Annotated in this window: 209 protein-coding genes and 7 pseudogenes (2 of these 216 running past the window's edge); 118 read left to right on the top strand and 98 right to left on the bottom strand. The window is 54.0% G+C overall.

Annotated features, from left to right (window positions below; all coding sequences use genetic code 11):
* The 10 genes from fabD to ptsG form a co-directional block, all read left to right on the top strand.
* A protein-coding gene (gene fabD, locus C7433_RS04265; RefSeq protein ID WP_110267681.1) for an ACP S-malonyltransferase crosses the window boundary here: on the top strand, window positions 1–882 show its 3' portion. Its footprint begins 51 nt before the window's first position; the window shows 882 of its 933 coding nt (coding positions 52–933); its start codon lies off the left edge, out of view; it ends in the stop codon at window positions 880–882.
* Between the two features lie 10 nt (window positions 883–892).
* Window positions 893–1,627 carry a 3-oxoacyl-ACP reductase FabG gene (gene fabG, locus C7433_RS04260; RefSeq protein ID WP_006118833.1) on the top strand — a complete coding sequence of 245 codons (735 nt, stop codon included), beginning with the start codon at window positions 893–895 and terminating at the stop codon, window positions 1,625–1,627.
* 152 nt (window positions 1,628–1,779) lie between these two features.
* Window positions 1,780–2,016: an acyl carrier protein gene (gene acpP / locus C7433_RS04255; protein ID WP_003849865.1), complete on the top strand. Its 237-nt coding sequence runs from the start codon at window positions 1,780–1,782 to the stop codon at window positions 2,014–2,016.
* Between the two features lie 85 nt (window positions 2,017–2,101).
* The gene (gene fabF / locus C7433_RS04250) at window positions 2,102–3,343 is read left to right on the top strand and encodes a beta-ketoacyl-ACP synthase II (RefSeq protein WP_033737555.1); all 1,242 of its coding nucleotides are present in this window, start codon (window positions 2,102–2,104) and stop codon (window positions 3,341–3,343) included.
* Between the two features lie 121 nt (window positions 3,344–3,464).
* Window positions 3,465–4,280, top strand: coding sequence for an aminodeoxychorismate lyase (gene pabC / locus C7433_RS04245; RefSeq protein WP_110267680.1), 816 nt, complete (start codon window positions 3,465–3,467; stop codon window positions 4,278–4,280).
* Window positions 4,277–5,296 carry a cell division protein YceG gene (gene yceG, locus C7433_RS04240; protein ID WP_110267679.1) on the top strand — a complete coding sequence of 340 codons (1,020 nt, stop codon included), beginning with the start codon at window positions 4,277–4,279 and terminating at the stop codon, window positions 5,294–5,296. Before pabC ends, yceG begins: the two co-directional genes overlap by 4 nt.
* Entirely contained in the window at window positions 5,286–5,921 is a 636-nt protein-coding gene (gene tmk / locus C7433_RS04235; protein ID WP_033737553.1) for a dTMP kinase, read from the top strand. The genes yceG and tmk overlap by 11 nt, the downstream gene beginning before the upstream one ends.
* Complete coding sequence (gene holB / locus C7433_RS04230) at window positions 5,918–6,907, top strand: DNA polymerase III subunit delta' (protein ID WP_058701386.1); 990 nt, start codon at window positions 5,918–5,920, stop codon at window positions 6,905–6,907. The genes tmk and holB overlap by 4 nt, the downstream gene beginning before the upstream one ends.
* Before the next feature lie 11 nt (window positions 6,908–6,918).
* The gene (locus tag C7433_RS04225; protein ID WP_058708496.1) at window positions 6,919–7,710 is read left to right on the top strand and encodes a metal-dependent hydrolase; all 792 of its coding nucleotides are present in this window, start codon (window positions 6,919–6,921) and stop codon (window positions 7,708–7,710) included.
* Window positions 7,711–8,000: 290 nt separating this feature from the next.
* The gene (ptsG, locus tag C7433_RS04220; RefSeq protein ID WP_006118840.1) at window positions 8,001–9,437 is read left to right on the top strand and encodes a PTS glucose transporter subunit IIBC; all 1,437 of its coding nucleotides are present in this window, start codon (window positions 8,001–8,003) and stop codon (window positions 9,435–9,437) included.
* A 114-nt stretch (window positions 9,438–9,551) separates the two neighbouring features.
* On the opposite strand, the gene C7433_RS04215 is transcribed toward ptsG, so the two are convergent.
* The gene (locus C7433_RS04215) at window positions 9,552–11,126 is read right to left on the bottom strand and encodes a methyl-accepting chemotaxis protein (protein ID WP_110267678.1); all 1,575 of its coding nucleotides are present in this window, start codon (window positions 11,124–11,126) and stop codon (window positions 9,552–9,554) included.
* Between the two features lie 616 nt (window positions 11,127–11,742).
* Here C7433_RS04215 and hinT point away from each other — a divergent pair.
* The 9 genes from hinT (at window position 11,743) to C7433_RS04170 (ending at window position 19,609) form a co-directional block, all read left to right on the top strand.
* Window positions 11,743–12,093 (top strand): purine nucleoside phosphoramidase, encoded by a 351-nt coding sequence (gene hinT, locus C7433_RS04210; protein ID WP_006118842.1) that lies wholly within the window; start codon window positions 11,743–11,745, stop codon window positions 12,091–12,093.
* A 20-nt stretch (window positions 12,094–12,113) separates the two neighbouring features.
* A complete protein-coding gene (locus C7433_RS04205) occupies window positions 12,114–12,482 on the top strand; it encodes a YcfL family protein (protein WP_033737550.1) in 369 nt (122 codons plus the stop codon).
* A gap of 10 nt (window positions 12,483–12,492) precedes the next feature.
* Window positions 12,493–13,095: a penicillin-binding protein activator LpoB gene (lpoB, locus tag C7433_RS04200; protein ID WP_039341074.1), complete on the top strand. Its 603-nt coding sequence runs from the start codon at window positions 12,493–12,495 to the stop codon at window positions 13,093–13,095.
* On the top strand, window positions 13,079–13,891 hold the full coding sequence (gene thiK, locus C7433_RS04195; protein WP_110267677.1) for a thiamine kinase: 813 nt from the start codon (window positions 13,079–13,081) through the stop codon (window positions 13,889–13,891). The genes lpoB and thiK overlap by 17 nt, the downstream gene beginning before the upstream one ends.
* Before the next feature lie 39 nt (window positions 13,892–13,930).
* A complete protein-coding gene (gene nagZ, locus C7433_RS04190; protein WP_039341068.1) occupies window positions 13,931–14,971 on the top strand; it encodes a beta-N-acetylhexosaminidase in 1,041 nt (346 codons plus the stop codon).
* A 39-nt stretch (window positions 14,972–15,010) separates the two neighbouring features.
* The gene (ycfP, locus tag C7433_RS04185) at window positions 15,011–15,553 is read left to right on the top strand and encodes an alpha/beta hydrolase YcfP (protein ID WP_006118847.1); all 543 of its coding nucleotides are present in this window, start codon (window positions 15,011–15,013) and stop codon (window positions 15,551–15,553) included.
* A 202-nt stretch (window positions 15,554–15,755) separates the two neighbouring features.
* The gene (locus C7433_RS04180) at window positions 15,756–17,060 is read left to right on the top strand and encodes an NAD(P)/FAD-dependent oxidoreductase (RefSeq protein WP_039341063.1); all 1,305 of its coding nucleotides are present in this window, start codon (window positions 15,756–15,758) and stop codon (window positions 17,058–17,060) included.
* A 276-nt stretch (window positions 17,061–17,336) separates the two neighbouring features.
* Window positions 17,337–17,879, top strand: a complete 543-nt coding sequence (locus tag C7433_RS04175; RefSeq protein WP_033737545.1) for a glycine zipper 2TM domain-containing protein — start codon at window positions 17,337–17,339, stop codon at window positions 17,877–17,879.
* Window positions 17,880–18,304: 425 nt separating this feature from the next.
* Window positions 18,305–19,609: an MFS transporter gene (locus C7433_RS04170; protein ID WP_054634168.1), complete on the top strand. Its 1,305-nt coding sequence runs from the start codon at window positions 18,305–18,307 to the stop codon at window positions 19,607–19,609.
* A 138-nt stretch (window positions 19,610–19,747) separates the two neighbouring features.
* Here the strand turns inward: C7433_RS04170 and mfd are convergent, their stop codons facing one another.
* Window positions 19,748–23,197, bottom strand: coding sequence for a transcription-repair coupling factor (mfd, locus tag C7433_RS04165; protein ID WP_110267676.1), 3,450 nt, complete (start codon window positions 23,195–23,197; stop codon window positions 19,748–19,750).
* A 408-nt stretch (window positions 23,198–23,605) separates the two neighbouring features.
* On the opposite strand from mfd, the gene lolC reads away from it, so the two are divergent.
* The 5 genes from lolC to pepT all read left to right on the top strand — a co-directional run bounded on the left by lolC (window position 23,606) and on the right by pepT (window position 29,502).
* The gene (gene lolC, locus C7433_RS04160) at window positions 23,606–24,805 is read left to right on the top strand and encodes a lipoprotein-releasing ABC transporter permease subunit LolC (RefSeq protein ID WP_033737765.1); all 1,200 of its coding nucleotides are present in this window, start codon (window positions 23,606–23,608) and stop codon (window positions 24,803–24,805) included.
* A complete protein-coding gene (lolD, locus tag C7433_RS04155) occupies window positions 24,798–25,502 on the top strand; it encodes a lipoprotein-releasing ABC transporter ATP-binding protein LolD (RefSeq protein WP_110267675.1) in 705 nt (234 codons plus the stop codon). Before lolC ends, lolD begins: the two co-directional genes overlap by 8 nt.
* Window positions 25,502–26,746: a lipoprotein-releasing ABC transporter permease subunit LolE gene (lolE, locus tag C7433_RS04150; protein WP_033737541.1), complete on the top strand. Its 1,245-nt coding sequence runs from the start codon at window positions 25,502–25,504 to the stop codon at window positions 26,744–26,746. The genes lolD and lolE overlap by 1 nt, the downstream gene beginning before the upstream one ends.
* Window positions 26,747–26,867: 121 nt before the next feature.
* On the top strand, window positions 26,868–27,701 hold the full coding sequence (gene cobB / locus C7433_RS04145) for a Sir2 family NAD+-dependent deacetylase (RefSeq protein ID WP_033737540.1): 834 nt from the start codon (window positions 26,868–26,870) through the stop codon (window positions 27,699–27,701).
* 571 nt (window positions 27,702–28,272) lie between these two features.
* On the top strand, window positions 28,273–29,502 hold the full coding sequence (gene pepT / locus C7433_RS04140; RefSeq protein WP_039341051.1) for a peptidase T: 1,230 nt from the start codon (window positions 28,273–28,275) through the stop codon (window positions 29,500–29,502).
* A 71-nt stretch (window positions 29,503–29,573) separates the two neighbouring features.
* Here the strand turns inward: pepT and C7433_RS04135 are convergent, their stop codons facing one another.
* From C7433_RS04135 to rluE, 8 genes are all read right to left on the bottom strand, one after another.
* Window positions 29,574–30,698, bottom strand: coding sequence for a cupin domain-containing protein (locus C7433_RS04135; RefSeq protein WP_006118859.1), 1,125 nt, complete (start codon window positions 30,696–30,698; stop codon window positions 29,574–29,576).
* A 57-nt stretch (window positions 30,699–30,755) separates the two neighbouring features.
* Window positions 30,756–32,225 carry a two-component system sensor histidine kinase PhoQ gene (gene phoQ, locus C7433_RS04130; RefSeq protein ID WP_033737764.1) on the bottom strand — a complete coding sequence of 490 codons (1,470 nt, stop codon included), beginning with the start codon at window positions 32,223–32,225 and terminating at the stop codon, window positions 30,756–30,758.
* Window positions 32,226–32,227: 2 nt separating this feature from the next.
* The gene (gene phoP / locus C7433_RS04125) at window positions 32,228–32,896 is read right to left on the bottom strand and encodes a two-component system response regulator PhoP (protein ID WP_033737538.1); all 669 of its coding nucleotides are present in this window, start codon (window positions 32,894–32,896) and stop codon (window positions 32,228–32,230) included.
* Window positions 32,897–33,002: 106 nt separating this feature from the next.
* Entirely contained in the window at window positions 33,003–34,373 is a 1,371-nt protein-coding gene (purB, locus tag C7433_RS04120) for an adenylosuccinate lyase (RefSeq protein ID WP_039341046.1), read from the bottom strand.
* Between the two features lie 43 nt (window positions 34,374–34,416).
* On the bottom strand, window positions 34,417–35,058 hold the full coding sequence (hflD, locus tag C7433_RS04115; RefSeq protein ID WP_110267674.1) for a high frequency lysogenization protein HflD: 642 nt from the start codon (window positions 35,056–35,058) through the stop codon (window positions 34,417–34,419).
* A 34-nt stretch (window positions 35,059–35,092) separates the two neighbouring features.
* Window positions 35,093–36,205, bottom strand: a complete 1,113-nt coding sequence (gene mnmA, locus C7433_RS04110; protein WP_033737535.1) for a tRNA 2-thiouridine(34) synthase MnmA — start codon at window positions 36,203–36,205, stop codon at window positions 35,093–35,095.
* 39 nt (window positions 36,206–36,244) lie between these two features.
* Window positions 36,245–36,718 carry an NUDIX domain-containing protein gene (locus C7433_RS04105; protein WP_033737534.1) on the bottom strand — a complete coding sequence of 158 codons (474 nt, stop codon included), beginning with the start codon at window positions 36,716–36,718 and terminating at the stop codon, window positions 36,245–36,247.
* Window positions 36,719–36,766: 48 nt separating this feature from the next.
* Window positions 36,767–37,426, bottom strand: coding sequence for a 23S rRNA pseudouridine(2457) synthase RluE (gene rluE, locus C7433_RS04100; protein WP_054687913.1), 660 nt, complete (start codon window positions 37,424–37,426; stop codon window positions 36,767–36,769).
* Between the two features lie 110 nt (window positions 37,427–37,536).
* Here rluE and icd point away from each other — a divergent pair, with 110 nt between their 5' ends.
* The 3 genes from icd (at window position 37,537) to C7433_RS04085 (ending at window position 41,624) form a co-directional block, all read left to right on the top strand.
* Window positions 37,537–38,787, top strand: coding sequence for an NADP-dependent isocitrate dehydrogenase (icd, locus tag C7433_RS04095; protein WP_033737532.1), 1,251 nt, complete (start codon window positions 37,537–37,539; stop codon window positions 38,785–38,787).
* A gap of 268 nt (window positions 38,788–39,055) precedes the next feature.
* The gene (locus C7433_RS04090) at window positions 39,056–40,138 is read left to right on the top strand and encodes a glycosyltransferase family 9 protein (RefSeq protein WP_033737531.1); all 1,083 of its coding nucleotides are present in this window, start codon (window positions 39,056–39,058) and stop codon (window positions 40,136–40,138) included.
* Between the two features lie 982 nt (window positions 40,139–41,120).
* The gene (locus tag C7433_RS04085) at window positions 41,121–41,624 is read left to right on the top strand and encodes a hypothetical protein (RefSeq protein ID WP_033737529.1); all 504 of its coding nucleotides are present in this window, start codon (window positions 41,121–41,123) and stop codon (window positions 41,622–41,624) included.
* 112 nt (window positions 41,625–41,736) lie between these two features.
* Here the strand turns inward: C7433_RS04085 and C7433_RS04080 are convergent, their stop codons facing one another.
* Genes C7433_RS04080 through C7433_RS04055 form a run of 6 tightly spaced genes read right to left on the bottom strand, consistent with a single transcriptional unit; the run spans window position 41,737 to window position 48,153 of the window.
* Window positions 41,737–42,465: a fimbrial assembly chaperone gene (locus C7433_RS04080; protein ID WP_033737528.1), complete on the bottom strand. Its 729-nt coding sequence runs from the start codon at window positions 42,463–42,465 to the stop codon at window positions 41,737–41,739.
* Window positions 42,431–43,762: a fimbrial usher protein StbD gene (gene stbD, locus C7433_RS04075; RefSeq protein ID WP_050504706.1), complete on the bottom strand. Its 1,332-nt coding sequence runs from the start codon at window positions 43,760–43,762 to the stop codon at window positions 42,431–42,433. Before stbD ends, C7433_RS04080 begins: the two co-directional genes overlap by 35 nt.
* Window positions 43,763–43,765: 3 nt before the next feature.
* Entirely contained in the window at window positions 43,766–46,345 is a 2,580-nt protein-coding gene (locus C7433_RS04070; RefSeq protein ID WP_110267673.1) for a fimbrial outer membrane usher protein, read from the bottom strand.
* Window positions 46,296–47,054, bottom strand: a complete 759-nt coding sequence (locus C7433_RS04065; protein WP_110267821.1) for a fimbria/pilus periplasmic chaperone — start codon at window positions 47,052–47,054, stop codon at window positions 46,296–46,298. Before C7433_RS04065 ends, C7433_RS04070 begins: the two co-directional genes overlap by 50 nt.
* Window positions 47,055–47,113: 59 nt before the next feature.
* Entirely contained in the window at window positions 47,114–47,653 is a 540-nt protein-coding gene (locus C7433_RS04060; protein ID WP_039341028.1) for a fimbrial protein, read from the bottom strand.
* 23 nt (window positions 47,654–47,676) lie between these two features.
* Complete coding sequence (locus tag C7433_RS04055; protein WP_226374480.1) at window positions 47,677–48,153, bottom strand: hypothetical protein; 477 nt, start codon at window positions 48,151–48,153, stop codon at window positions 47,677–47,679.
* A 908-nt stretch (window positions 48,154–49,061) separates the two neighbouring features.
* Here C7433_RS04055 and C7433_RS04050 point away from each other — a divergent pair.
* The 3 genes and pseudogenes from C7433_RS04050 (at window position 49,062) to C7433_RS04040 (ending at window position 52,485) form a co-directional block, all read left to right on the top strand.
* Window positions 49,062–49,328, top strand: coding sequence for a hypothetical protein (locus C7433_RS04050; RefSeq protein WP_033737525.1), 267 nt, complete (start codon window positions 49,062–49,064; stop codon window positions 49,326–49,328).
* A 114-nt stretch (window positions 49,329–49,442) separates the two neighbouring features.
* A complete protein-coding gene (locus tag C7433_RS04045; RefSeq protein ID WP_033737524.1) occupies window positions 49,443–50,642 on the top strand; it encodes an FAD-dependent oxidoreductase in 1,200 nt (399 codons plus the stop codon).
* Window positions 50,643–51,188: 546 nt separating this feature from the next.
* Window positions 51,189–52,485: pseudogene (locus tag C7433_RS04040) on the top strand (MFS transporter).
* 34 nt (window positions 52,486–52,519) lie between these two features.
* On the opposite strand, the gene C7433_RS04035 reads toward C7433_RS04040, so the two are convergent.
* The 3 genes from C7433_RS04035 to C7433_RS04025 all read right to left on the bottom strand — a co-directional run bounded on the left by C7433_RS04035 (window position 52,520) and on the right by C7433_RS04025 (window position 53,958).
* Window positions 52,520–52,768, bottom strand: coding sequence for a DUF883 family protein (locus tag C7433_RS04035; RefSeq protein ID WP_006119721.1), 249 nt, complete (start codon window positions 52,766–52,768; stop codon window positions 52,520–52,522).
* Window positions 52,769–52,996: 228 nt separating this feature from the next.
* The gene (locus C7433_RS04030; RefSeq protein WP_110267672.1) at window positions 52,997–53,563 is read right to left on the bottom strand and encodes a hypothetical protein; all 567 of its coding nucleotides are present in this window, start codon (window positions 53,561–53,563) and stop codon (window positions 52,997–52,999) included.
* 65 nt (window positions 53,564–53,628) lie between these two features.
* Window positions 53,629–53,958, bottom strand: a complete 330-nt coding sequence (locus C7433_RS04025; RefSeq protein WP_033737760.1) for a hypothetical protein — start codon at window positions 53,956–53,958, stop codon at window positions 53,629–53,631.
* Between the two features lie 208 nt (window positions 53,959–54,166).
* Here C7433_RS04025 and C7433_RS04020 point away from each other — a divergent pair, with 208 nt between their 5' ends.
* The 3 genes from C7433_RS04020 (at window position 54,167) to C7433_RS04010 (ending at window position 55,363) form a co-directional block, all read left to right on the top strand.
* Entirely contained in the window at window positions 54,167–54,346 is a 180-nt protein-coding gene (locus C7433_RS04020) for a hypothetical protein (RefSeq protein WP_006119718.1), read from the top strand.
* Window positions 54,347–54,540: 194 nt separating this feature from the next.
* On the top strand, window positions 54,541–54,924 hold the full coding sequence (locus tag C7433_RS04015) for a hypothetical protein (RefSeq protein WP_033737521.1): 384 nt from the start codon (window positions 54,541–54,543) through the stop codon (window positions 54,922–54,924).
* Between the two features lie 22 nt (window positions 54,925–54,946).
* Complete coding sequence (locus C7433_RS04010; protein WP_110267671.1) at window positions 54,947–55,363, top strand: GNAT family N-acetyltransferase; 417 nt, start codon at window positions 54,947–54,949, stop codon at window positions 55,361–55,363.
* Here the strand turns inward: C7433_RS04010 and C7433_RS04005 are convergent.
* Entirely contained in the window at window positions 55,355–56,020 is a 666-nt protein-coding gene (locus C7433_RS04005) for an MBL fold metallo-hydrolase (protein WP_110267670.1), read from the bottom strand. The two genes, C7433_RS04010 and C7433_RS04005, sit on opposite strands and share 9 nt — an antisense overlap.
* A gap of 22 nt (window positions 56,021–56,042) precedes the next feature.
* Window positions 56,043–56,966, bottom strand: coding sequence for a muramoyltetrapeptide carboxypeptidase (gene ldcA, locus C7433_RS04000; protein ID WP_110267669.1), 924 nt, complete (start codon window positions 56,964–56,966; stop codon window positions 56,043–56,045).
* Window positions 56,967–57,121: 155 nt separating this feature from the next.
* Here ldcA and emtA point away from each other — a divergent pair, with 155 nt between their 5' ends.
* Entirely contained in the window at window positions 57,122–57,754 is a 633-nt protein-coding gene (emtA, locus tag C7433_RS03995; protein WP_006119712.1) for a membrane-bound lytic murein transglycosylase EmtA, read from the top strand.
* Between the two features lie 45 nt (window positions 57,755–57,799).
* Here emtA and C7433_RS03990 read toward each other — a convergent pair whose 3' ends face one another.
* Entirely contained in the window at window positions 57,800–58,747 is a 948-nt protein-coding gene (locus C7433_RS03990) for a sugar-binding transcriptional regulator (RefSeq protein WP_033737518.1), read from the bottom strand.
* A 310-nt stretch (window positions 58,748–59,057) separates the two neighbouring features.
* Between C7433_RS03990 and C7433_RS03985 the strand changes: the two genes are divergently transcribed.
* Genes C7433_RS03985 through C7433_RS03975 form a run of 3 tightly spaced genes read left to right on the top strand, consistent with a single transcriptional unit; the run spans window position 59,058 to window position 62,315 of the window.
* A complete protein-coding gene (locus C7433_RS03985) occupies window positions 59,058–59,888 on the top strand; it encodes a transketolase (RefSeq protein WP_006119710.1) in 831 nt (276 codons plus the stop codon).
* A complete protein-coding gene (locus tag C7433_RS03980) occupies window positions 59,881–60,825 on the top strand; it encodes a transketolase family protein (protein ID WP_033737517.1) in 945 nt (314 codons plus the stop codon). Before C7433_RS03985 ends, C7433_RS03980 begins: the two co-directional genes overlap by 8 nt.
* Before the next feature lie 2 nt (window positions 60,826–60,827).
* Window positions 60,828–62,315 (top strand): FGGY family carbohydrate kinase, encoded by a 1,488-nt coding sequence (locus C7433_RS03975; RefSeq protein WP_110267668.1) that lies wholly within the window; start codon window positions 60,828–60,830, stop codon window positions 62,313–62,315.
* Window positions 62,316–62,364: 49 nt separating this feature from the next.
* Here C7433_RS03975 and C7433_RS03970 read toward each other — a convergent pair whose 3' ends face one another.
* Window positions 62,365–63,498 (bottom strand): mechanosensitive ion channel family protein, encoded by a 1,134-nt coding sequence (locus tag C7433_RS03970; protein WP_110267667.1) that lies wholly within the window; start codon window positions 63,496–63,498, stop codon window positions 62,365–62,367.
* 97 nt (window positions 63,499–63,595) lie between these two features.
* On the bottom strand, window positions 63,596–64,330 hold the full coding sequence (locus tag C7433_RS03965) for a flagellar brake protein (protein WP_006119706.1): 735 nt from the start codon (window positions 64,328–64,330) through the stop codon (window positions 63,596–63,598).
* Between the two features lie 211 nt (window positions 64,331–64,541).
* On the opposite strand from C7433_RS03965, the gene C7433_RS03960 reads away from it, so the two are divergent.
* Complete coding sequence (locus C7433_RS03960; protein WP_033737514.1) at window positions 64,542–64,790, top strand: GlsB/YeaQ/YmgE family stress response membrane protein; 249 nt, start codon at window positions 64,542–64,544, stop codon at window positions 64,788–64,790.
* A 76-nt stretch (window positions 64,791–64,866) separates the two neighbouring features.
* Here C7433_RS03960 and treA read toward each other — a convergent pair whose 3' ends face one another.
* A complete protein-coding gene (gene treA, locus C7433_RS03955) occupies window positions 64,867–66,552 on the bottom strand; it encodes an alpha,alpha-trehalase TreA (protein WP_110267666.1) in 1,686 nt (561 codons plus the stop codon).
* 216 nt (window positions 66,553–66,768) lie between these two features.
* Between treA and ghrA the strand changes: the two genes are divergently transcribed.
* From ghrA to C7433_RS03940, 3 genes are read left to right on the top strand one after another with little or no spacing between them, the layout of a single operon-like run.
* Window positions 66,769–67,710: a glyoxylate/hydroxypyruvate reductase GhrA gene (gene ghrA, locus C7433_RS03950; RefSeq protein ID WP_058701366.1), complete on the top strand. Its 942-nt coding sequence runs from the start codon at window positions 66,769–66,771 to the stop codon at window positions 67,708–67,710.
* A 37-nt stretch (window positions 67,711–67,747) separates the two neighbouring features.
* Window positions 67,748–68,485 (top strand): phosphatase, encoded by a 738-nt coding sequence (locus C7433_RS03945; RefSeq protein WP_006119703.1) that lies wholly within the window; start codon window positions 67,748–67,750, stop codon window positions 68,483–68,485.
* A gap of 27 nt (window positions 68,486–68,512) precedes the next feature.
* Window positions 68,513–69,082, top strand: coding sequence for a molecular chaperone (locus tag C7433_RS03940; RefSeq protein ID WP_006119701.1), 570 nt, complete (start codon window positions 68,513–68,515; stop codon window positions 69,080–69,082).
* A 1-nt stretch (window position 69,083) separates the two neighbouring features.
* Here C7433_RS03940 and C7433_RS03935 read toward each other — a convergent pair whose 3' ends face one another.
* Together C7433_RS03935 and C7433_RS03930 are read right to left on the bottom strand one after the other, a co-directional pair.
* Window positions 69,084–70,445 carry a CoA transferase gene (locus tag C7433_RS03935; protein ID WP_110267665.1) on the bottom strand — a complete coding sequence of 454 codons (1,362 nt, stop codon included), beginning with the start codon at window positions 70,443–70,445 and terminating at the stop codon, window positions 69,084–69,086.
* 47 nt (window positions 70,446–70,492) lie between these two features.
* Window positions 70,493–71,377, bottom strand: coding sequence for a DMT family transporter (locus C7433_RS03930; protein ID WP_006119699.1), 885 nt, complete (start codon window positions 71,375–71,377; stop codon window positions 70,493–70,495).
* Window positions 71,378–71,553: 176 nt separating this feature from the next.
* Here C7433_RS03930 and C7433_RS03925 point away from each other — a divergent pair, with 176 nt between their 5' ends.
* Window positions 71,554–72,276 (top strand): glutamine amidotransferase, encoded by a 723-nt coding sequence (locus tag C7433_RS03925; protein WP_033737507.1) that lies wholly within the window; start codon window positions 71,554–71,556, stop codon window positions 72,274–72,276.
* Here the strand turns inward: C7433_RS03925 and C7433_RS03920 are convergent.
* Window positions 72,264–72,827 carry a class I SAM-dependent methyltransferase gene (locus C7433_RS03920; RefSeq protein ID WP_110267664.1) on the bottom strand — a complete coding sequence of 188 codons (564 nt, stop codon included), beginning with the start codon at window positions 72,825–72,827 and terminating at the stop codon, window positions 72,264–72,266. The genes C7433_RS03925 and C7433_RS03920 overlap by 13 nt on opposite strands.
* 234 nt (window positions 72,828–73,061) lie before the next feature.
* Between C7433_RS03920 and C7433_RS03915 the strand changes: the two genes are divergently transcribed.
* The 3 genes from C7433_RS03915 (at window position 73,062) to C7433_RS03905 (ending at window position 76,619) form a co-directional block, all read left to right on the top strand.
* Window positions 73,062–74,582, top strand: coding sequence for an aldehyde dehydrogenase family protein (locus tag C7433_RS03915; protein WP_006119696.1), 1,521 nt, complete (start codon window positions 73,062–73,064; stop codon window positions 74,580–74,582).
* A 174-nt stretch (window positions 74,583–74,756) separates the two neighbouring features.
* Window positions 74,757–74,945 (top strand): hypothetical protein, encoded by a 189-nt coding sequence (locus C7433_RS03910; protein ID WP_110267663.1) that lies wholly within the window; start codon window positions 74,757–74,759, stop codon window positions 74,943–74,945.
* A 465-nt stretch (window positions 74,946–75,410) separates the two neighbouring features.
* A complete protein-coding gene (locus tag C7433_RS03905) occupies window positions 75,411–76,619 on the top strand; it encodes a cupin domain-containing protein (protein WP_033737503.1) in 1,209 nt (402 codons plus the stop codon).
* A gap of 42 nt (window positions 76,620–76,661) precedes the next feature.
* Here the strand turns inward: C7433_RS03905 and C7433_RS03900 are convergent, their stop codons facing one another.
* From C7433_RS03900 to C7433_RS03870, 7 genes are all read right to left on the bottom strand, one after another.
* Window positions 76,662–77,351 carry an ASCH domain-containing protein gene (locus C7433_RS03900; RefSeq protein WP_110267662.1) on the bottom strand — a complete coding sequence of 230 codons (690 nt, stop codon included), beginning with the start codon at window positions 77,349–77,351 and terminating at the stop codon, window positions 76,662–76,664.
* Window positions 77,352–77,402: 51 nt separating this feature from the next.
* Window positions 77,403–78,353, bottom strand: a complete 951-nt coding sequence (locus C7433_RS03895) for an alpha/beta hydrolase (RefSeq protein ID WP_110267820.1) — start codon at window positions 78,351–78,353, stop codon at window positions 77,403–77,405.
* Between the two features lie 127 nt (window positions 78,354–78,480).
* Window positions 78,481–79,953 carry a glycoside hydrolase family 1 protein gene (locus tag C7433_RS03890; protein ID WP_110267661.1) on the bottom strand — a complete coding sequence of 491 codons (1,473 nt, stop codon included), beginning with the start codon at window positions 79,951–79,953 and terminating at the stop codon, window positions 78,481–78,483.
* A gap of 10 nt (window positions 79,954–79,963) precedes the next feature.
* Window positions 79,964–81,811: a beta-glucoside-specific PTS transporter subunit IIABC gene (locus tag C7433_RS03885; RefSeq protein ID WP_110267660.1), complete on the bottom strand. Its 1,848-nt coding sequence runs from the start codon at window positions 81,809–81,811 to the stop codon at window positions 79,964–79,966.
* A gap of 123 nt (window positions 81,812–81,934) precedes the next feature.
* Window positions 81,935–82,789: a BglG family transcription antiterminator LicT gene (gene licT, locus C7433_RS03880; RefSeq protein WP_110267659.1), complete on the bottom strand. Its 855-nt coding sequence runs from the start codon at window positions 82,787–82,789 to the stop codon at window positions 81,935–81,937.
* 459 nt (window positions 82,790–83,248) lie between these two features.
* Entirely contained in the window at window positions 83,249–83,809 is a 561-nt protein-coding gene (locus C7433_RS03875; protein WP_110267658.1) for a hypothetical protein, read from the bottom strand.
* A 252-nt stretch (window positions 83,810–84,061) separates the two neighbouring features.
* Window positions 84,062–84,982 (bottom strand): LysR family transcriptional regulator, encoded by a 921-nt coding sequence (locus C7433_RS03870; RefSeq protein WP_058701353.1) that lies wholly within the window; start codon window positions 84,980–84,982, stop codon window positions 84,062–84,064.
* Between the two features lie 119 nt (window positions 84,983–85,101).
* Between C7433_RS03870 and C7433_RS03865 the strand changes: the two genes are divergently transcribed.
* The 11 genes from C7433_RS03865 to C7433_RS03815 all read left to right on the top strand — a co-directional run bounded on the left by C7433_RS03865 (window position 85,102) and on the right by C7433_RS03815 (window position 97,326).
* The gene (locus C7433_RS03865; protein WP_058701352.1) at window positions 85,102–85,491 is read left to right on the top strand and encodes a tautomerase family protein; all 390 of its coding nucleotides are present in this window, start codon (window positions 85,102–85,104) and stop codon (window positions 85,489–85,491) included.
* A gap of 390 nt (window positions 85,492–85,881) precedes the next feature.
* A complete protein-coding gene (gene dgcN, locus C7433_RS03860; RefSeq protein WP_033737483.1) occupies window positions 85,882–86,889 on the top strand; it encodes an N-acetyltransferase DgcN in 1,008 nt (335 codons plus the stop codon).
* A gap of 1 nt (window position 86,890) precedes the next feature.
* Window positions 86,891–87,856 carry an N-acetyl-D-Glu racemase DgcA gene (dgcA, locus tag C7433_RS03855; protein ID WP_023328925.1) on the top strand — a complete coding sequence of 322 codons (966 nt, stop codon included), beginning with the start codon at window positions 86,891–86,893 and terminating at the stop codon, window positions 87,854–87,856.
* Window positions 87,857–87,871: 15 nt separating this feature from the next.
* Window positions 87,872–89,737, top strand: a complete 1,866-nt coding sequence (locus C7433_RS03850; protein WP_058701351.1) for an ABC transporter ATP-binding protein — start codon at window positions 87,872–87,874, stop codon at window positions 89,735–89,737.
* Window positions 89,738–89,759: 22 nt separating this feature from the next.
* A complete protein-coding gene (locus C7433_RS03845; RefSeq protein WP_110267657.1) occupies window positions 89,760–91,301 on the top strand; it encodes a glutathione ABC transporter substrate-binding protein in 1,542 nt (513 codons plus the stop codon).
* 81 nt (window positions 91,302–91,382) lie between these two features.
* A complete protein-coding gene (locus C7433_RS03840) occupies window positions 91,383–92,315 on the top strand; it encodes an ABC transporter permease subunit (protein WP_039340937.1) in 933 nt (310 codons plus the stop codon).
* Window positions 92,312–93,196 (top strand): ABC transporter permease subunit, encoded by an 885-nt coding sequence (locus tag C7433_RS03835; RefSeq protein WP_033737479.1) that lies wholly within the window; start codon window positions 92,312–92,314, stop codon window positions 93,194–93,196. The genes C7433_RS03840 and C7433_RS03835 overlap by 4 nt, the downstream gene beginning before the upstream one ends.
* A 2-nt stretch (window positions 93,197–93,198) precedes the next feature.
* Entirely contained in the window at window positions 93,199–94,242 is a 1,044-nt protein-coding gene (locus C7433_RS03830) for a P1 family peptidase (RefSeq protein ID WP_110267656.1), read from the top strand.
* A complete protein-coding gene (locus C7433_RS03825; protein WP_110267655.1) occupies window positions 94,239–95,060 on the top strand; it encodes a M55 family metallopeptidase in 822 nt (273 codons plus the stop codon). Before C7433_RS03830 ends, C7433_RS03825 begins: the two co-directional genes overlap by 4 nt.
* Window positions 95,061–95,630: 570 nt before the next feature.
* Window positions 95,631–96,539: a LysR family transcriptional regulator gene (locus tag C7433_RS03820; RefSeq protein WP_033737140.1), complete on the top strand. Its 909-nt coding sequence runs from the start codon at window positions 95,631–95,633 to the stop codon at window positions 96,537–96,539.
* 328 nt (window positions 96,540–96,867) lie between these two features.
* Entirely contained in the window at window positions 96,868–97,326 is a 459-nt protein-coding gene (locus C7433_RS03815) for a hypothetical protein (RefSeq protein WP_110267654.1), read from the top strand.
* Window positions 97,327–97,385: 59 nt separating this feature from the next.
* Here the strand turns inward: C7433_RS03815 and C7433_RS03810 are convergent, their stop codons facing one another.
* The gene (locus tag C7433_RS03810; protein ID WP_146212549.1) at window positions 97,386–97,568 is read right to left on the bottom strand and encodes a hypothetical protein; all 183 of its coding nucleotides are present in this window, start codon (window positions 97,566–97,568) and stop codon (window positions 97,386–97,388) included.
* A gap of 83 nt (window positions 97,569–97,651) precedes the next feature.
* On the bottom strand, window positions 97,652–99,568 hold the full coding sequence (locus C7433_RS03805) for a methyl-accepting chemotaxis protein (protein WP_110267653.1): 1,917 nt from the start codon (window positions 99,566–99,568) through the stop codon (window positions 97,652–97,654).
* A gap of 1,781 nt (window positions 99,569–101,349) precedes the next feature.
* Here C7433_RS03805 and C7433_RS03795 point away from each other — a divergent pair.
* The 5 genes and pseudogenes from C7433_RS03795 (at window position 101,350) to ycgZ (C7433_RS03775) (ending at window position 104,126) form a co-directional block, all read left to right on the top strand.
* The gene (locus C7433_RS03795; RefSeq protein ID WP_033738455.1) at window positions 101,350–101,517 is read left to right on the top strand and encodes a general stress protein; all 168 of its coding nucleotides are present in this window, start codon (window positions 101,350–101,352) and stop codon (window positions 101,515–101,517) included.
* 126 nt (window positions 101,518–101,643) lie between these two features.
* Window positions 101,644–101,902: pseudogene (locus C7433_RS03790) on the top strand (hypothetical protein).
* 33 nt (window positions 101,903–101,935) lie between these two features.
* A complete protein-coding gene (locus C7433_RS03785) occupies window positions 101,936–102,451 on the top strand; it encodes a ferritin-like domain-containing protein (RefSeq protein ID WP_110267652.1) in 516 nt (171 codons plus the stop codon).
* Between the two features lie 248 nt (window positions 102,452–102,699).
* On the top strand, window positions 102,700–103,539 hold the full coding sequence (locus C7433_RS03780) for an MBL fold metallo-hydrolase (protein WP_052133157.1): 840 nt from the start codon (window positions 102,700–102,702) through the stop codon (window positions 103,537–103,539).
* A 335-nt stretch (window positions 103,540–103,874) separates the two neighbouring features.
* On the top strand, window positions 103,875–104,126 hold the full coding sequence (ycgZ, locus tag C7433_RS03775; protein ID WP_039340900.1) for a regulatory protein YcgZ: 252 nt from the start codon (window positions 103,875–103,877) through the stop codon (window positions 104,124–104,126).
* Between the two features lie 328 nt (window positions 104,127–104,454).
* On the opposite strand, the gene C7433_RS03770 is transcribed toward ycgZ (C7433_RS03775), so the two are convergent.
* Together C7433_RS03770 and C7433_RS03765 are read right to left on the bottom strand one after the other, a co-directional pair.
* On the bottom strand, window positions 104,455–105,264 hold the full coding sequence (locus C7433_RS03770; RefSeq protein ID WP_110267651.1) for a Brp/Blh family beta-carotene 15,15'-dioxygenase: 810 nt from the start codon (window positions 105,262–105,264) through the stop codon (window positions 104,455–104,457).
* Window positions 105,261–105,974 (bottom strand): bacteriorhodopsin, encoded by a 714-nt coding sequence (locus tag C7433_RS03765; RefSeq protein ID WP_110267650.1) that lies wholly within the window; start codon window positions 105,972–105,974, stop codon window positions 105,261–105,263. Before C7433_RS03765 ends, C7433_RS03770 begins: the two co-directional genes overlap by 4 nt.
* 912 nt (window positions 105,975–106,886) lie before the next feature.
* Between C7433_RS03765 and C7433_RS03760 the strand changes: the two genes are divergently transcribed.
* On the top strand, window positions 106,887–107,294 hold the full coding sequence (locus C7433_RS03760; RefSeq protein ID WP_110267649.1) for a nuclear transport factor 2 family protein: 408 nt from the start codon (window positions 106,887–106,889) through the stop codon (window positions 107,292–107,294).
* Between the two features lie 221 nt (window positions 107,295–107,515).
* Here C7433_RS03760 and C7433_RS03755 read toward each other — a convergent pair whose 3' ends face one another.
* Window positions 107,516–108,259: an SDR family oxidoreductase gene (locus C7433_RS03755; RefSeq protein WP_110267648.1), complete on the bottom strand. Its 744-nt coding sequence runs from the start codon at window positions 108,257–108,259 to the stop codon at window positions 107,516–107,518.
* A gap of 160 nt (window positions 108,260–108,419) precedes the next feature.
* On the bottom strand, window positions 108,420–109,271 hold the full coding sequence (locus C7433_RS03750) for a LysR family transcriptional regulator (protein WP_110267647.1): 852 nt from the start codon (window positions 109,269–109,271) through the stop codon (window positions 108,420–108,422).
* A gap of 174 nt (window positions 109,272–109,445) precedes the next feature.
* Between C7433_RS03750 and C7433_RS03745 the strand changes: the two genes are divergently transcribed.
* Window positions 109,446–109,931 (top strand): hypothetical protein, encoded by a 486-nt coding sequence (locus tag C7433_RS03745; protein WP_233255749.1) that lies wholly within the window; start codon window positions 109,446–109,448, stop codon window positions 109,929–109,931.
* Window positions 109,932–110,009: 78 nt separating this feature from the next.
* Here C7433_RS03745 and C7433_RS03740 read toward each other — a convergent pair whose 3' ends face one another.
* The 3 genes from C7433_RS03740 to C7433_RS03730 form a co-directional block, all read right to left on the bottom strand.
* Window positions 110,010–110,504, bottom strand: a complete 495-nt coding sequence (locus C7433_RS03740; RefSeq protein ID WP_110267646.1) for an N-acetyltransferase — start codon at window positions 110,502–110,504, stop codon at window positions 110,010–110,012.
* A gap of 278 nt (window positions 110,505–110,782) precedes the next feature.
* Window positions 110,783–112,057, bottom strand: a complete 1,275-nt coding sequence (locus C7433_RS03735) for an MFS transporter (protein WP_110267645.1) — start codon at window positions 112,055–112,057, stop codon at window positions 110,783–110,785.
* Complete coding sequence (locus tag C7433_RS03730) at window positions 112,032–113,102, bottom strand: amidohydrolase (RefSeq protein ID WP_110267644.1); 1,071 nt, start codon at window positions 113,100–113,102, stop codon at window positions 112,032–112,034. The genes C7433_RS03735 and C7433_RS03730 overlap by 26 nt, the downstream gene beginning before the upstream one ends.
* A 468-nt stretch (window positions 113,103–113,570) precedes the next feature.
* Between C7433_RS03730 and C7433_RS23825 the strand changes: the two are divergent.
* Window positions 113,571–113,700 (top strand): annotated as a pseudogene (locus tag C7433_RS23825) (chorismate mutase); the annotation flags it as partial.
* 7 nt (window positions 113,701–113,707) lie between these two features.
* Here the strand turns inward: C7433_RS23825 and C7433_RS03720 are convergent.
* The 5 genes from C7433_RS03720 to C7433_RS03700 all read right to left on the bottom strand — a co-directional run bounded on the left by C7433_RS03720 (window position 113,708) and on the right by C7433_RS03700 (window position 118,934).
* On the bottom strand, window positions 113,708–114,652 hold the full coding sequence (locus C7433_RS03720) for a cytochrome d ubiquinol oxidase subunit II (RefSeq protein WP_110267643.1): 945 nt from the start codon (window positions 114,650–114,652) through the stop codon (window positions 113,708–113,710).
* Window positions 114,649–116,010: a cytochrome ubiquinol oxidase subunit I gene (locus C7433_RS03715; RefSeq protein ID WP_110267642.1), complete on the bottom strand. Its 1,362-nt coding sequence runs from the start codon at window positions 116,008–116,010 to the stop codon at window positions 114,649–114,651. The genes C7433_RS03720 and C7433_RS03715 overlap by 4 nt, the downstream gene beginning before the upstream one ends.
* Complete coding sequence (locus C7433_RS03710) at window positions 116,010–116,363, bottom strand: DUF1641 domain-containing protein (RefSeq protein ID WP_110267641.1); 354 nt, start codon at window positions 116,361–116,363, stop codon at window positions 116,010–116,012. Before C7433_RS03710 ends, C7433_RS03715 begins: the two co-directional genes overlap by 1 nt.
* A gap of 858 nt (window positions 116,364–117,221) precedes the next feature.
* A complete protein-coding gene (locus tag C7433_RS03705; protein WP_110267640.1) occupies window positions 117,222–117,548 on the bottom strand; it encodes a four-helix bundle copper-binding protein in 327 nt (108 codons plus the stop codon).
* 327 nt (window positions 117,549–117,875) lie between these two features.
* Window positions 117,876–118,934 carry an SDR family oxidoreductase gene (locus tag C7433_RS03700; protein ID WP_110267639.1) on the bottom strand — a complete coding sequence of 353 codons (1,059 nt, stop codon included), beginning with the start codon at window positions 118,932–118,934 and terminating at the stop codon, window positions 117,876–117,878.
* A 98-nt stretch (window positions 118,935–119,032) separates the two neighbouring features.
* Here C7433_RS03700 and C7433_RS03695 point away from each other — a divergent pair, with 98 nt between their 5' ends.
* Both C7433_RS03695 and C7433_RS03690 read left to right on the top strand, forming a co-directional pair.
* Complete coding sequence (locus tag C7433_RS03695) at window positions 119,033–119,923, top strand: LysR family transcriptional regulator (RefSeq protein WP_110267638.1); 891 nt, start codon at window positions 119,033–119,035, stop codon at window positions 119,921–119,923.
* A gap of 18 nt (window positions 119,924–119,941) precedes the next feature.
* A pseudogene (locus C7433_RS03690) lies at window positions 119,942–120,562 on the top strand (GNAT family N-acetyltransferase); the annotation flags it as partial.
* Window positions 120,563–120,668: 106 nt separating this feature from the next.
* On the opposite strand, the gene C7433_RS03685 reads toward C7433_RS03690, so the two are convergent.
* Window positions 120,669–121,091, bottom strand: a complete 423-nt coding sequence (locus C7433_RS03685) for a MarR family winged helix-turn-helix transcriptional regulator (protein WP_110267637.1) — start codon at window positions 121,089–121,091, stop codon at window positions 120,669–120,671.
* A gap of 198 nt (window positions 121,092–121,289) precedes the next feature.
* On the opposite strand from C7433_RS03685, the gene C7433_RS03680 reads away from it, so the two are divergent.
* Genes C7433_RS03680 through C7433_RS03670 form a run of 3 tightly spaced genes read left to right on the top strand, consistent with a single transcriptional unit; the run spans window position 121,290 to window position 123,551 of the window.
* Window positions 121,290–121,853, top strand: coding sequence for a non-oxidative hydroxyarylic acid decarboxylases subunit B (locus C7433_RS03680; RefSeq protein ID WP_033738417.1), 564 nt, complete (start codon window positions 121,290–121,292; stop codon window positions 121,851–121,853).
* 33 nt (window positions 121,854–121,886) lie between these two features.
* On the top strand, window positions 121,887–123,314 hold the full coding sequence (locus C7433_RS03675; protein ID WP_058709221.1) for a non-oxidative hydroxyarylic acid decarboxylases subunit C: 1,428 nt from the start codon (window positions 121,887–121,889) through the stop codon (window positions 123,312–123,314).
* A gap of 9 nt (window positions 123,315–123,323) precedes the next feature.
* A complete protein-coding gene (locus tag C7433_RS03670; protein ID WP_072021682.1) occupies window positions 123,324–123,551 on the top strand; it encodes a non-oxidative hydroxyarylic acid decarboxylases subunit D in 228 nt (75 codons plus the stop codon).
* 243 nt (window positions 123,552–123,794) lie between these two features.
* Here C7433_RS03670 and C7433_RS23530 read toward each other — a convergent pair whose 3' ends face one another.
* Window positions 123,795–124,130 carry a hypothetical protein gene (locus tag C7433_RS23530; protein WP_146212548.1) on the bottom strand — a complete coding sequence of 112 codons (336 nt, stop codon included), beginning with the start codon at window positions 124,128–124,130 and terminating at the stop codon, window positions 123,795–123,797.
* 258 nt (window positions 124,131–124,388) lie between these two features.
* On the opposite strand from C7433_RS23530, the gene C7433_RS03665 reads away from it, so the two are divergent.
* Window positions 124,389–125,912 carry a GGDEF domain-containing protein gene (locus C7433_RS03665; protein WP_110267819.1) on the top strand — a complete coding sequence of 508 codons (1,524 nt, stop codon included), beginning with the start codon at window positions 124,389–124,391 and terminating at the stop codon, window positions 125,910–125,912.
* A 465-nt stretch (window positions 125,913–126,377) separates the two neighbouring features.
* Window positions 126,378–127,535, top strand: a complete 1,158-nt coding sequence (locus C7433_RS03660) for an epoxide hydrolase family protein (protein ID WP_110267636.1) — start codon at window positions 126,378–126,380, stop codon at window positions 127,533–127,535.
* A gap of 353 nt (window positions 127,536–127,888) precedes the next feature.
* On the opposite strand, the gene C7433_RS03655 is transcribed toward C7433_RS03660, so the two are convergent.
* Together C7433_RS03655 and C7433_RS24085 are read right to left on the bottom strand one after the other, a co-directional pair.
* Entirely contained in the window at window positions 127,889–128,338 is a 450-nt protein-coding gene (locus tag C7433_RS03655; RefSeq protein WP_199227834.1) for an NUDIX hydrolase, read from the bottom strand.
* Window positions 128,339–128,383: 45 nt separating this feature from the next.
* Window positions 128,384–128,965, bottom strand: coding sequence for a DUF6886 family protein (locus tag C7433_RS24085; protein WP_110267634.1), 582 nt, complete (start codon window positions 128,963–128,965; stop codon window positions 128,384–128,386).
* A gap of 999 nt (window positions 128,966–129,964) precedes the next feature.
* Between C7433_RS24085 and C7433_RS03645 the strand changes: the two genes are divergently transcribed.
* Together C7433_RS03645 and C7433_RS03640 are read left to right on the top strand one after the other, a co-directional pair.
* Window positions 129,965–130,435, top strand: coding sequence for a DUF1203 domain-containing protein (locus C7433_RS03645; protein WP_110267633.1), 471 nt, complete (start codon window positions 129,965–129,967; stop codon window positions 130,433–130,435).
* Window positions 130,436–130,472: 37 nt separating this feature from the next.
* Entirely contained in the window at window positions 130,473–131,369 is an 897-nt protein-coding gene (locus C7433_RS03640) for a DMT family transporter (RefSeq protein ID WP_110267632.1), read from the top strand.
* 151 nt (window positions 131,370–131,520) lie between these two features.
* On the opposite strand, the gene C7433_RS03635 is transcribed toward C7433_RS03640, so the two are convergent.
* On the bottom strand, window positions 131,521–132,117 hold the full coding sequence (locus tag C7433_RS03635) for a TetR/AcrR family transcriptional regulator (RefSeq protein WP_110267631.1): 597 nt from the start codon (window positions 132,115–132,117) through the stop codon (window positions 131,521–131,523).
* Window positions 132,118–132,170: 53 nt separating this feature from the next.
* Between C7433_RS03635 and C7433_RS03630 the strand changes: the two genes are divergently transcribed.
* Window positions 132,171–133,067 carry a DMT family transporter gene (locus C7433_RS03630; RefSeq protein WP_110267630.1) on the top strand — a complete coding sequence of 299 codons (897 nt, stop codon included), beginning with the start codon at window positions 132,171–132,173 and terminating at the stop codon, window positions 133,065–133,067.
* A gap of 193 nt (window positions 133,068–133,260) precedes the next feature.
* Here the strand turns inward: C7433_RS03630 and C7433_RS03625 are convergent, their stop codons facing one another.
* Window positions 133,261–134,094 carry an oxidoreductase gene (locus tag C7433_RS03625; protein ID WP_110267629.1) on the bottom strand — a complete coding sequence of 278 codons (834 nt, stop codon included), beginning with the start codon at window positions 134,092–134,094 and terminating at the stop codon, window positions 133,261–133,263.
* A gap of 102 nt (window positions 134,095–134,196) precedes the next feature.
* On the opposite strand from C7433_RS03625, the gene C7433_RS03620 reads away from it, so the two are divergent.
* Complete coding sequence (locus C7433_RS03620; RefSeq protein ID WP_110267628.1) at window positions 134,197–135,117, top strand: AraC family transcriptional regulator; 921 nt, start codon at window positions 134,197–134,199, stop codon at window positions 135,115–135,117.
* An 85-nt stretch (window positions 135,118–135,202) separates the two neighbouring features.
* Here C7433_RS03620 and C7433_RS03615 read toward each other — a convergent pair whose 3' ends face one another.
* Window positions 135,203–135,754 carry a GNAT family N-acetyltransferase gene (locus C7433_RS03615; RefSeq protein WP_110267627.1) on the bottom strand — a complete coding sequence of 184 codons (552 nt, stop codon included), beginning with the start codon at window positions 135,752–135,754 and terminating at the stop codon, window positions 135,203–135,205.
* Between the two features lie 308 nt (window positions 135,755–136,062).
* Between C7433_RS03615 and C7433_RS03610 the strand changes: the two genes are divergently transcribed.
* Window positions 136,063–136,638 carry a YceI family protein gene (locus C7433_RS03610; RefSeq protein WP_054633978.1) on the top strand — a complete coding sequence of 192 codons (576 nt, stop codon included), beginning with the start codon at window positions 136,063–136,065 and terminating at the stop codon, window positions 136,636–136,638.
* A 28-nt stretch (window positions 136,639–136,666) separates the two neighbouring features.
* Here the strand turns inward: C7433_RS03610 and C7433_RS03605 are convergent, their stop codons facing one another.
* From C7433_RS03605 to C7433_RS03590, 4 genes are read right to left on the bottom strand one after another with little or no spacing between them, the layout of a single operon-like run.
* Window positions 136,667–137,473 carry an anti-sigma factor gene (locus C7433_RS03605; protein ID WP_110267626.1) on the bottom strand — a complete coding sequence of 269 codons (807 nt, stop codon included), beginning with the start codon at window positions 137,471–137,473 and terminating at the stop codon, window positions 136,667–136,669.
* A complete protein-coding gene (locus tag C7433_RS03600; RefSeq protein ID WP_058702780.1) occupies window positions 137,470–138,027 on the bottom strand; it encodes a sigma-70 family RNA polymerase sigma factor in 558 nt (185 codons plus the stop codon). The genes C7433_RS03605 and C7433_RS03600 overlap by 4 nt, the downstream gene beginning before the upstream one ends.
* The gene (locus tag C7433_RS03595; RefSeq protein ID WP_054633976.1) at window positions 138,008–138,559 is read right to left on the bottom strand and encodes a tetratricopeptide repeat protein; all 552 of its coding nucleotides are present in this window, start codon (window positions 138,557–138,559) and stop codon (window positions 138,008–138,010) included. Before C7433_RS03595 ends, C7433_RS03600 begins: the two co-directional genes overlap by 20 nt.
* Window positions 138,560–138,572: 13 nt before the next feature.
* Complete coding sequence (locus C7433_RS03590) at window positions 138,573–139,151, bottom strand: cytochrome b (protein ID WP_110267625.1); 579 nt, start codon at window positions 139,149–139,151, stop codon at window positions 138,573–138,575.
* Between the two features lie 220 nt (window positions 139,152–139,371).
* Between C7433_RS03590 and C7433_RS03585 the strand changes: the two genes are divergently transcribed.
* From C7433_RS03585 to C7433_RS03570, 4 genes are all read left to right on the top strand, one after another.
* Window positions 139,372–140,340 (top strand): D-2-hydroxyacid dehydrogenase family protein, encoded by a 969-nt coding sequence (locus C7433_RS03585; RefSeq protein ID WP_110267624.1) that lies wholly within the window; start codon window positions 139,372–139,374, stop codon window positions 140,338–140,340.
* A gap of 318 nt (window positions 140,341–140,658) precedes the next feature.
* On the top strand, window positions 140,659–140,988 hold the full coding sequence (locus C7433_RS03580; protein ID WP_033738397.1) for a DHCW motif cupin fold protein: 330 nt from the start codon (window positions 140,659–140,661) through the stop codon (window positions 140,986–140,988).
* 214 nt (window positions 140,989–141,202) lie between these two features.
* The gene (locus tag C7433_RS03575; RefSeq protein ID WP_110267623.1) at window positions 141,203–141,658 is read left to right on the top strand and encodes a GNAT family N-acetyltransferase; all 456 of its coding nucleotides are present in this window, start codon (window positions 141,203–141,205) and stop codon (window positions 141,656–141,658) included.
* 392 nt (window positions 141,659–142,050) lie between these two features.
* Entirely contained in the window at window positions 142,051–142,617 is a 567-nt protein-coding gene (locus C7433_RS03570; protein ID WP_058702773.1) for a hypothetical protein, read from the top strand.
* Between the two features lie 56 nt (window positions 142,618–142,673).
* Here C7433_RS03570 and C7433_RS23525 read toward each other — a convergent pair whose 3' ends face one another.
* The 7 genes from C7433_RS23525 to C7433_RS03535 form a co-directional block, all read right to left on the bottom strand.
* Window positions 142,674–142,895 carry a hypothetical protein gene (locus C7433_RS23525; RefSeq protein WP_146212547.1) on the bottom strand — a complete coding sequence of 74 codons (222 nt, stop codon included), beginning with the start codon at window positions 142,893–142,895 and terminating at the stop codon, window positions 142,674–142,676.
* Between the two features lie 492 nt (window positions 142,896–143,387).
* Window positions 143,388–143,693 carry a hypothetical protein gene (locus C7433_RS03565; protein WP_133745163.1) on the bottom strand — a complete coding sequence of 102 codons (306 nt, stop codon included), beginning with the start codon at window positions 143,691–143,693 and terminating at the stop codon, window positions 143,388–143,390.
* Window positions 143,694–143,712: 19 nt separating this feature from the next.
* Window positions 143,713–145,257 carry a methyl-accepting chemotaxis protein gene (locus C7433_RS03560; RefSeq protein ID WP_110267622.1) on the bottom strand — a complete coding sequence of 515 codons (1,545 nt, stop codon included), beginning with the start codon at window positions 145,255–145,257 and terminating at the stop codon, window positions 143,713–143,715.
* A gap of 374 nt (window positions 145,258–145,631) precedes the next feature.
* Window positions 145,632–145,988: a hypothetical protein gene (locus tag C7433_RS03555; protein ID WP_233255748.1), complete on the bottom strand. Its 357-nt coding sequence runs from the start codon at window positions 145,986–145,988 to the stop codon at window positions 145,632–145,634.
* Window positions 145,981–147,525, bottom strand: a complete 1,545-nt coding sequence (locus C7433_RS03550; RefSeq protein WP_110267620.1) for a methyl-accepting chemotaxis protein — start codon at window positions 147,523–147,525, stop codon at window positions 145,981–145,983. Before C7433_RS03550 ends, C7433_RS03555 begins: the two co-directional genes overlap by 8 nt.
* An 860-nt stretch (window positions 147,526–148,385) precedes the next feature.
* Window positions 148,386–149,672: an aromatic amino acid transport family protein gene (locus tag C7433_RS03540; RefSeq protein ID WP_033737918.1), complete on the bottom strand. Its 1,287-nt coding sequence runs from the start codon at window positions 149,670–149,672 to the stop codon at window positions 148,386–148,388.
* A 36-nt stretch (window positions 149,673–149,708) separates the two neighbouring features.
* Window positions 149,709–150,839 (bottom strand): PLP-dependent aspartate aminotransferase family protein, encoded by a 1,131-nt coding sequence (locus C7433_RS03535; RefSeq protein ID WP_158281338.1) that lies wholly within the window; start codon window positions 150,837–150,839, stop codon window positions 149,709–149,711.
* A 101-nt stretch (window positions 150,840–150,940) separates the two neighbouring features.
* Here C7433_RS03535 and C7433_RS03530 point away from each other — a divergent pair, with 101 nt between their 5' ends.
* The 3 genes from C7433_RS03530 to C7433_RS03520 all read left to right on the top strand — a co-directional run bounded on the left by C7433_RS03530 (window position 150,941) and on the right by C7433_RS03520 (window position 153,400).
* On the top strand, window positions 150,941–151,876 hold the full coding sequence (locus C7433_RS03530) for a LysR substrate-binding domain-containing protein (protein ID WP_110267617.1): 936 nt from the start codon (window positions 150,941–150,943) through the stop codon (window positions 151,874–151,876).
* A gap of 554 nt (window positions 151,877–152,430) precedes the next feature.
* Entirely contained in the window at window positions 152,431–152,709 is a 279-nt protein-coding gene (locus tag C7433_RS03525; RefSeq protein ID WP_058709206.1) for a hypothetical protein, read from the top strand.
* Window positions 152,710–153,064: 355 nt separating this feature from the next.
* Window positions 153,065–153,400 (top strand): hypothetical protein, encoded by a 336-nt coding sequence (locus tag C7433_RS03520; RefSeq protein WP_110267616.1) that lies wholly within the window; start codon window positions 153,065–153,067, stop codon window positions 153,398–153,400.
* A 407-nt stretch (window positions 153,401–153,807) separates the two neighbouring features.
* Here C7433_RS03520 and C7433_RS03515 read toward each other — a convergent pair whose 3' ends face one another.
* The 3 genes and pseudogenes from C7433_RS03515 to C7433_RS03505 all read right to left on the bottom strand — a co-directional run bounded on the left by C7433_RS03515 (window position 153,808) and on the right by C7433_RS03505 (window position 156,419).
* The gene (locus tag C7433_RS03515; protein WP_033737925.1) at window positions 153,808–154,215 is read right to left on the bottom strand and encodes a hypothetical protein; all 408 of its coding nucleotides are present in this window, start codon (window positions 154,213–154,215) and stop codon (window positions 153,808–153,810) included.
* A 750-nt stretch (window positions 154,216–154,965) separates the two neighbouring features.
* Window positions 154,966–155,457, bottom strand: a pseudogene (locus tag C7433_RS03510) (methyl-accepting chemotaxis protein); the annotation flags it as partial.
* A gap of 98 nt (window positions 155,458–155,555) precedes the next feature.
* Window positions 155,556–156,419: pseudogene (locus tag C7433_RS03505) on the bottom strand (dihydrodipicolinate synthase family protein).
* Window positions 156,420–156,432: 13 nt separating this feature from the next.
* Between C7433_RS03505 and C7433_RS03500 the strand changes: the two are divergent.
* Window positions 156,433–156,814, top strand: a pseudogene (locus C7433_RS03500) (methyl-accepting chemotaxis protein); the annotation flags it as partial.
* 483 nt (window positions 156,815–157,297) lie between these two features.
* Here C7433_RS03500 and C7433_RS03495 read toward each other — a convergent pair.
* Together C7433_RS03495 and C7433_RS23820 are read right to left on the bottom strand one after the other, a co-directional pair.
* On the bottom strand, window positions 157,298–157,735 hold the full coding sequence (locus C7433_RS03495; RefSeq protein ID WP_033737932.1) for a VOC family protein: 438 nt from the start codon (window positions 157,733–157,735) through the stop codon (window positions 157,298–157,300).
* Between the two features lie 821 nt (window positions 157,736–158,556).
* Entirely contained in the window at window positions 158,557–158,634 is a 78-nt protein-coding gene (locus C7433_RS23820) for a hypothetical protein (RefSeq protein ID WP_226374504.1), read from the bottom strand.
* Window positions 158,635–159,031: 397 nt separating this feature from the next.
* Here C7433_RS23820 and C7433_RS03490 point away from each other — a divergent pair, with 397 nt between their 5' ends.
* From C7433_RS03490 to C7433_RS03465, 4 genes are all read left to right on the top strand, one after another.
* Window positions 159,032–159,268 carry a hypothetical protein gene (locus C7433_RS03490; protein WP_110267613.1) on the top strand — a complete coding sequence of 79 codons (237 nt, stop codon included), beginning with the start codon at window positions 159,032–159,034 and terminating at the stop codon, window positions 159,266–159,268.
* Window positions 159,269–159,504: 236 nt separating this feature from the next.
* A complete protein-coding gene (locus C7433_RS03480; RefSeq protein ID WP_110267612.1) occupies window positions 159,505–159,924 on the top strand; it encodes a DUF3857 domain-containing protein in 420 nt (139 codons plus the stop codon).
* Window positions 159,925–160,523: 599 nt separating this feature from the next.
* Window positions 160,524–161,474 (top strand): LysR family transcriptional regulator, encoded by a 951-nt coding sequence (locus C7433_RS03470; RefSeq protein WP_110267611.1) that lies wholly within the window; start codon window positions 160,524–160,526, stop codon window positions 161,472–161,474.
* 174 nt (window positions 161,475–161,648) lie between these two features.
* Window positions 161,649–162,578: a flagellin gene (locus C7433_RS03465; RefSeq protein ID WP_039340776.1), complete on the top strand. Its 930-nt coding sequence runs from the start codon at window positions 161,649–161,651 to the stop codon at window positions 162,576–162,578.
* Window positions 162,579–162,897: 319 nt separating this feature from the next.
* Here the strand turns inward: C7433_RS03465 and C7433_RS03460 are convergent, their stop codons facing one another.
* Window positions 162,898–164,064 carry a PAS domain-containing methyl-accepting chemotaxis protein gene (locus C7433_RS03460; protein WP_054633941.1) on the bottom strand — a complete coding sequence of 389 codons (1,167 nt, stop codon included), beginning with the start codon at window positions 164,062–164,064 and terminating at the stop codon, window positions 162,898–162,900.
* 392 nt (window positions 164,065–164,456) lie between these two features.
* Between C7433_RS03460 and C7433_RS03455 the strand changes: the two genes are divergently transcribed.
* Complete coding sequence (locus C7433_RS03455; RefSeq protein WP_006119690.1) at window positions 164,457–165,032, top strand: histidine phosphatase family protein; 576 nt, start codon at window positions 164,457–164,459, stop codon at window positions 165,030–165,032.
* A 151-nt stretch (window positions 165,033–165,183) separates the two neighbouring features.
* Here C7433_RS03455 and C7433_RS03450 read toward each other — a convergent pair whose 3' ends face one another.
* Window positions 165,184–166,758: a methyl-accepting chemotaxis protein gene (locus tag C7433_RS03450; protein ID WP_110267610.1), complete on the bottom strand. Its 1,575-nt coding sequence runs from the start codon at window positions 166,756–166,758 to the stop codon at window positions 165,184–165,186.
* Window positions 166,759–167,417: 659 nt separating this feature from the next.
* On the opposite strand from C7433_RS03450, the gene C7433_RS03445 reads away from it, so the two are divergent.
* The 5 genes from C7433_RS03445 to C7433_RS03420 all read left to right on the top strand — a co-directional run bounded on the left by C7433_RS03445 (window position 167,418) and on the right by C7433_RS03420 (window position 177,293).
* The gene (locus C7433_RS03445; protein ID WP_110267609.1) at window positions 167,418–168,662 is read left to right on the top strand and encodes an EAL domain-containing protein; all 1,245 of its coding nucleotides are present in this window, start codon (window positions 167,418–167,420) and stop codon (window positions 168,660–168,662) included.
* A 936-nt stretch (window positions 168,663–169,598) separates the two neighbouring features.
* Window positions 169,599–170,732 (top strand): glutathione-independent formaldehyde dehydrogenase, encoded by a 1,134-nt coding sequence (locus C7433_RS03435; protein ID WP_033741031.1) that lies wholly within the window; start codon window positions 169,599–169,601, stop codon window positions 170,730–170,732.
* 714 nt (window positions 170,733–171,446) lie between these two features.
* Window positions 171,447–174,413 carry a formate dehydrogenase subunit alpha gene (fdhF, locus tag C7433_RS03430; protein WP_058701735.1) on the top strand — a complete coding sequence of 989 codons (2,967 nt, stop codon included), beginning with the start codon at window positions 171,447–171,449 and terminating at the stop codon, window positions 174,411–174,413.
* Window positions 174,413–174,895 carry a DUF1641 domain-containing protein gene (locus C7433_RS03425; protein ID WP_039340755.1) on the top strand — a complete coding sequence of 161 codons (483 nt, stop codon included), beginning with the start codon at window positions 174,413–174,415 and terminating at the stop codon, window positions 174,893–174,895. The genes fdhF and C7433_RS03425 overlap by 1 nt, the downstream gene beginning before the upstream one ends.
* Before the next feature lie 814 nt (window positions 174,896–175,709).
* Complete coding sequence (locus C7433_RS03420) at window positions 175,710–177,293, top strand: APC family permease (RefSeq protein ID WP_110267607.1); 1,584 nt, start codon at window positions 175,710–175,712, stop codon at window positions 177,291–177,293.
* A gap of 220 nt (window positions 177,294–177,513) precedes the next feature.
* Here C7433_RS03420 and C7433_RS03415 read toward each other — a convergent pair whose 3' ends face one another.
* From C7433_RS03415 to C7433_RS03400, 4 genes are all read right to left on the bottom strand, one after another.
* Complete coding sequence (locus C7433_RS03415; RefSeq protein WP_006119678.1) at window positions 177,514–177,762, bottom strand: DUF2543 family protein; 249 nt, start codon at window positions 177,760–177,762, stop codon at window positions 177,514–177,516.
* A 107-nt stretch (window positions 177,763–177,869) separates the two neighbouring features.
* Window positions 177,870–178,562 carry a haloacid dehalogenase type II gene (locus C7433_RS03410; protein ID WP_110267606.1) on the bottom strand — a complete coding sequence of 231 codons (693 nt, stop codon included), beginning with the start codon at window positions 178,560–178,562 and terminating at the stop codon, window positions 177,870–177,872.
* A gap of 160 nt (window positions 178,563–178,722) precedes the next feature.
* Window positions 178,723–180,201, bottom strand: a complete 1,479-nt coding sequence (locus tag C7433_RS03405) for a SulP family inorganic anion transporter (RefSeq protein ID WP_058708732.1) — start codon at window positions 180,199–180,201, stop codon at window positions 178,723–178,725.
* 640 nt (window positions 180,202–180,841) lie between these two features.
* Window positions 180,842–181,102, bottom strand: a complete 261-nt coding sequence (locus C7433_RS03400; protein ID WP_006119675.1) for a hypothetical protein — start codon at window positions 181,100–181,102, stop codon at window positions 180,842–180,844.
* Between the two features lie 355 nt (window positions 181,103–181,457).
* Between C7433_RS03400 and C7433_RS03395 the strand changes: the two genes are divergently transcribed.
* The gene (locus C7433_RS03395; RefSeq protein ID WP_110267818.1) at window positions 181,458–181,661 is read left to right on the top strand and encodes a hypothetical protein; all 204 of its coding nucleotides are present in this window, start codon (window positions 181,458–181,460) and stop codon (window positions 181,659–181,661) included.
* 257 nt (window positions 181,662–181,918) lie between these two features.
* On the opposite strand, the gene C7433_RS03390 is transcribed toward C7433_RS03395, so the two are convergent.
* Window positions 181,919–182,194, bottom strand: coding sequence for a hypothetical protein (locus C7433_RS03390; protein WP_033741039.1), 276 nt, complete (start codon window positions 182,192–182,194; stop codon window positions 181,919–181,921).
* A gap of 90 nt (window positions 182,195–182,284) precedes the next feature.
* The gene (gene ycgZ / locus C7433_RS03385) at window positions 182,285–182,518 is read right to left on the bottom strand and encodes a regulatory protein YcgZ (protein WP_006119672.1); all 234 of its coding nucleotides are present in this window, start codon (window positions 182,516–182,518) and stop codon (window positions 182,285–182,287) included.
* Between the two features lie 497 nt (window positions 182,519–183,015).
* On the opposite strand from ycgZ (C7433_RS03385), the gene C7433_RS03380 reads away from it, so the two are divergent.
* On the top strand, window positions 183,016–183,513 hold the full coding sequence (locus C7433_RS03380; protein ID WP_110267605.1) for a glutathione peroxidase: 498 nt from the start codon (window positions 183,016–183,018) through the stop codon (window positions 183,511–183,513).
* Between the two features lie 105 nt (window positions 183,514–183,618).
* Here C7433_RS03380 and C7433_RS03375 read toward each other — a convergent pair whose 3' ends face one another.
* A complete protein-coding gene (locus C7433_RS03375) occupies window positions 183,619–185,043 on the bottom strand; it encodes a trehalose-6-phosphate synthase (RefSeq protein WP_110267817.1) in 1,425 nt (474 codons plus the stop codon).
* Window positions 185,044–185,161: 118 nt separating this feature from the next.
* On the bottom strand, window positions 185,162–185,713 hold the full coding sequence (locus tag C7433_RS03370; RefSeq protein ID WP_110267604.1) for a GNAT family N-acetyltransferase: 552 nt from the start codon (window positions 185,711–185,713) through the stop codon (window positions 185,162–185,164).
* Window positions 185,714–186,396: 683 nt separating this feature from the next.
* Here C7433_RS03370 and C7433_RS03365 point away from each other — a divergent pair.
* The gene (locus tag C7433_RS03365; RefSeq protein WP_054633929.1) at window positions 186,397–187,515 is read left to right on the top strand and encodes an alkene reductase; all 1,119 of its coding nucleotides are present in this window, start codon (window positions 186,397–186,399) and stop codon (window positions 187,513–187,515) included.
* Window positions 187,516–187,529: 14 nt separating this feature from the next.
* Window positions 187,530–187,844: a helix-turn-helix transcriptional regulator gene (locus C7433_RS03360; protein ID WP_006119667.1), complete on the top strand. Its 315-nt coding sequence runs from the start codon at window positions 187,530–187,532 to the stop codon at window positions 187,842–187,844.
* Between the two features lie 309 nt (window positions 187,845–188,153).
* Here the strand turns inward: C7433_RS03360 and C7433_RS03355 are convergent, their stop codons facing one another.
* Complete coding sequence (locus C7433_RS03355) at window positions 188,154–189,698, bottom strand: methyl-accepting chemotaxis protein (RefSeq protein WP_033741048.1); 1,545 nt, start codon at window positions 189,696–189,698, stop codon at window positions 188,154–188,156.
* Between the two features lie 586 nt (window positions 189,699–190,284).
* Between C7433_RS03355 and C7433_RS03350 the strand changes: the two genes are divergently transcribed.
* Window positions 190,285–192,249, top strand: a complete 1,965-nt coding sequence (locus C7433_RS03350; protein ID WP_110267603.1) for a methyl-accepting chemotaxis protein — start codon at window positions 190,285–190,287, stop codon at window positions 192,247–192,249.
* Between the two features lie 300 nt (window positions 192,250–192,549).
* On the opposite strand, the gene ychF is transcribed toward C7433_RS03350, so the two are convergent.
* Window positions 192,550–193,641: a redox-regulated ATPase YchF gene (gene ychF, locus C7433_RS03345; RefSeq protein ID WP_033741049.1), complete on the bottom strand. Its 1,092-nt coding sequence runs from the start codon at window positions 193,639–193,641 to the stop codon at window positions 192,550–192,552.
* A gap of 107 nt (window positions 193,642–193,748) precedes the next feature.
* On the bottom strand, window positions 193,749–194,336 hold the full coding sequence (gene pth, locus C7433_RS03340) for an aminoacyl-tRNA hydrolase (RefSeq protein ID WP_033741051.1): 588 nt from the start codon (window positions 194,334–194,336) through the stop codon (window positions 193,749–193,751).
* 258 nt (window positions 194,337–194,594) lie between these two features.
* Here pth and ychH point away from each other — a divergent pair, with 258 nt between their 5' ends.
* Window positions 194,595–194,870 (top strand): stress-induced protein YchH, encoded by a 276-nt coding sequence (gene ychH, locus C7433_RS03335; protein WP_033741052.1) that lies wholly within the window; start codon window positions 194,595–194,597, stop codon window positions 194,868–194,870.
* Here ychH and C7433_RS03330 read toward each other — a convergent pair whose 3' ends face one another.
* The 4 genes from C7433_RS03330 to lolB all read right to left on the bottom strand — a co-directional run bounded on the left by C7433_RS03330 (window position 194,871) and on the right by lolB (window position 198,804).
* A complete protein-coding gene (locus tag C7433_RS03330; protein ID WP_058701701.1) occupies window positions 194,871–196,019 on the bottom strand; it encodes a GGDEF domain-containing protein in 1,149 nt (382 codons plus the stop codon).
* A 220-nt stretch (window positions 196,020–196,239) separates the two neighbouring features.
* Entirely contained in the window at window positions 196,240–197,187 is a 948-nt protein-coding gene (gene prs / locus C7433_RS03325) for a ribose-phosphate diphosphokinase (RefSeq protein WP_006118899.1), read from the bottom strand.
* Window positions 197,188–197,323: 136 nt separating this feature from the next.
* Window positions 197,324–198,181, bottom strand: a complete 858-nt coding sequence (ispE, locus tag C7433_RS03320; RefSeq protein WP_058708725.1) for a 4-(cytidine 5'-diphospho)-2-C-methyl-D-erythritol kinase — start codon at window positions 198,179–198,181, stop codon at window positions 197,324–197,326.
* A complete protein-coding gene (gene lolB / locus C7433_RS03315; RefSeq protein WP_110267602.1) occupies window positions 198,178–198,804 on the bottom strand; it encodes a lipoprotein insertase outer membrane protein LolB in 627 nt (208 codons plus the stop codon). Before lolB ends, ispE begins: the two co-directional genes overlap by 4 nt.
* Before the next feature lie 216 nt (window positions 198,805–199,020).
* Between lolB and hemA the strand changes: the two genes are divergently transcribed.
* The 6 genes from hemA to kdsA are packed head-to-tail and all read left to right on the top strand — an operon-like array spanning window position 199,021 to window position 204,359.
* Complete coding sequence (gene hemA / locus C7433_RS03310; protein ID WP_033741057.1) at window positions 199,021–200,277, top strand: glutamyl-tRNA reductase; 1,257 nt, start codon at window positions 199,021–199,023, stop codon at window positions 200,275–200,277.
* A 42-nt stretch (window positions 200,278–200,319) separates the two neighbouring features.
* Window positions 200,320–201,402, top strand: coding sequence for a peptide chain release factor 1 (gene prfA, locus C7433_RS03305; protein WP_006118903.1), 1,083 nt, complete (start codon window positions 200,320–200,322; stop codon window positions 201,400–201,402).
* A complete protein-coding gene (prmC, locus tag C7433_RS03300; RefSeq protein ID WP_006118904.1) occupies window positions 201,402–202,244 on the top strand; it encodes a peptide chain release factor N(5)-glutamine methyltransferase in 843 nt (280 codons plus the stop codon). Before prfA ends, prmC begins: the two co-directional genes overlap by 1 nt.
* Before the next feature lie 30 nt (window positions 202,245–202,274).
* Window positions 202,275–202,673: a SirB2 family protein gene (locus tag C7433_RS03295; protein ID WP_039340706.1), complete on the top strand. Its 399-nt coding sequence runs from the start codon at window positions 202,275–202,277 to the stop codon at window positions 202,671–202,673.
* Window positions 202,670–203,479: an invasion regulator SirB1 gene (sirB1, locus tag C7433_RS03290; RefSeq protein WP_033741062.1), complete on the top strand. Its 810-nt coding sequence runs from the start codon at window positions 202,670–202,672 to the stop codon at window positions 203,477–203,479. Before C7433_RS03295 ends, sirB1 begins: the two co-directional genes overlap by 4 nt.
* Before the next feature lie 25 nt (window positions 203,480–203,504).
* Complete coding sequence (kdsA, locus tag C7433_RS03285) at window positions 203,505–204,359, top strand: 3-deoxy-8-phosphooctulonate synthase (protein ID WP_006118907.1); 855 nt, start codon at window positions 203,505–203,507, stop codon at window positions 204,357–204,359.
* Window positions 204,360–204,422: 63 nt separating this feature from the next.
* Here the strand turns inward: kdsA and chaA are convergent, their stop codons facing one another.
* Window positions 204,423–205,514, bottom strand: coding sequence for a sodium-potassium/proton antiporter ChaA (gene chaA / locus C7433_RS03280; protein ID WP_110267601.1), 1,092 nt, complete (start codon window positions 205,512–205,514; stop codon window positions 204,423–204,425).
* Window positions 205,515–205,879: 365 nt separating this feature from the next.
* Here chaA and chaB point away from each other — a divergent pair, with 365 nt between their 5' ends.
* Together chaB and C7433_RS03270 are read left to right on the top strand one after the other, a co-directional pair.
* Entirely contained in the window at window positions 205,880–206,110 is a 231-nt protein-coding gene (chaB, locus tag C7433_RS03275; RefSeq protein WP_006118909.1) for a putative cation transport regulator ChaB, read from the top strand.
* 427 nt (window positions 206,111–206,537) lie between these two features.
* Entirely contained in the window at window positions 206,538–207,212 is a 675-nt protein-coding gene (locus tag C7433_RS03270; protein WP_162835475.1) for a gamma-glutamylcyclotransferase, read from the top strand.
* A 29-nt stretch (window positions 207,213–207,241) separates the two neighbouring features.
* On the opposite strand, the gene C7433_RS03265 is transcribed toward C7433_RS03270, so the two are convergent.
* The 7 genes from C7433_RS03265 to icmH are packed head-to-tail and all read right to left on the bottom strand — an operon-like array spanning window position 207,242 to window position 215,620.
* Window positions 207,242–208,648, bottom strand: a complete 1,407-nt coding sequence (locus tag C7433_RS03265) for a serine/threonine-protein kinase (RefSeq protein WP_006118911.1) — start codon at window positions 208,646–208,648, stop codon at window positions 207,242–207,244.
* Window positions 208,649–208,692: 44 nt separating this feature from the next.
* Window positions 208,693–209,634, bottom strand: coding sequence for a hypothetical protein (locus C7433_RS03260; RefSeq protein ID WP_033741071.1), 942 nt, complete (start codon window positions 209,632–209,634; stop codon window positions 208,693–208,695).
* Window positions 209,635–209,644: 10 nt separating this feature from the next.
* Complete coding sequence (locus C7433_RS03255) at window positions 209,645–210,424, bottom strand: PP2C family serine/threonine-protein phosphatase (RefSeq protein ID WP_110267600.1); 780 nt, start codon at window positions 210,422–210,424, stop codon at window positions 209,645–209,647.
* A complete protein-coding gene (tagH, locus tag C7433_RS03250; RefSeq protein WP_039340694.1) occupies window positions 210,421–211,548 on the bottom strand; it encodes a type VI secretion system-associated FHA domain protein TagH in 1,128 nt (375 codons plus the stop codon). The genes C7433_RS03255 and tagH overlap by 4 nt, the downstream gene beginning before the upstream one ends.
* Window positions 211,549–211,582: 34 nt before the next feature.
* Window positions 211,583–212,281 carry a type VI secretion system-associated protein TagF gene (tagF, locus tag C7433_RS03245; RefSeq protein ID WP_110267599.1) on the bottom strand — a complete coding sequence of 233 codons (699 nt, stop codon included), beginning with the start codon at window positions 212,279–212,281 and terminating at the stop codon, window positions 211,583–211,585.
* Window positions 212,282–212,294: 13 nt separating this feature from the next.
* The gene (tssM, locus tag C7433_RS03240) at window positions 212,295–214,403 is read right to left on the bottom strand and encodes a type VI secretion system membrane subunit TssM (RefSeq protein ID WP_110267598.1); all 2,109 of its coding nucleotides are present in this window, start codon (window positions 214,401–214,403) and stop codon (window positions 212,295–212,297) included.
* Window positions 214,403–215,620: a type IVB secretion system protein IcmH/DotU gene (gene icmH / locus C7433_RS03235; protein WP_033741082.1), complete on the bottom strand. Its 1,218-nt coding sequence runs from the start codon at window positions 215,618–215,620 to the stop codon at window positions 214,403–214,405. The genes tssM and icmH overlap by 1 nt, the downstream gene beginning before the upstream one ends.
* Window positions 215,621–215,729: 109 nt before the next feature.
* Between icmH and C7433_RS23520 the strand changes: the two genes are divergently transcribed.
* The 8 genes from C7433_RS23520 (at window position 215,730) to cobA (ending at window position 228,518) form a co-directional block, all read left to right on the top strand.
* On the top strand, window positions 215,730–215,927 hold the full coding sequence (locus C7433_RS23520; protein WP_146212546.1) for a hypothetical protein: 198 nt from the start codon (window positions 215,730–215,732) through the stop codon (window positions 215,925–215,927).
* A gap of 644 nt (window positions 215,928–216,571) precedes the next feature.
* Window positions 216,572–217,795, top strand: a complete 1,224-nt coding sequence (locus C7433_RS03230) for a nitrate regulatory protein (protein WP_110267597.1) — start codon at window positions 216,572–216,574, stop codon at window positions 217,793–217,795.
* A 260-nt stretch (window positions 217,796–218,055) separates the two neighbouring features.
* Window positions 218,056–219,318: a CmpA/NrtA family ABC transporter substrate-binding protein gene (locus C7433_RS03225; protein WP_033741083.1), complete on the top strand. Its 1,263-nt coding sequence runs from the start codon at window positions 218,056–218,058 to the stop codon at window positions 219,316–219,318.
* Window positions 219,318–220,190, top strand: a complete 873-nt coding sequence (gene ntrB / locus C7433_RS03220) for a nitrate ABC transporter permease (protein ID WP_006118920.1) — start codon at window positions 219,318–219,320, stop codon at window positions 220,188–220,190. Before C7433_RS03225 ends, ntrB begins: the two co-directional genes overlap by 1 nt.
* A gap of 10 nt (window positions 220,191–220,200) precedes the next feature.
* Complete coding sequence (locus C7433_RS03215) at window positions 220,201–220,989, top strand: ABC transporter ATP-binding protein (RefSeq protein WP_033741085.1); 789 nt, start codon at window positions 220,201–220,203, stop codon at window positions 220,987–220,989.
* Between the two features lie 10 nt (window positions 220,990–220,999).
* Window positions 221,000–225,073 (top strand): nitrite reductase large subunit NirB, encoded by a 4,074-nt coding sequence (nirB, locus tag C7433_RS03210; RefSeq protein ID WP_110267596.1) that lies wholly within the window; start codon window positions 221,000–221,002, stop codon window positions 225,071–225,073.
* On the top strand, window positions 225,070–227,691 hold the full coding sequence (locus tag C7433_RS03205; RefSeq protein WP_110267595.1) for a nitrate reductase: 2,622 nt from the start codon (window positions 225,070–225,072) through the stop codon (window positions 227,689–227,691). The genes nirB and C7433_RS03205 overlap by 4 nt, the downstream gene beginning before the upstream one ends.
* Window positions 227,688–228,518, top strand: a complete 831-nt coding sequence (gene cobA / locus C7433_RS03200; RefSeq protein WP_039340685.1) for a uroporphyrinogen-III C-methyltransferase — start codon at window positions 227,688–227,690, stop codon at window positions 228,516–228,518. Before C7433_RS03205 ends, cobA begins: the two co-directional genes overlap by 4 nt.
* A gap of 34 nt (window positions 228,519–228,552) precedes the next feature.
* Here cobA and C7433_RS03195 read toward each other — a convergent pair whose 3' ends face one another.
* A complete protein-coding gene (locus C7433_RS03195; protein ID WP_110267594.1) occupies window positions 228,553–229,365 on the bottom strand; it encodes a DeoR/GlpR family DNA-binding transcription regulator in 813 nt (270 codons plus the stop codon).
* A 343-nt stretch (window positions 229,366–229,708) separates the two neighbouring features.
* Between C7433_RS03195 and C7433_RS03190 the strand changes: the two genes are divergently transcribed.
* Together C7433_RS03190 and C7433_RS03185 are read left to right on the top strand one after the other, a co-directional pair.
* Entirely contained in the window at window positions 229,709–230,506 is a 798-nt protein-coding gene (locus C7433_RS03190) for a GolD/DthD family dehydrogenase (protein WP_006118926.1), read from the top strand.
* A 54-nt stretch (window positions 230,507–230,560) separates the two neighbouring features.
* Window positions 230,561–230,686: the start of a D-ribose ABC transporter substrate-binding protein gene (locus C7433_RS03185; RefSeq protein ID WP_033741095.1), read on the top strand. It continues 810 nt past the right edge of the window; the window shows 126 of its 936 coding nt (coding positions 1–126); it begins with the start codon at window positions 230,561–230,563; its stop codon lies beyond the right edge, outside the window.

Raw genomic sequence — 230,686 nt, 5'->3', positions numbered from 1 at the left:
ATGTTGACAGAACTCGCTGCCGCTTATCCGGTGGTTGAAGAGACGTTCCGTGAAGCCTCTGAGGCCCTCGGTTATGATCTGTGGCAGTTAGTGAGCCAGGGGCCCGCGGAAGAGTTGAACAAAACCTGGCAGACGCAGCCTGCGCTGCTGGCCGCTTCTGTGGCGATTTACCGTGTCTGGCAGCAGCAGGGGGGCAAACAGCCTGTGCTGATGGCGGGCCACAGCCTGGGCGAATATTCTGCGCTGGTCTGTGCGGGCGTACTGGATTTCGCGGACGCAATCAAACTGGTTGAACTGCGCGGTAAACTGATGCAGGAAGCCGTGCCAGAAGGCACCGGTGCCATGCAGGCGATCATCGGTCTTGATGATGCGGCCATTGCGAAAGCCTGTGAAGACAGTGCGCAGGGTGAAGTCGTTTCGCCGGTGAACTTCAATTCGCCAGGCCAGGTCGTTATCGCGGGTAACAAAGATGCGGTAGAACGTGCAGGCGCGGCCTGCAAAGCGGCGGGCGCCAAGCGCGCGTTGCCGCTGCCGGTCAGCGTACCTTCGCATTGTGCACTGATGAAGCCTGCGGCGGAAAAACTGGCACTGACGCTGGAAACGCTCACCTTTAAAGCACCCCAGGTGCCGGTGATTAACAACGTCGACGTGAAAGCCGAAACGGATGCCGACGCGATTCGTCAGGCGCTGATTCGCCAGCTTTACAGCCCGGTACGCTGGACAGAAAGCGTAGAGGCGATGGCTGCGCAGGGCGTGACGCAACTGATTGAAATGGGTCCGGGTAAAGTGCTCACTGGCCTGACCAAACGTATCGTAGATGGCCTGTCTGCGGCAGCGGTGAACGATACTGCGTCATTGACTGCGGCACTTGCACAGGAATAAGAGGAAAATCATGAGCTTTGAAGGTAAAGTAGCGCTGGTAACGGGCGCGAGCCGCGGCATTGGCCGTGCGATTGCAGAAACCCTGGCTGCACGTGGTGCAAAAGTGGTGGGAACTGCAACCAGCCAAAGTGGTGCCGATGCGATCAGTGCTTACCTTGGCGATAAGGGACTGGGCCTGCTGTTAAATGTGACAGATGCCGCTTCCATCGACAGCGTTTTAGAGAAAATTCGCGCTGAATTTGGCGAAGTGGACATTTTGGTCAATAATGCAGGCATTACGCGTGATAATTTACTGATGCGTATGAAAGACGATGAGTGGCAGGATATCCTTGATACCAACCTCACATCAGTTTTCCGTCTTTCTAAGGCGGTGATGCGTGCCATGATGAAAAAGCGCATGGGACGTATTATCACCATTGGTTCCGTTGTCGGAACCATGGGTAATGCGGGTCAGGCAAACTATGCTGCAGCAAAAGCGGGTTTGATTGGCTTTAGCAAATCACTGGCGCGGGAAATCGCGTCACGTGGCATTACCGTCAACGTCGTGGCTCCGGGCTTCATAGAGACCGACATGACGCGGGCACTGAACGAAGATCAACGTTCCGGTATTCTGGCAGAAGTGCCTGCGGGTCGCTTAGGCGAAGCGCAGGAAATTGCTAATGCTGTTGCATTCTTAGCCTCTGACGAAGCAGCCTACATCACGGGTGAGACGCTGCACGTCAATGGCGGCATGTATATGGTCTGATAATCACGAAATCATTTGCATTATTTGCGTATAAAACCGCACAATAGCGTAAATCGTGGTTAGACCAGCCGGGATTTTGTTGCATCTTTTTCAACATTTTATACACTACGAAAACCATCGCGAAAGCGAGTTTTGATAGGAAATTAAATAGTATGAGCGATATCGAACAACGCGTTAAGAAAATCATCAGTGAGCAGCTGGGTGTGAAAGAGGAAGAAGTGACCAACTCTGCATCTTTCGTAGAAGACCTGGGTGCCGATTCTCTTGATACCGTTGAGCTGGTAATGGCTCTGGAAGAAGAGTTTGATACTGAAATTCCAGACGAAGAAGCTGAGAAAATCACTACCGTTCAGGCAGCGATCGACTATATCAATAGCCACAAAGGCTAATGAATATCTTCAGGCGGTCAATTGACCGCCTGAGTTTTATGTTTGCCCCACAATAGTCATTTTTTTCCCTCCCTGGAGGACGAACGTGTCTAAGCGTCGTGTAGTTGTGACTGGTCTTGGCATGTTGTCTCCTGTCGGCAATACCGTAGAGTCTACCTGGAGTGCTCTCCTTGCCGGTCAGAGCGGCATTAACCTGATCGACCATTTTGATACCAGCGCCTATGCAACACGCTTTGCAGGTCTGGTAAGAGATTTCAATTGCGATGACTTTATTTCCCGTAAAGATCAACGCAAGATGGATGACTTCATTCAGTACGGCATCGTGGCAGGCATTCAGGCCATGCAGGACAGCGGTCTTGAAGTGACCGAGGAAAATGCAGGCCGGATTGGCGCGGCAATTGGTTCGGGCATTGGTGGTTTGGGTCTGATTGAAGAAAACCATACCTCGCTGGTGAACGGCGGTCCGCGTAAAATCAGCCCTTTCTTCGTGCCTTCCACAATCGTCAATATGGTGGCGGGACATCTCACCATCATGTATGGCCTGAAAGGCCCCAGCATTTCCATTGCGACCGCCTGTACTTCTGGCGTTCACAACATTGGTCATGCGGCACGTATCATCGCTTATAACGATGCTGACGTGATGCTGGCAGGTGGCGCGGAAAAAGCCAGTACACCATTGGGTGTAGGTGGGTTTGGCGCGGCGCGTGCACTGTCTACACGTAACGACAACCCACAGGCGGCAAGCCGCCCATGGGATAAAGACCGTGATGGTTTTGTACTGGGCGACGGCGCGGGCATTATCGTACTGGAAGAGTACGAGCATGCTAAGAAGCGTGGCGCTAAAATCTACGCGGAAATCGTGGGCTTTGGGATGAGCAGCGATGCCTATCACATGACCTCGCCACCGGAAGACGGCTCTGGCGCAGCCGCAGCGATGATCAATGCGCTGCGTGATGCACAGATGACGCCTGACAGGATCGGTTACGTCAACGCGCATGGCACGTCAACGCCAGCAGGCGATAAAGCCGAAGCGCAGGCGGTGAAATCAGTGTTTGGTGAGGCTGCCAGCAAGGTTATGGTCAGCTCAACTAAGTCGATGACCGGCCATTTACTGGGTGCGGCAGGCGCGGTTGAATCGATCTATTCGATTCTGGCGCTGCGCGATCAGGCGGTTCCACCGACCCTGAACCTGGATAACCCGGACGAAGGTTGCGATCTTGATTTCGTTCCTCACACTGCACGTCAGGTGTCTGGACTGGAATATACGCTGTGTAACTCTTTCGGTTTCGGTGGCACTAACGGTTCACTGATTTTCCGTAAAATCTAAACCTGGCGTTTATGATTGCTTAAAAGGCCCGCTATGCGGGCCTTTTTTCTGTCCAGCGACGAAGAGAAACCGATAAAATCACCGTCATGACAACCACGATATCGATACGGGAGACGCGGTAATGTGGATTAACGGCATCGAACAATCTCATCTCACGGCCCGCGATCGCGCCGTACAATTTGGCGATGGCTGCTTTACCACTGCCGCTATCATCAAGGGCAATATCGCGCTGTTTGACTGGCATATTCAGCGGCTACAGCAAAGCTGCGAACGCCTGTGGTTACAGAATGTTGACTGGCAGGCTCTGGCGGGGGAAATGCTGCAGGCGGCCTCGGGCCATGACAGCGCGGTGCTTAAAGTCATTATCAGCGCAGGCAGTGGGGGACGCGGTTACAGTCGTGCGGGCTGTAGCGGGCCGACGCGCATTGTCTCGGTCTCTGACTGGCCCGGACACTATGCTGCGTTAGAAAATACCGGTGTCAGGCTGGTGGTCAGTCCGGTCCGGCTGGCACGCAACCCCCAGTTTGCCGGGCTAAAACATCTCAACCGGCTTGAACAGGTGATGATTCGTGCCCATCTTGAGCAGACAGACGCGGATGAAGCCCTGGTGCTTGACACCGAAGGTTGGGTGGTGGAATGCTGTGCGGCCAATTTATTCTGGCGGAGCGGCAACACGATCTTTACGCCCCGGCTGGATCAGGCTGGCGTTGACGGCATTATGCGGCAGAATCTGATAGCGCAAATACATGCAGCGGGACAGAGTTGTCAGGTGGTGCAGGCGACGCTGGCGGCGCTGTTAGCCGCAGACGAAATTGTCATCTGTAATACGCTCATGCCTGTCTTGCCCGTTCGACAACTTGATGCGGTGACCTTTCATCAACGCACATTGTTTAACCAGCTACAGGCAAGCTGTAAAACGATAATGGAAGCAGAATGAGTCGAAGCAAAAAAATTATTGCGGGTGTGCTGGCAGTGCTGCTGGCGGCCGCAGGCGTCAGCTACTGGCAGGTGAAGCAACTTGCTGCCAGCCGTCTGACCCTTTCCCAGGAAACGATTTACACGCTGCCCGCCGGGACGGGCCGTGTGGCGTTAGAAGCCCAGCTGGAAAGTCAGCATATTATTCCCCACAGCATCTGGTTTGGCGCGTTGCTTAAGTTTGAGCCTGAACTGGCAAAATTCAAAGCCGGAACCTATCGTCTGGAACCGTCAATGACGGTGCGCGAGCTACTGGCGTTGCTGGCCAGCGGCAAAGAGGCCCAGTTCCCGCTGCGCTTTGTAGAAGGACAACGCCTGCAGGAGTGGCTGAGTGAATTACGCCAGGCACCCTATGTAAAACATACGTTGCCTGATGATAAGTATGCCACCGTGGCAAAGGCGCTCAGGCTGGATGAAAATCAGCTGGAAGGGAGCTTCTGCCCGGATACCTATCTGTATACCGCCAATACAACGGATATTGCGTTGCTGACGCGTGCGCATCAGCGAATGCAAAAGATGGTTGATGAAGTCTGGCAAGGCCGCATGGACAACCTGCCCTACAAGAATGAGCAGGAGATGGTGACGATGGCGTCGATCATTGAAAAAGAGACGGGCGTCAGCGAAGAGCGGGCGAAAGTGGCCTCTGTGTTTATTAACCGACTGCGGACGGGCATGCGCCTGCAGACCGATCCGACCGTGATTTACGGTATGGGCGCAGCCTACAATGGCACGCTGACGCGCAAAGATCTGGAAACAGCGACGCCGTACAATACCTATATCATCAGTGGTTTGCCGCCAGGCCCGATTGCGATGCCGGGTAAGGCCTCATTGATTGCGGCCGCCCATCCGGAAAAGACCAACTACCTCTATTTTGTGGCGGATGGCAAAGGTGGACATACGTTCACGACCAATCTTGCCAGCCATAACAAGGCCGTCCAGGCTTACCGGCTTGCGTTAAAGGAAAAAAATGGACAGTAAGTTTATTGTGATTGAAGGCCTGGAAGGCGCGGGAAAAACCACGGCCCGTGAGGCCATTGTGGCAACGTTACAGGCACACGGGATTGAAGACATCGTCTTTACCCGTGAACCCGGTGGTACGCCGCTGGCTGAACAGCTCCGTATTCTGGTGAAGCAGGGCATTGAGGGCGAGCAGGTGACCGATAAAGCGGAACTGTTAATGCTGTACGCCGCCCGTGTCCAGCTGGTCGAAACCGTGATTAAACCGGCCCTTGCGCGCGGCGCCTGGGTGGTGGGCGATCGGCATGATCTTTCCTCTCAGGCTTACCAGGGCGGCGGCCGTGGGGTTGATGCCGAACTGATGCGTACATTGCGTGATACGGTGCTGGGGGATTTTCGTCCTGACCTGACGTTGTATCTGGATGTCACACCGGAAACAGGATTACAACGTGCCCGCGCTCGTGGTGCGCTGGATCGCATCGAGCAGGAGTCACTGCGCTTTTTCGAACGCACACGTAATCGCTATCTGGCCCTGGCGGCAGAAGATGCGACGATTCGGACAATCGATGCGACGCAGCCTCTGGAACAGGTGACCACCGCGCTGCAATCCACATTGTCTGCCTGGCTGGCGGAACAGCGGGCATGAACTGGTATCCCTGGCTAAACCAGCCTTACCGGCAGGTGATTGCACAGCACCAGGCGGATCGCGCGCATCACGCGCTGCTGGTGAATGCCATGGAAGGCATGGGCGATGATGCCCTGGTGTGGGGAATGAGCCGCTGGCTGATGTGTCAGCGCCGCGACGGCCTGAAAAGCTGCGGTCACTGTCATGGCTGTCAACTGATGCAGGCAAACACGCATCCTGACTGGTACCGGCTGGAAGCCGAAAAAGGCAAAGCCACGCTCGGCATTGATGCCGTGCGCCAGGTGACGGAAAAAATGTACCACCATGCACAGCAGGGCGGGGCTAAAGTCGTCTGGCTACCCGATGCGTCGCAGCTCAGTGATGCGGCAGCGAACGCCTTGCTGAAAACCCTTGAAGAACCGCCGGCAAACAGCTGGTTCTTTCTGAGCAGTCGTGAACCTTCGCGTTTGCTGGCGACGCTGCGCAGTCGCTGTATGGTGTTAACGCTGGCACCGCCAGACGAAGCCCACAGTCTGGCATGGCTCAGAAAGCAGGGAGCGTATGACGAGTCACACTTACTGGCTGCGCTGCGCCTGAGTGCGGGCGCGCCCGGTGCCGCCCTGGCGCTGCTGGATGAGCGAGCATGGCAGGCAAGGCAGGCACTCTGTGATGCCCTTGCCAGCGCCCTGCAACAGGACATCCTGCAACTGCTTCCAGTACTGAATACTGATAACCCAGGCACGCGCATAGGCTGGCTGCTGGCGTTGATACTGGATGCCATCAAGTGGCAGCAGGGTGCGACACAGTGGCTGACCAATGTGGATCGTCAGGATGTAGTGGCGATGCTGGCGCAGCATTTCTCGCAAACGGCGCTGAACAACAGCGCTCAGGACTGGATGCGCTGCCGCGAAACGCTGTCAGAGGTTGCGGCAGTGAATCGTGAACTTTTGTTAACTGACAGGCTACTGAGCTGGGCGGACAACCTGAAGCCCGCAGTACCCGGCTGACTGAGAAAACTATGTTTATTGTTGATTCTCACTGCCATCTTGATGGCCTTGACTATGAAAAAAACCATCAGGATCTTGATGACGTGATCGCCAAAGCGGCAGCGCGTGACGTCAGGTTTATGCTGGCGATTGCCACAACGTTACCTGGCTTTAGCACGTTAAAGGCGCTGGTAGGCGGTCGCGAAAATATCGCACTCTCCTGCGGTGTACATCCGCTGAATCAGGAGGAACCTTACGATGTCGACGAATTCCGTCGGCTGGCCGCCGATCCACAGGTGGTGGCCTTGGGTGAAACCGGACTGGATTATTATTACCAGCAGGAAACCAAAGCGCAGCAGCAGCACTCGTTTCGCGAGCATATCCGTACCGGGATCGCGCTGAACAAGCCGATCATCGTGCACACGCGTGATGCGCGTGAAGATACCCTGGCGATTCTGCGTGAAGAACAGGTTGAACGCTGCGGCGGTGTACTACACTGTTTTACGGAAGATCAGGCGACAGCGGCGAAGCTGCTGGATATGGGGTTCTACATTTCTTTCTCAGGGATCGTGACGTTCCGCAATGCTGAGCAGATCCGCGAGGCGGCACGCTATGTTCCCCTTGATCGTATTCTGGTTGAAACCGATTCGCCCTATCTGGCACCTGTACCTTATCGCGGCAAGGAGAATCAACCGGCCTATACACGCGATGTGGCCGACTATCTGGCGGTACTGAAAGGCGTGGATATCGAGACGCTGGCGGCAACCACCACGCAGAATTTCTCCACGCTTTTCCATATCCCCCTGAGCCGCCTTGGCGCCTGACAGTTAGTTTATTTCAGGCTTTGTAATAAATACGACATATCCGCTGCTGACTCTGTTTTTGTCCAACAGAGTCAGGGGATTTCGCTGAAAAAATAGGCGGTTATGCACGTATGTTTACCTGTCTGAGCGCTCTGGTTTGCGAAACGTGATAGCCGTCAAAGTAACGAGGCGTAATTTATTTTACCCTTCGTAATAAATCAAAATGGCGGATAACGCCAACCGGTAAAGAACCTCCCTCTTTACCACGCGCACTGCGCGAAAAACGCACTCATACTCAGGAGTTTCACGTTATGTTCAAAAACGCTTTTGCCAACTTACAAAAGGTTGGTAAATCGCTCATGCTGCCGGTGTCGGTTCTGCCTATCGCCGGTATTTTATTAGGAGTAGGTTCCGCCAATTTCAGCTGGTTACCTGTGGTCGTCTCACATGTTATGGCGGAAGCGGGCGGCTCGGTCTTTGCGAATATGCCGTTGATTTTTGCCATCGGTGTTGCGCTGGGCTTTACCAATAACGATGGCGTTTCGGCCCTGGCGGCGGTAGTGGCTTATGGCATCATGGTGAAAACCATGGCCGTGGTGGCACCGTTAGTGCTGCATCTGCCTGCGGCAGAAATTGAGGCCAAACACCTGGCGGACACCGGTGTGCTGGGCGGTATCATTGCCGGCTCCATCGCGGCTTACATGTTCAACCGCTTCTATCGCATCAAGCTGCCTGAGTATCTGGGCTTTTTTGCGGGCAAGCGCTTTGTGCCGATTATTTCCGGTCTGGCGGCTATCGCAATGGGCCTAGTACTTTCATTTATCTGGCCGCCGGTCGGTTCAGCGATTCAGGATTTCTCACAGTGGGCAGCTTATCAGAACCCTGTGGTCGCCTTTGGTATTTACGGCGTGGTTGAACGTGCGCTGGTGCCATTTGGTCTGCACCACATCTGGAACGTCCCTTTCCAGATGCAGATTGGTGAATATACCAATGCGGCAGGTCAGGTCTTCCACGGCGATATTCCGCGCTATATGGCGGGTGACCCAACCGCAGGTAAACTGTCGGGTGGCTTCCTGTTTAAGATGTATGGCTTACCTGCGGCCGCCATTGCGATTTGGCATTCGGCAAAACCAGAAAACCGGGCGAAAGTGGGCGGCATCATGATTTCGGCTGCACTGACCTCGTTCCTGACCGGGATTACCGAACCGATCGAATTCTCGTTCATGTTCGTTGCGCCTGTCCTGTATGTCATCCATGCGATCCTGGCCGGTCTGGCGTTCCCGATTTGTATTCTGCTCGGCATGCGTGATGGCACCAGCTTCTCTCACGGACTGATCGACTTTATCGTTCTGAGTGGTAACAGCAGCAAAATCTGGCTGTTCCCGATCATCGGGATGATTTATGCGGCGGTTTACTACACCGTGTTCCGTGTGCTGATCGTTAAGCTGGATCTGAAAACGCCAGGCCGTGAAGACAGCGCCAGCGAGCAGTCGTCATCAGCAACCGGCACCGAAATGGCGGGCAAACTGGTTACGGCGTTTGGCGGTAAAGATAACATTACCAACCTGGATGCCTGTATTACTCGTCTGCGCGTCAGCGTGGCGGATGTCAGCAAGGTCGATCAAACAGAACTGAAAAACCTGGGTGCACGTGGTGTGGTCGTGGCAGGTTCAGGGGTTCAGGCCATTTTCGGCACCAAATCTGATAACCTGAAAACCGATATGGATGACTATATCCGTAAAATGTAACAGGCCGTAGCGTACGTTTTTGCCTTTCATAAACAGCGTTGAGTTCCGACTCAACGCTGTTTTTTTATGGCATGACATAACGGCATGACGGCGATAACCTGTTTTGGGCTGGCTTTAGCTGGCCTGACGCGTCACAAATTTAGAGGTCGTCTGCAACAGCAGATCGGACAACCGTTGCAGCTGAGCTGTGGCCGCCGCCGTTTCTTCAACCAGTGCCGCATTCTGCTGCGTATCGCTGTCCATCTGCGCTACGGCAATGCCGACCTGTTTCACGCCGGTGCTCTGCTCATGGCTTCCGGTGCTGATTTCGGCAACCAGATCGTTAACGCGATGAATCTCTTTCACCACCGCCTTCATGGTCTCGCCCGCCACGCTGACATTATTCACCCCGGTTGCTACCCGCGAGTGGCTCTCCGTAATCAACGCTTTGATTTCCTGAGCCGCCACGGCACTGCGTTGTGCCAGACTGCGAACCTCACCGGCTACCACAGCAAAACCCCGTCCCTGATCGCCCGCCCGGGCCGCTTCGACCGCCGCGTTAAGCGCCAGGATATTGGTCTGAAAAGCAATGCCGTCAATCACGCTAATGATTTCCCCTATCCGGCTGCTGCTGTCCTGGATAGCGTGCATGGTCTCTTCTACATCCGAGACGGACTGGCCGCCGCTGGCCACAATCTGAAACGCGTGTTTGACGACATCATTGGCCACCCGCGCATTATCTGCATTGCTCTGTACTGCCGAAGAGAGCTGTTCCATTGAGGCGCTGGTTTCTTCCAGTGCAGATGCCTGAGACTCGGTACGGCGTGACAAATCTTGCGTGCCGTTGGCTATTTCTGCGGAGGATTTTGCCACCTGCTCAGCGGCGTCCTGAACTTCACTGATCAGATCGCGGATGTGCTGACGCATCACAGACAACTGAAAAATCAGGCTGGAGGTATCACCGGGTTTTGTTTCGTTGTGCCCGTGAAGGTCACCGCGCGCAATCAGTCCCGCCATGTGGACCGCCACTTCCGGTTCCGCCCCCAGTTGCTTCATGACAGAGATAAAAATCAGCGTACCGAGTACGCCGCCGGCGAGGAAGGTCAGACCGATTAACAGAATGAGCGTGAACGAGGTACTGTCTATGTGGGAAACATTGTCATCAATGACCTGATGCACAGAGGCGTTGTAAATCTTCACGGCCTCCAGCAGCGGATCTCTGACAGCGACGTGCAGGCGGTCGGTCTGAGTGGCAATTTCCTTCAGGGCGCCCGGGATGTCGTTATTGTTCGCCAGCGCATAAACCCGCTGCATAGAGGCCAGATAGTCCGGCCAGGCCTGCAACACTTTTTGCGTAATCGCGACCAACGCGGGATCCTGGGACTGTTTCAGAAAATCCACTGCGGTCTGGACCGACTGCTGTGATTTTTGGTTAAATTTTATCGTATTTTGACGGGATTCGGCCGCGGTGACGTTGCCACCCGGAAAAACATACGCATAGCCCCGTCGAAAGTGGGTCGCCATTTCGCGGGCCGCCACGTTCATCATCTGAACCGGTTCAAGTCGCGATGTGTATAACTGCTGTTCTGACGCCGCCAGTGTTCTGAGAGAATGAAGACAGATAACGGCAATAATGACCATGGCGATGAGAAAAAAAGCGGTGAGAAAAATCAGTCGTTGTGACAGTTTAACGCGTTGTAAGAATCGCATAATTAACATCCTGTTTAACGGTTAATTGTAATCGTTTTCATTCAGGCACGTTATTGCGCATCAAGATTTAACGGCCTGAAGCGGTGTAAAACGCGACGGGCTCGGGATCAAACTAATCCGACACGTTATTTATAGTTTCGGCAAGAAATGATAGGGCTTTAATGATCAAATGTTGCAACCTTTTGCTGTCGCCCCCGCTCAGTAATGCAGGGACTTAAGCAACGCCCGTCACGCTGTGGATGAGCCGACTGTTGGGGCCAACAGTGCGTAGAGCAGAAAGGGCTGTCGTTGCACGGAAAGACAGCGGGTGATATCCGTCAACCCGGCCAGGACAGCAGAGGAGCGGAGACTGTGGCAACGACCCAACGTTTGCAGGGCTGCTGCGCGTGAAAACCAGAGATACGTGATCGTTTCATTACCCGGCAGGCTGCAGGAAAGGAGACGACACTGACTGTGGGGTGATAAAAATGGAAAGGCCCGTTTCGTGTCCTTACAAGGGCGGAAATGCGTTAAACACCGCCACTTAATGTAAGAAAGAGCGGCGCGAGGTTGAAAGAAAACGAATTTCTCCCGCATACTGAGAGATTATCTACCCAGGCTAAAGGAACTGCTCTCTATGGCTGAAGAAACGATTTTCAGTAAAATCATCCGTCGCGAAATTCCCGCCGACGTGGTTTATCAGGATGAACTCGTCACGGCGTTTCGCGATATCTCGCCTAAAGCCCCCACGCACATCCTGATTGTCCCTAACATTCTTATCCCGACCGCCAACGATGTTGAGGCGGCACATGAGCAGGCGCTTGGCCGAATGTTCACGGCGGCGGCGAAGATTGCGCGTGAAGAAGGGATTGATAAAGAGGGTTATCGCCTGATCGTCAACTGCAATCAGCACGGTGGTCAGGAAGTTTATCATATTCATATGCATCTGGTGGGCGGTAAACCGCTTGGTCCGATGCTGTCACATTGATCCCTGAAGGGGACCTTGCTATGCGTTCATGGCTGACAGGACTGGCCGTTTTGCTGAGTCTGACCGGTTGCAGTAGTGATAAACCGATGATCAATACGTCTCAGTCGCTGGTGATGGAATCATCCGTGCTTTCAGCGGGCATTATTACCGATGAGCCCACGCTGGATGACCACGACGGTCAGAAACGTGCCAGCAGCATACTCTACAATCAGCGTGAAACGCCGGTTGTGGTGCACTATCGTTATTACTGGTACGACGATAAAGGGCTGGAAATAACGCCGCGTGAACCCGCGCAGATTGTCACGGTGCCGCCTGACGGCAGCGTCGCTGCGGTGTCGCAACTGGGTAACCTGACGGCCAGCAAGGTTCGTCTCTATATCTATCTCTGAGGACTGTTACGTGATTCGCAGTGTTAATCGTACTGGCGCACTGATGATGGCGCTTATTCTTTCGGGCTGTGTGTTGAAACAGCAGCAGCCTGCCCCCGTGGAACAGCAAACTCAGCCCGAGGAACAGACTCAGCCCGTTCCTCAGCCTGAGCCGCAGCCGGTTCCTCAGCCTCAACCCGTTCCGCAGCCGCCAAAGCTGGTGACAATTAACTGGGATGCCACCGTACAGCCGCTGGTCGCCCAAATGGTGCGTGCCGCAACTGTGCAGCCGGGCAGCGTGCTGTTGGTTGATCGTATCAAAAACAACACTAACGGTTCACTCCAGTCGGAGAAGGCAACCAGTGCCATTCAGACGGCGCTGAACAACAATGGTAAGTTCAGCCTGGTGTCGCCGGAGCAGCTGGCGCAGGCCAAACAGGCGCTGGGGCTTTCGCCGGACGACAGTCTTAACTCACGCAGTAAAGCGATTGGCCTGGCGCGTAACGTTAACGCCCAGTATGTGCTTTACAGCACGGCGAAGGGTGACGTCAAAACGCCGACCATCCAGATGCAGCTCATGCTGGTGCAGACGGGCGAAATTATCTGGTCGGGCAACGGTGTCGCCCAGAATTAATGCCGCTTTTTTACAGCTGATTCAGGCTACAACGGGTGAGCCGCCGGGCAACCTGACCTCACTCGCGGGCTTAACCGGGCAGAGTTGTCGCATCCTGACCGCACAGGGACGCTATCTTCTCCGCCCGGCACCGCATCCCGCGATACCGTTCGTTAATCGCCAGCGCGAGCACCGTGTGTTGCGCAAGTTGCAGCCCAGCGGGCTGGTGAACGCGCCGCTGGCGGGTAACCGCCATGGCCTTATCCTGCCCTGGCAGGAAGGTGAGGTGCTGGATGAGGCGGGTTTTCGTGCACAGCGGTACGAGGTGATTACGCTCCTCCAGCGGCTTCATCACCAGCCGCTGACCGGTTATCGTGTCGTGCTGTTACCCCTGCTGTGGCAATACTGGCAGCAGTGCCAGCAGCGTCAGTATTGCTGGCTGCGCCAGCTAAAACGGCTGACAGGGCAGGGTGAGCCGCGTCCGTTGCGCCTTGCCCCGCTGCATATGGATGTTCATCCTGCCAACCTGATCCAGTCATCGCAGGGACTGCATCTTATCGACTGGGAATATGCCGCGGACGGGGATGTGGCGCTGGAGCTGGCCGCCGTCTGTTTAGCCGTGCCGGATCAGCAAACCGGTTGGCTAACCGACTATGCTGAGCGGATGCAGTTACCGCTGGCTTCACTTCAGCGTCAGGTTCGTCGCTGGCAACCATGGCTGCACCTGCTAGTGGCCAGCTGGTATCAACTGCGCGCAGAACAGAGTGGCGATGCCCAATTACAACAGCTGGCTCAACAGAGCTGGTCACAGATTTAACGGCTTTGCGCAGAGGCGCAGAGAGACAGGATACAGGTTATGACAACACGTTTTCCCGGCCCACTCATGCTGGACGTTGAACGTTTCGAGCTGGATGCCGAAGAGCGCGACATACTGCGCCATCCGCTGGTGGGTGGCGTGATTCTTTTTGCCCGCAATTACCACGATCCGGCGCAACTGGCCGAGCTGGTCCGTCAGATCCGCGCCGCGTCGCACACTCGTCTGGTTGTGGCCGTCGATCAGGAAGGTGGTCGGGTACAGCGTTTTCGTGACGGCTTCACCACACTACCGGCGATGCAGTCATTTGCTGCGCTCCACGATATGAGCACGGCAGGGGAGTTGGCCCAGCAGGCAGGCTGGCAGATGGCCGCCGAAATGATAGCGATGGATATCGACATCAGCTTTGCGCCGGTGCTGGATATCGGCCACATCAGTGCGGCCATTGGCGACCGGTCATTTCACGCGGATCCGCAGATCGCCCTCGCGATAGCGCGCCGCTTTATTGCCGGTATGCATGAGGCGGGAATGAAGACGACCGGTAAGCATTTTCCCGGTCATGGTGCGGTCAGCGCAGATTCCCATAAAGAAACCCCGCGCGACAATCGCCGTGAAGCCGAGGTGCGCGAGCACGATATGGCCATTTTCCGTACGCTGATTCATGAACAGGCGCTGGATGCCATTATGCCTGCCCATGTGATCTACAGCGAAGCGGACCCGCTTCCTGCCAGCGGATCACCCTACTGGCTGAAAACGGTGTTACGCCAGGAACTGGGCTTTAAGGGCGTTATTTTCTCTGACGATCTCTCCATGGAAGGTGCCGCCGTGATGGGCAGCTATGCGGAGCGTGCGCAGCAGTCACTGTCTGCCGGTTGTGACATGGTTCTGGTTTGTAACGATCGCAAGGGCGCCGTCAGTGTCATAGATAATTTGACCCTGATCGAAGCGGAGCCTGTCATGCAGTTGTATCATCGTGGAACCCTGAGCCGGGAGAGCCTGAAAGCGAGTCGCCGCTGGAAAGACAATGCGCAGCAGCTCAGTGCGCTACAGGCGCGCTGGCTGGCACATAAAGCCGCGTTATAGCCATCAGGTTGCCCGGCGCGACAGCCATAGAGGATAAACATGATTATTTATCTGCACGGTTTTGACGCGACGAGCCCGGGCAACCACGAAAAGGTGTTGCAACTGCAGTTTATCGATCCTGATGTCAGACTCATTAGTTACAGCACCCGTCATCCTAAACATGACATGCAATTTCTGCTGAAAGAAACGGATAAAATGCTGGGCCTCAGTGATGATCCCCGTCCGCTGATCTGCGGGGTCGGCTTAGGAGGCTACTGGTCCGAGCGTATTGGTTTTTTATGCGGTATCCGTCAGGTCCTGTTTAATCCCAACCTCTTTCCCTTCGAGACCATGGAAGGCAGGATTGATCGTCCTGAAGAGTACCTGGATATAGCCACCAAGTGCGTCAGCGATTTTCGCGAGCGTAATCGTGACCGCTGCCTGACCATTTTAGCGCGTCATGATGAGGCGCTTGACAGCCAGCGCACCGCGACGCTGCTCCAGCCCTATTACCCCCTTATCTGGGACGAAAGCGAAAGCCATAAGTTCAGGAATCTCTCGCCCCATCTCCAGCGAATCAACGCCTTCAAAACCACCGTGTAACACAACGCGGCAACCGCACGATGCCGGGCTTTATGCCAGGAACAGTCTGCTAAATTTGATGTACATCAATTTTCTGAGGCCCATCCGGGGCCGTCATGGTATTCTGCCTTCAGATAGCGATGTTATGTCGCCAACCCTATGTTTATTAAGGTTTAATTTAACCATTGATTAACTTTTGGTTCACAATTTGAGGGGGTCCTTGTTGACTGCATCTGTTAAGAAAATTGTTATTGTTGGCGGCGGTGCCGGCGGGCTGGAAATGGCCACGCAACTGGGCCACAAGCTGGGGCGTAAAAAGAAAGCCGAGATTATTCTGGTCGATCGCAACCACAGTCACTTGTGGAAGCCGCTGCTGCATGAAGTCGCTACCGGATCGATGGATGAAGGGATTGATGCGCTGAGTTATCTGGCGCATGCCCGTAATCACGGTTTCCAGTTCCAGCTGGGTTCGCTCACTAACATCAACCGCGAAAAGAAAGTGATTCAGCTGGCCGAAGTGGTCAATGCGCAGGGGGACGTGTTAGTGCCCGAGCGCGAACTGGCCTACGACACGCTGGTGATGGCGCTGGGCAGTACCTCAAACGACTTTGGGACGCCGGGCGTCAAAGATCACTGCATTTTTCTCGATAACCCGCAACAGGCTCGCCGTTTCCATAACGAAATGCTCAACCTGTTCCTGAAATTCTCGGCCAGTGAAGGGGCGCTGGAGAAGGTCAATATCGCCATCGTCGGGGGCGGAGCAACAGGCGTTGAGCTGTCGGCGGAGCTGCATAATGCCGTGAAGCAACTGCACAGCTATGGCTATAAGGCGCTCGACAGTGAAGCGCTGAACGTAACGCTGGTGGAAGCGGGCGAACGTATCCTGCCAGCCTTACCACCGCGTATTTCGGCTGCGGCCCATCAGGAACTGTCAAAGCTGGGTGTTCGCGTGCTGACACAAACGATGGTCACCAGCGCAGATAAGCAGGGCCTGCACACGAAGAGCGGCGAATTTATCGAAGCCGATTTAATGGTCTGGGCAGCGGGCATCAAAGCGCCTGATTTTATGAAAGGCATCGGTGGACTGGAAACGAATCGCATTAATCAGCTGGTGGTCAAAGACACGCTGCAAACCACGTTGGATGAGGATATCTACGCTATCGGCGACTGTGCCTCCTGTGCCTTGCCGGGTGGCGGATTCGTGCCACCGCGTGCGCAGTCAGCTCATCAGATGGCGTCCTGTGCGCTGGATAACATCCTGCTGCAGTACCGGGGCAAGCCGTTGAAAGCCTACGTCTATAAAGACCACGGCTCGCTGGTGTCGCTGTCGCGCTTTAGTACGGTGGGAAGCCTGATGGGCAACCTGATGCGCGGCTCTATGATGATTGAAGGGCGCATCGCCCGTGTTGTCTATATCTCCCTGTACCGCATGCATCAGGTCGCCCTGCATGGCTATATCAAAACTGGCCTGATGATGGTGGTGGGGAGCCTGAACCGGGTGATTCGCCCCCGGCTGAAACTGCACTAAGAGTACGGGGCGGATTCGCCTGACTTCGCCACCGGTGCTGTTCCGGTGGCGAAACCCGCGCACGATTTTACGCTGTCATTTCTGTTCAGAACTCTCCGAAAACGTGGTAGTACCACTGTTGGCGCGATTTTCTTCCCAAATTCCGATATTGCAAAAGCTTTACATCTGTAAAACTTATCTCAACCAAACGGCGAGTCGCGCACGCCGGTTCTGCCAGTGCTGTGAGGGATATCCAGCGGCAGGAATGCGCGGTAACACTTTCAGGAGGAACTTCCTGTGAATAAATCAATGTTAGCGGGTATCGGTATTGGCGTGGCAGCGGCACTGGGTGTTGCCGCCGTAGCAAGCATTAACGTGTTTGACCGCGGTCCTCAATACGCACAGGTGCTGTCAGCAACACCAATAAAAGAATCTATCAAACAACCGCGTCAGGAATGTCGTAACGTGACGCTGACGCATCGTCGTCCGGTTCAGGATGAAAACCGTATCGCCGGTTCAGTACTGGGTGCGGTAGCGGGCGGTGTGCTGGGTCATCAGTTTGGCGGCGGTCGCGGACGCGATGTCGCAACGGTAGCCGGTGCGCTGGCAGGCGGTTATGCCGGTAATCAGGTTCAGGGCGGCCTGCAGGATCGTGATACCTATACGACGTCTGAACAGCGTTGCAGAACCGTATACGACAAACAAGAAAAGATGCTGGGTTATGACGTAACCTACAAGATCGGCGACCAGCAGGGTAAAATCCGTATGGAAAACGATCCGGGTACGCGTATTCCGGTTGACCGTAACGGACAATTGATCCTGAACGGCGACAAGGCTTAAGGGCAAAGCTTGCCGCACTGCGGTCACACAGCACACATAACAAAAATGATAAGCGCATCTCCGGATGCGCTTTTTTTTGCTTATCCGAACGCTAAAGCGCGCAACCGAACGATAGCCTCTTCCAGGCTGCTCGCCGTGCATGGCTGACCTTATGCATCAGATCCCGGCTGCCCGGTAAATATGACTGCGTTAAAGCGGCGGCGTCAGGCTGACATTTTCATTCACGCGATTCACAGACAGTCACGTCAGGACAGTTTTTGTAACACATTACTTGCTGGATTTTTACATATTTAGAACAAAGTGCACAGTCAGGGAAAGAGCATTACGCTTAATTACTCTTTCTTATCAAATGCATTGAGAAAGCAGGCTAACCGTTGATAACAAAACCGGTTTGCTTCGGTGCAAAAGTAAAAGGGAACAGTTCAATGCGTGATAACACCTCAGTCGAGCACAGCACGGTGCGCAAGATGGCATGGCGGCTGATGCCGCTGTTTACGGTAGGCTATTTTCTGGCGTCCCTTGACCGCGTCAACGTCGGCTTTGCGGCATTACAAATGAATGGCGACATCGGCTTATCCGCTGCCGCATACGGCCTGGGTGCAGGGCTGTTTTTCTTTGCCTACTGCCTTTTCGCCGTGCCCTGCAATATGGTGATGACAAAAGTGGGCGCAACCCGCTGGCTGTCTGCCGTCATGATTGCATGGGGATTGCTGGCGGCGGGCATGTCAATGGCGCAGGGCCCGGTATCTTTTTATCTTCTCCGGTTTTTACTGGGGATCGCGGAAGCCGGCTTTTTCCCGGGCGTCATTTATTACTTTACGCTTTGTTTTCCCAAACGTTATCGCGGACAAATGGTGGCCATCCTGATGATGGCGCTGCCGGTGTCCAGCGTGCTGGGTTCACCACTGTCCGCCGCACTGCTTAATTTCGATGGCCTGATGAACCTGCGTGGCTGGCATTGGTTATTTATCCTTGAAGGTGCGCCGGCTGTCGCGCTGGGCTTCCTGACTTTTCTGATGTTGCCGAAGCAGCCTCTGGAGGCTAAATGGCTGAGCCCGCAGGAAAGCAGCTGGTTACGCCATACGATGGCGGAAGAGCAGAAAAGTACCGCCCCGACAACTCCGCGCGTCAGCCTGTTCGCCACGTTGTTCAGTCCGCGCGTGCTGCTGCTGACGCTTATTTATCTGGGCGGAACCGCCGTTACCAATGGTCTGGCATTATGGCAACCTCAAATCATTAAAACCTTTAACCTGAGCGTTATTCAGATTGGCTTAGTCAATGCCATTCCGTTCGCGGTGGCGAGCCTGGCGATGTATCTGTGGGGACGTCACTCTGACCAGACAGGCGAGCGTCGTCTGCACACCGCTTTTCCGTTATTGCTGGGAGCGACTGGTCTTGCGGCCAGCATGTATGTTACCCATCTCTGGCCGATGCTGATGGTGCTATGCCTGACCATTACCGCAGCGTCGATGATTAAGGGCCCGTTCTGGGCGATGGCAACCGAGATGATCCCCGCCAGCGCGGCGGCTGTGGTCATCGGGCAAATCAACGCCCTTAATAATCTGGGCGTGTTTGTGGGCACCTGGCTAATCGGCTTAATTCGCACCAGCACGGGGAGTTTTACCTATGCGCTGACGCCCCTGATGCTGGTCACGTCCTGTGCCTGCCTTGGCGCGCTGTTGATTGGCCGACGTCAGTCACCGCGTGATCCGCATAAAAAGCCTGTCTGACACCACGGCATGAATGCACGCTCCTGATGAAAAGCGTGGCGGCGGAAACAGGCGCATGAAACGCACTTCTCAGCCAACCATAAAAAAAGCCGCCGTAAGGCGGCTTGTCAGCACAATGAAGCAAAACGATAAGCGAGGTTAAGACGCGACCTGATTTTCCAGTAACTGGTTCATAAATGACTGCACCCAGTCCATGCGCACCTTTCGTTCCGTCAGCTCACGGGTAAAGCGTAACCGTGTCGGACCTTCCAGTTTCCACTGCTTTGCATCTTTCTGCAGCAGACCAATGAGCCAGGCCGGATCGACACTGTTCTGCGGAGCAAAATCAAAATAACCGCCTTTGTCGCTGGCTTCAATTTTGCGCACGCCCACCGCTCGCGCTTTCATGCGCAGCACGGCGATGTCCAGCAGATTACGCGCCGGATCGGGTAACAGACCGAAGCGATCGATCATTTCCACCTTCAGCTCCTGCAACTCCTCTTCCGTTTCGGCACTGGCTACGCGTTTATACAGCGATAAACGGGTATTCACGTCCGGAATAAAGTCTTCCGGCAGCAGGGCAGGCATGCGCAGTTCCACTTCGGTCTGGCTACTGGTGAGATCTTCCAGCGAAGGCTCGCGACCGGCTTTCAATGCATCGACCGCATTTTCCAGCAGTTCCATGTACAGCGAGAAGCCCAGGGTTTCCATCTGACCACTTTGCTCTTCACCCAGCAGTTCACCGGCACCCCGAATTTCGAGATCGTGCGTAGCCAGCGCAAAGCCTGCCCCCAGATCTTCCAGGGAGGCGATGGCTTCCAGACGTTTTTGCGCGTCGGTCGTCATGGCTTTGGGATGTGGGGTCAGCAGCCAGGCATAAGCCTGATGGTGCGACCGGCCCACGCGACCACGCAACTGATGTAGCTGTGCCAGCCCGAAGTGATCGGCCCGTTCAATAATGATGGTATTCGCCGTCGGAATATCAATGCCGGTTTCGATGATGGTGGTACATACCAGAACATTGAAACGCTGATGATGGAAGTCATTCATCACCCGTTCCAGATCGCGTTCGCGCATCTGTCCGTGACCAATGGCAATGCGCGCTTCCGGCACCAGTTCCGCCAGCCGCTGCGAGGCTTTCTCGATATTTTCGACATCGTTATACAGGTAATAGACCTGACCACCGCGCAAAATTTCACGCAAAATGGCTTCGCGAATCACTAAGTCGTCGTATTCCCGTACAAAGGTTTTTACGGCCAGACGACGCGCGGGTGGCGTGGCGATGATGGACAGGTCGCGCATCCCGCTCATGGCCATATTCAGCGTACGGGGAATCGGCGTGGCGGTCAGCGTAAGGATATCCACATCGGCGCGCATCGCCTTGATGCGCTCTTTATGACGCACGCCAAAGCGGTGTTCTTCATCGACGATCAGTAAGCCCAGATCGTGCCACTTAATGTCGCTCATCAATAGTTTGTGAGTGCCAATCAGCACATCAATTTTGCCTTCGCTGGCCTCCTGCAAAATCTGATTCTGCTCTTTGGCGCTACGGAAGCGTGACAGCATTTCGATGCGCACCGGCCAGTTAGCGAAGCGGTCACGGAAATTATCGTAATGCTGCTGAGCCAGCAGGGTGGTGGGAACCAGCACCGCCACCTGCTTGTTGTTCTCCACCGCCAGGAAGGCCGCGCGCATGGCAACTTCGGTTTTACCAAAGCCCACATCACCGCACACCAGACGATCCATGGCCAGCGGCTGGCACATGTCACTTAACACGGCATTGATGGCCTGGGTTTGATCGGGTGTGGTTTCAAACGGAAAACTTTCGCAGAACAGTTGATACTGCTCACGGTCATGTTTGAAGGCAAACCCGGCCTTGGCGGCACGCTGAGCATAGATATCCAGCAGTTCAGCGGCCACGTCGCGCACTTTCTCCGCCGCTTTCTGCCGCGCGCGCGACCAGGCATCGCTGCCCAGTTTATGCAGCGGTGCATTTTCGTCGGCACCGCCGGCATAACGACTGATAAGATGCAGGGAGGAAACCGGGACGTACAACTTGGCGTCATTGGCATAGGAGAGCATCAAATACTCTGCCTGAATGCCACCGGCTTCCAGCGTGGTCAGGCCGATGTAGCGCCCGACGCCGTGTTCAAGGTGCACCACAGGCTGGCCCGGATGCAGTTCCGCCAGGTTGCGAATCAGGATGTCCGGATTAATGGTGCGGCGCGTATCCTGGCGGCGGCGGCTGATGCGTTCGCCCAGCAAATCGCTTTCACAGATGAAAGCCAGCTTCCCCTGCGTATCCACAAAGCCCCGCTCGCTGGCACCGATCATCAGACCATACTGTGCGTCACGCGCCTCGCGCAGATGACGAATGGGTTTCGGCCGTACTTTAATGCGCGCCAGCAACTCCTGCAGGCTTTCACGGCGGCCTTCGCTTTCAACGGAAAACACCACGTCACCGGTAAACTGTTCCAGGAACTGACGTAAATGATCCAGCGGCGCTTTCGCCTGCGCCTGAACGGACAGATCGGGCAGGGATTCATAGCCCAGGTTGGTATTGGCGGCCCGGGCCGGTAGCACCTCATGGGTCATACGGATACGCGGCCAGGCTTTGAGTTCCCCCATTAAGGCATCCGGGCGCAGCCACAGCGTGGTCGGCTCCAGCAGCGGGCGCATGGGATCGACACGGCGGTTTTCGTAACGCGCATTCGCATCCTGCCAGAAGCGCTCGGCACAGCCTTCCAGATCGCCACAGTTCACGATCAACGTGTTGTCAGGCAGATAGCTAAACAGCGACGGTAACGGCTGGTCGAAGAACAGCGGTTGCCAGTATTCAATACCGGCCGGCAGGGTGCCTTTGCTTACCTGCTGATAAATATGCTCTGCCTCACGGCGCACATCAAAGTTTTCACGCCAGCGGCTACGGAACAGTTCAATGGCTGTTTTATCGCTGGGAAATTCATGGGCCGGCAGCAAATTAATGGCGGGAACGGCTTCCAGCGTTCGCTGGCTGTCGACATCAAACAGGCGCAGGCTGTCGATCTCGTCATCAAAAAAATCGATACGGTAGGGCTGATCACTGCCCATCGGGAACAGATCGAGCAGGGCGCCGCGTGTGGCGTACTCGCCGTGCTCCATCACCTGATCGACATGGCGATAGCCGGCCTGTTCAAGCTGGTCGCGCAGGCGGTCGCGTGACAGTTTCTGGCCCTGCTGCATCACCAGCGCATGACCGTGCAGGTAGCTGTGAGGACAAACACGCTGCATCAGCGTGTTGACCGGCATAATCAGCATGCCGCGTTGCAGCGTGGGCAACTGATACAGGGTGGACAGACGTGCCGAGATAATATCCTGGTGGGGTGAGAAGCTGTCATAAGGCAGCGTTTCCCAGTCCGCAAGGTGGGTAACAGGTAAATCGGTAAACTGACGAATCTCGTCCAGCAGACGCAGGGCGGTTTGCGTATCGGGTGTAATCATTAACACCGGACCTGCATGGCGCTCAGTGATGCTGGCACACTCAACCGCGTGCGCAGCGCCAGTCAGCTGACCGAGCAGGCGTTGGTCGCCTGATTTCACGGGCAGGGTATAGCGAGTCGGTTCGGACATGTGATCTCGAGGTTGCTCCATTTTTACCAGGGCGTCATCATTCCATAATACGCCATGGGGATCACCTCTGCGGCAGATTTTTTCTGCCGCTTCGCCTGATGCAGGCGATGCAGAAGGGTTGCTGTGTGTAAATCTTTTTTGCGAACAGGGCTCGCAGGAAAGTGAATCGGGTACATCAGAGTCACGGTCATAGCCGTCACCGCTTTACCCGAATAAGTATACCGATGTGGGGCGTGGATGATCGTACGATAAACATCATCTTTGTGGCTTAATCCTGTGCATCAAACCGTCTGCTAACCTATTCTGATACAACTTTGCAGCAGACTCAGAGGGTTAGAGGTTTCATAAAGTGCACAGCTCCTTTATCATCCTCTCTACTTATTTTCCAGCAACTGCACATTGGATACCATGTATCAACCTGTCGCGCTATTTATCGGTCTGCGCTACATGCGCGGAAGAGCAGCGGATCGTTTCGGTCGCTTTGTCTCCTGGCTCTCCACCATTGGTATCACGCTTGGCGTGCTGGCCATGATTACTGTGCTGTCTGTGATGAACGGTTTCGAGCGCGAGCTTGAGGGCAACATCCTGGGCCTGATGCCACAGGCGCTGATCACCAGCAACACGGGCAGCATCAATCCGCAGCAATTCCCTGCCTCTGCGCTCAAGCTCAACGGCGTTGACCGCATCGCGCCGCTGACCACCGGTAATGTGGTGCTGCAAAGTGCACACAACGTCTCAGTCGGGGTGATGCTGGGGATCCAGCCGGACGAAAAGGATCCCCTGACGCCTTTTCTCGTTAACACGCCGCAAAGCGTGTTACAGCCCGGTCAGTATAACGTCATCCTGGGCGAACAACTGGCCTCGCAGCTGGGCGTGAAACGGGGTGATCAGATCCGCCTGATGGTGCCGTCCGTCAGCCAGTTCACGCCCATGGGGCGCGTGCCGAGCCAGCGCCTGTTTACCGTGGCGGGCACGTATGCGGCTAACAGCGAAGTTGATGGCTATCAGATTCTGGTTAACCAGCAGGATGCGTCGCGCATTATGCGCTATCCCGCGGGCAATATTACCGGCTGGCGTCTGTGGCTGGATAAGCCGCTTGAGGTTGACAGCGTGAGCCAACAGGCTCTGCCCGCGGGCATGGTCTGGAAAGACTGGCGCGAACGCAAAGGGGATTTATTCCAGGCCGTGCGTATGGAGAAAAACATGATGGGGCTGCTGCTGAGCCTGATCATTGCCGTTGCGGCCTTCAATATCATCACCTCGCTGGGCCTGCTGATCATGGAGAAGCAGGGTGAAGTGGCCATTCTGCAAACCCAGGGATTAACCCGCCGTCAGATTGTCGCCGTTTTTATGGTGCAGGGTGCCAGTGCCGGGATTATTGGCACGTTGCTCGGGGCGCTGCTTGGCGTCCTGTTAGCCAGCCAGCTTAATAACCTGATGCCGGTCATTGGCCTGTTTTTGGACGGTGCCGCGCTGCCTGTGGATATTAATCTGTGGCAGGTGGTGACTATCGCCTTCAGCGCAATGGTGATTGCGCTGCTTTCTACGCTTTACCCTTCATGGCGCGCTGCCGCCGTACAACCCGCTGAGGCTTTACGCTATGAGTAACTCTCCTTTGTTGCAGTGCCGCGACCTGTGCAAACGCTATCAGGAAGGCAGCGTACAGACCGACGTACTGCGCAACGTGAATTTTGATGTGCAACCTGGTGAACTGATGGCGATTGTCGGCAGTTCAGGGTCAGGAAAAAGTACCCTGCTGCACCTGCTGGGCGGGCTGGATACGCCCACTGCGGGCGATGTGGTGTTTGACGGACGTTCGCTGAACAGCATGTCTTCTTCTGATAAGGCCGAACTGCGTAACCGCGAACTGGGCTTTATCTACCAGTTTCACCACCTGCTGCCCGACTTTAGCGCGCTGGAAAACGTCGCGATGCCACTGCTGATTGGCAAAACCGCTAAAGGCGAAGCCGAGGCACGCGCGCGGGAAATGCTGGCCGCCGTCGGGCTGGAACACCGCGCCGCCCATCGTCCGTCTGAACTGTCTGGTGGTGAACGTCAGCGCGTGGCGATTGCCCGTGCGCTGGTGAATCGTCCCCGCCTGGTCATGGCTGATGAGCCCACCGGTAACCTGGATGCCCGCAATGCGGATGCCATTTTTGAACTGCTGGGGGAGCTGAATGTGCGTCAGGGCACGGCGTTTCTGGTGGTCACCCACGATCTGCATCTGGCAAAACGCATGACGCGTCAGATGGAAATGCGCGACGGCCAGCTCAGCGATCAGATTATCCTGGCGGGAGCGGTCTGATGGGATCGTCGCTATCACTGTTACTGGGGCTGCGTTTTAGCCGTGGCCGTCGTCGCGGCGGCATGGTGTCGCTGATCTCGGTGATTTCCACCGTGGGCATTGCACTCGGCGTTGCGGTGCTGATCATTGGCCTGAGCGCCATGAACGGCTTCGAGCGTGAGCTGAATAAACGCATTCTTGCCGTGGTCCCGCACGGTGAAATCGAAGCCGTTAATCAGCCTTTTCAGCGCTGGCAGTCATTGATCGCGCCGATTGAGCAGGTGCCTGGCATCGCGGCTGCCGCGCCCTATGTCAACTTTACCGGCCTGATTGAAAGTGGCGCGAAGATGGAAGCGTTGCAGGTGAAAGGCGTGGATCCGGCACAGGAGCCACGGCTGAGTGCCTTACCTTCTTTTGTCACCGACAATGCCTGGTCATCCTTTGCGGCAGGGAAACAACAAATCATCCTCGGTGGTGGTATCGCAAAGGCGCTCAACGTGAAGCAGGGCGACTGGATCACCATCATGATCCCGAACAACGACGGTGAGAATAAGCTCCTGCAACCCAAACGTATTCGCCTGCAGGTGAGCGGTATTTTGCAGCTGAGCGGAATGCTGGATCATAGCCTGGCTCTGGTGCCGCTGGCGGACGCGCAGCAGTATCTGGATATGGGTGACAGCGTGACCGGCATCGCGCTGAAGATGAACGATCCCTTCCAGGCGGCCAAACTGGTGCGCGCGGCGGGTGAAGTGACGCACGCTTACGTGTATATCAAAAGCTGGATTGGCACCTACGGTTATATGTACCGCGATATCCAGATGATTCGCGCCATCATGTACCTGGCCATGGTGCTGGTGATCGGCGTCGCCTGTTTCAACATTGTGTCGACACTGGTGATGGCCGTTAAAGACAAGAGCAGTGATATCGCCGTTCTGCGGACGCTGGGCGCAAAAGATGGCCTGATTCGGGCAATTTTTATCTGGTACGGCCTGCTGGCAGGCCTGCTGGGCAGCGTGAGCGGCGTGGTGGTCGGTGTACTGGTGGCGCTGAATCTGACATCGCTGATGAAAGGTCTGGAAACGCTGACCGGTCACCATTTGTTAGCTGGCGATATCTACTTCATCGACTTCCTGCCGTCTGAATTGCACTGGCTGGACGTGTTTTCAGTACTGATTACCGCTATTGTGCTAAGCCTGCTGGCAAGTTGGTATCCCGCACGGCGCGCCAGCCGCATCGATCCGGCGCGTGTCCTGAGTGGACAGTAGTCGTACCAGACAGCGCCGTTCATGCTGCGCTGTCGGCCCTGTTCTTTAGATTGTCGGGCCAACTGGCCCAAACTTTGTTGATTGACCTGCGGACGTTTTACTCACCGCACCAGGAGACTTTATGCGTACACCTCGTCGCCGTATACGACTTGCCCGCCTGAAGAAAACACGCAGGAAAGTGCATCAGCGCTTTCGCCAGCGTATTTTCGAACGCGATCGTCAGGCCGAACTGGCGGCGCACCCGTTGCCGCGCATCGTCGTGTTAACGGGGGCAGGGATATCCGCCGAATCCGGTATCAGGACCTTTCGTGCCGCGGACGGATTATGGGAAGAGCATCGGGTTGAAGATGTCGCCACGCCAGAAGGTTTCCGACGCGATCCGGCGCTGGTGCAGCGCTTTTATAACGCGCGGCGTCAGCAGCTTCAGCAGCCCGAGATCCAGCCGAATGCCGCGCATCTGGCGCTGGCAGAACTGGAACAGGTGCTGGGCGACAACTTTTTCCTTGTCACGCAAAATATCGATAACTTGCACGAGCGCGCGGGCAACAGCCGTGTGCTGCATATGCACGGCGAATTGTTAAAAGTGCGCTGTGCCAGTAGCGGACAGGTGATCGACTGGCAGGAAGACGTCACGGAGAACGACCGGTGTACCTGCTGTCAGTTTCCCTCTGTCCTGCGCCCCCATGTCGTCTGGTTTGGCGAAATGCCGCTGGGTATGGAAGACATCTACCAGGCGCTGGAACAGGCCGATCTGTTTATTGCCATTGGCACCTCAGGCCACGTGTATCCCGCGGCGGGCTTTGTCCATGAGGCGAAGCTGCAAGGCGCGCACACGGTGGAACTGAATCTGGAGCCCAGTCAGGTGGGCAATGAGTTTGCCGAAAGTCACTACGGGCTCGCAAGTGAAGTGGTTCCCGCCTTCGTACATAAGCTGTTGCACGGGCTGCACAAATAATCTTGTGTGTGATGCCACCGCACACCTGAAAGAAAACACTTTCAGCAGTAAGACGGTCGCGCCACACGCCGGCCTCAGGGTTTACGGCAGCCCAGCGGCGGCAGGGAGTCAGGCCGCCTGTTGATGCACGTGTTAACGGCCTGCGTGTGGTTTCCGAACGGCATGCGGCTGTTGCCTGCCTCCTCTCATCCTCAGCCGCGTTAAACCCCGCCGCCGTATGTTTGAGCGCAGCCGGATGCTTCCCGGGGCGCATCACAAAGGTTACAGGAGCCTGAAACGGCTGTGCGTGTTTGCCTTATTAATATTTCTGTCTGCTGACCCAGCAGCCTGTCAGCAAAGAAAAGGGCCGCGATAGTGGGAAAAAGCGCGCCCCGGTTTTGACTCTGAATCTGGCTGATGCAGCGCAGGATTGCGTTAACCGCCGCAAAAACCAGCGATTGCCCGTTTTTTTATGCTGTCTGGCGTGCGGAATATGTCCCGGCAGCCTTAACCTGAACGATAATGATTTGACGCAACACGATGTCTTGCCGGTTTATCAATAATGACCGGCGGTAAATTTTAAGGATGGCATATGAAGCAACTATTAGAACGCTTTTTGCGTTATGTGGCAGTAGAGACGCAGGCAAAACCGCAGGCACGTCAGGTGCCCAGCAGCGAAGGTCAGTGGGTACTGGCCCGCCAGTTGCAGGAAGAACTGCTGGCCCTGGGTTTTGTGGATGTCAGCCTGAGCGATCACTGTTGTGTGATGGGCACGCTACCGGCCAATGTGGACTGGCCAACGCCGGTGGTGGGCTTTATTTCGCACATGGATACCTCACCGGATTTCACCGCGAAACATGTTAATCCGCAAATCATCGAAAACTACCGGGGCGGCGATATCGCGTTGGGCAATGGTGATGAAGTGCTGTCACCGGTCATGTTCCCCGTGTTGCATAAGCTTATCGGTCACACCCTGATCACCACCGATGGCAAAACCCTGCTGGGCGCGGATGATAAAGCGGGCATTGCCGAGATCATGACGGCCATGGCCAGACTGGCGGAAGGCGATATTCCGCACGGTGCCATTCGCGTTGCCTTTACCCCAGACGAAGAGATTGGGCGGGGCACGTCGCATTTCGATGTTGAAGGCTTTGCGGCTGACTGGGCCTATACCGTCGACGGCAGCGATCTGGGCGAATTTGAATACGAAAACTTCAATGCGGCCTCGGCGCTGGTGAAAGTCGTGGGCAACAATGTTCATCCCGGGTCTGCGAAAAATGTCATGGTCAATGCGCTGGAGCTGGCGACGCGTTTCAGTGCAGCGTTGCCTGCGAAAGAGAAGCCGGAATGGACAGACGGTTATGAGGGCTTCTTTCATCTGCACCAGATGAAAGGCACGGTTGAGCACGCTGAGCTGCACTACATCATTCGTGATTTTGATACCGAGGCGTTTGAACAACGCAAACGCACACTGCAGCAAATTGCGGATGAGATCAATAAAGACCTGCATCCCGGCTGTGGTATTACGGTAGAGATCAGCAACAGCTACCGCAATATGCGCGAAAAAGTCGAACCTTTCCCGCACATTATCGATCTGGCCTTGCAGGCGATGCGCGACTGCGGCATCGAGCCGGTGGTGAAACCGATTCGCGGCGGTACGGACGGTTCGTCCCTGTCATGGAAAGGATTGCCCTGTCCAAACCTGTTTACCGGGGGCTATAACTACCACGGCAAGCACGAGTTTGCCTCGCTGAACATCATGGCGCAGTCTGTCGACGTCATCGTTCGCCTGGCAGAACTGGCCGGTCAGAAGAAAGGTTAAAACAACGTCTCCTCGTCCGGGCCGGGCGAGGAGACGGCGTAAACGGATGGGAACAATACTTCTCCAGCGGTTTATTCAGCGCCGAAATACCAGTAACCCGCGTTAATCAGCCCGGCAATCTGCGCCAGCACGGCCGGATCGTCAAGAGCCTCTCCCAGATCATCCAGGGTGATTTCATCACGATGTGCCAGCACGGACATCACGCGCGGATCGGCGCATTCGACGCGCTCGCCGTTGATATAAATCGCATCGCCCAGCGTCAGGACGCGTAATCCACCCAGACGGGACAATACATCGCCCTGTTGCAGCGCATCATAGATTTCATCGGGCTGATAAGGCGGTTCCGGTGGCGCAACGTCAAGTTCGTGGCGTGATTGTGAAATAAATTCGCCCAGCCACTGCTCAAAATGTGCAGGCTGATTCACCACATCCAGCATCACCTTGCGTAAGCCTTCCACTTCTTCAGGCAAAATTAGCGACGGGCAGTCGCGCGAAGGCACATCGGGATCGGTATAACGCAGACTGCCCAGCTCGTTGGCCAGCGCATAATCGGCGAAGCCGCTGATGAGTTCACGTCCGCTGGGCGCGCGGAACCCTACAGAGTAGTTCAGCGCATTTTCGAGGGAGTAGCCTTCATGCGGGAAACCCGGCGGAATATAGAGAATATCGCCCGGTTCCATTTCTTCATCGATAATGGCGTCAAACGGCTCGACCTGCAGTAGGTCAGGATGCGGGCAGTGCTGTTTCATCGGCACTTTTTCCCCGACGCGCCAGCGGCGGCGGCCGGTGCCCTGAATAATAAACACATCGTACTGATCGAAATGCGGACCCACGCCGCCGCCGGGCACGGAGAACGAGATCATCAGATCGTCAATGCGCCAGTCCGGCAGAAAGCGGAAAGGGCGCATCAGTGCGGCAGAGGGCTCATGCCAGTGATTGACCGCCTGAACCAGCAGTGACCAGTTGTTTTCGCCCAGGTGATCGTAGCTTTCAAACGGACCATGGCTGACCTGCCACTTTCCGTTTGGCTGGCTGACCAGCCGACTGTCGACCTCATTTTCCATGGCTAAGCCCGCCAGTTCATCCGGCGAAATGGGATCGATAAAATTCTTAAAGCCACGCTTCAGCACTACCGGGCGCTTTTGCCAGTAACGCTGAATAAAATCGGGCCAGTTGAGATCGAGCTGATAATCCATAAAGAAAGTCCGCTAAGGGCTGAAAATACCTGCAAGTATAACAGCCCGCAGCCTGAACTACTCGCGGCGATGTTCCATTTCCTGACGCTGAAATACGACTTCCATGCGCGCACCGCCTAACGGGCTGCTGGAGGCGATGACATTACCGGCGTACTGCTCAAGGATATCTCGCACCACGGCCAGCCCGAGCCCCTGGCCTGGTCGCATGGTGTCGACGCGCTGTCCCCGCACGAAAATCAGGTCGCGCTTACTTTCCGGAATGCCCGGACCGTCATCATCAATATAGATGTGCAGCGCATCTTCGGTCTGATGAGCACTGACCTCAATAAATTCCAGACAGTATTTGCAGGCGTTATCCAGCACATTGCCCATCACTTCCATAAAGTCGTTCTGATCGCCAAAGAAGGTGATTTCCGGGGAAATATCCAGGGTAATTTCCACCCCTTTACGCTGATACACTTTATTCAGTGCCGAGCACAGGCTGTCCAGTAAACCCGATACCGAATGCAGATCACGCTGCAGGGGATTATGATCGGCCTGCATGCTGGCTCGGTGCAGGTAATAACCGACCTGCTGAGAGATGCGGCTAATCTGCTCCAGCATCACCGGCTCGGCCTGTTCGATGGTTAACTCTTTTCCGCCGCGCAGCGAACGCAGGGTACTTTGCAGGACCGCCAGCGGTGTTTTCAGGCTGTGGGTCAGGTCGGCCAGCGTCGTGCGGTAACGCGTGTAACGTTGACGCTCGTTGGTCAGCAACAGATTGAGGTTACGCACCAGCGAACGCAGCTCCTGCGGCGGCTTATCGTCCAGATTTTCACGCTGCCCGGTTTCCAGTTCGCGTACCTGAAGCGTCAGATGCCCAATCGGCCGTAAACTCCAGTGCGCCGCCAGCCAGAGCAGCGGGACAATTAAAATCAGGTTAGCGGCCAGAACATAGCTGAACCATGACCAGACCACATCGGAGTGCTGTAGCTCTTGCGGAATGGTATCGACCACCACAATGGTCAGGGCGGGCAGGTTGGTGGTGGCATCGTAGCGGTTGACGGCAACTGAATGGGTAAACGTATCCTGATCGTCATCGTCGTTATCATCCCACGCATGAAGCTGCTGCTGTGCCGTCAGATTGTCGCCCATGGCGGCCCGGCTGGTGCTGTTGTTGGTATCAATCTCGTAGAAATCAGGTTTTAACAGCCATTCGGGTTGGATCTTCTCACGAATTTCCGGCACATCACGCTGCTGCCAGAGCAGCTTGCCGTGTTCATCATAAATAAATACCAGGGTGGGGAAATTAAGCATGGTGCGCTCGGGCTGCGCAATTGTCAGCTTATTATCTTTCCACTGTGCCAGGGTAAAAAATAAATTACTCTCGCCTCGCATCACGCGATAGGTGTTTTTATCAAAACTCACCACATAGCCAATCACGGCGACCATGCCATAAGAAAGCGAGAGAATGAGAACGATGGCTGCGGAGGCCAGTAAAAAGCGTGTCCGCAGCGAAATAGGGCGATAACGTTTAAGCCAGGACATCATCAGAGATCAAAGCGGTAACCCTGGCCGCGAACGGTAGCGATAACTTCGTCAGAATGCAGCGCGAGGATTTTTTTGCGCAGGCGGCCCATTAATACATCGATCGTGTGGCTTTCACGCAATTCGGCATCGGGATACAGCTGCAACATTAATGAATCTTTACTCACCACTTTGCCCGCATTACGAATTAAGGTTTCCACGATGGTATATTCAAAGGCGGTCAGCTTAACCGGGCTTTCATTCACCGTCAGTTCGCGACGCGATAAATCGACCTGAAACGGCGGCATGGCAATAATTTGCGACGCATGACCACTGTTGCGGCGCATTAATGCCTGCAGGCGTGCGGCAACTTCTTCAATATGAAACGGTTTTGTGACGTAATCATCCGCACCGGCTTCCAGCGCTTCGACTTTCGCCTGCCAGCCTTCACGGGCGGTCAGCACCAGAATAGGCTGACGCACGGCATCATTGCGCCAGCGACGAATTAACGACATGCCGTCTTCACCGGGTAAGCCCAGATCAACCAACGCGATATCAGGTAAATGTTCCTGGAGAAAATAATCGGCTTCTTTGGCATCTTCAGCAGCATCAACCTGATGACCCATTTCTCGCAGTTGTACTGAAAGATGGTGGCGCAGCAGGGCATTATCTTCCACAACCAGAACACGCATAGGATTTCCTTAGCATCAGATCGAAACGAATTTAAATAAGTATAAGCGAAATGAATTAAACAGCAGGTTAACGCAGACCGGCGGGAACCGGTCTGCAGAAGGGATATTATTTCAGATCATCAACCATTTGAATCGCACGGCCAAGATAATTTGCCGGGGTCATCTGTTTTAAACGGGTTTTTTCTTCTTCAGGCAGCGCCAGGCTGTCGATAAAGGCCTGCATGCCTGCGGCGTCAACACGTTTACCGCGGGTCAGCTCTTTCAGCTTCTCGTACGGTTTTTCGATGCCGTAACGGCGCATCACGGTCTGAATCGGCTCGGCCAGCACTTCCCAGTTGTGATCCAGTTCATCCAGCAGGCGCTCGCGGTTCACTTCCAGTTTTGAAATGCCTTTTAAGGTGGCCTGATAGGCGATCAGCGCATAGCCTACGCCGACACCCAGGTTACGCAGCACGGTAGAATCGGTCAGATCACGCTGCCAGCGGGAAACCGGCAGTTTGCTGGCCAGATGCTGCATGACCGCGTTGGCCAGGCCCAGATTGCCTTCCGAGTTTTCAAAATCGATAGGGTTTACTTTATGCGGCATGGTCGACGAGCCGATTTCACCCGCAACGGTTTTCTGTTTGAAGTGGTTGAGTGCCACATAGCCCCAGATATCGCGATCAAAGTCGATCAGGATGGTGTTAAAGCGGGCGATACAGTCAAACAGCTCGGCAATGTAGTCGTGCGGCTCGATTTGCGTCGTATAGGGATTCCAGGTGATGCCCAGCGAGGTAACAAACTCTTCACTCAACTGGTGCCAGTCGGCTTCCGGGTACGCCGCAATGTGCGCGTTGTAGTTGCCCACGGCGCCGTTGATTTTGCCCAGCACTTCAATCTGCGACAGCTGACGTAGCTGACGTTCCATGCGGTAGGCTACGTTGGCCATCTCTTTACCCATGGTCGATGGCGTAGCGGGCTGGCCGTGCGTGCGAGACAGCAGGGGAATATCACGGTATTCCTGCGCCAGGCCTTTTACGGCGGCGATCAGCTGCTGCCAGTAAGGCAGAATGACATCGCGGCGTGCTGTTTCCAGCATCAACGCATGGGACAGGTTATTAATGTCTTCAGAGGTGCAGGCAAAATGAATAAATTCCGACACTGCATGCAGGGCGGGCACATCCGCCACTTTTTCTTTCAGGAAATACTCAACCGCTTTCACGTCATGGTTGGTGGTGCGCTCAATGGTTTTGATGCGTGCGGCGTCTGCTTCGCTGAAACGGGCGACGATCTCGTCAAGGAAAGCGTTTGCGTCAGCATCAAATGCAGGAACTTCCTTGATCTCTGCGGTCGCAGCCAGTTTTTGTAACCAGCGAACTTCAACCTCAACGCGGAACTTCAGCAAACCAAATTCGCTGAAAATTGCGCGCAGCGGGCTGACTTTATCGCCGTAACGACCATCGACAGGTGAGACGGCGGTCAGAGAGGATAATTCCATCAGTGCAACTCCTGATTCATTTAACGGTGTTTGCCTCACTGACTCAGTAAGTCAGTGGCAGGCGGGATAAAATCGATTTGGCTTCGCGCAGTAAACGCTGGCGCGAAAACATCAGCTGCAGTCGGCCTCCGCCGACCTGTTGCCACAACACGGCGGCACGAATGCCGGCCAGCAGCGTGGCGCGAACTTTACTCTGTAGCAGGGAATTCTGTAGTACTGCCGGCGATCCGGTTACCTGAATACGTGGGCCGAGCGGGCTAATCACATCGACATAAATACCCGCCATGGCGCTCAGAATAGTGTCGGATTCCAACGCGTAATGCGCCAGCTGACGATCGAGCTGGCTGATACGCTGGGCCAGGGTGTTCATAGCCTGCTTGTTCGCATTGAGCTTGCGCTCCAGTACCATCAGGCTCAACGTGTAACGGGTCAGTTCGGCACCAGCGCCCTGACGTTGCGTACTGTTCAGCACGGCCATCAGGGTTTCCAGCCCCAAGCGCAGGTTGGCTTCGTTGTTACCAAATACCGCCAGGGTCGAGGGAGGATTCAGGTCCAGTACGCTGCGCAGTGACACCGCCAGCGCCTCCGGCTGACAATGTCCCTGATTGGCTAACTGCTGCACCAGATGGGCCGCCTGGCAAATTCCCGCCAGTGCAAAGGTAATGTCCTGATAGTTTTTTGCCACGGTTACTCCTGTTTACGCGTTATTCCCACCGGTCTTATGCGGCAACCCAAGGCAAACGTTCTTCGATGATACCGCCACCCAGGCAGACTTCATCAAGGTAGAACACCGCAGACTGACCCGGCGTGACCGCAGCAACGGGCTCATCAAACCGGACTTCAATTTTATCCTCGCCGTGCGGGATAATTTCGCAGGGGATATCGGTCTGACGGTAGCGGGTTTTCACCGTACAACGCAGCGGTGCGGTTAGCGGCTGACGATCAACCCAGTGTAACTGCTGGGCAATCAGACCCACTGACATCAGTCGGGGATGGTCGCCGCCCTGCGCCACGATCAGGCGGTTGCGCGCCACATCTTTATCAACGACGTACCAGGGATCGTCTTTGCTTTCTTTAAGACCGCCAATGCCCAGCCCTTTACGCTGGCCGAGCGTGTGATACATCAGGCCCTGGTGCTCACCCACAATCTGTCCGTCGACGGTTTCAATTTCACCCGGCTGGGCAGGGAGGTAGCGCGCGAGGAATTCGGTAAACTTGCGTTCACCAATGAAGCAAATGCCGGTGGAGTCTTTTTTCTTCGCCGTCACCAGCTCAAGTTGTTCAGCGATGCGACGCACTTCAGGCTTTTCCAGCTCGCCGACCGGGAACAGGCTCTGCGCGATTTGCTGGTGGCTGAGTGTGTAAAGGAAATAGCTCTGGTCTTTGTTACCATCCAGACCGCGCAGCAGGTGGCTGCGGCCATCGATATCCTGACGGCGGACATAGTGCCCGGTGGCGATGAAGTCTGCACCCAGATCCTCTGCGGCAAACTCCAGAAACGCCTTAAATTTGATTTCTTTATTACACAGGATATCGGGGTTGGGAGTGCGGCCCGCTTTGTACTCTTCCAGGAAGTGTTCAAAGACATTGTCCCAGTACTCTGCCGCAAAGTTCACTTTGTGCAGTTTAATACCTAACTTGTCGCACACGGCTTGCGCATCCGCCAGATCGTCAGCGGCGGTACAGTATTCCTCGCCATCGTCTTCCTCCCAGTTCTTCATGAACAGGCCTTCAACCTGATAGCCCTGCTGTTGCAGTAACCAGGCGGAAACGGAAGAATCGACGCCGCCGGACATTCCGACGATCACTTTTTTCTGGCAGTTATCAGACATCACAAGCTCGCAAAACAGTAAAACAGGCGGCGCATTCTATCACGCTGAACGCGGGTGCGCACCTTCATGAAACGGCCAGTTGAACGGGCTGATCAGGTCGAGCGGATAGCGTACGCCCTGTTGCCAGCGGCGTACGCTTTCGGCAACCAGGGGCGAACGCAGGTTAGAGGCCGACAGAATCTGCTCTGGCGCGACCCACCAGCAGCAATCAATGTCGCTGTCCTGCGGAGCCGTTGGCTGGATATCGTCCAGATCCACGCCAAACAGAAACCGCACAAAAGGCGTATTATCCGGGGCGATCCACTGGTTTATGCCGATAAAATACTGCATTTCGGCCCGAATGCCGGTCTCTTCAAACAATTCCCGTGATGCGGCTTCATGCAGCGTTTCATCGGCTTCAAGATGACCGGCAGGCTGGTTCCAGGTGGCGATGCCGTTGACGCGTTCTTCAACGACCAGTAATGCACCCCGAGCCTGCACCAGGCACGCGACGGTGACATGCGGTTTAAACATCGATCCTCCTGAATTGTTAACTTAAAGTTATGGAAATGATAATGGCAGTCAATCTTGTGCGCTGATATCGCGCCAGGCACCCGGGGCCAAATCGCCCAGCGTAAACTCGCCCATGGCATAGCGCACCAGACGCAGGGTTGGAAAGCCAATATGGGCCGTCATACGTCTGACCTGACGGTTGCGTCCTTCAAAAAGCGTTATTTTCAGCCACTGTGTTGGAATGGCTTTGCGCTCGCGAATCGGCGGCTGGCGCGGCCACAACCAGTCGGGCTCAGCCACTTTTTCGACGCCAGCCGGTAACGTCGGGCCATCTTTCAGATTAACGCCATCGCGCAAAGGTTGTAGATCGGTTTCCTCAGGCGCGCCTTCCACCTGCACATAGTAAATCTTGCCGGTGCGCTTGCCGGGCTGCGTCAGCGCCGCCTGTAGCGGGCCATCGTTAGTCAGGACCATCAGTCCTTCGCTGTCGCGATCGAGTCGGCCCGCCGCGTAAACGTCACTCACGTCGATAAAATCTTTGAGGGTGCGGCGGCCGGCTTCATCGGTAAATTGCGGCAGAACATCGAAGGGTTTGTTGAACAGAAGCACGCGGCGGACGGCAGGCGGCGAGGACGCCTTGCGATGCACGGGACGTGTTTGTCGGCTGAATCGTTTATTTGGATGAGAAGTCTGATTAGTTTTTCGCATACGCTTTGCAGTCTGGAACATTCAGCGCATTATAACGCGAAATTGCGGTGATTGGCGTGGCGTGAATATTCAAGTAGTATTGACGCGCATCTTACAAATCATTAACAAAAAATCGCTCGAAGGAGAGGTTAATGGAAAGCAAAGTAGTTGTTCCGGCGGAAGGTCAGAAAATCACCCTGAATCAAGGTAAACTGGTTGTCCCAAATAACCCGGTTATCCCTTACATCGAAGGGGATGGTATCGGCGTTGATGTGTCACCAGTGATGCTGAAAGTGGTTGATGCCGCTGTGAAAAAAGCCTACAACGGCGAGCGTAAAATCTCCTGGATGGAGATTTATACCGGTGAAAAATCGGTTGAACTCTACGGTCAGGATGTCTGGCTGCCGCAAGAAACCCTCGATTTAATCAAAGAATACCGCGTAGCGATCAAAGGCCCACTGACCACGCCAGTTGGCGGCGGCATCCGTTCTCTGAACGTTGCGCTGCGTCAGGAACTGGATCTGTACGTTTGCCTGCGTCCGGTGCGCTACTACACCGGTACACCAAGCCCGGTAAAACGTCCTGAAGACACGGATATGGTGATCTTCCGCGAAAACTCCGAAGATATCTATGCCGGTATCGAATGGAAAGCGGGCACGCCAGAAGCGGATAAAGTCATCAAATTCCTGCGTGAAGAAATGGGCGTGAAGAAAATTCGCTTCCCAGAAAACTGCGGTATCGGTGTTAAACCGTGTTCGGAAGAGGGCACCAAGCGCCTGGTCCGTGCAGCAGTGGAATATACCATCACTAACGATCGTGATTCACTGACGCTGGTACACAAAGGCAACATCATGAAGTTCACCGAAGGCTCCTTCAAAGACTGGGGTTACCAGTTAGTGAAAGACGAGTTCGGCGGCGAGCTGATCGATGGCGGCCCATGGATGAAATTTAAAAATCCAAACACCGGTAAAGAGATCATCGTAAAAGACGTGATCGCCGATGCCTTCCTGCAGCAAATCCTGCTGCGTCCGGCAGAATATGACGTTATCGCCTGTATGAACCTGAACGGTGACTACATCTCTGACGCCCTGGCGGCGCAGGTGGGCGGTATCGGTATTGCACCAGGCGCAAACATCGGTGACGAATGTGCGCTGTTCGAAGCCACCCACGGTACGGCACCGAAGTACGCAGGTCAGGATAAAGTGAACCCAGGTTCCGTGATTCTGTCCGCTGAAATGATGCTGCGTCATATGGAATGGTTCGAAGCCGCAGACCTGATTGTTAAAGGCATGGAAGGCGCAATCGCTGCCAAGACCGTGACCTATGACTTCGAACGTCTGATGGATGGCGCTAAACTGCTGAAATGTTCAGAGTTTGGTGACGCGATTATCGCGAATATGTAAACCAGAATTTGGGTTAAACGAGAACGGGAGCCGGTTGGTTCCCGTTTTTTATTGAAAGCGAGGTTGGATGAACGGCTGCATGTGGCGTTGCCGATAAAACGCCGTCCGAGGGGAACGCTGGCTTCGCCCTTCACGTTTTATGCTATATACTGCGCCCGCAGTTTTCCGCCAGTCTGCGTGACTAAGAAACATGCGCTTCTTGCCTTGACCACACGGAAAAGGGGCCGGGGGCACAGTAAGGATAATGAGGCGTCAGTCAGGACCACTTATGAGTAAAATCGCAAAGCAAAAAGCCGCCAGATTGTTCCTGTCGCTATGGAGGTTGACGGGTTATCGCGTCAAAAAAATTGACCGCTTTTCTGAGCACCATGATCTCAAAAGCATCGCAATTATTTCGAACACGGCACTTGGCGATTTCATGTTTAACACGCCCGCTATTGGCGCGATAAAAGATCGCTGGCCCGATGCCAAAATCATCATGGTGATTCAGCCACGTAATCTTGCGCTGGTGGAAGGAAGCCCCCTGATTGACAAGATATTATACTGGGACGGAAAAATCGGCGGTATGATGCAACTGGTCAAATCGCTGCGTAAAGAGCAGGTTGAAGCGACCTTTATCCTGCATTCGCGCGCACCCTATGACATTGTTGCCGCCTCGCTGGCCGGGTCTGACTACATACTGAAAGACGTTTATTACGCGGACTACCAGGGCAAAGAAAAATTTATTCTGGAAAATTGTTTGTCCGCGTTTCATGACAACCGAAAGCACGGCAATATTCATCTTATCCGTCAGAAAAAAGACCTGTTGAGTGCTGTCGGTATTCCGATGCCCTCAGAAGCCATGTTTATTCCGGCGCCTTTCAAGCGTCAGGTTAATCACGCGCCGGTCATTGGTATTCATGCTGGCGCATCCAGTATGGAGCGATGCTGGCCTGACAGCTATTATTCACAGCTCATCGATACCTTAATTTCCCGACATGATGATCTGACCATTGAACTTGTAGGTGCTCCGGGCGAAAAGGCCCTGAACCAACGCATCATTGACGGCATGAAAGTGCCCAGTGAGCGGGTCAAAAATGTGGCGGGCACCACAAACCTCATTCAACTGGCGGAAAAGATCAGCGGCTTTAAAACGCTGGTGGTGGGCGATACCGGCCCCTTACATCTGGCTGTGGCCGTGCAAACGCCGACCGTGGCGTTGTTCAGTGATCAGAATGCGATTGATGGCGCTGCGCCTGTTCAGGACAGCACAATGCATCAGGTATTGCGCCCTGCAGAATCACATGCGGGGCTACGTGCGATTCGTTGTGATGACGTTTTAGCCGCTGTTGAACGTAATCTTTCAGCATAGTCATCCTGTCTCGGGGGCCCGGCACGGTCTGTACGTTTATCGCCGTAGCCGGACCACACAGTGTTACAACGCTGTGTGAGTCTCTATTGCGTCCGCATTACCGTAGATATGAATCGCGTTCTACGCAGCGTATCGCCGGAAGAAATAACGGGAATGAAACAGACATGAACACTCGCGATATAACCTTAAGATCTTCATAACCCCTTTCGACGCTTAGTCTCATCTACCCGTTCAGCGATCGTAATTGATGACGCGTAACGGTTAAATTTTCACTCCTTCTTTCATGAAATAGCCCCATCCAGGGCAATAATGTGATGCGACGGTCATACTGTAATCGGGCAGGCATAAAATCCTCATCTCTTCTCTGTCATCTTTACCTCTTTCATATTGACCTTGTATTGCATTTCAAGGCCGCCTTAATGTCAGTTCCTCCTCAGTTTAAATAGGTCGCTGTTATTTTTTTCGGAAATTTAAACGGATATATATTTAAATAAAACTGCACTTCATGCATGGGCTGTAAGCTATCCGATATGGCTGTTTTGCTATTTTTAGTAAAGCCATTTTCTAAATAAATGCTTAGATGGGTAACTGACTTATAATGGTTTTGCTTCATGGATTTTTCATTGAAATATTAAGGTTTAATTTCGACTGGCCGACAGTTTTACTGATTTTGAACAATAAACTCATAAGATGATGATGTAGATTGATTGGGTGAAGTTTTTACCCCTTTCCCAAACTTATTCAACGACAGAGAAACTTAATCAGCGATGATATACATGGATTAATGGCATTCAAAGTGAATGGCTGATATGTCACAGCAGGTGCCACTTTTAAATCAAGAATTGATAACTCAACGGTTTGACCGTGGAGTATTGCTTGTGCGCTGTCTGATTTTAATCATGATTAGCAAATCAAAAGACATTCACAGTTATGGCCGTTAAATTTTTCAGAGTGAATTTAAAATAACATAAAGGAGCGATATATGTGGTTTTTCAGAAATGCAAAAATGATCCCATGGAGTCTGAACGGTCATCAGCCCGGAGATGTTCTTTCTATGGGGGCAGTAGAAATCAATCCGGACGTTACGGAGGCGCAAAAAAAATACAAGGTGGCGATGCGCCTTTATCGGGTCGGATGCGATACCGGCATAATACGCTGGTCCGGTGGTCCATTTGTCAGCCCTGGATATGTATTCATTAACTACAACGGTACGCGAAATATTTTTCCTTATGGAACTACGGCTGACAGGTTCGACACTGTCGGCGACTTCCTGGAGTATCAAAAGGAGAATGTTAAAATTTACCATAATCTTGTCGAGGACGGTATAATTAATGAAAACATGTTTATTTTGCCCATTAATGGCTATCTGTTTACCGAGGCAATTATGGAAATTATGGTGTATGAAAACGAAGAAGATGAGAGAGATAATATCGAATATGGAAGTTTCCAGTTGAATGCTGTGTTTTGCCCGCTTACGAAAAATTAAACAGATAAAAACTGCGCTTCATTGAAGAACGAACCTTGTCAGAGGCACTGCATTTCAGTGCCTCATCAGCGTTCCATATCAACTCTCTTTGTGCCAGAAATAGGTAATTCGGCTACTTCCCAACAGTCGCGCGAAGCGTGCTGCGATGTTTCTCAACGTTACCGTTCTGGTCAATCACTTCATATTCGACGTTTGCACCGGGATTAACGGAAGTGGTGACGGGAACCACAATATCAGACAGCGGTGCGACCATAATATTTCTCAATACCGCTTTTTCCACTTTCGCGTTCAGGCTCATATACCAGGGCGTAGGGTTAGAAATCATGATTTGCTGGCTTTGTCGGGTAAAGCGTAGTTTTTGTGCATCTTCCGGCCGGGGGGCACCCAGCCCTGTCGGACGTACAAAAACCTTCAGGCGAATACGCAGCGGCAGAACGACTTTTTTATCGCGCTGGTTGTCAGATTTTTTGAGCGCCGGTATCTGGTAGATATTCAGCCAGTACAGGGTTTCTTTCCCGGGGGGCAAGCCAGCGCGTGAGGTCAGCATCAGCTTTATAGAGCGTAATTCGCCGGGCTGCATTTTCAAGACCGGCGGCATAGCCATGACCGGTGTTTTGCTCTTCTCTGGCGGGGCATAGATATCGCCGTCATCTGTCCAGATTTGTAAAACGGCAGGGCTGTTTTCACTGTTGACCAGATTGACGGATTGCGCAATCTCGTTGGCATTGAAAATAATGCGGGTTTTATCAATGTTTACAACGGCAACTGCCTGCGTTGACAATAACGCCGTGAGTAAATACAGGCTGCTACTGAAAACTGACCACCACTTGTAACTGTGCATTAACGGTTCCTGAAGTGATAACTTGTCCGGGAATAGCCTCAAGGGAGGCAGTAAAATCGCCGCTGTAGATCTCACCGTTGTCTGATGACGTAAGTGTGGTTAAATCTTTATAAGCATACCATCCACGCGTATTGCCTGTGCCGGTACTGCTTATATCGGGCAACAGGTTGAGTGCGGCACCCGCACTGTTGTAAATTTTTATCCCTACACCAGAGGCCGAACCGCCGTTATTGTCGCCATAGTTTGTGTCGAGCAGCCAGGTTAATCCACCGCTGCTGGTGGTCAGGCCCAGCGTCTGAGCCATTGCCACGGCCCGAGGCTGATTTACCAGAAAACCCATTGCGACGTTGGCTGATGTCACAGTGGAATTCTTGATCCCGGACGTTGCCCCGGTCTCGCAGCGGAGGGTAATGGAAAAAGGTGCCTGGCTGCTGCCTCCAGCGGCTAAAACACCCACGCTGGTTAATGGCAGAGAGACGACCGCGGGGTAATCGTACACCTCGCAGGCTGCGCCGCGAACATAGGTGACTGTCTTCCACGAACTCCAGCCAACAGGCCAGTCATAGTGCCAGCCATTCCACACCGTGGAATGATCCGCACCGGGATAAAGATTATTACTTTCCAGTCCAGGACCTTTAAATGCAATATATCCGCGGGGTTGATTGTTTGTCTCAAAATAATAGTTGTCACTATTGACGTAATGTTTACCTTCATCGATTTTAAATATTTCGTAGAGCACACTGCTAAATATACTGGCCGGGATGTATATTTTTTGCCCATCGGTATACCAGTCGCTGGCACTAAGCTGCCGTGCTTTCCAGTAGCGGCTGTAATATTCACCCGTGGTAAGGTTGGTCAGTCTGACCGCCACATTTTTGAACTTATCAAAATAAGCGCCTTCAACCTCGCTGGTGGCATATTTACCGGCTTCTTCTCTGTCGCCATTCGTGGAATACATTTCAAAGAGTTTATCCGCATCACCCATGTCGCAGCGGTACAGAATCTGATTCGGCGTAAACGCATCCCTCATCGGGTTGTTGAGCGGATGGCCGACCGCACTGGCCAGCAACGTCCCCGAGGGCTGAAACAGCTTGCCCGAATTGATATTGATGATTGCAGGCAATGCCAGCCGCCCTGTGCACTCATCACAGGCACCTTCCCATCCCTTTGCGGTATAGCCGGCATCTTTAGCGGCCTGGGAAAGCTGGCCCTGACTCGTGACCTTTGTGCAATTCGCCAGAAGTGGAAGCGGTACCAGTAGGGTAGTGATTAACAAAAGCAGGATTCTTGTGAACACGCGCTACTCCTTATTACATAAGCCGGTAAGCTGGATCAGGTGACCGTCTTGCTTTCCGGTAATTTGATAATTCACCAGGCAGGTTTGTTGACCATCGTTATCCCAACTGACTTTAAGTGTGCCGGAGTCGTGGGGGACACGTGCATAAAGCTGACCACCCTGACCGACGACACCAATAACCGTGTTGTCGGCATCACGAACTTCAGCGCCCATAGGGGGCGTTTCCCCCGCATTACTGGTGAGCGAGATCAAGACAGCTTTGCCTTTGATGGTGGCGAAATTTATCCGTACAACAGCCCCCGCATAGGGGACCACACGTTGACTACCGCCGCTCAGTTCGGCATCGGCATTCATGTCCAGCGTGTCCAGACTGATGTTATTTTCGCGATAGGCACTGAGTGAGGGCAAAATGGCATAGCCAAAGCGATCGATGACAGCTCCCTGACCATTTCGTACCAGCGCGCCCTGTGCGCCATCGGCCTGAACCAGGGCGAATGTCTCACTGCTGTATGGGCCAAGTGTAATGCCGCCCCGGTGAAGCACCACGGTGCCGGATGCCCCCAGCCCAGCCTGACGATAGTTTTCGCCCTGACCATAGTTGGCGCGAACAGCGCCCAGACGCGTATTTTGCTGAACGTTTCCGCCGAAGTTCAGTGCCTGTCCACTATTGCCATTGCGATAATGTTCACTGCCGCCATAGACAGAATAAGAAATATCATTGTTGTCACCCGCCGATCCTGACAGGGACAGCGATGAGCTACGTGTTTGTTTTGACTGGTTATAGTAATAGGAAACAGAAGAGGTGTTGTTCCAGGCAAGAGGCATTGAGATATTAAAGGAAAAGGTGTTTTCGGTATAACGTTGCGCGCGAGTGTCGTCCTGGCGATTGAAGAGATCCAGATCGGATCGCGTTGTATTCCAGGTCGTGCGCTGACGTGCGACGTTGAAGCCGTAACTGATCTTTTTCCAGTTGTTGTTATAGCCAAGCTGCAACTGAGTGATGCGGGATTTATTGTTGTAGTAATCGGCTGTGCTGGCGCTCAGGGTAAACATACCGACGTCATCAAATGACTGCCCCAGGGTTGCGGATAACCGGTTACGCTGGTTCATCGAATCGGAGTAGTAGCTGATACCTGTGTCATTCTGCCTTCTGACGCCCAAAACGTCCTGCAGATCGCGAAAACCGCTGGTGGAATAACGGTAAGCGGCTAAAACCAGATTTGTCCCGGTTTCAAAGGTTTTGCTGTAGCTCAGTTCGGCACGCCAGCCGGTCGTTTTTTTGTTTTGCTCAACGCGTGCTTGTGAAAAAATGGTGTTCATACCTACAGCACCGACCGGTGAACCCCATACACCGCCTGCCAGCCATGCCTGATAATCTTTTGCGAGGCGTGAACCGGCCGTCGCTGTGAAGCGGTTACTGATGCCGCGCTGTAAGACGCCTTCAAAAAACGTGTTTTCTACGCTGTAATACTGACGTACACGTCCCAGCGCCAGACCGTATGTCCAGTTTCCTGGACGAACAGAATCCGGTACAGAAGAGTAGGGCACCGTAAAGGTAGAACGCTTACCGTTAGCTTCGATGACCTCAACCTCAAGGTCTCCCTGACCGCTGGTGTTATACAGGTCATCAATGACAAAAGGGCCGGGGGGAACGCTTGTCTCATAGATCACGTTATTAAGCTGACGCACGATAACGCGGGCATCGGAAGTGGCAACACCCTGAACTTCTGGTGCATAACCCCGTTTGCCCTGTGGCCACATGCGTTCATCAGAGGCGAGTTTGATACCGTTGAATGCAAGGCTACCGAAGAGGGAGTTACTGGTGTAGTTATCACCTAAAGCAAGCTGACTGTTTATCCCCTCTAAAGGCCGCTGGACCCAGCTTCTGACCTGGTTGTACTGGTAACGGCTTCCGGTTCTGCTGTTACGCAAATAGCGCATATTGCCCTGATGACGGAACTGCCATTTTTCCAGATTGGTGCCTGCCGTTATTCCGCTCCACAAATATTCATATCGGTAATTTGACGAGCGATTTTCTGACCAGGTGAAATTGGTGTTGTGGCGCAAAAATAATGCCGTAACGCCCTCATCCCATTCCGATACGGGGATGTAGCCACGCGGAGTCCGGTTCAGGCTTGCCATAGGTAATGTAAAGTGCAAACGAAGCGATGCCTGATCGAAACGCCAGCTGCCCGCTTCTGTCCAGCCGGATAAAGGCCGACAAGATGCTGTCGGTTGTCCGGTGCGCAGGGTTTTTATTTGCAATAGCGTTACGATTTCTTCAGACAGACAAGGTTCTACTCCGCCCTGGTCGTTAAATTTCCTGAAGTTTATTTTTACCCCAGATTTAATCATTTTACTATTGAGGTAAATATCAACCAGGTAATTTCCCTGCGCAATTTCATTTTGATTGAATTGTTCGAGGTTTTTCCCAAATGTCGCCCCTTGAAAAAGCGAGGAGTCAAAATAATATTCTTCGCTGCATACACCGTAAGAGAAACAGGCCGACACGGTAAAAGCTATGAGTTTCGGACTAATTAACTTCAACCGTAAAGTTTTCACTGATTTTAGCTCCCTGATCATTAACTGCCGAGACTGTAATCACCCCTGAGCCCTTAAGGCGTTTACTGTTATTGAACCAGTAAGTTTGCCGCGAAAAGGGTGAAACCATATCCGCATCTCGCTTTAAAGACTGATTACCCACTTTTAATACAACGTCTACTAATGAAGCGTGCCAGGGTTGGGGGTTATCAATTTCAATACCCATACCCTTATTCGCCTGATAGAAGGATGTGACCTTTATACCTTTAAGGATATTTTTAGGCGCGCCAATGCTTTTAGGGCGATAAAACACCTTCATGCGGTTACGTAATACCACCAGCATTGCATTTTGCGCGTTATCTTTGGCGATATTAGAAGGCGGAATCTGAAGTGTATTGAACCAGTAAACGGATTCACGATCCTGGGCTTGTGAGACGGCATTGTTTAATATTATCTTGGCAATTTGTCCGGCTTTAGGCTGAATGCGAAATACCGGCGGCGTTATGATAAAAGGCGTGTTTACCTGGCCATCCGGCTGGGAATCTTTATTGCCGTTATCAAACCAGCTCTGAATAACATAAGGAATAGCATCATTATTTTTAAACTGCACATCTACTGAGCGCGCCTGTTCAGGATAAATAATCCTACTGCCCATAATCGTCACGCTGGCATTAGCACAAATGGGAAGTAATAATGCCGGAACTAATGCCAGCGAAACTTTTAAAGCAAATAAGTGTTGGCGAATAAACATAGACAGGTTCTCAATCATTTATTGTGCACTCCGCTTTATGGGAGTGCACCGGGTAAGGATTACTGATAAGTCACGGCATACTGAAGTGAAGCGCTGATGGTACCCGCAGTGGCTACATCAGTAGCCAGATACTGGGCAGAATAGGTCGCTGATTTTTCGGTTTCGCCTGAGCTCAGGGTCAAATCACCGTCACCGGTATAGGTGCTGGTTAAATTAATTTCTTTACCTGCCGGATCCAGCAACTGGATTTCGACGTTTTCGGCATTGCCACTGTTTTTCAGGTTACCGGCAGCACTCACATTGTTACCCACAAACACGGTGGATACACGGGTGGAATTTGTGGACCCGGTACAGCCGCTGATGGACACGGAGAAGTCCGTCTTACCGGCAACTTTTCCGCTCGTATCTAATTCATTCACGGCCACGGTTGGCATGAGTACAAGCGGGGCGCTTTCATTACCATTCACACTTACTGAACAGGTTTCATCGCTCACTTCGCCCTGAAAGTTAATAGTGTTAGCAGAATTTGCCAGTGCCTGTCCTGATACCAGAGCCGTGCTGATTAACAGAGGTAAGATCATAGCCTTAGTATTTAACATGATTGTATTTTCCTTTTACATTATTAACTGGAGAACAACTGATTCAGGCTGGTTCCCGTCTTGCGGCGCACTGAATCTTTTATGCAATAAATCTTTTTTACGCCAAGGCGCATTTTTTCTGAAATTTCACCCAGAGATAATCCATGACTCACCAGTTCCAGAAAATTAACCTCATCGCTGGTTAACGGATTAACACCTTTTTTTTCACCTCCTTTTAAACCGTAATAACATGCGTTTATTGATTTTTTCATCTCGGTAATCCCCGTTCCCGGATAGATCACCGTATTGATGCTTTTGTCCTGTTTTTTCCAGAAGGCTGCGAGGGACGCCAGTCGGCGATCGCAAACCAGGATGATGATTAACCCCGGTGATTTTAAATAGTCCAGCCAGTTATGGTTGGTGAAAAAACGGATGTTATGTGATGAAAAATCAACAAACATGCAGCCTTTAATAAATAAACTTTCATATCGTCCCGCCACCAGGGATAAAACGCCATTCATTAAGAAATAATTCTTTGCGGGCCAAATGGACACTTTCTGGATCGGGCAACGTTTAATTTCTTCTGTTAGCTCGCTGGCCAATTCACATCGGTATCGACAACTAAAGCAATAAATGCTTTCTCGCGTAATCCTTCGCATAAGCCGGTCCTGCTGCTCGTTTAGGAAGGTGTGATAACCATATCATCATTAAATCTTCTGATTCAATGTGTTGGCCAGATGACTCGCGTTTTATGCAGGGAATATTCCGAAGATGGGCTCTTTCATTTCTGTGTCTACAAAAACGCGATTCCTCCCACAGTTGTGCAATTTATTTTGAACTAAAGAAGCACGTGACTTGTAGCAAGTTAAGACGATTTTGTTTTCTCCAGGAATTTTCGGTTAATTCCACCGGCGCGATCAAAAAAACTATCGCACTTTAAGATAAAAATGTGGTGCGTATGACTTTTATCTCACTCTACACGTAGTTTGCTGTGATTTTAATTTTATAAAAAAGCAATATGGATATGATAAGGCTCTGTGTTTGTTGTTTTTAAAATGCTAGCTTTTTGTTGTTGTATTTAATATTTGCGCAATAATGCACGAATTAGTCAGGATTTTTTTGTCCTGTTGTGTCTACTTACAGACAGATGGCATTTATTTATTAAGCTTGACAATGTAATGATGTCTTGACTTTTTTATTATGAAGTTAAGGGTGGGATGTGAATGGAAAGTTGCATTTAGTGTATAGCTGCCTGTCAATCCAGTCCGTTAATCGGGAGAGCAACTGTTCTCCCTGTTTTGTGAAACGCAAGCGGTGTAAACACCGCAGTACCGTATCGTTTGCAGGCGCTGTTTCGATAACCTCCATCTATCACAATCAACAACGATAACAATTTGCGGGAAGGTGCGCTGGCGATGATGATGTCTGCATGACGACATATCGTATTAAAGTGGGTTACCACAATCCTAACGCGCTGACATTCAGACAACTGGATGCGCAGCTTGCCGACCACGCGTTCTACAGTGCGCGTGCCAATGATGACAGAGGCGGATTCCGTTACTTTCAGGAGTACGAATACTCTTCCGACTCGGCCGATTACTGTGCGGTCTGTTCGCTGGCTTACCATCATGCCTGTCAGGTCAAAAAATGCCCGCTGGTGCTGGTTGAGATAAAACAGTCAGAACCTGAAACCTGATCGGCCAGCGTATGCAGCTTTTTCCGACGGCGATCTGAATAGCCCCACATTCCTTCGGTACGAATATCGTCGATACTGGCTTAGACTCACCAGATACAGTATGAGGGAGTCACTATGTCATCTTCAAAACACGACAGCGCCGACTGTTGTATCATTGGCGGCGGTCCGGCAGGGTTAATGCTGGCTTATCTCCTGGCCCGCGCAGGGTTGCAGGTGGTAGTGCTGGAGAAGCACGCTGATTTTCTGCGCGACTTTCGTGGCGATACCATTCATCCCTCCACCCTTCAAATCATGCACCATCTGGGCTTACTTGATGCGCTGCTCACGCTGCCGCATCAGCGTGTCGAAAAACTGCAGGCAGAAATGGGCGGTGAAGAGGTCACGATGGCCGACTTCTCCCGCCTGCCGGTGCGTTGCCGCTTTATTGCCTTTATGCCGCAGTGGGACTTTCTGAATTTTCTGGCGGAGAAAAGCGCGCAGTTTTCAGGTTTTACACTGCTTAAATCGACCGTTTGTCGTCAGTTGATCACCGAGAATGGTCAGGTGTGCGGCGTACTGGCGGAGCAGGCAGGCCAGCCAATGGAAATTCGCGCCCGTCTGGTGGTGGGAGCGGACGGACGGGATTCCGTTATTCGTGCCCAGGCCGGGCTCAGCAGCCAGCATTTCGGGGCGCCGCGCGACGTTCTCTGGTTCCACCTCAATAAACAGCCCGACGATCCGCTGACCGGCATGGGCCATACCGGCCCGCGCAACAATTTTATCGTCATTGATCGAGGGGATTACTGGCAGTGTGGTCTTACCATTCCCAAAGGCCAGTTTGAGGCCTTACAGGCGCAGGGGCTGGATGCGCTTAAAGACACTATTGCGGCGGTTTCGCCCTTTGCCGCTTCACGTCTGGCGGAGGTCGACAGTTGGGAAAAACTCAAACTGTTGTCTATCCGGATAGATCGTCTGGATCAGTGGGCAAAACCGGGCGTGCTGTGCATTGGCGATGCGGCGCATGCTATGTCACCGATCGGCGGGGTTGGGGTTAATCTGGCGATTCAGGATGCGGTGGCGGCGGCGAACCTGTTAACGCGACCACTGCGCAGGGGAACGCTGAAGTTAAGCGATCTCCATAAGGTCCAGAAACGCCGTCAGTTTCCTACCGTGGCGACCCAGTTCCTGCAAATTAAAATGAGCAGCAACAAGCCACGTGCCAGCGGGCAAAGTAAGATGCCCGCCATGATGCGTAAATTCCCGTTTCTGCGCTTCGTGTTTGGCCGGCTTATTGGTTTAGGATTCAGAACGGAAAGGCCGAGGGAATGCCGTTGACAGCTCGTTGTCTGCCTGACGTGAACAGTCGGCGCTAAAGGCTGAGCCGTCGGGCCGCATGGCGGAAGATGCGCAACGTTATACCCGCGAGCCATAGCCCCAGGCTATAACAGACAGCCAGGCTGTGTCTGCTGTCTGGTGGGTTTTTGCATCCGGCGTTTTGCTGCCACGCGGTATTCGGTTTTTCCCCCTGACACGACCTGCTGCGTAAAGCCCTGCGGCGCGTTTAGCGACTATTCCAGTGTGCGTGCCTTAGCCGCGCGAATGCTCCCGTCCTGCCAGGCATTCATCGCTTTACGTACTGTGATGCGTAAAATATTCAACGGGTAAGAAACTTCACGCCCGGCTGGCCGAATGTCCTGATGACGCAGCAACTCTTTACGTACAGTGTCCAGCGGTATATTGCTGTCGGCACTGCGCGCAGGGCAGGGCGCCAGGGTGTGATGTGATTATTTTCGTCCGGGAGACAAAATCGTATCGGCTGAAATTCTATACTCTCACTGTCAACGCCGTACTGATTTTGCATAAATCCCGGAGGAACCCTGAATGGAAACGCCTCTTTCACCCGTAAAACACCCAAAACGCGCTCTGATCGCGGGTGCGGTAGGCAACTTTATCGAATGGTATGAATTTGCCATCTACGGTTTCCTCGCCACAATTATTGCGCACAATTTTTTTCAGCTTCAGGGCGAGTCAGCGCTGAGTGGCCTGATCCTGACCTGGGCGTCCTTTGCCATTGCGTTCTTTTTTCGCCCCCTTGGCGCCCTGGTGTTTGGCCGACTGGGCGACCGCCTGGGCCGCAAGCCTGTCCTGATTACCGTCCTGATATTGATGACGCTGGCGACCACCGCTATCGGGTTAATTCCCACCTATGCGACGGCGGGCATTCTCGCGCCCGTGCTGCTTACGGCACTGCGTATCCTGCAAGGGTTATTTGCCGGCGGCGAATATGGCGGGGCGGTGGCGCTGATGACCGAATTTGCGCCGCGCGGTCAACGTGGACGCTATGGTGCCTGGCAGTCGCTGACCGTGGCGTTTGGCCTGTTGGCCGGCGTGGGGCTGGTGGCGCTGCTGTCCTGGCTGCTCAGCCCGCAGGCGATGCTGGCATGGGGCTGGCGCATTCCGTTTGGGCTGGCGTTACCGCTGGGCCTGGTTGCGCTATGGTTGCGTCTGGCAATCACAGAAACGCCGGACTTTGTACGCCAGCAACAGCAGCGCGTCAGGGCTGCACCGCGCCAGGGCTGCACCGCGCCAGACGATAAAAATTATTTTCCTGGCGATCGCGCGCGTCATGCTGTGGTCCTCCGCAGGCTATACCTGTCTGGTGATCATGCCCGGCTATTTGCAGTCGGCGCTACATACCGGTATGAATCAGGCGCTGCTGATTGCCGTGATCGCCAATGTGGGCTTCGCATCGACAATTATCCCGGCGGGCATCGTCAGTGATCGCGTTGGTCGGCGTCGTGTCATGGTTAGCGCCAGCGTACTCCTGCTGCTTATGGCGATGCCGCTATTGAAAATAGTGCAGGCGGATGGCGTGAGTTTGCTGCTAAAAGCGCTGGTGGTGCTGATAGCGGGGGAACTGGTTGGTTTGCTCGCCGGGCCGGGGCCTGCAATGCTGGCGGAAATGTTTCCAACAACGGTACGTTATACCGGGCTGGGTGTCGCCTATGCGTTATCCAATGCGGTGTTTTCCGGCTGTGCGGGTTTAATTATTACAGGGTTGATTAAGCAGACGGGCAATCTGGATATTCCGGCCTGGTATATGATGGCAACGGCACTGGTTTCCATCCCGGCCCTGATGACACTCAATAAAGACGACCACACGCGGGAGCTGACATAAAGGAAAAACGGGAGCAAACGCCCCCGTTTTGAACTTACTTACGACCGAGCAGGAAGCCCAGTACGACGCCCACACCGGCCGCGACCGCCAGACCCGCAAACGGGTTGGACTGCATCTGATCTTTGATGCAATCGGCGGCATCGCGTGCGGCATAGGATGCCTGATTGGTGTAGCGGCGGGCTGCACCACGGGCGCGGTGACGCGGCGAATCGGTGACTTCACCCCATTGTTGCTCTGCGGCACCGGCGACTTCTTTTACGGCATCTTCAATTTTTCCTGACATGCTTCATCTCCTTGGTTATCACAGTCATTTAAAGCGTAGCAAACCTTCGCCACTGTGCTGCGTTTAGACGCATTAATCGTCTGTCAGGGAGGAATTGACCAGATGAAAACTCCGCCTGGTGATGGCCATCGGACTGGCGGAAGGCGCGGAGAGACGGGCATGAAGCGGGCAGCGTGCGTTAACGCCACCACGCGAAGGGCCGGGCGAGGAAAATTATTACCAGCTGTTTCACCTGACGGAATGAAGTGGATGGGATCGCGTGTTGGGATACCAGCTCACCAGAAAATGCCGCAGATGGTCAAAGCACCACTCGGCATCCTCGGCCTGCTGGCAGTAATACTGAATCGTAATTTTTTCATAATGGCGCTGGCGTTGCTGTAGTGGTGACCAGCCCCAGTCAAGTACACAACGGGCAAAGTTCACCAGCGTGTCGGCTGCCAGCGCGTGCTGCTGCTCTTGTTCCTTCAGATAGTCATAAAAGGCGGCTTCTAGCTGGAGTGCCTCCTTGTGAGAACAGTGAAGGAGTTCGGGCCGAAAGGCGATATCAATGAATCCGCATACCGCGTTTTCCTGCTGCTGCCAGTCGCAGGCCAGGGTCATAAACAGGCCTTCCTGCAAATTCACCTCTTCCAGTAAACGTTGCAGGTTAGGGGAGTGACGAATCACGGCGATCTCGTCCAGCCGTTCTGTCTCCAGGGTCAGGTCGATACCGCAGGGATTAACAGAGCCATCTGCATTGCGGGTAGCAGGGAACGGGAAATCAATATAACCGTTGTTATCCAGCCGTTTTTCCATGATGAGCCTGACCTGTCGCTTGACGTTTCCTGACACTATATCACGCAGTGTCAGGATTGCCCGCTTTACGGACAGGTCCAGGTAATCATGGTGTCCTGATAAGGGTTGATCAGACGAAACTGTTTATCGGACAGGCGTTGCGCGTAGTAACCTTCAGACGTCACCGCAGAGGGGACATACTGAAAGCGATCCAGCGACTGAAGCGGCCCGCTCTGCACGTTTACGCCATCCCGACTGACGCTGAACGCGGTGACCAGATCGAATACCGTTCCCTGCGTTTGCCCCAGTGACTGACCGTAAATTGTGCTGACGTCGCCCGGACACTCCACACCTTTCGGCGAAGAGGAACAGCCTGAGAGCAGTGCCATAAAAATGAAAAATCCTGGTCGCAACATAGCCTGCTCCTGCCCCGGTCCATAGAATGAATGATCGATTTTAGCCTGAAACGCGACAAATAACATGATCATAGCGTTTACGCGAGCCGGGTTGATTTGCCGTTTGTTCAATCGTTAAGCAGTGGGAATGTAAAAGATGACTTTCGGTGCAAATAAACGTTATTCTTGCCATCTTTGCGCGTCGCTTAAGCAAATTCAGGGATAAAAGATGAAAGAAGAAGAAGCCAGTCTAATGATTATTCGCCATGCCATCGATGCGCTGGACGCAGAGAAAAGGCAGCAGGTGATTGCCTGTGCGGCAGAAATCCGCGATGTCATGAGCAGTTTCGACAACGAACCTGCCGGTCTGGCCTTGATGCTGGTCGCGGCGGAGGTTGCGGCAGAGTAAGTTTCATCCGTCGCGCCTGGTATCCGCATGCGCGAGTGTCATCCCGCTGGCGGCAGCCAGTCACGCGTCTCTTACGGCCTGATGTGCCGTTTTTTATTGCGCGGTCGCGCTCACCGCGCGATGCTTTACCCCTGCTTACAACGTCTTAGCGCCACCTGACATGTGGCCGCCCTTATTTTCAGTGGAGGAATCAGATGAAAGCAGCCCGTCTTGCCCTGTGCCTGATCGCCGGTTTCAGCGCATCCGCATGGAGCGAAAGTGAGTTTCAGATCCAGTGTCCCGGACGTCCCGTTATGACCGTCTCGCGGGCGCAATATGGGCTCAGCACGCTCTACTGGCCGAAACAGCATTTCCAGATTGCCGCAGGCCAGCTGCAAACCCGCACGGATAACGGCGACAAGGTCGCGATTACACGCTTTCGCAACGGCGATCAGTTGATTGTGAACAAAAGCAACCTCGACACCTTCTTTGTCTACCATGACAGCGACGATCTGATCCCGTGCCGCCGTACCACGACGCGTGAGGTCGATGCGCTGAGCCTTGAGCGCTACGATGATCGCCAGCGCAACGACTCCTGACCCGCAGCGATAAGGAAGATAAATGCAGATTACCCTGACTGACACGGTGAGCAGTAAGGATCTGGATGAAATCCGGCTGGGCCTGAATGCCTGGAACAGTCAGTTTTACGATGCTGACCTGATTAAACCCCTTGGGCTGTTCATCTGCGATGCGCAGGGCAGGAAACTGGCCGGATTGACCGGCACGACCACTGGCAACTGGCTACGCATTGATTTACTCTGGGTCGCACAGGCGCTGCGTGGGCAAGGCACTGGTCGCCAGTTGGTCCTGGCGGCTGAGCAGGAAGCCCGCCAGCGCGGCTGCCGTTTTGCACAGGTGGATACCGGCAGCTTTCAGGCAAAGCCGTTTTACGAAAAGCTGGGTTACCGTGTCCGGCTGACGCTGGACGAGTACATTATGCATCATCAGCGTCACTATCTGACGAAAACGCTATGCTGAGGGCAGCGCCTGCTGCCGCAAATCCAGCGGGTGCTGCTCAGCCTCATCAATCGCGGCCAGCCAGCAGGGCAGTGTAACCTTTTGCCAGGACAGATGACCACGCGTGGTGCTCATCAGCACCACATCGGGACGCAGGCTACGGTAAAGCTCCAGCGACGCCGCCAGTTCGGCAGGATTGCTGTCGGGTACCAACACCGTTACCCAGCGGTCATGATCACGCGTCAGCGTATCCCCGACAAATAAATAGGTCGGTCCCTGCGGCGAATGGTAGAGGTAGCTGCAGCTGCCGGGCGTATGGCCGGGCGTGGGCAACAGATGAAAATCACCGAAATGAGTTTCCTGCTGGGTAAAAGTATCGTCCGGCTCCACAAAGCGGCTGATTTGACCGAGCGAGCGGCTGTGACAGTACAGCGCGCTGCTAAAACGCTTCTGGATTACCGCTGCGCCCGGTGCAGACTCATGCCAGTGAGTCAGATAATGGCGAATCACGCCGTTATCATCGGCCAGCACTTCATGATCGAGCGGATTTTCCACCCGGCCAATCAGTAAATTACCGCGCGGATGGCGCAGTAAAAACCCATGCATCATGATATCGACGGCATCGTCTTCCGGAAACTCCGGCGTAGAGATCCACAAATCGTCATACAGCGGCTTCAATGTCGATCTCCTGCAACTCCAGTTATGTGCGCAATACGGGATGCCCGCTTGCCTGTAAACTGACCTGTCCCTGATGTACCTCTAAGGTCGCCCTGGCACCCAACGGCAGGGTCACGGTGTCAGGGCCGTGACCGAAATCCAGATCGCTGATAACGGGCAGACCGCTCAGATCGCGGAGGTACTGCCAGACCGTGGCGAAGTCAAACCCGTTATCGTAGTCGGACAAGGCGGTGCTGGTGAAACTGCCGGTGATAATCGCCCGTTGCTGCGCCAGAATCCCACACTGGTGGAGCTGCAGCAGCATACGTTCAATCCGGAACGGATGCTCATTCACATCCTCAATCACCAGAATGCCGTCTGTGATGGCCGGCATCCACGGCGTACCGATAAGCGAGCTGATCATCGCCAGGTTTCCTCCCCATAACGTACCGTGCCAGGTGCCGTTATCGGGCGTGTCACTTTTCCAGTTCACACTGACTGTAGGTGATGTCAGCGCCTGCCAAAAGTGCTGCAGGGTAAATTCGGATAAAACCGCAGCGCCAAAGTTGCCCGCCAGCATCGGCCCACTGAAGCTGATTATTCCGGCGTGTTGCAGTAAGGCCAGTTGAATCACGGTGAAGTCGCTGTGGCCACATAGTGCCAGCGGCTGGTCCGCTAAGCGGCGCTGTAACGCGGCATAGTTGATTGAGGGCAGCAGGCGCGTGGCACCGTAGCCGCCGCGCACTGCCAGCACAATATCAGGTAAGGTCGCCAGATCGGCCAGCGCATTGATATCGTCTAAGCGTTCCGAATCCGTACCGGCAAAACGTTGAAAGCGCCGTGCGATTGCCCCCGTATTTTCAACCTGGTGCCCCGCTGCGCGCAGGCGTTCAACCCCCAGATGGGCTGCAGGCTGATTGTGGCAATAACCTGAAGGGGCGATAAGACGGATTGAACGTGACGTCATAGTAAATTCCTGAAATTAGTCAGTGACAGACGTCACGATAATGACGAAAAAGTGCCAATAAGTCATCCGACTACTGTAATTAGGATAAACGGTAATTTTGCAATTTACCCTGCCAGGTATGATAGCTTCCGCCACTTCTGCGACGAGATAAAAAATTGCTTAAAATTCGCTACTTTGTCATTTCAGCATTATTGCTGACAGGCTGTGCCAGTGAACCGCCGCATACGTATGTTAAAGAGAAGAATACACCGCTGACGCAGGCACCGCCGTCGCGTATTTCGGGCACATGGTCACTCTTTACCGAAAGCGCGGCCAGCCAGTACGGGGTGGATGAGAAACTGATTAGCGCGATTATTAATGTGGAATCCGGAGGAAATCCGGGCGTGGTCAGCCGTTCAAATGCTGTCGGGCTGATGCAAATCAAAGCGGCAACGGCCGGACGTGAAGTGTACCGTACCCAGGGGCGCCGGGGGCAACCGACCACCGCTGAGTTACGCGATCCCGCCAGGAATATTGAGATCGGCACCGCCTATATCAAAATCCTCCAGCAGTCTGCGCTGTCCGGCATCCGCGATCCACTCACGCTGCGTTATGCCACGATTGTTTCTTACGCTAACGGTGCCGGGGCATTGCTTCGCACGTTCTCGCGCGATCGTGACCGCGCGATTGCCATGATTAACGCCATGACGCCGGACGAATTCTACCAGCACGTGCAGAACAAGCATCCGGCTGCTCAGGCACCGCGTTACTTATGGAAAGTCACCACGGCCTACCGGGCTATCAGCTGAGTCGCGTTTTTTCTCCTCACCTGACAGAAGGTGAGGAGAAAACACTTAACCCACCAGCAGCCGGGCCGTCGGATAATCGACGATCAGCACATTAACATAACCGCCGCGCAGGGCTCCGCGAATCGCCTGGGCCTTCTCTTTGCCACCCGCCAGCGCCACCACCTGCGGACACTGTCTGACCTGTTCCAGTTCCATACCAATCACCGGATCTTCGTCGGCCTGCAGCACGGGCTGGCCCTGTTCGTCAAAATAATGCAGACAGATATCGCCGACCGCACCGCGCGCTGCCAGCGTGCGCAACATGGTTGCATCGTAATAGTTACCGGAGTTGCGCAACAGGGCGGACGGCTCCAGGTCGCCGATGCCGACAATCGCCAGGTCTACTTCGCCGAACTTATTCAGCACCTCGGCCACCTCCGGATTGGCCGCCAGCCGCTGACGGTCGCTCACCGAATGTTCAATCGACTGCGAAGGCAGCAGCCAGGCTGGACAGTTCAGCAGCGCGGCCAGGTTTTGCGTCAGGATAGTCGCCTGCACGTTGCCGTTCGCCCCCACGCCGCCCAGGAGCTGAATCACCCCTTTGCATGAGGCATTCAGCGGATGCAACGCATCGACCATACAGCGAATGGTGCCGCTCCAGGAAGAGATGCCGATCAGCTCATCGGGGCGCAGTCGCGTCTCCAGATAGTGAGCCGCCGCCGATCCAATTGCCTGTTTAATTTCGCTGACAGAAGCCTGTTCTGCCACATCCACTACGATGGCCTGAGGTAACTGATAGGTTTGCTCGATCGCTTTTTCCAGTTCAGGAAAAACGTTGGCGGGGGGAACCACGCTAATTTTCACCACGCCTTCTTTCACACTGCGGGTCAGGATGCGTGAAACAAACGACTGGGACAGCTTAAGTAACTGCGCAATATCGGATTGCTTCCTGCCTTCGACATAGTAGAGCGTGGCAATTTTCACCATGAGCCGCTGTTCGTCCTGCTTCGCCATCTGTTTTTCCTCTCGTATTCTGCCCGCCATTGTTAACCACTGACGTGAAAAGCACAATCCAGGGCAATTTGTGATCGTTTTCGCTTTTTATCACTTCGTGCATAGACGTCGTCGTTCGTCGGGCGCATAGTAGTTTTGAATATAAAATCATTATTGAATATATATTCATAACTGTTAAGGCTGTTGTGTTTCTGCGCGTAATAGCAGGCGATGAAAGGGTAGGTTATTGCTGTCATCACGGCGAAAAAAGGGAGAGTTGTACTCTCTCTGAATATATATTCAAGTTCGACTTAAAATTCAAAGGTGAGATATGAATCCATTTACGCTTTCTGTGGATGCGCTCGAAAAAAAGGCCCGGGCCGTACGCCGCCGCATCATCCAGCTTAACGCGGGCAGTCCGGCAGGCGGGCATACCGGTGCCGATCTGTCACAGGTTGAGATTCTGACCGCGCTCTATTTTCGCATTCTGAATTGTGCACCGGATCGAACGGAAGACGATCAACGTGATATCTATATCCAGTCAAAAGGTCATGCTGTGGGAGGATACTATTGCGTGCTGGCGGAAGCCGGCTATTTCCCGCTGGACTGGCTGCCTACTTATCAACATGCCGATTCTGCGTTGCCGGGCCATCCGGTACGGCAGAAAACTCCGGGCGTTGAACTCAACACCGGTGCGCTGGGTCACGGATTGCCCGTGGCGGTGGGCATTGCGCTGGCGGCGAAAAAGAGCCACAGCCCGCGCCGTGTGTTTGTGGTGACCGGCGACGGTGAGCTGGCAGAAGGCAGCAACTGGGAAGCCGCGCTGGTAGCCGCGCACTATGGCCTGGATAACCTCATCATCATAAACGACAAGAACAAGCTGCAACTGGCGGGTGCAACGCGTGACATTCTCAATACCGATCCACTGGCAGAAAAATGGCGCGCCTTTGGTCTGGAGGTCAGGGAATGCAACGGCAATGACATGGCCGCAGTGGTGAATACGCTGGAAAACCTGCCTGTGAACGGTAAGCCACAGGTCATTATCGCGCACACCGAAAAGGGCTTTGGCATCTCGTTTATTCAGGGACAAGCCGAATGGCACCATCGGGTGCCGAAAGGGGACGAGATTGCGCGGGCACTGGAGGAATTAAACGATGAGTAATGCACAACACCTGGCCAACGTCATGGTCGACGCGTTAACAGATGCCGTACATCGCGGCATCGATGTGGTGCCGGTCGTGGCGGATTCCACCTCCACCGCGAAGATTGCGCCCTTTATTGACGCCTTTCCCGGTCGTCTGGTTAACGTCGGTATTGCTGAACAGGCGCTGGTCAGCACAGCCGCTGGCCTGGCGCTGGGCGGCAAAATCGCCGTGACCTGTAACGCCGCGCCCTTTCTGATTTCGCGCGCCAATGAGCAGATCAAAATCGATGTCTGCTACAACAACACTAACGTGAAGCTGTTTGGACTGAATGCCGGTGCCAGCTATGGTCCGCTTGCCAGCACCCATCACAGCATCGATGACATCGCCGTCATGCGTGGATTCGGCAATATCGAAATTTATGCGCCCGCCTGTCCAGTCGAGTGCCGCCAAATTATCGACTATGCGCTTGACCACAGGGGGCCGGTTTATATCCGGCTGGACGGCAAAGCGCTGCCGTCGTTGCACGACGAAAATTACCGCTTCCGGCCCGGTCAGATTGACCGGCTGCGAGAAGGCCACGATATTGCGCTTGTTGCCATGGGCTCGACGGTACATGAAGCCGTGACCGCCGCAGAGCAACTGGAAAAGCAGGGCGTTTCTGCCGCCGTGATTTCGGTTCCGTCCATTCGCCCCTGTAATACGCAGCAGCTGCACAATCTGCTCAGCCACTTCCGCGCCGTGATCACGGTGGAAGAGCATAACATTAATGGTGGCGTAGGCAGCCTGGTGGCGGAGGTGCTGGCGGAACACGGCTTGCCGGTTAAGCTTCTGCGGCTGGGGATTGCCAACGGCGAATATGCTATAGCTGGCGATCGGCCCGCCACGCGCGCGCACCATGGCATTGATGCCAGCAGCATCGCCGCGCAGGCGTTACGCCTCTGTGCAGGAGGCTGACGATGCGGGAGTCGGTGATTCTGGCCATTGATGAAGGCACCACCAATGCCAAAGCGGTAGCCGTCGATCGAAAGGGACGCGTGGTGGCGCGCGGCAGTCACGGTTTAACGTTACAACATCCGCAACCCGGCCTGGCAGAACAGGATCCCCAGGCGATATGGTCAGCTGTCAGGCAGGCCATCACCGACTGCCTGGCGCAGTGCGACGGAGCAAGCGTGGCAGGGGTGGCTATCAGTAACCAGCGCGAATCCGTACTGATCTGGCAGCGCCGTGATGGCGTGCCGTTAACGCCGCTGGTGAGCTGGCAGGATCGTCGGTCAGAATCGTTTTGCCGGGATTTACAGCAGTCGGGCAGCGCCGCGCGCATCAGCGCTCTGACGGGCCTGGCGGTCGATCCGATGTTCCCGGCCGCCAAACTGGCCGGCATGCTGGCAGCCATACCGGACGGTTTCGCCCGGGCAGCGGCGGGGGAACTGTGCATCGGCACCGTGGACAGCTGGCTGACCTGGCAACTGACGGCGGGCACGACATTTGTGACCGATCATGCCAATGCCGCGCGCACGCAGCTTTACAGCCTGCACCGCAATGACTGGGACGATGAACTGCTGTCACTGTTCAGCCTGCCGCGTGCGGCGCTGCCACAGATTACCGCGTCGGCGAGCGTGGCAGGCATGATACGCGTGAGCGATATACCGGGACTCGCACCCGGCACACCGATTCTGGCGCGCATCGGCGATTCTCATGCCGCGCTTTATGCTCAGCGACGCGGCACGGCGGAAGTGGTCAAAGCCACTTACGGCACCGGATCATCGCTGATGATGTCGATGGCCACGCCGCTGCTGACCGATAACGGGCTCAGCACCACCGTTGCCTGGCACGACGGCCAGGCGCGCTTTGCCTTTGAAGGTAATATCACGCACACCGGGTCCGGGGCCGCCTGGCTGGGGACGATGCTGGGCATTCACGATCCCCGGCAACTTACGGCACTGGCTGAAGGCTGTGATGATAATCAGGGCTGCTATTTTGTTCCGGCGCTGTCGGGGCTGGGGGCGCCGTGGTGGGATCTCAAGGCCAGAGGCCTGATCTGCGGCCTGACCGATGCGGCCACGCCCGCCGTACTGGCGCGGGTGGCGCTGGAATCCATCTGCTGGCAGATTGCTGACGTGTTTTTTGCCATGGAAGAGGCCTGCGGCACAGCGCTTCCGGCCTTGTGCGTTGACGGCAGCGCCACGCAAAACCCCTGGCTGATGCAGTTTCAGGCCGACGTATTGCAACGTCCGCTGCACTGCGCGCCGACCGCCGAAGCCTCTGCGCTGGGGGCGGCACTGCTGGCAGGAAAAGGGCTGGGATGGTGGCAGCAGGGCGACGATATGCTGGCCTTGCAGGGCGGGCCGATCATCATGCCCCGAACCCATCTGGCGCAGCACATGCAGGATAACTATCAGGGCTGGAAAAACGCGGTGACCCGCTGTCGCTATCAGCCACAATGAACGGAAAATGAGGGCAAGACTGTAACAGCCAGCCCTCAGTACAGCGAGGTTAACGACTGACGCGTTGCGGGACAGTCTCTTCATCGTCCGGCACCGGTTTAAGATCGACCGGCGGTAAACTTCCGCCGCTGAATTCGACCTGACGGATCGGAAAGGCAAAGCGAATATTGCGTTCTTCCAGCGCCGCCATCAGTTGCAGGTTAATCTCCTGCTGAATATCCATATAGACGTTGTAGTCGGCGCTCAGCACAAAGTAGACCACTTCAAAGGTCAGCTTCGAGTCATCGAAGGCCAGAAAATGGGCGCGGTCAAAGCGCGTCATTTCAATACCCTGAATGATGGTTTTCACCAGTTCGCTGATTTCTCGCACCTGCTCAGACGGCGTGGCGTAGCTGATACCGAATGTAAACACCAGACGACGTTGCTGCATCCGCTTGTAGTTATGAATTGTCTGCTGCAACAAAATGGTATTGGAACAGACGATCTGCTCACCGCTCAGGCTACGCAGCCGCGTGGTTTTCAGGCCTATATGCTCAATAGTGCCGGCAATATCGCCAAACACGATAAAATCGCCGTGCTCAAAAGGCTTATCAAAGCCAATCGCCAGGGAAGCAAACACATCACTCAGGACGGTCTGAATCGCCAGGGCGATGGCAATACCGCCCACGCCCAGACTGGCTACCAGCGCCGTGATATCGATGCCCATATTCGACAGAATCGCCAGCAGCATCATGACCCACACCACGACCCGCAACAGAATGCCCAGAATGACGGTGGTCACCGGATTGCGCACGTGAAGCGGATCGCGCAGCAGGCTTTTTAACCACAGGCGAATGCCGCAGTCGATCCACAACGCCAGTTGCACAATCAGCGCCAGGAACCAGCTGTGAGAAACCGTCGAGCGCCACGAGTCGGGCAAATCGATGAAACGCAGGGCAATCAGCAGCGAAAAAATCAGCAGCAGCAGATGGCTGGTGCTGCGCAGTATTTCCACCAGGATGCCGGTAAATCGGACGTGGCGGTCTTCGCTGAAGTGCGCAATGCGGTTGGACACGAAACTGATCAGGCTGCGCAGCAACCAGTAAATAACGAGGGTGGCAATGATGACGATGGCGCTGTTGATCCACAGCGTTTGATTAAAAAGAATGGACTGAAAATGACGCAAACTGAGCCAGTTTTCCATTGGGGAGTGTCTCCTTGCTGGTTCCGGTTAAACGAGAAAGCAAGGAAAGCATAGCCTGGATGCGCCGCGGATGTGCGGCGCGGAAAAAGAGCGGAGGTTACTGGAAGCGTTGCGCTTTGTCGCGCGCCAGCCGCTCCAGGCTAAAAATCACCTGCTGCAACTGCCGTTCCTGATGGGGTTCGAGTGCCGTAAAACGGAAGCTCAGCCGCGGCGTAACTTTGGTTTCATTTTTACTGGTAATCATGCTGCGTTCACCAATATGCATCAACGTCGCATTGACGTTAAACTGGCCGTATTCACCCAGTTCCACCTGAAGATTTTTAAAATCGTCGCCGCTTTTCAGGCCGTCCGGCATCGCGTCGTCCACTAGCACGCCGATACCGCCTAACGATAAATCCTGTAATCGCAGTCGGGCAGCCGAGCCGTCAGGCCATGTGCAGTGACACCAGAACTGCGGGTCCATCGGTGCGCTGATGCGGAAGAATTCACGCCGCTGAATTTGCCACAACACCTCCGGTAACGTTGCCTGAAATGCAGGCAGGCCGTCGAATTCCGTTTTCTCCAGCCCGGGTAAGGCAAATTCAACCTTCGCGCCCTGGGTTTCGGCAAACACGGTAATATCGTTGCACTGCAGTGCGTAGTCGTTATCCAGATTATTACTGCCCAGATCAAAAACAATGCGGTTTTCATCCGCCGCCAGCATACGGCTGATAAACTGCCCGCGTGAGAAATTCACCAGCAAAGGTGTTTGCGCCTGAAGCAGGTCTTTCATGACGCCCAGAACCGCCAGCGTGCCACGTTTGAGATAATGTTCTTTATCGGCTTCTTTCACTTGCTGGCCCCCGATGAGCAACGCTTTATCATTTATATTTATCCTGTTACTACCCGTTCGTTATCGGCTGACAATAATAAAGCTTTAACACAATAACCACTATCATAACCTTCACGCGCAGCATTTTTAAAAATTGCGACTATACTAAGCGCGTGAACCGCTTGATTAATCAGGCGATCGCCATTGACTAACCAAAAGGAAGGAGTAACAGATGGGTATTATTTCATGGATCATCTTTGGTTTAATCGCTGGTATCCTGGCGAAGTGGATCATGCCAGGCAAAGATGGTGGTGGATTCATCATTACTATTATTCTGGGTATCGTGGGTGCCGTTGTCGGTGGGTGGATCAGTACCTTCTTCGGCTTTGGCCGTGTGGACGGGTTCAACTTCGGTAGCTTTGTCGTCGCGGTCATCGGCGCGCTGGTTGTGCTGTTTATCTACCGCAAAGTACGCAGTTAACGTACGCAGATAACCAAAAAAGGCCCGCCTCGCAGCGGGCCTTTTTTATGTTAACGCGATCTCTCGCCTGCTCGCTTTATTCCGCGCTGCTTTGCGCCTCGGGAATATCGTGGGCGCTATTACAGGTTTTATCTTTCGGACAATATTTATCCAGCAATTTTAACGTGACCCCGTTCGTCCAGCCAAAACCGTCCTGAAGCGGATATTCACCACCGCCGCCGCCGCCAAGATTGTTGCCTTCGACCACGTATTTTTCGACCAGCTTATGCTCTTTATCGTACGTCAGCTGAACGTTACGCAGGAAACGCAGGCCCACCTGCTGCGCCAGTTGCGGCTTTTTATAGTGCTCCAGCCCTTCAACGGCCACCCACTGCAGCGGTGCCCAGCCGTTGGGAGCGTCCCATTGCTGGCCGTTGTTCACTGTGGTGGTCACCAGACCGCCCGGTTTCAGCAGCTGTTTTTCCACCGCGCTGGCGGTGCTGTCAGCCTGTTTGTCACTGGCAATCTGCATATAGAGCGGAAACAGCGTAGCAGCCGTTAGCTGCGGATGAATCTTACGCGTTTTCCAGTCGTAGTCGGCGTACCAGCCCTGTTTGCTGTCCCACAGATAGCGGTTAATCGCCGCCTGACGTTTTTCAGCCCGATCGGCAAAGGCTTTAGCCTGCGCATCCTGTTTATTCAGGCGATACGCCGTCGAGAGCGTTTTTTCCAGATGGAACATCAGGCTGTTGAGATCGACCGGGGCCAGTTGCGTGGTGCGGATGGTCGAAAGGTTATGCGCATCGGTAAACCAGCGTGAGCTGAAATCCCAGCCCGATGCCGCACCGGCGCGCAGATCACGATACATCTCTGCTTTGTTGCGCTGTGGCGCTTTGTTTGCCGTTGCAATGTCGTCCATCCATGATTCGGTACGCGGCACGTCGCGTGCGTCCCAGTAGCGGTTCAGCACTGTCCCGTCGGCCAGTTTGACCACCCGCTTGCTGGCATTACCTGCGGCGACGCTGTCGCTGTCCGCCATCCAGTAATCGTACTCTTTTTGTAACTGCGGCAAATAACGCACATAGACGTTATCGCCTTCATGCGTCGCCAGCAGATCCACCATCAGGCTAAAGAATGGCGGCTGTGAGCGACTCAGATAGTAAGTGCGGTTGCCGTTGGGAATGTGGCCATAGCGATCCAGCAGCGAGGCGAAGTTGTCCACCATATCCTGCACTTTATCCCAGTGGCCGCTTTCCGCCAGGCCGAGCATGGTAAAGTAGCTGTCCCAGTAGTAAACCTCACGGAAACGCCCGCCTGGCACCACATAGGGTTTGGGCAACGGCAGCAACGAGTCATATTTTCCTGTGTTACTTGTCGTCCGCGTTAACACCGGCCACAGGCCGTTAATATGGTCACGAAGGTTCTGGCCCGCAGGCGGCACATATTTGTCACTGTCGGTGGGCAGGGTGAAATTCGCGGCGACGAAGCGCTTTAAATCAAAACCGCGCTGATTCTTCTGCATCTGCCAGTCGGCCAGAATGGAGGACGGATCATATTTAGGCACGGCATCTGCAAACGTTTTTTGGTCAGGGTAAAATTTTGCCTGTTGTACGGCATTGAACAACGGTCCTAAACGGACATCGGGCGGCTGGGGTTGACTGGTCAGTAATCGGGAATCCTCGGCTGCCCAGGTGCTGAAAACGGTCGCACTTAACAACACGCCAAGCAAAACGGGCGCATGACGTTGAGACCGTTTAGTCGTTGTTACCTCAGTGTTTCTCATCGGTGTTTCTCCTTGTCCGAAATGTGATCATGTGTCACGCATTGACCACTCTCCAACTTTAGACCTTAACCGCAATTTTCACCCTTTCGTCCGGCGGAAATGTGAAGCGGCGTAACTTATTGATGATCATAGCCTGCGAAATTTTGTGCTTTTTTTTCAGGCTGCGCTTGCCCTCAGACCACTTTTCCCCGAGGCTGAGAAAAAAAGAGGATCACTATGGACATCATCTGGTTTCATCCATCGCAACCTGCTGACGACTGGATCAGCGGATTACAGCAGCGCTTACCTCATGCACGTGTCCGTCACTGGACGACCGACGATACGTCCCCGGCAGATTATGCGCTGGTCCGTTCGCCGCCACCGGCCATGCTGCGGGGCCGCAATGACCTGAAAGGGGTATTTGCGCTGGGGGCGGGCGTAGACGAAATTTTGCGTCAGCTGCAGCAAAACCCGGACATGCTGGCAGACAGTGTTCCCCTTTATCGTCTGGAAGACACAGGCATGGCGCAACAGATGCAGGAGTACGCGGTCTGTCGGGTGCTGGGCTGGTTTCGGCGCTTTGATGATTACCAACAGCAGCAGCAGTCGGCCCAGTGGCAACCGCTGCCGTCGTATTCGCGTGACCAGTTTCATATCGGGATTTTAGGCGCGGGCGTGCTGGGGCAACAGGTGGCGAAAAGCCTGGCGGCCTGGGGATTCCCGGTGCGCGTCTGGAGCCGTTCAGCCAAGCAGATTGCCGGTGTGACCAGCTTCGCCGGGCGCGACGCGCTGGACGATTTCCTGCGTGACACTCAGGTACTGATCAATCTGCTGCCCAGCACCGCAGAAACGCGCAATCTGATTGATCAGAAACTGTTAGCCCGGTTGCCGCAGGGCGCGTTTTTCCTTAACCTCGCTCGTGGGGATCAGGTCGTGGAAGCCGATTTGCTCACCGCCCTGGATAGCGGGCAAATAAAGGGCGCCGCACTGGATGTTTTCCAGGTCGAGCCACTGCCTGCCGATCATCCGTTGTGGTTCCATCCGCGCGTCACAATTACTCCGCATAATGCGGCGGTCACCCTGAAAGAGGAAGCGATGGACTACATTGCCCGCGCGATTACTCAACTTGAAGCAGGTGAAAACCCACAGGGCTACGTCGACCGCCAACGTGGCTATTAACGATTCGGGCCCTAACCGGCCCCTACAGGAGCAGACAATGTATCCCGTCGATCTTCACATGCACACGGTTGCCAGCACCCATGCCTACAGCACGCTACATGATTATGTCGCGCAGGCTAAACTGAACGGCCTGAAACTGTTTGCCATCACCGATCACGGCCCGGATATGGCCGATGCACCGCACTACTGGCACTTTGTGAATATGCGCATCTGGCCCCGTATCATTGACGGCGTGGCGATCCTGCGCGGCATCGAGGCCAACATCAAAAACCAGCAGGGCGAAATCGACTGTTCCGGCCCGATGCTGGAATCGCTGGATCTGATTGTGGCGGGCTTCCACGAACCCGTCTATGCACCGCGCGACCTTACTCAGAATACCGAGGCGATGATTGCCGCCATGGCGGGAGGGTTAGTGCATATCATCAGCCATCCCGGTAACCCGAAATATCCCGTTGATATCCCGGCGATTACCGAAGCGGCCGCACACTACGATGTGGCGCTGGAGCTGAACAATTCCTCCTTTACCCATTCGCGTCCGGGCAGCGAACCGAACTGCCGGGCAATTGCCGAAGCCGTCGGCAAGGCGGGCGGACGCCTGGCCTTCGGCTCTGATTCCCATACGGCATTTACTCTGGGTAATTTTGAGCACTGCCTGCGTATCGCCAGAGAAGTGGATTTTCCGGAGGATCGCGTGTTAAATGTCACGCCGCGTCGCCTGCTCGATTTTCTGGCGCTGCGCACGGGCAAGACGATCCCCGAGCTGGCGGACTTTTAATTTTTCTCCTTCAAGGAATTCTGACTCATGAATGAGTTTTCCATTCTGTGCCGCATTATCGGCTCGCTGTTTAACCGCCATCCGCAGGATCCCCTGCTGGCACCGCTGTTTACGCTGATTCGCGAAGGCAAACTGGCGGCGCAGTGGCCGCTGGAGCAGGATGCGCTGTTGAAACGGTTACAGCAGAGCAGCGATCCGCAGGCACTGACTGCCGACTATGAGGCGCTGTTTGTTGGCGAATCATGTAACGTTTCGCCCTTTGCCTCACACTGGCCGGAAGGAAAGCCGGAGTCCGAGATCCGCGCCTTTTTAACCTCGCGCGGTATGCCGCTGGGTGAAGCACCGACGGACCATTTTGGCGCGCTGTTGCTGGCGGCGTCATGGCTGGAAGATCAGTCTGCGGCAGACGAAAGCGCCGCTCAACTGGCGCTGTTTGATACCTTTCTGATGCCGTGGTGCGGCGCGTTCCTGGGCAAAGTCGAGGCGCATGCCACTACCGCCTTTTACCGCACCCTGGCCGAGTTGAGCCGTGAAGCGATTCAGGCCATGTACGATGAGCTGGTGGAAAGCGCCAGCGAGCAGGGCGACGACGCCTGATTTACCACGTCGCCGGATGGCTGCCGGGTGGGCAGCCGGGCGTGGCACACTTCAGGGCGGTGCCGGGCAGCCATGCGGCGGAGTGCAGACGCACGCCGATTCCCCACGGTGTAAGTTCCAGGCTGGGCTGATTGTCGCTGTGCTGCGGGATGATCCCCGAATGGGCCATGTCGCTGGCGTAACGGTGCTGCTCCAGCAGCCAGGCGGTGCGCGCCAGCGAGAGGCGCGTCTGACTTCCGCTGCCTTCATGAAGGCGCTGACGCAGACCGGCCAGCACGGCCGCCGCTATCAGGTAACCCGTGGCATGATCCAGCGCCTGAACCGGCAGAGGCACCGGTGCAGTATGTTGCTTCCAGCGCATGCCCTGTTCGGCAATACCGCAACCCATCTGCACCAGACTGTCGAAACCGCGCCGGTTGCGCCAGGGGCCCTGCCAGCCCCAGGCATTCAGGCCCACGTCCACCAGGCCGGGACACAGGCTTTGCAGCGATTCCGCATCAAATCCCAGCTTTTCCAGCGCATCGGCACGGTAACCGTGCACAAGCACATCGGCCTGTTTCAGCAACCAGATAAACTGCGCACGGTCAGCGGGCTGTTTCAGGTCCAGCACGGCGCGGCGCTTGCCGCAGGCAAGCTCCTCATCCGCGCCCGGCTCCTGCCAGCCGGGTGGATCGATACGCAACACATTTGCCCCCAGGCTGGCGAGAAAGCGCGTGGCCACCGGGCCCGCGATGATGCGCGTCAGATCCAGCACCCTGATGCCCAGTAACGGACGCGCGTCGGGCAACGCCCAGTCGACCGCAGGGCCTTCGGTCATGGTCTGCCGGGCAAACAACGGTTCATGTATGACGGCCAGTCCCTGCGGGTGCTGTCGCCAGGCTTCAGCACTGCGCATTTCGGCAGCGCAACCGCCAGCGTCAATCACGGCCTGCTCCAGCTCGGTAGCCTGCCACTGCGCCACTTCCCGCGCCAGCGCATCCCGATCCGGATGCTGACCCAGCACGCTCTCCATCGCCAGGCGATGGTGGGGCGCATTGGTATGCAGACGGATCCAGCCGTTGCGGCAGGCGTAATCGCCCGCGAAGGCATCCCACAGTGCGGGTGCAGGGCGGTTAAGCGGCATAAAACTGTGCTGGAACCAGCGTGAGGCAAGGCGGACATTGATCTGTGCACGGACAGGACGATTGAGTAATTCAGCGATGCCCTGCGTCGCTAATCCCAGACTGGTGGCCGCCAGTTCACTGACGGCATAGGCGGAGGAAAAGGCCGCGTGATCGGTGAAAACGGGCAGCGCGTGTGGCGCAGGGTTGCCATGCAATCCTTGCCACATCTGCTGCCAGAGTGCGTTGGCCAGATGATTCATGCTACAGGCTCCTGAAGCGGACGATTCCTGAAGCATAGCATGTGCCTTTAACGACGTCGTAAGCGCGGAAACCGGGCGTGCATGCGCAGATTACGCAGGTTGATTACCGCAATGGTAGTGCCGAGGATCACCAGCGAGGCACCAATAATTTTGAAACTGTTCAGGCTGTCGCCCAGCACCACAATGCCCATGATCACTGCCAGCACCGGTGTCAGCAGGGAGTAGGGCATAATCAGGTTAACGTTGTATTTCTTCAGTAGTGAATACCACAAGGTATAGGCGACTACCGAAGAGGCAATCGCACTGTAGAGAATGGCAAACCAGCCGCGCCAGCCCGCATGTTGCAGGGCATAAAGCTGATGTGATTCGGACATATAGCTGGCCGCGCCGACAATGGGCAACGCCAGAAACGCGATCCAGCCCGTCATGGTCAGCGGCTTAATCGGGGGCGATTTTTTCACAATCAGATTGCTCACCGCCCAGCCCGTGGCGCTGCACAGCAGGATACAGAGCACCCACCAGGCGGGGATCGTCGGGCTGCCGGACAGCACCACTACACCGCTCAGCGAAATCATAATGCCGATAAGCTGGATAAGCCGCAGCTTCTCTTTCAGGAATACCATCGCCAGCAGCATCGCAATCGGCGTGCCCAGTTGCACCACAATCGCTCCTGTTCCGGCATCGGTGTAACGCATGCCGAGAAACAGCAGCGAGAAGTGCATAAAGCCAAACGTAAAGGCCAACAGTAACAGCCAGGGAAACTGTTGACGGTTAATCCGGCAAAACGGTACCAGGACAATCGCCACGACGAAAAACCGCATCCAGGTCAGGAACAGGGGCGGTAAATCCACTAAGCCCCATTTCACCGCCACGTTATTAAAGGCCCAGATGGACACGACCATCAGAACCGTAAAGAAATGCCGCACTGCCACAATGTCATCCTTTGAAAAAACACGTTACCCGATAATCATGGCATGAACCCGCGCGGTTAAGACAATGATTAACGTTTTTTTTATTTAGTTAACTCTAAAAATTCATAAGACTTTTACAACAGTTGCTGTCAGACTGATTTTCCGAAACGTTAACGCCTGTGAGGATCCGATTCGGTATGACTTATGCACCTGCCTTGCCGCTTGCCCTGATTCAGTTAGATGTTCCTCCTGCCAGTGTGGTCGAAAAAATCGGTGAACAGCCGGTCTGGTTTATTGATGCTCTGAATTTACAGCCTGAAGATTACCTTATCGTCCGTCCGCATCTGGGTGAGCCGTTGCCACAGTTTACTGAAATCTCCGGCGCGGTATTAAGCGGTTCGTGGGCAATGGTGACTGACCATGAGGAGTGGAGCGAACGCACCGCTGCCTGGGTTCGCGCGGGGATGGACGCGCAGTTGCCACTACTGGGCGTGTGCTACGGCCATCAGCTCATGGCGTATGCGCTGGGAGGTAAAGTCGCGGACAACCCTCATGGCTGGGAACGGGGATTACTGGCGCTGAACACGACGACCGCGGCGAAGCACGATCCCCTGCTTGCGACCCTGCCGGAACACTTCGAGGCCTGGCTTTCTCATCGTCAGTCGGTGGTGATACCGCCGCCGCAGTCGACGATTCTGGCACAGTCAGAAAAAGATCCCTGCCAGGTATTGCGCTATTCGCCGAATGCGCTGTCCATGCAGTTCCATCCCGAATTTGATCGCCAGATTATGGATGCCTGTCTGCCCGACGATGTAGACAGCGATGGCGCCGAACTGCAGGGGGCGGACTGGGCACGCAGCATTTTAACCCATTTCTGGCTGCAAACGCGCCCGGCGGTCGACAGCGCTCAGGGCGCATAGTGACGGGTGCAGCGGTAAACCCAGGCGGGCGGCACGTTTTTTAAAACCCGCTGACGTTCCCAGGTAAAGTAACGGGACAAATCGGGCTGGGTCAGGGATGTGTACTGAAACTGTACAAAGACGGCGTTGGGGCCCAGCGCGTGGAAAACCGCCTGTAAAATCGCCTCGCGCAGTTCCGGCGACAGCGACAGAAGCGGAAGGCCAGAAAAAATAGCGTCATAGCTGCCGTTCAGGTACTCCGCCGAACAGGTGCGTACCGTCATGCGTTCATCATCCAGCGCGTTAAGCTTTTGTGCCAGCGCGCTGCTGATTTCAAATACGTCCAGTGTGGCCTCAGGTGCCATCTTTGCCAGCAGGCGACGCGTCAGCACACCATCGCCTGCGCCTAACTCAGCGATCCGGAATTGATGACGCCAGTCGACCGCTTCCACCATGGTGCGACACAGCGCTTCGGAAGACGGGGTGATGCTGCCCATCTTGCGCGGATTGCGGATGAACTGGTGGACGAAATCTGCTTTTGCGCGCATTAACGTGAAAGCCGAAGCCAACATGCTGACCTACCTCCAGAGTGAACATATCCTCATATTGACCTCATTCGCGCCGAAAGTTTCCAGTTAACAGACGAAGCGGTAAAAAGTCGGAATTATCTGTAGTAGCTCTGGCGGGTATTTCCTTCGCCGCGGTCACAGTTTAGGGACAACAAACCTGTCAGGCTGGCGCTGATCGAATATGTTAACAACAAGTTTCATAGTTGTTTCACATCACACAGCGTAAGGAGATCCAGCATGCGTTATGCCGCTCCAGGAGAACAGGGTTCTCTCATCACTTTGCAGAAGCACTACGGCAATTTCATCAACGGCGAGTTCGTCGCCCCGGTAAACGGTAACTATTTTACCAATACGTCCCCCGTTAACGGCTCAGCCGCGGGCGAGTTTCCCCGATCGGACAAGGCCGATGTCGATAAGGCCGTGGCGGCGGCCGCCGCAGCCGCTGACGCATGGGGCAAAACCTCACCTCAGCAACGTGCGCTGGTACTGTTAAAAATTGCTGACCGCCTGGAAGAAAATCTGGAATACATGGCGGTCAATGAAACATGGGATAACGGTAAGCCGGTGCGGGAAACGCTGGCTGCAGATATGCCGCTGGCGGTGGATCATTTCCGTTATTTCGCCGGTTGCGTCAGGGCGCAGGAGGGCAGCGCAGCTGAAATCGACGAGTTTACCGCCGCCTATCACTTCCACGAGCCACTGGGCGTGGTGGCGCAGATTATTCCGTGGAACTTCCCGCTGTTGATGGCGGCCTGGAAGCTGGCACCGGCACTGGGTGCGGGCAACTGCGTGGTGCTTAAACCGGCAGAACAAACGCCGCTGTCGATCACGCTGTTTGTTGAACTGATTCAAGATCTGCTGCCGCCCGGTGTGGTGAACGTGGTTCACGGCTACGGAAAAGAAGCCGGTGAGGCGCTGGCCTCGCATCCCGGTATTGCCAAGGTGGCCTTTACCGGATCGACGGCGACGGGCGGACACATTCTGGAGCTGGCGGCGAAAAGCCTGATCCCGTCCACCGTTGAGCTGGGCGGTAAATCACCCAACATCTTCTTCGAAGACATTATGCAGGCCGAAGAGAGCTTCATTGAAAAAGCGGCAGAGGGCGTAGTGCTGGGCTTCCTGAATCAGGGCGAAGTCTGTACCTGCCCGTCGCGCGCGCTGGTGCAGGAATCCATCTATGAGCCCTTTATGGCGGCGGTGCTTAAACGTATCAAAACCATCAGACGCGGCGATCCGCTGGATACGGAGACCATGGTCGGTGCTCAGGCGTCACAGCAGCAGTTCGACAAAATACTCTCGTATCTGGAGATTGCCCGTCAGGAAGGGGCCGAAATCCTCACCGGCGGCGGCGTTGAAAAGCTCGACGATGCACTTGCCAGCGGCTACTACATCCAGCCGACGCTGCTGAAAGGCAACAACAGCATGCGCGTCTTCCAGGAGGAGATCTTTGGACCGGTCGTCGGCATCACTACCTTTAAAGACGAGGCAGAAGCTATCGCCATCGCCAATGATTCTATCTATGGGCTGGGCGCGGGCGTCTGGACGCGGGATATCAACCGCGCCTATCGGGTGGGCCGTGCGATCAAAGCCGGTCGCGTCTGGACTAACTGTTACCATCTCTATCCTGCCCATGCCGCCTTTGGCGGGTACAAGAAATCGGGCATTGGTCGTGAAACCCACAAGATGATGCTCGATCACTATCAGCAGACTAAAAACCTGCTGGTGAGTTACAGCATTCAGCCACTTGGCTTCTTCTGACCTGGTGCGGCGTGCCCTGTGCACGCCGCATTTTCCTCTGATTGTTGTCATATAAGCGTAATCTGCTTGTGACAGGGTGATTAGCGGCTATTATCGATCCTTCGCAGTGATCATTTCGTGCCTGTGTTGACTGGATTACCTGCTTCACTATGGATAACTGAACAGAGACGATTTATGCAAAATGCTTACGACTATCTGAACCTGATGGATGAGGTGCTCGACGGACCGGAAGAGAGCATCATCATCGTTAACCTGCCTGAACGGCACAGCGCTTACCTGTCTTGTGCGCAACAACCTGATGCGCCTTTCTCCTCACTCGCACCCCAACAGGCCGCCAGACCGCGTCGGGACGGCGTGTTCTGACAGGAGGTTCACGTCGGGTCACGCAGGTTATGTCGGCCAGACGCCGCACTCGTCCGACTTATCTGCGCCTTGGTCAGGCGGTCAGGACACCACCGTCATGCTGGCCGCATAACCTGATCGCCCGTTATACAGTCAATTCAACTTATGCCTGCTCAGTCACCCGCCTGCGCCGGTGCACTCACTGGCCTGCACCTGTAACAAAGTGTGACCAAAAACGATACGAAGGCCGGACGCGAAAATTATCTTTTCGTGCCAGTTCTGGGGCAGTATCAATAAGAAAACTTAACCATTCCTAAACCAGCGGCAAAGAGTTCGCACGCGTTGATAACTTCTGCGCCATACCTGTCTTGTGGTTGTCATCAAAATTTACATATCACATAAATAAAATTTAACTTTCCCCGCTATACATTCCTTAGGACAGTGCATGTCGGCGACTTTATCAGCAAGGAACGAGGTAGTGTATTTATGAGTAAATTAACCCGAAGAAGTTTTATGGCTTTTGCGGCGGGCGGCACCGTCGCGCTGGCGGCCGGACAGGTGCACGCGCATGACAGCATCCAGTCTTTTTCCGGCGGGGGCCGCGATCCCGGCCCGCACGATCCGATCCGCGAAGCCGAAAACCCGGATATCGTGAATCCACCGGCGACGGACAGCGGCACGTTACCGAATCTGCGCTTTTCCTTCAGTGACGCGCACGTTCGTAAAAGCAGCGGTGGATGGACCCGCCAGGTCACTCAACGTGAGCTCGGCGTCTCCACCACGATTGCGGGCGTGGATATGCGCCTCAATGCCGGGGGCATTCGTGAGCTGCACTGGCATAAAGAGGGCGAATGGGCCTACATGACCTATGGCAACGCCCGCGTCACGGCGTTTGATACCGACGGCACCTGGTTCGTGGACGATATTGGCGTGGGTGATTTGTGGTATTTCCCGCCGGGCATTCCGCACTCTATTCAGGGCCTGGGGCCGGACGGCTGTGAGTTCCTGCTGGCCTTTGACAACGGTGGATTCGATGAAGACAGCACCTTCCTGCTGTCTGACTGGTTTAAACATATTCCGCCCGAGATCCTGGCGAAAAACTTTAAGGTTCCTGTCTCAACCTTTGCGAAACTACCGTCACCGCAGGACGAATATATCTTTGCCGCACCGGTGCCCGGCAGCCTGTCATCGGTGCAAGTACAAGGGGCAACCAAAGCCAAGCGCACCTTTACTCACCGTATGCTGGCGCAGGACCCGATCAAAGCGCCAGGCGGCACGGTCCGCATCACCGACTCTTCCACCTTTAAGGTCTCCAAAACCATTGCGGCGGCACTGGTCGAGATCGAACCCGGTGGCTTGCGTGAGCTGCACTGGCATCCAAACAACGATGAGTGGCAATACTATCTGGAAGGCGAAGGACGCATGGGCGTGTTTGGTTCATCCGGCCAGGCCAGAACCTTTGATTACCGGGCCGGAGATGTCGGCTATGTGCCGTTCGCCATGGGGCACTATGTGGAAAACACCGGCAAGGGGCCGCTGCGGTTCCTGGAGCTGTTCAAAAGCGATTATTACGCTGACATTTCACTGAATCAATGGCTGGCCGGTACGCCACGCGACCTGGTGAAACAACACCTGCAACTGGACGATGCGTTTATGGATGCGCTGTCGTTGCAGAAAAACCCGGTAGTGAAATAGCCAGGCGGGCGCATCCGTCTTCAGGATGCGCCGGTATCCGCACTAAAAATCCGGTTCTGCTGCGGGGCTGGCCTGATGAAAAATCATCTGCCAGCCTTGCGTTGCGTGGTACACCCAATGGAACGACCGCCATGCGGCATGGCGGCCATCGGGTCTTGCGGTACGGTAAAGCAACAGGGCGTGATGTGTTCCTGTCTGTATCAGCTGAAAATCGCGGCTGACGATTGCCGGCGCATGCGCTTCAGCTTGTACCGCAATCGTCTGCGCGCGATTCACCCGCACGCCCGAGCGGGTAATTTCCTGAAATTCAGGATGCAGTCGCTGCGCCAGCCAGGCTGCATCGTAACGTTTTTCCTGATGCAGACTGCATTCCAGCGCCGTCAACGCGGCCAGCAGTGTCTGATAGCGTCCTGTCTCCGTCTCACAGGGGGCGGAGTGATGTATCACTGCCACCTGAGAATCGAGCTGAATAGCGGGATAGTGCTCCTGCATGCCTGCCAGCAGTTCCGCATCGGGCCATTCCTCATCTTTGCCCAGATGCTGCGCGACGGATGACAGCGGCATCATGACAACCCGTTCAACAGTCACAATGACGCTGTCAGCAGGATCTTCGTGGTTGATATAACGCAGCGGACCGGGCGTAATGGCCTGTTCCTGCCAGCGTATCGTATGGCGTTTGTTGCCCGCCCGCACCGCTGTCATCAGGCGAGGCACAATGTGCAGCATTTGCATCACTTCACTCCGTGAGCCCTGGATGGACGTTAACCCTGGCCTGGCTGAGTATCAGGGCGCAAAGCGCGACAGCCAGATTTGGCGCAGTTCCCGGGCCTGCAACGATACTGCCGCCGTCTCACTGCCGTGGAAACCATGAAATGCGCCCGGCCAGACGTGCAACTCCACGGCAACCCCGGCGCGGATTAACCGCTGTGCATAGTCGAGGTTCTCATCCAGAAACAGGTCCAGCGTGCCCACGCCAATCCAGGCCGGGGGAAGTCCGCGCAGGTCTGTGGCGCGAGCGGGGGCCGCATAAGGCGAAACGGCTTCGCCACCGGGCGCTTCGCCCAGCAGCGCCGACCAGCCGATGCGGTTGTATTCCCGCGTCCAGACAAACTCGCCGGTCACGGGATTGGGGTGGGTTTCGGTGACCGTGCGGTCATCCAGCATCGGGAACATCAGATTCTGAAAGGCCAGCGTGGGGCCATTCCGATCGCGGGTGAACAGCGCCAGTGAGGCCGCCAGCCCGGCACCGGCGCTGTCGCCCATAACACCGATACGTGCCGGATCGATGCCCAGCATCGCGGCTTCATTCACCATCCAGTTCAGCACCTGATAGCTGTCTTCCAGCGATCCCGGAAATACGGTTTCCGGTGACAGCCGATAGTCCACCGAGACCACCACACAGTTATGTCGCCGTGCCGTCGCGCTGGTCAGCGACAGGGACTGCTCCGGGCTGCCAAACAGATGACCGCCGCCATGAAGATGTAATATGCCCATGCGTTTACCGGCGGCCGCAACGGGCGTGATCACACAGACTCTGACCGACGGATGGCCGGGAAACGCGATCAGGTGTTCATCAATGTTCAGCCCCTGGTCGCGGTACGACTGGACCTGCTTAAGCGCAGCATCCTGGCGCTGCTGGCGTAGCGTAATGATTGAGTCAGGCGTGAGTTCCAGCGGCGCGCTGTTAGCGAGCAGGGGACGTAGCTCGGGATCGACGAGATGCAGCGTGTTCAACTTAACCCTCTCTTCAGGTTGATGTGACAGCAACGTGTTTCTGCCAGATATGCATGGTAGCGGCTGAGATCAAAATGACCTGCTGACAGCGACTGCCAGCAGGTCACAGCAATGGCGTTCAACCGGCTTAATGACCTGTGTCTTCGCCATTAGAGGCTATCAGTTTTTTATACCAGTGATAGCTCTTTTTTAAGGTACGTTTCTGCGTGCCATTGCCCATATCGTCCTGATCCACGTAGATAAACCCATAACGTTTAGACATCTGCGCCGTACCTGCGCTCACCACGTCAATCGGTCCCCACCAGGTGTAGCCAAACAGGGGAACGCCATCTGCAATGGCCTCTTTCATTTGCACGACGTGCTGGCGCAGGTAGTCAATGCGGTAATCGTCATCAATACTGCCATCGGCCTTGACGGTATCCACTGCGCCCAGGCCGTTTTCGGCAATAAAGAGCGGCTTTTGATAGCGATCATACAGCTGATTCAGTGCCAGGCGCAGGCCTTTGGGATCGATTTGCCAGCCCCATTCACTGGTTTCCAGGTGCGGATTTCTGATGCCGCCGGTGATCAGGTTGCCCTGCGCGCCGGTGAGTTTTTCAGGATGGGCGCTGACCGTACTGGACATGTAATAGCTAAAGGAAACAAAGTCCACCGGATGTTGCCGCAGGATTTCATCGTCGCCCACGGCTTTAATCAGCTGTACGCCTTTTTCCGCCAGCATTCTTTCTGCATAAGCCGGATAGTAGCCGCGTGCCTGCACATCGCTAAAAAACAACGACACGCGCTGCATCTCTTCGCACGCCTGCACATCATCCGGATGGCAGGTGTGCGGATACAGGATTTGATAGCTGATCATACAGCCCACCTGCGCCCCGGGAATAATGGCGTGGCAAGCCTTTGTCGCCAGCGCGCTGGCGACAAACTGATGATGGGCACCCTGGTATTTATCCTGTTCAATATGCGGGTGACCTTCTTCAATTACGCCAATGCTCACGTAAGGGTGATGCTTAACACAGTTGATCTCGTTGAACGTCATCCAGTATTTCACTTTCTTGCGATAGCGCATGAAAACTGTGGTGGCAAAACGCACATAGAAATCTACCAGTTGGCGATTGGGCCAGCCGCCGTAATCCGTCACCAGCGCAAGCGGCATTTCATAATGTGACAATGACACAATCGGTTCGATCCCGTGAGCGAGCAGAGCATCCAGCACTGCATCATAAAACTGCAGGCCCGCCTCGTTGGGTTCTGCTTCATCGCCGCGTGGAAAGATGCGCGTCCAGGCAATCGACATCCTGAAGCACCTGAATCCCATCCCGGCGAACAGCGCGATATCCTCTTTAAAGCGGGTGTAAAACCCGTTGCCTTTACGTTTGGGATAATATTTTTTGCTCTCCGGATTCTGTGCTTCCGCTACCTGCGCATGGGTCATGCTTAACCACTGATCCAGCCACTGGTCTTGTGGTGTGGATGCGTCAAAGGTGTACACATCCGATACGGACAGCCCTTTACCGCCGACATGCCAGGCGCCCTCAAGCTGATTCGCGGCCGTGGCACCGCCCCACAGAAAATCTTCGGGAAAAGAGGGTGAATACGTCATGCTTTGCTCCTTAAACCGCCGCAGCGGTGAGTGTCAGAAAAGCGTCACGGCAGGCGATATGTCCCCCGGCTTTTACCGGGCGAACCTCGCCATAGCGTTCGCAGTTGGTCACGATTACAATCACGCTCGGATCGATGCCTTCGGCCTCAAGCGCGTTCAGATCGAATGTGATCAGCAGATCGCCGGTGCGGATAAACTGGCCCGGCTGAATATGGCTGGTGAAATGGCGGCCGCCGAGTTTCACGGTATCGATGCCAATGTGGATCAGGATTTCCGCGCCAGTGTCACTTTTCAGCCCCAGCGCGTGGTGGGTTTCAAAGAGCGACTCGACGCGGCCATCAATGGGGGAGCGCAACTTGCCGCCGGTCGGATAAATCGCCAGCCCTTTGCCAAAAATTTCATCGGCAAAAACCGGATCGGCTAAGGCGCTTAACGGAGTGATCTCACCGCTGACCGGCGCAAAAAGCCTTACGTGGTCCTGCGTATGATGACAGTGTGAGGAGGCTGTATTGTCCACGTTCTTCCGGGGCGCTTCCTTAAAACCCAGTATGACGGTCAGCAGGGCCGCACTGGAAAAGGCAATGACCAGACTCAGCAGTGCTGATAAGAAGGTGGGACCAACCAGGGCGGGAATGCCGGGCAGGCCGCTGAGTGCAAACGCATAGGTTTTTACGCCCATCGCCATCGCAAACGCGCCACCACAGGCACCGCCAAGCAGAGCGGCGGCAAAGGGACGTTTGTAGCGAATGTTGATGCCGTACATCGCAGGCTCGGTGATGCCCATGGCAGCACTGAAGCTGGTGGTAAGCGCCAGCGATTTAAGCTTTTTATCCCGGGCCCGCAGAAAGACGCCAAACGCCGCACCGGCCTGACCAAGGTTGGCCACATAGAAAAGAATTTTAAACGGGTCGAATCCCAGATGGCTGATGTTATGGATCATGACCGGCACCAGCACATAGTGCATGCCGGTAATAATAATCAGCGACAACGTCCCGCCGACCACCACGCCCGCGATAATGCCCATGTTTTCGACCAGCCAGATAATGCCCCCGGTCAGCGCGTTACCGGCAAAAATCCCTAATGGCCCGATAGCGATCAGCGTCACCGGCGTGACGATAAGCAGGCTTAAAAGCGGAACAAACATGGTTTTGAGGGCGGCAGGGATAACGCGGTCAATCAGGCGCTCCACGTAACTCAACAGCCAGATTGATAGCAGGACCGGAATGACTGTCGAAGCATAGTTCACCGTGGGAACGGGTAAACCCAGAAAACGTATCGGCTCACCTGCGGTAAAGAGGGTTTGCAGGGCAGGGTGAAAGAGTGATGCCGCCAGCGCAACAGCGACATAAGGATTGGCACCAAAGCGTTTTGCCGCACTGAACGCCAGCGCCAGCGGCAAAAAATAGAACACGCCATCACTGATCGCCAGCAGGATCTGGTAGCTCTGGTTTTGTGTCTCCAGCCAGTGAAACGCCACCATTAGCGCCAGAATGCCCTTGAGAATCCCTGCACCCGCTATGGCCGGAATAATCGGTGAGAAGATGCCGGACAATCCTTCAAGCACTGCGGAAACAGGGTTACAGCGCGAAGCAGGGCGGACAGAAGCTTCCTGAAGCGGAAGCTGACTGAGCAGCGCATCGCACAGTGGTTTGACATCATTACCGATGATGAGTTGAAACTGGTCGCCAGAAATATTAACCCCGATCACGCCATCCAGTGCTTCAAGCGCGTGACGGTCGGCTTTACTGTTATCTCTTAGTAAAAAACGCAGGCGGGTAATGCAGTGAAATAAAGACTGTACGTTATCTTTTCCGCCTATCAGGGGAATAATTTGCTGTGCGGTGTCCTGATAATTCATAAATCCCTCCAGACTGAAGTCGATATGACGTCATCCACAATGACCGGCATAAACCGGGTGGCATATTTTCTGGGGTTTGCCTGATTAAACAGTCACAAGCCGGTAAAGCAGTTCAGTAATGCATTATGGGGTGTCAACATCATGCGCACTGCGCTGCACGATGTTTTCAATGTGTACCGTTAGATAGAGTTTTTCTGAGTGACTCATACTGTGGTGATAATGTTTTTTTACGAAGGTGCTGATGGCTTCTACGCACTCAAACGTTCGGGCATATCGCTGTTGTGCCAGCGTGAATAATTCCTCGTCGTCGTTATTTAATACTTCGCCATCAATGACCCGCTGCGCAAAGAATTTTAAATGGGTAATGAAGCGCTGGTAATTCAGACTGTGTTCATCGCGGGTCAGCGTAAAAAAGTATTTTACGATTTGTTGTAACTGACAGAGGAGTTGGGTGATTTTAGTGGTTTTGCCTAAGTTATCATTGAGCCCGGCATTTACGATATGCAGCGCAATACTGCAGGCTTCGCTGTCTGGTAGCACGGTGCCGGTGCGGGCCACTACCATGCCCAGTGCCTGGCGGCCAATCGCATATTCTGCGGTGTAAAAATGACGGACTTCCCATTCCAGTGGGTTGGCGAGCAGCGCGTTATTTTTATGACGTTCCAGCGCAAAGTAGAGGTGATCGGCCAGCGTGACATACAGCCCTTCGCTTAGTTTATGCTTCAGCGTTTCATGCGCCAGGCTGACGATATCAGCGGTCAACTGGAGAATATCGATGGGAATTTCACTGACCAGATCTTTAAAGCGTGCAGAGATGCCTGAATCTTGCAGCCGAAATATCTTTTCTGCTTCGTGCAGATGAATACGGGCCCCGTTGCGTGTATTAAATCCCAGCCCCCGACCGGTTAAAATCACTTCAAGGCCGTTATCATCTACGGCACTGACCACATTATTATTCAGTATTTGTCTGACCAGCATCGCTCACTCCTGAAACACAATCGGGCAAAACATAAATACAGCGTTGAAGGGATTATCCCTCAGCCTGCATTCAGGTTTTGCCCGATAATCGGTAACAAGCGTGATGCCGGTTAATCCTGGCACCTGGAAAATTGATATTCAATATGAAATTGTGCAGTGAGTCATCTGGCGCGCTGATTTGTGATCCGCTTTACGAAAAGTAATAGATAAAGCCGTTACGTGATCGGGGGGAATGGGCGATGCCGGCGGGTTAGTGCGCTGGCAGGTGAGGGGCAGAGGTGTTGGGTAGCAGGCAGCTCGGGAATGAGAAGATACGTGATGGCTGTTAAAAAATGAACGTCTGCTTTGAGCGAGAAGCGGAAGTTCTCAATCGTTCTCACTACGGGTTAAGGCATTACTAACATTACGATGTTTCAATTAACTGGGTTAAGGTCACACCTTTGAGGATACTGAAAAAAATTACCGAACAAGCAGATCCAACCAATCTGGGTTTTCAATTTTACGTGAATAGGGCAACATTGCGCGATTAATCAACTCAAAGAATTCTGACTCCTCCATCCTTGCGGCTTCGCTTGTGCCAGGCCCCTCCCATTCATCAAAGAGATGCCAGTAAAGCGATTTCAAGGTATCGACCACTGCAGTGAAAATCTTTACATTAGGTTCAAGCCAATGACACACCAGAAAATACATTTTCTGCTCTGCATCATGGATGGACGCGGATTGGGAAAGTTGACTCATAAATAGCTTGATCCAGACCAATGCTGCTGTTTTTAGCGGTGGCAGGCTTATCTGCTGCTCTGCCATGTACCGTGACATATATAATTCAACCTCGGCCCGTACAGATTGATTATCAAGCCCCAGTGAAGCGAGGATTAAAAGAGTCTCTGAATCATTTCCTTCGATAATTTGATCTTCAGCCCATGCAATGATCATGCAGTCCAGATCATTGTGAAGAAATGGATATTTTCTTGAAAATACAAGCAACCCAAACATCTCATTGAGCGTGTATACTGATGGCATCTGATATTCCCTTTCCTGAATTTTAACATGAACTCTGGCAGTGATAATTTCTGAGTCCATTACCACTTGAACGTTGAGTCTATGTAACTAAATGAAACTCCAATCAATCTTCATTTATCTTACCTATTGATTTAAATACTATAAAGATTAAAAACATACCGATTTTGGCTACATAAGCAGAAGTGTGCAACGTCCGCTCCTGACACAATGCAGCCCATCCGCACATAATCACCACCACCATTCTACTAAACTCTACTCCGCAAACCTCGCCCGCAGCCACCGAATAAACGTGGTCACAGCCTTAGGAACCTGCGCAGTATGCGGACGTACTACCCATAAGCTTTCGGCAAATGCGTCTACCGTTCGCCATGCGGGCAGAACCTGCGTTAGTGTCCCTGCAGCCAGCGCGGCTCGCGCACTAAAATCAGGAAGCAGGGCGATACCGAGTCCCTGTAATGCCGCATCGCGGACGGATTCGCTGTTATTAGTCGCAAAGTTTCCCTGTCCTTTCACCATTACGGTTTCCTCTCCGCCCGTTACTTTATGGAAATGCCATCGCGGCGGTTCCTGTCCGCGCAGATAGTACAGACAGTTATGCCGCTCCAGGTCGTCGGGCTTTTGCGGGGTGCCGTATTGCGCCAGGTAAGCGGGGGAGGCAACCAGAACCGCATGCGTGTCACACAACTTCAGCGCAATGTGGGTTTCCGGAAGTGTCTGGCTGTGACGGATGGCCAAATCAAAACCTTCACGAGTCAGTGATACCAGACGGTCGTTGACATCCAGTTGAATAGTGACCTGCGGGTACTCCCGGACAAAATCGCCAATGACCGGGACGAGCTGCTGGCGCGCAAAGGCTACCGGCGCACTGACACGCACCAGGCCTCTCACCGGGCCGGTTTCATCACGAATGCGTAAAAAGGATTGCTCAATTTGCGCAAAAGGATCGCGTAAGTTATCCACCAGTTTTTCGCCCGCCGAGGTCAGACGGACGCTGCGGGTAGTGCGCTGCACCAGTGCTGTGCCGGCCATATTCTCCAGCTCTTTGATTTTCTGACTCATGGCTGCCTTGCTGACCTCCAGCCGATCAGCCGCGCGGGTAAAATTTCCCGATTCAGCGAGTACCGTCAGCCAGTACAAATGCACCCACAGTTCATCCGTTCGGAATGCTTTCATCGGGATTGTTCAAAATAGCGAATAATCATTTCAGCCCTGTCTCTTTTTCTTTTCAACAGTAGTCGTCAACATAGCGCGACATCATACACTTACGATTCAGACCAACCGAGGGTTTATTTATGCCATTGCTGACATTCGACATCATTGAGGGACGTTCTGCTACGGAAATCAGAACAATGCTGGACGCTGCACATCGGGCTGTGCTCACCGCGTTTAACGTTCCCGAACGTGACCGTTATCAGATTGTTCACGAAAATAAAAATTATCAGATGGTGTTCCAGGATACCGGGCTGGGGTTTGAACGCAGCGACCGTCTGGTGATGGTCCGGGTGTTTACCAGCCCGAGAAGTGAAGAGCAAAAAACGCGTTTCATGGCGGAACTGGCACGGGAGCTGGCAGAACACTGTGGGGTGGATGGGAAAGATCTGATGATCAGCTTTATTACCAATGCGCCGGGTGACTGGAGCTTTGCGGATGGTGAAGCACAGTATCTGACCGGAAAGCTGTAATTACCGCGTTTCCTCTCGGTTGTCAGTCACAGCGTTTTGAGAGGAAAGATAACATCCTCACCACGCCCAAAGCGTGTTATCCGTGGCACCCGATACCACGCCGGGGCATTATGAAAGACAGCGTCGAAGTAAACGGCCTTGCTTCCCGTTGACTGACATTAAACGATATCTCTCCATGGATTCCCCAGCGGATATTATCCTTTTCCTATGACTCGTCCCGGCACCGGGGCCGATTTCACCCGGATTCGTTGAAATAACGCGGTTGCCATTACTTTTTTATCTGACTATAGCCTGCCGTTATACCCCGCCACCAAACAAGCATTCGTCACCTTTCAACACGCATGAAATAGTGGTTTCAGAACCTTACCTTTGTCTGAAACGAGAACTCTCATGCTAATCCCACAACCCTATTTACTTTTTCTTGGCGATGTTACCGATCCCCTCGCGGCAAAAACGGCGCGCGGTATTCATATCTGGCGACCGGAACAGTGCGTTGGCGAAATTAAACTGCCGGGCTGTACGGTCAGCCTGGGGCTGGATGAACTTGATATCGCCAGCGCCAAAGCGCGCGGCGCGAAAACGCTGGTGCTGGGCACCGCCAACGCAGGGGGGTATCTGCCCGAACACTGGCTGGATACGGTGAAAAGTGCCATTAAAGCCGGCATGAACGTGGCCAGTGGATTACATCATCGTCTGGTGGATGAGCCCGAGCTGGTCACGCTGGCAGAGACGTTTGGTGTTGCGCTTTTCGATTTACGTCATATGCGTCCGAAGTTGAGTGTCGGTAGCGGTAAGAAGCGTTCAGGCAAGCGGATACTCACGGTGGGGACCGACTGCTCAGTGGGCAAGATGTACACCTCACTGGCGCTGGAAGCGGCAATGCGTGCGCGCGGAATGAAAGCGGATTTTCGTGCCACGGGACAGACCGGGATTCTGGTTGCAGGGGAAGGCATTGCTGTGGATGCGGTAATCGCGGACTTTATTGCCGGTGCGGCGGAAGCCCTGTCTCCTGCCAACGATGATGATCACTGGGATATCGTGGAAGGGCAGGGATCGTTGTTCCATCCCTCTTACGCGGGCGTCAGTATGGGGCTTATGCACGGTGCGCAACCGCACTGGCTGGTGATGTGCCATGAAATGGGCCGTCCGCATATGCGCCATTTGCCGCATCAACCGATGGTCAGCCTGAAAGACTGCGTGGAAGCCAATCTGCGCGCCGCCCAGGTGACCAGTGAGTCCGTTCAACTGGCTGGCTTTGCGATTAACACCTCAAACTACACGGAAGAAGACGCGCGCGCCTATTGTGCTGAAATCCGTGCCGAATTCGGTTTACCGGCAACCGATCCGGTGCGTTTTGGTATCGATGACATCGCCGCGCTGCTTCAGGAGCGGGGCTGAGATGAGACAGGTGCAGATCAACGTGGTGGAACTGCCGCTGGCGCGACCGTTTGCTATCTCGCGCGGTGTGCGTACCGCCGTGACGGTTATCCGCGTCACGCTTGAGCAAAACGGCTTTATTGGGCAGGGCGAATGTACACCAACGGCGCGCTACGATGAAACGCCAGACAGCGTTCAGGCCCAGCTTGAGGCGGTACGTGCTGACGTGGAAGCAGGCCTGAGCCGCGATGATCTGCAACACCGTTTGCCTGCTGGCTCCGCGCGCAATGTGCTGGACTGCGCACTGTGGCGACTTGACGCCGCACGGGCCAGTCAAACGCTCTGGCAACAAAGTGCATGCCCGCCGCCACGCTCGGTCGTCACGGCGGAAACCCTCAGCCTCGATACGCTGGAAAACATGGCGCTGGCGGCGGCGGATGCCGTCTCGCGGGGTGCCATCCTGCTCAAAATCAAGCTTGACCGCGATGCGGTTCTGGAAAAAGTGGCGGCGATTCGCGCGGCGGCCCCGCGTGCGACGCTCATTATCGATGCCAATGAAGCCTGGTCGGGAATGGATCTGGAAAGCCTGCTGGTGGCGCTTCAGGCCTTTAACATCGCGATGGTCGAGCAACCGCTTCCCGCAGGTCAGGATCATGACCTGCAACGCTTTCGTCATCCTGTTCCCGTCTGCGCGGACGAGAGTTGCCACACGCGAGAGGACATTGCCAGCCTGCGTCATCGCTACGAGATGATCAACATCAAGCTGGATAAGTGCGGAGGTCTGACGGAAGCGCTGGCGATGGTCGATGAAGCGCACAAGCAGAACATGCGCATCATGGTCGGCTGCATGCTGGGTTCATCCCTGGCGATGGAAGCGGCATTGCCCGTGGCGGTGCACGCAGAGCACGTCGATTTAGATGGCCCGATCTGGCTGGCGGCCGACAGCTCTCCTTTTTTGAATTACTCCGATGGCCGTATCTGGCTGTAACGCGACGAGGCATTGATGACGGACACACGACTCACTTCTTCTGCCACACGTGCTGACGGTGCATCACCGGTGCTTGCTGTTCAGGACCTTAGCGTCTCATTTCGTGGACGCAGTGGTGAGAATCAGGCGCTGAAAGGCATCAGTTTCGCCATTTATCCAGGCGAAATTGTCGCCGTGGTGGGCGAGAGCGGCTCAGGTAAATCAGTCACGTCGCTGGCCGTGATGGGCTTGCTGGCGAGCAGCGGCCGTATCGATCGCGGCAGCATGCAGTTTCGCGATCGCCGCGGAGAAGTTCATGCGTTAGAAACGCTGGATGACAGTCAGCGCCGCACGTTGCGTGGCCGTGAAATGGCGATGATCTTTCAGGAGCCGATGACCTCACTGAATCCGGTGCTGCGTATCGATGATCAACTCACCGAAGCGTTACGCGACCATCATCAGTGCGACAAGAAACAGGCTCATGCGCGCGTACGTGAACTGCTGCGACAGGTACGTATTGCCGATGTCGATCGCGTCATGAAAAGCTATCCGCACGCGCTGTCTGGCGGAATGCGCCAGCGCGTAATGATTGCTCAGGCGCTGGCCTGTGATCCGCAACTCCTGATTGCCGACGAACCCACGACGGCGCTGGACGTCACCGTACAGGCGCGCATTTTACATATCCTGCGTGAGCTGCAACGCGAGAAAAACATGGCGGTCTTGTTTATCACCCATGATATGGGCGTTGTGGCGGAAATTGCGGATCGTGTTGTGGTCATGCTGCGTGGCGAAGTGGTCGAGCAGGGCACCGTGTCAGAGATTTTTGCCGCCCCGCAGCATGCATATACCAAAGCGTTGCTGGCAGCCGTGCCAAAACTGGGCGATATGCGCGAATACGCGTGGCCGCAACGCTTTCCCCTGTTGGGTGCACAACAGGCGGCGCAACACGAACAGCTGACGGCGCGCTACGACAGCGAACCGCTACTCGATGTACGTGGGCTAAAAGTGTATTACCCCATCCGCAGCGGCATCTTCTCGACCCATACGCATCATGTGCATGCGGTTGAGCAGATTGATTTCAGTCTGTGGCCGGGTGAAACCCTGGCCATCGTGGGTGAAAGCGGCTGCGGTAAATCGACCACCGGGCGTGCGCTGATGCGCCTGATCGCCAGTGAGGCGGAAAGCATCCACTTTGAAGGAAAGGAAATCTCTCATCTGAAAGAGACGGCATTCCAGCCGCTGCGCCGTGAAATTCAGATGGTGTTTCAGGACCCCTATGCGTCACTGAATCCACGTCTGACGGTGGGGTTTACCATTGCCGAGCCGTTGCTGTTGCATGGCATGGTGGACTCACTGGAACAGGCTTCTCCACACATCGATGCGCTGCTGACAAGCGTTGGGTTGTTGCCGGAGCACGCGCGCCGTTATCCGCACGAATTTTCGGGCGGTCAGCGCCAGCGTATTGCCATTGCCCGCGCGATGGCCCTGAAACCGAAAGTGATTATTGCTGATGAAGCCGTATCGGCCCTTGACGTTTCAATTCAGGCGCAGGTGGTGAATCTGATGATGGATCTCCAGCAGCAAACGGGCGTAGCCTGGATATTCATCTCTCATGATATGGCGGTCGTCGAGCGCATTGCCAACCGCGTGGCGGTGATGTACCTCGGCCAGATTGTCGAGCTCGGACCGCGCCAGTCGGTCTTTAATCAACCGCAACATCCTTATACCCAACGTCTGCTGGCCTCCGTGCCGGTGGCGGATCCCGAGAACCGTCAGCCTCGCCGTTTTGATGACAGCGAAATTCCTTCGCCGTTGCGAAAGGTGGGCGAAACGGTCACGAAACCCCGTTATCGGCAGGTTGCACCGCAACACTGGGTCGCTGACGGCATTGCATTGCGATAATCCTTAACGACCAGGAGATTTTATGAAAACGCTGTTCCGCCGTACTTCACTCGCCCTCGCCTTAACGACGACACTGGTCATGACTGCGCAGGCACAGGATCTGCGCATTTCAATGTATGCCGATATTACGGGGCTCGATCCGCACGATACCTCGGATAATGTCAGCTACTCGGTGCAGAGCGGTATCTTTGAGCGCCTGTTTCAGTTTGATCCCCAGATGAAGCTGGAGCCCTGGCTGGCGACCGGTTACACCTCCAACGACAGTGCGACGGAATTTACGCTGACGCTGCGTAAAGGCGTTACCTTCCAGGATGGTACGCCTTTTGATGCGGAAGCGGTCAAAGCGAACCTTGAGCGTCTGGCAGACCAGAAAAAAGGGCTGAAGCGCAACAGCCTGTACAAAATGATCGATAAGGTGACGGTGCTGGCACCCGATCAGGTGAAAATCTCACTCAATCAGTCATTTGGTGCTTTTATTAATACGCTGGCGCACCCTTCGGCGGTGATGTGGAGCCCGTCGGTTCTGAAACAGTATCCGGACGAGGCCCAGTTGCGGCTGCATCCGGTGGGGACCGGGCCATTTAAATTCGTAAACTGGACTCCGGGCAAAGCGGTCACGCTGGCGAAGTATGACGGTTACTGGCGGCAGGGCTGGCCCAAAGTCGATCAGGTGATTTTCTCACCCAGCCCGGAAGATGCGACACGGGTTGCCGCGTTGAAATCGGGTCAGGTGGATGCCATTTGGCCTTTGCCTTCGGATCTGATCGCGGCGGTGAAGCAGGACAGCAACCTCGCGATTCAGCGCGATCCGAGCATCTATCTCTATTACATGGCGATCAATACGCAGCATAAACCTCTGGCCGATGTCCGCGTGCGCCAGGCAATCAACTATGCGATTGACCGTCATCTGTGGTTGAAGGTGGCCTTTGCCGGTTTGGGTAAACCGGCCACCTCCGCGATGCCGGAAGGGGTGCAGTTCTATGAGAAGCAGAGCGATCCCGATTACCACTATGCGCCGGATAAGGCCAAAGCGTTGCTGAAAGCGGCGGGCTACCCGAATGGGCTGGATCTCAAGCTCTGGGTCACCAATGCGACCGCCAGCGTGCGCGCCGCCCAGGTGCTGAAGGCGCAACTGGCCACGGTGGGTATTCGCGCCACGGTGACACCGATGGATTCCGGAACGCGCAACGCGAAGCTGTGGGGCGTTCAGGACCCGAAAAAAGCCGAATTTGACCTCTATTATGGCGGCTGGTCGACGTCTACAGGCGATGCCGACTGGGCTCTGCGTCCGCTGTTCGCCACCGAATCATGGGTACCTACCTCGTACAATGTCTCCTATTTCAGCAATCCTGACGTCGACAAGGCGATTGCTGCCGGGCTGGCGACGGCCGATCCGGCAAAACGTGGTATCGCCTATGCACAAGCGCAAAAGCTGTTGTGGAAAGAGGCCCCCGTGGCGTTCCTTGGCACGCCAGACAATCTGGTAGGCAAACGCAGCACCCTGAGCGGCGTTTCGATGCTGCCTGATGGCAATCTGTTGTTTACTCAGGCGTCGTTTAAATAAGTCGCGGATGTCCCTCACGTGCCTTTGCCGGTTGCGGCGGCACGTGAGGCTCCCCGTCTCACCTTTATTTCAGGGAATGGCATGTTTGCATACATCATTCGCCGATTGCTGGAGATGATCCCGGTTTTGCTGGTGGTCTCGCTGCTGGTTTTCGGTTTCATCAAGCTGCTGCCGGGCGATCCGGCGCGCATTTATGCCGGACCGGATGCACCGATTGAAGCGGTCGAAGCGGCACGTCAGCACCTCGGGCTCAACGACTCGTTGCCGCAGCAGTATGTTAACTGGATAGACAACCTGTTACATGGCGATCTTGGCACCACGTACCGCACCCAGCAACCGGTGCTGCAGGTGATTAAGCAGGGCTTCCTGCCCACACTGTGGCTCGCCTTAGCCGGTTTCGCCTGGTCTGTGCTTCTCGGCCTGATGCTTGGCGTACTCGCGGCCCTGAAACGAGGGAAATGGCAAGACTGGACGCTAATGAGCGTGGCGGTGGGCGGTATCTCGATGCCGGCGTTCTGGCTGGGGCTGCTGCTAATCCAGTTCGTTGCGATGCCTTTTGGCCTGTTCTCGGTCAGCGGCTTTAACAAGGCCAGCGATATTGTCCTGCCCGCCATCACGCTGGGATCGTCCGTTGCGGCGGTCATGGCACGCTTTACCCGCTCGGCCTTCCTTGAAGTGGCACAGGAAGATTACGTACGCACCGCGAAAGCGAAAGGGTTGCGTAACCGTCTGGTGACGTGGAAACACGTGATGCGTAATGCGCTCATCCCGGTGATCACCATGCTGGGGTTGCAGTTTGGTTTTCTGCTGGGCGGTTCGATTGTCGTGGAAAGCGTCTTCAACTGGCCAGGGTTAGGCTGGCTGTTAATTGAGTCGATCAAAGCGCAGGATCAGCCGGTCATTCAGGCGCTGGTGATGCTGTTTGTATTTGAGTTTATCGTCATTAATCTGCTGGTGGATCTGCTTTACGCGGTCGTCAATCCGGCAATTCGTCTGCGACAGGAGCCGAGATGAGTCATCAATCGCTGACTGATAACCCGCCTCAGGTCATTCGCTCGCCGTGGCGCGATTTCCTGCATGCTTTTGTGCGCAATCCTCTGGCGCTGGTTTCAGGCGGATTTGTCCTGCTGTTGATTCTGGTGGCGATCTTTGCGCCCTGGCTGGCTCCCTGGGATCCGATGGCGCCCGACTGGATGGCGTTATCCTCGCCCCCTTCGGCAGCACACTGGATGGGCACCGATGAACTGGGGCGCGACCTGCTCAGTCGTATTATCTATGGGGCGCGTATTTCGCTGTATGTCGGCGTGCTGTCCGTGACGCTGGGTATGATTGTCGGCGTCGTGCTGGGGTTGCTGGCGGGCTATTACGGTGGCTGGGTCGATATGCTGATCATGCGCGGTGCTGATGTGTTATTCGCGTTTCCCGGCATGCTGCTGGCCATTGCGGTGGTGGCGCTTCTGGGAACGGGCCTGAACAATGTCATCATCGCCGTCGCGGTGTTCAGCGTGCCCGTCTTTGCCCGGATTGTGCGCGCCTCCACGCTGTCATTGAGACAGGCTGCCTATGTGGAAGCCGTGCGCTGTGCCGGTGCACCCGACCGAATCATTATCCTGCGCCATATTCTGCCGGGCACGCTTTCCAGCGTCATTGTTTATTTTACGATGCGCATTGGCACCAGTATTCTCACAGCGGCAGGCTTAAGCTTTATTGGCCTCGGACCGGAGCCGGATGTGCCTGAATGGGGCAATATTCTGGCCATGAGCCGGAGCATGATGATGGCGGGCGCGTGGCACATGAGCGTGTTTCCGGGGCTGGCGATTTTTATCACGGTGCTGGCGTTTAACCTGCTCGGCGACGCGCTGCGTGACACGCTCGACCCGAAACTCAAGGGCTGACGATGGACTTTCAACAATGGCAGTGCGAACTGCTGCTGGATCGCTGGCGTAACGAGCGTCAGTTGGGGCAGCCGCGTAGCGCATGCGGCCCCACTAATCGCATCAGCGATGTGGCTGGTGTGCGCGTCGGCCACGTCACGCTGGCTGAGGGAGAGCGGCAGACTGGCGTCACCGCTATCGTTCCGCCGGGTGATAACCTGTTTCTCACGCCGCTGCCGTGCGGAGCTGAAGTTCTGAATGGCTTTGCGAAACCGGTCGGACTGACACAGGTCGAGGAGCTGGGTGTGTTAAACACGCCGATTCTGCTCAGTAACACGCTGGCGGTGGGCACGCTGTTTACCGCGCTGGTAAGGGATGCCATCCGTCGTAACCCGGAACTCGGGCGGACGCTGCCGACGGTGAACCCGCTGGCCCTGGAGTGCAACGACGGCTGGCTCAATGATATTCAGGCGCTGGCCATCAGTGAGGCGATGGCGCAGGAAGCATTGCATACAGCCGCAGCGGACTTTTCCCGCGGCAGCGTTGGCGCAGGACGCGGGATGAGCTGTTTTAATCTGAAGGGCGGGATCGGCACGGCCTCGCGTGTTATCCCGTCGCTCAATGCCACGCTGGGAGTGCTGGTGCTGGCGAATTTTGGCGCGCTCAGCGCGCTCACGCTTGACGGTGTGCGACTCGGTGAAGTGATTGCACCGCTGCTGGCAGGAGAGGCACCGCAACGTGATGCCGGTTCTGTCATCATCGTGATGGCGACGGATGCGCCGCTGGATGCGCGTCAGTTGAAGCGTATCGCGAAGCGTGCCGGTGCCGGCCTCGGGCGGCTTGGCAGCTACTGGGGCCACGGCTCGGGCGATATCGCCGTAGCGTTTTCAACGCAACCGCTGCCGCAACCGCCGCAGGACGCCATGCTGGAGCCGCTGCTTGCCGCCGCGGCAGATGCCACCGAACAGGCTGTACTCGATGCCTTGTTGAGCGCAGAGCCTGTTACCGGCTTTCGGGGTCACCATCGCCCCTCACTGACTCAGATTCTGGACAGGTTAACCACATGAAAATTTTTATTTCTGCCGATATTGAAGGTATCGCGGGCGTTATGCGCCCGGAGCAATGCACACCCGGCAACCCGGAATATCAGTTGGCCCGCGGTCTGATGGAACAGGAAGTGAATGCCGCGATAGAGGGGGCGTTCGCGGGAGGCGCAACGGAGGTGGTCGTCGCAGACAGCCATGCGCAAATGACCAACCTGCGGGCGGAAAATCTTGATCCCCGCGCCCGGCTGGTGCAGGGCAAACCGCGCGGCTTGTCGATGGTTGAAGGCATAGAACAGCAGACGTTCGACGGATTATTTCTGGTGGGCTATCACAGCGCAGCAGGCGAACCCGGCGTACTGGCGCACACCATTAATGGCCGTGCATTCTGGCGTATCCATATCAATGGCCTGGTGATGGGCGAAACCGATATTTACGCCGCTGCCGCCGCTGAGCAGGGCACGCCACTGTGGCTGGTCACGGGCGACGATCAGCTACAGAGCTGGATAGCAGAGTATTACCCAACGGTTGACTACGTTTGTGTCAAACGCGCCATTTCCCATACCTGCGCGGAATCCATTAGTCCCAAAGCGGCACAACGTGCCATAGGCAGTGCTGCACGCGCCGCGCTTGAGCATCAGCGCGATACGAGCACGACCCGGTTGACCGCGCCTTATCATATGCAGCTTCAGGCCAGCAAACCCGTGTTGGCCGATCTGTTCTGCCTGATCCCCGGCGTCACGCGCATCGATGCGGTTACCGTGGGATATCAGGCAGAGCGGATGGAGACGTTGATCAGCTTGCTCAGTGCATTTTCTTACCTGGCGAGTACCCAGTCGTAGCACAGGGAAAGCCATGAGGTCAGGGGCGGGTAACCTTCGCCCCTGCAGCTTCCTTTTTTCAGAAACATCGCCGCCGGGCGCGATCGTGCGCACTGACCGACAATCCGCCACCACGCACCGTCGATCCACATGAGATAACCCGGCCGCCTCCCCGCTGCACTATGGCAGGGCGAACGCCTGGCTTTACCCTTTTCAATGATTCAGCCAGTGAGGGGAAATGGACCGATACCGGCGCGATTTGCACCTGTTTCCCCTTGCATAAGCCCGGCGCCGCCTTATTTCAGCGCAAGGCGGTAGCGGGTCGCTTCGCCTCCCTCTGTTTTACGGTACAATTTTTGCAGCAGGGATTGTCCTGTCTTTACCCGCCCGGATCGTATCGGCAGTAAGGAATAACGACGAGGCAGGACAGATTCAGGCGCTGGCCGTTTCTTTGCCCGTACCGCGGGTGAGATGACAGATGGTTCAGGTTTTCCATTTTGATTCAGGCGTTGGCGGTGCTGTAAGTGAAGCGCTGAAAAGGGTGCATCACAGCGGCCTGCGGGTAGCTGAATCCACACAGGGTAAATAATGATGCGGCTCCGTCACATAGAAGTCTTTCAGGCCATCGTACAGACCGGCAGCATCAGCGCAGCCGCGCGCCTGCTCAACGTATCGCAGCCCAATATCAGCCGCGTGCTGAACCATGCAGAACAGCAACTGGGCTTTGCGCTGTTTGAGCGGCGTATCCAGGGCATGAGCGTCACGGCAGAAGGACGAAGGCTGCTGCCAGAGGTGGAAGATCTCTACCAACGCTTACAATCCATCACCCAGCTCACTGAACAACTGCGACGCGGCGAAGGGCAGATCGTCCGTGTCGGTGCGGCTCACGCTTTCGGTCAAATGGTGTTGGCACCGGCATTGGTCACCTGGCGACAACAGGTGCCCTCGGTCAGCGTTGAACTGGTCACGGAACACTTTAGTACCTTATGCCAAATGATCCTGGAGAATCAGCTTGATTTCGCCCTGGTCTTTGGTCAGCAGGTGGATGCAGCGCTGCTGGCGGAACCGCTGTTTCAGTCGTCAATGGTGGCGCTACTGCCGCCAAATCATCCCCAACATGAGCCCGTTACGCTGGCATGGTTATGCGCGAATAACCTGCTGATGATGCAGACCCAGGATCCGCTTGGGCGCGTCCTGCACCGCGCGCTACGCGATAAAAAGCTGAATCCGGCAGTGTCGTTATCGATTAAAACCTACTCGGTGATTGCGGATATGGTACTAGCAGGCGGCGGTGTGGGCGTGGTGGATCTGTTCACGGCTTGCCGCTATGCCGAACAGCTAAAATTACTCCCGGTCGCACAGCCGTTGCCGTTTGAAGTGATGCTGATCAGCCGTCGTGATCAACCCCAGTCCCAGTCCACGCTGCAACTTAAGCAGGTCATTCGCAACAGGCTGTGGGACATCGCTCGCCAGTGCGAAGCGCAGTTTATTTGTGACTGAGCAAATAAACGGTGGTACGAGGTGCGTTCAGGCCTTTCGCCGCGCCTGAACGGCCCTGGTCGGGCTTTTCAGATGCGCGTTGTGGCTGGCCTGACGACAGGTTGCGCCGTTTTTCCTGCACCGGTTTACGTCATTTCTGATCGGGTAAGGCGACAGAGGGCTTTATGATGGTGCTGTTTAGCCAACCTGTCGCGATTCTGACTCTTCCTTGCAGTTGCCTTCAGATGTCATAAACCTGGCATACAGTTATCCAGTTGCGTTAAGACAACGTCAGCACAACGAAAAAACATTACGTCGTAAAACGCGCTCAACCGAGTGATAGTGATATATGGACGATTTAGAATTAACCCTGGCAAAAATGGCACAGCAACTGAATCAGCACGCTTTGCCCTGGATGGTGATCGGGGGAGCGGCCATGGTGCTTTACGGCCTTGAAAAGGGGCCGGTGAACGATATCGATATTGTCCTGCCTTCGCATGCCGCGGCTTTTCTGAGCAAGAAATACGCCTGGCCCAACTATGCTGATGAGACGTCTTTACGGTTCCGCTCCGACTTTTTGCTGCGACCTGAGACTGGTCCGGTGCCGGTTGAACTCCTCGGTGGCTTCCACATTTTGACAGAACAAGGCTGGACAGCTCTCTCAGTAGGCGAAACCGTTACCGTGAGTATCAAATCGCAGCAGGTGTTTTTACCCGTGAAAGCACAACTTGCGGCCATTCTTCGCCTTTGTGGTCGTGAGAAGGACCTCAAGCGTATGATGCGCCTGAGTGGCACTTACGTTTCGTAAGGTAAGGATGCTTCCTGACTGAAGGGCTTTCACATTTCCTCAGGCACTGAGTGTACAAATCAAATGAACAGTTTTATTGCTTCGATGATTGCGGCGTTACGCTGACTGCCTGTTTCCTGCTGCAGAATGCTGTAGAGCTTATCAATTAACGTTTTCCGCGTGATTGAATCGGCTTCATAAAACAGGGCTTCGGCTGCCTCACCAACGATAATGTGAGCGGTATGCATTTTATTTTCAGTCACGTATCCTCCCGATGCCGTCAGGCGCATCAACCCTTGCTGAGGCGCGTCACACACAGCGCCCCAGCACGGCCTTGCGTTATGCCTTAAAATGTCTCCCAGTTGGCGTCTGAGGTTTTCACTGAAGCCGGAATGTGCCGACTGCGCGCGATCACCGGAGCGCTGGTCACGGTCATTGAAGAGGGTGCCGGTAACCGAAATACGGCCACGGTTTTTTCAAGTTCCAGCGCCTGATCCTCCAGGCTGCTGGCCGCCGCAGATGACTCCTCAACCAGCGCAGCATTCTGTTGCGTCGTGGTATCCATTTCCGTCATCGCCTGCGCTATCTGGGTAATGCCCCGGTTCTGCTCGTCAGACGCGGCAGCGATTTCGCCCATAATATCTCTGACCTGCGTGACGGATTTGACGATATCTCCCATGGTATTACCGGCACGGTTAACCAGTTCGGTACCGTTGTTTACGCGCTCCAGGGATTCCCGAATGAGTGCCTCAATTTCTTTTGCCGCAACAGAACTGCGCTGTGCCAGGCTACGTACTTCACCTGCTACCACAGCAAAGCCGCGTCCCTGTTCGCCTGCCCGTGCCGCCTCGACCGCGGCATTCAACGCCAGAATGTTCGTCTGGAAAGCAATACCGTTAATGACAGTGATGATTTCTCCAATTTTGCCCGAGCTCTGACTTATCCCACCCATCGTGGCGATCACGTCGCTGATAATTTCCCCGCCACGGCTGGCGTTATGTGATGCTTCGGTAGCCAACTGGCTGGCATGATGGGCGTTCTCAGCATTCTGTTTTACGGTTGAGGTCAGCTCTTCCATACTGGCAGCGGTCTCTACAACGGCTGCGGACTGCTGTTCTGTTCGTGAGGAAAGGTCAGTATTACCTGCTGCAATTTCAGAGGAGGCGCGAGCTACGCTGTTCACACCGTCACGGACTTTCGAAATGATAGTGCGCAGACTGTGATTCATGGCACCGACGGCGGTCATCAGTTCGCCCAGTTCATCAGTACGCGAACTGGTTATTTCTGACGTCAGGTCGCCTGCTGAAATGCGTTTTGCTGAAGAAAGCGTCTCTTTCAGGGGAACGGTAATGCTACGGGTCATTCTCCAGGCGACAACAAGGCTAAGAATAATACAGGTAATCGTAGTGAAACCTATCTGCCAAAGGGCGGTATGTATGTACTCTTCAGCCATCTGAGACTGGAAGAAAGCCAAATCTGTCATGGACTGATTAAGTTTGCCTGCGGCGGCCGTCATGTCGTCTGAGGCGTGTTTCTCTGCGTTAACGGCAAGAAGATAGTTGTTCAACAGCACAGGGCCGGCTGTTGTTTTTTGCTCCACTTCGGCTAACAAGGTAGTGAATTCTGAAGCGGACGGACCGGACAGCTGGGTCTTAAGCGATGACAGGGTATCCCTGATGCCAGCAAATTTATCCAGCGATGACGAATCTGGCGTTTTAATAAATGCCTGCACATAAAACGCGGCCTGTTCGATCTTCAGGCTCAGCGTGAGCAGTTGAGCAGCGTCAGCAGGCACGGACGTCTGTCGGGCAGCCAGTTTTTCTGACAGCGCGGCCAGTTCCAGGCGGTTCAGTTCATTCAAGGAGAGGACGGTTTTGTCTGTACTCGCAAGAAAAGTCTGCCGTTTCTCCCGATACTGATTCAGGGCAACGCTGAGAACAGAAAGCTTTTCACGCCCGGCCGTGGACCAGGAGTAGTGCTCCAGGCTTTGCCGTAAACCCGAAAGCTGGTTCATTGCCTCGCCATTGATTTCGATAAACTTCGTCTCACGAGTATACTGAAAAAGTGTGCGGTTAAGCCGGGCTTTAGCCAGCGAATCCAGCATTTGTACGGTAATGTCACGTTTGGCAGAGTTCTCTTTGATATTTAAAAAACATTTGAGCGCCAGCGAAGAGATAATCAGTGAGGCAAGAATAACTAACAGAAAACCCAGAACCAGTTTCCCGCCTATCTTTAAATTGTAAAAGCTTTTTATAATTTTCATTTAATTAACCCTGTGTTGAACGTTACCCCGAGCCTTAGGTTTTCTCAGGCGGTAATCGTGTATCGGCACAAAAGATACATTCCTTATGCTTCTTTTGTTTTTTTATTTGCCGTTTTTAACTTTCTTTGATTTTGATCAATTTTATTGTTCTTTCTCCACAGGTTGAAAATCATGGCGTTAACTATTGCTCGCGTTACCATCTGTATTCTAACTGTGTTTTTTAAACGAGTCGGGATATCGCTGGGGCACGTACTACCTTGACAGGTAAAAAGGACAGTGTGCTTTTTGAGGTTGAAATACAGGCTAAGCCTTTTCACACGAAACAGAGTAGAGAAGGTGTCAGTGGTGCCGGAAAAGGCGTAGTAAAGACAGGCTAAGTGTGTGTACGGTTATTTCTGTTAAATAAATTTCAAAAACATCCTGACTCGCTTAATCATTCTCATGTCAGCTCTTTTTAAACAAAGCAATTGCCCGGTTACTTTTCAGGACTTTTAATATCGCAGTAGACCTGTAAAAAGTCCGGCTGATAATCCTGAGTGGTATTACCGCCTCGTTTGCAACGCTCAGGCATCAGTACAATAATAATTTAACGTGGGTGCCTGCTGGCGCCTACAGCTAAAGTAGCCTGGAACTGTTTAGTTGGTTCACCCCCGCTATTGAGTGGGGGCGTTTTTTTACTTCGGCCCAGGGCTGGCGCAGCATCTGTATTATCTTTGCGATGAAGAAGCTGACGCGCAGGATGAATAATATCCGCAGGAATGTCTGATTAAATTCGCTGAAGCAGGAATCTCACAGGGAGGCTTATGATGTTACCTATAAATAAAAATCGCAGTTTTCAACCAGACATGGGCGATTCTTAGTGAAATCACAAGCCAGCCTCAGTGGGCTTAAACCGAAACTGCCGATATGTGGCAATAGCATCGTCTGGGCGTGAGCCCGTGACTCAGACATGGCAGGTTTCGTTTCGGACGGGTAAAGCGTTAACCCCCGATTACGCCTGATACAGGGCGGCCAGCGTCAATCGTTCTGTAAAAGGATGTTAACGTTAAATGCCACTCTCTTTTTGTCGAGCCCCGAACGTCTTTTTAGGATGTGTAGCTGAATGTCCGCCACCGCCACGGCGCTTATCCCTATTTTCTTAACCCCTCTCCGCCAGTCCTTGCCGGCTAAGAATAGCGTATAAGGTTTTTTAAAGTACCAGTGAGAACTATTTTTCATGACCGCTACTTTTATTCGCATCGGATAGCGCTTTAACTTTACCCGGTAATAATTCTTTTATTGATGACGGTCAATGGGCAAATTTGTACAATAATCCTGATTCCTGTACAAATTAATGGCGGCGGCTTTTGAGAGTAATCTTATAAATGTGTTAAGCATCCGGAAGAAAGCGAAAACCTAACGGTAAAGCACCATAAAACATCGGGCGTGTCATGCGTGTATGACAATGAGCATAAGTGAGATGGAAAAAGGGTTAGCAAATAATTGTCTGGATTTTTTCAGGCGGGAAAATTTCCTTAAGAAATAATTCAGGAAGGTGGGTAATAATCAATGGTTCACAACCCGCTGTTCTGTTTGTTTTTTCTTTAACCGTGGGACGAAGTGAGGGTAAGAAACGGAGAGAAAGCGTTAAGCCGGATGCGAGATTTGTATAAGGTTGCCCCGTAAAATCCCCAGAAAGAATTCCCGTCACGCTTGCAGTATTAAAAAAGTTTTATAGCCTTACAATGCCATGCTTAGCATGGAAATGAAGCATGTAACTTTTACTTTTAGGAGGAAATATCATGACTGAACATCGTGGCGGTTCCGGTAATTTCGCTGAAGATAAAGAGAAAGCTTCTGAAGCCGGCAAAAAAGGCGGCCAGCATAGCGGCGGTAACTTCAAGAACGACCGCGAAAAAGCCTCTGAAGCAGGTAAGAAAGGTGGACAAAACAGCCATCGTGGCTCCTGATTCACTTTAATTAAAGGACAGACTGGGGAGCAGGGAGCGCTCCATGAACAACGCCCGTTGAACGCTGCTGTTATTCGTAGAGATCCTTCTTTTATGTTTATCACTGGCCGGAAGGGTGATTAATCTGTGAAAGTAAAAACGTTACTTGATCTGTTTATTCATGACCTCTCTGACGTTTACAGTGCTGAAAAGCAAATTTCGCGCCTTGATCAGATTATTGATGCCCGCGATAAACGTCGCATTGTTCATCTGAAATGCCACGCTCTGGAGGGACTGGTTGCAGACGCGCATTGCGCTTGCCTCTCCACTCGGCCTGAAAGAAGCATCACAACGGCGTGCGGAGAGGCTTGAAGAGGAAAAATCCACCGATGTAAAACTCAGCTGAGCAACACCAACGATAGCCAGGCCGGAGGCGCTTATGTCGACTGCATCAACCCTTTCTCTTTATCATGACTGGTTACGTGATGCGCATGCGATGGAAAAGCAGGCTGAAACCCTGCTTGAGCAAATGACGCATCGACTGGAAAATTATCCTCAGCTACGCGCACGCATTGAACTGCACATTGATGAAACACGTCAGCAACAGGTGCAGTCTGAAACGATCCTTGACCGTCACGGCATTTCGTATTCAAGCGTAAAAGATGTGATGGGCAAAATGGCCGCCCTGGGGCAGGCGTTTAGCGGGGTGTTTGCTGAAGATGAGGTAATGAAAGGGGCCATTGCGGATGATGTCTTTGAAAATGCGGAAGTGGGCAACTCTATCAGTCTGATTAACGCCGCGACCCGGGCGGGTGATCTTGTAAGTGTTCCCGTATTAAAGCAGATATGTGAAGAGGAATTGGCCATGTCAGACTGGATGATCACCCCTTTGCCTGACCTCACCGATCAGTTCCTGAGCCTCCGTGAAGACCCGGAATCACAGGCTAAGCGTTGAACAGGCCTTCATGTCAGGGAGGCGGTTCCGTTCCCCATGCGCTGCTTATTCCTCATGTACGTTCTGAACGCCAGGCATCGTGCATTCCGACGGCTGTCTGCCTGCGCTTCTTTTGTTTCAAACACGTGCGTTATCAGGAACAGCCATGCAGTACAGCCATTCACCTCATGCTCTCAGAGCCTTCAGTCATACAGGTTTCCAGATACCGCCTGTCTGAACGTTTACAACATTTTAAAGCTGGGTAAATTATGAAAATTCATCATCTTAATTGTGGATGTATGTGCCCGGTGGGCGGAGCGCTGTTTGATGGTTTCAGTAAAGGCCTTTATGCCCATCTGGTGTGCCATTGCCTGCTGATAGAAACAGATCGACACGGTCTGGTCCTGGTCGATACCGGTTTTGGACGGGATGATATGCGCCACCCAGAAAAACGTCTTTCTGGTTTTTTTCGGTTGCTGAACAATATTCAAAGGCGGGAAGCCCTCACTGCACGCTCCCGCATTGAGGCGCTGGGATTCAATGTTAACGATGTGCGTCACATCGTTCTTACTCATCTTGATTTTGACCATGCCGGGGGGCTCACTGATTTCCCTGGCGCACAGGTACATCTGCTACAAACCGAGATTGATACATCACAACAGCGGCACAGTTGGCTGGCCCGCGAACGCTATCGGCCCGGTCAGTGGACCGGACTTTCTGGCTGGACAGGCTATCAGGTTCAGGGGGAGCAATGGTACGGCTTTGATGCCGTAACCGCACTCAAAGGTCTTCCCGCTGAAATTCTGCTTGTGCCACTGCCCGGCCATACGCAAGGCCATGCCGGTATTGCAGTCAGCCGGTCGGAAGGGTGGTTGCTTCACGGCGGCGACGCCTGGTTCTATCGGGGCGAGATGGCGCTGCAGGATCCTCATTGTACGCCAGGGCTACGTTTCTATCAGTGGATGATGGCCATGGATAACGAAGCCAGAAAGCGTACACAACAGCAGCTTCGTGCGTTGTTGAGTCAGCATCACCAGGATATCACCTTCTTTTGCAGCCATGATGCGAAACAACTCAATGCCCTGAATCCCGGGCCGGAAAAAGAGTGATCATTCCCGATCACCTTTAACGTGTTAAGCAGGGCATTTTCAATGTGAAAGAGAAAATGTCGCTGCGATTAGCGTGTCGGTAACATCATTCTTTCTCTCATCTCGCAGAATTCAGAACCAGTTCAGGAATGCTGTGGTGTCGGTGGTGAGCCCACCCGGGATCAGGACTGAAAAGCCTGTCAGATTCTCGTGAGATCAGCCAGAATGGAGGCAAAAGCACGTTTTGCAAAAGAAAACGAGCGTTTCCAAAAATACACCTGTACAGCGGACCATCAAGTCTATAACTTTACCGACACGTAATAGTTAACTCATTAAATATTTCCCCAGAGCCGACATTGTATAAAAACTCGTCCAGACCCGACGCCATGAGCGCCATTGCCCGCTACTTTGAAAGCGCGTCACTGCCTACGCAGCAAGAAACGCTGGGCAGCATTGCATCCGAAATACTTCGAGCAGGAAAAAGCCTGAACCGCACGGCTATTTGCAGCAAACTCGTCCGACGCCTGGAGCTGGCAGGAAGTGCAGAAGAAGAACAGCATTACCGTGAACTGCTGGGTCTCTTGTTCGGTCGTAAATCAGGTAACTGATCCGTTACGGTTGCCAGGCCAAACCTGAATATCTGTCCTTGCCTGCTGATGCCTTGTATCACCTTCACTGCCTGTGCCGCTGTAAACCCCTGGCGGCATTGGCGTCATTCTGACTGAAGCGCACCGCTTCACATGCGGCTCTCCCGGAAAGCGAACAGTGATCCTCGCGTGATAGCGGTATTGCGTGCGTGCAGCTATGCAGCGATTTTCAGCGGAGCCTTAAACCGGTTTGCTGGGAAGCCACAGTAACTGTCTTTCGCGGGGGCATCCTGCAAGAGGAGGGACGCTTCTGCGTGTTTCCGGCGGGGACTGCGCACATTAAGTTCACCTATTCACGGCTACCTGGCTCGAAGTAGGGCGTAACCAGCATATGGGGAATAGCGAGTGAAGCGAGCGCAGCAAACAGCGATTTAATGTCTGCGTCACTGGACGGATACATCATACAGGTTGTCACTGCCGCCAGCAGGATCGCTCCTGCAAACACCGGCCAGGTCGCATAAAGGTAGCCTGTGTAATGCGCATAGCCCAGCTGAAGACGGCGTAACCGGGTTTGTGGCAGGGCATGCAGAATCAAAAATCCCATAGAAAAGCCGACAAAAGGCGGAAGGAGCAGCAGCGCCAGCGTCCCGGTCATGAGCCGCACATCGTGACGACTCACGCCAGTAATGAGCAGGCTAATGGCACAAAGTGCGCCGGCAATCGCCATGCATAACGTCACGGAGCCGGGCAGAGTGGGTGCCAGCCCTGCCTGGTGAAGAATGATGTTGTATTCTCGCGGGTGAAAGAGGGCCGGCGTCGCTATCATGCTGACGCCTCTGGCCAGACGTTCGGTTATCGCTCCCTTTGGGGCATCCTCAAGGGCAAAATGCAGCGCAGATGCCAGCAAGAAACCGGGTAATGCCAGTGCCGGTGACCAGTGCCACCAGAACAGGCAAAGCAGAATGATCACCCCATAAGCAGCCAGAAAGGGCACCTTACGTCCGCGTTTTACTACTGCCAGATCGCTGGCACCGTGAGCCATGCCAATAACACCTATTGCGACAATGGCAAAAATCAACTGCACGGGCATCGGACTGAAAGAGGCAGCCAGCGCTGCCCCCCAAAGTCCTGTCCAGCCGGCAGTCTGCCGCAGAGTCATACCCGCACAGCACCATCAAAGGTGGTATGGCGCAGCGCTTTTTCAAGACTGGACGCCGCGTAAAAGGCGTAAAACACCTTGGCGATGATATCAAGAACCAGGAATGCCCATACGGACGCAGGATCGGTGATGACTTTTAATCCTTCCGGACCGACAAGGAAAACGATGGGGTAGATGAACCAGACCACCGTCAGCAATGCGACGTTTTTGTTGTAAGCCTCTGCCATCGCCCTGCCGCGCTCAGCGGCAATCGTGCGTAACGGTCCCCAAAGAAGGTAAACCACGCCAAGAAACGCAGCACATGACCAGAGATACCAGACCCATTTAGCGGCGAACGTTTCCGCCAGCGAAGAGACCAGACCGGTGATAATCATCATCACATCCAGAATGATGATGGCTGTTAAAAAGCCGCCCATTTCACCCGGTTTACTCTGCTCATGAAAGGCAACCATAACAAGCCCTGCCAGTAAAACAGGCGTGGTGACAGACCAGTCAGCATAGCGGGCGAGATAAACGATGCTGCCACTCTCTGTGGCCAGATTTCCGAAACCAAAGGCCATGGCCAGATAAGCGGTGGCGGCAATAAAAGGCACTGAGGCATGCATTAACGTGTGATGTCGAAAGGGAAAGGTTTTTTTGCCTGTGGCATAAATTACCAATGACGCAATTGCCATGACCGAAAACCCGATCAAAAATGCGGTTTGATCCATAATACTGTCTCCTTGCACAGACGCCTTTACAGAACCGTTTGTGCTGCCATAAATTGAAATGAGTCGTTATATTCCGAATGAGAATATGTCTGAAGTATATGGCAACCTGTTCAAAGCGCGAGTGACTGAAGCGTATTTCAAAAACGGCTGGAGAAACAGGTTGAATAAATGCTTTTATATTCGGCACTGGCCAGGCGAGAAATGTAAAGAGCTGTTTCACCGGTTTTCACTTTTAACAGTTTGCGTCCATAAATAAAACATTGCCAGGTGTTTTTTGCCTTTATTATTAATAGCTTATTTGTAAATGGTGATTTTGTGGAAAAGGAGAATAAATAACCCGAAAGGAACAGAATTATATTTTTCGCTAGAGAAAATAGAATGGTGTACTAAGCGCGGGATAAGATTTTCAGAGGGCGTTAACCTGCCGCTATTAAAGAGCTTCTCGTATAATCACTGTTAGTGACTATATGGCTGACGCAATCCCCTTTCTCTGTGACGGAATACGCTGGCATTACATTGCTGTTAAGTCAGTCAGCTCACTATTACAATAAGCTGCATTTCATCTCAGAGAGAGCGGTAAAAGCGATTATGCGGCGTTACCCTGTGGAGGGATTATCCAGAATAACTCGCCCGGCATGACTAAATGTTTTTTCAGAACAAAGCGAACAGGTCTGGAAAGCGGTTCGTCTTCATTTTGCCTGAATAAAACCGCGTTAATGATCGCGACATTATCTCAAGTGACGAGGTAAAGGGGAAACCGCCCGCGTTATGCAACATGCTCTTCGAAACACGATCACGTCAGTGACCCGAGTTTTGACCTGCACCATATAACCGCATCTGCAGATAAGCCGCTTGCCGGAACACTAAATTAATCTTGAGGGCCTGGGCTTCAGTTAACGGGAGTGACACTTTATGACGACGCCAACACCTCAGGCTGTAGTCGAAACCTTCTTTCATCGTATCGCCACCTCAGAGGCGGTGAGCGAGATCGCTGAACTGGTCAGTGAAAAGGTGGACTGGCTTATCGCCGGTAATACACAAGTGGTTCCCTGGATTGGGCGTAAAAAAGGCAGAACAGGTGTGGCCGAATTCTATGTGCAAATCCGGGAGCAGACGACGTCAGAAAAGTTCGACATCAACGACATTCTTATCAACGGCAACCACGTCGTCGCCACGGGCGAGCTTGCCACGCGCGTTAAAAAAACCGGTAAGTTAATTGAGACCGAATTTGTACTCGATATGTACATCGAACAGGGGCTCATTACGCGTTTCCGTATGTTTGAGGACAGCTACGCCGTGTCGGAAGCCTGTCGTGAGTGAGAAGCCTCATCCGGTACGAGGAGAGAGAGGCGGCACGACCAGCAGGCGCAATACGGGTGAGACCGGACGCAAAAGCGCCCCGCAGCATTCGCGGGGCTTCTACCTTTACGGTGAAGGGTGCGCATCTTTCATGGGCCCACGGCTTCCGTCAGGGAAGCAATGGAGAAGATGGCATGTTTCTTGTGCCCCTGCCGACATTCCAGCTTGTCTCAGGGCAATGGTCAAAAGTCTATTGCGGTGGGACGTATAACGATTTCGTTGATGTCGATGGCTTCTGGCTGGCTGATTGCAAACGCGATGGTTTCAGCCAGTTTTTCTGCCGGGATAGCCGTTTCGTGTATCTTTCTGACCTGCTCTGCTACGGCAGCATCTGTCACGCTTCCCGGTAAATCCGTATCAACCGGTCCGGGCGAAATAATCGTGCTGCGAATATTGTATGGCGTCATTTCCATACGCAGGCCCTCTGATATAGCCCGTACCGCAAATTTAGTCGCTGAATAAACAGCCGTGGTAGGGCGAACACGCAGGCCAGCTACAGAAGACACGTTAATGATATGGCCGCTTTTCTGGTCTTTCATAAAGGGCAGGGCTGCAGCAATGCCATACAGCGTGCCTTTAAGATTGATATCAATAGCCTTTTCCCAGTCCTCTACCCGCAACTGGTCCAGTCGTGAATTAGGCATAATACCCGCGTTGTTAATCAGCACATCAATCCTGCCGAACGTGTTTACAGCTGTCTTAATCAGTTTTTCGGCATCCTGACGGTTTGACACGTCCATCTGCATGACTTCTGCTTTTCCGCCCGCCCGAGTCAGTTCATCCGCCAGAGCAGTCAGCTTTTCAAGACGACGGGCACCCAGCACGACACTCGCGCCCGCGGCGCTTAAAAGCCGGGCAGTGGCTTCACCAATACCGCTGCTGGCACCGGTGATAACAATGACTTTTCCACTCATATTACTGTTCATAGAAGATTACCTTTACTGGGTTACCGGAAATGACGAGAGAACCTGAACGGGTCGGGTAATAAACACCGGGTTTATTACCCGTCTTCAGAGTCAGGGAGAGTATAGGAGGCTGCAACGCTGTGTGATATTCCAGATTATCACCTGCTCAGTATGCAAAAATTCACAAGCTACAGGCAGGCTCAAGGCAGCCTTTAAGGAAGTCCAGGACAGTACTGATGCGTCTCGCATACCGGACATCTTCATGAACGCTCAACCAGATGTCCTGAATGAGAACCTGGCCATCGGGATTTGTCGGCACAAGGTGATATTCCTTCGCCAGGTATTCGGGTAACAGCGCTATACCGGCATGGCCAGCCGCCGTAATAGCCTGTATACGTAAATCATTACTGAAGAACACAACTTTCAGCCCCGCGCACTGCGCTTTAAGCCAGGCCTGCTGTGGCGTCTCTGTCACGTCCTCATCGTAAGCGATGACGCTCCGTTCTCCCGGTGTGGCGAGATATTCTGCACTGCCGTAAAGCCTGAACTTAACCTGGCCAACGCGCTGCGTACGAACGGCAGACTCAACGGGGCGGACCATACTGATGGTTATGTCTGCCTCACGACGGGTAAGTGAAAGACGTTCTTTGGTCACCAGGAGACTCAGGCGAAGACCCGGGTGATCCTGACGGAGACTTCCAACGTAAGGGGCTATAAAAGCACCAATGAAAGCCGGAGGAGCAGCAACCACTACGTCACCTTCTGCAACATCCTGTTCAGCACTGGAGTAACGTTCCAGTGAGTAGGCTGCCGCATTCATCTGTTCTCCGTAACGTGCTATCTGATGCCCGTCTTCCGTCAGAACATAGGCCCGCGGCCGACGGTCAACCAGCCTGAGATTAACCGACGCTTCAAGTGAGGCTATCCTTCGGGCAATGGTTGCATGATCGACGCCCAGTTTTTTTGCCGCAGAGGCAAGTGAGCCAGTCTGGGCAAAGGTTGAAAAATAGCGCAGATCTTCCCAGTCAAACATAAGGCCTCTCAATACCGGTGAATCAAACTAAGGGTAAAAAGCGATAACTTGCGGCATGCCTTTGCTGCAAGGCCAGGCATCGTAACGGTGCATAAGACGGCTCCTGCACCTGAAAGGTAGCCGGAAAAAGCGTAAAAAACAGCGCTGTTAAACGGTTTTATTGCCTCTGGTCAGATGAACGACTGTCTGTGGGACGACAACCTCGCTCCGCGCGAAGCCATTGAACTGGCGTTGCGCCGTTCGGCAACTATGCAGACAGAGCAGGGGCACCCAAGCGGTTGGCTTATCGCGTTATCCGTCAATACCTGTTCGCCCGGGCATGAGCATATCCGTAAGCTTCTTGAAGCACGCCGCAGCCGTATCCGCGAAGGGTGCCTGAAATGCGTTCTCAGAGCAACAGGCTCGGGCGAACTGGCTGCAGACACGAATGCACAGGCACTGGCCAGGTATCTGCACAGCGTTGAAACAGGTCTGTCAACCGAAGCGCGTGATGGTGCAACAGGCGAGGAACTGAATGCCGCGGTAACCTTCGCGATGAAGACCTGGGACGCCAGTCGTTTGCAGCATGTTAATGAGCGAGGGCGTGAGGTTGTTTTAGTCTGCTTTTGGTACAGCGCGGACATCTGCATCCTTCATCGACTGCTATGCGCGAAAATGTGACGTTCGCAGTTGCTCTTTCAGGTGACAGTGAGCGTTGATCAACTGATGGCAAGTGTATCAACTAAGGGAGCGCTCTGGTTATGCTGTATCGCTTAGTGCCAGCTGGCTCAGGCTCGCCCCATGCAGATAGTAATTTACGATCTTGTCATTTATTCTGCCGCCCAGAGAATGATAAAAACGGTTAGCGTCAGAATTAGATTTCTCAGCGTTCCAGCTGAGGCTATGGCATTCGTGTTTAAGCGCAAGCATGGCTATAAAGCGCATCATCGATTTACCGATACCTTTACTTCGAGCGTCCCTGGAAACATAGAGCTCTTTGATGTGCAACTGACTGCTGTATCGGGGAGAAGGGAAAAGCAGGCTGCAACAGGCCAGTCCAGTAATGCTATTGTCGCTGTGAGCCTTGATTACCATGGTTCCGGAAAGCGGGTTAGACAAAAAATTACGGAGATAATCCTTCATCAGTGATTCATGAATTGTTCCCTTGCCATAATAATGTTCTTCCATTTCAGTAAAAATGGTTACCATGGATTCCCATTCCTCAGGTGGACATAATGCTACCTTTACTTCCATGTTTATTCCCTTTCGTTAATTCAGCATCGTGGTCGCCAGGGGACATTTTCGCGCATCAATCTGCATTATTACCAGAACTTCAGGCTGTCTGGCAGATTTGCAGGGGCGGCTTTGTCATTCAGAAAGGCCCGCCCGTTTCTCTCTTGATTGTCCCGATGTGTCGATTGTGGCTCTTTCTCAGTTGTTTAAAAAAGTCTTTAAAGAGCGAGGAGAGCCCATTACATACTAAAAAAAGCACGACCAAAACAGTCGTGCCTTATCAGGCTTAAAGAAAAGGGCTATTGCAGCTTAATGCCTTTCGTTTCGGGTGCCATCCACACCACAACCATTGCGGCGATAAAGGCCAGAACCGTGGTCGCCAGCCCTGCGGTAAATCCCCCTATGCTGGCAACATAGCCAATAAGTAGCGGTGCAATAAACCCACCTAAGCGACCACCGTTATAAGCCAGGCCCATTAAAAAGCCGCGTGACTGTGTGTCGCCAATAATCTCAGCAAGGAAGGGCCCGGAGCCGGCAAAAATACCGTTTACACCAAACCCCGCCATAAAGATGGCTGCCATCAGAACCAGTGGCTGGCTTGTCGCCAGATACAGGCCGACTGCCACAGCGCCGATAAACAGGTAGAGCAAAAACATGGGCCTGCGCCCCCATTTATCTGCCAGGAGTGAAAACACAAGGAAGCCGGCAATCGCACCTGTTTGCAAGGCCAGCACAAATTTCAGGCTGTGCAGGAAATCAAGGTGCTTCACTTCACGTAGATAGGTGGGCGTCCAGGTAAAAACACCCCAGAACAGGTACTGAATGAAAAAAATAAAGGTAAAGGCCAGCAACAGTCCTTTCAGATTCGTTTTGCCCGACCGCGCCGTCTGGGTCGGTCTGTGAGCCCGTTCCCGCTGGCGTGCCAGCCACACTGGCGATTCAGGCGTGATATAGGCAATGACCATCATGATAAAAACCGGCAAGGCGCCAATCATGAAAAGGTATCGCCATCCGCCGTTTTCCAGTTTGCCTGTCATCGCCGTGACCAGTGCCGTCAGCCCAATCGCTAAAATGGCCCCCACCGGCAAACCCATTTGCATCAGTGCACCACCCCGGGCACGGCGTTCAGGGCGCCACGTTTCGGCGATGAGCGCTGCCCCTGAGGTCCACATCCCACCCATTCCCAGTGCCCCGCAAAATCGCAGCAAAGCAAAAGTTTGTTGATGATGGGAAAAGGCCAGCAGTCCTGAGAAAAGCGAATAGATCGTAATACAAATGAAAGCGGTTCTGACTCGTCCGATTTTGTCGGCGACCATCCCGAACAGAATGCCGCCAATGATCTGTCCGCCAGCCGTGGTGCTGATAAACAGACCCAGTTCAGTTTTGCTGACAGCAAATACCACGCCAAGCACAGGCAATAAAAGCGAGAGCAAAAATGAGTCATAGCTTTCAAAAGCCCACCCGAGCCCACCCAGCGCGAGCGTTCGTTTTTCTGCCGATGTTTGAGAGAGCGTCAGGTTGGCTTCATTCTGTTCCAGTGGATGAGCCTCATGCGGTCTTGATTTGATATTCATCAGCATTCTCCAGGGAAGATAAGCGATAGCTCAACGCTGCGGTGCGCCAGAAAAGGTGTGCTTTTTCGTCGGCAGACATGTGTTCAGCCAGCCGTTTGCAGGCGTTCCAGAACACGCCATAGCTGAACATGCCTTTGTCGACCGGGAAATTGCTGGCAAACATACAGCGTGTGACGCCGAACGTTTCGACCAGCGTTTCAAACAGTGGCCGCCAGGCGAGAGAGAGCGTCAGCGAGTCCGGTGGTGTGGCGTTTTGTGCGAAGGGAAAGCCCATGACAGTCATGCCAAAGCCGCTGATCTTCATGCTGACGTTTGGTCGTTCAGCCAGAGCGGTAATGGCGTTTTGCCACGTCTGAAAGGTGGTATCCCTTTTGCCAGCATAAGGCCCCGTGCCGATCGGCCCGCCGCAGTGGTCCACAATGATATGAAGATCGGGTTGCGCATCTGCCAGCGCAATAATGTCATCAAGCTGGGTGTGATAAACCCAGACATCCAGCGAGAGTCCGTTCCGGACAAGGCAGGCTGCGCCTTTGCGAAATGCGGTAGTGGTGGCAAGGCCAGCAGGCGGTGTGACAGGGCTTGATACGACGCGGGGATCACTGTGCCAGGCAAGCGGATTACGCATTCCTCGTAAACGTCCCCCTGAGCGCGCCATCATGAGTTCAATGACGGGTTGCAGGTCATCTCCTGCCAGCAGACTGGCACCACCTACAATCGCTTCGCAGCCTGCTGCCTTACCATAATGGCCACTGTCAAACATAGCGGCAGCGCCGCTCGCGAACTCAACCTCACCCACGGGCCTGAAAGCTTCAGGTCCGTTACAGCGCAGCATGGAACGGCACTGCACATAAACCGTCGACAGAACCCGGTGTCCGGACTGCTCAATATCGTGGCTGAACTCAGGAACCAGATAACGTCCTGACTGGCGATCCCATAAGTGGTGATGAGCATCCACTATCGTTAGATCGGGCATCAACGCGTTTTCGTGATGCCGTGCCAGCCAGTTTTCTCTGACAGGCAAATGCGGTGCGTTAACTGTCTCCATCGCTTCCCCTTATGCTTTCCGAACCCAATCTGACGTTGCTGACAGGGCCCGAGAGCCAGTCTGCACGCAATGCGAGGTTTACAGAGTAAAACTGTGTTTTACAGAATAAATTGACTATAGAGTCATCGCCCAGCGGCAAGCCAGCAAAAAGAGGATGTTAATTGTGTAAATAAGATGTTAATCACAAATAGCCGGTCTTAACGTCAAAGACGCGTTTTTAGCGCGTTGTTACCGCGCAATGTGTACGGGTCAATCAGTACACGTGATAACCCTGTCAGCTGCAGGTTTAAGGCAGAACATCGCGAAGGAGCGCCTGCGTCGGGCATAAAGGGAGAACCGACACTTCCGGGGTCATTACGATGCTGATAGCTACACGCGTCTGGCTGGAATACTGTATTTAACCGGAGGGTTATGTCATGCCGCGTACTTATAAACAGGTAAGACGGGATAGATGGGCGTTTTTCGGTAATGGAAACGGCAAGAAAGCGAATCGATGAAATCGATAGTGCACGGGTTAACCTCATCGCGCAACGCAGCGAATGTGTTAAGGCTGCCGCAGCGTTCAGTTCGTGCGCCAGATCGTGTCTGTCAGGTTATCCGTGGGATCATTTGACCCGTCCCCGAAAAACCCAGAAAGCCCAGCTATTGTAGGCCAGTGTCAGGGGCATAATGATGGCGATGCCTGCCAACAAGAAATACTGACCAGAGGCACCTGACGAGGCGTCATGCAGCGTTAACGTACCAGGAATCAGCCATGGATACATGCCGGTCATCAGGGTGATAAACGTGAACGTCACCATCAGCAGCGCAAAAATTAACGGCGATAAAGCGGCGTTACTTTTCAACTTCACGATCAGCCCTGCCCAACAGAGTGCGACAAGCGCGAGGCTTATTTTTCCGGGAAGCGTTGAGAGGGCTTTCTGCCAGGGGGCAGGTAAATACGCTATGTTAAAAATGAAAAACAGGAAAGTCAGCCCCAGTAACCACCCACTCAGTTGCCTCGCACGTGTGTTTGCCTGATCGCCCACGCGCCAGCGTATCCAGCAACAGGCCAGCAGGCTGTTAATCCATACCATGCCCAGGCCACTGATTAATGCATATGCCGACAGCCAGCTAGATTCGGTTTGACCCGGTAAACCGCTCACCAGTAAGCCGGCCATGTAGCCCTGCAAAAAACCGGCCGCAAACGACGCGATAAAAAGGACGAAATCAAGCCAGCGCTTAACGCGAGATGAAGCCTGACCGCGGTATTCCAGCGCCAGCGCACGGCCAAAGAGGGAGAAAAACATCAGAAACAGCGGAATATAGATAGCATTAAAGATCCGGCTGTAGGCCGCGGGAAATAATGCTAAAAGCGCACCCGCGGTCAGGACAAGCCAGGTTTCATTAGCATCCCACACAGGCAGGATGGACTGGACCAGGCGGCGGCGATCCTGCTCATTATCAAAAAAAAGAATAACGGAACCGACGCCCAGATCGGTTCCGTCCAGCAAGAGGTAGATGAGTAACGAAAAGGCTACCGTGGCGGCGGACAGATCATCGAGACTCATGAAGAGGCCTCCGTGCTGATTTCGTCGCTGAGCGCATGACTGTCGAACGAATTAACGAGGCGTACGAAATAATAGATTCCCAGGCCAAAGACCAGAGAATACACCCCGATGATGCCGGTGAAAGAGAAGATGACGGTCGATAAGGAAAGGGGAGCAATACTTTGGTCGGTACGTAATAACCCGTAGATCGTCCAGGGCTGACGGCCCACCTCAGTCACGATCCAGCCTGCGAGCAGGGCAATAAAGCCAGCGGGCGTCAGGCCCACAACCCACTTCATCAACCGGCGCGGCCACAGCGCGCGCCGGTAACGCAGCCAGAGCGCGGCCAGGCTGGTCACAAAAATAATGAGCCCCATACCTACCATTACGCGGAAGGCAAAAAAGACCGGCCAGACCGGCGGCTGTTGATCAGGCTGGAATTCGCTCAGGCTTTTAATGTGCCCGGTGAGGTTATGGCGCAAATAAAGTGAGGCCACTGTCGGGATCGCCACTTCTGCGTGGTTAACCTGCGCTTTTTGATCGGGCAGGGCGAAAAGGCGTAAAGGCTCCCCCTCACCCTGAGGCGGCCTGCGCCAGCTGCCTTCAATTGCAGCCAGTTTGGCAGGCTGGTAGTCACGGGTTTTTTCGCCCTGTAGATCGCCCGTTACGATTTGCAGCGGCATAGCAATCAGCAGCAGCCAGAGGGACCAGGACATCACACATTTCGCGGCACGGTCGGCGGGCTGCTTAAGTAACCGCCATGCACTGGCCCCGGCAGTCACGCAAAAACTCGCAATAAGAGAAGCCAGCACCATATGCGTAAACCGCAGTGGAAACGAGGGAGAGAAGACGATGCTTATCCAGCTCCTGGCATGGAAAATACCATGCTCATCGCGGAGATAGCCAACAGGCGTTTGCATCCAGGAGTTGGCGGCAAGGATCCAGAATGCGCTGAGGAAAGCCCCTAACGCCACCAGGCAGGTTACAATGAAGTGCAGTTTTGGGTTTATTTTACCCATACCAAATAACATCACCCCGGTCAGGCCTGACTCCAGGAAAAACGCCACCAGGATTTCATAAAACATCAGGGGGCCCATGACGCCACCCACTTTATGAGCAAAGGGGCTCCAGTTGGTACCAAACTGGAATTCCATGACCACACCCGAGACGGCACCTACTGCAACCGTGAGCGAAAAGACTCGCATCCAGAACTGAAGCGCCTGCCAGTGGTGTGAACGGCGGTAGCGTAACCAGGCTCCTTCCAGCAAAACAATGATCAGGCCAAGCCCCAGGGTAAACGCCGCCAGCACAATGTGCATGCCTATCGTCAACGCAAACTGCGCGCGCGATAGCAAGAGTACGATTTCGGATTCAGGCATCAGCTTCGCTGACCACGGTAACGGCTGACACCGTTTCCAGACGATTGTCGGCTCTCCTGGCCCGACGCGCACATGTCTTGCCGGGCCGGTTTTATCTCCCGCCGTAACGTTTCGTCTTTCATTAACCTGATGATGTGCTCATCAGCCCGTCCTGCCATCTGCGCCGTTTTTGCGGCATGAACGATGACTAACACCACCGGATTAAACGCCCCGGACGGAATCGTTACCTGCGGCTCAAAGCGCCGTAACCGCTTCTGCACGGCATTGCGCACACCAGGCGGATGCGGGTCGTTGACTGGCTGCGCATAAATCGATGTGTGGCTATCGGCCTTGCCCGTGACAGGACGCAGCAAACCCTGTCGATGTCTGCTTCCCCGCAACCAGACAGAGCATCTGCTTGCCGTATGCCCGGTGCGGGAAAATTCCGCGCCAGGTCTGGCGGTTCGGCGATAAGAATGTCGCTGGACAGGCCGCCTGTTCAGGGGGCAGGGGGTAACACGGCCGACGCCTGACGGCTGTTCCGCATCGCAGACAGAGGAGTATGTTTCCATCGTATTCGCCTTTCTGACCAACAGGCCCGTGCGCTGAAAGGGTGACTCGCTGTTGCGCATAAACGGACCGGGTAATTTACTCAACGTTTTTTAAATTAGCTGTCAGACGGGAATAAAGCAGGCGAACCGGCAGACTGAATGAATGAAAAACCGCCGTCAAAGATAACAGTCAGAAATTTTTAATAACTGTAAACAGTCAGTTAGCGCAGCTGGATAGACGCTCGGGAATAATCTTAATTTTAGTCATGAGTGGGATGATCACGTTACCGCTTACTCCTGAAATAACAGGCTGCAATAAACGAAGCGCAGACGCTGATCTATTCGTTTGCCGCTGTGCTCTGAATGGTTATTCCAAATGGATTTTGATTCATAAAAGAATACATGTGCTGTAGAAAGTCAGGTAATGACAGAATTTCAACGCTACAGCTTACAACTCCTGTATCCTGTGACAGTCCTTTTAAAATGATTTTATGCACGCATTAAACCTGTCACCGCGCAGAACGTATCAGACAGGGCCTGGCAACCGGTAAACTGAGTCGGCGAGTCATGCAGGATAGCGTTGGCGCGACTGGATCGAGGTGACATCAGCTTCAGGCTGAATATTCACTCTGATCCTTTACCTTTATAAAAACCCGCCAAAGCGGGCCTGATAATCTGTCCTCATGCGGCCATCTTCCTGCAGTGTTCAGCACACTGGTGACAGGCTCTGGCGCAGTCCTGGCAATGGTCATGTTTGTGCTGACCACATTCATCGCTGCACCGCTGACAGACCTCCGCACAGAGCTGACAAAGCGCTGACGCAAATTCGCTATTAAGCGTCATAAACTGCGCGGCAAGACGACAAATATTGGCACATTGCATATCCAGTTTTATGCACGTGCGCATCATATCGACATTTTCTTCTTCAAGGCATGAGGCGGCACAATGGTCGCATGCGGCTGCACACAAATAACAAGCCTCAATACAGCTTTTGTATTCATCACGCATAATATCTCCTTAGTTAAGGTGGATTAATAAGCATGAAGAAGATGGCTGTTTATTCAAGGCTGAAATGACGCAATAACCGGTTATACAGGCTACATGGTTGACTTCCGGTGAATTATTCATGAGTACTTAATTCCGTTATGCCGCGACGGACATAAAACGACGATTAACGTCAAAGAGGGGATAACGCCCGTGCGTCATAATCAACGCACAGGCATCATCAGCGGTTTGCTAAGCCCGCATTTTTTATACGACGGATCTGTTCCCGCGCAAGGGCGTCCCGACTGCCCACTTTTGTTTACGCCGGCCGGAACCCGCGGCGGTCAGCGATTAAGGAATTATGCGGGCAGCTCTGAACTGTCTGAACAGACGGAAGAACATCTCATCTGTTGCCTGCATGCCCCGAAATCCTGCACGGCGCAGCTTACTGCCATCGCCGAACATGTCGTAATCCCAGCTAAAAACAAAGTCTGCGAACTGCCCGTCGTTCAGCTTCAGAATGTCAGATTCTGCCAGACGCTTGCTCAGCGCAAGTTCACGCCAGACTGCGCGGTAATCTTTGAACATACGCTCAAACGACATTCTCACGGGCGGTGCGCATTCAATCTCAAACCAACGCGCAATCAACGGCCAGAGTTCAGCCCAGCGCCAGACATCGCCGTTGTTGACGTTGAACGCCTGGTTTGAGGCCGCGGGTGAGGTGGCTGCCCAGAGCGTTGCTTCGGCGAGTAAACCTGCATCTGTAAAATCAACGATGCTGCCCCAGGTCTGCGGTGATCCAGGAAAACGGAGCGGGAGATTCAGCGACTGACAAAGTGAAGCATACAGCGCGATGCTCAGTGCAAGATTCATGGTATTACCGGGCACGTTACTGCCTACTACGCCCGGCCTGACAGCATTCCATCGCCATAACCGTCCACGTTGATAATCGCTGAGCCACGTTAGTTGAGCCGCATTGAATTCAGCGCCAGCAACGCCAGGATCGCTTTCACGCGCAGGCGTTTTAAAGGGACCAAGATGTGCGCCATACACTTTATAACCCTGCATCAGGCTTACCGTTTTTAACGATGCCACGGTATCAATGTTGGACACCAGATTACGCAGCATGGTGACGTTGGGTTCCACCATTTCGGCCCAGGTGGCCGCGTTAAGCCAGGCACTGTAAAAAATATGCGTGACATGCGTTAACGGCTGCAGCGCACGTGCGGCCTGCCCGGCATCCCGTAAATCTACGGTGACAACGGGTAGGTTTTGGAGATGCGGCGATGGGTTACGGCTCAGGCCAATCACCTCCCAGTCATTTTGCAGCAGCGTGTTAACGAGCTGACGCCCGACAATGCCACTGGCTCCCGCGACCAGCGCGACGTTTTTCGTTTGCAGCGTATTCATGCATTTTCTCCAGATAAGGTGACGGGAGAGAGTGTGATATATTCATTTTTTTGCGCATATCCCCCTTAACTGATGGCACTTATAAGTGAAATCATTAAATGAACAACAAGCTTAACGCGATGGCGACGTTCCTGCGGGTCGCTGAGGCAGGCTCCTTTTCCGCCGCTGCACGCCTGATCGGCATGAAACAGTCTGCCGTGAGTCAGCAGATTGCCGCACTGGAAGCAGAGCTGGGTGTGGTGTTATTTCGCCGGACAACGCGCGTTATGATGCTCACTGAGCAGGGAGAGAGGTACAGACGTGACATCAAACCTTTGCTGGATGCCATACGGGAAGCAGAAAGGGCGCTCAATCCCGGGGATCAGCAGTGGCAGGGCACGGTGCGCGTGCAGTTGCCCAGCGGCTTAGGGCGTCTTTTTCTTCCCCATCTTCTGGCGCTCCAGAAATCGCACGCCGGATTACATCTTGAGCTTTCACTTGATGATCGTATTGCCGACCTGGTCAGTGAAGGGGTAGATGTTGCGGTGCGGCTGGCGGGCAAATCGCCAGACTTACATGCGGTACGCATGCTGGGCCGCGTGACATCCGGGCTTTATGCGGCGCCGGGATTTAAACAAATTCATTCAGTTGATGAGCTGACGCAGTTGCCTCATATCCGGTTCAGCGGTCTCGCGCTGGACAGGCCTCTGCGGTTAGTTTCAGGAGAGGAGGCAATCGAATTAAAGGTGAACACCGTTTTTCGGGCCAACACCAGCGAAGGGCTCATCGCTGCTATTCAGGCAGGTATCGGGATCGGGGGCATTCAGCATCCGCTGGCAACGGAAGGGCTGGCGTCGGGGTTACTGGTTCCTGTCCTGCCAACATGGCGACTCCCGGACAGGTTTCTTTATGCGATTTTTCCTGATGCCCGTTTTATTCCCCCGAGCGTCAGGGGCGTTGTGGATGTGATCGTGCAGTTACTTCCTCAACTGGTGGGTATTCACGGTTAAGCCTGGTCCGTTCAGACGGGCACTGAGCGGGTCGCCGCTGCGCTGAGAAAGCTTGACCCTGCGCGACAGCACACTGTCTCACTGGGGCTGTCATCCTACGCCCGCGCACTTAAAGCCTGTCGTGAAAACACAGAGCTTGATGAACACAGCCATGTGAGCATCGTCACTGGCTACCAGCCGGGCATGGCAGGCCGCATTACGGAGATGCATGGCCGTTACTATGCCAGAGAGCACAATTTCGGTGCCTTTTTCGAAGCAAAGGTCGCAGCGGGCCTTGCCGATTTTACGGGACGTCTCGGTAATGAAGGCAACCAGATCTGGCTGGCAGTCATGAACGATCGTATCGTTGGCTCTGTGGCCATTGATGGTGAAGATCTCGGGAACAATGAGGCGCATCTGCGCTGGTTCATTCTTGACGATGACTGCCGGGGCAGCGGCCTCGGTCGAAAACTGATGGCAACGGCGATGGCGTTTTGCGATGAGCAGAAGTTCTCTGCGGTGCAGCTATGGACCTTTAATAAGCTAACGGCGGCAAGGCGCTTATACGAGTCATTCGGGTTTGAATTATCGAAAGAGTGGGAAGGAGATCAATGGGGCAGCACGATTACGGAACAGCAATTTACCCGCAAAATCCGCTAACCGCGCCGTAAATATTTCCAGGCGGCGAAGATAATCCTGGTGGTTTGTCATTCCGCTGCGGGTGCGACCCGGCGGTTAAACCTGTTTCTAAAAGGTAAGGATGCTTTCAGGAAACAGGTTTTTTTAACATGATCTTCAGGAGGCTGATGATGTCGTTTTGTTCATTTTTTTCTAACCGGTTCAGAAAATGGGAATCAACGCGTTCAGCTATCGGTGCCGCAGTTTTAAGCATCTCTTCGCCCTGAACCGTCAGCGTAATAAATCTACGACGTTTGTCTTTTTTTCCCTCTGCACGGTTTATCAGTCCCTTACGTTCCATCCGAACAAGCAGTTCTGCCAGCGTAGCCTTTGAACTCAACGCCGCCTCCATCAAGTCCAGTTGTTCGATTCCCGGTTGAGCATGAACGGCTGACAGAACAGCGAACTGTTGCTTTGTCAGAAAGGGCATCTTTTCCTGCCATAAGGCGGTATGTTCCTGAAGAAGTTTCCGCGTCAGATGAAAGAAAAGGTTGCTCAAGTCTTTGTGCATTAAGGTTTATTCCTGATTTTTTACCCGCTGTGTCCTGCTAATGTTAAATCATTATTCCCTCCGTTCAACACTCTTTGTCTGCAGACATAAAAGATAACGCTGATAATAGTAACCATAGAAATCAATTGACTTTCAGGGCGTGCCTGGCGTACCGTCAATTTCATTCGTACACGAACATTATTTTAATGAGGCAGTCAGATGAGAATTGTCATCGGTATGACGGGAGCCACAGGCGCGCCTTTAGGGGTTGCGCTGCTCAGGGTTTTACAGGAAATCAGCGAGGTTGAAACGCATCTGATCTTGAGCAAGTGGGCTAAAACCACAATTGAACTTGAAACGCCTTTTTCATCGCGTGAGGTGATGAATATGGCTGATGTCGTGCACGGTCCTGCCGACCAGGCCGCTACCCTCTCGTCAGGCTCTTTTCACACCGATGGGATGGTGATTATTCCCTGCAGTATGAAAACGTTAGCTGGCATTCGCATCGGATACGCGGAAGGGCTCATTGGACGGGCTGCTGACGTCATCATTAAAGAAGGCAGAAAACTTGTCCTGGTTCCCAGAGAGACGCCTCTCAGTCCTCTTCATCTTGAAAATATGCTGGCCCTCTCCCGTCTTGGCGTCGCTATGGTTCCGCCAATGCCTGCTTTTTATAACCACCCCAAAACTATTGATGATGTGATCGATCATGTCGTCGCCCGTGTTCTCGACCAGTTTGGAATTGCCTCGCCAAAGGCAAATCGCTGGAAAGGCCTCAACTAGTCTTTAAAAATTTCTGAGTATGGAGAGTGAATAATGGCGTTTGATGACCTACGTAGTTTCCTGAAGGCGCTGGACGAACAGGGCCAGCTTCTTGAAATTGATGAAGAGGTGTTGCCCGAACCGGATATCGCCGCCGCGGCAAATGCGACAGGGCGAATGGGTGAAGGCGCACCGGCCCTCTCGTTTAAAAAAATTAAGGGTTACCATCATGCTCATGTCGTGATGAACACCATCGGTTCCTGGCAAAACCATGCCATTTCGCTGGGCCTCCCACTAAATACACCAGTGAAACAGCAGATAGACGAATTCATTCGCCGCTGGGAAACGTTTCCTGTGGCTCCTGAAAGGCGCGCCAATGCGCCCTGGTCAGAAAATACCGTTGAGGGTGAAGAGATCAACCTCTTCGACATCCTTCCACTGTTTCGCTTAAACGATGGCGATGGCGGTTTCTATCTTGATAAGGCCTGCGTAGTTTCACGTGACCCACTTGACCCGGAACATTTCGGGAAGCAAAACGTTGGCATTTACCGGATGGAGGTGAAAGGTAAACGCAAACTCGGGCTGCAGCCCGTGCCGATGCACGATATTGCACTTCATCTTCACAAGGCAGAAGAACGTGGCGAAGATTTGCCCGTGGCTATCTCGCTGGGCAATGACCCCGTTATCACGCTGATGGGAGCCACGCCGCTGAAATACGATCAGTCAGAATATGAAATGGCAGGTGCACTACGCGAAAGCCCGTACCCCATCGCGACGGCCCCTTTGACAGGCTTTGATGTGCCATGGGGATCGGAAGTCATTCTTGAAGGCGTGATTGAGGGCCGCAAACGTGAGATTGAAGGACCGTTTGGCGAATTTACCGGTCACTATTCCGGCGGTCGCAAGATGACGGTTGTGCGGATTGATAAAGTCTCCTACCGCACTAAGCCCATATTCGAATCCTTGTATCTGGGCATGCCCTGGACCGAAATTGACTATCTGATAGGCCCGGCAACCTGCGTCCCTCTGTATCAACAGCTGAAAGCGGATTTCCCCGAGGTGCAGGCTGTAAATGCCATGTACACGCACGGTTTACTGGCCATTATTTCTACTAAGAAACGTTATGGCGGGTTTGCCCGTGCGGTAGGGCTACGGGCGATGACGACGCCGCATGGTCTGGGCTACGTCAAGATGGTGATCATGGTCGATGAAGATGTCGATCCCTTTAACCTGCCTCAGGTGATGTGGGCCCTGTCTTCCAAGGTCAATCCACAAGGCGATCTCGTTCAGTTGCCAAACATGTCCGTACTGGAACTGGACCCCGGCTCTAGTCCCGCAGGGATAACAGATAAGCTTGTGATCGATGCGACGACACCGGTCGCACCCGATATACGCGGCCACTACAGTCAGCCGGTAAAAGACCTGCCAGAAACATCACTCTGGGTTGAAAAGTTAACGGCCCTGTTATCAAATCGCGGTTAAGGAGAGAGTATGATTTGTCCACGTTGTGCTGATGAGCACATTGAAATGATGGCAACATCGCCTGTTGAGGGTGTATGGACGGTACAGCAGTGTCAGCATTGCCTGTACACATGGCGCAGCACAGAGCCGGCCAGAAGAACGGAGCGGGAACATTATCCTGACGCTTTCCGGATGACCCAACATGATATTGATACGGCGCCGGAAGTCCCGTCTGTACCTCCTCTGTTAACCCGGTAATTTCCTTTATGGCGGGCCCAGGCCCGCTATGAATGATTTGCCACGTTAAACCTGCTTCATTTCTGTTACTGAATCAAAAAATTATTTGATGACATGACGTTGTACTGAAGTGATATTAAGTGGGTGAAATTAATAATCGGCAGGCGCAGGCAGTAGGCTTAGGGCACGTTAACAGTAATCGTCACCGGGGCCGGTGTCAGCTTCACACGGCAGTAACGATCACAGGAATATAAAGCGGCTGGTTCACATGACTAAATTAAAAAAGGATGTGGGGTTACCGTGTAGCTGACGAGGACCAAAAGGGTGCCCGAAGGCTTCCCAGCCTGAGGGGGTTATCTTCAGCGCTCTGAATTTACCCAGACGACTCAGCCATCTCCATGAGATAAAAGCCCCCAGAAGAGCGGAACCGAGTGGACCTGAAAGGTGATACTGACGCTCGGTCCAGTCGAGGCACATACGATGATTCTCTTCCCATTGTTCCGGGATTTCTGTTCCCTGTTGTTCTAACCAACGATGCCCTGTGTCTGTCAGCACATCGCGCTGGCTTTCCCCGCTGGCAATCAGTCCACGGGTAAGCATCCCTTTTCGTGAGTCATCTGCGTTTCTGGCTTTTTGACAAACAGCCTGGACTCTCTTCAGCCCGGCGGGCAATACAGGGGAGACTCAAATGATAAAAACCTTGCAAAGGCAGTTGAGATGTTCGCCCGCTCAGGGAGGTCTGGTCAAACCTCAGAAAGCTTTTAAAATCGTCCACCTGCTATATCCTTAAGTGTTTCTAATGCCTTCCGGAGTCATGCCTTCTTGAATCAGTTACCCGATAACGTATCTTCCCCGCTGATGCGGACATCGCTTGGCCGTAGCCTGGCTGTATTTTTACTCGTTACGGCCCTGTCGGTTGTCGGTATTAACGCGTGGTCTCTCTGGAATGACTGGCGCCTCAAACTTTCTGAGCGGGAGGAAGGCGCGCGTAATCTTTCCGTCTCACTTGCCAGGCAGGCCGAAGACGCGTTTCTTCAGGTGGACATCACTCTTAGCGACGCAGTGAGGCAACTTACGCTGAACGGACCGGAGTATGCTTCCACGTCAGCATTTAAAGCGCAAATCCACGAGCAGCAGGGAAAGCTTCCCCAACTGCACGGTTTGTTTATCTATGACAAACAAGGTAACTGGGTCGCGACGTCAGGCAGCTTCGTGCCGGTAAAGGCAACTAATGCTGACCGGGACTATTTTATCTGGCACCGCACACATGCTGATACAGGGATTCATATCAGTCACGTAATCCGAAGCCGCTCAACGGGCGATTTGGTCATACCGGTATCGGTCCGGCTGAATGATGCCGCCGGCAATTTTGCGGGAGTTGCGCTGGCGACTGTGAAGGTGGATTATTTTCGGCAGTTCTACAGTTACTACAGCCTGGGCAAGCGGGATATGCTGGCGCTTATCCTTGCCGATACGTCCGTGCTTTACATTCGTCCTTTACCCGATTCCTATATTAACCGCAGCCTTTCTTCAAGCCCGTTGTTCAGGAGCGTGCTTAAAAATTCTGACAGCGGCAGTGCGTCATGGCGCTCTGCGCTTGACGGTGTGGAGCGGATATTTGGTTATGCCCGGCTGGAGCGGTATCCACTGATTGTAACGGCAGGATATGACCGGGACGAAGCCCGGGCTGAATGGATATCTGAAAACCTGATCGATTTAGCACTCAATGTCGTGCTGCTGTTTGTCATCACCGGGATGGGGTTATTTATGCTGAGACAGGTCAGAGTCAACGTAAAAAACCAGCTGGAGCTGACGCTGGTCAGGGATGAACTTACCGGCATTAACCATACGCTCCAGTCACTGGCACTGGTGGATGGCCTGACGGGACTGGCTAACCGCAGGCAGTTTGATGTGCTGCTGGAAAGAAATCTGAAACGCTCGGCTGAGTCAGGTGAACCGCTGTCGCTGATTATGGTGGATATTGACTACTTCAAGCGCTACAACGATACGTACGGGCACGTGACGGGCGATGAGTGTCTGAAAAAAGTAGGTGTTGCCCTTAAGAGCGTTATCCATCGCAGTGACGATATCGTGGCCCGTTACGGTGGAGAGGAGTTTGCTGTCATCCTGCCAAATACCGGTCAGGCTGATGCACTGAAAGTGGCGCAACGGGCGGTGCAGGCCGTGTCCGATGCCGGACTGGTGCATAAAGCAACCGCTGTAGAGGGCGGGACCGTAACTGTCAGCGCCGGGTGCGGGACGATAACCGCCAGGGGAGACGCCAGTGAGGCAGAAAGACTAAAAGAGCAGGCTGATAACGCGCTTTATCAAGCCAAGCGAAACGGAAGAAACCGCGCCCACAGTGGAAACAGTCAGTCCTGAAAGTATGGGGTTTAAGTTGTTCAGCGTCGATCGTCTGCCTGAGCCACGCAAAGACATATACGGGTTATTTCAATCCGGCAGCGACCAGAAATCCACTGGGTTACAAACCTGTTTCTACACAGCGCAGCCCAGACTTCGCTAAAGAAAGTATGAAAATCTTTCGTTTTCCAGAAAGTCCGGTGCACATCCATTAATTTCTGGCGTGACAACGTCTTCTTCTGACACAAAGCGGACAGGCTGACTGAGATGAAGGTCCGCTTTGAGCGAAAAGCGGACGCGCGAAATTAGCCGACAGTAGAGAGTTTGCTAATGAAGCCGCGTATTCATTTACAGGGAACAGGTCAGCTAATTGAGTTGAACGTCCGCTATGCTCCTGGAGCAGGCAGAAAGATATCGGCAAATATCTTTAGCAGTTAAAATTTTACTCTCAGGGTCAGCGTGCATACCTTAAGGAGACTAATCTTTATGAAAGCAGAACGTTTCGTAATTGATATCCCTCAGAGTCAGCTTGATGATCTCGACCGAAGGCTTACAGAGACCCGCTGGCCACGTACAAGCAATGATGATAGCTGGGGAAAAGGTGTACCTTCGCAATTTTTAAAACCGCTTATAGAGTACTGGCATGACCGTTTTAACTGGCGTGAACAGGAAGCTTCCCTGAACCAACTCCCTCATTTTTGCGCAGAAATTGAGGGGCACCGTATCCACTTTATTCATGTTCGTGGGAAGGGAAAGTCGGCCATTCCGCTTATAATGACACATGGCTGGCCAGATTCATTTACCCGCTACACAAAGTTAATCCCCTTTCTGACAGATCCTGCCCGATATGGCGGGCTGGAAAGTGATACCTTCGACGTTATCATTCCCTCCGTACCGGGGTTTGTTTTTTCACAAACTCATTCAGGCCAGAGCCTTAACAATGCTGAAGTTGCCCGTCTCTGGTTCAGACTGATGACTGAAGTCCTTGGCTATCAGTCCTTCTGTGCTGCTGGTGGCGACATCGGTTCCGGTATTACGCGCTACCTGGCCTCTCTCTATCCTTCCCACATCAGAGCAATTCATCTGACTGACGTTGGGATCCTTCGGGAACTGTTATCGCTGAAAGATACGGAATACATGACGAAGGAGGAGCAGTTATATCGAAGCAGAGCCTCAGCATGGTTTGCTGAAGAATCAGCATATATGGCACTTCAGGCGACGCGGCCCCGCACGCTTGCATACGCGCTTAACGATTCACCGGCAGGTCTGGCTGCATGGATTACGGAAAAGTATGTCGCCTGGAGCGGGGGTGATGGGGACCTGTTCAGTCACTTTAGCCCTGAAGACATCCTCACCAATATTTCGTTGTACTGGCTGACCGACAGTACAGAAACGGCTGCGGCGATGTACAGACAAAATGCGCGAACACTTCCAGCTTTGACTACTACGTCTGTTCCTGTAGGGCTATGCTGTTTTCCATCCGATATATTGCCACCACCAAAAAGCTGGGTAGAAAAACATTACAACCTATGCCACTGGACTGAAATGCCGCGGGGAGGCCATTTTGCAGCGATGGAAGAACCTGCGCTTTACGCTGAAGATGTAAAACTCTTTTTCCGTACTTACAGAAGCGCCATTGGTTGAATAACAGAAGAGCTGGCCAGCAAAAAAACAGTAAGCAATGACCGTTAAATCTGAAGGGTGTTACCTCAGACAAAACCCAAACTGTTTCCGGAAGACTTACCCTGGCTATCTTCAAATGCAAAAGCTTTTGATTGGAATTTTCATTATGGCAGATGAATCTGACCCAGACTAAGGGGAGCTGGATGTCCACTTCTGGCACGAAGCGGGATATTCCCTGCTTCTTGCTTAGCCTTCAGTCTACCCGTTTTTTTCCAACGCTAACCATCCGGGGCTTAGGGCAAATGCTGAACTCTCTTCCCTGACGCTTTGCTGTACCAGCTTTATCTGACTAAGTACTTAATCAGTCTTTAAAGTCAGTTGCCGCGATTCACAAAGTAGTTTATGTACGTTAAATATTCGTTGTTCATCGGCGAAGGCAACTTTCTTGCAGAGAAAAATTCAAGCGCAACTCCTTCTCTGGGGTCGTTGACTAACTCCCCGGACCAACTGTCAGTGAAGTAAAGTGCGGTAATGACATTAATTTCGTCCCGGTTGTGCAGAATGAAACTATAATTCTGCCCTGAAAAAACTTTCAGAAAGTGAAGGCAATGAATATCAATATTGGTCTCTTCTTTTACTTCCCTTAACGCAGTCTGTTCAAGTGATTCTCCCGGTTCAAGTAAGCCGCCCGGCAATCCCCAGGTAGAGTCTTTGCGCTGCTGAAGTAAAAGTTTGCCATCATTCCGGACAATGATGACGTTGGCACCCGCAAGCAAAAGCATACGATGGCCGATGATGCTGCGCATCTCAGAGACATAGTCCATATAAACTCCATAATGAGAAAAACAAGCCTGGCTGCACAGGCAGCGTCACACAATTACCTGACGGCCTGGTTTTGAATGAGTCCACCCAGGCTTCCCCCAGTCCTGGGCGTTCCTGAGTCTTATGCCGCTCGCGTGCAGCGTGGATTGCCAGATACTTTTCAGGGGCGTCAGCCTGTCCATAACGCGAAGACCAATATTCCTGTCCGTAAGTTCGGTGGGAAGGCTTGAAAAGCATTTAAGGCCGACAGGTACAACTTCTTCAGGACATACCCACATCCCGACCTCACCTGTAGGTTCAAAACCTGCGGTAGGCAGTTCATACCTGAAAATCTGTCCGAGGTTAAACCGCGAAAGCCACGTCTGCTCTATGCAGGCTATAGCCGATGAGCTGATCATATTACCCATCCACAATTCTCTGTCCTCGCGTGTGGTTCCCGCGACAGGCCAATAAACAATGCGAGGGCATTCGCGTGGAAACAGATACAAAAGCTCATAAGCTTCGGCGGTAGCCCATATGAGTGAACCGTTCAGCCATTCCTGACCTGCCGGTCTGTCAACACGAACCTTTAAGGGGCGAGGTCTGAAGACAGCGATGTCGGGATTATCACTGAAATGAAACAGGCGCATTCAGAAGTCCATTTAAAGTAGACGATGTATGATGAATTCATCATTCTATGTTGGAAAAGTTTTATTTAGATGAATACGTCAATGACGGTTTAAGCCACAACTTCTGAAAGATGTGCTGCATTTGCCGTGAGAAATTGTGCTGCTACGTCCAGATCCTCTTGTGCAATGCCTGAGTAACTAAACTGAACTTCAGTCTGAAGAGGGATGATGAATCATAAGGTTAATTAGGATAGTTGGCTTAAGGTCCGCTTTGAGCGAATAGCGGACGCGCGCAGTTAGCCGAGAGTAGCTGAAGAATTTGTGAATGAAGCCGCGTATTCATTTACAGGAAGCAGGTCACGGTGATTCTGCAATAGAGACATAATCCTTTCTTTTTTAAGGAGTAACTGAGGGAACAGGCTTCAGATCTGATACGGGGTTGTTGCCCGACGAAGCAAAATACATTTTAAACGTTCGCTTCTGACGCCGTGCGGACCACACAGGTGAATGCACAAAGGGCAGGACTTATCTGAATTTTACCCGATTCAAAGGGGATAGTGAGTCACCTTACAGAGAAGAACTCACCTTATCGAAAGCACAAAGCCTCATCGCATCAACTGCGCCTTTGTCAGTTCATGGAGGATTTTTGCGTGTTCAAACAAATTCAGGATGTCAGCTGACCGTACCGACAATGCGTTTTCATACTCCGGGGGGCATTACCATGCTTTTGACCTGGCGGGCAGTCGCAATCACTGTGAGCCTGCAAGGCGGCTGCCTGCACTTGATGATGTCGCTTGTGATGCGTCAGGTTACCTACCGGCTGACCGGGCCGACCTGTGAGTGGCTTGTAGCAGACACATGCGTTTGAATGCCAGCATTCCCTCTGATTCCTTCGCCTTTTACCACGGCTTTAACGTAACCCTTTCTCAATCCTGTATGCAGTATTTCCCTGTCCGAAAACAGCGAGCAGTTCCTGTCAATAAAAAGGTACTGTCATTCTGACCAACACGGGAGGCGAAAATGAACTACAAAATTTCGGGGCTTGATGCGGGACAGTTCGTCCATCTTTTTGGCCAGGACGAACACTATTTAACTTTCCACGGTGCTGTAAGAGTCAAGGTCGAGAGTTGCCCGGGGTATCCCGACAGAATCTCGCTGCGCGATATTCCTGCCGGTGAAACAGCGATTCTGATCAACCATACCTATCAGCCCGCAAATACACCTTACCATGGCTCTCATGCCATCTATTTGTGGGAGGGATGTACGGAGCAGGGCATATATCTCAATAACATACCGGAAGTGATGATCCACAGACTTCTTTCCCTCAGAGCCTATAGTGAAAACCATCTCATGGTAAAAGCTGAAATCTGTCAGGGCAATGCAGCGGAACAATGGCTGAATCATTTTTTCGACGATCCTGCCGTAAGTTATATTCATTTCCACTACGCAAAACGGGGATGTTTCGCCTGTCTTGCCGAACGTGTTCTGTAAATGAGCATGCCGTTTGGGATCGGTCAGGAAAAACCAGATGAAGATTTATGATGTTGTCAGGCTTGTTTTACTGGCCGCGGTGTGGGGTTCAAGTTTTCTGTTTATGAGAATAGCCGTGCCCGCCTTTGGATCCATTAATGTGGCTTTTTTACGCGTACTATTAGGATTTACGGGTCTTGCCGCCATCGTCCTGTTCAACAGGCAATTACAGACATTCAATGGGAAACTGAGGGCAAAGCTGGTGCTCGGCATCATCAATTCCGGTCTTCCTTTTCTGATGTACTGTATTGCGGCGAGATGGCTCCCGACGGGCTACTCCGCACTGTTTAACGTGACAGCGCCGATGATGGGAGCACTTATCGGCTACTGCTTTTTTGGGGAAGTCATCACCGTAAGAAAATTGATCGGAATATTAACGGGTCTGGCGGGAATAATGCTTATAAGCAGTCCTGCTTTCTCTGGTTTAGGCGGAATGTTTATAGCAGGCGCGCTGGCCTGTCTGGTGTCGACAACCTGTTACGGACTTGCGGGTTATCTTACCAGACGATGGATTACCGAGCGGGGAGGGCTCGATCCGCTTCTGGTCGCACTTGGAAGTCAGGCTGGGGCATCCGTTTTTTTGTTCCCCTTTTTTGGCTGGAACCTGTTTTCAGCAGTTACCGTTAACGGGTTTCAGCCCTGGGTATGGAGCAGCGTAGTCGCGCTGGGCTTAATCTGTACTGCGCTGGCGTACATTTTGTATTTCAGGCTTATTGCAGATACGGGGCCTCTGAAATCTCTTACGGTCACATTTATTATCCCTCCCTTTGCCTGCTTGTGGGGCTATCTTGCGCTTGACGAGAAAATTGGAGAGAAATTTATTGCAGGCGCCTGCCTCATCGGCATTGCGGTCTGGATGGTGGCGTTTTCGGGCAGAAAGAGGCAGACCTCATAACGGGAATATTTCTGCAATGCCGTACAAAGTGCCTGGCGGCGTAAACCGACTTTTACCGCAAGGTGCCTTTTGTGAGAGTCCGCCCTGTATCAGGCCCGGCGATGCGGTTAGCCATACTGTCCCGTCAGCCGTTTTGACGGACTGTAACGCTTTAAACAGCGTCAGGTTCAGCAAAAAGAAGGTCTGGTAGCGTTTGCATCAAAAAATCATAAGGAGAAAGGCGACGCTCTATGCGAATACGGATCATCACGCCTTCATAACTGTGAATAACCAGCATTGCCGCGCTTTCCGGAGACATGCGTGGCGATAATGTCTGAGACTGCTGAGCGTCAGTAAAGATGTTAATCAGATCGCGCTCCCAGGCGCTAAAAATTGCCAGCAGCTTCTGACGCATTTTTTCACTGTGTACAGCGCCCGTCTGCCCTATAATTCCTGCCAGACAGCCGCCTGCTTCGGGTTCACGCTCAATATATTCCCTGTGTCCGCTCAGCCAGTTTATCAGACGCTGGCGGGGAACAAGCGCTGTATTCAGCAGTGTATTTTCCCGGAGTGCGTCAAACGTCTTGATATAGACGTCAAGGGCGGCACAGGCAAATTCTTCTTTGCTGGAGAAGAGATTATAAAATGATCCTTTAGGCATTCCTGCTTCACCAAGAATAGTGGTAATACCACTACCTTCATATCCTTCCCTCATGAAAACCCTTACACCGGCATTTAAAAGACGTTTGCGCGTATCACTCTTTGCCATAATAATTAGACCGTTCTACTTTTTTTTAAAACTATAGCGAACAAGGATAAGAGATGCCACTGTTTAAAACCGCCAGCAGGCATAGCCTAGGGATAAGCATGGTGTGCCTTTCCGCCGTCATGTGGAGTTCAGCAGGTTTCTTCGTGAGAATGCTCGATATGAACACGTGGGCAATGGTCGCATGGCGGTCACTGTTTGCTTTTCTGTCACTGGTTCTTCTGCTGGCGTTGGGTGGGTATTTGCGCCGTTTTGCATTTCGTCATGATGTGGGTATAAAAGGTCTGATCACGGCTGCCGTCATGGCGGTTTCTATGTTTTGTTACGTAGCGGCATTGAAACTCACCAGTGTTGCTGGTGTGATGACGGTTTATGCCACCATTCCCTTTTTTGCCATGGGGCTGGGTTGGCTGATACAGAAGAAAAAAATAACAAAGCGCGCGCTTATCTCGGCGGCACTGAGTCTCGTGGGGGTCATTGTTATGGCGACCTCTGCCTCAGGTACGGGCGATATGGCGGGTAACGCACTGGCACTCATGATGACGGCCGGTTTTGCCGCCAGCATCGTGATGTCCGGGACATGGACGGATATGAATCTGCCGGCAGTTACGGCACTGGCGTGCGCACTCTGCGGTGCATTCTGTTTTATAATGATGCCGCAGGGCCTTCCACTTCCCGGTTTACATGACATGGTATGGTTATGTGCTTTTGCGCTGGCCACGCAGAGTCTGAGTTATCTCCTTTTCATGGCAGGTAGTCGGTATATTAACCCCGCTGAAGCCAGCCTTATTGCGCAAACTGATATTGTGCTGGGGCCTTTATGGGTCTGGATCTTCTTCAGTGAATTACCGCCCAGCAATACATTACTGGGCGGGGCAATAACCTTCATTGCGGTAATGGGTTACCTTGCAGGTGAGTATTACCTGAAGACAAGAGCAGCTTCGAAAAACTAATCGTTTTCGTATTTAACAGCGCCTCATTTTGGATTCCAGGTCTGATTCTGGCACAAAGCTACAGAACAATATCAACGCCCGGGAATAATGGAAATTACCTTCACTCCCGGGTAACCCCTTTATCATACGCACCATTCACCTGTGATGGCTGACCGTTTCAACAGCCACCACAGGGATGTATTTCAGCAACGAATTAGCCATCTGTTGAAAGTGTCAGGGATTCCCACTGTTCGATTTCATGATGCAAATCGGCGAGCTTTTGCCGCACCAACGTTAATGCATCACTGCCTAACAACAAGTGCGCGGGTGGGCTCTGGCTTTCAATCAACGTCAGGATGGCCTGCGCTGCTTTTACGGGATCGCCGGGCTGGTTTCCGCTTTTTTCCTGGCGCGCCTGACGAATGGGGTCAAATAACGCGTCATAGTCCGGGAGGGTGCGGGCACTACGTGACATTGAGCGACCGGCCCAGTCGGTGCGAAACGAGCCGGGTGCGACCGCGGTGACTTTTACATTAAATGGGGCCAGTTCCTTACCTAAGGTTTCTGATATGCCTTCCAGCGCAAATTTGCTGCCGCAGTAATAGCTGATACCAGGCAGGGTGATAAAACCGCCCATTGACGTGATATTGATGATGTGGCCGCAGCGTCGCTGACGCATCTCTGGCAGGACGGCTTTTATCATCGCCACTGCGCCAAACACATTTACGTCAAACTGGCGGCGCATTTCTTCCAGCGAGGATTCTTCCAGAATGCCTTCATGACCATAACCCGCATTGTTCACCAGAACATCAACAGGACCAACGGTAGCGACGATCTCCTTAACGGTCTCAGCAATTCGCTCAACGTCTGTCACGTCAAGCAGGCGACCAAATGCCCGCTGCGCATCAAGCGCTTCAAATGCCTGTAATGCGTCAGGGTTGCGCACGGTTCCAATAACCCGATGGCCCGCAAGCAGGGCTTCCTTCGCCAGGGCAAGACCAAAGCCACTACTCACACCGGTGATAAAAATCGTTTTTGCAGATGTCATAATTTATTCCCATGCAGTAAAAGCTGCATGATATTCTCTGCACCGATGGATTTTCAGGCCATATCTTCTGTTTTTATTGCCTGATTTTATGAGGGTGCGATAATGTCCGACATGATTACACGGGTAAAAACACTGGCCGTTCAGGAAGGGTACAACCTTACCGCGCTGCCCGATGTGAGAATTTTGCGCGCCAACCGCCCGCTTGCCAGAACCCCTGTGCTCTATGATCCCGGCCTTGTCATTGTCTGCCAGGGCCGTAAACGCGGTTATTTCGGTCAAAAGACCTATCTGTACGATGAACAGCACTATCTTGCCGTCTCAGTCCCCGTGCCCTTTACCATGGAAACTGACGCATCGGCAGACCATCCGCTACTGGCTATATATATTCATCTGGATTTTCAGCTTGCTGCGGAACTGATGCTGCAGATTGAGCAGCATGGTGCACCGCAACTTTCCGCCGCGCCTGAGAGCATGATATCGAGCCCGATGGATGACACGATAAAAACGGCTGTGTTACGTGTGCTTGACGTGCTGGAGAATCCCGCAGAAGCCGCCATCCTGGGGCCCGGGAGGATGCGCGAACTTTATTATCGTGTATTAACCGGCGCGCAGGGCAACGCAATGCGGGCGGCGCTGGCCTTACAAGGTCAGTTCGGCAAAATCGGCAAAGCCTTACGGCGTATCCATGCCACTTATGCTGATCCTTTAACGCTTACGCAACTGGCGGCGGAAAGCGGTATGAGCGTGCCGACCTTTCATCACCACTTTAAAGCCATAACCCAGCTGCCGCCGATGCAGTATGTAAAATCAGTTCGCCTGCATCAGGCGCGAATGCTGATGGTCCGTCAGCAGCTCACTGCCGCCGCCGCGAGCTACGCCGTTGGCTACGAGAGCCCGTCGCAGTTTAATCGCGAGTTCAAACGGCTGTTTGGCCTGCCACCGGCAGAAGAGATAAAGCGTATGCAACGTAATTTCGCCTTTCCGCCTTTGCAGCAAAACTCTGCATTTGTGTCATCGCACTGAAGCTGTGATGGCATCGCTGACGAGATGAAAATGAGCAGGTGGAAAACCGCTCTTTTTCTGATTTATCAGTCATATTTAAGCCGTGCTAATACCGGTAGATCACCGTATCATCAATCCGCCCCAGACTATCGAGGCGTTCGTTAACCAGTCTGGCTTCGGGTTTGAAACCGCACTTTAACGCAACAGACTGACTGCGTACGTTACGTCCTGCCGTACGAATTTCGATTCGTTTTGCCTGAAAAAAATCGGCGGCCATGTTTGTGACTAGCTTACAAGCTTCAGACATAATGCCTTTACCCCACATATAAGTGGCGAGCCAGTAGCCGATTTCATAATAAGGAATCGCGCGATTCCTGATAAATAAGCTAATACAGCCTGAGAGGTCATCTGACTGACGATCAATGATTAAAAACTTATATTCAACGTTGTCATTCAGGAAATTCCCGGCCGCCTCCGCCATACTTTTCTCAACAGCATTCAGAGAGTGAAAACCGGGAGACCAGAGCAGGAATTCATGATGAAGGGAACTAAATGCATTCAGTTTTTGCTGCATTTCTTCCGTACGACTCATGTCCGGGGCGATCAGATAAAAGGTTTCATGCTGCCGAAAATTAAGCGGAATATCATCCAGGTACATAACTCATCTCCTGAACTCAGATTAATTTTCTTTCTTATCACAAGCGATGAAGATCTGCATCCGCTTCAGATAACAGGTTGGGCAACCTCCACGCCGGACACCGCGCCAACAACCCGCTCACAGCGGAAAGACGCTCGCGCATCGCAAAAAACCGCCGCACTATCCTGCATCCACCTCACATAACCGTGCCGCTTCCCCATCCAAATGCGATCTCCGGCCTCACGAATGTTATATAACTGTAAGTATCAATCGAATAACGTTGTCACCTGGCGCGTTAACGCGTTGTCTGTTTACTGGAGAAGCCTGCTATGACGCGCGCTGTTTCTTTTTTGGTTGCTGGAGTGCTGCTGAGTCCGTTCGCCCATGCGGCCCCGCTTTACTACACGATTTCCACGCCTGACACGGCAATAGGGCTGTCATGGCGTGCCTTTGGCGGGATGTCGCATGCGAAACTGACGGGTGTGACCGGCGAGGTGACGCTGAACCCGGCGAATGAGCTGGATAATCATGTCCGGGTCACCATTCCGGTTTCCACGCTAATCGCCTCAAACAATCTGCTGACCTATCAGCTGAAAAGCAGCATGTTTTTTGATGCGCCGCGCTATCCCAACATCGTCTTCACCAGCACCCGCATCGTGGCGCGCGGCAACGGTAAATACCGGCTTTTTGGTGCGTTAGCGGTGAAGGACGTCCAGCGACCGGTGATCCTTGACGCGACGATGGAAGAGCATGATCGCACCGCAGAGACTGGCGACAGGATCTCGCTGCATGCGATGACCACGATCTCGCGCTCGGCCTACCATATGGATCGCTTTACCTCGCTGGTGGATGACAGGGTAACCATTACTATCGATATTCAGGCAGAGGCCAGCCATGTCCCCTGAACGCGCCTGGCTAAATGCCGCGTGGTGGTCAGGCGTTAAGCGCGGTTTTCAGGGCACTGGCGCTGGCGGATAATTCCCCGGCCGGATTGCGGCCAATCAGAACAAACTGGTAGCCGCGGTGATGCCACCACACCAGGTGCATGTCATGGCGCTGTTCGCGCTCAAGCCCGGTTGAAGTCGGATGCGCATCGGGGGAAATGCACAGCGCCATCGGGCCATATTCCGCATGGATCCAGGCAATCTGCGCAATTGACGTACTGTCATAGCGCAGCATGCGCACCATTTTTAACTCTGCGTCGGGCAGCGTGAGCTGCTGCGTATTCAGATGCAGACCAATATCCTGTGCCGTGCGGGCCAGGCCATGCTGCAAGGCGGCAGGGGAGTTATCGGCATCCAGCAGGGTTTCTGCGCTGTAGAGCGACATGTACTGCGCTTCAAGATCGCGAATCTTCTCACTCTCACTCAGCGCGGTTTTGCCGGGGCGCGCCAGATAACCCAGCCCCGAGCCGATCAGCAGAAAACTCAGCGAGGCGGCGATCAGTGAACGACGACTGACGCCCGTAGTGGACGTCATTTTGGGTTCAGGCGCGGGGGGAGCTGAGAGCGCATCCAGCTGGCGCCGCATATTGGCTTCCGGGGCTTTGTCCAGTAGCGGCGCAAAGGCCGCCTCAAAGTCGAGCTGGCTTTTCATCAGTTCATCAATGCGCTCAGCCAGATCAGAATCCGTCTCCAGCAGCGCTTCGAGCCTGCGCGCGTCAGCCGGATCCATCTCGCCATCCAGCCAGGCGACCAGGGCTTCGTCGCTGTACGGAGGCGTAAATTGCGACGTGTTCATGAGCGTTTCTCCTTTGCGGCATCCTGATCATCAAACGACCTGGCCAGCGCCGAACGCGCGGTGGCCAGCCTGCTCATGATGGTGCCGACAGGCACGACCAGCGTCTCTGCGGCTTCCTGATAGGTAAAGCCTTCTACATAGACCAGAAACACGGTATTACGCTGGGCTTCCGGTAGCGCACTGACGCGCTGCATGATTTTCTGAAAATGCAGGCGTTTTTCATCACGTTCCTGCGCGTCCGGGGCCAGCAGTTCGTCACTGTCAACAAAGCCCTGTCCCAGCCGCACGCGGCGGGCGCGCAGATCAGAAATCCAGATGGAGTGAAGGATCGTGAACAGCCAGCGATCGATGCGCGTGCCGGGCGTATACTGCGCGCTCTTTTCGAGCGCGCGAACGCAGGTCGACTGTACCAGCTCTTCGGCAACGTCGTGGTTTCGGGACAGCACCAGGCCGTAGCGCCACAGGCGCGTCAGATGGGCAGCAAGCTGTTGACGAACTTCGCTGGTCGTAATATCACTGTCCTCGCATTGCGTATCAGGATTCCGGATGGCCAGCAATGGCGGCCTGCAAATCACGATACTCCTCGCAGCCCGTTCCGCACAGGCGGGCGAGAGTATTTAACTGTGCTTTCGCCAGGTCGGGACGACCTTTAATCAGCCACGCTTCGCCGAGATATTCACGTACTTTGGCATAGCGTGGATTGAGCGCCAGCGAACGCTGATAATACCCGATACCTTCATCGGTTCGCCCGAGTTTTCGGGTGGCATAGCCGCGGTAATTCCAGGCCTCGGCGGTGTCAGGCTGTTTCAGCTTGTCCAGCAGCGTCAGCGCGGCCTGGTACTCGCCTTTTTTCGCCAGATGATACGCATAACGGGTTTTGTCTTCGTCAGTCAGACGCGCCGATTTATCGGGGACGCACTGTTTACGCTTGCTGTCATAAACCTGCCCATGCGGACAGTCCGGGATCGTACTGTTGGTGCTGTCATCCCCTGCGGCCAGCGCGGGTGCGGTGTGGATAACCAGCAGCAGCGCCGGAACCCATAGTTTACGGCCTGTATTATGCAGTATCGATGCAATGTTTTTCATGGCAGAGCTCCAGTTAACGGAAGGGGCGAACGGGCAGCATGCGACGCAGCACGTTATCGCGGAAAACAAAGTGATGAAGCAGGGCGGCCAGGGCATGAAACGCGGCCAGAACGATCAGCGTCCAGGCGATGGTGTTATGCCATTCCCTCAATGAATGTTTAAACAGGGGATCGACATGGACCCGCCCGCTCAGCTCAAAGAGGCCGAAAAAGTGAAACGGCTCCTGCTGTGTCCAGCGGAACAGAAAACCCAATACAACCTGCGTGAACAGCAACAGACAGCGCGCGCCGTGCACGTAATGAGACAGAATGGATGCCGGACGGGATATCGACGCCGCAGGCAGGGCATAACGCGGCGAGCATTGACTCATCACCCGCCAGACCGGACGAACCACCATCACCAGCGCCAGCAAAATACCGCAGGAAATGTGCACTGACTGTAAGCCTTTCCTGAGCGGCGTGCCGCGCTCCAGCCATTGCCAGATGTGGGCGCTGGCGAATAAAAAGAGGACGCTGGCGGCGGTGATCCAGTGCAGCGCCAGAGTCAGCCGGTCATCGTGCTGTCGGGGTTTTACGGGTTGAGCATGAATCATGACGTGGGTTCTCTCGTTCAGATTTCTGCTGAGTAAACGTGCGTCCTGCGATTTCTATTCACTCTTTTTTTCGCAACCCGTTGGCAGGGTCCGCCTTGCTCAAAAGCGTGGACAGAATGCGGCGAAGCCGATTGACGAAACCCTGTTGATGTTTTAATGATGTAAGACTGCTTACAGGCGGCAGTGAAAAGCGAATCCGACTCTTGAGGCGCGCGTAACGATGACGATACCGGTATGTATTCCCGACGATTATCAACTGGCTACGGCAGGACTGGACTGCCTGAAACGCCATCCGGCCTTTCACTGTACCGCCGTTGGGGATATCCATTGCGATCCCGCCACCGCTAAAGCGCTGGCAAGTGCTCAGGCCCTGATCCTGATTCGCGAGCGCACCACCATTGACGAGGCGTTTTTACAGCGCACGCCCCAACTGAAGCTGATCAGCCAGACCGGCAAGATCGCCCGCAATATCGATCTTGCAGCCTGTTCCCGGGCTGGCGTGGCGGTGGTGGAAGGCGTGGGTTCGCCCGTTGCGCCGGCAGAGCTGACATGGCTGTTAATCATGGCGGCCCGCAGGAAGTTCGTACAGGCCGTTAACGCCATGCGTGCCGGACACTGGCAGGCAGAACTGGGGCAGGGTGTACACAAACAGACGTTAGGGATTCTGGGCTACGGCAAAATCGGCAAGCGCATTGCGGCTTACGCCCGCGCGTTTGGCATGCAGGTGCAGATTTGGGGCAGCGATCGCGCCCGACAGGAAGCGCAGCAAGAAGGCTTAATCGTGCCAGCCAGCCGTGAGGCGTTTTTTGCGACCAGCGATGTGATAACTGTTCATCAGCGGCTGGTGGCCGCCACCGAGGGCAACATCACGCTGAGCGACCTGGTGCAGATGAAGCCCGATGCATTGTTTGTGAACACCAGCCGGGCAGAGCTGGTGGCAGAGGGCGCCCTGCTGAGCGCGCTCCGGCAGGGCCGTCCGGGATTTGCCGCGCTGGATGTCTTTGAGGCAGAGCCCCTTTACGATCCGGCGCATCCAGTGTTATTGATGCCCAACGTACTTTGCACGCCCCACATCGGCTATGTTGAAAAGGACAGTTACATGCTTTATTTCAGCACCGCGTTTGACAATGTGGTGCGTTTTTTCCAGGGTGACACAAGCCACGTGATCAACCCTGAGGCGCTGGATTAAACGCAATTTGCTGCGCTAAACCGTTACGTGGACGCAGTGTCAATACGTACGGGTGTTCAGGGAAAAGATAACACGTTTAAGAAAGCTAAACAGAAAGCCGAAAAGTGATAAAGCCATCCGCTGATCCGTTTAACTATCGCCAGGTTTGTCATCGAGTCCACTCGTATTCACGGCTCACATACCCGAGCGCAGAGGGTAGGAAATGGTTTAATGGCCTGAAGCTGAAGCGTCGCGTTTACTGAGCCGGCCGTTATCTGCCTGCTCCGCTTTAAATACCCCAGGTGACGTCACTCACCCTCGCGAATAAGGCATAAAAAAATGAAGATGGAAAATATCCCTTTTGGCACAACCGACTGGTCACAGATCGAGGAAGAACGCCATAAAGGTGAATGCGGCTTCGCGCTCTGGCGTGTGGCAAAGTTTGGCGCTATCCGGGTGAGAATGGTTGAGTACTCTCCAGGTTATGTCGCCGATCACTGGTGTTTAAAAGGTCACATTCTTCTGTGCCTGAAAGGCGAAATGACCACGGAACTGGAGGATGGACGAGTGTTTGTCCTGACGCCTGGCGTGAGCTATCAGGTGGCGGACAATGCCGAAGCGCATCGCTCGACGACAATGCAGGGCGCAACGCTGTTTATCGTTGATTGAAGGGAGGTAGGGTGATTTTCTTGTTGTACGCCAGTAAAGGGGGAAGCGCGTTTTTTAAACGTGAGACCGGTTGTTGAAATAATGCGCCAGAACCCGGCATGGAGCACGACAGGTGATGGCCTGCGTCATTAATCATGTGCTGAGTCAGGCAAACAATATAAACAGGTCTGAAATATCGTGATGATTTCATCAGACGAAAATGAAAAGGACTATCATGTTCTACCTGTCAGAAATAAATAAAGATGACGCTGCGTTAGCCTGCCTGGTAAGTGAACTTGATGCGTTTCAACGCGCGCTTTATCCTGCAGAAAGTCATCATTGCCTGGACCTTTCCACCGTCAGTAATAAGAAACTGCGCTGCGTCATTGCGCGTGATGCTAATGGGCTGCCCGCTGGTTGTGGCACTTTACTTCTTCAGGACGGCAACGTAGGCGAAATTAAACGGGTTTACATTCGTCCAGAATATCGGGGGCGCCAACTCGGCGAGCAAATTCTGGCCTCACTTGAAAAATTCTCGTCAGAGAACAGCTGTTATCAGCTACGCCTTGAAACCGGCATTCATCAACAGCCCGCTATAGCGCTGTATCGTCGATGCGGCTACAGACTTTGTGAGGCTTTCCCTCCCTATATCAGCGATCCTTTAAGCGTGTATATGTGCAAGGACCTGTAGAAGTACGGCTTACACTTCATCCCCCCGCTTTTATAACGCGCGGTGACATCTTCAGCGTTTGTCGAGGGAGCTGCGTTGCAACTGAGGGTAAATAATTCAGGGAAGACGGTGCAGTAACCGGTTTGTAAGCCCGCCATGTTTGCCTGTAAAGGCGGTCGTTCCCCTCTGCCAGGGTAACGTCTGCTGCTCTGGCACTGTTTCTAATACAAGGTTCGCGAGGATAGTGTCGCTTGTCTGACGCATGAATGTTTGTGCGGTGGCAGAAGCGGACGTTTCTGACCTGCTTATGTAGTTGTTTGGGGCGCGCAGTCCTGCTCATCCTGTCCCGGTTGCCTTGCTCACCCTCGCTCTGCGTCTATGCTTTTTCATTTAAGCTTTACAGGTAAAGTAAAATGCTTCCTTCTTCCGATCCTCAGATGTTGCTGCTGCTCTACTTTGTTTTGCCTGTCTGGCTTATTGCTGGGTTTGCGGACTGGCTTTGTCACAGAGCCACTGATATCGAAACCACCACCGGTCTGAAAGAAACCTATATTCATATTCTGATGTTTCTGGAGATGGGCCTGCCCTTACTCGCGGCCCTCTTTTTAGAGGTAAACGCGTTAGTCATTGCGTTTATGATAGTGCTGTTTTTCTGCCATGAGGCAACAGCGCTGTGGGATGTGACTTATGCTGTGACCGCAAGGCGGGTCTCACCGGTTGAGCAGCATGTGCACAGTTTTTTGGAAATGCTACCTTTAGTGGCGCTTCTGCTGGTGGTTTCCCGTCACTGGCCGCAGTTTTTGGCGCTGTTTGGTTTCGGTGAGGAATCTGCACGATTTGAACTTAAACTCAGAACAGACCCGTTGCCAGGCCACTATATCGTGGCTGTGCTTACAGGAATAGTGGTGCTTGAATTGCTGCCTTACCTTGAAGAGTACTGGCGCGGCAAAAAAGCAAAACAGCGCACACGAAACATCTGACCTGCCATCTGATACATCAGTCGTCATGATGCACTAAGCGGCGTCCGCTCAGACGCTTAAAGCCGTCGTTCGTTTAATCCTGCCTTGTCGGTATCCGAGGTGCCGATAAGCGTGGCGCAACCGTTATGACGCTGACGTGTTTCGTTGCGCTTCAGGGAGGATTTCACTGGGGTTCGTGTGGGGTGCAGACAGGAGTGGGAAGTCACAGTGTAAGGAAGATGGCGCGCTTTGTGTTTAAACGGATAATGTCCGGCCAGCACGGGAGTCAAGGTGCTCATACCTCTATTGATGACGATGCCGCACGGAGTCTTGATGTAGTCAAATCTGGAAGCGTAATGCGCCCACAGGGAGGGATTCACATGCTGGTGCTGTACAGCGGGGGCAGGCGCCTGGCGCAAGCAGAGACAATGCCGTGTCATCGTCAGCCACGGCAGGCTTCGGTGTACCCGACTGTCAGCGAATGCTGCCGGTCCGGAAATGGCGACTAACGCAAATGATAAGAATAGTCCGCCCGGTGAGCCGGTAATGTCTGTTTATTCAGTCTGGTCCAGGGCGTCTTCTGACCGTGAAGAAACACACTACAGGATCGGACAGGCCGGAGGCAGGAAAGGGCAGGGGAAGTCAGGTGCGGGGGCTGTCTGGCAGACATTATGCCTGTAAAAAAAAGCCCGTCGGCATAAACGCGACGGGCCAGCCCGAAGGCGATAAGTATCTTTCTGACAACAACCACATCACATCAGAGTTAACTCGCACTTCATGACAGGCATATTTCAGCCCGCGTCAGGTTTCGGCTTCTCCGTTGTTTCTTTTGCGGCCTGACGGGAAAGACAGTGAATAAAGTTTCCCAGTATGGCGACCGAACTGACGATACCCAGCAGATCTGCCGTGAGCAGCAAATCAGTACGCGCCAGGCGATCAATAAGACCGGACTGTGCCAGAAAGGGCTCAATGTCCTTAACCATTCGCAGCAGATGATGGAGATTGTTGGCAAAGGTATCCGGGCTGCTGTAGTCACCGCTTTTCAGTTGCGTAAAAAGTACATCAACATCTGCTTTTAGTCTCAGGACGAGAGTCATGTACTCGATGTCATCCTTTTCAGACACGGAATGCCTCCACCATGCCGCGCAGGGCGTGCGCCTGCTCAGAGAGGGAGCGGGATGCCGACGATGACTCCTCGACCAGCGCCGCGTTGTTCTGCGTCACGCCGTCCATCTGGCTCACGGCCACGCTGACCTGCGAAATCCCCTGCATCTGCTCCGACGAGGCCAGCGCAATCGTGTCCATGGATTCGGCCAGTTCACCGACCATATCCACGATTTTCAGGATGCTCTGCCCGGTGCCAGTGGCAACCTCCACGCCGCTTTCCACCTGGCTCACGGCCTGTTCAATCAGGGCCTTGATGTCCTTCGCTGCCGTGGCGCTGCGCTGCGCCAGCGTACGGACCTCACCTGCCACCACGGCGAAGCCGCGACCTTCCTCCCCGGCGCGCGCCGCTTCAACGGCGGCGTTCAGCGCCAGGATATTGGTCTGGAACGCAATGCTCTCAATCACCGATGTAATATCCCGGACCTTCAGCGCACTTGCCTGAATGTTATGCATCGTCTCCGTCATGTCAGTGACCTTTGCCTTGTCGGCGTCGACCGTGCGCGCGGTTTCGCGGGCGGACTCCGCAGTCTGCTGCGCACCGGCAGTGTTGCTCTTCACTGTGGCGGTCAGCTGCTCCATGCTGGCGGCGGTTTCCTGCAGCGCGGCGGCCTGTTCTTCGGTGCGGGAAGAGAGTTCTGTATTACCTTTGGCGATTTCGTCGGCGGCCAGGGCCACGGAGGCGGCGGCATCCTTGATCTGCGATACCAGGCCGCGCAGGTTGGCCTGCATGCTGTCCAGCGAGGCCAACAGGCTGGTTGTGTCGTTGCGGCGAAGGACGACGGGGGTGGTCAGGTCACCTGCGGCGATGCTGGCAGCCAGCGTCTGCGCCTGAGCGGGCTCACCGCCGAGCTGACGCATCAGTACCCGGATAATCACCAGGCAGGCGCCTGTCCCCACGAGCACAGAGGCTGTAGCGAACACTATCAGCATAAGAGAAGAGCGTGCGGCTGAGGCGCTGCTTTCTTTTACGGCGCTCTGGCTGTTGTGTTGCTGTATATCCGTCATTTCGCTGAGGGCACTGAGCAGCTTGTTTTGTACAGGCCGGACATTATTGATAAGGAAGGCAGCTGTCTCTCTGTCGTGGTTAGCGACCGCCATCTGGGCGGCCTCATCAAGAATTTTAAACGTGGGTGGGCTCGTGTCAGAAATACGCTTCATCGCCTCCCGGCCAGCCGGCGTAGAATCGGACTGCATTATGTCGCTCAGCGCCTGCTGGTTGGCCATAAACAGATCCTTTTGCTTTTGCAGGCGAGCCAGCTCAGGTTTCATTGCGTCATGCGTGCTGAGGAGGGCGATATTTCTGACCGCCACGCCCATGTCCCGCACACTGGTGAACATCGCCTGGGCAAGCTGGTATTTCTTCATCTTTATGTTGACGGTGTCCTCCATACGATCGCGCGCGGTATAGAGCGCATGAACGCCAATTCCTGAGCAAAAAATAAACAGAAGGATGAGCAGGCCGAAGCCTGCAGCAAGGCGGGTTGATATTTTCATCGGTTTTTCTCGTTATGTAGAGTAGCGCTGGTGTGTGTCAGTCTTTTCAAAACGTAAAGTAAAATCGTGAACATTTTATATTTACTTGATCATTAGTGCTTCTTTTGTGCCAAAAAAGATAAGAAAGATCTGAAATTTTGAGAGGCTGATCCCTTTCTGACCGGTAATCTGGCTTTTTGCGCTGACAGTTACAGTGGTGCTACGCTGTCTATGAGGCCGTGCAACCATGAAGTGACGAGTCAATCATCCCGCACGTCTGACAACAAAAGCCCACCGGCATGAACAACGGCGGGCCAGGCAAAGACGATGTACTTTTTTCTGGCAACGATCATGCCACGCAGCGCAGTGAACTCGTCCTGGGTGGCAGAGGGCTTTCAGACTGAGTCACCGTCACCCGGGTCTTTTGGCGACTGTCTGGCGTGACGAGCCAGACAGTCCATAAAGTTCCCGATTATCTCCACGGCGTGAGTGATGGCCAGCAGGTCCGCCATCAGCATGACATCCGTATGCAGCAGCATCTCCGTGACGCCGGGCTTGCTGAGCATGGGTTTCATCTCTTTTACTTTGTCTATCAGGTACCCCCAGTTGTTAACGAAGGTATCCGGACTGGCGTAACGACCGCTTCTGAGCTGCGTTAATATGACGTCAACATCAGCCTTCATCGCCCTGATGGCAGCCACACAGGACTTTTCATCCTGCGGCGTGGGGGAAGATAAATCATGGTCAGACACGGAACGCCTCCACCATGCCGCGCAGGGCGTGCGCCTGCTCAGAGAGGGAGCGGGATGCCGACGATGACTCCTCGACCAGCGCCGCGTTGTTCTGCGTCACGCCGTCCATCTGGCTCACGGCCACGCTGACCTGCGAAATCCCCTGCATCTGCTCCGACGAGGCCAGCGCAATCGTGTCCATGGATTCGGCCAGTTCACCGACCATATCCACGATTTTCAGGATGCTCTGCCCGGTGCCAGTGGCAACCTCCACGCCGCTTTCCACCTGGCTCACGGCCTGTTCAATCAGGGCCTTGATGTCCTTCGCTGCCGTGGCGCTGCGCTGCGCCAGCGTACGGACCTCACCGGCCACCACGGCGAAGCCGCGACCTTCCTCACCGGCGCGCGCCGCTTCAACGGCGGCGTTCAGCGCCAGGATATTGGTCTGGAACGCAATGCTCTCAATCACCGACGTAATATCCCGGACCTTCAGCGCACTTGCCTGAATGTTATGCATCGTCTCCGTCATGTCAGTGACCTTTGCCTTGTCGGCGTCGACCGTCCGCGCGGTCTCGCGGGCAGACTCCGCAGTCTGCTGCGCACCGGCAGTATTGCTCTTCACCGTGGCGGTCAGCTGCTCCATGCTGGCGGCGGTTTCCTGCAGCGCGGCGGCCTGTTCTTCGGTGCGGGAAGAGAGTTCTGTATTACCTTTGGCGATTTCGTCGGCGGCCAGGGCCACGGAGGCGGCGGCATCCTTGATCTGCGACACCAGGCCGCGCAGGTTGGCCTGCATGCTGTCCAGCGAGGCCAGCAGGCTGGTTGTGTCGTTGCGGCGAAGGGCGACGGGGGTGGTCAGGTCACCTGCGGCGATGCTGGCAGCCAGCGTCTGCGCCTGTGCGGGCTCACCGCCGAGCTGACGCATCAGCAGCCGGGTAATGAAAACACCGGTGCCTGCCGCAACGAGCACGGATGCGACAGCGAGCAACATCAGGATGAGTGAGGCATGTGCGATGGCGGCACTGTTCTGTTCTCCGGATGTGACGCTGACCTTCTTCTGTATTTTTACCAGGTCAGTAAGGGCGCTGAGCATCCTGTCCTGAACCGGATTGACCTCTTTTGCAAGATAGGCAATAAAGGCCTTGTCCTGATTGGCGAGTCCGAGCTGTCTGGCATTTTCAAAAACGGTAAAAAAAGCGTTCTGAGCGTCGTTCAGTCTTTTCAGCGCTTCCTGACCCGCTGGCGTTGAGTCTGCTTCCATGATCTGATGCATTTCTGCAAGGCTGGTCAGAAAGTCGGCTTTACTCTTCTGCATGAGTACATCAGCAGGTTTCATGTCTTCAGGAGTGCTGAGCAGGCCGAGTGTCCTCACCGAGATGGCCATGTCTTTCAGTTCACTGAGCATGAGGGTGGCAAGCTGGCTTTTTTTCATTTTGTAACGAACAACATCATCCAGGCTTTCACGCGCTTTAATCAGGGCATGAAGCGCAGTGCCAGTACATATGGCAGACAGGAGGATAAGAAGGCCGAAACCGGCGGCAAGGCGGGTGGAAATTTTCATGCGCTCTCTCTGTTAAATTGTTATTTTGCTGTGTTTTTAGTTACTAACCACAATTTACTATCGGCACACCGCTCCGCTTGCTCCACACTTGTTTTGTTAAATTAATATTTCACTTTCCATCCGCAGCCGTCCGACACAGGACTGAGCGAACGTCGCTGGGTGGCGTGCTGTAACGGATCACGGCTTCGCCTGACGCTGTGCTCTTTAACCCTTCTTCGTCCGTTTTCCGGGGACTGAACCCTCTCTGTACGTTAATGCCTGTGCCACATTTGGCGCGTCGAAAATGTTGGCGCACTGTAGGCTGAGCGCTGTCCTGCTCCCCCGCCAGCGTCTGACTGGCCGTCTGGCCGGACACCGGAAGGTTAAGTGTGCGTCCGAAGCAGGCGGCAGCCTGACTGGAGTTCATGAACAGACGAGAGGAGGGCGCAGTGCATAAATCCGGCAGAAGCGGCTGGCAATGCTATCAGCAGGCGCGTCGCCTGATTAACATCTTTACTGACGCTCAGCAGACCGCAAACTTTCGCCACATATGTCAGCGCAAAACGCGGCAGTGTGGGGTAGTCACCGTTATGAGGGAGTGATGATGCGTATTCGCGGAGCATTGATCCGTGTGATTGGCTGATGCAAACGCGATCGTTTATGAATTTGACCCGGAAGGTGGGTTTACAGAGTAAAAGGCGGTTTAAAACGACGCAACCCAGGCCGCTTTACGTCCGATAGTCGAGTTTCATTATCATTAAACCTGCTCTGCTAACGGGCGCAGAGCAGGTGATCAATCATCACACAGACAATGATCTTATTGTAGTGATCAGCAAAATAAGAGGCGACAATAGCATCCTGATTTCAGGCGTTAAACTTTATCAGAAAACGTGCCTGATGATAGTTAAAACACCTGCAAACAGAGCACATATTCCGGTCAGGATGACAAACCAGTTAATGAATCCACCGCGAAGATGACGCAATGCCGGGATTCGGTAAAATGCATATTGAGGCAGAAAGAAAACAATGAATACGCTGACGGGGACCATAAAATACTTGATGATGTTAATAACATCCAGATTAGCTATGGTGGGTATGATGGTAATAAAAAAGACGACCACGACAGATACAAGGCGCATTCCCGTTCCGTTTGAAAAGGCGTCGTTGCATCCGAAATTATTAAGCGCCATTCCAGTCAGGCTTTCACGCGTGGCAATAAACGTACCCAGGAAGGCTTTCATCGCCGCAAAAAATATAATTATCTGAGAACAGATGGCAAGCCAGGGAGCGTCAAACTTTCTTGCCAGTATTGACAGCGATGTCAGATTCTCAAGGCGCGCTTCCTTAATGTCTGACGGCGTTAAGGAAAAGATACACCCGAGCGAGAAAAAGACGACTGTTGATATGATGACTATCAGTGAAAGAACGAGGATCTGATTTATTTTTTCGAAAGCCTGTTCACCGTGGGTCTGTTTATAATGAGCAACCAGGCTGGAGACGATGGGCGTGAAGCTGAAAGCAAAAATTAATACCGGAAGGTTATTGAAGAGGGATTTTGCAATCTCCGGTATTGACGTTGTATTCGCCTCCGCGGTAAGGAAAGAAGTATTCCAGTGTGGAACTGACATAATGCCAAAAAAAATCAAAGACAGGATGAATGGGAAAACGATTACCCCGACAACTTTTAATATCGTCTCTGTTTTTCCTAAAGAAATAAGCGACATCAGAAAGATTATTCCGAAAACGGTAGCGCCCCTGTTTAAGGGAGGAAACCCCATCTGCGTTTTGAAAAAATCCAAAAATGTATTGCTCATTGTTATGGCATAAACGGCCAATGATGGGACCATAATGAGAAAGTACGCCACGGTAAGAAATTTTACCGCTTTCCCTCCCAGTAATTCGTTGGTTGTGTCGATAAGATTGCTTTTTGACGTTCTCGTCACCGTTCCTGCCGAGATATACAGTGAAAGCACGCGGTACGTAAAATAAGTAACCGGAAATGCCAGAGCAATAAGTATCATCATTGACCATAAGCCGGCGCTGCCCAGACTCACAGGCCAGAAAAGCGATCCGCTTCCGACGGCACATCCATAAATGGCTAAAATCCACATTATATCTGTTTTAACGGTGTTCCCGGTTATTTTTGGCGTAAGGGTACTGGAAGACATGGTAATCTCCATTTCAAGAGGGGATGTTATGTTTATTTAAATTATTTTATTCAATGCGGAATCAAGATCGTTAATAAGTAACTGACAGTCTTCCAGGCCTACAGACAGCCTGATAATAGAGGCGGTGCTGTCGTGATAACGCCGGGAAGACAGACTTTCAGGCGAGTAATAGGCAATCAGGCTTTTGGTGCCACCATAGCTGGCTCCAATTCTGAACTGGGTCAGGCTGTCAAAGAAGCGTTCGAGGCGACTTTCATCTTTTAACGTTAAAGAAAAAACAGTTCCATATCCATCAAAGTATTTCTTATAGAGACGATTGTCTTCGGAAGATGCCAGTCCGGGATGAAACACAGCGGCCACGGCAGGATGCTTCTCAAGCCAGTGAGAAATAATCTCAGCCGAAGTGGACTGTTTCTCCTGGCGTAATGAATACGTTTCAAGCCCTCTTATCGCCAGGAAACAGTCGTCGGGGCTGACATACATGCCCATAATATCCTGCAACTTTCTGAGACGGGCATGGTGTTCATTATCAACAGTGCTGATACTGCCCAGCAGAATGTCAGAATGGCCATTCATCATTTTCGACACCGCCTCGACGACATAGTCCACGCCAAATCTGAATGGTCTGGAGAGCAGCGGACCTCCCCACGAATTATCGACAACCGTGAGAATATTATGTCGACGCGCTAGCATGGCAATTTGTTCAATATCCTGTATTTCCATTGTCAGTGAACAGGGTGACTCAATTAAGATCAGCCGGGTGTTGTCACATAGTGCATTCTGTATAAAAGCAGTATCTCGCGGTGGGCAAAATGTAACTTCAACGTTTAGCTGTGCTAAATAATCTGTTAGAAAGTCACGTAACGGCCCGTAGCAGAAATCAGGCGCAATAATATGGTCTCCGCCCTTCAATGTTGACATTAATACCAGCACCAGGGCGGCCTGGCCTGAAGGAAGTACAACGGTATTTCGGCTGCCTTCCAGACCGGAAATTAATTTTTCCAGTTCGCGGTGGGTGGGTGAGCCCGTAATGCCGTAACTGAATCCATCCGGCTGCCTTTTCTTTCTTTCTTCGAAACTTTGAAAATCCTCGAAGACAATTGTTGAACCTCTGTAAACCGGCGTCGCCAGAGATTTAAATGAATGTTTATCATTGTTCTTTTTCACGGCTTTTCCCCTTGTGTTTATACGCTGCCCCCACTATTGCGCTTAAAAAAGCGTAATTCTATACTGAACACTAATGACTTCATAAGTACAGGTAATGGGCTGTGTACAGAGAAATTGAAACCTTCAGAGCAGTTATGCTTACAGGAAGCGCAACGAAAGCGGCTGAAATGATGGGTGTTTCTCAGTCTGCCGTCAGCCAGAAATTAAAAATTTTTGAAAACGAATGCGGGCTTGTGTTGTTCAGGCGAGAAAGGGGCAGGTTAGAAGCCACGGAAAATGCTCACCTGCTTATGAAAGAGGTTGAAAAACATTTTCGCGGGATCGAACTGATTGAACATAAAGTGAAATCTCTCAAAAATCGCATTGATACAACCATCCATCTTGCGGCTCACCCGGTGTTCGGGCAAAAAGTGATTCCGAAAGTGATTGCTGACTTTGTCAAAACCTCTGTGACGAAAGTCAAATTTTCTATTAACAGTTCTCGTGATATTTATGAAACCGTAGATTCGGGAGAACTGGATTTTGGTCTGGTAGCAAACGAAATATATGGCAACAGCTGCGTTTTTTACAGTTTCTGCACGGTGCAAGGTGTATTCATTACGCCAAAAAACATGCTCAGCGCCTCAGTAAAATCGGTCAGCCTTACAGAAATAGCCGATCAAAACTTTATCGCCCTTAACTCTGAGGATACGACGAGAATAGCGCTGGAAAAAGAGTGTCGGTTAAAGAAATTAAGCTTAAACATGCTCGTTGAAACGCCATATTGTCATACGGTGTTAGAAATGGTGACGTCTGGGGCCGGTGTGGGTATTGTGCATCCTCTGACCCTGGCGGGGATTAACGCTGAAGCAGTAGATGTATTTACGCTTCGTGAAAATATTACTTTCGGAAGCAATTTGATTTTCAGAAAAGACAAGGTGTTGAAAGCCAGCGCAAAAGAATTGATAAAAAATCTCAGAATTCAGACGGCAAGAGAATTAAGAGAAGTGTCAAAGGTCCATCATGTCGATATCAAGGTAAAGCAATTCAATATTTGACTGTTTAATCTTGCCATTCTGCGTTTTTAACTTTCAGATGGCCGTCTGATTTACCTCAACTCCGCCTGTCAGCTCAGTAGACATGTGACCTGCGTTTTTACTTAAGTTGTCACAGTAAAAATACCTGATGGATGGCTGGCTGAATGCAAACAGGCACCCATCTCAAAGCGGGTCAGTATTAAAAAACACGCCTGTTTCCTTGCCTCTCTGTGCCTCGGATTGGTGAGACAGGAGCTTTACCATTCCCCGCTTCGGGCGTGTAAACAAACCGGTTATTTACCATGGTGATCTGAGATAGGCTGAGAAATCAGACCTCATGATGAAGGTGCCGTGCAGAGCCTGGACGCCTTTTCCTGCAACTGTTTCCCCGCGTTACAGAGGCAATATTTCATTACTCTCTTTAACAGCCGATATCATCAAACTGTCACAGAAGAATTTTTGAATACCTGAGGCGCGTCTTAACACCGCGCCCGCTTTTGTGAACATGTTTCTCATTTCGCTGAGTGCTGTCCAGGCAAACATCGATTAACTTACTTAAGCTGAGAGGATTCATCATGTCTCTGTCTGTCATTAAAAATGCAGTTAAAACCACAGCGTTGGCCACTGTCGTACTGGCTGGCCTGCAGGTGTCTTCGTTTGCAAAGGATCTGCCTTCTCAAATGACTTTCGGTGCAGTGGCAACCGGCAATGTTTCTGCTAAAAAGCCTGATGTTTCTGTTAATGAGCGTGCAGTTAAACTGGCCGCGTGGCATCACCATCTGGAGATTAACCAGGCCTGTGATGATCCTTCGCTGGGTGTGGGTCCGAGTTGCCCGAACGATGGCAACGCATAACGAGTAAAATCGACAGACACCGTTCACAGGTGCGGTGTCTGTGTTTCCTGAACTGACCGGCTACGGGCCAGTCAGCTTTCTGCCCGCAGGGTATCTGAGCTTTTATCCTGCGCCTGAACGTCTTCCGGCCCAATAACAGGACAGCAGGCCGCCATACGGGGCAGACAGGGTAAGCGCGTTCACCCTGGTGATGGCAGGAACCGCCTCAACGCGTTTCTCAGCCTGTGAGGAAAAAACGCCAAATGTTCCGGCTGTGGGAAAGGATCAGAGCCGGTAAATGTAACGCTATTTAGCAGCGCTGGCCGACAGGATTGAAGTCACCTGCCGCAACCAGAGTGGTGCGACGGTCAGCGACATGACTGCGTCATTGATCATGACCTACTGGCAGGCCAAAACAGCACGTATCGACGTGACAAAGGCACTTTACCGCTCGGTGGCAGAGCTGGATAACCAGCCGCTGATTGACACGTTTAGCAAGCGGGTAAACAGCGCGACAACAGCGATGCTTGCGAGCGCCAGCGACATGACGTTTCCGGACGTCAGTAGCGTCAACCTGACGCTTATCACCGTCATATTTGGCACCGTGCGTAATGTGTTTGAGCAGGACCTTACGCCATCAAACGCGGACAGGGTGATCCGACAGCTCATCACCATGTGCAATGCCTGTCTGGATACCTTCAGGACGGGGTAACGTTCCTTCTGCGGTAAGTTCCGTTGGCCGGGCGGGGGCTGCGGTAAGCGACTTTCGGCGTGCATCCCGGGCACATTGCTTTTCTGCTGCGGAAAACCAGCTTACCAGCAAAAAAGTGTAAGGTGTCGTGCGCAGAATGGCTGCGTATCGCTGACGTTTATCCTCTGTACGCACGGCGCATTTATTAAACGTCCTGGCTGGCATCAGATACACCTGAGCCCCGCCGTGTGCGACTTGCGCATGCTGTAAACGTACGGCGAAGGTAAGGCCGCGCAAAACATGCCGAACCGCTGCTAACAGGTTGCGTATGGCCAACCAGGCGGAGAACAGGAGTAAGGAGCTGACGCTGATGGTCGGTGACGTCGCTCCGTCATTTGTCCAGGCGCAGGCAGAAAAGATTGGGGGATTTAGCCCGCAAATTTCATATATGCACACCTGATCAGGTAAGGTTCGACTGAATAATATGCCCAGACTGACGACAGGACATTCAGGTCATGCTGACTGTCACCTGAATAGGCTTTTAACAGTTTATCTTTCTTGTCTTTGGACAGTATCACCTCTTCAAGCGTGTCTTTCATCGCTTTCCGGACATCGTCAGGCGCAGCTTTAAAAATCTGGCTTGAAAAAACGGTATCAGACAGCGCTTTCATTTTTTCAGGGTGTCCAAACGCGTCAAAGATGACGGCATCAGAGGCGGCCTGAATTAACGGAATGGACGTGATGTGGCAGTATTCCTGTACTGTTTTAAGGTCTGGCGTCTGAGCCGCGAGAGCATTGCCTGTCATCAATAAGAAAAAATAAATTAATCGTTTCATAACTACCCTAGTGTAAAACCCCTGTTACAGAAACGCGGTCTGCCATAAAGTGAGAACACGACGTCATCGGGATAAAGTGAAAGGGGAAAGGTGCAATCTTTGCCCGTCGGGTATTAAACGCTGAAATATGAAGTATTCAACGCCTCTGCTCAGCGCTAAAAGCCAATCCCTGGTCGCGATCACAAGACGAATATTAAGTGTAATGCTTTTCGCTTTCGTCCTTATGCGGGTTGACGTCAGACGCGTATTCATGCTTTAAAACCACAGAAAAAAGGGGCCCGGACGTGAGCCCCAAATGACTGCATTAACTTGCTATCGATTATAGAGTGTTACTCACCGGTTAGCCGGTTCGCTTAATGATAATCGGCAAAGCAAATGTAAATTGCAAGTTTTTGATTATGTTGAAATATAATTTATATATTAGTCCGAATATCTCAAGTAATAGTATATTTCGCTGATGATTTGCGTTGTCAAACCATAATGGACCAGTTCTTTATAGAATGTATAAAGCGCCGGGTGACAGACAAATCATAATGCGAAATGGTATCCGCCAGGACCTGGATTCTGATGTAATCCAGGCCTGCGTCAACATAGTTAATCAACGTGCTGTTCGCATCCTCAATAACGCGCTTAATACAGCTGTTTTACTGCCTGCAATATATTGCTGTGCATTCTGATTTGCCTTCGGTGAGCCGATTGCCCTGAGATGGCGGATATACCGCCGGGGCTGGTCGGCGGTTATCCTGTGTGTCAGAACTGCGTCCAGTTATTCTCGCTACTCTGGTATGTTCCCGCCAGCGGCGTTAATGTTACTGGTTGCGCGGCAGATCTGCCCGGATGTGGCTTGATATCGGGCTTTCTGACGTTCCCGTCTGCACCAGGCGTAAACGCGGCGACCAGGCCGTTCAGCGCTTCTGCCTGTTCGGTCAGTGAGCGGGCAGCGGAGGACGCTTCTTCAACCAATGCGGCGTTCTGCTGCGTCACGTCGTCCATCTGATTCACCGCCTGATGCACCTGGCTTATTCCCAGCGACTGCTCCTGCGCTGCAACCGAAATTTCTTCAATCATATCGGTGACCTGACGGACTGCATCATCCATTCGCGCCATGTTCTCAGCAACGTCACTGGCCTGAGACGCTCCGGCCTCTACAAACGCGATGGATGATTCAATCAGCTCTTTGATTTCACGCGCCGAGGCGGAGGATCGCTGTGCAAGATTTCTGACTTCGCCAGCCACGACCGCAACAGAAGTCGGTAATCGTATTCACTGACAGTCTTTTTGATAAAACATTAACCGGCCCGAAACGTCTGGCCGGCTAATCAAGCCTCAGACGAGGAACACTAATTGACAAGGCCAGGTTCAGCAGAACGCATCGCCGCATGGATTTCTTCTGCTGCGCCATCGCCTAAAGGAAGCAGGGGAGAACGCACTGTCGCATGGTCAAGAATGCCACGTGCAACCAGTGCATGTTTCAGTGCCACCGTGCCTTCCATGTGAGATCCGCGATGGTAAACCGCTTTCGTTACAGGCAGCAGGCGGTCGTGGATTTTACGGGCCTTACTGTAATCCTGATCCTTGCCCGCCTTAATCATTTCAACCAGAGGTTCCGGGGCGATATTACCGTAGCCCACTAACATGCCATCCACATCAAAAACGGTGTGCAACAAATATTCATCGTGGCAGGTCAGCACCTGAAGATCAGGACGCTCACGGCGAATCAAGGGGATTTCTGTATCCCAGCGACGCATGTTTCTGACACCGTTCTTCATGGCAAAAACCCCGGGCTGCGCTGAGATATCAAGTAAGGTTTTCAGGTTATAAGTCGCTTTGGTCACATCCGGGTACTGGAACAGAATCAACGGTAGCCCGCTTTCCTCATACACAACGCGATAGCGGTCCTGAGGAGCACCATCCTGATAACCGAACCGGAGCCAGCCATGTGAAGGATAAAGAAGGCCAGCTGAAGCCCCCGCATCAACAGCCCCCTTAGCTTCAAGCGCTGCCACTTCCGTCCCCTCACCGGTGATACCTGCAATCACAGGAATTTTTCCTTCAACAGACGTAACTAAAGCACGTATTACCGAGGCCTGTTCTTCCTGGGTCAGGAATGTGCCTTCATCCGCATGCCCCAGGACAACTCATCCTTTAACACCATTGATGCTGCCCAGCCAGCTCCCGAGGCGCTGAATGGCATCATAATCAATACGTCCGTCGCGCGGTGAAGAAGGCCGTGGTTTTGCCGTGGTGGCTGGCGAGGTACGTAATCTTGCGCAACGAACCTCCTCTTCGGCTAAGGAAATCAGAGAGCTGATCGATTCGTCGATGCAGTTTATCCATAAAGGTTCGGAACAGACTGAGGGGGTCAGATATAATCTTGACCGCATGAACGATGCGGTGAATCAGGTGAACGACCTTATTAATGAAATATTAGTGGCGGCCAGAGAACAGTCGCAGGACATCAGCCAGGTTCATCAGGCGGTCAATCAGATGGATGACGTTACACAACAAAATGCTGCACTTGTCGATGAAGCTTCTGCGGCTGCGCTGTCCCTTAAGGAACAGGCCATGTCACTGAGCAAACTGGTTTCTGCTTTTATTATATCGCCCCGCAAAAGCTCAGAAAATAAGAAGCCGGTAATCAGCCCGGAAACGTCAGGGCAGGGACATGTTTATCCTTCCCCAGGCGAAGCGGGTCGTTCTGATAATAACTGGCAGACATTCTAAGAGCGTGTTCCGTTTAAGTGCCGGGTTGTCACGGTGGATAAATACTTTCCTGTTTATTCAGTAATATGCATCCGCCCTGCGATCAGGATTTATGTGGATAGCCTGAACTGTATGAAAAGGAAGGATCGGGCCAACGTTAACAGACTCATCTAAGTCAGCTGTTACAGGAAAAAACAGTGCCGACAGCCTCGCAACGCTGCCGGCACAGCTTAACCAGTGTTTATTTTTTAGAAATTAAGGGGTTATTTGGCAGTGATATACTGATGGCTCATCTTAAATGATATGACCGGGAGTCTGCTTTGGGCCAGAAACAAACATTGCAAATATCACTGTTTTAATAAGTCATAACATGTGGACTTCATTGACTGCGTTCCATCAACTCAAGCGTCTGACCATCGGGGCTTTGTAAATATATTACTCTGGTTCCCTGCATGGGTCCTGACAAAACTGTCTGCGGTTTCCCTGGCGTCTTCCAGCCATAGTCCGATACTTTGCTCAAGAGCATATCAAGATCCTGCACTATAAACGCAAGATGCGCGTAGCCTGGGATATAGGGCGCTGAAGGCTCCTGTGGCTGTTCAATGTTATTGTATTGTAATAATTCAATTTTAATGCCAGCCAGTTCAAGCAAAGCCATTCGTACATCCGCTCCCCTTGCGCCTGTTACTTCATCAATAACAGGTCCAGACATTTTCCCTTCGCGTAATAACTTCCCTCCAAGGATATGGGTCCAAAAGAATAATGAGTCTTCAATATTTTTAACTGAAAAACCGACGTGATCAGCACTTAAGATCATGAGATTACCTGCTCCCAGTTGACTGATAAGAGACTGCATTACAAGTCTTTACCAGGTGTAGAAAAACTACGAAGGTCCGCTCCTCGCTCAAAGCGGACCTTCATCTCAGTCAGCCTGTTCGCTTTGTGACAGAAGCGGATACTGACATATCCGCACTGCATTATTACATCAGCGCAGAGCAGTACTTATCAAAAATATTCCATAGGGCAGTATTCGTCTGACATTCAGGCAGGCCGAATCCGGATGTTTGGCTCAAAATGTAACGACGTTAAACTTTGCACCCAAAGTCGGCTGAGTTCTGTAGCAGAAATTATTACTGCAGAAAATACCTACAGGTCAAAGTGAAGGTGCTTCTGGCACACCTGCAATCGGCTATTACCCAGGGATACAAAGTAAGGAAGGAATAGGATTGACTAATTAATCAAGTATCCTGGTCCGAGTGCAAAAAGGTCGACGAAATATTTTAAAGACGAAGTTTTGTCGTGTAGAGGCACTAAGCCAACTTACTCTCTCCCTTTGTTAAAATATATCAACCTGACTCTGGCATCATAACGTCCGCTTTTCACGCGGCGGATTTATCTGATACATTTCCGGAAAGTCTTCTCTGCCGTCCGCGTTGTTACCATCTTGACTGTCGTAGTCATTATTCCAGCGTTGTCACTCCTTTTAAAACGGGCTCAGTTTCTGTGGGGACAGGATATTGAAAAAAGGATTTTTAACATGGCAAATCATTCATAGCTGGCCTGGGACCGCCAGAAGGGAAATTACCGGGTTAACAGAGGAGGTACAGGCGGCCCTTCCGGTGCAGTATCAATATCATGTTAGGTCATCCGGAAAGCTTCAGGATAATGTTTCCGCTCCGTTCTTCTGGCCGGCTCTGTGCTGCGCGATATGTACAGGCAATACGGCCAGCTACATAGCCATTCGCTCTAAATCTGATTAATCCAGTAAGGCTATGAAATAGTAGTCTTTATTTTAAAAAAAAAGCCAGATACTTATAAGAACAAAAAGTTACAAAAAAAATATATTAAACAATTCATAAACACAACGAGGAATCTTCAAAAAAAACTTCCAATAATTTTATTACATGCGATAAATGGAAAAAAGGTTTCGTAACCAAGTGAAATAATTGAAATAAATTTAACATATTTCCGTAATTACGATTTACATGAAACTCGTAAAGCTAAGAAAAGTTTAACTTTAAATGTGCATGAAAGAGCTAATTTTTTATCAGCTTTGGCTCTTGTTGTAGCGGAGTAGCAGTTATCTTAAATAGCTAACCTTGGGAGAAATGAAATGTTAAATGTCCTATCTGAAGAAGAAGTTTTACTTGTTTCGGGTGGAAGCACAGCAAGTGATGGTATTGCATGTGCCGCAGGAATTGCCGCGACAGCATTAGCATCTGAAACTATAGCAGGAGGAGCAGCAGCGGCATTAGGAGCTGCCGCCGCATGTGCAAACTATGCAGATGATCTCTCGAATGATGATGATAGCGACGACGGCGATGACGATGGTGACGGTGGTGATAATTAATTAACTAATAAGTACCTGGTTTTGCAGGCACTTAATTTATAAGGTTAATAAAATGTCAAACAAACATAAAATCAGATTTTTTTTTGGAATATTAGCTTTTCTTTTAATTGTTGTAAGTTTTTTTATTGATTTCAGTAATGATGAGCCCCCAAAGCCGTCTCACATAGCATTGCTAATAATCATTTTCGTAGCTATGGTTTTTTCAATTTACAAAACAAAAAACAGGAAGAAAGATAATGAGTAATGCTAAGAAAAAGTTATTTTTAATTTTCATCTCAATGCTACCTTTATCTGTGTATTGTGAAGATCATGTATCAAAATATTCAATTGAGGTTGTATCAAATTTTGAAGTTAGCAAAAATAAAAAAATAAAATCCGTGTATAATGAAACTATAAAGATAAATTCTGCTGTTGGTGCAAAAAGTCTATCAAATATAAAAATCCCCTTTGATCAATATTTTTGGAATTTAACTATAAAAAACGCAAAGATAATCAAAAAAAATGGTCAGGAGGTCGCTGCTATTGTAAGACAAGATAATAATGATTTAATCGGGGCAAAGAATAATTTGTCAGACATTAGGACAACTCGTTCAGTACCTCTGCGACCGGACCATCGTAGTCGCTCAGTCTCAGTGAACCACCAAACATTTGTTTAACTCTGTAACGTTTACACTACCGAGCGACAGATTGTAATCTATTTTCCATTTCCACCGCGCACTGCTCACGTTCAGATGTTGATTAGCGACTTCATGATTAAGATCTGCGTACTCGCTGGGCCGTTAATTCGCCCCTTTGAGAATGAATGAAATCACTAATTATCTTAAGACCAGTTCATCGTGACATAGCCAAATGTTGTCAGAATCATTGGCGTCTGACCAAATTTTCCAGTGGGCCTGCCGGATTGATCCGAAAGTGGCTCTGAGTTCGTAACGTTGTTAAGTGCCAGGTCAACATCGATGTTTTCACATATCTTGCTGTCAACGGTCAGATGCAGTTTTCGCCAGATAAGGCTTCGTTCTTTACAAGATTTTTTGACTTACCATTCGCTATAAGCAAGTGTTAATTATAAAGGCAGCCCTTCAATACCTGTTTCTTCTTTAAGATTTCTGGATGCAGCTGTTTAAAGAGTTTCTCCCTTTTCTAATCCACCGGCAGGCAAGCTGAAGCAACTGTTCATTCAGCCAGAATTACTCCTTCGAAGCAGGCAGAGTTCATCCCCTCGTAAAAGTAAAATAAACACTGCAACGGATAGGTTATGTCTTTCACGACTCTTGGCCATACTACAGGCTCCGCTCTGGACATCAGGGCAATGCGGATCTTTGTCGCTGTTGCAGAGGCAGGGAGTTTTGTTGCTGGCGGCAAGGCGATGGGGTTAACGCGCTCTGCGGCGGGTAAAGCGATAACCCGGTTAGAAGAGCACCTGCAGACAAGGCTTTTTCAACGCACCACGCGGCGGTTATCTCTGACCACAGAGGGGCATGAATTCTATCACCGCTGCTGCAGATTACTGGAAGACATAGAAGAAGCCGAAGCCAGTATCCGGCATAATTCACCAGTGCCAGAAGGCATTCTGAGACTGACCGTGTCAGAGGGTTATGGCAAAATGGTTATCCTTCCTTTTCTCCAGACGTTTTTACAGAACTCACCGAATATAAACATTGAAGTCAGCTTTAGCGATCGGGTTGTCGATCTGGTGGAAGAAGGATTTGACCTTGCCGTTCGGGTAGGCAATGCAGCCACAAGCCATCAATACATCACACAGGTGATCGACAGAGCAAGGCCACAGCTATTCGTATCACCGGACTATCTTAAGCAATGGGGTAAACCGGAATCACCTGCTGACCTCAAAGAGCATCGTCGTCTTGTTTATGGTTTAGGAGCGGCTTCAGGCGCATGGACACTCTTTGACGAGGAGCATGGGCAAATAACGCTGAACGGCAGGAACCATGTCAGGTTCGACAGCGGCGATGCCATACGCTTAGCTGCCATAGCCGGATTGGGTATCGGTTATTTACCTTCATTCATGATTGAAAAGGATATTTTAGCAGGGCACCTGGTACAGGTATTGGCTGATACACGAGGCGAGGAGGTTGCTATCCATGCTATTTACCCCACTCGCTTACATCTCTCCCTGAGGGTGCGCATTTTTATTGATGGCCTAAAAAGCTTTCTGAGTAACCATAAAAAAAGAAATATCTCTCGTTGAGAATATATATCTCCATTTCTCGCTCAACGCGGGCATTATCAGCAACGAGGCCGGGTTAAAAAAGCAGCAGTCTATGACAGTTAAATGATTTCTCTGTGACACAGTTAAAGAAAGTAACTATTGTGGCGATAACGGTATAGCGTGATATACACGCTTTAACTACAAGGACTTAACATGGCCGTCATTAACACCAATACGCTTTCACTGGTTACGCAGAATAACCTGACCAAATCACAGTCTGCTCTGGGCACGGCAATTGAGCGTCTCTCTTCCGGTCTGCGCATCAACAGCGCTAAAGACGACGCAGCCGGCGAAGCTATCGCTAACCGCTTTACTTCTAACATCAACGGTATGACCGTTGCAGCCCGTAACGCCAACGACGGTATCTCTCTGTCGCAGACGGCTGAAGGCGCACTGACCGAAATCAACAATAACCTGCAACGCGTACGCGACCTGACCGTTCAGGCGCAGAACAGCTCTAACTCAGCGTCTGACATCGACTCAATCCAGGCGGAAGTTAACCAGCGTATGCAGGAAATCGACCGCGTCACCAAACAGACCGACTTCAACGGCATTAAAGTCCTGAACACCGGTTCCGGCAGCACCACCTACAACTTCCAGGTAGGCGCAAAAGACGGTCAGACAATCGGCATTACGCTGAGCGCAAGTGATGGCTTCGACCTGGCAGCAGCGGGGCAGTCAGGCACCACTCAGAATACCGAGACAACCACGGGCCAGACCGTAAACGGCAATGCCCGCAGCACCTCTGCTATCGGCTTCGACGTTCTGAAGGGCGCGGTCACCGGCGGCACTGGCGGGACGGCGTCCAGCAATACGCCGCTGGCCGACATTGATAAAGCGATTAAGGCGGTCGACAACCAGCGCAGCCTGCTGGGTGCGTCTCAGAACCGTTTTGAGTCCACCATCAGCAACCTGAACAACACCGTGACCAACCTGACCGCTGCCCGCAGCCGTATTCAGGATGCGGACTACGCGACGGAAGTGTCAAACATGTCCCGCGCGCAGATCCTGCAGCAGGCCGGTTCTTCTGTACTGGCACAGGCCAACCAGGTGCCGCAGACCATGCTGTCTCTGCTTCGCTAACAGACGCCGGTGAGCTGCATTCCGCAATGCAGCTCATCAGCATTCAGCGCCGTGAGCGTAAGCGCTCTTCCTGCCTGCACACCCTTTGATACAGCCCATAAAACAAGCAAAATCCAATCCATATTTTGTCTCATCGCGCTTTAACGCATATTTCACTGATGACCAGGCCCGGTTTTGGACCCGTAGCAGGGGCAGTAAAGGGTATGATGCGCAATTCAGTCCGAGCCCGGCAAAATGGGATGTTGTGTTGAGTAGTGGGCACACTCCCCGGAAGCCAACCAGAAAGTGTGCGATGAAACTGAAGGGTGCAGTGATGATTTTAAAGGCGCGAAGAGGCATCCAGCCGGATTTGCAGACGGCTTATGTTTTCGGTTATCTCCGCGGTTCTGTCGGCCAGTTCGCGGATTTCGCTGGCAATAACAGAAAACCCTCGTCCCTGCACGCCGGCTCTGGCGGCCTCAATGCTGGCATTCAGTGAGATGAGTTTGATCTGAGCGGCAATATTGGCATTTTCAGAGACCAAATCAGCGATCTCACTGACAGAGGCTGATGCCTCATCTCTTCGCTGGCGTTCATGCTCAGCCTGAACTTCCTGGTCTTTCAGCGTCTGTATATCGATCAGCGCCCCGACCGCCCGCAAAGGTATACCCTCTTTGTCCCGTCGGGTCTGCCCGCGTGCACGGAACCACCGGTAATTGCCGTTTTTGAGTTTAACGCGGTATTCAACGTCATAACCTGTTGCGCCCGAATGGTCGTTAAGGTGTTTGATAAAGGCATCCAGCGTGTGCTGACTGTCGTCGGGATGGAGACGGGAAGCCCAGCTGTCAATCACATCAGGAAACTCTTCAACGGTTTCGAATCCAAGCAGTTTTCTGAACTGTGGGGACCACCAGAAAACGTTATTCGGATGTAAAGGGTCACCATTGATGATCTGCAGGTCCCAGAGCCCGTCATTCAGCATTTCACGCGACAGGTTGAAGCGGGTCATGACAATATCATATTCGCTTTCGTGCGCCACGTCCTCACTGATGTTCAGCAACGTACCTGTCAGCCTCTGGTTATGGCCGTCAGCGCCGCGCTCACGTTTAACGGCTACCTGAAACCATTCGTAGCTGCCGCCTGCCGTCATAAAACGGCATTTATGGGTCACACCGGAAGCGGCAGAGGGCTGAACGGTTCGTAAAAGCTGTCTGAAATGACTTTTGTCTTCATCATGAACAAGCGAGCAAAGCGCCGAGAGAGTCAGGATATTGTTCCCCCCTTGCGGAAAATTAAACGGCGCGGCAGATGAAATCCAGAGCGGAGTGCTGTCGGTGATGTCTTTCCCCTCACAGACCCACAAGAACTCTGGCAGCAGAGTCAAAAAACTGTCCAGACGATCGGATAACGTCCCGCATGGCGGCACTTCTTCGACGGGCACCTCCTGGCGTGGCGGTAAAATGACTTCTGGCGCGGGCGGGGATTTCCTGAATAATTTGCCTAACATAACTGCTCCCTGAGATTAAAATTAATTACAGACAGGTTATCGGCCATGTTGCAGGATGCATAAGTCAGCTAAATGATGAAATTTTCTACTGTTTAGCCGGGCAGCTTTGTCTGCAGCTCATGTATGATAACGCCTGAATGAGGCTTTTTTTCGCGGGCCGGTCTCTTACAACGCAGAGAAGGGAAACGGGGCAGGCCTTATAATCACAGACCGCCGCCAAAAAATATTCGCGCCTGGCAGACGCAATACAGCTGATAAATCTGACCACATCAACCGCGATATTTTCGCCAGTCTTTTGCTTTTGCCGTCTTACCCATCATTTACCCCTGGTTATTACAGGCCCACGTGAAGTAGGTTATCCACTCCGCCATCATCGCCAACAGGAGACCCGGATGAAAAACGTTTTCGCGCTGTTGTTTGGTCTTGCAACACTTATCCCGTTGAAGGCTTCGGCTGACAGTACATTTGTGTTTTTCCGTCATGGCGAAAAGCCCGACAACGCCAGCGGGCAACTGACCTGCAAAGGGCTGAATCGCGCCCTGAAACTGCCGAGGGTATTGCTCAGCCGCTACGGCAATCCCGATGCGCTTTATGCCTCGGCACCAAAAGAGGATAAAACCGGCAGTTCACTGCGCCCGCTTTCAACCCTTATTCCTCTGGCGGTACAGGTTTCTCAACCCGTCATACTGCGCTTTCACGCCGACAAGCCCAATAAGCTGGTCGCGGATCTGCTGGCAGAAAAAGCGGTGCCTCTGACGTTTATCTCCTGGGAACACAAAAATCTGGTGACCGCTGCGCGCAGGCTGGTTGAAAAAACGGGTGGGGATGCCGGGCAGGTGCCGGACTGGTCAGCAACCGATTTCGATTCTGTCTATGTGGTGAAAATTGACGACAACCAGCATTTTAAATCCTTTAAACAGGATGCCGAGGGACTGAATGGCGTTTCATCTGACTGTCCTGACCGGTAGAAATGAATGCGCAGGTGGTTTGACATGAAACCTGTAACGAAGCCGCTAAAAGACAGCGATGCCTGATGGCTGAGAAACGGGAAAGGGGAGAGTTGAGAGCGGCGCGTTGAGCATGAAAGAGGCCAGCATCTGCATCTGGCCTCTGTCGGGGTCAGACCCTGAACGTTTCCACAATCGCCTGGAGCGCATGCGCCTGATCAGACAGACCGTGAGACGCGGTGGAAGATTCCTCAACCAGGGCCGCGTTATTTTGCGTGACGCCATCCATCTGACTGACGGCGATGCTGACCTGCGAAATACCCTGCATCTGCTCAGTCGATGCCAGTGAAATCTCATCCATGGCGGACGCCAGTGAGCCGACCATACCGACAATCTTCAGAATACTTTCCCCCGTTCCCTGTGCGACGCCCACGCCGCTTTCCACCTGCGTAACCGCCTGCTCAATGAGCTGCTTGATGTCACGGGCTGCCGTCGCACTGCGCTGCGCCAGTGTTCTGACCTCCCCCGCAACGACCGCAAAACCCCGGCCATCTTCACCGGCGCGCGCGGCTTCTACGGCGGCATTGAGCGCCAGGATATTAGTCTGGAAGGCGATGCTTTCAATCACGGCGATGATGTCGCGAACTTTAAGCGCACTGGCCGAAATCGTGTGCATGGTATCCGACATTTTCTGCACGTCAGTTTCCCCCTTACGTGCCAGCAATGCGGTCTCACGGGCAGACTCGGCGGTCTTCTGCGCACTGGCGGCATTGTTTTTCACCGTTGTCGTCAGCTCCTCCATACTGGCGGCCGTTTCCTGTAATGCGGCGGCCTGCTGTTCGGTTCGGGAAGACAGCTCGGTATTGCCTCGTGAGATTTCATCGGCCGCCAGCGAGACGGAAGCGGATGAGGCTTTAATCTGCGATACCAGGTCACGCAGGTTGTCCTGCATGCCTGCCAGTGAGGCCATCAGGCTGAAAGCATCATCGCGGCGAAGTTTAACCGGCGTACTCAGATCGCCGGCGGCAATGGCGGCGGCCAGCGCCTGTGCCTGGGCGGGTTCTGCGCCCAACTGTTTCTTGATACGGCGCGTAATCAGCCAGCTCATGACAAAGCCCAGAGCGATAAACACCACGGTGAGTACGCTCAGCGACAGGAACACGCCTGCGAGCCCCGTTTCGGTCTTCACTGCCGTACCGCCGGTCACACGATCCTGATAAGCCACCATATCGTTGACGGCTGAGCGGTAGTTCGCCAGGTCCGTCAGTAGCGCGTTGTCGATATGTTCACGGACGGCATTGCCGTCCTGTTGCAGGGCTCGCGTCGCACTGGCTTTGAAAGACGGCGATGACGTTTCGATTTTTTTCAAAAAGTCAGAGGCTTCATCCACTTCGCTGAGATTAATACCCGGAATGGTACGCGCTCCGTTAATCAGCGTGCGGAAGTGGGCGGTGGTGTCATCACTGTTTTGTTGTAATGCCGCAAATTTTGCAGCGATATCCTGTATGGATGCGTGCCTGTCACCCGAGGATGCCGCCAGAAGCAGCGTAGTTTGCTGTGCAACATTGTCCTTAATGGTCTGTAAGGTGCGTAAATCATTCAGTCGGGCCACCGTCAGCTTCTGCTGATCTCTGACCGTACTGAGCTTGATACCGGCAAAAAGGGTAATACACACGCCGAGCATGATGACGGTCAGGAAAGCCGCGTTGAGCATCATGTTGAGTGACATTTTTCCTGGTCTGAACATAAGGTTCTCCATAAGAATTGTTTCCGCTAATGCTGCAAAAAGGTTATCGGCAGGCCCGGCCAGACAAGGAATAATTTACATAGTCAGCCTCTGTCTTTACAAAACCTACCCGCGTGGCGGCTTGTTCAGGATGAAGCAAGGCAGCGGTAGCACCGCGTTTTTGCTGCGGGGACAAGCCAGTCTGCCGTGACGGTGTCCCTCGTCTTCCCGGGGCGTTTGTCAGTGACACGCCACGCAGGACGAAAAAATTTCGCCCCAGCCCGATCATCACGGTCAATGCGCCGCCTGGCTGCGGCTCTTCAGCAGCCTGTCAGCAAGGCAGGGCAGGGGCTTGGCGGGGATCATGCGAGGTGATTCGCAACTGAAAAGCATAAATCACTACGGTTCGCTTGTTTAATGCCGATAACACGATCACAGCGCAAGTGCTGGCAGAAGAATGAAAGGCAAAACGTCCGGCGTTTCCCGACGTGCAGCAATATGATGCGGCCGTCTCACGGTGGCTCAACCTTTCATGACTGACTGAAAGAGAGGGTGACGGCAGACATTCCGCCGGCGCGCCTTTTTCAGATATGAAACCTCGTCATTTTATGAGGACTTAACGACTAACCGATCACCCATAACGGCCGGATGAAAACACGCGGCAGGTTGCAGGCACCTGAATGAACACGAAAAGAAAAAATGCGACATTGCATACCTGCTTTAAGAAACGGCTTCAGGCCGGAGAATTTACGCCTTATTTTCAGCCGATTGTGTCGCTCGAGGATGAGCGGGTAGTCGGCTTTGAAATGCTGGCCCGCCGCGTTTTACCGGACGGGCTTATTATCCCGCCCGATCAATTCATTCCCGAAATGGAACGTCAGGGCCTGCTGAATGAACTGACCGCCGTCCTGTTAACTCAGGGCATCCTGACCGCAGGCACCTGGCCCGAACAGCAGTTTTTATCGGTTAATGTTTCGCCTTCCCAACTGAAGGGCCGTCATCTGCCTGACATCATCAAGCACGTGGCAAATCAGTACGCCTTCAGTTTGCCCAGGCTCAAGATAGAAATCACCGAAACGGCTCTGATAGATGATGTGGATTCAGCGCGTGCGCAGATTGATTACCTTTCAGATATGGGCTGCATGATAGCAATGGATGACTTTGGCACCGGATTCTCAAGCCTGGCCTGGCTCATTCAGCTTCCTGCCACCACAATCAAAATCGACAGCAGTTTCATTCGCTCAATGCTGCACCAAAAGGACAGTCGCAAGATTGTTTCCAGCGTTGTCGGCCTGGGACGCAGCCTGGATATGGACGTGATCGCCGAAGGGGTTGAAACAGAGGAAGAGGCGGAAATGCTGCGGAAAATAGGCTGCACCTATGCGCAGGGCTATTTATTCGGCAAGCCGCTGACCGCAGATGAGACGCACGCGTTGCTACTCACCCGACCGGGTAAAAAATTTCATCGCAGGGTACAACGCATGTCTCTCGATCAGCGCGCGCATCAGATCTCGTCCATGTACGCTGCGCCCGGGACCTCTATCTGTTTCCTCAACACGGATCTCCGGATCGTGGATGCCAGTGAGACCTTCGCCGAACGCGTCTGCTGGGAGCTGGACGATCTCATCGACCGTTATATCTATGAAGTCATCCCTTCGGAGGCGGATAAACTGTTATGGCTTCAGGACTTCCGCGAAAAAGGGCTGCCTTATCCGCCTTATGAAGTGACGCTGCCGGGCGGCCGTATTGATCTGGTTATCATTACCCGGGTGGAGGATGAAGCCAAAGACTTGCTGGGCTTCTGTGTGTTCGGTATCGACATCAGTAGCCGGATGGGCACAGAACACCCTGTGGAACAGGATTTTTCCGCTAAACAGCAGGGCGCGGAAAGTAAGATATTGCCGGGACGTTCAAAACCAGGCTGAATGAGCACGCTGCCGCATCGTAAAAAACCTGCGCCCCCGCAGGCACCTCATCGGATGGGGCAGGCCGGAGATCACTTACCTGCTGTCATCTCCCTGCCTGATAGCGTTGTGCACGTTTATGTCTGCACACCGGTCTGACCCGCCAGACCGGCTCAGCACCGAAGGAAAGAACCGTTAGCACACAGGCAGGATCAGCGTATTGCCTGAGTCTGTATTGACAGTGAAAGCATCCGACAGCCTGTAATTCGAAAGCCCGGCGGGAACGGGCCACAAGCGCGAATACTGCCATGATAAATTAACACGCAGAAAGGTAATATAAACCAGGCCGTGATAATCCTCTGCCGGGCATAATGCGCAACCTGTGAAAAATAAACACGATTTTCTGTCAGACATAAGGAATGCATGTTTTCGGATACCGTCTGTAATTAATCTGTTCAGGTTTACGGCATTGCTGTGCATTAAATCAGCAGGCGGCTTCGCTTTTCTCCTTTGTAACTTCCGTTCACATAATCACCTTCTCAGATAAGTCATTGTAAAAAAAGTCTAAGTTATTTTTATTTGAATTAATTTTCACGATGAGCAGCAATTTTATTTATCTCAGTTACGCTTTTAAGACTGATTTAAAAAGAACATGAAGGCAAATCTTAACCACGAAGGAGAAATGTATCGCAGGTCATTCCAGAGGGAATCTGTCATTATTCCGCCGTAGTTAAATTTGTCGGAAATATCCGAAAATATTGCGCAACCCTAATTATTTTAAAAACAGGGCAGGCAATCACGCTTTTTAGTCACGCGTATTTTAAGCGAACGGCCTCTTTCCACAGCGAACGCACGATTAGCGTCAGGCTGATTAACCAGCCCAGAAAATCTGATGCTGCTCGCCGTCCCGGTCAGGGCCGGTGGGCGCCAAATCATCCATGACCCGAGGGGGAAAATATGAAAGCAGTCGTTTATAACGGACCATACGATGTGTCAGTAAAAGACGTGCCCGATGCCAAAATTGAGCGTCCCACGGATGTTCTGGTTCGTATCACCACCACCAATATTTGCGGATCCGATCTTCATATGTACGAAGGGCGTACCAGCTTCGAACAGGGCCGTATCCTGGGCCATGAAAATCTGGGGCAGGTGGTAGAGATCGGCAGCGGTGTGGAGCGCGTGAAAGTCGGAGATTATGTCTGCCTGCCTTTCAACGTCGGCTGCGGATTCTGCGAAAACTGTGAAAAAGGGCTGACAGGCTTCTGCCTGACTACTAATCCAGGCACGGCAGGGGCGGCGTACGGCTTTGCCGAAATGGGGCCCTGGTCTGGTGGTCAGGCAGAATTATTGCGCGTACCCTTTGCCGATTTTAACTGCCTGGTGCTGCCACCCGATGCGGTTGAAAAGGAAGACGATTACGTCATGCTGTCTGATATTTTTCCCACCGGCTGGCATGCCACTGAACTGGCGGGGCTCAAACCCGGTGAAAGTGTGGCTATCTATGGCGCTGGGCCGGTAGGACTGATGGCGGCGCATTCGGCGATTATCAAGGGTGCCTCCGAAGTGTACGTCGTGGACACGCACGCCGACAGGCTGGCGTTGGCTGAAAAACTCGGTGCCATTGCCATTAATGCCACCGGGGCCGATGCGGTAAATAAAATCCTCGACCTGACGGATGGCCGGGGCACCGATTGTGGCTGCGAATGTGTGGGATATCAGTGCTGTAACAAACATGGGGTTGAAGATAACGCCGACACCATGAACAGCCTGGTGGCCTCCACCAAAGCGACGGGCGGCATTGGTGTGGTGGGCGTGTTTGTGCCACAGGATCCTGGTGCTGCCACCGATCTGGCGAAAGAAGGTAAAATGCCTTTCGACTTCGGCAGCTTCTGGTTTAAAGGCCAGTCTGTCCGCACTGGCCAGGCAAACGTCAAAGCCTATAACCGCCAGCTGGCGCGTCTGATCGCGCAGGACAAAGCGAAGCCGGGACAAATCATTTCCCACCGGCTGCAACTGACAGAAGCCGCAGAGGGCTATAAACATTTTGACAACCGCGACAGCGGGTGGACAAAAGTGATTTTAAAACCCTGAATAATTCGCAGTTAACCGGGCCGCAGCAGTCTGGGATCTCGTCTGAGTACGGGGGACCGGACTGTTGGCGGTTAAAGACGGCCCCTGTGGTTAGCTGGCTGACCGATGACGTTTTATCTCAACAGCATGGCTGGCAAAGGACGAGGCCGCCTCGCCTTCACTGTGCCAGCGTAAGTCACAGCCCATACCTGCTGTGGAAAGGTCTGGTACAGGGCGGCGTTTATAATACGAGAGAAACGTGAATATAATCGTTTGGCATCCGAAAGTATGCACCGAAAAAACGCGGGTCTGTTATATGATGGCGCTACGTCATTTGCTGGCTTTATTTAAGCGAAAAAAAACCGCCGGCGCGGCGGTTAAGTGAAACAGTGAAATTCGGTTTGGGGGAAACCTGTCGCTAAGTTAATTTCACAAAATATTTTTTCGCAAGCGTAAGCGGCAACCTAAAACTATCAGGAAGGGAGCAAAAAAAAGAATTTAAGAGTTTTCCTGGTGGCTGGCTGCCTGTTTCATATTCCGTTGGTATAAGAATCCTGTTTCCGATATTGCGCTTACACTTTGTTACCCCTTTTCCCTCAAATTCTCCTGCCGTCTCGCCTGATTTATCGACTGTGCACAACTAGTTTTAACAGGAAATAAAAATTACCTGGCCTTTATACAGGCAGAAAGCCGATGACCGCTTATCCCATCCGCGAAAAGAAAAAAGGTAAAATCATGGAAACATGCACCATTGTCTACAACGGGGAACGGCTGTCAGGTCAGGCAGGTTTGCCCCTGATTGATTTTCTCGAACTGCACGGCAAAAAACTGCCGCATGTCTGTTATCACCCCGCTCTGAAGCCACTGGAAACCTGTGATGTCTGTTGGGTAGAGCATGCGGGCAAACTGGTGCGGGGATGTACGCTAGAAACCGTGCACGACATGGTGGTCAGCAGTGTAGATCCGCAGGCGCAGGCGGCGCAGGAAGAGGGCATGGACCGCGTTTTAGCGCGCCATGAACTTTACTGTACGGTATGCGAACACAATACCGGCGACTGCACCTTACACAACGCGGTCAGCGATATGGCGATACCGATCCAGTATTATCCCTATGAACGTAAACCTGCGGAAAAAGACCATACCAACCCCTTTTATACTTACGATCCTGACCAGTGTATCCTCTGTGGTCGCTGTGTAGAGGCGTGCCAGAACGTCGAGGTAAACGAAACGCTGTCTATCGATTACACCGCCGACCATCCGCGCGTATTGTGGGACGGTGGCGAGCGCATAGCCGGATCAAGCTGTGTGAGCTGCGGCCATTGCGTTACCGTTTGCCCCTGCAATGCGCTGCTGGAAAAAACGATGCAGCCCAATGCCGGTCCCTTCACCAATATGCCGGAAACCGTGAAGCGTCCGCTGATTGACGTGGTTAAAAAACTGGAAAACAGCATCGGCGCGGGACCCGTTACCGGTGTTTCACTGATCGATATGGCGATGCGCCAGTCTGAAATTAAAAAAACGAAAACGGTCTGCACTTATTGTGGCGTAGGCTGCAGTTTTGAAATGTGGACGCGTGATCGCCACATCTTAAAAGTGCAGCCGGTTGCAGATGCACCCGCAAACGGCATTTCAACCTGTGTAAAAGGCAAGTTTGGCTGGGATTTTGTGAATGATCCGCACCGCCTGACTACCCCGCTTATCCGTGAGCAGGGGCGCTTTCGTCCCGCCAGCTGGGATGAAGCGCTGGCGGTTATCGTCCAGCGCCTGACGCAGATTCATCGACAGTCGGGCGGCAACAGCATCGGCTTTATCGGTTCCAGTAAAGCCAGTAATGAAGAAGCCTATCTGACACAAAAAATCGCCCGTTTAATCTTTGGCACCAACAATGTCGATAACTCCTCCCGTTATTGTCAAAACCCTGCCACCCAGGGATTGTTCCGGACCGTCGGGCATGGGGGCGACGCGGGAACCATCAAGGATATGCAGCAGGCGTCGCTGATCATTATCGTCGGCAGCAACATTGCAGAAAATCACCCGGTCATTGCCTCCCATATCAAACAGTCCCATAAACATCACGGGCAGCAGCTTCTCGTTGTGGATCCCCGTCGCCATGAAATGGCTGAGCGCGCGGATCTGTACCTGCGGATTAAGCCGGGTTATGACATGGTGTGGGCATCGGCGATGGCGCGTTACATGTTCGATCACGGCTATGCCGATGAGGCCTTTCTTGCCGAAAAGGTCAATAACGTCGCCGAGTTTCGGGCGTCGCTGGCGCCTTTCACGCTCGACTATGCCAGTCAGTTAACCGGTCTGAGCGTGCAGGAACTGACGAACGCGGCAGAAATGATAGGCCAGGCCAAAAGCGCCTGTCTGTTGTGGGCGATGGGCATTACGCAGCACAGTCACGGTTCGGATACCAGCACCGCACTCTCGAATCTGCTGCTGGTGACCGGCAACTATGGTAAGCCAGGCACCGGCGGGTATCCCATGCGCGGCCACAATAATGTGCAGGGGGCCAGTGATTTTGGCTGCCTGAGTAATGTCTATCCCGGCTATGAAAGCGTTACGGATCCGGCCGTGCGGCAAAAATGGGCGGCGGCCTGGGGCGTCGATCCGGAAGCGCTTTCGGCGGAAGTGGGCGCAGATAATTACCGGATGATCGAGCAGGCGCATCAGGGCACGCTGAAAGCGATGTACATCATTGGTGAAGAAACGGCATTTGCGGATGCGCATTCCACAAAAGTCCATGAGGCGTTCAGTCGGCTCGATTTTATGGTGGTGCAGGATATCTTTATGAGCCGGACGGCAGAATTTGCGGATGTCGTGTTGCCTGCCTGCCCGAGCGTCGAAAAAGAGGGGACGTTTGTGAACACCGAACGGCGTATTCAGCGCTTTTACGAGGTGCTACCGCCCTTAGGCGACAGTCGTCCCGACTGGCGGATACTGACCGAACTCGCCAGCCGCTTGGGCCATCCCTGGTATTATCAGCATCCCGCCGACATTATGGCGGAAGCGGCGCGCATCGCCGGTATCTTTGCCGGCGTCAGCTATGACCGGCTGGCGGGCTGGCAGTCACAGCTCTGGCCTGTCAGCGCCGACGGCAGTAGCACGCCGTTGCTCTATACCGACGGTTTTCACTTCCCCGATGGCAAAGCGCGGCTTTATCCGTTGCAGTGGGAAGCGCCTGCCGAGGAGAGCGATGCCCATTATGATCTGCTGCTTAATAACGGCCGCATGCTGGAGCATTTTCAGGCCACCAACCAGACGGGGGCGGGGGGACGAATCACCTCGCTGTCGCCTCACTGGTACGTTGAAATCAGCCCCGCACTGGCGCAGGAGCGTCACTTGCAGGAAGGCGACTGGGTCAGACTGACGTCACGGCGCGGTGCGCTTGAGGTGCCGGTGATCATTACTGAACGCGTGGCAGGTAATATCCTTTTTATCCCGATACATCATGGTAAGCCGGGCGTAAACGGACTCACGGGGGATCATCACGATCCTGACGTGCAGACGCCAGCCTATAAAGAAATTGCCATTCGCCTGGAGAAGCTGGCGCGTCCTCCTCACGCTTCACCGCTGCCGTCGCACAATTTTCGCCATGGGCACCGCACGCCGCGCGATCATCTGCCCGTTGAGGATAAATGGCGTCAGCCAGGTTATACGCTGCCGCCTGAACACACCGCCCATCCGGAGAAGTTTTAATGGCTGAACCGCTAAAGTATGACGTGCCGCCCACGCGCACCGAGCCCACAGCAAACGAAGCCCTTGCCACGCTGCTGGAAAGCCTTCATCAACATGGCTTCCTGCGTCTGGCTACAGATATCGTCAATGCCAATACCCAGATTGCCGGAGTGCTGGTTGACGGCCTGAACCAGCCTGGAGCGCTTAATGCCATGCAGAATCTGTCCCTGGTCTTTAAGGCGCTGGCAACGATTCCCCCCGAAGAGTTCAATCCTGTGCTGTTGGGGATCGTTAATGCCGCAAAAGCGATGCGGGGGGCCGGACTGGCCGGGGAAGACAAAAGCGCCCCCGGCATCCGCGGCATCATCCGATTACTGAAAGATGAAGAGTTATGGCGCGGGATTAAACCGGCTCTGGCAGGCGTCCGCGCGTTTGGACGTGAGATGAAACAGCCGTCTGAAAAACCGATCAGCCGGTATAGTGGGAAGCCTACCCAAAGTTGAGTATCGGGTAACGGTGGCTTTCCCGGGAGCCTGTTGTGCCGGTAATCCAGCCCGGACGGGCTGGATTACCGGATCCGTTCAGGACGCTGGCAACAGGCGCAAAATGTGCCCGTTTAATAAAGATGATTCACTGACATCCGCTGTTTAAATAAGGGCACCGCACTGCGTCATTTTCTCACTTATTCTCCCTTCATGTTGCGGACAGGGTATTAACACACCATCAGCGGGCCAGATAAAAAAGTTCCGTGCCGCCTGACCAATCTGTTTTTATTCCCGGCAGGCCAGAACACATCTTTACGTGTCGGCCTGGTGCAAAAAAACGCCGTCTGTGACTGCCCGCTCTTATTGATCGTATTAATGAGGATGAGGAAAGCCTGTTTTTGCGTCTGACGTTCCCGGATCGGATGGCCCGGCAAAATGCGAACGGCGGGCGTACAAAGCCTGACTAAGGCAAGGCAGAAGGTAGGCGCGTCAGTTTCTCAGGGGGCTGTTTCACCGGCTTTCAGGCTCAGAGGCGTCCAAAATTGTGTCATGACTTTTTTACCGGTGACGGAATGTTTCAATTACCTTCACAATATATTTTTCGGATCATTGCAGTGCGCCTTGCACCGTGATCTCCTGCTTAATTTTGCCCTGATTGTCGACAGATCTGTTTATTTCCGTAGAAAGCATCGCCTGAAACCCTTTATCGCCTGCTTATGTGAACCAGAATGTTTCTTACATAAACCATCACGACAGTAAAATAGTGCTGGCACACAATATGCTTTATTCCCACGCACAACATCTAATAATCAAAATCATACAGGGGCATATTATGGCGTCCACGGGACTTAAAAAGAAATTAGGACTGGTCGATCTGTCGTTACTGGGCATCGGCTCCATGATCGGGTCGGGCTGGCTGTATGCCGCCCTTAACAGCTCCGGTTATGCAGGCAGCTATACCGGCTGGGCCTGGGTACTGGGTGCGGTGATTGTGCTGATGATTGGCCTGGTTTACGCCGAGCTTTCCTCGGCGTTGCCGCGCGCAGGGGGTTTTGTGCGTTATCCCAACTATTCGCACGGCAATATTGTCGGCTTTGTTATTGGTGTCAGTTCTCTGCTGGCGTATACCAGCACCGCCGGAGTGGAAGTGGAGGCTGTTCGTCAGTACGCGATTTACTGGTGGCCTGCCCTGGGGCATACGGACGGCAGCCCAACGGGATTGGGGTTTGTGGTGCAGATTGGGCTGCTGGTGGTATTTTTCCTGCTTAACTACTGGAGCGTGAGTTTCTTTGGTCGTGTGAATACCATTGTTACCACCTTCAAATTTATCGTGCCGGTACTGACCATCATTACGCTCCTGCTTTACTTTCATGCGCCGAATCTTGACGTTCCGCCAGCACCGCCGGGCGGGGCGCATGGTGTTTTTAGCTCGCTGACGGGGGCAGGGATTGTCTTTGCCTACCTTGGTTTTCGCCAGGCCGTGGATTTTGCGAGTGAAGCCAAAAACCCACAGCGCAACGTACCGCTGGCGATTGGTATTGCCATTGCCGTCAGCTTCGTGATTTACCTGGCCCTGCAGTATGCCTTTATGGGCGCGGTGCCGGCCGATTTACTGTCACAACATGGCTGGGCCGGGCTGAAGCAGGTGTTCCAGTCGCCCTATGCCGATTTAGCGCGCAGCCTGGGACTGACCTGGCTGATTAACCTGATTCTTATCGACGCCGTGATTTCTCCGGCCGGAACCGGCAACATCTATCTGGCGGGGGCTGCGCGCGTGCTGTTTGCCTGGGCGCGTAACGGTCATCTGTTTAAAGTGTTTGGTGAAGTGGATGCAAAATCGGGCGTACCACGCGGCGCATTGTGGTTATCGCTGCTGCTGGCCATCGCCTGGACGCTGCCTTCTGAGTTTCAGGTCTGGGGCGGATTAATCGGTGCGGTCACCTCGGCCACCGTCTTTACCTATATGCCGGGCCCGATCACGCTGGGCACATTTCGTCGTCACCTGCCGGACATGCAGCGCCCGTTTCGCCTGCCGATAGCCGGGCTGCTCAGTCCGCTGGCGTTTGTAGCCAGTACGCTCCTGATTTACTGGAGCGGCTGGTCGGTCAATGAGATTCTTATCCCGATCCTGATTATTGCCTGGGTCGCTTACGCCGTCTTTGGTAAGAAGAACAGCGAATTCAGTCAGGATCTGCGTTGCGCCTGGTGGCTGCTGGCTTACTACATTGTGGTGATGGTGATTTCCATGCTCGGTACCTACGGCGGGAGCGGCGTGATTAGCACGCCATTCGATATGATCCTTATCATTGTCGCATCCCTGGTCTGCTACTTTTGGGGCGTGAGCGCCAGCCTGGCGAAACCTAATATTACCAATGAGGAGGAGGAGTCGGTATCCTTCGGCAAACACGCGTCCTAGCCTTTATCGTCTGCGCCTGTGCCCGGCACAGGTGCAGTTTTTCATGACGGCGCTCAGTTATGACATTCACTTTTTTGACCGCCCACATCAGGCATTGTGCCGTTCCTCTTGCTCCTGCTGAGTGTGAAAAATCCTTTTTTTGAGTCCATATATTAAAAGAAACAGAAAGCGGACAGGCAGCCCATAAAACTGATGCACGGACGTGCATCAGTTATCGACATTAGTCCTCATTGCCCCATTGATTCAGAAAGGTGGCGATCTCGTCAATACGCGCCGCATCAATGCCTGCCTCGGCGGCCATCTCCTGCTGCGCGTCTTCGCTGATCGCTTCGTTATTCATCAGCCGGGTAATCAGTAACTGGAAGTAGTGCGCCAGCGCATCATGTTCTGACTCGCTGACCGGCGTTGCTGTTTCTGCCGCGTATTCTTCAGCAATGTCATAATACTTGAGTGGAACATCAGGGGTCATATCAGGTCCTCAGGGAAAGTGCTTACTGCTTTCAGGCGGCGATCATAGCAGGGTTGCGTGGGTTTTTCTGCCCTGTGGGCTGTCGTTACCGCGGGGCAGGTTCTGTTTCACCGGTGAGTGAACACAGCGGCAAGCGCGCCAATATCCCTGACGATCACATCGGGTTCAGGCGCCAACGGGAAAGGCGTTTGTCCCGGCCGCGCGATAAAGGCGGTTTTCATCCCCGCGCGCTTCGCACCGCCGACATCCCAGCCGTGCGCGGCTACCATCATGCATGATGTGGCTGGCTGTTTCATTTCATCCATTGCCCAGCGATAAACGCGCAAATCCGGCTTATAGACCTGTAATGACTCGACGCTGAGCACCCGGCTGAAAAAAGAGCTTAGCCCAGCCTGACTGAGTTGTTTTTCAGCCAGCGCCTGTGACGAGTTCGTCAACGCCACCAGCGTCAGGCCGTGCGATTTTAATGCGGATAAACCGTCTGCAACGTCAGGAAAAGCCGGCATGGCCGATAAGGCGTCAGCCAGCGAAGTAGCGTCAGGTAAAGGCGTGATCCCATAGCGTTCGGCGGTCATCTGCAGCACGGCTTCTGCGATATCACCAAAGCTGTTCCAGCTGCCTGTGACGGATTCCACCAGCGAGTAATGCAGCAGCGAAGTGAACCAGGCTTCTGCGCGTTCGGGTTTATTGCCCAGGCGACGCACCACACAGGCTTTTAACGGCGCGGTATCCAGGAGGGTTTCATTGACATCAAAAAAAAGCGTGTGGGTATCTTTACGGGTGACAGTCGTGTCTGTCATTTGACCTCCGTTAACCGTTGAGTATAAACAGACGGTACAGTAACGCCCATCTGGTCAGGCTTAAGCGTAGAAGGCCCATCTGAAACACTCAACTGCGGGAAAGCGTGGCGCGTCTGGCCACGCCTCCAGTGGCTGGGACAAACAGCCCCAGCCCTGTTTCTCAGTGACCGTTCATCAGTCTTTCGACCTCGTCAGGTTTGTCATGCACGCCGAAGCGGTCAACCAAAGTTTGCGTTGCCGCATTCATTCCCCGCAGCCCGACCTCCGTGCCTTCCCGCCGGAACTTGATCACGATGCGGTCCAGCGCGCTCACTGACGTGATGTCCCAGAAATGTGCATGGGTGACATCAATAATGACGCGTTCCACCTCCTCGCTGACGTCAAAATGGCGGGTGAAGCGATCGGACGAGGCAAAAAAGACCTGGCCCGTCACGGTATAAATTCGTGTGTTGCCTTGCCGTTCAGAGGACACCGCCATAAAGCGCGCCACTTTAGTGGCAAAGTTCAGCGAGGCAATCAGTACGCCGATCAGCACACCCAGCGCCAGGTTGTGAGTGGCGACCACAACGACGACGGTGGCCAGCATCACCACGCTGGTGGACATGGGATGGGTGCGCAGGTTGGCAATCGACTGCCAGGAGAAGGTTCCTACAGATACCATAATCATCACGGCGACCAGGGCTGCCATCGGGATCTGAGACACCCACTGGCGCAGAAAGACCACCATCAGCAGTAACACCACGCCCGCTGTCAGGGTAGACAACCGTCCCCGGCCGCCCGACTTCACGTTAATCACCGACTGACCAATCATGGCGCAGCCCGCCATACCGCCAATAAAGGCGGTACAGATGTTGGCGATCCCTTGCGCTTTGCACTCGCGGTTTTTATCGCTGCCTGTATCGGTCATGTCATCCACGATGGTGGCGGTCATCATCGACTCCAGCAATCCCACCACAGCCAGGCCTGCGGCGTAAGGCAGGATGATCAGCAGGGTGTGCAGATTCAGCGGAATGTCCGGGATCAGAAACACGGGCAGGCTGTCGGGCAGCCTGCCCATATCGCCGACGGTGCGCACATCCAGATGGAGCCATACAGAGATTGCAGTCAGAACAATAATGCAGACCAGGGGGGAAGGGATGGCTTTGGTGATCCGGGGGAAAAGATAAATGATGCCGAGCCCGGCAGCGGTCAGGGCATAAACCTGCCAGCTCACATGAGTCAGTTCCGGCAACTGGGCCATAAATATCAGGATGGCCAGCGCGTTGACGAAGCCGGTCACCACCGAGCGGGAGACGTAGCGCATCAGACTGCCTAACCTGAGATAGCCTGCCAGCAACTGCAGAAGGCCGGTCAGCACGGAGGTCGCCAGCAGATACTGCAAGCCGTGCTCTTTAACCAGCGTGACCATCAGCAGCGCCATCGCGCCGGTGGCGGACGAAATCATCGCCGGTCGGCCACCGAGAAAGGCCATAACGAAGGGAATACAGAACGCGGAGTAGAGTCCGACCTGGGGATCTACGCCAGCGATAATCGAAAAGGCGATCGCTTCTGGAATAAGGGCGAGCGCGACCACAATACCGGCAAGGACGTCACCCCGGACGTTACCCAGCCAGTCCTTACGCGTCGAGGACAGCAACATATTGATTTCTCAGTTTTTTAGATGAAAGTAAGCCCATGCGGGCAAAATTTAGTGATGCAAAAGCACATCCGCAGTCGGGATGTTATTGCGTGCGCGATCGGTTAAGCCGGTGCGCCAGGGAAGGGGGAAAACTCAGGGTGGCGTAAGACGCATGATGGTAATTCTCCTTTACGGCCATAAGGGGCTTTCAGGAAGGACATTCCTGCCGGGACGCGATGTCCGGGGCAGACGGCGATGCCTGTCAGGGGGCAAAATGGTGCTTTCCTGAGCAGAACAGCGACTCACTATAAACAAAACGACACGCAGGTCAACGTTAAATCGTCCTGCATATTTCTGACAGGCTGCAAAGTCAACCCGAAAGTGAGTGTCAGGGGAACACAGTGAGGAAGGGGGGCGGCCGTACTTGAAAGAAAGCGCCACGCGTCGTGAGCCAGCTGTATCCGCGTGTTTGACGCGATCGTTTCGTTTACAGAACGTGTTTTGACCGCACGAGGAGCAAAAGACAACACCGTGGTTATTCACAACATGCCGTGAAGTGTCGTCCCTGACAGTATCTCCGGCCGGTACACGCTCGCGCGAGACCGATGAGGTTATCTCGTATCGTCGTCTTCCGGCCGGGGCCGGACTACGTCCATTGGCGTTATTTCTTTTCTTCGTTCAGGCCTGCAAGTGTCTGCAGGTAGGGCACTGGCTGCTTTACGAGACCGGGCGTTAAAAATGCTCTTAGCCATGTTCTGGCTTCCAGGATTTTACTCAGGCGATCGTCGCTGCAATTGTCTGTTGCCATGCGTCTCAGTTCATTCATCAGAGAAGTAATGTTTATTTCCCTGTCAGCCAGCGCCAGGTGCAATGCTGCTTCGCCAATAATGACGTGGCCTTTCTCGTCGTCTTGAAGTAACACGGTCAATCCTCCATAAGTACGATTTATGACAACCTCACCACTGACTGTAGTCGTCCCCGCAGATAATGCCTGCTTAAAATATTCAGCACTTACCCTGTTCTGTCGTGATGCGCTCAGAAACAGGTACGCGTAACCCAGACCAGGTCTGTTATTCGTGCGTTAAAGGGAACATAATGGCACTGCGACCGGAAGGGAGAAAATCTTTTTCATTTAAAGTTATTACCGTTAGCGTAATCTCTTCGGGTGTTCAGTTTCATTTGCACTGTCTTAACCTGAAAGCGCAAGAAAGAGCCAGGGTTGGGTGGTGGGATGAAAAGTGATAAACTGTATGTTTATACACCTGCCGGGAGGACGATTGAAAAACAATGAGCACGATATTTCACAAGAGGTGCTTGCTCTGGTAGGCAGAACCGTCAGCCAGCTCCTGAGACGGGAGGGCACTGTCATGCCTGAAGACCTGACGAAGGCCTTGCAGACGATGAGTGAACATACCATGGAGGCAAAAACGCGCGCGGACTGCGGTGAACTCATTATCCGGCTTATGAAAAAGATGCATTAATATCCGCTTCACGTCAGGCATCTTCTTATCTGCGTCGCAGTCGGGCCAGTCGCCGTAAGCTACATGCGCAGAATATCGGGCCTTACTCTCTCTGGTGTCGTTCCGGTCACGGTAATACGAAACGTTTTGTCTTCCAGAAAGCCTTGCCTGGCAGGGATAGCGCTTCGACGCTGTTTTCACCCCCAAACAGACAGCCTGCTTGTGTCGTTAATCGTAAATGACTTGCTTTGACAGACGTGTATAACGCTGAGACACGGTCAGTTCCGTGAGGTTTCATCGGCATCTTGTGACAGATGGGCGGCATGGTCATCGTCCCTGTCATCAGGAGAGCGACGAGCGGCCATATCGGCTTTAATTTCACTGATGGCCATGCTGACTGCGCGGCTTTTCTCTTCGCTGTCAGAAGAACGCATGATGGCATCAAGATTTTCCAGCACGCTCTTGAATGTGACGCTGCCCTGCTCCTCAAGGGATGCCAGGGCAGCCTCTCCAATGAGTGTGTCACGGAGTTTTTCATCTTTACTGTATGTCATTATTACTCTCTGAATAAGTTTTGCCTGCCCGGCTGTCGTGTATGTCAGCCACTGTGCCGCAAAGTCCTTTTCAGAAGGTTCCAGCCAGTATCAGAACAGAAGGCGCAACAGTTCCTGCAGGTGTTCTTCTTCCTGAGGAGAAGAAACATGGCTCATACGTTCAATGAGCGACTTGCAAAGCGCTTTGCGGTTCAGCGTACGACCTGCTCTGAGTATTTCAACCACAACAACGCCCAACGTTTCCTGCTGAGAGGGCAGTGATGCGCGGCTGAAGAAGGATGAAACATCTTTACTTACGCCAGTTACGGGCAGTCTGTGTTGCATAAGTTTCTCCATTGTACAGTTATTATGCTGAGTGTATAGATCTAAGTTATACAACAAATCAGTCATTGTACAGGTTTATTTTGGATTCTGATTTTTAGAGGTCAAATCATCAGGTTTCAAAGTAACTGATCGCCCAATGACGTTGGGAGAAACGGACAGGATGAGCCAGACAGCCGCTCTGACGGGACAGGCAACAAACGCCTGTAAACACGGGGGCTGGGCCTTTTCTTCTTAACGCGACATCGTTCCGCTGTACACCGGTGGTTTAATGACAGGCGTATTTCTCTGTTATGCTTTGGCCACGTCTTTTTAAATATCATAGCCAGTGTTATCCCTGGCTAAGCGCGAAGAGGGTGTGCCATAAAACGGGTGGGCCGGGTCACATCCTGTTGCCAGCGCCTTCGCCGCCGATCAAAAGTCGGCTTGCCGGGCCCCTGTGTTGTTATGTACGGCGCGCCAGTCCTGGCGGTAAATGTTTTTTCTCTGAGGATTACACTATGACGGCCTTTTATCAACTCAGTGCTACCCGTTTACATGGCGAGCGCATTACGATGGCCGACTACGCTGGCAAGGTGGTGTTGGTGGTGAATACCGCCAGTCATTGTGGCTTCACGCCCCAATATGCAGGCCTGGAAGCGCTTTACAAAAAGTATGCCGATCAGGGGCTGGTGGTACTGGGCTTTCCCTGCAACCAGTTCGGCAGGCAGGAACCCGGTAATGCCGACGATATCGCACAGACCTGCCATATCAACTATGGCGTGAGCTTCCCGATGTTCGAGAAAGTCGAGGTCAACGGCGGCGCAGCGCACCCGGTGTTTCGTTTCCTGAAACAGGCATTGCCAGGTGTGTTGGGTGGGCGGATTAAGTGGAATTTCACTAAGTTTCTGATCGCGCGTGATGGTAAACCGCTCAGACGATTTGCCCCCATCACTTCTCCTGAAAAAATGGAAGCCGCGATTGTTGCCGCGCTGGAAAGCACAGCGGCTGTGATGTGAAGCGTTGATCTGGCGTGCCAGCAAAGGACAGCGACCCGGTCAGGTTGTCTGCCGTGCCGCAACCGGCGCCAGGGGGGCTGACTGGCGCAGCGTTTGCCTGTCACCTCAGTAGCGCACCCGGCTGCTGCTCAGACGCAACGCGGGCGCGGCTGCCATAACCGTGCCCGGAATGACCGGCATGCCGCCCAGCACAGACAGAAATGCCTCTGCCCAGTGATGGCTGTCATGCAGATGTAACCCCTTCATCAGGCGCGCGTGCAGGTGTCGCCGTTCACGCAGCGGCATCAGCAGAGCACTGTGAATGGCATCGGCCATGGCATCCGGATCGTAGGGATTGACGATAAGCGCGCCGTCCATCTGCTCCGCCGCGCCCGCGAACTGTGACAGGATCAACACACCCGGGTTTTCTGGATCCTGCAGGGCCACATACATCTTCGCCATCAGACTCATGCCTGACATCAGGGGCGTGACCAGCGCGACGCGTGAGGCACGATAAATACCCGCCTGCTCCTCACGGCTGTAGGCATGCGTCAGGCAATTCACGGGATACCAGTTCATCATGCCATGCACGCCATTACATTCTCCGCACAGGGTTTCTAACGTGTGCGTGACAGCCGCTGCCCGGTCCGCGTAGCCCGCAGCAGGCGGGGCCAGTTGCAGCAGGGTAATATTTTTTTGATAGACGGCATGTTTGCGCAGTAACACTTCTACCGCGCTGATGCGGTAAGGCAGTCCGGCGCTTTCATCAAGATGACCGCCGCTCAGAACGGTGTTTTCCGGTAAGCTTTCACGACACTGCATTTCCATAAACGCACAGCTGTTGCTGTCACGCAGGCAGCGCACATCATCCAGATCGATCCCGACAGGAAAGACGCCGAGCTTTACAATCCGCCCCTGCACGCGAACGCTGTCTACGCTCAGGCGCTCGGTGCGGAATTCGCTTTCCAGCCAGACGATAAAGTTGTTCAGGTCCTGAACGGTCTGAAAGCCAAGCAGATCACAGCACAGCAGCGACTGCGTGAGCCAGCGCCAGTCGGGAATCGCCTCAATCATCGTGCCTGAGGGAAAGGGCTGGTGCAGGAAAAAGCCCACAGGATTAGTCAGTCCGGCCTCACGAAGGTAATGGGCGCAGCCCAGCAGATGGTAATCCTGTATCCAGATGGTGTCATCGGGCATAGCGTTATCACAGATGACCCGCGCATAGGCTTCGTTAACCTTTTTGTATTCCCGATAGCCGTCAGCAGAAAAGCGGGCCAAATCCGGACGCTGGTGGAAAACCGGCCACAATCCCTGATGAATATAATGGTGATAACCCTCTTTCACTTCGGCGGAAGACAGAGGAAAGGTCAGCGTTTCATAAGGGCCTTTCTGCTGAATGCTCAGCGGCCTTGGTGTATCAGAAGGCAGCACTGTCGTCTCACCATCCCAGCTTATCCAGAGTCCGCCGTGGCGGGAAAGCAGGCCTTCATAAATTGCAGACAGCGTGGAACGTTGTGAATGATTATGTGATACCAGGATAAAACCTGACATGGTGTTTTCCTTATGGGCGGGCAGGGCATCAGTTGCCGTGCCCGGCGTCCAGCCGTGATCGGGTTGAGGTCGGATGAAAAACTGCAGCAGGCCACACATGGCAAAGCGTCCTGTCCGCTTAATGGTGGTGGGCGCGGTCAGCGCTCAACGAGTCGCTCAGGCCGTAAGGCGCAACCGCCCTGAGATAAAGACCCGGCAGTGAGGCATGGCAAATGAATCCGTTGCGTTCAAGAAAGTCCTGGGCGCTGTCGCTCAGTGCAATAATGCGATGACAGCCACTGGCGCCAGGGTGGGTCAGACAGCAGTGGAGCAGCCAGGATCCCAGCCCGATATAGCGATACTCTGGCGAGATAAACAGGTCCTGTATAACCCAGGTTTCGGCCATATCGGTAACGACCCGCGCAAAACCGATCTGCCGGGTATGACGATAGAGGCCAAAGCAAAGACTGCTGTTCAGCGCCAGCGTCAGCAGACGTGCATCGGGAATAGCCGAACCCAGCCACTGGGCAATCAGCCGCGGATTGAGCATGGACGGATCGGTGTTGACCTCCATTGTCTCTCTGAACCATTTACGGGGAGAAAGCAGGCGCAGCCACTGCTGCTCGGCAAGATCCGCAATCACGGCATCACCACAAACCGGCAGGAAAGAGGCCGCATTCACACATTTCATCAACGGTTTCCTTTTACATGGACGCCTCAGCGCCCGGTGCCGTTGATTTAAGCGCCCGGCGTGTAAAAGTGGCGTAAAAAAGATCGGGTGCGGTGTAAAAAGGGTGCAAAGGAAAGGGCGCAGGCATGGGGCCTGTGCCAGTGAAGAAGCCCCCGTGGCGCAAAGATTACGTGCCGTCCTATCCCCAGCCTGATATATCCCTGTCCTCTCTCCTGAAAAGGGCGGCATGCATATGCTGAGGACGGGACAGAGAAGCAATGTTATGTGCAGGCGACTCGCCTTCGTCTCTGCCCGAGCTGTACCGCAGGTCGCGTTTCAGGTGACCGGTTCTGGCGATTTAACAGAGTATAAAGCGGCTATCTTCTGCTTTATGCGCCAATCCGCCATTGTTTTGCTGCGTTCATCATCGAGGCTGCATCCGTTCATACTGCGCTGATAAAGGGCAGTGAGGGATTTTCCGACCGGCGGAGTGATGCTGATTTTTGCCGCAAAAAAGCCGAAACAGCCACCATCAGCCCGGTCGTTCCGCCGTGAGGATAACGGTAACGCTTAGGTGAAGGGCGCGGTGAAGGCAATCTGGCAGAGTCATCATGACAACGGGAGATAACCGCACACATTACATATTTACAAATTTAAATGTGTAAATATAATGCCGACCCTGTTTCTTTTTAAGGATGTTAATTATGTCGTCTCTTTTCACGCCCCTGACGCTGGGTGATCTCACGTTGCGTAACCGCATTGCGCTTCCACCCCTGACCCGTTGCCGTAGCGAGCAGCCGGGCAACATTCCCGGCACGATGATGGTGGAGTACTATCGCCAGCGTGCCAGCGCGGGCTTCATGATTACCGAAGGTACGCAAATTGAACCGCGCGGGCAGGGCTATGCCTGGACGCCTGGCATTCACAGCGACGCACAAATTGCGGGATGGCGAAACGTCACCGACGCTGTGCATGCAGAGGGCGGAACGCTCTTTTGCCAGCTCTGGCACGTGGGCCGCGTATCGCACAATGCGTTGCAGCCCGGTAAACAGCCGCCTGTTGCTCCTTCCGCCGTTGCCGCCAGCGGCGTACGGGTCTTTATTGAAACCGGACCTGGTGCCGGTATGCTGACGGAACCCAGCATGCCGCGCGAACTGACCACATCGGAAGTCAAAGCGATTGTGGCGATGTACCGCACGGCAGCAGAGAACGCGAAAAAAGCCGGTTTTGACGGTGTCGAGCTGCATGCCGCCAACGGTTATCTGATCAATCAGTTTATTTCTGAACACACCAATTTCCGTACCGATGAATATGGCGGCTCCCTTGATAACCGCCTGCGCTTTCTGCGTGAAGTCACCGAAGCGGTGAGTGCGGTATTTGGCAGTCACCGTGTCGGCGTACGTTTCGCGCCATTGTTCTCAAGCACAGAGGAAGAACGCGTTTATCTGGGGCTGGTTGAACGCGATCCGCATGCTACCTACATTCGTGCTGCGCAGATGCTAAACGAGCTTGAAACTGGCTATCTGTCTATCGCCGAAGCGGACTGGGACAACAGTCCGGAGATGCCCGAAAGCTTCCGTATTGCGCTGCGTGAAACCTTCCGTTCCCCCATCATGTATTCCGGACGTTATACCAGGGAAAAGGCCGAACGTATGCTGGAAAAGGGATGGGGCGATCTGTTTGGCTTCGGGCGCACGTTTATCGCTAACCCGGATTTACCGGCGCGTTTCAAAATGGGCTACCCGCTGAACAACGCGGACCCTGCCTCACTGTATGGTGGAAGTGAGAAAGGCTATACTGACTACCCTTTCTATTCTGCTTGAGGTTCTGAGACGGCATGACACCTGAAAATGCCATTAAATTACTGGCTAACCCGACACGGGTTGCGGTGCTCAAATGGCTTAAACGCCCTGACGAAGCCTTTGCTGACTATTCTCAGCTGTATCCCTTCGATCAGTACGGTGTCTGTGCCAGTCTTATTCAGGACAAAGCGGGCCTCTCACAGCCCGCCACCTCGTTATGTCTGAAAGCGCTGCATGATGCCGGCCTGCTTGAGGCAAGCAAGGTCGGTAAATGGACATACTATCGCCGGCGTGAAGAGGCGGTTCACGAGATGAATACGTCAATTATCCAGGCCCTGCAGGATCTGTAGGCGGGTTGTCAACGACAGACACATGAACGTCCGGTAACGCTGCGTTGTGGCACGTCAGGACATGCAGTGAAAACCAGCGCCAGGCTCACGCATTTCGCTGGCGAGGAAGAGAGGGCGCATGAGCGCCACTCTCTTTTACCGTTGCGACGTTTAGGGCAGCCTGAATAAGTCACGATACAAAGCGCCATCCGTTCGCAACACGCGCCGGAATCTGTCGCAGATACCACAGCCTGTGAACCTGCGCCAGGCGGATGTGATTGCCCCTGTACCTTCCTGATGAAGCCTGGAACGCCGGCGTTACCTGAATGTTCAGACGCTAAACGATCCAACAATCTGTCGTAATGTTTGGGCCTGTTCAGACAGCGAACGGGAGGCCATTGACGATTCCTGGACCAGCGCCGCGTTATTCTGTGTGACGCCGTCCATCTGATTCACTGCCACGCTGACTTCTGAAATTCCCTGCAGCTGTTCAGAAGAGGCCCGGGCAATCGAGTCCATCCCTTCAGCCAGGTCGCTGACCATACTCATGACTTTCAGGACGCTCTGCCCGGTTAGCGCGGCAATTTCTACGCCGCTGTCAACGTGTGCGACGGCCTGTTCAATCAGACGCTTGATGTCTTTCGCGGCCGTGGCACTACGCTGGGCAAGTGTCCGCACCTCACCAGCCACGACGGCGAATCCGCGACCATCTTCACCTGCACGCGCGGCTTCCACGGCGGCATTCAACGCCAGGATGTTGGTCTGAAAAGCGATGCTTTCAATCACGGACGTAATATCACGGACCTTGACTGCGCTCTCATGGATGTTGTGCATGGTATCGGTCATGTGGCTGACCTTGGACTTGTCGGCGTTAACGGTCTCTGCTGTTGCCCGGGCAGATTCAGCGGTCTGCTGCGCACCGGCTGTGTTGCTCTTCACCGTGCTGGTGAGCTGCTCCATGCTGGCGGCGGTCTGCTGCAGCGCGGCAGCCTGCTGCTCGGTTCGTGATGAGAGTTCTGTATTTCCCCGGTCGATTTCATCGGCCGCCAGCGCAACGGACGCGGAGGCGTCTTTAATCTGCAACACGATCCCGCGCAGTCTGGCTTGCATCGCGTCGAGAGACGCCATGAGGCTGCGGTCATCATTTTTTCGCAGTTGAACCGTTGAGGTCAGATTCCCTTGTGAAATAGCGTAAGCGAGCCGTTGCGCTGTAACCGGCTCACCGCCGAGTTCACGCATAATCTTGCGAATCAGGTAACTTCCCGTCAGCAAGCCCAAAATGACCGCAATGCCCAGCAGAACCAGCAAAATAATATAGGCCTGCTCCGTTGTCTTACTGTTCTGACTGACGGCATTATCAGAGCGCTGAGTGAGCACTTCGCCCATTGAGGTGAGTCCGTCAATCAGGGGGTTCTGGGCTGGTCTGACGGTATCAAGAAGAAATTTCACTGTTGCTGCGTTATTTTTCCCCAATGCCAGAGGAACAGTATTACTGAAGGAGTCCAGGGCATTTTTTTGACTCTTTTCTATTGCCTCAAACGCTTTTTTTTCCTCGTTACTGCCCGACTGGTCAATCATCTGGCCCAGTTGAGAACTGCTGTCAACAAACCGGGCTTTTAATTTTTCAAGACGAGCGGATTGCTCTTCAAGACCTTTTTCATCTGTAAATAAGGACAGATTCCTTACCGTGATTGCCATATCACGCTGAATAAGTGTCAGGTCTGTGATTAATTTTGTTTTCTTCATATCACCCTGAACAATGGCTTCAAGGGTGTTTTTAGACTGGTATAAAGAATGAATGGCTACCACTATGCACAGGGAGAAAAAAATGATTAACGTGCCAAAACCCAAACCGAGCCGTGTTGCGATCTTCATAAATCTATCCTGATAAAGGGAGAGGGGGACGGTGATCTTTCGGCACAGACAGACCAACCTTTATCGAAACCAGGACAATTAAATGTAAGAAAACACGTCATGGGAATTTCAGGAAAAATTAAATTCTGTCAACGAGTTAAGACGCATTATTCATAGGTTTTTCTTATATCCCTCCCGTCATCAAAGCATCGGTAAATCGCAGTAAAAAAGTCATGTCTTCCCCTCTGTCTTACGGCGTGACGGGTTTTAGCATGACAAAACAGAAGGGCAGATCACTGCGCTGGCCATGAAGGCGTCCGGGCGGAAAGGGCGCGGCGGTTCTGTGCGCATCTTAACTGCGGGCAGGCATCCCAATGAAAATGCAGAGAACCAGCCTGTCGCAACCGTCGCCCTGTCCAGCACTGACCCATCAATAACAATAATCGCAGTAATCGTTGAAGCAATTGCCTCCTGTGTCGATAACGCATGCTCAGCTCAATGTTGGGGCTGAGCCTGAAGCGTCAAAGCTGATTATTACTCAGTCATTTGTGTGCTTTTTTACGACACCAGTACGTGCATTCCTTTTAATTACAGTGGAAACAACAATATGTCTGTCATCAAGACAATGACCAGAAGCTTAACCGGTTCACGTTTTGCGGGGGGATCTCAGCCCGCCAACGGGATCTTTAACTGTGAAAGCTTACCCACTTCGCTCTCTGCAGCAGGCCTCAGCAGTCGTGCTGCGGGTATTTTGCTGACGTTTGTGCCGCCAGAGGCCGATTTTCATAAGGTCAGTCAGGCATGGCAACGCTTTACATCAACAGATTTGACCGTCATTACGCTCTCCTCTAACGGAGCGCTCAGCGCCAGCGGCAAGCAAACAACGTACTGCAAAGGCGACGGGCAGGAAGGCAGCTGGCTCTGGTTACCCCGTAACCTGATTGCAGAGCATGAAACACATGTGGTCGATCTGCACCTTCACGATACCCACACGGCGACGGACCGCATTCGTGCCATCCAGGATGAGCTGGCTGCGTTGAGGCTGAGCATGCCGCTCTCTGCTGACCGTACCTTTGCCATGATTTACTGTGACGGCCTGTCTGCATCGGAAGGGTTTTTAATGCAGGCCTGGTATAATACGGGCCGCTTTCCCTGCCTGGCAATCGGCGGATCCGCCGGTGGACGCGTCACCTTTGACGGGACATGGATTGGCGCTGGCGGGCGTGTACTGCAGGGGAAAGCCGTTATTGTTTTCTGCAAAATGGCGGCGGGTAAGTCCTTTTCACCCTTTAAGAGTCAGAACTTCGAGCCACTGAACAAGAGCTGGCTGATTGCCGAGGCGGATCCGGTTAAGCGTACCCTGACTTCCGTGTTCAACCCACAGGGGCAGCAACAGCCCTTCACCCAGGCACTGGCTGAACATCTGGGCTGCAATGAACAGCAACTGACGGAGCGTCTGAAAGGTTTAACGTTTGCGGTGAAGGTAGGTGACGCGTATTTCATTCGTTCTGTAGCGAAGATGGACAGCCACAGTGTGCAGTTTTTTTGCGATCTGGAATTTGGCGATCGGCTTTACTTAATGCGTGAAACCGATTTTAAGCAGGCTACGCTGCGGGACTGGCAGGCCTTTACGCAACGTCATGGCAAACCGGCGGCGGTCCTGATGAATGACTGCATACTGCGCCGACAGGGCAATCCCGATAAGCTGCACGATGCGCATTTCTTTAAAGGCATTCCGGCTGCCGGGTTCTCCAGCTTTGGTGAAATTCTGGGCGTACCGATCAATCAGACCTTGTCTGCACTGGTATTCTTCAATCATAACGTAAACGCCATGGCGCAATTTCCGGTGGAATATGCCAGCTATGCCGCGCACTATGCGCAGCGCGCGTTACGTCGCTGGGAAGCGCTAAACCGCGTCCAGTCGGGCGTACTGGCTCGCGTGGTGAACTATCAGCAGGAGTTGGCACCTATCGTTCAGGCGCTGCCGGTACTTGAGGCGGCAACCCAGAGCCAGAGCGAAGCGTTGTCGATGGCCGAAAGCAGCATTCGCGCTATCAGCACTCTCGCCAAAGAAAGCCAGCAGGCACAAGGGCGCCTGGGAGACGGGCTGGACGATCTGGAAGCGATATCTAACGGTATCAACGTTATTACGCACGGCATCAGCAATATCGCTTTCCAGACCAATATTCTGGCGCTCAATGCCGCTGTCGAGGCTGCACGCGCGGGGGAAGCTGGCAGAGGATTTGCCGTTGTGGCAGGGGAGGTTCGCCGCCTGGCGCAATCCTCGAAAGAGCAGGCTGAAGCGACCGCTAGCAACATTAATGATGCGGTCGACACGATCTCGCGTATCCGCGATGTCGCGACAAACACGGTACAAACCGCGACGGACATGGCAGACCGCAGTATCCAGGCTGCCGATGCGATTGCCGCCATGAGCGATCGAAGCCGTCATGAACGGGCAGGGATGGCGAAACAGCTGGATAATCTGCGCACCTTAACGGCAGGTATGGATGCGATGCAGAAAGCGGTCGCCGAGCTGAAAGTGCTGCAGACACTTTCCTCGTCACGGTAAGTCACTGCTGGTGCCGCGACCAGGAAGGCCCTGCGCCAGTCTCTGTTAAGCAGGGATAACAACTAAGGTAATGGCAAAGTGAACCCGGGCTTTCTTGTTGTTATTTATCAAACCTCGTCAGGTTGCTTATTTGCCGCCTTATTTTCAAGACGGAAAATTCAGCCTACGTTGCGTTTGATCCTCAATGTTTTAGCGGCTTTTTTCAAACCTGTTCTGTGAAGCTTTAAAACAAAAAAGCCACGCATTCGCGTGGCTTTCACAACCTTGTTCACTCACGTGCAGTTCACTTCACCGTGAGGATTAGACGTTAAACAAGAAATTCATCACATCGCCATCTTTAACGATGTACTCTTTGCCTTCTGAACGCATCTTGCCCGCTTCTTTCGCGCCTTGCTCACCCTTATAGGTAATAAAGTCTTCAAACGCGATCGTTTGTGCGCGAATAAAGCCTTTCTCGAAGTCGGTGTGGATTTTACCGGCGGCCTGTGGGGCGGTGGCGCCAACAGGGATAGTCCATGCGCGTACTTCTTTGACGCCGGCGGTGAAATAGGTCTGCAGATTCAGCAGTGCGTAACCGGCACGAATCACGCGGTTCAGGCCTGGCTCTTCGATGCCCAGCTCGGCCATAAACTCGTCACGATCTTCGTCTTCCAGTTCGGCGATATCAGATTCGACAGAGGCGCAGACTGGCACAACGACAGAACCTTCTTTGGCGGCGATTTCGCGCACTTTATCCAGGTACGGGTTGTTTTCAAAGCCATCTTCGTTGACGTTAGCAATGTACATCGTGGGCTTGAGCGTCAGGAAGCTCAGATAGCGCAGAGCGGCTTTGTCCTCATCGGTCAGATCCAGCGCGCGCAGCATGCCCGCGTTTTCCAGATGAGGCAGACATTTCTCCAGCGCCGCCTGTTCCGCTTTCGCGTCTTTATCGCCGCCTTTGGCTTTTTTCTGCACGCGCTGCAGTGCACGTTCACAGGTGTCCAGATCCGCCAGCGCCAGCTCGGTGTTGATGGTTTCGATATCATCAGCCGGATCGACTTTATTATTCACGTGGATAATATTGTCGTTTTCAAAGCAGCGAACCACGTGGCCGATCGCTTCGGTTTCACGGATATTGGTCAGGAACTGGTTGCCCAGGCCTTCACCTTTTGATGCACCTTTTACCAGACCGGCGATATCGACGAATTCCATGGTAGTCGGAACCACGCGCTGTGGCTTGACGATCTCGGACAGCTGATCCAGACGCAGGTCAGGCATAGGTACAACGCCCGTGTTGGGTTCAATGGTGCAGAAGGGGAAGTTCGCCGCTTCAATACCCGCTTTTGTCAGCGCGTTAAACAGAGTGGATTTACCGACATTTGGCAGGCCCACGATACCGCATTTGAATCCCATGGTTTAATACCCTTTATAGCTGGATGGGCAACGCCTGAACGCAGGCGCCGCCGGAAACGTAAGATAATTTTCGCGCATTATACACAGATTCGCGACAATCGGGGCGATTAGACAGGCTTAAAGGCATGCAGGCGGTTCATTGCCTTAATGCGATCTTCCTTCAGCCACAGTTCGGTGCAGCGCGCTGCTTCATCAATGGCGTCATCGATCAGCTTTTGCTCGCTGGCGGGCGGTTTGCCTAACACAAATCCGGTCACTTTGTTGCGGTCACCGGGATGGCCGATGCCGATGCGCAGACGATGAAAGTTATTATTATTGCCCAGCTTGCTGATGATGTCTTTCAGGCCGTTATGACCGCCGTGACCGCCGCCTTGTTTGAATTTCGCAATGCCCGGTGGCAGATCGAGTTCATCGTGCGCCACTAAAATTTCTTCGGGCGCAATACGGTAGAAGGTCGCCATCGCCGCGACCGCTTTGCCGCTGAGGTTCATAAAGGTGGTGGGCACCAGCAGTCGGACATCTTCGCCCGCCAGCGCCAGTCGCGCCGTATAACCGAAAAATTTGGCTTCTTCTTTTAACGACTGATTGTGCCGCTCAGCCAGCAAATCCAGATACCACGCACCCGCGTTATGGCGCGTGGCGGCATATTCCGCACCGGGATTCGCCAGGCCGACAATCAGTTTAATGCTGCTCACAAGGAATATCCTGCTGTTATCACCAAAGGGCAGTAGTTTACTGTGCCAGGCTGCGGATCACAAAGTGTGAGCCACGAATTATTAGTGTCGGTGATTAATTGTTTTTCATCTAAATCAATAAGCTGTAATTATGCTTTGGTCACACTTATCCTGCTCTGAGTGTGACGAAGTGCACAAATTAGCCTGCTGTCATTGCCTAAACTACTGACAGGTTAACATTGTGTGCGCTCATCGGACCGCACCGTCAGGAGGTGAAAGATGAAACGTCATCACTCACGTATGGCAGGAAATGCCTTAATGGCACTGGGCTTAGTGACCATGGTACTCGGCGTTGGTTTTTCGATTATTAACCAACTTCCCTCTTTAAATCTGCCGCAGATACTGGCGCAGGGGGCGATGTTTGGGATTTTCTTTGGCGCACTGTTATGGCTGGCTGGTGCCTGTATTAGCGGTCGTGAGAAAGTCGAAGATCGCTATTACTGGGAGCGGCATTATGGCGATAAACGCTGCCGCCGCAGCCACCACTCGTCATAATCACGTTCCCGGCAACGTCAGGCAGGATTGGGTTCGGTTTCTGCCTTTGGCTTTTGCCTGATAGAGCGCTTTGTCAGCCAGCGCCATCAGTTCGCCAAAATCAATGTGGCGATTGTCGGCGGTAGAGAAGCCAATGCTGACGGAATAGGGAATCTGCCCCGGTCGGGAAAGGTGGATCGCCTGGCGCACCTGCTCGCACCAGACGTTAGCCTGTGCTGACATCATCGGCAGAAGGGCGGCAAATTCTTCGCCGCCCAGTCGCGCAAAGCGCGCCCCTTCAGGCAGCATGCCGGACACACGGTGACTGAAATCAATCAGAACCTGGTCGCCCTGATGATGCCCGTAGCGGTCATTAATGCCTTTAAAATGGTCCAGATCGAATAACACCACCGTCAGCGCTTTATTCTGCTTCTGACAGGCTTTAATCATCACCTCGGCCCCGGTAAACAGCGCACGACGGTTCCAGATATTGGTCAGAGGATCGTGCAGTGAAGCCGCTTTCAGCGCATTGCGCGTCCGCTCATTGACCATCGCCAGAATCGTCACGGTAAACCCAATGACAAACAGCATGGATTCCATAATCACATAAACGGAGAAATTCGAGCCGCTTATCGCGCCCTGAACGCCAACCGGGCGGGAATTATCCAGAAATATGCGGGCCACATGGAATATCAGGTGAATCCAGAGCAGGAGCTGGGCAGGCCAGAACGTTGCATCCATATTGCGCCGCGCCAGCCAGAGAAAATAGATAAGCGCTCCGGTATACCCGATGCAGAGCAGGCAGAGCACCAGTACGCGCAGCGATAAGCTGTAATAAAATCCCGGAATCAGGCAGAGCAGTGACCAGATCAGCGCCCCGACCAGACCACTCATCCCCGGCTGCTTACCGCAAAAGGTGCGAAACGCGCTGAACAATCCCCCGTAAGCCAGCATAAGCAACACGTTGCTCATGGCCACCGGTAAAAACTGATAGCCCTGGCTGCGCAGGCTACTGAGAATAAAGGCGACCAGCGTCAGTAAAATGGCCACGCAAACATAGCCCAGCGTGCGATCGTAATGCGAACCGACCCAGGCAAATGCCAGGATCAGACTCATAAACCCCAGTACGTAGAGTTCGCAAATAAATAACGTATAGACGTCGAGGTTCATAGTGGAAAACGATCGCAATAAAAAGTGCGGGCAAAGTACCACTCAACGCAGAATGGCAAAAGAGCAGATAAGATAATTTCAGCGAAAGAGTTTTTCGTAGTAAGCGTGACAATAACGGCGGTGACTCATAACGAAAATTTCTGTGAATCAAGCAGCTTTGTCGGAAGGGGAGAGGTACAGACAAAAGAAAAGGCCGGACAGCGTGTCCGGCCTGCGAAGATTAGTGTTCGAACATTGCCGAAATGGACTCTTCGTTACTGATGCGGCGAATGGCTTCGGCCAGCATGCCTGACAGCGTCAGGGTACGGACGTTTGGCAGCGACTTCATCTCTTCGGATAACGGAATGGTGTCACACACGATAACCTGATCGATGACAGATTTACGTAAGTTTTCCACCGCGTTACCGGAGAAGATAGGGTGCGTCGCGTACGCGAACACGCGCTTGGCACCGCGCTCTTTCAGCGCTTCCGCGGCTTTGCACAGTGTGCCGCCGGTGTCGATCATGTCATCGACCAGCACACAGTCACGGCCCGCTACGTCACCAATGATATGCATGACCTGAGAAACGTTCGCACGCGGGCGACGTTTGTCAATGATGGCCATATCGGTGTCGTTCAGCAGTTTCGCAATAGCACGGGCACGAACCACGCCGCCAATGTCAGGCGAAACAACAATCGGGTTTTCCAGGCCAATCTGTAACATATCCTCCAGCAGAATGGGACTGCCGAAGACGTTATCAACCGGGACGTCGAAGAAGCCCTGGATCTGCTCAGCGTGCAGGTCAACCGTTAAAACACGGTCAACGCCGACGCTGGAAAGAAAGTCAGCCACGACTTTGGCGGTAATAGGCACACGCGCAGAACGCACGCGGCGGTCCTGACGGGCATAACCAAAGTAGGGGATAACAGCGGTAATACGACCAGCTGAAGCACGACGCAGCGCGTCGACCATCACGACCAGTTCCATCAAATTATCATTGGTGGGAGCACAGGTGGACTGGATGATGAAAATATCACCACCGCGTACATTTTCATTAATTTGTACGCTTACTTCGCCATCACTGAAACGACCGACAGCGGCGTCGCCCAGGCTGGTGTAAAGGCGGTTGGCAATACGTTGTGCTAGTTCCGGGGTGGCGTTACCAGCAAAAAGCTTCATATCAGGCACGAGAAGAACCTCAGGCTTTGCGTCCAGAGAATGAACGTCATGACAGTAACCGGCGAATACTGTCGTGATCGTTCACACGGGTATGTGAGTGCGAAACGTGCTGTATCTGGAACAGGGTGACACAGTCACGCTATCGCTAATCGCCTTGCAGAGTGCGCTGTAACGGCGAGACGTTAACGCCTCGGGCTACAAAACCGCGCACCCATGACGGGGCAAGTTCCAGCACCTGGCGAGCAGCGTACTCGGTGTCAAATTCAGCAAACACACAAGCACCTGTCCCTGTCAGGCGCGACGGCGCGTATTCTAGCAGCCATGAAACAAGCTCATCAACCTCACGAAAACGTTTTCTTACTACTGATTCGCAATCGTTAAGAAAGGGGGCCTGTAAAAGTGCTGATAAAGTGCGCACGGGCGTGTCACGGGGAAGTGCCGGATCGTTAAAGACCACCGGCGTGGCCACGCTGACGCCGGGATGGGCAACAAGATACCATTTTTCGGCAGGCGATGCGGGAGAAAGCACCTCGCCGACCCCTTCGGCGAAGGCGGCGTGCCCTTTAACGAACACCGGGACATCCGCACCCAGTTTCACGCCCATCTGTGCCAGTTCCGTCGGCGAAAAACCGGTTTGCCAGAGATGATTAAGCGCCACCAGAACCGTGGCGGCGTCAGAAGAACCGCCACCCAGTCCACCGCCCATTGGCAAACGCTTTTCAATGGCGATCCGCGCACCCGCCTGTGCCGGTAGCGTTCCCTTCTCGCGGGCAGCCGCCTTAAGCATGTCGGCGGCACGCACGATCAGGTTTTCAGCATCCGGCACGCCGGACACGGGCGTGAGGAGGGTGATGGCATCGCTCTGATCGGGAACAATCTCCAGACTGTCGCCATAATCCAGAAACTGAAACAGGGTTTGCAGGTTATGGTAACCGTCCGCCCGGCGCCCGGTGATGTACAAAAAAAGGTTCAGTTTTGCCGGAGCAGGCCAGGTGGTGATCATTTCAGCGTCCAGCTATCCATACGTAACTTGATGCGCTGATCGCCTTCTTTCAGCTCCAGGCTGGCGGGCAGCGCAGGGGTGACGTTGCTGTCGTAGCCGGCGATGGTCACCTGCCAGGTCTGGCCATCATGCTGATAGTTCAGGCTGCGCAACTGATACTGATCGTTAAGCTGGTAGTCGGTCGCATCGCCCGGCAGGCCCATCATCCACTGGCGCAGGTTGGTCAGCGGAATATCCATGCCGGTCAGCTGCGAGATCATCTTCTGCGCATTGTTGCTGACATAGCGTTTGCCCTGGCTATCCACGATCTGCACCACAGAACCCTGCGCATCCAGCTGCAGTTCTGTGCTGCCTAACGGGTTGGTTAACAGCAGACGATAACGGTCAGGTGCGGTCTGCTGCCAGTTGAAGCGGGCATAGACTTTTTGTTTGTCCGACAGATAGGCGAACGCGCCGCGCGTCTGGTACTGCGTCACTTTACTGACCGCTTGCTGATGATGTTGCCATTGGGGTGCAGTGGCGCTCGGGCCGGGACCTTGTGGTTTATTGATGCTACAGGCAGCCAACAGAACAGCACCGGCCAGGGGTAAAAGGCGCAACAGATTGCGTGGGGAAGTAAGCATCAAGTGGTCATCTCCTCGGACTCATTTTTCATTGGTAACAGGTAACGCTAACCATCCGCATTTTAACCGTCAATGCTGTTATACGGCAAAATCGCTATGATCGGCTTAATCTTATTACAGTCATAGCCTTTGTATGGCTTTTCTTGATCTGCTGCATCTTGTAGAATGCGCTTCACAAAACCCTGACATTATTGGGACAACCCAACCTAAATCGCCATGACGCTGCTCGCTCTCGGAATCAATCACAAAACTGCACCCATTGCTCTGCGCGAACGCGTTGCGTTCGGGCCGGAGTCGCTGGAACAGGCCTTAGACAGCCTGTTATCCCAGCCCATGGTGCAGAGTGGCGTCGTGCTCTCCACCTGTAACCGAACCGAACTCTACCTGAGTGTAGAGCAACAGGTCGATCTGCAGGAACGTCTGGTGCGCTGGCTGTGTGACTATCACCAGCTTGATGAAGAGGATGTACGTAACAGCCTCTACTGGCATCAGGACAATGAGGCCGTCAGTCATCTTATGCGCGTCGCCAGCGGGCTGGATTCGCTGGTGCTGGGCGAGCCGCAGATTTTAGGTCAGGTGAAAAAAGCCTTTGCCGATTCGCAGCGCGGTCATGCACTGAGCAGTGAACTGGAACGTATGTTCCAGAAAACCTTCTCGGTTGCCAAGCGCGTGCGTACGGAAACGGAGATTGGCGCGAACGCCGTTTCCGTTGCCTTTGCCGCCTGTACGCTGGCGCGGCAGATCTTTGAGTCCCTCTCCACCGTCAACGTGTTACTGGTTGGCGCGGGGGAAACCATCGAGCTGGTGGCGCGTCATCTGAGCGAACATCAGGTCAAAAAACTGATTATTGCCAACCGTACCCGCGAACGCGCGGACGCGCTGGCGAAAGAAGTGGGCGCGGAAGTGATTGGCCTTGCGGACATCGACGCGCGCCTGGCCGATGCCGACATCGTCATTACTTCCACCTCCAGTCCCTTGCCCATCATTGGTAAAGGCATGATGGAACGGGCGCTCAAAGCGCGCCGTAACCAGCCAATGCTGCTGGTGGATATTGCGGTGCCGCGCGACGTAGAGCCGGAAGTGGGCAAGTTAGCGAATGCCTATCTCTACAGCGTTGACGATCTGCAGGCCATCATTGAGCAGAACCTTGCCCAGCGCAAAGCCGCTGCGGTGCAGGCCGAAAGTATCGTGGTGCAGGAATGCAGCGATTTCATGGCCTGGCTGCGTTCCCAGGGCGCGGTCAACTCTATTCGTGAATACCGTGCTCAGGCGGATGATATCCGCGCTGAACTGGAAGGCCGTGCGCTGCAGGCGCTGCAGCAGGGTGCCGATCCGCAAAAAGTGATGCAGGAACTGGCCCACAAGCTGACCAACCGTTTGATTCATGCACCGACCAAATCTCTTCAGCAGGCCGCGCGCGACGGCGACAGCGAACGCCTGCAGATTTTACGCGACAGCCTGGGTCTCGATTAGGCACACTGCTGTCGTCTTCTGTTACGGGAATCCCACAGTTAAATGAAAACCTCTATTGTTGCGAAACTGGAAGCGCTGCAGGAGCGCCACGAAGAAGTGGAAGCAATGCTGGGCGATGCAGGCGTCATTGCCGATCAGGAACGCTTTCGTGCTTTGTCGCGTGAATATGCTCAGTTGACCGATGTCACGCGCTGCTTCCGCGACTGGCAGCAGAACCAGGATGATATCGAGACGGCTAAAATGTTACTCGACGATCCTGAAATGCGCGATATGGCGCAGGAAGAGCTGCAGGCGGCGCGTGAGAAAACCGACGCGCTGGAGCAACAGTTGCAGCTGTTACTGCTGCCGAAAGATCCGGACGATGAGCGCGACTGTTTTGTCGAAGTCCGTGCCGGTACCGGCGGCGACGAAGCGGCCATTTTTGCGGGTGACCTGTTCCGTATGTACAGCCGTTACGCCGAGTCACGTCGCTGGCGGGTGGAAATCGTCAGCGCTAACGACGGTGAGCACGGTGGCTATAAAGAGGTGATTGCCCGTATTATGGGTGACGGTGCCTATGGCCGACTGAAATTTGAATCCGGCGGCCATCGCGTACAACGCGTACCCGAGACGGAATCCCAGGGCCGTATTCATACCTCTGCCTGTACGGTGGCGGTGATGCCTGAACTGCCGGAAGCGGAGCTGCCCGAGATCAACCCGTCAGATTTAAAAATCGATACTTTCCGCTCCTCCGGTGCCGGTGGGCAGCACGTTAACACCACCGACTCCGCGATCCGTATTACCCACTTGCCGACCGGTATTGTGGTGGAATGTCAGGATGAACGCTCTCAGCACAAGAACAAGGCAAAAGCCTTATCGGTGTTGGGCGCGCGTATCCATGCGGCCGAAATGGCAAAACGTCACGAAGCTGAAGCCAGCACCCGCCGTAACCTGCTGGGCAGCGGTGACCGTTCCGATCGTATCCGCACCTATAACTTCCCGCAGGGCCGTGTGACCGACCACCGCATCAACCTGACGCTTTATCGTCTGGATGAAACCATGGAAGGTAAACTGGACAGCCTGATCGAACCCATCGTTCAGGAATACCAGGCTGACCAACTGGCGGCGCTGGCCGGTCAGGATTAATGGATATTCGCCACTGGCTCAAACAGGCGGTTGCCACGCTGTGTGGGGGCGACAGCCCGAAGCGTGATGCGGAAATCCTGCTGGGTTATGTCACAGGCAAACCCCGCAGCTGGCTGGTGGCTTTTGATGAAACCCTGCTCAGTGACGCGCAGTTACAACAGTTGACGGCGTTGCTGGCACGGCGCGCCCGGGGAGAACCGATCGCCCATTTAGTTGGCGAGCGCGAATTCTGGTCGCTCCCGCTGAGGGTTAGCGACGCCACACTTATCCCGCGGCCGGATACCGAGATCCTGGTTGAACAGGCGCTGGCCCGATTGCCTGCCGCACCTGCGCGCGTGCTGGATCTCGGCACGGGCACCGGCGCCATTGCCCTGGCGATTGCCAGCGAACGGCCCGATTGCACCGTGATCGGCGTTGATCGTGTCCCTGCTGCCGTTGCGCTGGCGCAGGATAACGCTGCGCATCTGGCGATAGCTAACGCGACGTTTGTGCACAGCCACTGGTTTGCACAGCTCACCCCGACCCGATTTGATCTTATCGTGAGTAATCCGCCTTACATTGATGCCAGCGATCACCATCTGGAGGAGGGCGATGTGCGTTTTGAACCGCGCAGCGCATTGGTGGCAGATGAGGCGGGCATGGCCGATCTCCGGTGGCTGATCGCACAGTCACCCGCCTGGTTACAGCCGGGTGGCTGGCTGCTCCTGGAACATGGCTGGCAGCAGGATGAGGCGGTGCGTCAACTGATGTGCCAGCACCACTATCAGGCGGTGGACACGGTGAAGGATTACGGTGGCAATCCCCGGGTCACATTTGGGCAGACCGCGCCGATACCGGTATAGTGCCGCAACGTAAAATCACAGGGATGAATGATGTTTACTTATTACCCACTGCTAAAAAACCTGCATCTGCTAACCGTGGCGATCACGGTTTCGCTGTTTCTGCTGCGCTTCTACTGGCAGCGCGTTGGCGCAGCCATACTGCAACGCCGCTGGGTCCGTATTCTTCCACATGTCAACGACACGTTGCTGCTGCTGAGCGGCGCAGCGCTGGTAATGCTGACCCACTTCTATCCGTTTTCACCTCAGGGAAGCTGGCTGACGGAGAAGCTATTAGGCGTTATTATCTATATTGCCCTTGGGTCCGTGGCGCTGAGCCGCCGCCCTCGTTCTGATCGCACCCGCTGGATGGCCTTTGTGGTCGCCTTAATCGCGCTGGTGACGATCATTAAGCTGGCACTGAGTAAAATGCCGTTATTGGGGATAGTATGAGCTCCACCGAACAACTCGATTACAGTGAAACACCGCTCTGTGAGGCGGTGATGGGTGCAACCAAAGCCATTCGCACCGATTTTCCGACCCTGTCGGTCGAACAACAGTTAGCGGCGTTAGTGGCTGAAGCCCGGGATTACGTCAGCGACCAACAGGATGCGGATTTAAAGCTCGAAAAGCTGCTGGAGCTGTTTTACAAGCAGTGGAAATTTGGCGGTGCCAGCGGCGTGTATAATCTGTCTGATGCACTCTGGCTGGATAAAGTGCTGAAAACCCGTCAGGGAACCGCCGTGTCACTGGGCGTGATTCTGCTGCATATTGCGGCGGAACTGGAACTGCCCCTGATGCCGGTGATTTTCCCGACGCAGTTGATTCTGCGCGCCGACTGGCTGGATGGCGACAAGTGGCTGATTAATCCCTTCAACGGGGAAACCCTGGATACGCACACGCTCGAAGTATGGCTGAAAGGCAATATCAGCCCGCTGGCGCGTCTGTATGATGACGATCTCGATGAAGCCAAAACCGTCAGCGTAATGCGCAAAATGCTGGATACGCTGAAAGCGGCGCTGATGGAAGAGAAGCAGATGGAGCTGGCCCTGAACGTCAGCCAGGTGTTGTTGCGCATTGACCCGGACGATCCCTATGAAATTCGCGATCGGGGATTAATCTATGCACAGCTTGAGTGCGATCATATCGCGTTAACGGACTTAACCTACTTCGTTGAACAGTGTCCTGAGGATCCGGTCAGCGAAATGATTAAAGTCCAGATTCACGCAATCGAACAAAAACGCGTGACGCTGCATTAAGCGTCACCCCAGATAAGGAAAGGGCATGACACAGAAAGTTGTCAGTATTGGTGATATCAGGGTCGCAAACGATCTGCCATTTGTTCTCTTTGGCGGCATGAACGTGCTGGAATCCTACGACCTCGCGATGCGCATCTGCGAGCACTATGTAAACGTGACCGACAAACTCGGCATTCCTTACGTTTTCAAAGCGTCTTTTGACAAAGCCAACCGCTCCTCCATCCACTCTTACCGTGGCCCCGGCCTGGAAGAGGGCATGAAGATTTTCCAGGCGCTGAAGCAGGCCTTTGGCGTGAAAATCATCACCGATGTGCACGAAGCGGCGCAGGCTCAGCCTGTGGCGGATGTTGTTGACGTGATTCAGCTGCCGGCCTTCCTGGCGCGTCAGACCGATCTGGTTGAGGCGATGGCGAAAACGGGCGCGGTGATTAACGTCAAGAAGCCCCAGTTTGTCAGCCCCGGTCAGATGGGCAACATCGTGGACAAGTTTGCCGAAGGCGGAAACGACAAGGTTATTCTTTGCGACCGCGGCAGTAACTTTGGCTACGACAACCTGGTAGTGGATATGCTGGGTTTCAACGTCATGAAGAAGGTGACGAATAATTCGCCGGTGATTTTCGACGTGACGCACGCGCTGCAAACCCGCGATCCGTTCGGTGCCGCCTCAGGCGGACGCCGTGCTCAGGTGGCCGAACTGGCGCGTGCCGGTATGGCGGTGGGCATTGCGGGCCTGTTTATTGAAGCCCATCCGGAGCCGGACAACGCCAAATGCGACGGTCCGTCGGCGTTACCGCTGGATAAACTGGAACCGTTCCTGGTGCAGATGAAGGCGATTGACGATCTGGTGAAAAGCTTCCCGGCACTGGACACCAGCAAATAAGCCGCAGTGCAGACGAAAAAAGAGCGAATTCTCGCTCTTTTTTTTCGTCTCAGGTTTGTGAGATTACAGCATGATGGTCATCAGATAGCCGACAAATAAGGCCAGGTGCGCGGCACCATTCAGCACATTCGTTCTGCCGGTTGAGAAGCTAATCTGACACAGGATCAGAGAGGCAATCATAATGACCATCTGCGGCGGTTCCAGGCCGAATATCAATTCCTGGCCTGTCAGCGTCGCAATAATAGAGACCGCCGGTACGGTCAGCGAAATCGTGGCCAGCACTGAGCCAAAGAACAGGTTCATCGCGCGCTGTACCTGGTTCATCAGGACGGCCCGGATGGCACCCAGACCTTCCGGTGAGAGGATCAGTAACGCCACCAGGAAGCCGGTGAACTGCTTCGGTGCGTTGAGGTCGGTCAGCAGATGCTCCAGCGGGTTAGCATTCATCTTGGTGACGGCAATCACCGCAATCAGATGCACGATCAGCCAGATGGCGTGCCAGAGGCTACTGTGCGCAGAAGGTTTACCGTGGTGAGGATCGCCATCATCACTGTCATCTTCGTGCTCATAGACAAACAGGCTCTGATGCGTTTTGGTCTGAATCAACAGGAAAACGCCATACATCGCGGCAGAAATAGCGGCAATCAGTAAACTTTGCGCAGCGGTGAAATTTCCGCCCGGCAAGGCATTCGGAAACACCAGCACCAGGATGGCTAACGGAAAAATAGCGATCAGGTATTGCTTTACCCCGGCCAGATTCACGTATTGCGTCGCAAACTTTCTGCCGCCCAGCAGTAAGGCAAAGCCCACCAGCCCGCCGGTCACGATCATAATGATCGAGTAGAGCGTATCGCGCATCAGCGCAGGTGCCGCATCGCCGGTGGCCATCAGTGCCGAAATCAGGCTGACTTCCAGAATCACGACAGACAGGCTGAGGATCAGGGAACCATAGGGTTCGCCCAGGCGGTGAGCCAGCACATCCGCATGACGCACCACGCTGAACGCGCTGCTGAGAATAGCAACCAGCGCCAGTGAATTAATGCCGACGACGAGCGGGAGTGAGGTTTGTGCACCAAAAAAATAGAGTACACCCAGGGCAATAAGGGGAAGTATCAGTGAAAACTCTTTGTGACGTGTTTTTTCATGTAAAGGCATTCACTCTCCTCGCTGCTGAATAAAAGGGGCAATTCATTTACCCACCCTGACAGGGAAATATATAAGTCAAGCAGTGTAACTTTTCAATCGAACAGCAGGTGAAAATTTACCGCTTTTTACTTTCACACACATTCAGCCTGAAAAGGGGTTTATAAAAATTTATTCCCGCTTTTGTCAGATAAATCAGTCATCAAGTAAATCCTCTTTCGCGATAATCTTCCGCATTATTGCAAAATACATCCCAATAAGGTGATCGTTTATGCCAGAACAGAGAAATAACAAGCGGAGAGGCGCAGAAACCACAGTTTGCATTTTGGCTTATCTGCGCCAGACTTATAAACCATCATGTTAGAGGAGGATAAACGATGCCTTATGCTAAGCGAAGCGACCTGCCAGAAAGCGTTAAGCACGTCCTGCCAGCGCATGCCCAGGATATCTATCAGCAGGCCTTTAACAATGCCTGGTCACAATATAAGGATCCCGATGACCGACGAGGCAATGAATCACGCGAGGAAGTGGCCCATAAAGTGGCTTGGTCAGCGGTGAAACATGACTATGAAAAAGGGGATGACGATAAATGGCATCCCAAAAAATAGTGTGTTGCGTTGTGGGCCTGAACAGCAGGCCCGTTTATATGTCCCGTCCCGCCAGCATCATGTCCGTTCTCACGCGCATTTCTTCCCTCTGATCGCCCACGTTTCAGGCTTCTTGTCGCGCCCACGTTACGCATGTTTACTTCACGTTGCGCGAGCAGGGGTTATCCTGAACGCCAGGATGCCGTGAAGAAACTCATCAGCCCTTACCGTTTTAAGCGCTGTAAAACACCTTTTTGCGGTGTTATAGCTGCCGCTTTTAATAGTTAAATAAAGGCTATTTTTTAGCGGATATTCCCACTCTTACTTGAAACTGATTTTGTTAATAATTAATGTCAGTTTAATGAATACAGCGTAAATTTGTGAATGTTCACGCAACAGAACCGAGGAGTGTCTTACACAGGACGTGGTGAAAGTCGAGGAGGTCGCATTGCTTACCCGGGAATTTTTATTAAAAGCGGATTGTAAAACATCATTTGGTGATATTGAGGAGACATTACTGTGGAGTTGTGAACAGCGCGCGGCGTCGCTGGCGGCAACCCTGGCATGTCGGCCCGATCACAGCCCGGTATGGATCTTCGGCTACGGTTCTCTGATGTGGAACCCGGTATTTGAAGCCGATGAAGTGGCATCGGCCTCGCTGCACGGCTGGCACCGTGCCTTTTGCTTACGCCTCACAGCCGGGCGCGGCACGGCTTCCCATCCGGGGCGCATGCTGGCGCTGAAAGAGGGCGGCATCACGCAGGGACTGGCATTTCGCCTGCCGGAATCACGGCTGCACGACGAACTGGCATTACTGTGGAAGCGTGAAATGATCACCGGCTGCTATTTGCCGACCTGGTGTGAGCTGGTGCTGGACGATCAACGCCGCGTGACGGCGCTGGTTTTTATTATGGATCCGCGTCATCCGCTTTATGAACCGGATACCTGTCCTCAGGCGGTTGCGCCCCTGATCGCAGCGGCCAGTGGACCGTTAGGCTCGAACGCCCAGTACCTGTTTTCGCTGGAAGAAGAACTGACTAAGCGCGGGATGCAGGAGGACGATCTGATCCGCCTGGCGCATCAGGTGCGTGAACTGCAGCAGCACTGGCCAAGACAGGCGTAATCCGCGCCCGCCAGGCCAGCAGCATCCGGTCACTGGGTTGGGTTAATCAGCCAGGTGCCCGGTCTGTCAATCACCACGGACTGACTGCGCGTCGTATTCCCGGCATGCACATCAATGCGGTACTGGCCTGCCGCCAGGTTCAGCACGGCAAAACCGTTGCTGCTGGCGTGCAAGGCCACGGGCTGACCGTTCAGGACCACCTGTTCATCACCGGCCAGTTTCAGGTAAACCATCGCCAGGCCCGCGGGCACCGTGCCGGTCGCTGGTGCAGCACTGCGTTTCGCCACCTGTGGCACCGAAGCGGTTTGCGAGTTTTCAACCCACACCACCGCGCCGACGGCAATAACGGCAACGGCGGCCAGCGCCAGAAGCCCCGGTGACAGACGACGCACTGTGCGTCCGGTCAGCGGTTCCGCCATCGTCGCCCCGTGATTCATCGCCAGGACCACCGGTGGGACCGTGTCGGCCGCGGCTGCGTCCAGTTGGTTTTGCGCGTCATTGCGCTGTTGCAGACTGTTAACGACCGCCTCCACATCGCTGACCGGTAAGGCAATGAGGGCAGCAAACACGTCGATGCTCTGCGGACGATCGTGCGGTTTCATCAATAGCGCACAGTCAATGGCATGCAGCAGCGGCAGCGAATAGCCTGAAGGCTTACGCACCACCAGCGGTTGATAGTTGTCTTCAATGCAGCGCACCACGCTGACCGGCGGCGGGGAGCCGGTAATCAGCGTGTGCAGTACCGCGCCCAGCGCATAGATATCTGTCCACGGGCCTTGTTCACCTTCGCCTTCTTCGCTGTACTGCTCAATGGGGGCAAAACCCGGTTTCAGCATGATTTCGGTTTCATCAGAGAGATTGCCTATCTCTTTGCGGGCGGAGCCAAAGTCGAGCAGCACCGGCAGTTGATTTTCCTGAATCTGAATATTATCCAGCGAAATATCACGGTGCAGATAGCCAGCCTGATGAATGGTATTGATAGCCCCCAGCAAGGGCGGCAGTAAGCGGCGAATCCAGTCTTCGGTGATAGACTCATGGCTGGTTAACTGCCACTCTTTCAACGTCATGCCGTTGTAGTAAAGTGTGCCCATATAGGCGGTGCCGTTTTGTTCCCAGAAGCGCAGGACATGCAACAGGCCCGGATGATTGAAGCGTGCCAGCAGTCGGGCTTCCTGAATAAAGCTGTTCAGACCGGCATTAAACAGCTTCTGAAAACGTTCACCGCGCAGCTCCAGCGACATATCCGCCGTCCTGACCGCCAGCGAAACAGGCATGTATTCTTTAATGGCAATGGTGCGTTCAAGTTGATGGTCCCATGCGCGATAGACAATGCCGAAACCGCCGCCGCCAATCACTTCTTTGATTTCGAACTCGTTAAAGCGATATCCGTCAGGCAAGGCATTCGGTACTGCTTTCTGATTGTCATTAGCCGACATAGTGGACTCTCTGAACTGGGCCTGCTTGCCAGGCAACGCGATAATTAATGGATGTTACGCCAGGCACCTGCGCCGGGATCAACCTGATCCGCGCGCAAGGTGTCCACAAGTAACACATTCACTTTCTGTTGTGACGGTAAACTGCCTGCCCACCGGCTACGCAGCGTGTCGAGCCGTGCAGACAGGGCGCTGGCATTCTGCTGCGCAGTGGCTTTATCCGCTCTGACCAGAAGGGTGCCCTCAAAGCGCCACAGATGTTGCGTATCGTCGAAAGGCAGCACCAGCCAGCTGTCAGGCGCATCAGCACGGGTCACAATCATGCGCTGTTTATTGACGCTAACGATTTGCAGGGCGTTACCGGCAATGGCCAGACTGGCGATCGGGTAACCCTGGTAAAACGTGACGGCAAGCGTCTGCGGTTGGCCGTGTCCACTGACGGTAATATCACTGTTGCCTTCGAGCCAGCCTTCCGACGAGCAGCGCAACCGACCGCCTTGCGGGACAAAGATCGACAATCCGTTTTCGTCCCATGCGGTGCGAAAGCGGCAGCCATCAGGTAACGCAAAATGCTGTAACGGGGTGCTGTCTGCTGGCCGCGACGCGACAACCGGAACGTTACTGCTTGTGGCGGCATCAGCGTTCACAATCAGACGCCAGTTCTGCAATTTACTGGCGCTGCCGGAAGCCAGCACGCTGCCCTGGCTGTTGGTCATTTGCCAGGGCAGAACGTCCAGTTCATTGCACTGATTCGCTAACAGTGTCCCGACGCGCGGCAGGAACGATTTAAGGATCTCTGCATTCTGGCTCTTACCCGAGACAATACGCAGTGGCAGTGTCTCCTGGCACCAGTCGTCGGGCGTTTTGCCTTCAACGTTGTCGATATACACTTCCAGTTCGAGGCTGGGTGAGTACACCACGCGATAATTTTCTGCCTGCGCAGTAAAGGCCATCAACAAGGTAGCCAGAGCGGGCAACCACACTTTCATAGCGTTTCTTTCATCCATCACGAGAGGGCAGAAAACGGGTTGAGTCAGCCAGCGAATAAAGCAGCGTGGCCTCCTGCGGTTCGCCGATCCACACGGCCAGCGCACTCAGATTATCTTTCTTTACTTCACGGCTCACGGCATGTTCCATCAACGTCAGCCACTCTTCACAGGCATTCACCATGCGCAAGGTCTGCTCCATTTCCCGGGTGGTCAGATTGAGCCAAAACCCGTCGCTACAGACTAAAAACGCATCGCCGTCTTCCAGCAGTATTTCGTCAGAAAAGCTCACAGGATGGGCAGGTTCTGTGCCGAGCGCATTATAAAGTAAATTACTGTTAATTCCGGTATTTTCATAGCCTGCCTCGCTCAGTTTTTGCACAAGGCTGTGGTCGCGGGTGACCGCATTGAGCACGCCATGCCGAAAGTGGTAAACCCGGCTGTCGCCCGCGTGCACCCACCATGCGCGCTGTCGGGTGCGGTCGATAAACAGGCCCGCCAGCGTGGTGCACATCGTGGCAAAATTCGGATTATTACCCTGTGCGATTTCAAGCACAGAGCGGCACGTTTCTATCGCCTGCTGTGTGAAGGCGAGGGTAAGGTGCGGACAGGTGCGCAACTGAGTCAGCAGGCTGTCGCATACCAGTTGTGCCGCCTGTTCCCCACCGGGCAGTCCCGCTACGCCGTCGCATACCACGAAGCTGGCCTGATGGGCATCCAGTACCACACCGGTGCGATCCGCATGTTCATCACGCTGACCTTGCTGACTTCGCTGGGCAAACGCGATATTCATGCATCATCCGTACGCGTCTGGGAATCTTTGTACTGATTCACCTCCATGTCGTAAGCATGAAGGAAAGCTTCACCAAACAGCGTATGGAAATCGTCTTCGATTTCACCCGCAGTGCGCTGATAGCGGCGAGTGAAATAGTCCCACAGTGCGGCTTTTTGATAAGGCGTAAACGGGACTTTTGACACGGCACCGTCTGACTTCGCCTGTTCCTCCAGCCCCTGCGGATTAAACGACTGCAACATGGCGGCGATGATGGCGCGGATCCCGGCGATCATGCCCAACTGATGTGCCTGCAGATCCACCAGCGCATCCCGTACCGCCTGTTCAGGCTGCATAAAGCCCGGCATCTGGCTCTGGTACATCTGCATCAATACGGTTTTGCCCGAGGGCAGAATCTTGAACGGGTTATTTGCTTCGTTCAGGATCATCGTCATTTCCGCTTTGACGCCCCGTTTAAGGATAGAGCGCGACGACAGCAATGCCACCGTGCCCTGCGAAAACAGACTTAACATGCGGCCAGTGGTCCGCATCTGTTCTTCGTTAATCACCGTATTGTGGCCGTTGCTTAGTCCCATACCGTCAAGCAGCGCCGCGACCAGGTTGTCGTGATCGTGTGCGGCGGGCGAGGGCGCATATCGGGACTCACCGGCCTGGGGATCGATGGCCAGCCTGGCATCGCCCCGGTGGTCGTGGCGTCTGGCGACAGGTTCCTGAGCGACCTCTTCGACTTCAGTAAATTCGGGGATATCCAGCGGATTCGTCTGCGGGCCCGCATGGCTAAAAAACGCCAACGGATCGCTGTTGATGCCCTGTACCGCAGGGTCACGTACGTCGATGGCATAGTCGCCGATGCGCAGAGCATCCCCGTGTTTCAGGCTCACCTGCATCCCCCGGCTGAGCGGCACACCGTTGTGTTCGACCGGTGTCACGCTGCCCTGATTAGTCAGGCGGCACTCTCCGTTACAGGACAGGTGCACCAGCGCCTGCAGACGAGAAATAGAACGGGCTTCATCCGGTAACACCAAATCGTTATCCTGACTGCGGCCGATCGTGCCGCCCGGCGGATGAAACGTGACGGTTTTCACCGGCACATCAGACGTGCATTGAACGATGGTAAATTGCATGAGCTATCCCGTTATGAAGGACAAAGGCAACGTCTCACTCGAACATCGGTGGATAGAGGCCGTTGCGTCCCGGCTGTGCACCTGCTGCCGGATTAAACAGTAATGAGAACAGTTCTGCCGTGAGGGTACCGCTATGCTTGTGTGTCGCATGTACGAAACCGTCACTGCGGTTGCTCCACCAGTAACTTATGTGTTGCTGCGGGTCGAAATGTTCGGCGACGTCCTGCCAGCTCAGCGTGCAGGGCAGGTCCGCGAAACCGATTACATCCATAATATCTGACGGCTGCTGCACCGGGACCATCAGCGGAGCCAGGGCCTGGATGTGCTGCTCGAGCTGGTCCGGGCTCAGACCGTGAGTCACGGCATTCAGCAGCGTGGCCCCCAAATCCTGATACCAGTCCCCCGAGATCGTTAACTGTGCCGGATGCCACTGACTGAGCGGAAAGCTCAGCAAGGCCAGCAGCGGCCAGGCGCGCCCCACACGATCGCATGACGGTAACAGGCAGCCCATCTGTACCTGCTGACGCGTTGGCGTGATCGGTAACACAAAATTCCACACCGGCGCGCGCAGAAAATCGGCGCTCACGGCCGCGTCCTGCTGATGCCAGTGAATGAGGCCCTGCTGAAACCAGTGATTCCACGGCGTGATGACCTGTTCAGTGAGCCGATGATGTATAAAGTCCCCTGTTGAGGGCAGTTTGCCAAACCAGCCAGGGGCCAGAGATACAGACATGTTCACCTCGCCATTATGGATTATGCGTTGTCGGGCGCTGTGCCTTCGCGGGGGCAATCGCCAGTACCGCGCCGCCGCGCCCCGCATTGTTCAAATTATCAGCCAGCTTGCGCATCATCAGCGCATTGTCACGCGCATAAGGTGAAGACTGAATTTGCTGATCGAGTAGCTGGCTTAAGTGCCAGTCAAGCTGCTGCAAATCCCGCGCGCTGACCTTTTCAGGTAACGAACGCTGCAGATTTTGCAGGAGCCAGGCCCGTAGAAATTCCCCATCGTAGTTTCTGGGCTGATACAGCATCTGATAAGCGCGGAGCGCATTACGACTGTATTCATTGTCATCACCGGGATCGTTACGCAGCAGGTTGGTGATCTGCTGAGCGACCCGGGGCAGCAGTAAAGACTTAAGCGCATTTTGATAAAGCGCCCAGGCGGCATCGCTGACCTGATTGCCACGATATAAGCCTGCCCGCATAGTAAGCGGCGGATTATCGAGAGAAAACTGGTCGGACACCGGTAACTTCACCAGGTTATTCAGAAAGGGTAGCAGATCAAAAATATTATCAGCGGGCTGATGTATCACTTGCTGACTTTGTGCAGAAATTGCCGGTACGCGCGCGGTAACCTGCTGCAGATAATGCTGGTTCTGATAGTAGCTGATCAACCACAGTCCGCTCATGATCACCAGCGCCCCGGCCAGCATACCGTAGCCAATCCAGTGCAGGAGCTGATTACGGTATTCCCAGCGACGATTGCTGCCCGCCAGGCCACTTTCTTTAAACACCAGATTGCTCAGCAAATCACGAATAAAAAAGCTCTGGCCTTTATTGCCGGGAATAGGGCTGTTGCGGTTGACCCGATCCCAGGCGGCAATCGAGTGTGCCCCCGCCTGACGCAGTTGCAGTTTGCGGCTCAGCTCGCCCATCACGCGGTCAAAAGGCAAACCTTCCTGTGTACCGCTGGTAAAGAACAGCCCACGAGGATTCCAGGCCACGGTCTCAGAACGCGGGGAAAAAATGCTGTCCAGGTATTCGCTGAGCAGGGGACGCAGCGAGGCAAACTCCTGCGGAAACAGAAAACATTCTGCCCGCTCATTGAGGTCGCGCTCATGGGTCATTTGCCCGGCCAGTTGCTGCTGCAGTTGCTGTTCTAACTGGGTAAACTGCCCCTCGAAGTGAAGATGCCAGTCCTGCTTGTGTTGCTTACCGGCTTCCCAGGGAAACGTGAAGCCCCAGATAGCATCGCGGCGGGCCTTCTCCATGCTGCCGAAATAACTCATAAAGCCTTTCAGCAGGTCGGTTTTGGTCACCATGACATAGACGGGAAAATGAATACCGGTGTGCTGATGCAGTTCGTTCAGCCGTTCGCGCAGCGCATTCGCCTGTTCGTAACGCGCCTCAGCCGAATCGCTGAGTAAATCCGCGACGCTGATGGTCAGGATGACGCCGTTGATCGGCTGCCGCGCCCGATAGCGCTTCAGCAGATTGATAAAACTCTGCCACTCGCTGGCATCGCGTGCCCGCTGACTTTCCTGTAACGCATAGCGCCCGGCGGTATCGATCAGCACGGCGCTGTCGGTGAACCACCAGTCGCAGTGCCGGGTACCGCCGACGCCGCGAACGGCCTCGTTGCCGAACGTATCGGTCAGGGGAAATTTCAGGCCGGCATTGAGCAGAGCGGTGGTTTTACCGGCACCCGGCGCCCCAATCATCAGATACCAGGGAAGCTGATAGAGATAATTGGCGTTAATCCGTGCCCACAGGCTGCCCTGGCGTCGGCCAAAATGGGTGCGCTTGAGGCGCATGGCCGCCTCACTAAAGCGCTGGCTGAGCAGCGCCTCAGTGGCCTGCCGTTCCGCCGGATCGTCGCTCTCTGCGACCTGCAACCGGTCAAGCAGGCGACTGTTGAACCAGGCACGGTACAGCGCAGGAATCAGCTGGAAACCAATCCAGAGAAGATAAAGCAGACTGACCACAATCTTGCGGTGTAGCGCGGGTTCAAGCGGGCGGGTTTCATTCCACGCGATAAGCGGTCCCAGCATCCACAGCAGGCAACTCAGTGCCGTGACGCCAATAAAGCTCCACAGCAGCCGATGCGTTAAGAATAAGCGGAAAGAAGCGCGCATCAGGGTGTTCCTTGGTGAGTACTCAGTGTTTCAGGTGCGGCAAACAGCGTAATTTCAACACGGCGATTACGGGTACGGTTCTCGCTGCTGTCGTTGGGCAGCAGCGGATCGCTGTCGCCGCGGCCTTCTGACCGCAGCACGTGTGAATCGGCCAGTTGCACCTGCAGTAACTGGCTAATCGCCCGGGCACGGGCGAAAGAGAATTCATAGTTTGAGGCAAACCGACTGCCGTCAACAGGCTGATCGTCGGTAAACACCGACACCAGAATGGTGCCTTTGACGTCTTTCATCGCTGCGGAGACGCGCGCCAGAAGCGCCCGGCCCACCGGATTAATCACCGTGCCCTGTTCGGCAAACAGCTTGTCTGCCGGGATAATCACTTTGCTGCCAAACGCACCGTCGCTGACTTCGAGCTGGCCGGCGGCGATCACGTCATTTAACCGCTGACGTAAGTCGAGCAGCGCCTGTGGCGAAGAAGGGCGACGATTCATCATGATTTGTGGCAACGGCATATTATACAGACTGCGCAGCAGAGGCTCAGCCGCGTTGCCGAGCCGCCAGTTGAGTCCGCTGTAAATCAGGCAGCCGATCAGGGCCACCAGCATGGCACAGGCCCAGAGTGGCACCATCGGACGGGCCAGCGTATTAACCAGCGGATGTACCTGCACCAGCGGCGTGGACTCCGTGGTTTGCTGCGCACGGGTTTCGTCGATCAGCGCTTTTAACCTTGCCCGCAGGCTGTCGCACTGCGCCCGGCCTTTTTCACTGCCCCGGTAACGCCCTTCATAACCCAGCAGCAGGCAGTAATGAATAATTTCCAGCAGCCAAAGGTGCTGCTGAGGGCTTTGTGAAATGCGTGAAAGCAGCTGGAAGAACTTTTCGCCGCCCCAGCTTTCATTATGGAAGGTCACCAGCATGCCGTTGCCGGACCAGACGCCGCGCGTGCCCCATGGCGTTTGCGCGGCGGCTTCATCCAGGGCACTGCACACACAGTACCGTGCACCGATGATCATCTCAAACGGCAGGCCTGCCTGCTTGCAGCGTTGTTCAAACAGGCGGATTTCATCAATCAGAGACTGACGTAAACCTGCCGGGTCATCGTGGGTAGCAGCCTGACGAATTTGCACCACCGCATTCAGCAGAGGCGCGGCCGCTTTAAGTAACAAATTTTCGCGACCAGAGGTCGTCACCTCACGCGGTGAAGATTCCACGCTCATGGCTGTGTGTACTTCCCGCGTTGCGTTGCGCGTCCGGCAGCATGCGCAGGACGGCAGGGGTTAAATTTCATCAGTTCATGATCCAGGTTGCCGTCGTGACAGGACCGCAGTGTCTGCTGTCGCCACCCACGTCAACGCACAGGGGTTAAGTTATCTGGCCATGCAAATGCGTGCTGCCTCGCGTGTCACCGTCAGGACGATGGTTCACACCGGTGGTCAGCTCAACCTCGCCGGGAGCCTGCCCGCGGACATCACCGCAAGGGCATATCCGTATCGGCAACGTCGGGGTGGACCGGGGCTGTGTTGAGCCTTTGCCCGCGCGGCCTGACTCAGGCAAGGGCGGTGGGCATGTCCCGAACAGGGCGCGCACGTTCCACTGCACGTCACCGGCGAATCGGCATTGACCGAGGAGGGGGCGTTTTGCTGCCGGACAAAAAATGTGCAGCTAACGGGCAAAACGCTAAATGATTTTTCACCCTTTTCCTCACGTCAGTGTCTCTGCCTGCACGATGTTTATCACACGTATCGCGCCTCCTCATCGGGAGGCGCACAGCCGGGCAGGTGATCTGTTCAGAGACAAGGCCGCTCATGGTCACTCTTTACAGCGCTCAGTCTACCTAAGACTTTTGAGAATTCAAACCATTGCACCCAATGATATAGCATGGTAATGGCCGTTTAGCCCGTTCCTTGTGCAGGGGCTTCAGGGATGGCGCCTCTGGGGCAGTATCGGGCGCATTACTCGCGACATTTCGCCTCAAAAAAGCGGGTGATCCCATCCCTGCCACGGCCCGGCGGCCTGGGTAAAAGAATAAGCCGCGTTAACCACTTTACACCGCAGTGAGAAACGGAAAGGGCGGAACGTGCGGCACAAGCCGTCAGGCTAAGAAAAGACGGGGCGGAAACGGCACGGCTTTTGCTTGACTCCTTTTTTGTACGAAAAGGGGATGAGCAATGGATGACGCACTGAGCTGGGTGCAGGCCTCACGGCAAAGCGATATTGCCAGCCTGCAACGCCTTCGCCAGACCGGTAAACTCATTACCACCGTCAGCGAACTGGTGCATCAGCTTCAGCGTGAGCGGGGGGCGAGCACTCTGTGGATTTGTTCTGAAGGCCGGCTTTACGGTGAGCAGCGGCTCGCCAGTGAGCAGGATGTGACGCGCTGCCAACGGGATTTTTGCCAGGCCTTGCCCAAAGCCGAAGCCCAGCCGGGATACAGCCGGTTCTGTAACCTGATCGCCGCCGCGCTGCAGGCCCTGGCCGGGTTACCGGCGTTGCGCCAGCAGATTACGCAACAACAGATTGCGCACGCGCAGGCCGTTGCGGCATTCAACTCAATTATCCGTAGCTTACTGAACCTGGTCTTTGAAGCCGCCGACACCGCCAGCCATCCTGACATTACCCGCGCGCTCATTGCGCTGTTCAGCTTTATGCAGGGCAAAGAGCTGGCGGGACAGGAACGTGCTCTGGGAGCGGCCGGCTTTGCCGCCGGCCAGTTCAGCGCAGAGCAGCGCAGCGCCATGGTGGCCTTAATTGAAGCACAGGAACAAAGTTTTTCGACGTTCCAGCAGTTTGCCGATGAGGCGGTTTTGCACCACTGGCAGCCGCTGGCGCAGGCCAGTCGCGAGATTGAACGACTGCGGCGCATTGCCTGTACCGACGGGCGGCGGGATGACAGCGGCGCACCGCACTGGTTTTCACTGCTGTCACAGCGTATCGATCAAATGAAACTGCTGGAGGATCAGCTGTCAGCCACGCTGATGTCGCGCTGCCGCGAGGCGATCGCACTGGCACAGCATCAGGCCGCTGAACCCCTGCATGTGGCACAGTCGGGCTGCAATTTTACGTTATATGTCTCCGGGGCGGACTGGCTGGCTGCCGAGTCCGGTGCGCTGAACAGCGACGGGCTGGCGCCCCAGCTCGGTCGCTCGCTGCTGTCGTTGATCGCGGAGCAGTCCCAGCGTTTGCAGCATCAGGCCAATGAGCTGGCCACTCTGCGCGCCACGCTGGAAGAGCGCAAACTGCTCGACCAGGCTAAAAACTGGCTGATGCAGCAGCATGGGTTGAGTGAAGAGCACGCCTGGCAACGGCTGCGTAAAAGCGCGATGGATCAGAACAAACGGCTGCCGGAAATCGCTCAGGCGATCGTCACGGTGGCCGCCACGATGAAGAGGTAACTCGAAAGCGTTAGCTGCACAATGCTTGTGCGTGATCTGCGTCACCAATGTGCAAAATCGGTTAAAAACTCGCCAGAGGAAACCCTGAAGCGCCACGCGCAGGACCGTTTCAAAGCTGGCACGCGGTTTGCTTTACCTTACTGAGTGTGTGCATTTGCTTTGCCAACGGCGGTAAAGCGAGTGCTTTGGATAAAGGCGTCCATCTCCCTGTGAAAGCAGTGGAGAGGACGCCTTTTTTTATTTCCTGAGGGTGGCAAAAAATGAGCAAATCGCCAGTTTCACTGTCTCGTCGTCAACTGCTGTTATCCAGCGCCGCCGTTGGCGGGCTGTGGCTGTTGCCGGGATTGCGCAACGCCGTATGGGCGGCGGGTTCCGATGCGCCAGAAAAAGCCACCGTGCGGGTGGGATTTATTCCGCTGACCGACTGTGCGCCGGTCGTCATGGCCTCGGTGAAAGGCTTTGACAAAAAATATGGTCTGACGCTACAGCCCAGTAAAGAAGCCAGTTGGGCAGCCGTCCGCGACAAGCTGATCTCCGGTGAGCTCGATGCGGCACACGTTTTGTACAGCCTGATCTATGGCCTGCAACTGGGCGTTGCCGGCCCGCAGCATGCGATGGCGAACCTGATGACGCTTAATAACAATGGCCAGGCGATCTCCCTGTCGAACCAGCTGAAAGCGCAGAAGGTTACCGATGCCGCCAGCCTGAAAAAGACCATCGACAGCCAGGCCAAAGGCAGTCTCACCTTTGCCCATACCTTTCCGACCAGCACCCACGCGATGTGGCTGTACTACTGGCTGGCGAATGCCGGTATCAATCCGTTTGATGACGTGCGCACCGTCGTCGTGCCGCCGCCGCAGATGGTGATGAATATGAAGATTGGCAATATGAGCGGCTTCTGTGTGGGCGAGCCGTGGAACCAGCGCGCCATCAGCGACGATATTGGTTTTACCGTCGCCACCAGTCAGCAGATTTGGCCCGATCATCCCGAAAAAATTCTCGGCACCCGCGCCGCGTGGGTGAAAGAGAACCCCAATACGGCGCGCGCGCTGACGGCGGCTGTCCTTGAGACGGCACGCTGGATCGATGCCTCCGATGATAACCGCCGCGAAACGGCGCAGGTGCTGGCCGGGCGCGCCTGGATCAACACCAAACCTGAGATTCTGCAAGGCCGCATGCTCGGCCAGTACGAAAACGGGCTGGGACAGAAATGGCAGGATCCGCATGCGATGCGCTTCTTCCATGACGGCAGCGTCAGTTTCCCGTATCTGTCCGATGGTATGTGGTTCCTTACCCAGCTTAAGCGCTGGGGAATGCTGACCCAGGATCCGGACTACCTGGCTGTCGCAAAGCAGATCAACCAGATCGATATCTACAAACAGGCTGCCAGCGCTGTCGGCAACGTCACGTTGCCCGGCAGTGAGATGCGCAGCAGCACCCTGATGGACGGCAAGGTATGGGATGGCACGAATCCTGCCGCTTACGCCGCCAGCTTTGCCATTAACCATAAAGAGAGGTCGTGATGAAAACCCAGACTCGCTCGCTGGCGCAGCCTGAGACGCTGCCCACCCACGCCACTGTGGTGCCCCTTCAGGTGACGCCAAAAAAGATGCGTTCACCTGCGCGCCTGCGTCCGTTTTTGCAGCGTGCCATTCCCGCGCTGTGCGGTGTGCTGCTTCTGCTCCTGATCTGGCAGATCGCGGCGCTTTCCAGCAAAGGCTTTCCCGGCCCGTACGCCACCTGGGAGGCGGCGAAAGTCCTGTTCGCCGATCCGTTCTATAACAACGGCCCCAACGATCAGGGCATCGGCTGGAATGTGCTGGCCTCGCTGCAGCGCGTGGCTGTCGGCTTTGGTCTGGCCGCGCTGGTGGGGATTCCCGCAGGCTTTCTGCTGGGGCGTTTTACCTTTGTGGCACGCATGTTCAATCCGGTTATCGCGCTACTGCGCCCGGTCAGCCCGCTGGCCTGGCTGCCTATCGGCCTGCTGCTGTTTCAGCGCGCCGAACCGGCCTCCAGCTGGACCATTTTTATCTGTTCCATCTGGCCGATGATTATCAATACCGCAGAAGGCGTACAGCGCATTCCCCAGGATTACCTCAACGTGGCGCGCGTGCTGCAACTGTCGGAATGGACCATCCTGCGCCGCATCCTGTTTCCCGCCGTTCTGCCAGCGGTGCTGACCGGGGTCCGCCTGTCGATTGGCATCGCCTGGCTGGTGATCGTGGCCGCCGAAATGCTGACGGGCGGCCTGGGGATCGGCTTCTGGATCTGGAACGAGTGGAACAACCTCAATGTTGAAAACATCCTGATTGCCATTTTGCTGATTGGCGTCGTCGGCCTGCTACTGGAGCAGGGACTGATGCTGCTGGCGCGTCGCTTTAGCTGGGATAAATAAGGGGAACACTATGCAACCTATCATTCGTGTACAGCAGGTCAGCCAGCGTTTTACCACCTCCGGCGGCGATTTTCTGGCGCTCGATAATGTCAGTTTTGATCTTCATCAGGGGGAAACGCTGAGCCTGATCGGTCACTCTGGCTGTGGTAAATCCACGCTGCTCAACCTGATCGCCGGTTTAACCCGGCCTACCAGCGGTGTCCTGTTGTGCGATAACCGCGAAGTTACCGGCCCCGGCCCTGAGCGCGCCGTTGTGTTCCAAAACCACTCTCTGTTGCCCTGGCTGACGGCGTATCAAAACGTTGAGCTGGCGGTCGAGCAGGTGTTCAAAGGCAAGATGAACAAAGCCGAAAGACGTGACTGGATCGAGCACAACCTCAACCAGGTGCAAATGAGTCATGCCATGCATAAGCGCCCCGGCGAGATCTCCGGCGGCATGAAGCAGCGCGTCGGCATCGCCCGCGCGCTGGCAATGAAACCTCGCGTGCTGCTGCTGGACGAACCCTTCGGTGCGCTGGATGCCTTAACGCGCGCGCATCTGCAGGACAGCGTCATGCGCATCCAGCAGGCGCTGAACACCACCATCGTCCTGATTACCCATGATGTGGATGAAGCCGTGTTGCTGTCCGATCGGGTGCTGATGATGACCAATGGCCCGGCGGCGCAGGTGGGCGACATCCTGACGATTGACCTGGCCCGGCCGCGTTCACGCGTGGCGCTGGCGGATGACGTGCGTTATCACCATCTGCGCCAGAAAGTGCTGCATTTTCTCTACGAAAAACAAACCTCGGCGGCATAAGGACGACACCATGAGACAACGGTTGCTGGTTGTGGGTAACGGGATGGCGGGCATGCACATGGTGGAAACCCTGGTGCAGCTGGCGCCGACGCGTTACGACATCACCGTGATTGGCCGTGAGCCGCACGGCAACTATAACCGTGTGCTGTTGTCGCCACTGCTGGCCGGAGAAACCACCGTTGCGCAAACGCTGATCCACGATCGTGACTGGTATCACCGTCACGGCATGACCTTGCTGGCGGGAGAGACGGTGGAACAGGTGAATGTCGCTGAGCGGACCTTACGCACCGACCAGCGCCTGCTGCACTGGGACCGCCTGGTACTGGCGACCGGATCGCAGCCCTGTCGGCCGTCTGTCCCAGGCAGCGACCTGCCGCATGTCAGCACCTTTCGCACGCTGCAGGATGTAGACACTTTGCTGGCGGGGCAGGGTCCGGTCGTGGTGGTCGGCGGCGGCTTTCTGGGTATTGAAGCGGCCGCCGGCCTTCAGGCACAGGGGCGTCAGGTTACGCTGCTTCATCGTCAGTCGTGTTTGCTGGACAGACAGCTGGACGCCAGGGCAGGGGAATTACTGCTGGCTCAGCTCCGGGCGCGCGGCATTCGCTGTGAACTGAATACCAGCCTTGCGGCGATCCGGACGGATAGCGTGATCCTCCACGATGGCCGGGTGCTGGCGGCGCAGCAGGTGGTGATGGCCATTGGTGTCCAGCCGGCAATCGCCCTGGCGCAGGCCGCCGGGATTCCCTGCCAGCGCGGCATTCTGGTGGATCGCCAGTTGCGCAGTGCGCACGCGGGAATTTATGCCGTAGGCGAATGTTGTGAAATCAGCGGCGAGACCTTCGGTCTGGTCGCGCCCTGTCTGGCCCAGGCGAAGATTCTGGCGGCGCAACTGGCCGATCGGCCTCAGGCGGATTTCTACAGCGCAGCCACGGGCACCCGTCTCAAAGTCAGCGGTATTTCCCTGTTTAGCGCCGGTGACGTTCGCGAAGCCCCGTCTGTCACTAGTTTTGACCCGATCGCCGGGCACTATCGCCGCCTGTTCCTAAAAGACGGCCGGCTGAACGGCGTGCTGCTGTATGGCGACTGCCAGCAAAGTGGTGCGCTGCTGAACCAACTCCATAATGCCGGACCGGTTTCTGTGAATACGCTGTTCGGCCTTGATGAACCTGAAACGCAGCCGCTGGCTGCAGGAAACCCTGTGATGAGCCAAACGAAACCTGTATTAGCCGTGGTGGGTCACGGCATGGTCAGCCACCATTTTCTGGAGCAACTGGTCGATCGTAACCTGCATCAACATTATCACGTGGTGGTTTACGGCGAAGAGCGCTATCAGGCTTACGACCGGGTTCACCTTTCCGAGTATTTCACCGGTAAAACGGCCACGCAGTTGTCGCTGGTAAGCGAAGAATTTTTTGCCCAAAACGCGATTGAACTGCGTAGCGGTTGCCGGGTAGAGGCGATCGATCGCCAGCAGCGCAGCCTGCGCGACAGCGCGGGCCGTGAGCTGGCCTGGGATAAGCTGGTGCTGGCCACCGGCTCGCGCGCCTTTGTCCCCCCGGTACCCGGCCATGACGGCGAGCGCTGCTTTGTCTACCGCACGCTGGACGATCTGGATGCCATCGCAGCCTGTGCCCGCCAGAGTCAGCGCGGCGTGGTGATCGGCGGCGGGCTGCTGGGCCTGGAGGCCGCCAACGCGCTGAAGCAGCTTGGGCTGGAGACCCACGTGGTTGAGTTTGCGCCGCGCCTGATGGCTGTGCAACTGGACGAAGGCGGGGCGCTGATGCTGCGGCAAAAAATCGACGCGCTGGGCGTGACGGTACATACCGCGAAGCAGACCGAACAAATTGCCAGCCAGCCTGACGGCAGTCTGGTGCTGCACTTTGCCGATGGCGGCGAGCTGGCCACCGATCTGGTGCTGTTCTCTGCCGGTATCCGTCCGCGTGATGAGCTGGCCCGCAGTGCCGACATCAGCGTGGGGCCGCGCGGGGGCATTACCATCAATGACCATTGCCAGACCAGTGACAGCGACATTTATGCCATCGGCGAATGCGCGCTGTGGAACGGGCAGATTTTTGGCCTGGTAGCGCCGGGCTACCAGATGGCGCGAGTGCTGGCCGGGCATCTGGCGGCCGAACCCGCGCAGTTCACCGGTGCCGACATGAGCACCAAACTGAAGCTGCTGGGCGTAGAAGTCGCCTCCTTTGGCGATGCGCACGGCAAAACACCGGGCAGCCTGAGCTACCACTGGGCCAATGGACCCAAAGGCATTTACAAGAAGATCGTCGTGAGCGCTGACAATACACGACTGCTGGGCGGCGTGCTGGTGGGAGACAGCAGCGACTATGCCACCCTCCTGCAAACGATGTTAAATGACATGCCGCTGCCGGCAGCACCGGAAGCGCTGATTTTGCCTGTATTAAATGGCGCGCCGGCCAAAGGGTTGGGCGTCGCTGCGCTGCCGGACAGCGCCCAGGTGTGCTCCTGTCATAACGTCAGTAAAGGCGATATCTGCCAGGCGGTGCAGAGCGGCTGTGGCGAGATGGCCAGTATTAAAAGCTGCACCAAAGCGGCAACCGGCTGTGGCGGCTGCGCTGCGCTGGTAAAACAGGTGATGGAGTTTCAGCTGGAAAACCAGGGCGTCGCCGTTAAAAAAGACATCTGTGAGCACTTCGCCTATTCCCGTCAGGCGCTGTATGACCTGATCCGTATCAATGGCATCAAAACCTTTGACGAGCTGCTGGCCAGCCACGGACGGGGCTGTGGTTGCGAGGTATGTAAACCGCTGGTGGGTTCGCTGCTGGCCTCGTGCTGGAACGATTACCTGCTGAAACCGGCCCATTTACCCTTACAGGACACGAACGACCGTTACTTTGCCAATATCCAGAAAGATGGCACCTATTCGGTAGTGCCGCGCGTGCCAGGGGGCGAGATCACGCCACAGGGCCTGATCGCCATCGGCGAAGTGGCCGCGCGTTACGATCTCTATACCAAAATTACCGGCGGCCAGCGTATCGATCTGTTTGGTGCGCGACTGGACCAGTTGCCTGCTATCTGGGAAACCCTGCTGGAAGCCGGCTTTGAAACCGGTCATGCCTACGGAAAATCCCTGCGTACGGTGAAATCCTGCGTTGGCTCGACCTGGTGTCGTTATGGCGTGCAGGATTCTACCGCCTTCGCCATCGCGCTGGAGAACCGGTATAAGGGCCTGCGCGCACCACATAAAATCAAGATGGCCGTGTCCGGCTGTACCCGCGAATGTGCGGAAGCGCAAAGCAAAGATATCGGGGTCATCGCCACGGAAAACGGCTGGAACCTGTATGTCTGCGGCAATGGCGGCATGAAGCCACGCCATGCGGAACTGTTTGCCAGCGATCTGGACGATGACACGTTGATCCGGTACGTCGACCGGATTCTGATGTTCTACGTGCGCACGGCGGATCGCCTGCAGCGTACCAGCGTCTGGATGGATAACATGGAGGGCGGGCTGGACTACCTGCGTGAGGTGGTGATTCATGACAGCCTGGGGATCGCCGCCACGCTGGAACAGGACATGCAACAGGTGGTGGACACCTGGCAGTGTGAATGGCAGACCACGCTGGCCGATCCTTCGCGACGTGCGCTGTTTACCGCCACAGTGAACAGCGATCACCCGGATGAAACGCTGCACTATGCGCGCGTGCGCGGACAGCGCCAGCCCCACAAGGCCAGCGGTATTCCCCTGATGCATCTGCCCGCCGAACCCTGGAGCGAAATCTGTCCGCTGGAGGCCATCCCGCCAGAGGCCGGCATTGGGGCCCGTCTTGGCAGCGTCCGTATTGCTTTATTCCGTCTGGGTGATGACTGTTATGCGCTGGAGGATCGTGAGCCAGGCAGCGAAGCCAGCGTGCTGTCACGCGGCATCCTTGGCGATGTTGCCGGGGAGCCGGTGGTGATCTCTCCGCTTTACAAACAGCGGGTGCGCCTGCGGGACGGACAGAGCCTGGATAACCCTCAGCATCAACTGCGCTGCTGGCCGGTCAAACTGGAGGACGGCCAGGTGTGGGTCGCCAACCGTCCGCTTAACCTGATGGCGCAGGCATCATGAAAACCACCTGCGCTTATTGCGGTGTGGGCTGCGGCGTCGAGGTCACGCAGTCGCAGAGCGCGTCGGCTCAGGTCCGGGGCGATGCCAGTCATCCGGCGAATGCCGGGCGGCTGTGCGTGAAGGGCGCGGCGCTGGGCGAAACCCTGACACAGGCCGGACGGTTGCTGCATCCTCAGCTTCATCACCAGCGCGTCAGCATGGAGGCGGCGCTGGATGCCGCGGCTGACGGACTGCGCAGGATTATCGATACGTACGGCCCGGAGGCGGTGGCTTTTTACGGTTCCGGCCAGTTACTGACCGAGGATTACTATGTGGCGAACAAGCTGATGAAAGGTTTTCTCGGCGTCGCCAATATCGATACCAATTCACGCCTGTGCATGGCCTCAGCGGTGACGGGCTATAAACGGGCGTTCGGTGCGGATGCCGTGCCGTGCTGTTACGAGGATCTGGAGCAGGCCGAGGTGGTTATCCTGGTCGGCTCGAACGCCGCCTGGGCTCATCCGGTGCTGTTTCAGCGCCTGAAGCAGGCAAAAACGCAGCGCCCTGAGATGCAGGTTGTGGTGATCGATCCGCGCCGCACGGCCAGTTGTGAATTCGCCGATCTGCACTTACCGCTCCGGCCGGGCAGCGATCCGGCCCTGTTTTCGGGCCTGTTGCACTGGCTGGAACAGCATGGCGGCATTGACGCCACGATGCTGCCGCATCTGGACGGTGTAGACACAACCTTACAGGCCGCGCGGCAGTGGGATTGTGCGACGGTGGCAGCCCATTGTGATATCAGCCACGACATGATCGCCGCGTTCTACCGGTTGTTTACCCGGCATGAGCGCGTACTGACCTTATGGTGTATGGGCATCAACCAGTCACAAAGCGGCAGTGACAACAACAATGCCATTCTCAATGCGCATCTGCTCAGCGGCAAGATAGGCCGACCCGGCTGCGGCCCGTTTTCGCTGACCGGACAGCCGAATGCGATGGGCGGGCGGGAGGTTGGCGGACTGGCCAACCAACTGGCGGCTCATATGAGTTTCACTGCGGAAGACTGCGACCGTTTACAGCGTTTCTGGCGCAGTCCGCGTATGGCGCGTCAGCCCGGCCTGACGGCGGTCGATCTGTTCGACGCCATTGATCGCGGGGCGGTCAAAGCCGTATGGATTATGGGCACCAATCCGGCGGTTTCGATGCCAGAAGGCAATCGCATTGCCCGGGCGCTGGCTGCCTGTCCGCTGGTGATAGTGTCAGACGTACTGGCGCAAACGGATACCACCGCCTTTGCGCATATTTTGCTACCCGCGCAGGGATGGGGGGAAAAGAACGGCACCGTGACCAATTCTGAACGTCGGATTTCCCGCCAGCGCGCGTTTATGCCCCCGGCCGGAGAAGCGAAACCGGACTGGTGGTTACTCGCCCAGGTCGCCCAGCGTCTGGGTTTTCATGAAGGCTTTGCCTGGACGCACCCGGCAGCCATCTTCCGCGAACACGCGGCGTTGTCGGGGTTTGAGAACAACGGCCAGCGCGCGTTTGATATTAGCGGTCTGGCCGGGATGAGCGACGCACAGTGGGATGCGCTGACGCCGGTGCAGTGGCCGGTCAACGCCCGCTATCCCCAGGGTTGCGCGCGGCTGTTTAGCGACCGGCACTTTTACCATCCTGATGGTAAAGCCCGCCTGTTGCCACCGGCCACGCCGCAGCCCGTCGCGTGCAGGGCGGCGTATCCGTTATTGATGAACAGCGGACGGATCCGCGATCAGTGGCACACCATGACACGCACCGGTCTGGTTCCCCGGCTCATGCAGCATTGTGATGAGCCGTTTGCAGCACTGCATCCGCAGGACGCACAACACTATGGCCTGTGCGCAGGGGCACTGGCACGGGTGCAGTCCGACGCGGGCTGGATGACGGTGCGCGTGACGCTGGACAGCGGTCTGCGACGCGGTGAGATCTTTGTCCCTATGCACTGGAACCGACAGTTCAGCCTGCAGGGCACGGTCGGCGGGCTGGTGGCCTCAACCCGCTGTCCGGTCTCGGCACAGCCTGCCTTTAAACAAACCGCCGTACGTATCCAGCCGCTCCACACCCGCTGGCAGGGCTGGCTCTGGCAGCGCGACGTAAGCCCGCCTGACGGGCTGCGCTACTGGGCGCGTACACCCTATGAGGGCGCGCAACGTTTTAGCCTGGCCGGAGACGGTTCGCCAGAACAGTGGCTCACGGCAACGATCCCGCTGGACGGGCTGCAACGGCAAACCGCCCACGCGGCGGAACCGCATTACCGCCTGCTGGCCTGGGGCAACGGTGAGCTGCAGCTGGCCTTTTATGCCGGCGCGTCGTTACCCGCGATCGATCATGACTGGATTGCACAGGCTTTTCGCCAGGCGCCGGCGAATGCGGCGGAACGGCATGCTCTGCTGGCGGGACAATCGGCACAACGTGCCGTGGCTGGCCGGACGATCTGTAGCTGCTTTGGCGTCGGAGAAAACACGATCTTACAGGCGATTAAACAGGGCTGTCACAGCACCCAGGCACTGGGTAACGCACTCAACTGTGGTACTAACTGCGGCTCCTGTCTGCCGGAGCTAAAACACCTTTTGCTTTCCGTTGCTGTACCGGAGGAAGAATGACGATCGCGATCAACGCTTTAGATAAACTGCTGGCGCCGGAAAACGCGTCCAGCCCGGGCAAGGTCTGGCTGGTCGGGGCCGGGCCGGGGGATGTGGAGCTACTGACAGTCAAGGCGCTGCGTCTGCTGCAACGCGCGGACGTCGTGGTTTATGATCGCCTGGTCAGCGAAGCGGTGATGGCGGAAGTCGCCAGCAGCGCGCTCTGTATCGACGTCGGTAAACAGCCGGGTCATCACGGCCTGAAGCAGGCACAGATCAATCAACTGCTGGTGGATCTGGCCGCCAGCGGGCGCAATGTCGTGCGGTTAAAAGGCGGCGATCCCTTTATCTTTGGCCGTGGCGGCGAAGAGATGGTCAGCCTGCAGCAGGCGAATATTGTCTGCGAGGTGGTACCCGGCATTACCGCCGCCGTGGGCTGTGCGGCTGCCAGCGGCATTCCGCTGACGCACCGTGACTGCGCCCAGTCATTGCGCTTTATCACCGGGCACGGGCGCAGCGGCGAACCGCAGCTGGATGCGGCGGCGCTGACCGCCACCAATCAGACGCTGGTGTTTTACATGGGGTTAAGCTGGAGCAGCGTGATTAGCGCCCGGTTACGGGAATATGGCCGCAGTGAGGCGACGCCGGTGGCAATCATTGAAAACGGTACGCGCCGGGACCAGCGGGTGCTGATCACCACGCTGGCCGGGTTACCTGATACGGTCGAACAGCAAAAACCGGTGTCGCCGTCGTTACTGATTGTGGGCGACGTGGTGCGCTATTACCGTGCCGATCTTATGGCTGCCCAACCGCGCGAGACGGCGATGAGCGTGACGGCATCGCACTGACGATGACGGCGTCGGGGGAAAAATCAGGGACAGACTATCCTGACCGGCGGGCCGGAGTGGGCGCAACCAGCACCCTGACGCCCAGCGCTTCAAAGGCCGCAATATGCGACGGGCTGATCCCACTGTCGGTGATCAGATAGTGGATGTGGCTCCAGTCGCAGGGCAGGGCAAACATCGAGACCTTGTCGATTTTGCTGGAGTCCGCCACGACATAAACGGTACTGGCGGAGTTAATCATCGCCATTTTCACTTTAATATCGGTTTCACTGGGAAAGCTCAGGCCCAGCCGCGGCGAAATACAGGCGGTGGCGAGAAACAGCTTTTCCGCCAGCACATTTTCAAAAAAGCTGGCCGCTTTATCGCCCGACGTTGACAGCGTCGGAAACTTAAAGGTGCCGCCTGTCAGCAACACATTAATGCCCGGCTCACCGCCCAGTTTCAGGGCGATGTTGACGGCGGTGGTCACCACGGACAGACGGCGAATGTGGCTGATGGCATCGGCAATCGCCGTCGTTGTCGTACCGGAATCGAAAATCACCGTATCGCCATTTTCGATGTGCTGCGCGGCCAGACGACCAATGGCGTCTTTCTCTTCCAGATGCGTCTGACGTTCAAGCTGCAACAGGCCGGTGTTCTGCTTGCCGGTCACCAGCGTTGCGCCACCATGATAGCGTTGTACAAACCCCTGTTTTTGCAGCATGCGCAGGTCGGTCCGCAGCGTGGCCTCGGTAAGCCCAAAGGTTTGGGTTAACGCTTTAACCGTTACCGTGCCGTCTTCCCGAATCATCTCTAAAATCTTTTCACGCCGCTGCTGCATTTCAGCTAACTGCTCAGTTTTGCTTTTCAATCGAAATGCTCCCTCTTTTACTTGCATCGGGCTTCGTGCATTCACGCGCTGTGAAAGAGTTTACCTTGCCGGTTTCGCGTTGGCGAGTGAGCCCCGACTCTCTGTGTGTTTTCGAACGAAAATCAATATGATTTATTGTCGCCTCCTGTCTCTCACCCTGTCACCGTTTGCACCGCCTGTTTCACGGGATCTGTAATCTGGATCACGGGATTTTAACGGGCTGTCGCTGCCTGAAGGGCATTTTCGCGAAATTTGATCTTAGCCACATTAACCATCAATTCGATAGCATATATTTTTGTTCGAAAATGATTGTGGGGAATTAAAAACCTGAGAGGACAGTCGGATGAGCAGTGAATATGACGTTAACCTGCGTTATGGCGTAGACAACAACATGGATCTCAGCGGCAAAGTAGCCGTGGTGACGGGCGGTCTGGGCGGCATTGCCATGGCCAGTAACGAGATGTTGTTGAAGAAAGGGGCTCGCCTGGCGCTGCTTTATCCGCCTTTTGAAGCCGAAAAAGCGGAACACCTGCGTGAGACGTTCGCCGGTCAGCCGGTGCAGCTGGTGTGCTGTGATGTGACGGAACCTGCCGACGTTGAACGGGCGTTCGGGGAGGTGGAAAACCACTACGGACATATCGACATTCTGGTGAACTGCGCGGGCTATGTGATGCTCCAGCCGGTGCTGGACACCGAATTTGCGGAATGGCAAAAGCAGATCGCCGTCAATCTGACCGGGCCTTTTCTGTGCTCGCAGGCAGTGGCGAAACGCATGGTCCGGGCTGGCAACGGCGGCAAGATTATTAATATCGCCTCTCAGGCGGCCTCCATCGCTATCGACAACCATGTGGCCTATACCTCGGCGAAAGCTGGCCTGCTGGGTATGACAAAGGTGATGGCGAAAGAGTTCGCCCCGCACCGCATTAACGTCAATACCTTATCACCGACGGTGGTACTGACGCCCATGGGCGAAAAAGCCTGGCGCGGTGAGAAGGGCACAGAAATGAAAAAACTCATCCCCTTGGGCCGCTTTGCCTATACCGACGAAATTGCCGCCGCCGTCCTGTTCTTTGCCAGCAATGGCAGCGACATGATCACCGGTGCTGACCTGATGATCGACGGTGGATTCACCATCTGGTAAGGCGACCGGCCCGTCATCTTTTCCCTGCCACAACGATAATAGCGAGACATCACCATGAAAAAAACGACGTTGCTCTGTACTTCGATTGCCGCCTGCCTGTTTTCCCACGCGGCGCTTGCCGTGGAAAAGGGCACCATCATGATTTTGGTTAACTCCCTGGATAATCCCTATTACGCCTCA

It is taken from the genome of Pantoea sp. PNA 03-3, from assembly GCF_003201175.1.
Classification (GTDB): Bacteria; Pseudomonadota; Gammaproteobacteria; order Enterobacterales; family Enterobacteriaceae; genus Pantoea; species Pantoea stewartii.
Note: the sequence above shows the minus strand (reverse complement) of the source record. Positions and strands in the feature narration are given on the sequence as shown.

Coding starts and splice junctions, on each gene's coding strand:
- fabG (WP_006118833.1), top strand. CDS start 893: ATGAGCTTTGAAGGTAAAGTAGCGCTGGTAACGGGCGCGAGCCGCGGC.
- acpP (WP_003849865.1), top strand. CDS start 1,780: ATGAGCGATATCGAACAACGCGTTAAGAAAATCATCAGTGAGCAGCTG.
- pabC (WP_110267680.1), top strand. CDS start 3,465: ATGTGGATTAACGGCATCGAACAATCTCATCTCACGGCCCGCGATCGC.
- yceG (WP_110267679.1), top strand. CDS start 4,277: ATGAGTCGAAGCAAAAAAATTATTGCGGGTGTGCTGGCAGTGCTGCTG.
- tmk (WP_033737553.1), top strand. CDS start 5,286: ATGGACAGTAAGTTTATTGTGATTGAAGGCCTGGAAGGCGCGGGAAAA.
- holB (WP_058701386.1), top strand. CDS start 5,918: ATGAACTGGTATCCCTGGCTAAACCAGCCTTACCGGCAGGTGATTGCA.
- C7433_RS04225 (WP_058708496.1), top strand. CDS start 6,919: ATGTTTATTGTTGATTCTCACTGCCATCTTGATGGCCTTGACTATGAA.
- ptsG (WP_006118840.1), top strand. CDS start 8,001: ATGTTCAAAAACGCTTTTGCCAACTTACAAAAGGTTGGTAAATCGCTC.
- C7433_RS04215 (WP_110267678.1), bottom strand. CDS start 11,126: ATGCGATTCTTACAACGCGTTAAACTGTCACAACGACTGATTTTTCTC.
- hinT (WP_006118842.1), top strand. CDS start 11,743: ATGGCTGAAGAAACGATTTTCAGTAAAATCATCCGTCGCGAAATTCCC.
- C7433_RS04205 (WP_033737550.1), top strand. CDS start 12,114: ATGCGTTCATGGCTGACAGGACTGGCCGTTTTGCTGAGTCTGACCGGT.
- nagZ (WP_039341068.1), top strand. CDS start 13,931: ATGACAACACGTTTTCCCGGCCCACTCATGCTGGACGTTGAACGTTTC.
- ycfP (WP_006118847.1), top strand. CDS start 15,011: ATGATTATTTATCTGCACGGTTTTGACGCGACGAGCCCGGGCAACCAC.
- C7433_RS04170 (WP_054634168.1), top strand. CDS start 18,305: ATGCGTGATAACACCTCAGTCGAGCACAGCACGGTGCGCAAGATGGCA.
- mfd (WP_110267676.1), bottom strand. CDS start 23,197: ATGTCCGAACCGACTCGCTATACCCTGCCCGTGAAATCAGGCGACCAA.
- lolC (WP_033737765.1), top strand. CDS start 23,606: ATGTATCAACCTGTCGCGCTATTTATCGGTCTGCGCTACATGCGCGGA.
- lolD (WP_110267675.1), top strand. CDS start 24,798: ATGAGTAACTCTCCTTTGTTGCAGTGCCGCGACCTGTGCAAACGCTAT.
- lolE (WP_033737541.1), top strand. CDS start 25,502: ATGGGATCGTCGCTATCACTGTTACTGGGGCTGCGTTTTAGCCGTGGC.
- cobB (WP_033737540.1), top strand. CDS start 26,868: ATGCGTACACCTCGTCGCCGTATACGACTTGCCCGCCTGAAGAAAACA.
- pepT (WP_039341051.1), top strand. CDS start 28,273: ATGAAGCAACTATTAGAACGCTTTTTGCGTTATGTGGCAGTAGAGACG.
- C7433_RS04135 (WP_006118859.1), bottom strand. CDS start 30,698: ATGGATTATCAGCTCGATCTCAACTGGCCCGATTTTATTCAGCGTTAC.
- phoQ (WP_033737764.1), bottom strand. CDS start 32,225: ATGTCCTGGCTTAAACGTTATCGCCCTATTTCGCTGCGGACACGCTTT.
- phoP (WP_033737538.1), bottom strand. CDS start 32,896: ATGCGTGTTCTGGTTGTGGAAGATAATGCCCTGCTGCGCCACCATCTT.
- purB (WP_039341046.1), bottom strand. CDS start 34,373: ATGGAATTATCCTCTCTGACCGCCGTCTCACCTGTCGATGGTCGTTAC.
- mnmA (WP_033737535.1), bottom strand. CDS start 36,205: ATGTCTGATAACTGCCAGAAAAAAGTGATCGTCGGAATGTCCGGCGGC.
- C7433_RS04105 (WP_033737534.1), bottom strand. CDS start 36,718: ATGTTTAAACCGCATGTCACCGTCGCGTGCCTGGTGCAGGCTCGGGGT.
- rluE (WP_054687913.1), bottom strand. CDS start 37,426: ATGTTCCAGACTGCAAAGCGTATGCGAAAAACTAATCAGACTTCTCAT.
- icd (WP_033737532.1), top strand. CDS start 37,537: ATGGAAAGCAAAGTAGTTGTTCCGGCGGAAGGTCAGAAAATCACCCTG.
- C7433_RS04090 (WP_033737531.1), top strand. CDS start 39,056: ATGAGTAAAATCGCAAAGCAAAAAGCCGCCAGATTGTTCCTGTCGCTA.
- C7433_RS04085 (WP_033737529.1), top strand. CDS start 41,121: ATGTGGTTTTTCAGAAATGCAAAAATGATCCCATGGAGTCTGAACGGT.
- C7433_RS04080 (WP_033737528.1), bottom strand. CDS start 42,465: ATGCACAGTTACAAGTGGTGGTCAGTTTTCAGTAGCAGCCTGTATTTA.
- C7433_RS04070 (WP_110267673.1), bottom strand. CDS start 46,345: ATGATCAGGGAGCTAAAATCAGTGAAAACTTTACGGTTGAAGTTAATT.
- C7433_RS04065 (WP_110267821.1), bottom strand. CDS start 47,054: ATGTTTATTCGCCAACACTTATTTGCTTTAAAAGTTTCGCTGGCATTA.
- C7433_RS04060 (WP_039341028.1), bottom strand. CDS start 47,653: ATGTTAAATACTAAGGCTATGATCTTACCTCTGTTAATCAGCACGGCT.
- C7433_RS04055 (WP_226374480.1), bottom strand. CDS start 48,153: ATGAATGGCGTTTTATCCCTGGTGGCGGGACGATATGAAAGTTTATTT.
- C7433_RS04050 (WP_033737525.1), top strand. CDS start 49,062: ATGACGACATATCGTATTAAAGTGGGTTACCACAATCCTAACGCGCTG.
- C7433_RS04045 (WP_033737524.1), top strand. CDS start 49,443: ATGTCATCTTCAAAACACGACAGCGCCGACTGTTGTATCATTGGCGGC.
- C7433_RS04035 (WP_006119721.1), bottom strand. CDS start 52,768: ATGTCAGGAAAAATTGAAGATGCCGTAAAAGAAGTCGCCGGTGCCGCA.
- C7433_RS04030 (WP_110267672.1), bottom strand. CDS start 53,563: ATGGAAAAACGGCTGGATAACAACGGTTATATTGATTTCCCGTTCCCT.
- C7433_RS04025 (WP_033737760.1), bottom strand. CDS start 53,958: ATGTTGCGACCAGGATTTTTCATTTTTATGGCACTGCTCTCAGGCTGT.
- C7433_RS04020 (WP_006119718.1), top strand. CDS start 54,167: ATGAAAGAAGAAGAAGCCAGTCTAATGATTATTCGCCATGCCATCGAT.
- C7433_RS04015 (WP_033737521.1), top strand. CDS start 54,541: ATGAAAGCAGCCCGTCTTGCCCTGTGCCTGATCGCCGGTTTCAGCGCA.
- C7433_RS04010 (WP_110267671.1), top strand. CDS start 54,947: ATGCAGATTACCCTGACTGACACGGTGAGCAGTAAGGATCTGGATGAA.
- ldcA (WP_110267669.1), bottom strand. CDS start 56,966: ATGACGTCACGTTCAATCCGTCTTATCGCCCCTTCAGGTTATTGCCAC.
- C7433_RS03990 (WP_033737518.1), bottom strand. CDS start 58,747: ATGGCGAAGCAGGACGAACAGCGGCTCATGGTGAAAATTGCCACGCTC.
- C7433_RS03985 (WP_006119710.1), top strand. CDS start 59,058: ATGAATCCATTTACGCTTTCTGTGGATGCGCTCGAAAAAAAGGCCCGG.
- C7433_RS03980 (WP_033737517.1), top strand. CDS start 59,881: ATGAGTAATGCACAACACCTGGCCAACGTCATGGTCGACGCGTTAACA.
- C7433_RS03975 (WP_110267668.1), top strand. CDS start 60,828: ATGCGGGAGTCGGTGATTCTGGCCATTGATGAAGGCACCACCAATGCC.
- C7433_RS03970 (WP_110267667.1), bottom strand. CDS start 63,498: ATGGAAAACTGGCTCAGTTTGCGTCATTTTCAGTCCATTCTTTTTAAT.
- C7433_RS03960 (WP_033737514.1), top strand. CDS start 64,542: ATGGGTATTATTTCATGGATCATCTTTGGTTTAATCGCTGGTATCCTG.
- treA (WP_110267666.1), bottom strand. CDS start 66,552: ATGAGAAACACTGAGGTAACAACGACTAAACGGTCTCAACGTCATGCG.
- ghrA (WP_058701366.1), top strand. CDS start 66,769: ATGGACATCATCTGGTTTCATCCATCGCAACCTGCTGACGACTGGATC.
- C7433_RS03945 (WP_006119703.1), top strand. CDS start 67,748: ATGTATCCCGTCGATCTTCACATGCACACGGTTGCCAGCACCCATGCC.
- C7433_RS03940 (WP_006119701.1), top strand. CDS start 68,513: ATGAATGAGTTTTCCATTCTGTGCCGCATTATCGGCTCGCTGTTTAAC.
- C7433_RS03935 (WP_110267665.1), bottom strand. CDS start 70,445: ATGAATCATCTGGCCAACGCACTCTGGCAGCAGATGTGGCAAGGATTG.
- C7433_RS03925 (WP_033737507.1), top strand. CDS start 71,554: ATGACTTATGCACCTGCCTTGCCGCTTGCCCTGATTCAGTTAGATGTT.
- C7433_RS03920 (WP_110267664.1), bottom strand. CDS start 72,827: ATGTTGGCTTCGGCTTTCACGTTAATGCGCGCAAAAGCAGATTTCGTC.
- C7433_RS03915 (WP_006119696.1), top strand. CDS start 73,062: ATGCGTTATGCCGCTCCAGGAGAACAGGGTTCTCTCATCACTTTGCAG.
- C7433_RS03910 (WP_110267663.1), top strand. CDS start 74,757: ATGCAAAATGCTTACGACTATCTGAACCTGATGGATGAGGTGCTCGAC.
- C7433_RS03905 (WP_033737503.1), top strand. CDS start 75,411: ATGAGTAAATTAACCCGAAGAAGTTTTATGGCTTTTGCGGCGGGCGGC.
- C7433_RS03900 (WP_110267662.1), bottom strand. CDS start 77,351: ATGCAAATGCTGCACATTGTGCCTCGCCTGATGACAGCGGTGCGGGCG.
- C7433_RS03890 (WP_110267661.1), bottom strand. CDS start 79,953: ATGACGTATTCACCCTCTTTTCCCGAAGATTTTCTGTGGGGCGGTGCC.
- C7433_RS03885 (WP_110267660.1), bottom strand. CDS start 81,811: ATGAATTATCAGGACACCGCACAGCAAATTATTCCCCTGATAGGCGGA.
- licT (WP_110267659.1), bottom strand. CDS start 82,789: ATGCTGGTCAGACAAATACTGAATAATAATGTGGTCAGTGCCGTAGAT.
- C7433_RS03875 (WP_110267658.1), bottom strand. CDS start 83,809: ATGCCATCAGTATACACGCTCAATGAGATGTTTGGGTTGCTTGTATTT.
- C7433_RS03870 (WP_058701353.1), bottom strand. CDS start 84,982: ATGAAAGCATTCCGAACGGATGAACTGTGGGTGCATTTGTACTGGCTG.
- C7433_RS03865 (WP_058701352.1), top strand. CDS start 85,102: ATGCCATTGCTGACATTCGACATCATTGAGGGACGTTCTGCTACGGAA.
- dgcN (WP_033737483.1), top strand. CDS start 85,882: ATGCTAATCCCACAACCCTATTTACTTTTTCTTGGCGATGTTACCGAT.
- dgcA (WP_023328925.1), top strand. CDS start 86,891: ATGAGACAGGTGCAGATCAACGTGGTGGAACTGCCGCTGGCGCGACCG.
- C7433_RS03850 (WP_058701351.1), top strand. CDS start 87,872: ATGACGGACACACGACTCACTTCTTCTGCCACACGTGCTGACGGTGCA.
- C7433_RS03845 (WP_110267657.1), top strand. CDS start 89,760: ATGAAAACGCTGTTCCGCCGTACTTCACTCGCCCTCGCCTTAACGACG.
- C7433_RS03840 (WP_039340937.1), top strand. CDS start 91,383: ATGTTTGCATACATCATTCGCCGATTGCTGGAGATGATCCCGGTTTTG.
- C7433_RS03835 (WP_033737479.1), top strand. CDS start 92,312: ATGAGTCATCAATCGCTGACTGATAACCCGCCTCAGGTCATTCGCTCG.
- C7433_RS03830 (WP_110267656.1), top strand. CDS start 93,199: ATGGACTTTCAACAATGGCAGTGCGAACTGCTGCTGGATCGCTGGCGT.
- C7433_RS03825 (WP_110267655.1), top strand. CDS start 94,239: ATGAAAATTTTTATTTCTGCCGATATTGAAGGTATCGCGGGCGTTATG.
- C7433_RS03820 (WP_033737140.1), top strand. CDS start 95,631: ATGCGGCTCCGTCACATAGAAGTCTTTCAGGCCATCGTACAGACCGGC.
- C7433_RS03815 (WP_110267654.1), top strand. CDS start 96,868: ATGGACGATTTAGAATTAACCCTGGCAAAAATGGCACAGCAACTGAAT.
- C7433_RS03805 (WP_110267653.1), bottom strand. CDS start 99,568: ATGAAAATTATAAAAAGCTTTTACAATTTAAAGATAGGCGGGAAACTG.
- C7433_RS03795 (WP_033738455.1), top strand. CDS start 101,350: ATGACTGAACATCGTGGCGGTTCCGGTAATTTCGCTGAAGATAAAGAG.
- C7433_RS03785 (WP_110267652.1), top strand. CDS start 101,936: ATGTCGACTGCATCAACCCTTTCTCTTTATCATGACTGGTTACGTGAT.
- C7433_RS03780 (WP_052133157.1), top strand. CDS start 102,700: ATGAAAATTCATCATCTTAATTGTGGATGTATGTGCCCGGTGGGCGGA.
- C7433_RS03770 (WP_110267651.1), bottom strand. CDS start 105,264: ATGACTCTGCGGCAGACTGCCGGCTGGACAGGACTTTGGGGGGCAGCG.
- C7433_RS03765 (WP_110267650.1), bottom strand. CDS start 105,974: ATGGATCAAACCGCATTTTTGATCGGGTTTTCGGTCATGGCAATTGCG.
- C7433_RS03760 (WP_110267649.1), top strand. CDS start 106,887: ATGACGACGCCAACACCTCAGGCTGTAGTCGAAACCTTCTTTCATCGT.
- C7433_RS03755 (WP_110267648.1), bottom strand. CDS start 108,259: ATGAACAGTAATATGAGTGGAAAAGTCATTGTTATCACCGGTGCCAGC.
- C7433_RS03750 (WP_110267647.1), bottom strand. CDS start 109,271: ATGTTTGACTGGGAAGATCTGCGCTATTTTTCAACCTTTGCCCAGACT.
- C7433_RS03745 (WP_233255749.1), top strand. CDS start 109,446: ATGAACGACTGTCTGTGGGACGACAACCTCGCTCCGCGCGAAGCCATT.
- C7433_RS03740 (WP_110267646.1), bottom strand. CDS start 110,504: ATGGAAGTAAAGGTAGCATTATGTCCACCTGAGGAATGGGAATCCATG.
- C7433_RS03735 (WP_110267645.1), bottom strand. CDS start 112,057: ATGAATATCAAATCAAGACCGCATGAGGCTCATCCACTGGAACAGAAT.
- C7433_RS03730 (WP_110267644.1), bottom strand. CDS start 113,102: ATGGAGACAGTTAACGCACCGCATTTGCCTGTCAGAGAAAACTGGCTG.
- C7433_RS03720 (WP_110267643.1), bottom strand. CDS start 114,652: ATGAGTCTCGATGATCTGTCCGCCGCCACGGTAGCCTTTTCGTTACTC.
- C7433_RS03715 (WP_110267642.1), bottom strand. CDS start 116,010: ATGCCTGAATCCGAAATCGTACTCTTGCTATCGCGCGCGCAGTTTGCG.
- C7433_RS03705 (WP_110267640.1), bottom strand. CDS start 117,548: ATGCGTGATGAATACAAAAGCTGTATTGAGGCTTGTTATTTGTGTGCA.
- C7433_RS03700 (WP_110267639.1), bottom strand. CDS start 118,934: ATGAATACGCTGCAAACGAAAAACGTCGCGCTGGTCGCGGGAGCCAGT.
- C7433_RS03695 (WP_110267638.1), top strand. CDS start 119,033: ATGAACAACAAGCTTAACGCGATGGCGACGTTCCTGCGGGTCGCTGAG.
- C7433_RS03685 (WP_110267637.1), bottom strand. CDS start 121,091: ATGCACAAAGACTTGAGCAACCTTTTCTTTCATCTGACGCGGAAACTT.
- C7433_RS03680 (WP_033738417.1), top strand. CDS start 121,290: ATGAGAATTGTCATCGGTATGACGGGAGCCACAGGCGCGCCTTTAGGG.
- C7433_RS03675 (WP_058709221.1), top strand. CDS start 121,887: ATGGCGTTTGATGACCTACGTAGTTTCCTGAAGGCGCTGGACGAACAG.
- C7433_RS03670 (WP_072021682.1), top strand. CDS start 123,324: ATGATTTGTCCACGTTGTGCTGATGAGCACATTGAAATGATGGCAACA.
- C7433_RS23530 (WP_146212548.1), bottom strand. CDS start 124,130: ATGCTTACCCGTGGACTGATTGCCAGCGGGGAAAGCCAGCGCGATGTG.
- C7433_RS03665 (WP_110267819.1), top strand. CDS start 124,389: ATGCGGACATCGCTTGGCCGTAGCCTGGCTGTATTTTTACTCGTTACG.
- C7433_RS03660 (WP_110267636.1), top strand. CDS start 126,378: ATGAAAGCAGAACGTTTCGTAATTGATATCCCTCAGAGTCAGCTTGAT.
- C7433_RS03655 (WP_199227834.1), bottom strand. CDS start 128,338: ATGGACTATGTCTCTGAGATGCGCAGCATCATCGGCCATCGTATGCTT.
- C7433_RS24085 (WP_110267634.1), bottom strand. CDS start 128,965: ATGCGCCTGTTTCATTTCAGTGATAATCCCGACATCGCTGTCTTCAGA.
- C7433_RS03645 (WP_110267633.1), top strand. CDS start 129,965: ATGAACTACAAAATTTCGGGGCTTGATGCGGGACAGTTCGTCCATCTT.
- C7433_RS03640 (WP_110267632.1), top strand. CDS start 130,473: ATGAAGATTTATGATGTTGTCAGGCTTGTTTTACTGGCCGCGGTGTGG.
- C7433_RS03635 (WP_110267631.1), bottom strand. CDS start 132,117: ATGGCAAAGAGTGATACGCGCAAACGTCTTTTAAATGCCGGTGTAAGG.
- C7433_RS03630 (WP_110267630.1), top strand. CDS start 132,171: ATGCCACTGTTTAAAACCGCCAGCAGGCATAGCCTAGGGATAAGCATG.
- C7433_RS03625 (WP_110267629.1), bottom strand. CDS start 134,094: ATGACATCTGCAAAAACGATTTTTATCACCGGTGTGAGTAGTGGCTTT.
- C7433_RS03620 (WP_110267628.1), top strand. CDS start 134,197: ATGTCCGACATGATTACACGGGTAAAAACACTGGCCGTTCAGGAAGGG.
- C7433_RS03615 (WP_110267627.1), bottom strand. CDS start 135,754: ATGTACCTGGATGATATTCCGCTTAATTTTCGGCAGCATGAAACCTTT.
- C7433_RS03610 (WP_054633978.1), top strand. CDS start 136,063: ATGACGCGCGCTGTTTCTTTTTTGGTTGCTGGAGTGCTGCTGAGTCCG.
- C7433_RS03605 (WP_110267626.1), bottom strand. CDS start 137,473: ATGAACACGTCGCAATTTACGCCTCCGTACAGCGACGAAGCCCTGGTC.
- C7433_RS03595 (WP_054633976.1), bottom strand. CDS start 138,559: ATGAAAAACATTGCATCGATACTGCATAATACAGGCCGTAAACTATGG.
- C7433_RS03590 (WP_110267625.1), bottom strand. CDS start 139,151: ATGATTCATGCTCAACCCGTAAAACCCCGACAGCACGATGACCGGCTG.
- C7433_RS03585 (WP_110267624.1), top strand. CDS start 139,372: ATGACGATACCGGTATGTATTCCCGACGATTATCAACTGGCTACGGCA.
- C7433_RS03580 (WP_033738397.1), top strand. CDS start 140,659: ATGAAGATGGAAAATATCCCTTTTGGCACAACCGACTGGTCACAGATC.
- C7433_RS03575 (WP_110267623.1), top strand. CDS start 141,203: ATGTTCTACCTGTCAGAAATAAATAAAGATGACGCTGCGTTAGCCTGC.
- C7433_RS03570 (WP_058702773.1), top strand. CDS start 142,051: ATGCTTCCTTCTTCCGATCCTCAGATGTTGCTGCTGCTCTACTTTGTT.
- C7433_RS23525 (WP_146212547.1), bottom strand. CDS start 142,895: ATGAGCACCTTGACTCCCGTGCTGGCCGGACATTATCCGTTTAAACAC.
- C7433_RS03565 (WP_133745163.1), bottom strand. CDS start 143,693: ATGACTCTCGTCCTGAGACTAAAAGCAGATGTTGATGTACTTTTTACG.
- C7433_RS03560 (WP_110267622.1), bottom strand. CDS start 145,257: ATGAAAATATCAACCCGCCTTGCTGCAGGCTTCGGCCTGCTCATCCTT.
- C7433_RS03550 (WP_110267620.1), bottom strand. CDS start 147,525: ATGAAAATTTCCACCCGCCTTGCCGCCGGTTTCGGCCTTCTTATCCTC.
- C7433_RS03540 (WP_033737918.1), bottom strand. CDS start 149,672: ATGTCTTCCAGTACCCTTACGCCAAAAATAACCGGGAACACCGTTAAA.
- C7433_RS03525 (WP_058709206.1), top strand. CDS start 152,431: ATGTCTCTGTCTGTCATTAAAAATGCAGTTAAAACCACAGCGTTGGCC.
- C7433_RS03520 (WP_110267616.1), top strand. CDS start 153,065: ATGACTGCGTCATTGATCATGACCTACTGGCAGGCCAAAACAGCACGT.
- C7433_RS03515 (WP_033737925.1), bottom strand. CDS start 154,215: ATGAAACGATTAATTTATTTTTTCTTATTGATGACAGGCAATGCTCTC.
- C7433_RS03495 (WP_033737932.1), bottom strand. CDS start 157,735: ATGATCTTAAGTGCTGATCACGTCGGTTTTTCAGTTAAAAATATTGAA.
- C7433_RS03490 (WP_110267613.1), top strand. CDS start 159,032: ATGTTAAATGTCCTATCTGAAGAAGAAGTTTTACTTGTTTCGGGTGGA.
- C7433_RS03480 (WP_110267612.1), top strand. CDS start 159,505: ATGAGTAATGCTAAGAAAAAGTTATTTTTAATTTTCATCTCAATGCTA.
- C7433_RS03470 (WP_110267611.1), top strand. CDS start 160,524: ATGTCTTTCACGACTCTTGGCCATACTACAGGCTCCGCTCTGGACATC.
- C7433_RS03465 (WP_039340776.1), top strand. CDS start 161,649: ATGGCCGTCATTAACACCAATACGCTTTCACTGGTTACGCAGAATAAC.
- C7433_RS03460 (WP_054633941.1), bottom strand. CDS start 164,064: ATGTTAGGCAAATTATTCAGGAAATCCCCGCCCGCGCCAGAAGTCATT.
- C7433_RS03455 (WP_006119690.1), top strand. CDS start 164,457: ATGAAAAACGTTTTCGCGCTGTTGTTTGGTCTTGCAACACTTATCCCG.
- C7433_RS03450 (WP_110267610.1), bottom strand. CDS start 166,758: ATGTTCAGACCAGGAAAAATGTCACTCAACATGATGCTCAACGCGGCT.
- C7433_RS03445 (WP_110267609.1), top strand. CDS start 167,418: ATGAACACGAAAAGAAAAAATGCGACATTGCATACCTGCTTTAAGAAA.
- C7433_RS03435 (WP_033741031.1), top strand. CDS start 169,599: ATGAAAGCAGTCGTTTATAACGGACCATACGATGTGTCAGTAAAAGAC.
- fdhF (WP_058701735.1), top strand. CDS start 171,447: ATGGAAACATGCACCATTGTCTACAACGGGGAACGGCTGTCAGGTCAG.
- C7433_RS03425 (WP_039340755.1), top strand. CDS start 174,413: ATGGCTGAACCGCTAAAGTATGACGTGCCGCCCACGCGCACCGAGCCC.
- C7433_RS03420 (WP_110267607.1), top strand. CDS start 175,710: ATGGCGTCCACGGGACTTAAAAAGAAATTAGGACTGGTCGATCTGTCG.
- C7433_RS03415 (WP_006119678.1), bottom strand. CDS start 177,762: ATGACCCCTGATGTTCCACTCAAGTATTATGACATTGCTGAAGAATAC.
- C7433_RS03410 (WP_110267606.1), bottom strand. CDS start 178,562: ATGACAGACACGACTGTCACCCGTAAAGATACCCACACGCTTTTTTTT.
- C7433_RS03405 (WP_058708732.1), bottom strand. CDS start 180,201: ATGTTGCTGTCCTCGACGCGTAAGGACTGGCTGGGTAACGTCCGGGGT.
- C7433_RS03390 (WP_033741039.1), bottom strand. CDS start 182,194: ATGACATACAGTAAAGATGAAAAACTCCGTGACACACTCATTGGAGAG.
- ycgZ (WP_006119672.1), bottom strand. CDS start 182,518: ATGCAACACAGACTGCCCGTAACTGGCGTAAGTAAAGATGTTTCATCC.
- C7433_RS03380 (WP_110267605.1), top strand. CDS start 183,016: ATGACGGCCTTTTATCAACTCAGTGCTACCCGTTTACATGGCGAGCGC.
- C7433_RS03375 (WP_110267817.1), bottom strand. CDS start 185,043: ATGTCAGGTTTTATCCTGGTATCACATAATCATTCACAACGTTCCACG.
- C7433_RS03370 (WP_110267604.1), bottom strand. CDS start 185,713: ATGAAATGTGTGAATGCGGCCTCTTTCCTGCCGGTTTGTGGTGATGCC.
- C7433_RS03365 (WP_054633929.1), top strand. CDS start 186,397: ATGTCGTCTCTTTTCACGCCCCTGACGCTGGGTGATCTCACGTTGCGT.
- C7433_RS03360 (WP_006119667.1), top strand. CDS start 187,530: ATGACACCTGAAAATGCCATTAAATTACTGGCTAACCCGACACGGGTT.
- C7433_RS03355 (WP_033741048.1), bottom strand. CDS start 189,698: ATGAAGATCGCAACACGGCTCGGTTTGGGTTTTGGCACGTTAATCATT.
- C7433_RS03350 (WP_110267603.1), top strand. CDS start 190,285: ATGTCTGTCATCAAGACAATGACCAGAAGCTTAACCGGTTCACGTTTT.
- ychF (WP_033741049.1), bottom strand. CDS start 193,641: ATGGGATTCAAATGCGGTATCGTGGGCCTGCCAAATGTCGGTAAATCC.
- ychH (WP_033741052.1), top strand. CDS start 194,595: ATGAAACGTCATCACTCACGTATGGCAGGAAATGCCTTAATGGCACTG.
- C7433_RS03330 (WP_058701701.1), bottom strand. CDS start 196,019: ATGAACCTCGACGTCTATACGTTATTTATTTGCGAACTCTACGTACTG.
- ispE (WP_058708725.1), bottom strand. CDS start 198,181: ATGATCACCACCTGGCCTGCTCCGGCAAAACTGAACCTTTTTTTGTAC.
- lolB (WP_110267602.1), bottom strand. CDS start 198,804: ATGCTTACTTCCCCACGCAATCTGTTGCGCCTTTTACCCCTGGCCGGT.
- hemA (WP_033741057.1), top strand. CDS start 199,021: ATGACGCTGCTCGCTCTCGGAATCAATCACAAAACTGCACCCATTGCT.
- prfA (WP_006118903.1), top strand. CDS start 200,320: ATGAAAACCTCTATTGTTGCGAAACTGGAAGCGCTGCAGGAGCGCCAC.
- prmC (WP_006118904.1), top strand. CDS start 201,402: ATGGATATTCGCCACTGGCTCAAACAGGCGGTTGCCACGCTGTGTGGG.
- C7433_RS03295 (WP_039340706.1), top strand. CDS start 202,275: ATGTTTACTTATTACCCACTGCTAAAAAACCTGCATCTGCTAACCGTG.
- sirB1 (WP_033741062.1), top strand. CDS start 202,670: ATGAGCTCCACCGAACAACTCGATTACAGTGAAACACCGCTCTGTGAG.
- kdsA (WP_006118907.1), top strand. CDS start 203,505: ATGACACAGAAAGTTGTCAGTATTGGTGATATCAGGGTCGCAAACGAT.
- chaA (WP_110267601.1), bottom strand. CDS start 205,514: ATGCCTTTACATGAAAAAACACGTCACAAAGAGTTTTCACTGATACTT.
- chaB (WP_006118909.1), top strand. CDS start 205,880: ATGCCTTATGCTAAGCGAAGCGACCTGCCAGAAAGCGTTAAGCACGTC.
- C7433_RS03265 (WP_006118911.1), bottom strand. CDS start 208,648: ATGTCGGCTAATGACAATCAGAAAGCAGTACCGAATGCCTTGCCTGAC.
- C7433_RS03260 (WP_033741071.1), bottom strand. CDS start 209,634: ATGAAAGTGTGGTTGCCCGCTCTGGCTACCTTGTTGATGGCCTTTACT.
- C7433_RS03255 (WP_110267600.1), bottom strand. CDS start 210,424: ATGAATATCGCGTTTGCCCAGCGAAGTCAGCAAGGTCAGCGTGATGAA.
- tagH (WP_039340694.1), bottom strand. CDS start 211,548: ATGCAATTTACCATCGTTCAATGCACGTCTGATGTGCCGGTGAAAACC.
- tagF (WP_110267599.1), bottom strand. CDS start 212,281: ATGTCTGTATCTCTGGCCCCTGGCTGGTTTGGCAAACTGCCCTCAACA.
- tssM (WP_110267598.1), bottom strand. CDS start 214,403: ATGCGCGCTTCTTTCCGCTTATTCTTAACGCATCGGCTGCTGTGGAGC.
- icmH (WP_033741082.1), bottom strand. CDS start 215,620: ATGAGCGTGGAATCTTCACCGCGTGAGGTGACGACCTCTGGTCGCGAA.
- C7433_RS03230 (WP_110267597.1), top strand. CDS start 216,572: ATGGATGACGCACTGAGCTGGGTGCAGGCCTCACGGCAAAGCGATATT.
- C7433_RS03225 (WP_033741083.1), top strand. CDS start 218,056: ATGAGCAAATCGCCAGTTTCACTGTCTCGTCGTCAACTGCTGTTATCC.
- ntrB (WP_006118920.1), top strand. CDS start 219,318: ATGAAAACCCAGACTCGCTCGCTGGCGCAGCCTGAGACGCTGCCCACC.
- C7433_RS03215 (WP_033741085.1), top strand. CDS start 220,201: ATGCAACCTATCATTCGTGTACAGCAGGTCAGCCAGCGTTTTACCACC.
- nirB (WP_110267596.1), top strand. CDS start 221,000: ATGAGACAACGGTTGCTGGTTGTGGGTAACGGGATGGCGGGCATGCAC.
- C7433_RS03205 (WP_110267595.1), top strand. CDS start 225,070: ATGAAAACCACCTGCGCTTATTGCGGTGTGGGCTGCGGCGTCGAGGTC.
- cobA (WP_039340685.1), top strand. CDS start 227,688: ATGACGATCGCGATCAACGCTTTAGATAAACTGCTGGCGCCGGAAAAC.
- C7433_RS03190 (WP_006118926.1), top strand. CDS start 229,709: ATGAGCAGTGAATATGACGTTAACCTGCGTTATGGCGTAGACAACAAC.